At 53.9% G+C, this 183293-nt stretch carries 161 protein-coding genes, 2 tRNA genes and 1 pseudogene; 87 read left to right on the plus strand and 77 right to left on the minus strand.

Annotation, left to right across the window (positions count from 1 at the left end; genetic code table 11):
• Positions 1 to 236: pseudogene (gene glyA / locus TA5113_RS11205) on the minus strand (serine hydroxymethyltransferase); the annotation flags it as partial.
• Between the two features lie 175 nt (positions 237 to 411).
• Between glyA and TA5113_RS11210 the strand changes: the two are divergent.
• On the plus strand, positions 412 to 1173 hold the full coding sequence (locus TA5113_RS11210) for an NAD kinase (protein ID WP_058314753.1): 762 nt from the start codon (positions 412 to 414) through the stop codon (positions 1171 to 1173).
• 51 nt (positions 1174 to 1224) lie between these two features.
• Here TA5113_RS11210 and TA5113_RS11215 read toward each other — a convergent pair whose 3' ends face one another.
• The 3 genes from TA5113_RS11215 to TA5113_RS11225 all read right to left on the minus strand — a co-directional run bounded on the left by TA5113_RS11215 (position 1225) and on the right by TA5113_RS11225 (position 5996).
• A complete protein-coding gene (locus tag TA5113_RS11215) occupies positions 1225 to 1431 on the minus strand; it encodes a cold-shock protein (protein ID WP_058314676.1) in 207 nt (68 codons plus the stop codon).
• A gap of 182 nt (positions 1432 to 1613) precedes the next feature.
• Positions 1614 to 3506: a propionyl-CoA synthetase gene (locus TA5113_RS11220; RefSeq protein WP_058314677.1), complete on the minus strand. Its 1893-nt coding sequence runs from the start codon at positions 3504 to 3506 to the stop codon at positions 1614 to 1616.
• A gap of 210 nt (positions 3507 to 3716) precedes the next feature.
• Entirely contained in the window at positions 3717 to 5996 is a 2280-nt protein-coding gene (locus TA5113_RS11225; protein ID WP_058314678.1) for an NADP-dependent malic enzyme, read from the minus strand.
• A 262-nt stretch (positions 5997 to 6258) separates the two neighbouring features.
• Here TA5113_RS11225 and TA5113_RS11230 point away from each other — a divergent pair, with 262 nt between their 5' ends.
• The 6 genes from TA5113_RS11230 (at position 6259) to TA5113_RS11255 (ending at position 11647) form a co-directional block, all read left to right on the plus strand.
• A complete protein-coding gene (locus tag TA5113_RS11230; RefSeq protein ID WP_058314679.1) occupies positions 6259 to 6651 on the plus strand; it encodes a cytidine deaminase in 393 nt (130 codons plus the stop codon).
• Positions 6652 to 7959 (plus strand): thymidine phosphorylase, encoded by a 1308-nt coding sequence (locus TA5113_RS11235; RefSeq protein ID WP_058314680.1) that lies wholly within the window; start codon positions 6652 to 6654, stop codon positions 7957 to 7959. It abuts the gene before it with no gap.
• A complete protein-coding gene (locus TA5113_RS11240; RefSeq protein ID WP_058314681.1) occupies positions 7956 to 9167 on the plus strand; it encodes a phosphopentomutase in 1212 nt (403 codons plus the stop codon). The genes TA5113_RS11235 and TA5113_RS11240 overlap by 4 nt, the downstream gene beginning before the upstream one ends.
• Positions 9164 to 10150 (plus strand): adenosine deaminase, encoded by a 987-nt coding sequence (locus TA5113_RS11245; protein ID WP_058314682.1) that lies wholly within the window; start codon positions 9164 to 9166, stop codon positions 10148 to 10150. The genes TA5113_RS11240 and TA5113_RS11245 overlap by 4 nt, the downstream gene beginning before the upstream one ends.
• Positions 10147 to 10779, plus strand: coding sequence for a uracil phosphoribosyltransferase (upp, locus tag TA5113_RS11250; RefSeq protein WP_058314683.1), 633 nt, complete (start codon positions 10147 to 10149; stop codon positions 10777 to 10779). Before TA5113_RS11245 ends, upp begins: the two co-directional genes overlap by 4 nt.
• A gap of 67 nt (positions 10780 to 10846) precedes the next feature.
• Complete coding sequence (locus TA5113_RS11255; protein WP_131726411.1) at positions 10847 to 11647, plus strand: hypothetical protein; 801 nt, start codon at positions 10847 to 10849, stop codon at positions 11645 to 11647.
• Position 11648: 1 nt separating this feature from the next.
• Here TA5113_RS11255 and TA5113_RS11260 read toward each other — a convergent pair whose 3' ends face one another.
• A complete protein-coding gene (locus TA5113_RS11260; protein ID WP_058314685.1) occupies positions 11649 to 12659 on the minus strand; it encodes a hypothetical protein in 1011 nt (336 codons plus the stop codon).
• 68 nt (positions 12660 to 12727) lie between these two features.
• Positions 12728 to 14356: an AMP-binding protein gene (locus TA5113_RS11265; protein WP_058314754.1), complete on the minus strand. Its 1629-nt coding sequence runs from the start codon at positions 14354 to 14356 to the stop codon at positions 12728 to 12730.
• Positions 14357 to 14493: 137 nt separating this feature from the next.
• On the opposite strand from TA5113_RS11265, the gene TA5113_RS11270 reads away from it, so the two are divergent.
• Entirely contained in the window at positions 14494 to 15141 is a 648-nt protein-coding gene (locus TA5113_RS11270) for a sulfotransferase family 2 domain-containing protein (protein ID WP_058314686.1), read from the plus strand.
• Here the strand turns inward: TA5113_RS11270 and TA5113_RS11275 are convergent.
• The 7 genes from TA5113_RS11275 to TA5113_RS11305 all read right to left on the minus strand — a co-directional run bounded on the left by TA5113_RS11275 (position 15138) and on the right by TA5113_RS11305 (position 22598).
• Complete coding sequence (locus TA5113_RS11275) at positions 15138 to 17327, minus strand: 3-hydroxyacyl-CoA dehydrogenase NAD-binding domain-containing protein (protein WP_058314687.1); 2190 nt, start codon at positions 17325 to 17327, stop codon at positions 15138 to 15140. The genes TA5113_RS11270 and TA5113_RS11275 overlap by 4 nt on opposite strands.
• 12 nt (positions 17328 to 17339) lie before the next feature.
• Positions 17340 to 18551, minus strand: a complete 1212-nt coding sequence (locus TA5113_RS11280; RefSeq protein ID WP_058314688.1) for an acetyl-CoA C-acetyltransferase — start codon at positions 18549 to 18551, stop codon at positions 17340 to 17342.
• A gap of 10 nt (positions 18552 to 18561) precedes the next feature.
• Complete coding sequence (locus TA5113_RS11285; RefSeq protein ID WP_058314689.1) at positions 18562 to 19203, minus strand: glutathione S-transferase family protein; 642 nt, start codon at positions 19201 to 19203, stop codon at positions 18562 to 18564.
• Between the two features lie 271 nt (positions 19204 to 19474).
• The gene (locus tag TA5113_RS11290; RefSeq protein WP_058314690.1) at positions 19475 to 19687 is read right to left on the minus strand and encodes a hypothetical protein; all 213 of its coding nucleotides are present in this window, start codon (positions 19685 to 19687) and stop codon (positions 19475 to 19477) included.
• 9 nt (positions 19688 to 19696) lie between these two features.
• Positions 19697 to 21472 (minus strand): acyl-CoA dehydrogenase C-terminal domain-containing protein, encoded by a 1776-nt coding sequence (locus TA5113_RS11295; RefSeq protein ID WP_058314691.1) that lies wholly within the window; start codon positions 21470 to 21472, stop codon positions 19697 to 19699.
• A gap of 52 nt (positions 21473 to 21524) precedes the next feature.
• Positions 21525 to 21926, minus strand: a complete 402-nt coding sequence (locus tag TA5113_RS11300) for a MerR family transcriptional regulator (RefSeq protein ID WP_058314692.1) — start codon at positions 21924 to 21926, stop codon at positions 21525 to 21527.
• A 303-nt stretch (positions 21927 to 22229) separates the two neighbouring features.
• On the minus strand, positions 22230 to 22598 hold the full coding sequence (locus TA5113_RS11305) for a MerR family transcriptional regulator (protein WP_058314755.1): 369 nt from the start codon (positions 22596 to 22598) through the stop codon (positions 22230 to 22232).
• A gap of 123 nt (positions 22599 to 22721) precedes the next feature.
• Here TA5113_RS11305 and TA5113_RS11310 point away from each other — a divergent pair, with 123 nt between their 5' ends.
• The 3 genes from TA5113_RS11310 to TA5113_RS11320 are packed head-to-tail and all read left to right on the plus strand — an operon-like array spanning position 22722 to position 25007.
• Complete coding sequence (locus tag TA5113_RS11310; RefSeq protein ID WP_370736453.1) at positions 22722 to 23150, plus strand: PaaI family thioesterase; 429 nt, start codon at positions 22722 to 22724, stop codon at positions 23148 to 23150.
• Positions 23147 to 23659, plus strand: coding sequence for a PaaI family thioesterase (locus TA5113_RS11315; protein WP_058314694.1), 513 nt, complete (start codon positions 23147 to 23149; stop codon positions 23657 to 23659). Before TA5113_RS11310 ends, TA5113_RS11315 begins: the two co-directional genes overlap by 4 nt.
• Positions 23652 to 25007, plus strand: a complete 1356-nt coding sequence (locus tag TA5113_RS11320) for an MATE family efflux transporter (protein ID WP_082625850.1) — start codon at positions 23652 to 23654, stop codon at positions 25005 to 25007. The genes TA5113_RS11315 and TA5113_RS11320 overlap by 8 nt, the downstream gene beginning before the upstream one ends.
• A gap of 3 nt (positions 25008 to 25010) precedes the next feature.
• On the opposite strand, the gene arsC is transcribed toward TA5113_RS11320, so the two are convergent.
• From arsC to TA5113_RS11335, 3 genes are read right to left on the minus strand one after another with little or no spacing between them, the layout of a single operon-like run.
• The gene (arsC, locus tag TA5113_RS11325) at positions 25011 to 25349 is read right to left on the minus strand and encodes an arsenate reductase (glutaredoxin) (protein WP_058314695.1); all 339 of its coding nucleotides are present in this window, start codon (positions 25347 to 25349) and stop codon (positions 25011 to 25013) included.
• Entirely contained in the window at positions 25346 to 26404 is a 1059-nt protein-coding gene (locus tag TA5113_RS11330; protein ID WP_058314696.1) for a quinone-dependent dihydroorotate dehydrogenase, read from the minus strand. The genes arsC and TA5113_RS11330 overlap by 4 nt, the downstream gene beginning before the upstream one ends.
• Positions 26401 to 26754: a DUF952 domain-containing protein gene (locus tag TA5113_RS11335; RefSeq protein WP_058314697.1), complete on the minus strand. Its 354-nt coding sequence runs from the start codon at positions 26752 to 26754 to the stop codon at positions 26401 to 26403. The genes TA5113_RS11330 and TA5113_RS11335 overlap by 4 nt, the downstream gene beginning before the upstream one ends.
• A gap of 158 nt (positions 26755 to 26912) precedes the next feature.
• On the opposite strand from TA5113_RS11335, the gene TA5113_RS11340 reads away from it, so the two are divergent.
• A complete protein-coding gene (locus tag TA5113_RS11340) occupies positions 26913 to 28493 on the plus strand; it encodes a bifunctional metallophosphatase/5'-nucleotidase (protein WP_058314698.1) in 1581 nt (526 codons plus the stop codon).
• A gap of 54 nt (positions 28494 to 28547) precedes the next feature.
• Here the strand turns inward: TA5113_RS11340 and TA5113_RS11345 are convergent, their stop codons facing one another.
• A complete protein-coding gene (locus tag TA5113_RS11345) occupies positions 28548 to 29516 on the minus strand; it encodes a pirin family protein (protein ID WP_058314699.1) in 969 nt (322 codons plus the stop codon).
• A gap of 9 nt (positions 29517 to 29525) precedes the next feature.
• Positions 29526 to 29825 carry a GNAT family N-acetyltransferase gene (locus TA5113_RS11350; protein WP_058314700.1) on the minus strand — a complete coding sequence of 100 codons (300 nt, stop codon included), beginning with the start codon at positions 29823 to 29825 and terminating at the stop codon, positions 29526 to 29528.
• Positions 29826 to 29981: 156 nt separating this feature from the next.
• On the opposite strand from TA5113_RS11350, the gene TA5113_RS11355 reads away from it, so the two are divergent.
• From TA5113_RS11355 to TA5113_RS11370, 4 genes are all read left to right on the plus strand, one after another.
• Complete coding sequence (locus TA5113_RS11355) at positions 29982 to 30287, plus strand: DnaJ family domain-containing protein (RefSeq protein WP_058314701.1); 306 nt, start codon at positions 29982 to 29984, stop codon at positions 30285 to 30287.
• A complete protein-coding gene (locus TA5113_RS11360; protein ID WP_058314702.1) occupies positions 30287 to 30940 on the plus strand; it encodes an SOS response-associated peptidase in 654 nt (217 codons plus the stop codon). The genes TA5113_RS11355 and TA5113_RS11360 overlap by 1 nt, the downstream gene beginning before the upstream one ends.
• A 131-nt stretch (positions 30941 to 31071) precedes the next feature.
• On the plus strand, positions 31072 to 32073 hold the full coding sequence (locus tag TA5113_RS11365) for a type I glyceraldehyde-3-phosphate dehydrogenase (RefSeq protein ID WP_058314757.1): 1002 nt from the start codon (positions 31072 to 31074) through the stop codon (positions 32071 to 32073).
• 3 nt (positions 32074 to 32076) lie between these two features.
• Complete coding sequence (locus TA5113_RS11370; RefSeq protein WP_058314703.1) at positions 32077 to 32622, plus strand: cysteine hydrolase family protein; 546 nt, start codon at positions 32077 to 32079, stop codon at positions 32620 to 32622.
• Between the two features lie 50 nt (positions 32623 to 32672).
• On the opposite strand, the gene lpdA is transcribed toward TA5113_RS11370, so the two are convergent.
• From lpdA to puuE, 5 genes are all read right to left on the minus strand, one after another.
• Positions 32673 to 34403 carry a dihydrolipoyl dehydrogenase gene (gene lpdA / locus TA5113_RS11375; RefSeq protein ID WP_058314704.1) on the minus strand — a complete coding sequence of 577 codons (1731 nt, stop codon included), beginning with the start codon at positions 34401 to 34403 and terminating at the stop codon, positions 32673 to 32675.
• A gap of 12 nt (positions 34404 to 34415) precedes the next feature.
• Complete coding sequence (gene aceF / locus TA5113_RS11380) at positions 34416 to 35693, minus strand: dihydrolipoyllysine-residue acetyltransferase (protein WP_058314705.1); 1278 nt, start codon at positions 35691 to 35693, stop codon at positions 34416 to 34418.
• A gap of 22 nt (positions 35694 to 35715) precedes the next feature.
• A complete protein-coding gene (aceE, locus tag TA5113_RS11385; protein WP_058314706.1) occupies positions 35716 to 38370 on the minus strand; it encodes a pyruvate dehydrogenase (acetyl-transferring), homodimeric type in 2655 nt (884 codons plus the stop codon).
• 165 nt (positions 38371 to 38535) lie between these two features.
• Positions 38536 to 39030 carry an ureidoglycolate lyase gene (locus TA5113_RS11390; RefSeq protein WP_058314707.1) on the minus strand — a complete coding sequence of 165 codons (495 nt, stop codon included), beginning with the start codon at positions 39028 to 39030 and terminating at the stop codon, positions 38536 to 38538.
• Positions 39027 to 40442, minus strand: a complete 1416-nt coding sequence (gene puuE / locus TA5113_RS11395) for an allantoinase PuuE (RefSeq protein ID WP_058314708.1) — start codon at positions 40440 to 40442, stop codon at positions 39027 to 39029. Before puuE ends, TA5113_RS11390 begins: the two co-directional genes overlap by 4 nt.
• A 140-nt stretch (positions 40443 to 40582) precedes the next feature.
• Here puuE and uraH point away from each other — a divergent pair, with 140 nt between their 5' ends.
• The 3 genes from uraH to TA5113_RS11410 all read left to right on the plus strand — a co-directional run bounded on the left by uraH (position 40583) and on the right by TA5113_RS11410 (position 42445).
• Positions 40583 to 40936 (plus strand): hydroxyisourate hydrolase, encoded by a 354-nt coding sequence (gene uraH, locus TA5113_RS11400; RefSeq protein ID WP_058314758.1) that lies wholly within the window; start codon positions 40583 to 40585, stop codon positions 40934 to 40936.
• Positions 40937 to 41575: 639 nt separating this feature from the next.
• The gene (locus TA5113_RS11405; protein WP_058314709.1) at positions 41576 to 41800 is read left to right on the plus strand and encodes a DUF2188 domain-containing protein; all 225 of its coding nucleotides are present in this window, start codon (positions 41576 to 41578) and stop codon (positions 41798 to 41800) included.
• Between the two features lie 3 nt (positions 41801 to 41803).
• On the plus strand, positions 41804 to 42445 hold the full coding sequence (locus tag TA5113_RS11410; protein ID WP_058316715.1) for a hypothetical protein: 642 nt from the start codon (positions 41804 to 41806) through the stop codon (positions 42443 to 42445).
• Here TA5113_RS11410 and parE read toward each other — a convergent pair.
• Positions 42442 to 44400 carry a DNA topoisomerase IV subunit B gene (gene parE / locus TA5113_RS11415; RefSeq protein WP_058316716.1) on the minus strand — a complete coding sequence of 653 codons (1959 nt, stop codon included), beginning with the start codon at positions 44398 to 44400 and terminating at the stop codon, positions 42442 to 42444. The two genes, TA5113_RS11410 and parE, sit on opposite strands and share 4 nt — an antisense overlap.
• Before the next feature lie 246 nt (positions 44401 to 44646).
• Between parE and TA5113_RS11420 the strand changes: the two genes are divergently transcribed.
• From TA5113_RS11420 to TA5113_RS11435, 4 genes are all read left to right on the plus strand, one after another.
• Entirely contained in the window at positions 44647 to 45411 is a 765-nt protein-coding gene (locus tag TA5113_RS11420; RefSeq protein ID WP_058314712.1) for a hypothetical protein, read from the plus strand.
• Positions 45412 to 45562: 151 nt separating this feature from the next.
• Positions 45563 to 46981 (plus strand): pyridoxal phosphate-dependent decarboxylase family protein, encoded by a 1419-nt coding sequence (locus TA5113_RS11425; RefSeq protein ID WP_058314713.1) that lies wholly within the window; start codon positions 45563 to 45565, stop codon positions 46979 to 46981.
• Between the two features lie 72 nt (positions 46982 to 47053).
• On the plus strand, positions 47054 to 47986 hold the full coding sequence (gene ppk2, locus TA5113_RS11430; protein ID WP_058314714.1) for a polyphosphate kinase 2: 933 nt from the start codon (positions 47054 to 47056) through the stop codon (positions 47984 to 47986).
• 101 nt (positions 47987 to 48087) lie between these two features.
• Positions 48088 to 49464, plus strand: a complete 1377-nt coding sequence (locus TA5113_RS11435; RefSeq protein WP_245627142.1) for an MATE family efflux transporter — start codon at positions 48088 to 48090, stop codon at positions 49462 to 49464.
• Here TA5113_RS11435 and TA5113_RS11440 read toward each other — a convergent pair.
• Both TA5113_RS11440 and TA5113_RS11445 read right to left on the minus strand, forming a co-directional pair.
• On the minus strand, positions 49461 to 49871 hold the full coding sequence (locus TA5113_RS11440; RefSeq protein WP_058314715.1) for a hypothetical protein: 411 nt from the start codon (positions 49869 to 49871) through the stop codon (positions 49461 to 49463). The genes TA5113_RS11435 and TA5113_RS11440 overlap by 4 nt on opposite strands.
• A gap of 11 nt (positions 49872 to 49882) precedes the next feature.
• Positions 49883 to 51085, minus strand: a complete 1203-nt coding sequence (locus TA5113_RS11445) for a pyridoxal phosphate-dependent aminotransferase (RefSeq protein ID WP_058314716.1) — start codon at positions 51083 to 51085, stop codon at positions 49883 to 49885.
• 123 nt (positions 51086 to 51208) lie between these two features.
• Here TA5113_RS11445 and TA5113_RS11450 point away from each other — a divergent pair, with 123 nt between their 5' ends.
• Both TA5113_RS11450 and TA5113_RS11455 read left to right on the plus strand, forming a co-directional pair.
• The gene (locus TA5113_RS11450; protein WP_058314717.1) at positions 51209 to 51499 is read left to right on the plus strand and encodes a succinate dehydrogenase assembly factor 2; all 291 of its coding nucleotides are present in this window, start codon (positions 51209 to 51211) and stop codon (positions 51497 to 51499) included.
• A gap of 85 nt (positions 51500 to 51584) precedes the next feature.
• Positions 51585 to 52112, plus strand: coding sequence for a MarR family winged helix-turn-helix transcriptional regulator (locus TA5113_RS11455; RefSeq protein WP_082625851.1), 528 nt, complete (start codon positions 51585 to 51587; stop codon positions 52110 to 52112).
• Positions 52113 to 52125: 13 nt separating this feature from the next.
• Here the strand turns inward: TA5113_RS11455 and TA5113_RS11460 are convergent, their stop codons facing one another.
• Positions 52126 to 52554: a VOC family protein gene (locus tag TA5113_RS11460; protein WP_058314718.1), complete on the minus strand. Its 429-nt coding sequence runs from the start codon at positions 52552 to 52554 to the stop codon at positions 52126 to 52128.
• A gap of 233 nt (positions 52555 to 52787) precedes the next feature.
• Between TA5113_RS11460 and TA5113_RS11465 the strand changes: the two genes are divergently transcribed.
• From TA5113_RS11465 to TA5113_RS11475, 3 genes are all read left to right on the plus strand, one after another.
• Positions 52788 to 53621: a thymidylate synthase gene (locus TA5113_RS11465; protein ID WP_058314719.1), complete on the plus strand. Its 834-nt coding sequence runs from the start codon at positions 52788 to 52790 to the stop codon at positions 53619 to 53621.
• 1 nt (position 53622) lies between these two features.
• Positions 53623 to 54102, plus strand: a complete 480-nt coding sequence (locus TA5113_RS11470) for a dihydrofolate reductase (protein WP_058314720.1) — start codon at positions 53623 to 53625, stop codon at positions 54100 to 54102.
• 164 nt (positions 54103 to 54266) lie between these two features.
• On the plus strand, positions 54267 to 54608 hold the full coding sequence (locus tag TA5113_RS11475) for a hypothetical protein (RefSeq protein ID WP_058314721.1): 342 nt from the start codon (positions 54267 to 54269) through the stop codon (positions 54606 to 54608).
• Between the two features lie 63 nt (positions 54609 to 54671).
• Here TA5113_RS11475 and TA5113_RS11480 read toward each other — a convergent pair whose 3' ends face one another.
• The gene (locus TA5113_RS11480) at positions 54672 to 54878 is read right to left on the minus strand and encodes a cold-shock protein (RefSeq protein WP_058314722.1); all 207 of its coding nucleotides are present in this window, start codon (positions 54876 to 54878) and stop codon (positions 54672 to 54674) included.
• Positions 54879 to 55088: 210 nt separating this feature from the next.
• Between TA5113_RS11480 and TA5113_RS11485 the strand changes: the two genes are divergently transcribed.
• Both TA5113_RS11485 and TA5113_RS11490 read left to right on the plus strand, forming a co-directional pair.
• Positions 55089 to 55400 (plus strand): ArsC/Spx/MgsR family protein, encoded by a 312-nt coding sequence (locus TA5113_RS11485; protein ID WP_058314723.1) that lies wholly within the window; start codon positions 55089 to 55091, stop codon positions 55398 to 55400.
• A 44-nt stretch (positions 55401 to 55444) separates the two neighbouring features.
• Positions 55445 to 55813 carry a hypothetical protein gene (locus tag TA5113_RS11490; protein ID WP_058314724.1) on the plus strand — a complete coding sequence of 123 codons (369 nt, stop codon included), beginning with the start codon at positions 55445 to 55447 and terminating at the stop codon, positions 55811 to 55813.
• On the opposite strand, the gene TA5113_RS11495 is transcribed toward TA5113_RS11490, so the two are convergent.
• The 7 genes from TA5113_RS11495 to TA5113_RS11525 form a co-directional block, all read right to left on the minus strand.
• Entirely contained in the window at positions 55810 to 56370 is a 561-nt protein-coding gene (locus tag TA5113_RS11495) for a DoxX family protein (protein ID WP_058314725.1), read from the minus strand. The genes TA5113_RS11490 and TA5113_RS11495 overlap by 4 nt on opposite strands.
• Before the next feature lie 2 nt (positions 56371 to 56372).
• The gene (locus TA5113_RS11500; protein ID WP_058314726.1) at positions 56373 to 57128 is read right to left on the minus strand and encodes an HvfC/BufC N-terminal domain-containing protein; all 756 of its coding nucleotides are present in this window, start codon (positions 57126 to 57128) and stop codon (positions 56373 to 56375) included.
• Positions 57125 to 57988: an MNIO family bufferin maturase gene (bufB, locus tag TA5113_RS11505; protein ID WP_058314727.1), complete on the minus strand. Its 864-nt coding sequence runs from the start codon at positions 57986 to 57988 to the stop codon at positions 57125 to 57127. Before bufB ends, TA5113_RS11500 begins: the two co-directional genes overlap by 4 nt.
• A 77-nt stretch (positions 57989 to 58065) precedes the next feature.
• The gene (locus TA5113_RS11510) at positions 58066 to 58371 is read right to left on the minus strand and encodes a BufA1 family periplasmic bufferin-type metallophore (RefSeq protein ID WP_058314728.1); all 306 of its coding nucleotides are present in this window, start codon (positions 58369 to 58371) and stop codon (positions 58066 to 58068) included.
• Positions 58372 to 58610: 239 nt separating this feature from the next.
• The gene (gene thrS, locus TA5113_RS11515) at positions 58611 to 60560 is read right to left on the minus strand and encodes a threonine--tRNA ligase (RefSeq protein ID WP_058314729.1); all 1950 of its coding nucleotides are present in this window, start codon (positions 60558 to 60560) and stop codon (positions 58611 to 58613) included.
• A 103-nt stretch (positions 60561 to 60663) separates the two neighbouring features.
• A complete protein-coding gene (locus TA5113_RS11520) occupies positions 60664 to 61275 on the minus strand; it encodes a response regulator (protein ID WP_058314730.1) in 612 nt (203 codons plus the stop codon).
• Between the two features lie 3 nt (positions 61276 to 61278).
• Complete coding sequence (locus tag TA5113_RS11525; RefSeq protein ID WP_058316717.1) at positions 61279 to 62934, minus strand: sensor histidine kinase; 1656 nt, start codon at positions 62932 to 62934, stop codon at positions 61279 to 61281.
• 232 nt (positions 62935 to 63166) lie between these two features.
• Between TA5113_RS11525 and TA5113_RS11530 the strand changes: the two genes are divergently transcribed.
• The 5 genes from TA5113_RS11530 to TA5113_RS11550 all read left to right on the plus strand — a co-directional run bounded on the left by TA5113_RS11530 (position 63167) and on the right by TA5113_RS11550 (position 67883).
• Complete coding sequence (locus tag TA5113_RS11530; protein WP_058314732.1) at positions 63167 to 64171, plus strand: DctP family TRAP transporter solute-binding subunit; 1005 nt, start codon at positions 63167 to 63169, stop codon at positions 64169 to 64171.
• Positions 64172 to 64250: 79 nt separating this feature from the next.
• Positions 64251 to 64925, plus strand: a complete 675-nt coding sequence (locus TA5113_RS11535) for a TRAP transporter small permease (protein ID WP_058314733.1) — start codon at positions 64251 to 64253, stop codon at positions 64923 to 64925.
• Complete coding sequence (locus TA5113_RS11540; protein WP_058316469.1) at positions 64925 to 66304, plus strand: TRAP transporter large permease; 1380 nt, start codon at positions 64925 to 64927, stop codon at positions 66302 to 66304. Before TA5113_RS11535 ends, TA5113_RS11540 begins: the two co-directional genes overlap by 1 nt.
• A 131-nt stretch (positions 66305 to 66435) precedes the next feature.
• Positions 66436 to 67179, plus strand: coding sequence for an alpha/beta hydrolase (locus TA5113_RS11545; protein WP_058316470.1), 744 nt, complete (start codon positions 66436 to 66438; stop codon positions 67177 to 67179).
• 2 nt (positions 67180 to 67181) lie between these two features.
• Complete coding sequence (locus tag TA5113_RS11550; RefSeq protein ID WP_058316471.1) at positions 67182 to 67883, plus strand: alpha/beta fold hydrolase; 702 nt, start codon at positions 67182 to 67184, stop codon at positions 67881 to 67883.
• An 11-nt stretch (positions 67884 to 67894) separates the two neighbouring features.
• On the opposite strand, the gene phaZ is transcribed toward TA5113_RS11550, so the two are convergent.
• A complete protein-coding gene (gene phaZ / locus TA5113_RS11555; RefSeq protein ID WP_058316472.1) occupies positions 67895 to 69166 on the minus strand; it encodes a polyhydroxyalkanoate depolymerase in 1272 nt (423 codons plus the stop codon).
• 108 nt (positions 69167 to 69274) lie between these two features.
• On the opposite strand from phaZ, the gene phaC reads away from it, so the two are divergent.
• The 3 genes from phaC (at position 69275) to phaR (ending at position 72325) form a co-directional block, all read left to right on the plus strand.
• Complete coding sequence (phaC, locus tag TA5113_RS11560) at positions 69275 to 71068, plus strand: class I poly(R)-hydroxyalkanoic acid synthase (RefSeq protein WP_058316473.1); 1794 nt, start codon at positions 69275 to 69277, stop codon at positions 71066 to 71068.
• 129 nt (positions 71069 to 71197) lie between these two features.
• Positions 71198 to 71638 (plus strand): phasin, PhaP, encoded by a 441-nt coding sequence (locus TA5113_RS11565; protein ID WP_058316474.1) that lies wholly within the window; start codon positions 71198 to 71200, stop codon positions 71636 to 71638.
• 129 nt (positions 71639 to 71767) lie between these two features.
• Entirely contained in the window at positions 71768 to 72325 is a 558-nt protein-coding gene (gene phaR / locus TA5113_RS11570; protein WP_058316475.1) for a polyhydroxyalkanoate synthesis repressor PhaR, read from the plus strand.
• A gap of 43 nt (positions 72326 to 72368) precedes the next feature.
• Here the strand turns inward: phaR and TA5113_RS11575 are convergent, their stop codons facing one another.
• The 8 genes from TA5113_RS11575 to TA5113_RS11610 all read right to left on the minus strand — a co-directional run bounded on the left by TA5113_RS11575 (position 72369) and on the right by TA5113_RS11610 (position 78793).
• Positions 72369 to 73574 carry a DegT/DnrJ/EryC1/StrS family aminotransferase gene (locus tag TA5113_RS11575; protein ID WP_058313929.1) on the minus strand — a complete coding sequence of 402 codons (1206 nt, stop codon included), beginning with the start codon at positions 73572 to 73574 and terminating at the stop codon, positions 72369 to 72371.
• Positions 73575 to 73682: 108 nt separating this feature from the next.
• Positions 73683 to 74378, minus strand: coding sequence for a type 1 glutamine amidotransferase (locus tag TA5113_RS11580; RefSeq protein WP_058313930.1), 696 nt, complete (start codon positions 74376 to 74378; stop codon positions 73683 to 73685).
• 87 nt (positions 74379 to 74465) lie between these two features.
• Positions 74466 to 75272 (minus strand): ABC transporter permease, encoded by an 807-nt coding sequence (locus TA5113_RS11585; protein WP_058313931.1) that lies wholly within the window; start codon positions 75270 to 75272, stop codon positions 74466 to 74468.
• Positions 75269 to 76153, minus strand: a complete 885-nt coding sequence (locus TA5113_RS11590; protein ID WP_058313932.1) for an ABC transporter permease — start codon at positions 76151 to 76153, stop codon at positions 75269 to 75271. The genes TA5113_RS11585 and TA5113_RS11590 overlap by 4 nt, the downstream gene beginning before the upstream one ends.
• Positions 76154 to 76211: 58 nt before the next feature.
• Positions 76212 to 76931, minus strand: coding sequence for a transporter substrate-binding domain-containing protein (locus tag TA5113_RS11595; RefSeq protein ID WP_058313933.1), 720 nt, complete (start codon positions 76929 to 76931; stop codon positions 76212 to 76214).
• Positions 76932 to 76949: 18 nt separating this feature from the next.
• Entirely contained in the window at positions 76950 to 77729 is a 780-nt protein-coding gene (locus TA5113_RS11600; RefSeq protein WP_058313934.1) for an ABC transporter ATP-binding protein, read from the minus strand.
• Positions 77730 to 77894: 165 nt separating this feature from the next.
• Entirely contained in the window at positions 77895 to 78332 is a 438-nt protein-coding gene (locus TA5113_RS11605) for a tellurite resistance TerB family protein (RefSeq protein WP_058313935.1), read from the minus strand.
• A gap of 38 nt (positions 78333 to 78370) precedes the next feature.
• Positions 78371 to 78793: a tellurite resistance TerB family protein gene (locus TA5113_RS11610; RefSeq protein ID WP_058314065.1), complete on the minus strand. Its 423-nt coding sequence runs from the start codon at positions 78791 to 78793 to the stop codon at positions 78371 to 78373.
• Between the two features lie 188 nt (positions 78794 to 78981).
• Here TA5113_RS11610 and TA5113_RS11615 point away from each other — a divergent pair, with 188 nt between their 5' ends.
• On the plus strand, positions 78982 to 80028 hold the full coding sequence (locus tag TA5113_RS11615; RefSeq protein ID WP_058313936.1) for a Hint domain-containing protein: 1047 nt from the start codon (positions 78982 to 78984) through the stop codon (positions 80026 to 80028).
• A 45-nt stretch (positions 80029 to 80073) separates the two neighbouring features.
• On the opposite strand, the gene pyrG is transcribed toward TA5113_RS11615, so the two are convergent.
• From pyrG to TA5113_RS11635, 4 genes are all read right to left on the minus strand, one after another.
• Positions 80074 to 81717: a CTP synthase gene (gene pyrG / locus TA5113_RS11620; RefSeq protein WP_058313937.1), complete on the minus strand. Its 1644-nt coding sequence runs from the start codon at positions 81715 to 81717 to the stop codon at positions 80074 to 80076.
• 223 nt (positions 81718 to 81940) lie between these two features.
• Positions 81941 to 82306 (minus strand): preprotein translocase subunit SecG, encoded by a 366-nt coding sequence (secG, locus tag TA5113_RS11625; RefSeq protein ID WP_058313938.1) that lies wholly within the window; start codon positions 82304 to 82306, stop codon positions 81941 to 81943.
• A gap of 263 nt (positions 82307 to 82569) precedes the next feature.
• Positions 82570 to 82965: a DUF6524 family protein gene (locus tag TA5113_RS11630; RefSeq protein ID WP_058313939.1), complete on the minus strand. Its 396-nt coding sequence runs from the start codon at positions 82963 to 82965 to the stop codon at positions 82570 to 82572.
• 84 nt (positions 82966 to 83049) lie between these two features.
• Complete coding sequence (locus TA5113_RS11635; protein WP_058313940.1) at positions 83050 to 83349, minus strand: YciI family protein; 300 nt, start codon at positions 83347 to 83349, stop codon at positions 83050 to 83052.
• 190 nt (positions 83350 to 83539) lie between these two features.
• On the opposite strand from TA5113_RS11635, the gene TA5113_RS11640 reads away from it, so the two are divergent.
• Together TA5113_RS11640 and TA5113_RS11645 are read left to right on the plus strand one after the other, a co-directional pair.
• Complete coding sequence (locus TA5113_RS11640) at positions 83540 to 84853, plus strand: adenylosuccinate synthase (RefSeq protein ID WP_058313941.1); 1314 nt, start codon at positions 83540 to 83542, stop codon at positions 84851 to 84853.
• Between the two features lie 4 nt (positions 84854 to 84857).
• Positions 84858 to 85091 carry a DUF2842 domain-containing protein gene (locus TA5113_RS11645; protein ID WP_058313942.1) on the plus strand — a complete coding sequence of 78 codons (234 nt, stop codon included), beginning with the start codon at positions 84858 to 84860 and terminating at the stop codon, positions 85089 to 85091.
• Between the two features lie 48 nt (positions 85092 to 85139).
• Here TA5113_RS11645 and TA5113_RS11650 read toward each other — a convergent pair whose 3' ends face one another.
• Positions 85140 to 86981 (minus strand): hypothetical protein, encoded by a 1842-nt coding sequence (locus TA5113_RS11650; RefSeq protein WP_131726398.1) that lies wholly within the window; start codon positions 86979 to 86981, stop codon positions 85140 to 85142.
• Positions 86982 to 87183: 202 nt separating this feature from the next.
• On the opposite strand from TA5113_RS11650, the gene TA5113_RS11660 reads away from it, so the two are divergent.
• Entirely contained in the window at positions 87184 to 87813 is a 630-nt protein-coding gene (locus TA5113_RS11660; protein ID WP_245627111.1) for a thiamine diphosphokinase, read from the plus strand.
• Here TA5113_RS11660 and TA5113_RS11665 read toward each other — a convergent pair.
• The 7 genes from TA5113_RS11665 to TA5113_RS11695 form a co-directional block, all read right to left on the minus strand.
• On the minus strand, positions 87767 to 88678 hold the full coding sequence (locus TA5113_RS11665) for a DMT family transporter (protein ID WP_058313945.1): 912 nt from the start codon (positions 88676 to 88678) through the stop codon (positions 87767 to 87769). The genes TA5113_RS11660 and TA5113_RS11665 overlap by 47 nt on opposite strands.
• A gap of 146 nt (positions 88679 to 88824) precedes the next feature.
• Positions 88825 to 90771, minus strand: coding sequence for an acetate--CoA ligase (gene acs, locus TA5113_RS11670; RefSeq protein ID WP_058313946.1), 1947 nt, complete (start codon positions 90769 to 90771; stop codon positions 88825 to 88827).
• A 70-nt stretch (positions 90772 to 90841) separates the two neighbouring features.
• Positions 90842 to 91597 carry an ABC transporter ATP-binding protein gene (locus TA5113_RS11675; RefSeq protein ID WP_058313947.1) on the minus strand — a complete coding sequence of 252 codons (756 nt, stop codon included), beginning with the start codon at positions 91595 to 91597 and terminating at the stop codon, positions 90842 to 90844.
• Between the two features lie 14 nt (positions 91598 to 91611).
• Positions 91612 to 92367, minus strand: a complete 756-nt coding sequence (locus tag TA5113_RS11680) for an ABC transporter ATP-binding protein (RefSeq protein ID WP_058313948.1) — start codon at positions 92365 to 92367, stop codon at positions 91612 to 91614.
• A gap of 12 nt (positions 92368 to 92379) precedes the next feature.
• Positions 92380 to 93585: a branched-chain amino acid ABC transporter permease gene (locus tag TA5113_RS11685; RefSeq protein ID WP_058313949.1), complete on the minus strand. Its 1206-nt coding sequence runs from the start codon at positions 93583 to 93585 to the stop codon at positions 92380 to 92382.
• Positions 93586 to 93589: 4 nt separating this feature from the next.
• A complete protein-coding gene (locus tag TA5113_RS11690) occupies positions 93590 to 94621 on the minus strand; it encodes a branched-chain amino acid ABC transporter permease (protein ID WP_058313950.1) in 1032 nt (343 codons plus the stop codon).
• Positions 94622 to 94754: 133 nt separating this feature from the next.
• Positions 94755 to 96110 carry a substrate-binding protein gene (locus tag TA5113_RS11695; RefSeq protein ID WP_058313951.1) on the minus strand — a complete coding sequence of 452 codons (1356 nt, stop codon included), beginning with the start codon at positions 96108 to 96110 and terminating at the stop codon, positions 94755 to 94757.
• Positions 96111 to 96338: 228 nt separating this feature from the next.
• Here TA5113_RS11695 and TA5113_RS11700 point away from each other — a divergent pair, with 228 nt between their 5' ends.
• The 3 genes from TA5113_RS11700 to TA5113_RS11715 all read left to right on the plus strand — a co-directional run bounded on the left by TA5113_RS11700 (position 96339) and on the right by TA5113_RS11715 (position 101013).
• On the plus strand, positions 96339 to 97553 hold the full coding sequence (locus TA5113_RS11700; RefSeq protein WP_082625792.1) for a helix-turn-helix domain-containing protein: 1215 nt from the start codon (positions 96339 to 96341) through the stop codon (positions 97551 to 97553).
• A gap of 142 nt (positions 97554 to 97695) precedes the next feature.
• Positions 97696 to 98061, plus strand: coding sequence for a response regulator transcription factor (locus TA5113_RS11705; protein ID WP_058313953.1), 366 nt, complete (start codon positions 97696 to 97698; stop codon positions 98059 to 98061).
• A 273-nt stretch (positions 98062 to 98334) separates the two neighbouring features.
• A complete protein-coding gene (locus TA5113_RS11715) occupies positions 98335 to 101013 on the plus strand; it encodes an ATP-binding protein (RefSeq protein WP_058314066.1) in 2679 nt (892 codons plus the stop codon).
• A gap of 15 nt (positions 101014 to 101028) precedes the next feature.
• Here TA5113_RS11715 and TA5113_RS11720 read toward each other — a convergent pair whose 3' ends face one another.
• Positions 101029 to 101454: a protein tyrosine phosphatase family protein gene (locus TA5113_RS11720; protein ID WP_058313954.1), complete on the minus strand. Its 426-nt coding sequence runs from the start codon at positions 101452 to 101454 to the stop codon at positions 101029 to 101031.
• Positions 101455 to 101768: 314 nt separating this feature from the next.
• On the opposite strand from TA5113_RS11720, the gene TA5113_RS11730 reads away from it, so the two are divergent.
• Together TA5113_RS11730 and TA5113_RS11735 are read left to right on the plus strand one after the other, a co-directional pair.
• A complete protein-coding gene (locus TA5113_RS11730; RefSeq protein WP_058313956.1) occupies positions 101769 to 101984 on the plus strand; it encodes a hypothetical protein in 216 nt (71 codons plus the stop codon).
• Between the two features lie 78 nt (positions 101985 to 102062).
• A complete protein-coding gene (locus TA5113_RS11735) occupies positions 102063 to 104141 on the plus strand; it encodes an enoyl-CoA hydratase-related protein (RefSeq protein ID WP_131726399.1) in 2079 nt (692 codons plus the stop codon).
• Here the strand turns inward: TA5113_RS11735 and TA5113_RS11740 are convergent.
• Positions 104134 to 104349 carry a hypothetical protein gene (locus TA5113_RS11740; protein WP_181949468.1) on the minus strand — a complete coding sequence of 72 codons (216 nt, stop codon included), beginning with the start codon at positions 104347 to 104349 and terminating at the stop codon, positions 104134 to 104136. The two genes, TA5113_RS11735 and TA5113_RS11740, sit on opposite strands and share 8 nt — an antisense overlap.
• 132 nt (positions 104350 to 104481) lie before the next feature.
• Between TA5113_RS11740 and TA5113_RS11745 the strand changes: the two genes are divergently transcribed.
• A complete protein-coding gene (locus tag TA5113_RS11745) occupies positions 104482 to 104742 on the plus strand; it encodes a DUF2312 domain-containing protein (protein ID WP_058313958.1) in 261 nt (86 codons plus the stop codon).
• A 55-nt stretch (positions 104743 to 104797) separates the two neighbouring features.
• Here the strand turns inward: TA5113_RS11745 and TA5113_RS11750 are convergent, their stop codons facing one another.
• The gene (locus TA5113_RS11750; protein ID WP_058316721.1) at positions 104798 to 105673 is read right to left on the minus strand and encodes a hypothetical protein; all 876 of its coding nucleotides are present in this window, start codon (positions 105671 to 105673) and stop codon (positions 104798 to 104800) included.
• Between the two features lie 82 nt (positions 105674 to 105755).
• Here TA5113_RS11750 and TA5113_RS11755 point away from each other — a divergent pair, with 82 nt between their 5' ends.
• Positions 105756 to 107414 carry an ABC transporter permease gene (locus TA5113_RS11755; RefSeq protein WP_058313960.1) on the plus strand — a complete coding sequence of 553 codons (1659 nt, stop codon included), beginning with the start codon at positions 105756 to 105758 and terminating at the stop codon, positions 107412 to 107414.
• Here TA5113_RS11755 and TA5113_RS11760 read toward each other — a convergent pair whose 3' ends face one another.
• Complete coding sequence (locus TA5113_RS11760) at positions 107415 to 108272, minus strand: branched-chain amino acid aminotransferase (protein ID WP_058313961.1); 858 nt, start codon at positions 108270 to 108272, stop codon at positions 107415 to 107417. It abuts the gene before it with no gap.
• Between the two features lie 98 nt (positions 108273 to 108370).
• Complete coding sequence (locus TA5113_RS11765; protein ID WP_058313962.1) at positions 108371 to 109345, minus strand: Hint domain-containing protein; 975 nt, start codon at positions 109343 to 109345, stop codon at positions 108371 to 108373.
• Between the two features lie 140 nt (positions 109346 to 109485).
• On the opposite strand from TA5113_RS11765, the gene TA5113_RS11770 reads away from it, so the two are divergent.
• Complete coding sequence (locus TA5113_RS11770) at positions 109486 to 112428, plus strand: calcium-binding protein (protein ID WP_131726400.1); 2943 nt, start codon at positions 109486 to 109488, stop codon at positions 112426 to 112428.
• On the opposite strand, the gene epsE is transcribed toward TA5113_RS11770, so the two are convergent.
• Positions 112414 to 113637, minus strand: a complete 1224-nt coding sequence (gene epsE, locus TA5113_RS11775; RefSeq protein WP_058313964.1) for an exopolysaccharide biosynthesis GT4 family glycosyltransferase EpsE — start codon at positions 113635 to 113637, stop codon at positions 112414 to 112416. The genes TA5113_RS11770 and epsE overlap by 15 nt on opposite strands.
• A gap of 113 nt (positions 113638 to 113750) precedes the next feature.
• Here epsE and TA5113_RS11780 point away from each other — a divergent pair, with 113 nt between their 5' ends.
• The 9 genes from TA5113_RS11780 (at position 113751) to TA5113_RS11820 (ending at position 133108) form a co-directional block, all read left to right on the plus strand.
• The gene (locus tag TA5113_RS11780; protein WP_245627112.1) at positions 113751 to 114578 is read left to right on the plus strand and encodes a glycosyltransferase; all 828 of its coding nucleotides are present in this window, start codon (positions 113751 to 113753) and stop codon (positions 114576 to 114578) included.
• Entirely contained in the window at positions 114575 to 115972 is a 1398-nt protein-coding gene (locus TA5113_RS11785; protein WP_082625796.1) for an oligosaccharide flippase family protein, read from the plus strand. The genes TA5113_RS11780 and TA5113_RS11785 overlap by 4 nt, the downstream gene beginning before the upstream one ends.
• A gap of 99 nt (positions 115973 to 116071) precedes the next feature.
• Positions 116072 to 122470, plus strand: a complete 6399-nt coding sequence (locus TA5113_RS11790) for a type I polyketide synthase (protein ID WP_058313966.1) — start codon at positions 116072 to 116074, stop codon at positions 122468 to 122470.
• A 3-nt stretch (positions 122471 to 122473) separates the two neighbouring features.
• Complete coding sequence (locus TA5113_RS11795; protein WP_058313967.1) at positions 122474 to 123496, plus strand: glycosyltransferase family 2 protein; 1023 nt, start codon at positions 122474 to 122476, stop codon at positions 123494 to 123496.
• Positions 123497 to 123500: 4 nt separating this feature from the next.
• Positions 123501 to 128174, plus strand: a complete 4674-nt coding sequence (locus TA5113_RS11800) for a MupA/Atu3671 family FMN-dependent luciferase-like monooxygenase (RefSeq protein ID WP_245627113.1) — start codon at positions 123501 to 123503, stop codon at positions 128172 to 128174.
• Entirely contained in the window at positions 128171 to 128896 is a 726-nt protein-coding gene (locus TA5113_RS11805; RefSeq protein WP_058316722.1) for a 4'-phosphopantetheinyl transferase family protein, read from the plus strand. Before TA5113_RS11800 ends, TA5113_RS11805 begins: the two co-directional genes overlap by 4 nt.
• A 76-nt stretch (positions 128897 to 128972) precedes the next feature.
• Complete coding sequence (locus TA5113_RS11810) at positions 128973 to 130247, plus strand: GumC family protein (protein WP_058313969.1); 1275 nt, start codon at positions 128973 to 128975, stop codon at positions 130245 to 130247.
• A 553-nt stretch (positions 130248 to 130800) separates the two neighbouring features.
• A complete protein-coding gene (locus tag TA5113_RS11815; RefSeq protein WP_058313971.1) occupies positions 130801 to 131466 on the plus strand; it encodes a sugar transferase in 666 nt (221 codons plus the stop codon).
• Positions 131467 to 131593: 127 nt separating this feature from the next.
• Entirely contained in the window at positions 131594 to 133108 is a 1515-nt protein-coding gene (locus TA5113_RS11820) for an O-antigen ligase family protein (protein ID WP_058313972.1), read from the plus strand.
• Here the strand turns inward: TA5113_RS11820 and TA5113_RS11825 are convergent.
• Complete coding sequence (locus TA5113_RS11825; RefSeq protein WP_058313973.1) at positions 133105 to 133605, minus strand: serine O-acetyltransferase; 501 nt, start codon at positions 133603 to 133605, stop codon at positions 133105 to 133107. The genes TA5113_RS11820 and TA5113_RS11825 overlap by 4 nt on opposite strands.
• Positions 133598 to 134374 carry a WecB/TagA/CpsF family glycosyltransferase gene (locus TA5113_RS11830; protein ID WP_058313974.1) on the minus strand — a complete coding sequence of 259 codons (777 nt, stop codon included), beginning with the start codon at positions 134372 to 134374 and terminating at the stop codon, positions 133598 to 133600. The genes TA5113_RS11825 and TA5113_RS11830 overlap by 8 nt, the downstream gene beginning before the upstream one ends.
• A 188-nt stretch (positions 134375 to 134562) precedes the next feature.
• Between TA5113_RS11830 and TA5113_RS11835 the strand changes: the two genes are divergently transcribed.
• From TA5113_RS11835 to TA5113_RS11855, 5 genes are all read left to right on the plus strand, one after another.
• On the plus strand, positions 134563 to 135687 hold the full coding sequence (locus TA5113_RS11835) for a Gfo/Idh/MocA family protein (protein WP_058313975.1): 1125 nt from the start codon (positions 134563 to 134565) through the stop codon (positions 135685 to 135687).
• Positions 135675 to 136919 carry a glycosyltransferase family 4 protein gene (locus tag TA5113_RS11840; RefSeq protein WP_058313976.1) on the plus strand — a complete coding sequence of 415 codons (1245 nt, stop codon included), beginning with the start codon at positions 135675 to 135677 and terminating at the stop codon, positions 136917 to 136919. Before TA5113_RS11835 ends, TA5113_RS11840 begins: the two co-directional genes overlap by 13 nt.
• Positions 136916 to 137881 carry a glycosyltransferase family 2 protein gene (locus TA5113_RS11845; protein WP_058313977.1) on the plus strand — a complete coding sequence of 322 codons (966 nt, stop codon included), beginning with the start codon at positions 136916 to 136918 and terminating at the stop codon, positions 137879 to 137881. Before TA5113_RS11840 ends, TA5113_RS11845 begins: the two co-directional genes overlap by 4 nt.
• Positions 137881 to 139983, plus strand: coding sequence for an NAD-dependent epimerase/dehydratase family protein (locus tag TA5113_RS11850; protein ID WP_058314070.1), 2103 nt, complete (start codon positions 137881 to 137883; stop codon positions 139981 to 139983). Before TA5113_RS11845 ends, TA5113_RS11850 begins: the two co-directional genes overlap by 1 nt.
• Before the next feature lie 88 nt (positions 139984 to 140071).
• Positions 140072 to 140821 (plus strand): CpsD/CapB family tyrosine-protein kinase, encoded by a 750-nt coding sequence (locus TA5113_RS11855; RefSeq protein ID WP_058316723.1) that lies wholly within the window; start codon positions 140072 to 140074, stop codon positions 140819 to 140821.
• Positions 140822 to 141104: 283 nt separating this feature from the next.
• Here TA5113_RS11855 and TA5113_RS11860 read toward each other — a convergent pair whose 3' ends face one another.
• Positions 141105 to 141908 (minus strand): crotonase/enoyl-CoA hydratase family protein, encoded by an 804-nt coding sequence (locus TA5113_RS11860; RefSeq protein ID WP_058313980.1) that lies wholly within the window; start codon positions 141906 to 141908, stop codon positions 141105 to 141107.
• Between the two features lie 119 nt (positions 141909 to 142027).
• Here TA5113_RS11860 and TA5113_RS11865 point away from each other — a divergent pair, with 119 nt between their 5' ends.
• On the plus strand, positions 142028 to 143083 hold the full coding sequence (locus TA5113_RS11865; RefSeq protein WP_058313981.1) for an AraC family transcriptional regulator: 1056 nt from the start codon (positions 142028 to 142030) through the stop codon (positions 143081 to 143083).
• 73 nt (positions 143084 to 143156) lie between these two features.
• Here the strand turns inward: TA5113_RS11865 and TA5113_RS11870 are convergent, their stop codons facing one another.
• Positions 143157 to 143759, minus strand: a complete 603-nt coding sequence (locus TA5113_RS11870) for a TetR/AcrR family transcriptional regulator (protein WP_058313982.1) — start codon at positions 143757 to 143759, stop codon at positions 143157 to 143159.
• 125 nt (positions 143760 to 143884) lie between these two features.
• Here TA5113_RS11870 and TA5113_RS11875 point away from each other — a divergent pair, with 125 nt between their 5' ends.
• Positions 143885 to 144349 carry a (2Fe-2S)-binding protein gene (locus TA5113_RS11875; protein ID WP_058313983.1) on the plus strand — a complete coding sequence of 155 codons (465 nt, stop codon included), beginning with the start codon at positions 143885 to 143887 and terminating at the stop codon, positions 144347 to 144349.
• Positions 144350 to 144352: 3 nt separating this feature from the next.
• Positions 144353 to 146524 carry a xanthine dehydrogenase family protein molybdopterin-binding subunit gene (locus TA5113_RS11880; RefSeq protein ID WP_058313984.1) on the plus strand — a complete coding sequence of 724 codons (2172 nt, stop codon included), beginning with the start codon at positions 144353 to 144355 and terminating at the stop codon, positions 146522 to 146524.
• Between the two features lie 231 nt (positions 146525 to 146755).
• Here TA5113_RS11880 and TA5113_RS11885 read toward each other — a convergent pair.
• Both TA5113_RS11885 and TA5113_RS11890 read right to left on the minus strand, forming a co-directional pair.
• A tRNA-Leu gene (locus TA5113_RS11885) sits at positions 146756 to 146842 on the minus strand.
• Positions 146843 to 147055: 213 nt separating this feature from the next.
• On the minus strand, positions 147056 to 147604 hold the full coding sequence (locus tag TA5113_RS11890) for a DUF2306 domain-containing protein (protein WP_058313985.1): 549 nt from the start codon (positions 147602 to 147604) through the stop codon (positions 147056 to 147058).
• A gap of 93 nt (positions 147605 to 147697) precedes the next feature.
• Here TA5113_RS11890 and TA5113_RS11895 point away from each other — a divergent pair, with 93 nt between their 5' ends.
• The 6 genes from TA5113_RS11895 (at position 147698) to TA5113_RS11920 (ending at position 153958) form a co-directional block, all read left to right on the plus strand.
• Positions 147698 to 148483 carry a LytTR family DNA-binding domain-containing protein gene (locus TA5113_RS11895; RefSeq protein ID WP_058316724.1) on the plus strand — a complete coding sequence of 262 codons (786 nt, stop codon included), beginning with the start codon at positions 147698 to 147700 and terminating at the stop codon, positions 148481 to 148483.
• Complete coding sequence (gene lipB, locus TA5113_RS11900) at positions 148483 to 149136, plus strand: lipoyl(octanoyl) transferase LipB (RefSeq protein ID WP_058313987.1); 654 nt, start codon at positions 148483 to 148485, stop codon at positions 149134 to 149136. Before TA5113_RS11895 ends, lipB begins: the two co-directional genes overlap by 1 nt.
• A gap of 117 nt (positions 149137 to 149253) precedes the next feature.
• The gene (locus TA5113_RS11905; RefSeq protein WP_058314071.1) at positions 149254 to 149733 is read left to right on the plus strand and encodes a c-type cytochrome; all 480 of its coding nucleotides are present in this window, start codon (positions 149254 to 149256) and stop codon (positions 149731 to 149733) included.
• A gap of 218 nt (positions 149734 to 149951) precedes the next feature.
• Positions 149952 to 151571: a tetratricopeptide repeat-containing sulfotransferase family protein gene (locus TA5113_RS11910; RefSeq protein ID WP_058313988.1), complete on the plus strand. Its 1620-nt coding sequence runs from the start codon at positions 149952 to 149954 to the stop codon at positions 151569 to 151571.
• A 142-nt stretch (positions 151572 to 151713) separates the two neighbouring features.
• Positions 151714 to 153393 (plus strand): cytochrome c oxidase subunit I, encoded by a 1680-nt coding sequence (locus TA5113_RS11915; RefSeq protein WP_058313989.1) that lies wholly within the window; start codon positions 151714 to 151716, stop codon positions 153391 to 153393.
• Between the two features lie 79 nt (positions 153394 to 153472).
• Positions 153473 to 153958, plus strand: a complete 486-nt coding sequence (locus TA5113_RS11920) for a DUF2244 domain-containing protein (protein WP_058313990.1) — start codon at positions 153473 to 153475, stop codon at positions 153956 to 153958.
• 6 nt (positions 153959 to 153964) lie between these two features.
• Here the strand turns inward: TA5113_RS11920 and TA5113_RS11925 are convergent, their stop codons facing one another.
• The gene (locus TA5113_RS11925; protein ID WP_058313991.1) at positions 153965 to 155035 is read right to left on the minus strand and encodes an Mrp/NBP35 family ATP-binding protein; all 1071 of its coding nucleotides are present in this window, start codon (positions 155033 to 155035) and stop codon (positions 153965 to 153967) included.
• A 233-nt stretch (positions 155036 to 155268) separates the two neighbouring features.
• Between TA5113_RS11925 and TA5113_RS11930 the strand changes: the two genes are divergently transcribed.
• The 3 genes from TA5113_RS11930 to TA5113_RS11940 all read left to right on the plus strand — a co-directional run bounded on the left by TA5113_RS11930 (position 155269) and on the right by TA5113_RS11940 (position 159029).
• Positions 155269 to 155484 carry a DUF1127 domain-containing protein gene (locus TA5113_RS11930; RefSeq protein ID WP_058313992.1) on the plus strand — a complete coding sequence of 72 codons (216 nt, stop codon included), beginning with the start codon at positions 155269 to 155271 and terminating at the stop codon, positions 155482 to 155484.
• A 511-nt stretch (positions 155485 to 155995) separates the two neighbouring features.
• Positions 155996 to 157786: a Hint domain-containing protein gene (locus TA5113_RS11935; protein ID WP_058316725.1), complete on the plus strand. Its 1791-nt coding sequence runs from the start codon at positions 155996 to 155998 to the stop codon at positions 157784 to 157786.
• Between the two features lie 172 nt (positions 157787 to 157958).
• Complete coding sequence (locus tag TA5113_RS11940; RefSeq protein WP_082625798.1) at positions 157959 to 159029, plus strand: T6SS phospholipase effector Tle1-like catalytic domain-containing protein; 1071 nt, start codon at positions 157959 to 157961, stop codon at positions 159027 to 159029.
• On the opposite strand, the gene TA5113_RS11945 is transcribed toward TA5113_RS11940, so the two are convergent.
• Positions 159026 to 159511, minus strand: a complete 486-nt coding sequence (locus TA5113_RS11945) for a PaaI family thioesterase (RefSeq protein WP_058313995.1) — start codon at positions 159509 to 159511, stop codon at positions 159026 to 159028. The genes TA5113_RS11940 and TA5113_RS11945 overlap by 4 nt on opposite strands.
• A 73-nt stretch (positions 159512 to 159584) precedes the next feature.
• Entirely contained in the window at positions 159585 to 160451 is an 867-nt protein-coding gene (metF, locus tag TA5113_RS11950) for a methylenetetrahydrofolate reductase [NAD(P)H] (protein WP_058313996.1), read from the minus strand.
• 96 nt (positions 160452 to 160547) lie between these two features.
• Here metF and TA5113_RS11955 point away from each other — a divergent pair, with 96 nt between their 5' ends.
• Entirely contained in the window at positions 160548 to 161453 is a 906-nt protein-coding gene (locus TA5113_RS11955) for a LysR family transcriptional regulator (protein WP_058314072.1), read from the plus strand.
• A gap of 105 nt (positions 161454 to 161558) precedes the next feature.
• Positions 161559 to 162350, plus strand: coding sequence for an inositol monophosphatase family protein (locus TA5113_RS11960; protein WP_058314073.1), 792 nt, complete (start codon positions 161559 to 161561; stop codon positions 162348 to 162350).
• A 54-nt stretch (positions 162351 to 162404) separates the two neighbouring features.
• Here the strand turns inward: TA5113_RS11960 and TA5113_RS11965 are convergent, their stop codons facing one another.
• Both TA5113_RS11965 and putA read right to left on the minus strand, forming a co-directional pair.
• On the minus strand, positions 162405 to 163151 hold the full coding sequence (locus TA5113_RS11965; protein WP_058313997.1) for a rhomboid family intramembrane serine protease: 747 nt from the start codon (positions 163149 to 163151) through the stop codon (positions 162405 to 162407).
• 80 nt (positions 163152 to 163231) lie between these two features.
• The gene (putA, locus tag TA5113_RS11970) at positions 163232 to 166651 is read right to left on the minus strand and encodes a bifunctional proline dehydrogenase/L-glutamate gamma-semialdehyde dehydrogenase PutA (RefSeq protein WP_082625806.1); all 3420 of its coding nucleotides are present in this window, start codon (positions 166649 to 166651) and stop codon (positions 163232 to 163234) included.
• Between the two features lie 10 nt (positions 166652 to 166661).
• Between putA and TA5113_RS11975 the strand changes: the two genes are divergently transcribed.
• A complete protein-coding gene (locus tag TA5113_RS11975; protein ID WP_370736445.1) occupies positions 166662 to 167243 on the plus strand; it encodes an Lrp/AsnC family transcriptional regulator in 582 nt (193 codons plus the stop codon).
• 86 nt (positions 167244 to 167329) lie between these two features.
• Here the strand turns inward: TA5113_RS11975 and TA5113_RS11980 are convergent, their stop codons facing one another.
• Positions 167330 to 167875, minus strand: coding sequence for an OmpA family protein (locus TA5113_RS11980; RefSeq protein ID WP_058316726.1), 546 nt, complete (start codon positions 167873 to 167875; stop codon positions 167330 to 167332).
• 146 nt (positions 167876 to 168021) lie between these two features.
• Between TA5113_RS11980 and TA5113_RS11985 the strand changes: the two genes are divergently transcribed.
• From TA5113_RS11985 to TA5113_RS12000, 4 genes are read left to right on the plus strand one after another with little or no spacing between them, the layout of a single operon-like run.
• Entirely contained in the window at positions 168022 to 169152 is a 1131-nt protein-coding gene (locus TA5113_RS11985; RefSeq protein WP_058316727.1) for an acyltransferase family protein, read from the plus strand.
• Entirely contained in the window at positions 169152 to 170570 is a 1419-nt protein-coding gene (locus TA5113_RS11990) for an STAS domain-containing protein (RefSeq protein WP_058314001.1), read from the plus strand. The genes TA5113_RS11985 and TA5113_RS11990 overlap by 1 nt, the downstream gene beginning before the upstream one ends.
• A gap of 9 nt (positions 170571 to 170579) precedes the next feature.
• Positions 170580 to 172343, plus strand: coding sequence for a glycosyltransferase (locus TA5113_RS11995; RefSeq protein ID WP_058314002.1), 1764 nt, complete (start codon positions 170580 to 170582; stop codon positions 172341 to 172343).
• 13 nt (positions 172344 to 172356) lie between these two features.
• Positions 172357 to 173652: a DUF3131 domain-containing protein gene (locus TA5113_RS12000; RefSeq protein WP_058314003.1), complete on the plus strand. Its 1296-nt coding sequence runs from the start codon at positions 172357 to 172359 to the stop codon at positions 173650 to 173652.
• Positions 173653 to 173663: 11 nt separating this feature from the next.
• On the opposite strand, the gene TA5113_RS12005 is transcribed toward TA5113_RS12000, so the two are convergent.
• Both TA5113_RS12005 and TA5113_RS12010 read right to left on the minus strand, forming a co-directional pair.
• Positions 173664 to 174404: a hypothetical protein gene (locus TA5113_RS12005; protein WP_058316728.1), complete on the minus strand. Its 741-nt coding sequence runs from the start codon at positions 174402 to 174404 to the stop codon at positions 173664 to 173666.
• Between the two features lie 223 nt (positions 174405 to 174627).
• Positions 174628 to 176334, minus strand: coding sequence for an ATP-binding cassette domain-containing protein (locus TA5113_RS12010; protein ID WP_165589411.1), 1707 nt, complete (start codon positions 176332 to 176334; stop codon positions 174628 to 174630).
• A 407-nt stretch (positions 176335 to 176741) separates the two neighbouring features.
• Here TA5113_RS12010 and TA5113_RS12015 point away from each other — a divergent pair, with 407 nt between their 5' ends.
• The 3 genes from TA5113_RS12015 to TA5113_RS12025 all read left to right on the plus strand — a co-directional run bounded on the left by TA5113_RS12015 (position 176742) and on the right by TA5113_RS12025 (position 180019).
• On the plus strand, positions 176742 to 178436 hold the full coding sequence (locus TA5113_RS12015; RefSeq protein ID WP_082625799.1) for a DUF3131 domain-containing protein: 1695 nt from the start codon (positions 176742 to 176744) through the stop codon (positions 178434 to 178436).
• A complete protein-coding gene (locus TA5113_RS12020; protein ID WP_058314006.1) occupies positions 178436 to 179824 on the plus strand; it encodes a hypothetical protein in 1389 nt (462 codons plus the stop codon). Before TA5113_RS12015 ends, TA5113_RS12020 begins: the two co-directional genes overlap by 1 nt.
• Before the next feature lie 108 nt (positions 179825 to 179932).
• A tRNA-Leu gene (locus tag TA5113_RS12025) sits at positions 179933 to 180019 on the plus strand.
• Positions 180020 to 180068: 49 nt separating this feature from the next.
• Here the strand turns inward: TA5113_RS12025 and metG are convergent.
• Positions 180069 to 181781, minus strand: a complete 1713-nt coding sequence (gene metG, locus TA5113_RS12030) for a methionine--tRNA ligase (RefSeq protein WP_058314007.1) — start codon at positions 181779 to 181781, stop codon at positions 180069 to 180071.
• A gap of 226 nt (positions 181782 to 182007) precedes the next feature.
• Between metG and TA5113_RS12035 the strand changes: the two genes are divergently transcribed.
• A complete protein-coding gene (locus tag TA5113_RS12035; protein ID WP_058314008.1) occupies positions 182008 to 183051 on the plus strand; it encodes an aldo/keto reductase in 1044 nt (347 codons plus the stop codon).
• The last annotated feature ends 242 nt before the right edge of the window (positions 183052 to 183293 follow it).

The following is a 183293-nucleotide window of genomic DNA, read 5'->3' on the forward strand; positions in this document are numbered from 1 at the left end:
TCTACATATTGGCAACCGCCATAGTAACGGCGACCCGGATAGCCTTCCGCGTATTTGTTGGTCATGACGGAACCTTGAGCTTCCATCACAGCAGCGGATACGATGTTTTCGGATGCGATCAATTCGATCTCATCGCGCTGACGGCCCAGCTCGTCGGTGATAGAGCCAAACAGCTCTGGATCACGAGTGGAAAGGCTTTCTGTGAAGAAACCGGCGTCGCGGATATTGGCGGTCATTTAGAGGACTCCAAGTCAAGAAATTTGCGAGTTTCCTAAAGGAAACATTTCAAAATTGAAAGGCGATAAACGACACTCTGACGTAAATCACGGCACCAAGTCTGGTGTGTCGGATAAACTTGTGTTTCTTTCGGAACCACATGTCGGCCTTTGGAAACAGGAATCGATCCAAATCATGGCAAAGAGAATCGCTTTTCTCGCATCAGAGACCCCCGTCGCCCAAACTGCACGTGCTGCGCTGATTGGACGGTACGATGATTGCCCGCCAGAAGAGGCGGACGTGATCGTCGCGCTTGGCGGTGATGGCTTTATGCTGCAAGCGTTGCACGCGACGCAGAACCTGAAAGCGCCGGTCTATGGAATGAACCGTGGCACCGTCGGCTTCTTGATGAATGAGTATGCCGAAACGGACCTGTTGAACCGTCTCTCCATTGCTGAAGAAGAGGTCATCAACCCCCTGTCCATGCGCGCAACGACCAGTGCAGGCAAAGTGCACGAAGCCTTGGCGATCAACGAAGTCTCGATGCTGCGGCAAGGTCCCCAAGCGGCCAAGCTGCGCATTTGGATTGATGACCGTCTGCGGATGGATGAATTGGTTTGCGACGGGGCTCTACTGTCCACACCGGCCGGATCAACTGCGTACAACTATTCCGCCCATGGACCCATCCTGCCAATTGGCTCGGATGTGCTTGCTTTGACAGCCATTGCGCCATTCCGTCCACGCCGGTGGCGGGGGGCACTGGTACGTCAACGATCTGTGGTGCGTTTTGAGGTCATGCAGCCTGAAAAACGCCCTGTGATGGCCGATGCTGACAGTCGGTCTGTAAGGGACGTTGTCTCCGTGGAAATCCACTCAGAGCCATCTGTAAGCCACCGAATCTTGTTTGACCCGGGGCATGGTCTTGAAGAGCGACTGATCCGAGAACAGTTTGTCTAAACGAAAAACGAGCGCCGAGGCGCTCGTTTTCTTTTGCAAATTGAGCTGGGCTTACGCCAGTTCGATGTTGCCCGCGCTCTCGCGACCGTCACGGCCTTCTTGCAGCTCGTAGGAAACCTTTTGGTTGTCCGCGAGCCCTTCCAGGCCAGAGTTTTGTACCGCGCGGATGTGTACAAACACATCTTTGCCGCCATCTTCTGGTGCGATGAAGCCGTAGCCTTTGTCGGTGTTAAACCATTTTACGGTGCCTGTAGGCATGTCCGTTCTCCTTAAAATTGCCCATCCGCAGAGTGCGACGGGATCGTGGCGTTGGTGCAGAAATCGAATGCATCGGTCGCCAGTCTTCGTGCGTGTCGCGCGAGCAGGGCAATGTCAGGTAAACGATAGAAGGCACGTCGTGCGGCGAAGTGGTCGCACGGATTCAAGCAAGTGTCAAAGGGTTAGGTTTGTGCGTATCCAATTGTTTTCAGCGCTTCGCCGATCTCATCCAAGATTGCGGGGTCGTCAATTGTGGCTGGCATCTTCCATTCTTTGCCATCGGCAATAGAGACCATCGTGCCGCGCAGGATCTTGCCTGAACGGGTTTTGGGCAAACGATCCACCACCACAGCCTTTTTGAAAGCAGCCACAGGGCCGATCTGATTGCGCACATCGGCGACGACTTCTTTGATCACGTCTTCAGGAGCGCGATCACAGCCTGCGTTCAGGCACAAGAACCCCACAGGCATTTGACCTTTCAGAGAGTCAGACACCCCAATCACCGCGCATTCCGCTACATCCTTGTGGGCAGCGAGCACCTCTTCCATACCGCCGGTTGAAAGGCGGTGGCCAGCAACGTTAATCACGTCATCGGTACGCGCCATGATATAAAGGTAACCATCCTCGTCTTTCATGCCCGCATCGCCGGTCTCGTAATAGCCGGGGAAGGCTTCAAGATAAGATGACTTAAAGCGCGCCTCGGCGTTCCAAAGAGTTGGCAACGTGCCTGGGGGCAGAGGGAGTTTCACTGCAATCGCGCCGAGTTCGCCATCCGCCACTGGGTGACCGTCATCGCCGAGGATATCGACCTGATAGCCTGGCATCGCTTTGGCTGGAGAGCCTAGCTTGATCGGCAATTCCTCGACCCCAAGAGGGTTCGCAGCAATGGCCCAACCGGTTTCTGTCTGCCACCAGTGGTCAATCACGGGAACTTTCAAATGGTGTTGCGCCCATTCCAATGTATCTGGGTCGGCGCGTTCGCCAGCGAGATAGACTTGTCCCAAACAAGACATGTCGTAGTCTTTGACCATGGTGCCTTCAGGGTCTTCTCGTTTCACCGCCCGCAATGCCGTCGGCGCGGTGAAGAAAGACGTGACATTATGCTCTGAAATGACGCGCCAGAACGTGCCCGCATCCGGAGTGCCCACAGGCTTGCCTTCAAACACAATGGTTGTGTTGCCGTGAATAAGGGGCGCGTAGCAAATGTAAGAGTGGCCCACGACCCAGCCCACATCAGAGGCGGCCCAGAAGACTTCGCCCGGTTTGATGTTGTAAATTGCCTGCATTGTCCAATTCAGCGCGACCAGTTGGCCAGCGGTGTGGCGGATCACACCCTTCGGCTGGCCGGTCGTACCGGAGGTGTAGAGAATATAGGACGGGTGGTTGCCCTCAACCGGCAAGCAATCGGCGGGTTCAACGCCGTCTTGGCAGCCATAATAATCCACGTCTCGGCCATCAATCATATCTGCCCTATGCTGTTCGCGCTGGAGGATAACGCAAAGCTCGGGTTTGTGAGTGGAGGCTTCGATCGCTGCATCGAGCAGCGGTTTATATTCCACGATGCGGCCGGGCTCGATACCGCATGAAGCCGCGATGATCGCTTTTGGGGTGGCGTCATCAATGCGAACTGCCAGTTCATTGGCCGCAAAGCCGCCAAACACCACCGAGTGGATCGCACCAATGCGCCCGCAGGCCAGCATGGCTTCCAGCGCCTGCGGGACCATTGGCATGTAGATGATGACCCGATCGCCTTTCTCGACCCCTTGCGCGCGCAGCGCACCGGCGAGGTTCGCGACGCGGGTTTTCAGGTCCGCATAGGTAATGGTCTCTTTGGTATCCGTGACAGGGCTGTCATAGATGATCGCTGCTTGCGCGCCTCGACCCGCTTCCACATGGCGGTCCACAGCATTCCAGCAGGTGTTTACCTTGGTATCAGCAAACCATTCATAAAGACCGTCTCCCTTGTCGGTCAGCGCCTGTTGTGGAGCCTCAACCCAGTCAATCGCTTCAGCCGCATTTAGCCAAAAGCCTTCGGGGTCCGCTTTCCAGGCGTTGTAAATGGTTTGGTAGCCCATGGTGTCATCTCCTCCTCTTCCCGCGGTATTGGTAACGACTTTGCTGGCACTAGGGCAAGGAACTCCCGTCACACTGATAAATTCATGTCACAAAATTAACCGAACGGACGGTTAATCTTTTCACTGATTGAAGTAGTGTTTTCAAAAGAGAAAAGGCCCGCGCGGAGAAATCCGAGCGGGCCAAATTCTTTGAAACGCGAAGCGCTGAAATCAGCTGTACTGATCTACCGGTGTCCCTGCGATTGCAGCAACATTAAGCAAGCCACGGGCCGTCACGGACGGGGTCACGATGTGCGCACGGTTGCCCATGCCCATCAGGATCGGACCAACCGCAAGGGCATCTGCCTTTGCTTTCAGAATGTTGCGCGCAGCAGACGCGGCGTCCGCATGACCAAAGATCAGAACGTTGGCTGGACCGCTTAGGCGATTGTCCGGTACCAGACGCGCACAGAGTTCTGGGTCCAAAGCCACATCCACGTTCATTTCGCCTTCGTACTCGAAATCCGTGTCCATAGCGTCAAGCAGGGCGATGCCTTCGCGCAGGCGTTTGCCGGACCCTTCTTTCTGGTTGCCGAATTGAGACTGAGAACAGAACGCAATGCGTGGCTCGATCCCAAATCGACGGGCATGGCGTGCCGCACCGCGGGCCACAAGTGCGAGGTTCTCTGGCGTCGGCAATGTCCAGACATGCGTGTCCGCAATAAACAGCGGCCCGTCTTCCATGATCATCAACGAAAGGGCCCCGTGCGGAGAGTGGGTTTCATTCCCGAGCACTTGGTTGATGTAGTCCAGATGCCAGCGGTACTCACCGAAGGCACCACAGATCAAGCTATCTGCTTCGCCACGATGGACCATGACCGCGCCGATGGCAGTGGTGTTTGTACGCATGATCGCGCGGGCGATGTCAGGGCTCACACCTTTGCGGGCGGTGATCTGGTGATAGGTTTGCCAGTAATCGCGGTAACGCGGGTCGTTTTCTGGGTTCACGATATCAAAGTCGCGAGATGGACGGATGTTCAGGCCCAAACGCTCGCAGCGCCGTTCGACCACCTCTGGGCGACCAATCAGAATTGGCTTTTCTGTGGTTTCTTCCAAGATCGCCTGTGCGGCCCGAAGAACACGTTCGTCTTCGCCTTCTGCAAAGACGATCTTACGCGAGGCGGTGTTGGCCGCTTCAAAGACTGGGCGCATAAGCAGCGCGGACTTAAAGACCGATTGGTTCAGCGTTTCGACATATTCATCCAGATCTTCGATCGGGCGAGTGGCAACGCCGCTTTCCATCGCCGCTTTGGCTACAGCAGCGGACACAACACCCACAAGACGCGGATCAAATGGTTTCGGGATCAGGTAGTCCGCACCGAAGGTGAGTTGTTCGCCTTGGTAGGCCGCTGCCGCTTCTGCCGACGTGGTTGCACGGGCGAGCTCCGCGATACCCTCAACGCAAGCGATTTTCATCTCATCATTGATCTCGGTCGCGCCGACATCCAGCGCGCCGCGGAAAATGAAAGGGAAGCAAAGGACGTTGTTCACCTGGTTCGGGAAGTCGCTGCGGCCAGTGGCGATAATCGCATCAGGGGCGACTTTGCGTGCGTCTTCAGGCATGATTTCAGGCGTTGGGTTTGCCAGCGCAAAAATAATTGGCTGCGCCGCCATTTTGCCCACCATCTCTGGCTTCAGCACATTCGGGCCAGACAGACCGAGGAACAGGTCAGCGCCTTCAATAACGTCATCTAGAGTGCGCAGATCGGACTTCTGCGCGAACGCCGCTTTTTGCGGGTTCATATCCTCTTCACGGCCCTCATAGACCAACCCGTGGATATCGCAGAGCCAGACGTTTTCACGCTTTACGCCCAATTTGAGCAGCATATTGAGACAAGCAATGCCCGCCGCGCCGCCACCGGTTGAAACGATCTTGATGTCTTCAAATGCCTTACCAGCCACTTGCAAAGCGTTGGTCGCTGCCGCGCCCACAACAATTGCCGTACCATGTTGATCATCGTGGAAGACCGGGATGTTCATACGCTCGCGGCAGATTTCTTCCACGATAAAGCAATCGGGTGCTTTGATGTCCTCCAAGTTGATTGCGCCAAAGGTCGGCCCTAGGGAACAAACGATATCCGCTAGCTTTTCTGGATCGGTTTCATCGACCTCAATGTCAAAACAGTCGATATTCGCGAAGTTCTTAAACAGAACCGCTTTACCTTCCATGACCGGCTTTGACGCAAGCGCGCCGATATTGCCAAGCCCCAGAACAGCAGAGCCATTTGAAACGACGGCAACCAAATTGCCCCGCGCCGTGTAACGGCTGGCATTGGCTTGGTCCTCTTTGATTTCCAAGCAGGCTTCGGCGACACCGGGGGAATAGGCGCGCGCCAGATCGCGGCCATTTGCCAGAGGTTTTGTGGCGCGGATTTCCAATTTTCCCGGACGAGGGAATTCATGGTAATGGAGCGCGGCCTGACGTAGATTGTCTTTTGTGCTATCGGTCATGAGGTCTCTCTCGGATTTTGTTTAGCGTTAAACTATTTTTTTGACTTGGCGTAAAGAGGCCAAACTGAAGCAGGTGTCGCTTGCATAACTTTGCGATCAGTCGCAGTGTTTTCTAAGTTAAACTGAACTCGAAATCGGCGTTGTTATTTTTGATCGATAGGTTAAAAATCATACTCTTGGACCCAGTGATCTCCCAGTGATCGTATTGTGATCATGTGCAATTGTCGGTCCAGAATGAAGTAAATGAAAGAGGAAGGTGCAAATGTGTTTGAAAGATAAGGCCCTTGCGGTTCGAGAAAATGCCTATGTGCCTTACTCCAATTTCAAGGTGGGTGCTTCGCTCGTCGCAGAAAACGGTGAAACATTTGTTGGCTGCAATGTGGAAAATGTTGCTTACCCAGAAGGAACTTGCGCCGAAGCAGGTGCAATTGCAGCAATGGTCGCCGCAGGTCAAACCAAGCTGACCGAAGTTTATGTGGTCGCCGATGCGCCTGTCCCTGTTTCGCCATGCGGCGGCTGCCGTCAGAAGCTTATTGAATTTGGTTCGGGGGAAGTCGTCATCACTATGGCCACCCTCGATGGCACAGAGAAAAAGATGACACTGGCCGAACTGATGCCGGGCGCATTCACAGAAGAGCATCTGGAGAACACCTGAATGGACGCCCGCGCGATTATCGCAGGACTGCGGGCGGGACAGGTCCCGTCCGAAAGCCAGCTGAGTTGGTTCGCGCAAGGCCTGGCGGATCAGTCTGTAAGCGATGCACAAGCCGGGGCCTTTGCGATGGCGGTGTGTCTCAATGGGCTGACCGATAAGGCGCGGGCTGATCTGACTTTGGCGATGCGCGACAGCGGCGACACACTTCAATGGAATTTTGACGGTCCAATTGTGGACAAACACTCCACCGGCGGTGTGGGTGACTGCGTGTCTTTGGTTCTCGCTCCTGCGCTGGCTGCTTGTGGTGCTTATGTCCCGATGATTTCGGGCCGAGGTTTGGGCCACACCGGGGGAACGCTTGATAAGATGGAGAGCATACCGGGCTTGAAAGTTGACCTCAGCGAAAACCAATTCCGCCAAGTGGTTGGCGAAGCAGGGGCCGCCATTGTCAGCGCATCCGCAAATATCGCACCTGCGGACAAACGTCTTTATGCCATCCGTGATGTGACAGCGACCGTGGAAAGCCTCGACCTGATCACAGCCTCCATCTTGTCCAAAAAGCTCGCCGGTGGGTTGGAACACCTTGTTTTGGATGTAAAAACCGGGTCTGGGGCGTTTATGAAATCCGTTGATGACGCGCGCGCTTTGGCGACCTCTTTGGTGAAAACGGCGAACCTCGCCGGATGCCCAACATCCGCGATCATTTCGGATATGAACGAACCCCTCGCGCCATCATTGGGCAACGCGTTGGAAATTGCCGAAGTCATGGCGGTGCTTTGCGAAGGCAAGACGGGGCCTTTGCTGGAACTGTCCTGTGCACTCGGTGGTGTCCTGCTCAACAATGCAGGGCTTGCGAAAGACGTAGACATTGGCGCACAAAATATCGCCGCAGCGGTGCAAAGCGGCAAAGCGGCAGAGGCGTTTGGCAAGATGGTCTATGCCCAAGGCGGGCCAGTGGAATTTGCTGAAAATTGGCGGCGTTTCTTGCCCGAAGCCACGGTGATCCGCGAAATCAAAGCGCCACGTTCGGGGGTTGTGACGGCGATTGATGGTCAAGCGCTGGGGCTTACAGTTGTTGGGCTGGGCGGCGGACGCCAGGTGGAAAGCGACATTGTGGATCCAGCCGTGGGTCTGTCTGATGTGGTGCGCCTTGGCGACAAGGTGGTAAAGGGCCAGCCATTGCTAAGTGTGCATGCGTCTCGTGAAGACGAGGCCGCACAGGCCGCGCAAGAGGTGCTTGCGGCGATTTCCATTGGTGACGAAGCACAGGAACGCCCCGCTTTGATCCACGAACGGATCGACGCATGAGCCGTGCGTTTCTCGTCGTTATGGATTCTGTTGGCATCGGCGGTGCAACAGATGCTGATCAATTCTTTAACGGAGATGTGCCTGACACCGGCGCAAATACGCTCGCCCATATCACGCAGGCTTGTGCGGAAGGTCATGCAGAAGAGGGGCGAAGCGGGGCGCTTAAACTTCCAAACCTTGACGCTTTAGGGCTGGGGGCCGCAACGCGATTTGCGTCAGGCGCGGAAACGCCTGGGCTTGATGCCACGCCAACCGGTTTTTGGGCGACTGCAGAAGAGCATTCAAAGGGTAAGGACACGCCTTCTGGTCACTGGGAATTGGCCGGTCTGCCTGTGCCATGGGAATGGAGTTTTTTCCCAAATAACCGCCCGACATTCCCAGAAGACTTAGTCCAAGAGATCACCGCAATTGGTGGGATTGAGGGCATTCTTGGAAATTGCCATGCATCTGGGACGCAGATTATCGATGAGATGGGCGCACTGCACATGCAAACCGGCTTCCCGATCTGCTACACATCTGTGGACAGTGTCTTTCAGGTCGCGGCCCACGAACACAGTTTCGGTCTTGGTCGTTTGCTTGAGTTCTGCGAGGCCATTGCCCCGGTCTTGCATGCTCGCAAAATTGGCCGCGTCATTGCGCGTCCCTTTGTTGGCGATGAAACCACCGGTTTCACGCGCACCGGGAACCGTAGAGACTACGCGATAACGCCTCCAGAGCCCGTTCTCACCAATTGGGTGCAGGATGCAGGAAGACGTGTCTATGGTGTTGGAAAGATTGGAGATATCTTCTCCATGCAAGGCATTGATGAGATGCGTAAAGGAAGCGACGCGGAGCTCATGCGGCATCTCAATGATCTTGTCGAGACAGCGGAAGACGGCAGTTTGACCTTCGCAAACTTTGTGGAATTTGACAGCCTTTATGGGCATCGAAGAGACGTCAGCGGCTATGCCCGCGCCTTGGAATGGTTTGACGCGGAAATCGGTGCCTTACTGCCGAAGCTGCGCGACGGTGATCTTTTGCTGATCACGGCCGACCATGGCAATGACCCGACTTGGGTTGGGACGGACCACACCCGCGAGCGGGTGCCAGTTCTGTGCCACGGGTTTGGCACGGGCGATGCCGGCCTTGTGAATTTTGCGGATGTCGCGGCGACCGTTGCCGCGCATCTTGATGTGGCCGGGCAGGGACCCGGAAGGAGTTTTCGATGAGCGTGGCAGACCTGCCAAAAGTAGAGCTACACCTACACCATGAAGGGGCAGCACCGCCTGCTTTCGTGCGCCAGTTGGCCTTTGAAAAGAAGATGGATATCTCCAAAGTCTTCAACGCGGAAGGCGGCTATGCGTTTCAGGATTTCGTGCATTTCCTCTCAGTCTATGAGGCCGCGACATCCGTCCTAAAAACACCAGAAGACTACGCGCGTTTGACCCGTGCGGTTTTAGAAGAAAGTGCCGAAAACGGAGTGGTTTATACTGAGAGCTTCATCTCGCCTGATTTCTGTGGCGGTGGGGATGTTGCTGCTTGGAAAGACTACCTTGCAGCGATCAAAGAAGCAGCGGATCAGGCAGAAACGGACTTCGGGATCATTCTGCGCGGCGTGGTGACCTGTGTGCGCCATTTCGGACCGGAAAAAGCCAAAGCCTCGGCGCTTTGTGCGGCGGAAACTGCAGGTGATTGGGTTGTTGGCTTTGGCATGGGCGGTGACGAAGGGCAGGGTCATCAAGGTGATTTCGCCTATGCCTTCGACATGGCGCGCGAAGCGAAGTTGCAGCTGACCACCCATGCTGGCGAATTTGGCGGGCCAAGTAGCGTGCGCGAAGCGATTGATGATCTAAACGTCTCGCGTATAGGCCACGGGGTGCGCGCGATTGAAGACCGGGCGTTGATTGAAGAAATCGTTGCCCGTCAGATCACACTGGAAGTTTGCCCGGGATCGAACGTCGTCCTCGGCCTTTATCCGAATTTTGAGAGCCATCCGATCAAGCGTCTGCGCGACGTCGGAGTGAAGGTCACCGTCTCGACCGACGATCCACCATTCTTTGCCACGACAATGCGCCGCGAATATGAGATGCTGCATCAAGCCTTTGGGTGGGATGCGGATGATTTTGCGGAGCTCAACACTACCGCCGCCCATGCGGCTTTCTGCGATGACGAGACACGGCAGCGTGTCCTGAAGAAATTGGAGCGCACATGACTGACCACCTGACCGTCGTGAACCACCCGCTGGTGCAGCACAAGCTGACTTTGATGCGGAAGAAATCTACCTCTACGGCGGAATTTCGCCAGCTTTTGCGGGAGATCAGCCAGCTTCTGGCCTATGAGGTGACCCGCGATTTGCCGATGACCACCCAACCCATCGATACACCGATGCAAGAGATGGACGCGCCGGTTCTAGCCGGGGCAAAACTCGCTCTGGTGTCCATTCTGCGGGCGGGGAACGGGTTGCTTGATGGCATGCTTGAATTGATCCCATCGGCGCGGGTTGGTTTTGTGGGGCTTTACCGGGATGAAGAGACGCTCGAGCCGGTTCAGTACTATTTTAAGGTGCCAACACAGCTGGACAAACGGTTGGTGATTGCCGTCGACCCTATGCTGGCGACTGGAAACTCTTCGGTGGCAGCAATTGATCTGCTGAAGAAAGCTGGTGCAACGAACATCCATTTTCTTTGCTTGCTCGCCGCCCCTGAGGGGGTGCAGCGCATGAAAGAAGCGCATCCGGATGTGCCGATTGTGACGGCGTCTCTGGATGAACGGCTGAATGAGAAGGGCTATATTGTTCCCGGGCTCGGCGATGCTGGCGACCGGATGTTTGGCACAAAATAGTCTATATGGGCGCTTTACTCATTTAGCGTATTGAGGCTACACTGCCCCCATATCTTGTGGGGGCATGATGCAGTTTATTAGGGCCATCGCGATCACGTTGATCGCATCATCCGTCGGATTTCACTCCGCTGACGCGCAATCGCTGCGTAAGAATAGTGCGCCTGCAGAGTTTCCACCCAGCAGTTTTAGCGGCAACCAATATGTGGACAGCAAAGGCTGCGTCTTTGTACGTGCCGGCGTGAACGGTGGCACCAACTGGGTGCCGCGTGTGACCCGTGACCGCAAACTGGTTTGCGGCTTTCAGCCTTCTTTGACGGCGGAACAACGCCAGACAACTTCGGTGCCGACGGAAGTTGTGCGTATTTTGCCAGCCCCGTCAGAGACACCTAAACCTATGCCAAAACCAGTGATTGTGGCGAAGCCTAAGCCGAAGCCGACTGCGAAGCCTGTGCGCGTGACGTCGGTTCAGCAAGCCTCTGCAACCACCGTTCCAGAAACGCCAATCTATGTGCAACAGCCACGCACGGTAGCGGTTAAACCGCACGAACCGATGGCTGACCCAATGCCAGTTGTTGCCACCGCGGAGCGCGGCAAGAAACGCCCAGAACGGATGTTTAACGCCCAACCGCGGCGCGGAGACATCGTTGTTGAAGGTCAGGTGGCCGGAGATGTTCGGGTCGTACCACGCCATGTGTACGAGAAGCGTGGCAATACGTTGGTCAAACCTCCAAAGGGTTACCGGACTGTTTGGACGGATGACCGTTTGAATCCGCTTCGCGCCGAAGGCACTTTTGACGGCAAAGCAAAGATGGATGCGATCTGGACCCAGACCGTCCCGCGCCGTCTGATCAGAAAACCAGCTGGTTGAATTAACCGTTGCAGATTTCCTGCAGCGCAACCCACTCACCATCGCTCATGATGGATATCTTATCATCCAATAGCGCGTCGGCTTCGATAAGGTCGATGGTTGTTTCGCCTGAAATATCAATGGCGTAGGCGTAAGGTGACGCTGCAACCTTAAAGGCCGCGAAAGCTGCCGTGAGACGGTCAGTTGCGACAGGTTGCGGAATCTCGCTCGCAAGCACTTCGGCAAAGGACTGCATGGTTTGTTCTTCCAACTGACCGGTCGTTAACAGCCGAAAGCTTGCCCAGATACCGCCGTCGTCCAATAGCCTGCCAAGCGGATCAGCATCTTCGGCGCGCAGTTTCTCTGCAATCACAAAGCCTGCCGCGACGGCTGGGTCTTCGTGATCTTCGAGGATGGCCCGCGACATCAAAACGACGCCACCAGGCAGGCTTGCGGTACTGCGAATGCCACCCGGTACCACGACAATTTCGTTCACATCGAGCCTTAACGCGAGCTTTCCAAGCGCGCCGTCTGCAATCTCATCGCGACAAGCTTGCCCGGTCACAGACGCCATTTGGCTGAGCATGTCTTGACCAAGAACCACGCGATTGATCTCTGGAACGACGCTGGTCACATGGTTGCGTAGGGCGTCCGGTAGCCAGAACACTGCGCCCGCGACAATGGCTGCAATGGAAGCAAACACAGCGACACCACGCAGGCGACCCGGCCGCGCTTCTTTGCGATGGATCGCTTTTTGTAGCTTCTCAATCGCCTCAACCATTGCCGTCTCATGTTCCGGCAGTTCTAAGGTTTCGCTTGGGTCTCCGGCGGGATGAAAAACAGCAGGTAACACACCGGGATTGCTGCGTTTGATTGCTGGGATGGACCAATGGGTCAGCGGCCGGTCCTGCATGTCAGAAATGACCAGAGTGGCGTCACCAATGGCTGCAATCACCTCACGGCGTTGCTCCTCGGTGTTATTGCGCCAGAGGCCTGTGGCCTCTAGCCGCTGGTACTGGTTCAGCGCGGTCATTGACGGAAACTGCTCTTCCTGCTTTTGGCCGAGAGTTTACGCGCAATTAATCGTTGCTGCAATTGCCCTTAAAGCTCGGCCGCCCGTTTGCGCAGTTCAAACTTCTGAACCTTACCCGTTGCTGTTTTAGGAAGCGTCTCAAAAACCACCTTCTTCGGCGTTTTGAACCCTGCGAGGCGCTCTCGCGCAAAGGCCACAAGCCCGTCCGCATCCTCAGCTGCACCTTCTTTCAATTCAATGAAAGCGCAAGGGACCTCGCCCCATTTTTCATGCGGCATGGCCACGACTGAGGCCAGCAACACATCTGGATGGGCCATCAACGTGCTTTCTACCTCGACAGAGCTGATGTTTTCGCCGCCGGAGATAATGATGTCTTTGGCGCGGTCGGCGATTTGAATGTAGCTGTCAGGGTGTTGAATAGCGATGTCGCCAGAGTTGAAGTAGCCCCCTTTGAAGGCTTCTTCTGTGGCTTCAGGGTTTTTCAGATAACCTTTCATGACAGTGTTGCCGCGCAATTGGATTTCGCCTTGCGCAGTTGCGTCGCGATCAATGTCGGTTTGTTGGCTGTCACGCACAGCGACCGGTTCCACCATCGGCATCGCCACCCCTTGGCGGGACTTGATGGCGGCGGTTTCCGCGTCATCACAAGACGCCCAACGGTCATTCTGCCAGAGGCATTCGGTGACATGGCCATAGGTTTCGGTCAGCCCGTAGACATGGGTGACGTTCATGCCCAAATCAGCAACCTTGGCCAATGTAGCCGGAGCTGGGGGCGCTCCCGCTGTATAAACCTCGACCACATGATCAAAGTCGCGCCGCTCTTCTGGGGCGCAATTCACCAATGTGTTCAGCACGATCGGCGCACCACCAAAGTGCGTGACGCCTTCGTCAGCTATCGCGTCGAAGACATTGCTAGCAGTCACATCGCGACAGCAAACGATCGTGCCGCCAACAATTGGGATCATCCAAGAATGGTTCCAGCCGTTGCAGTGGAACAAGGGAACAATCGTCAGGTAGACAGGCTGTGGACCCATTTGCCAACTGACCAAAGTGCCCATGGTCATTAGATACGCACCACGGTGATGGTAAACGACCCCCTTCGGACGCCCAGTGGTGCCAGAGGTGTAGTTCAGCGCAAGGCTTTCCCATTCATCTGCCGGAAAAATCCATTGGAAATCGGCATCTCCGCTGGCGATCAAGTCTTCGTATTGCAGATGTTTGCCAGAGGCAGAGATGCCTGCCTGGGCGTCGGGCACTTCGATGATTTTCGGCGCGGGGCCTTCCATATCGGCAATCGCGGCTTCGGCAAGCGGGAGCAGGGCGCTGTCCACTAGCACGGCTTTCGCTTCACCGTGGTCAAAAATGTAAGCGACCGTCGAAACGTCAAGCCGCGTGTTGATCGTGTTGAGGACCGCAGCACACGCAGGCACACCAAAATGCGCTTCTACCTGCGCAGGGATATTCGGCAGCAATGTCGCGACCACGTCTCCCGGCTCTACACCGATTTTGGTCAGCCCAGAGGCCAGTCGCGTCACGCGCTCATGATATTGCGCATAATTTACCCGATGATCGCCATAGGCCACGGCCAGTCGATCTGGGTAAACTTGTTTCGCGCGATTGAGGTGGGACAAGGGCGTCAACGGCACAAAGTTTGCAGCGTTTTTCTCAAGCCCGGTTTCATCCTTCATCCAGCCCATGACCATGTCCTCCCTACATGTCCGATGATTTGAGAAAGCCTAGCCACTTTAGTGCTTTACGCAAACCCGTATGAACACGTCCGTAAAATTACGTAACATCCTTTGCGCCGGTTTCATGGATTGGTTAGGCTGGAGCCATGATCCTTTCGCGCGGTCGTCGCTATATCTTTGTCCATATTCCCAAGACCGGAGGCACCTCTATGGCGCTGGCGCTAGAAGGGCGTGCCATGAAGGATGACATCATGTTGGGCGATACGCCCAAGGCGGTGAACCGACGACGGCGGGTCAAAGGTGTTCAGGCCAATGGGCGGTTGTGGAAGCATTCGGGTCTCTCAGACATTGAAGGGTTGGCAACCCGGGACGAGATCGAAACCTTCTTTACCTTCACTCTTGTGCGCAATCCCTGGGACCGATTTGTCAGCTATTATCACTGGCTACGTGATCAGGGGTTTGAACATACAGCAGTGCGATTGTCTAAGGCTCTGACGTTCAAAGAGTTTCTGTCTCATCCCCATACTCAGGCCTCGCTCGAGGACGCGCCTTATCAGCGCTACATGACGGACATGCGCGGGGCAGAGCATTGTCGTCTCTACATTCGCTTAGAGCAGTTTGAAGAAGACGCCGGTCCATTGTTTGAACATCTGGGATTTTCGCTCGATTTGCCTCGGTCCAATGCTTCAAGCCGAGAAGCGGACTATCGCAATGCCTATGACGAAGAAGATGCCGCCCTATTGGGCGACATCTGTCGGGTCGATATTGACCGGTTTGGGTATCGGTTCGATTAAGCCGCTTTGGCTGGGCTGAAGCGTCCGTAAAAAGTCTCGGACTTTTCTGCCATGTCGCGCAGCAATTGAGGGCAAGCAAAACGTGCGCCGAACTTGGCTTCAAGCTGGTCACATTGCTCTGCCGCCCAAGCGGCACCCACGATATCAAGCCATGCAAACGGACCGCCAGACCAAGGCGCAAAGCCCCAACCCAAGATCGCGCCCACGTCACCTTCGCGGATATCTTCCAACACGTTTTCTTCCAACGCGCGCACCGCTTCCAGCACCTGCGCAAACATCAGACGGTTTTGCACTTCGGTCACTTCTGGCTGCTCGTCCAGACGCTTGTACTGGCCAGACAGACCTTCCCAATAGCCCAGACGTTTGCCCTTCTCGTCATAGTCATAGAAGCCCGCTTTGGATTTGCGGCCCAAACGACCTTCGCCTTCCATGAAGAAGATAACCTCGTCTACCGCTTCATCCGGGTAGGTATCCCCCATCGCCGCCTTAGTGGCGCGGGCAATCTTGGCACCCAGATCAACAGAGGTCTCATCTACCAACTGTAGAGGCCCCACTGGGAAGCCCAGCAGCTGTGCCGCATTGTCAATCAGGGCAGGGGCTACGCCCTCGCCAGTCATGCGCAGGCCCTCATTGATGTACGGAATAATGCAGCGGTTGGCGTAGAAAAAGCGTGCGTCGTTGACGACAATTGGCGTCTTCTTGATCTGGCGCACATAGTCGAGCGCTTTGGCCACGGCCACGTTGCCAGTCTCCTTGCCCTTGATGATCTCCACCAGCAGCATCTTCTCTACAGGAGAGAAGAAGTGAATGCCGATGAACTGATCAGGACGGCTGGATGCCTTGGCGAGTTCTGTGATTGGCAAGGTCGAGGTGTTGGACGCAAAGATCGCGTCCTTTGGGATGATCGCTTCGACCTTTTGGGTCATTTCCGCTTTCACCTTCGGGTCTTCAAACACCGCTTCCACGATCAGGTCGACATCTTTTAGTGCTTCCAGATCAGTGGTTGCATTGATCTTAGACAGCAGTGCCTCTTTCTGTTCTGGTGTCGACTTTTTACGCGCAATGCCCTTGTCTGCGAATGCTTCCGCATATGCTTTGCCGCGATCTGCCGCGTCCTGGTTTTGGTCAATCAGCACCACGTCAATGCCTGCTTTTGCAGAGACCAGCGCAATGCCTGCACCCATCATGCCTGCGCCCAGAACACCGACTTTCTTAACAGTCTGATCATCAACCGCCGGGCGGTTCGCGCCTTTTTCAAGCGCTTCTTTGTTCACAAACAGGCTGCGGATCATGGCGCCAGAGCTCGGATTCATCAAGATATTTGTGAACCAACGGGCTTCCACTTTCAGTGCTGTATCAAACGGCACCTGCGCGCCTTCATAGACCGCGCTCAGCAGCGCTTTTGCCGCTGGGAACGCGCCCCAAGTCTTGCCGTGCACCATGGCGGATGCACCAAGGAAGGTCATGAAACCTGCTGGGTGATACGGCGTGCCGCCAGGCATTTTATAGCCTTTTTCATCCCAAGGTTTGACGATCTTTGGCTCAGACAAAACCCACTCGCGCGCGGCGGCCATTGGGTCTTCGCTGACCTCATCAATCAGGCCGGCCGCTTTGGCTTTCTTCGGATCGCTCAACTTGCCTTCCAGCAAGAATGGCGCCGCTGCCATCGCACCCATTTTGCGCACCAAGCGGGTCGTGCCGCCTGCGCCAGGGAAAATGCCAACCATAATTTCTGGTAGACCGATTTTGGCCTTTGGATTGTCCGCCGCAAAGATGCGATGCGTCGCCAGAGGGATTTCAAGACCAATGCCCAGGCCAGTGCCCGGCATCACGCAAGCAACCGGCTTGCCACCTTTGTTGGTCTTTGGATCCATTCCAGCGCGCTCGATTTTGCGCAGGATGCCGTGGAAGTTCATAATCCCATCGAAAAGGCCCTTCGCAGGGTTGTCGCCCGCCATCTCTTTCATCTTGGCGATGATATTGAGGTCCATGCCGCCTGCAAAGGTGCCCTTCTTGCCGGAGGTGATGATGATGCCTTTGACCGCATCATCAGCCAGAGCTTCGTCTGTGTATTTATCGAGCAACTCAAGCGCTTCGAGATTGAGCACGTTCATGCTCTTGCCTTGGGTATCCCAAACCAGCGTTGCGATGCCGTCGGCGTCAACGGAATAGGTAAAATCTGCCATGGTTTCCGCTCCTTACACGCGTTCAATAATAGTGGCTGCGCCCATGCCGGACCCAATGCAAAGGGTGGCAAGGCCGGTTTCTTTGTCGGTGCGCTCCAGTTCATCCAAGAGCGTGCCGATGATCATCGCGCCAGTTGCGCCCAGCGGGTGACCCATGGCGATAGAGCCGCCATTGACGTTCACCTTGTCTGGATCTGCGTCAAAGGCCTGCATGAAGCGCATGACAACAGATGCAAAGGCTTCGTTGACCTCAAACAGGTCCAGATCGTTGATGGTCATTCCGGTTTCACGTAGGATCTTCTCGGTCACAGGAACCGGGCCGGTCAGCATGATGGTTGGGTCTGTGCCGATCTTCGCGGTGGCTTTGATGCGCGCGCGGGGCGTCAGGCCCATACGCTCGCCATATTCCTTGTTGCCGATCAAGACAGCCGCAGAACCATCCACAATACCGGAAGAGTTACCGGCGTGGTGGATGTGGTTGATCTTCTCCAGATGTGGGTATTTCATCAAAGCGATCTTATCAAAGCCGGGCATATGCTCGCCCATGTCTTTGAAGGATGGCTTCAGGCCACCAAGAGACTGCATGTCCGTTTGCGGGCGCATGTATTCATCATGATCAAGGATCGGCAGACCGTTCACGTCTTCAATTGGGATCACGGATTTCGCAAAGCGACCGGCATCCCAAGCCGCCTTTGCGCGTCGTTGGCTTTCCACTGCCAGAGCATCTGCTTGCTCACGGGTAAAGCCGTACTCGGTTGCGATGATGTCTGCAGAAATGCCCTGTGGCACAAAGTAATTGTCAATCGCGATCGCTGGATCAACGGCAATTGCGCCACCATCCATGCCCATGGGCACCCGGCTCATACATTCGACACCACCGGCAATATAAGCGTCGCCGCCGCCGCCGCGCACTTGGTTTGCGGCCATGTTCACCGCTTCCAGACCAGAAGCGCAGAAACGGTTGATGGACACGCCTGGGATGCTTTCATCTAGGTTTGACGCCAGCACGGCCGTCCGCGCAAGGCAGGCACCTTGTTCACCCACTTGGGTCACGTTGCCCCAAATCACATCTTCGACCGCATGGCCTTCCAGATTGTTGCGTGATTTCAACGCGTTCAGGACTGCTGCGCTGAGGTGAGGCGCGCTCACCTCATGCAGACTACCGTCTTTGCGGCCCTTGCCGCGCACCGACCTGACGGCGTCATAAATATAGGCTTCGGTCATGCTCGTCTCCTTAAAGTCCCCGGTCACTTGGGTGGCCGGGCATGAGTTCATATGGATGTTTCCAACCGGGGGTGGCTTCAATGTTTGCCAGCCAGCGGTCGATATTGCTCCAGTCCTTGCGGATGAAACCGAAAGGCTCTGGGTAAAAGAGGTATGCGCAGTTAGAGATATCTGCGTTGGTGATCTCATCGCCAACGATCCAATCTTTGTCTGCAAGATGGCCATCGAGGATGGTGTAGGCGGCGCTCAGGCGGCCTTGTAGGAAGGCAATTGCTTCTTGAGGGCGCTTGTCTTCTGGTAGGAAATTCAAAAGAAACCTCGTGACGCCTGCCTGAGAGGACATTTTGTGGTTGTCCCAAAGCACCCAGCGAAGAACTTCGTATCGCTCCGCGTCGCTCTCGCCGCCAAACTTTCCCGTTTTGTCAGTGATATACTGCTGAATGACCCCGGACTGTGAAAGCTTCACATCGCCATCGACCAAGACCGGAACTTCACCCATTTCGTTGACGTTCTTTTTATAGTCTTCGCTGCGGGCTTCGCCGTTGAAAAAGTCTACAAATTGCGCCTCCCATGGAAGGCCAGACAATTCAAGCGACAGCGCGGCCTTGTAGGCGTTTCCGCTTTCACCGAAGCAGTAGAGTTTCATTGTCATGCGTGCCTCCCAGTTGGCATGTGGACGCTGGGGGTTTCACACCCCCAGACCCCCGTGGAGTATTTGAGCAAAGAAGAAGCGTGAAATTGAGAATTTATTAACCGTGATTTGTGACATCTGTCGGTGCGGTACAGGCTGGAGAGCCGATGGCCGCCAAAGGAGAAGCTCCGCTGACCTGCGCCCGTGGCGCGCCGGTTGGCGGGGTGGATCACACTTTGCTTCTTCTTTGCATAAATACTCAAAAATCCTCCCTCAAATCTTTGCGTTGTGATCAGCGTTTTCGCGCGTCCAGTTCCAAGTTGAACCGTCGCAAGCGATGCGCCAGCCCTTCTTCATCTGTGATACCGTCGAAATTCTCGAAGACAAAAGACAGCGCTTCGCCTTCGTCCAATCCCGCCTCTTGCGCAAAGCGTTTGAGGCGCCGGTAGGCGTCTTCTGTTAACGCGATGGGCATACGGCGGGTCAGACGAAAGCGTTTTGGCATGATCTCTCCTTAGAAGGCTTCAGCATCCAAACCCATGACAGTGTCCGCACCGCTTTCAATACGGGCAAGATGCATGCCTGAGGCTGGCAAGCGGCGTGCCATATAGTAGCGTGCCGTGGTCAGTTTGGTCTCGTGGAACGCAGCGTCGGAAGTGCCTGCGGCCAAAGCATCCAGAGATGCGCGTGCCATCCGCGCCCACATCAGGCCCAAGCAGACATGGCCAAAGAGGTGCATGAAGTCATAAGAGCCAGCCAGCGCATGGTTCGGGTTTTTCATGCCGTTTTGCATGAAATACATGCCCGCAGATTGCAGATGTTTGCTTGCTGTTTTGAGCGGAGCGATGAAATCAGCCATGGCTTCATCATCACCGTGTTCTTTGCAGAAGCCCTTCACCAGATCAAAGAAGGCCATGACGTGTTTGCCGCCATCAGCACCCAGCTTACGGCCCACCAGGTCCAGCGCCTGAACGCCGTTTGCGCCTTCATAGATCATAGCGATCCGCGCATCACGGGTGAACTGGCTCATGCCCCATTCTTCGATATAGCCATGCCCGCCATAGACCTGCTGGGCCTGAACGGTCATGTCATACCCCTCATCTGTCAGGAAACCTTTGATGATTGGGGTCAGCAAGGACACCAAGCCATCCGCGTCCGTGTCTTCAGCGCGGTGCGCCTCATCAATCATCTGTGCGCCCCAGAGCAGGAAGGCACGGCCCCCTTCGATGAAGCTCTTCTGATCCATCAATGCGCGGCGAATGTCTGGGTGCACGATCAGAGGATCTGCGGGACCATCTGGGTTCTTTGCGCCAGTGACGTCGCGACCCTGAAGGCGGTCTTTCGCGTAGATCACTGCGTTCTGATAAGCAGCTTCTGCTTGCGCCAGACCCTGCATGCCCACACCGAGACGCGCTTCGTTCATCATGGTGAACATGGCGCGCATGCCTTTATGCTCGGTGCCCAGCAGATAACCGGTGGCCTCATCATAGTTCATCACACAGGTTGAGTTGCCGTGGATGCCCATCTTGTGTTCGATATTGCCGACGGAAACGCCGTTGCGTTCACCCAAAGAGCCGTCTTCATTCACAATGAACTTCGGCACGATAAACAGAGACACACCCTTGATGCCCTCTGGGCCACCCGGGATTTTCGCAAGAACGAGGTGGATAATGTTATCCGCCATGTCGTGTTCGCCCGCAGAGATAAAGATCTTCTGACCAGAGACTTTGTAAGTGCCGTCCCCTTGCGGCTCGGCTTTTGTGCGCATCAGACCCAGATCGGTGCCGCAATGGGGCTCCGTCAAGTTCATGGTGCCGGTCCATTCACAGCTGACCATGTTTGGCAGGTAGGTCGCCTTCTGCGCGTCCGTGCCGTGCGCCAAAATGGCCGACGCCGCACCGTGGGTCAGGCCCTGATACATGGTGAAGGCTTGGTTTGCTGCAGAAAAAAGCTCGCCCACCGCGGTGCCAATCACCGCTGGCATGCCCTGACCACCGAATTCCTCCGGCATGTCGAGGCCGGTCCAGCCGCCTTCTTTCACCTGCTCAAAGGCGTCTTTGAAGCCTTTTGGCGTGTAAACCATACCGTTTTCCAAACGGCAGCCTTCCTGATCGCCCACCACATTCAGCGGGGCAACGACTTCACTGTTCAGCTTGCCTGCTTCTTCCAGGATCGCATTGGTGAAATCACGGTCCAGCTCGTTATAGCCGGGGGTGGATTGCTCGCTGACCTTCAGCACATCGTGCAACACAAATTGCAGATCTTTTGTTGGGGCGGTGTAGCTGGGCATGTTGGTCTCCGTGCCTTATTGTCGGCCTTTATCGTAGGCCCTGTGAAACGCCTTATTCGGCGGCCTTTTTGGGTTGTTCGAGGGATGCGATGACTTTCTCACCCCAGCGCATTTGTTCTTTGAGATCCGCGATGGCTTCATCCAACTCTTCGCGCTGGCGTTCCATGTCGGTCAGGCGTTCCTGAGCGATCTCAAACGTGCGGCTTAGCTGCGTGAGTTGCTGATCACCCATGTCATAGAGGTTCAAAAGCTGGCGAATTTCTTCCAGCGAGAAGCCAAAACGCTTGCCGCGCAAGATCAGCTTCAAACGCGCGCGGTCGCGGCGGGTGAATAGGCGTTTTTGGCCTTCACGCAGCGGGAACAAAAGTTCCTTTGCTTCATAGAAACGCAAGGTACGTGGTGTGACGCCGAACGCGTCGCACATCTCGCGGATGGTCATGTAGTCTTCCGTCATCGGTCTTCCTTTTGGCTGGGCTCTGACAAGCGGTGGCACATTGCTAAAACGATGGCCAATGGCAGAGCCGGACAGATTGGTTTCTGGCGACTGAATTTCACCTAAGTTGACGTCGCATGCGCTTTACGTCAACGTATACTTTACGTAATCTTACTTTGCGTAAAGCAAAGGAAGGCTGGTCAAACTTCCGATGTGCGGTCGCGAATCCAAGCTAAATTCCTTTTAAAACAAGGGCGTGGAATGCGAAAAACCACGCGCAGTGGCGTGGTTTTGTGACGTTACGACAAAATTTGGAGACTGTGTTTAATCCAGTGAGTCAATGCACTGTTGGCGCAGGGCTTTGAGCTCTTTTATGGCCTCGGCGAGCTGATCTTGCTGCTCATAGAGATTCTTAAGCTGTTCATCGGCGATGCCAACAAAGGCTGCGATTTGGGCCGCGCTTCCTTCGTTTTCATAGATTAACAGCCATTGGCGAAGCTGCTCGAGCTTTAGACCAAATCTGCGTCCGCGCATGATCAAAGTCATACGTGCAACCTCGCGTGGCCCATAGAAACGGGAGCGGCCTTCTCTATCCGGCGTTAGCAGTTCGATATATTCGTAGTAACGCAAAGTCCTTGGCGTTACGTCGAATTTTGCGCACATCTCTTTAAAGGTGAGCCGTTCTGCAGTCATAACCATTCTCCTTGCGGGGAATTTAGGGCCAGTGCTCCACGAGAGCAACCGGTGAGATTATTTTAGACGTTGCGGCGGTCGTGACCTCGGGGCAGATTGACGTGAGTAACCAATAGGGGGTGCATCGTGAGCACGGATCAAATCAAATTCGCGCAGCAGTTCATAGAAGCGATTCCCCATGCGAAAGCTCTGGGCATGACCGTGACCAACCTGCAAGATGGCGTTGCCGAGCTTGAGATGCCATATGATGATCGATTTATCGGGGATCCGGATACCGGCGTGATTTCTGGTGGCGCAATTTCAGCGCTCATGGATACCTGCTGCGGGGCAGCTGTTGTCAGCCACCCTGATATGAACGGGGCGACGGCGACGATTGATTTGCGCATCGACTACATGCGCGCCGCAAAACCAGGAGATCGAATTATCGCGAGAGCGGAAGTGTATCATATGACACGGACTGTCGCTTTTGTACGCGCGACATCCCATGACAATGATCCGGACAATCCGGTCGCAACCGCAACCGGTGCATTCACAGCGGAGAAGACATCATGAGTCGCCCGCGTCCAGAACCGGTCCAGGTCGTTAAACAACGCCGTGACGCTACATTGACGGCCTTGGTGCAGAGTATCCCATATTGCGAGTTTTTGGCCATCGAGTTTGATCGTCGCGGCGACGAGCTCACGGGGATTATGCGCTACCGCGAAACCAATATTGGCAACCCCCTTTTGCCCGCGCTTCACGGCGGCGCGACTGCGGCGTTTTTGGAAATTACCGCGGTGATTGGGCTTAGCTGGTCTCGGCTTTGGCAAGATATGGAAAGCGGAGCGCTTTCTTTGGATGATCTGGAGAATGGGCAGTTGCCACGCCTTCCCAAGACCATCGACTTCACTGTCGATTATTTGCGTTCTGGTTTGCCCAGAGATGCCTATGCGCGAGCGCGCATCAACCGGTCTGGTCGTCGCTATGCGTCTGTGCATGTTGAGGCTTGGCAAGACCATCGCGATAAGCTTTTTGCACAGGCGACGGGGCATTTCTTAATGCCTCAGAAGCCTAGTGTCTGAGCCAGCGCCCAAAGGCGTGAAGAGCTCTTTGCCGGGACAACCCGAAGTCACGCATCGTCGTATTCTCAAGATTGCTTTGCCCGTCGTATTGTCCAACGCGACAGTTCCAATTTTAGGTGCAGTGGATGTTGGCGTTGTCGGCCAGCTTGGTGAGGCGGCACCCATTGGTGCGGTCGCCATGGGCGCGATCATTCTGTCTTCAATCTACTGGATCTTTGGCTTTCTGCGCATGGGCACTGCCGGTTTGGTGGGCCAAGCGGCTGGGGCTGATGATCACGCAGAAGTATCAGCGATCCTGACCCGCGCCATGCTGGTTGCCGGTGCAGGCGGCCTTCTTTTGATTGTTCTCCAGATCCCAATATTCGCAGCCGCATTTATGCTTTCGCCTGCCTCGGCAGAGGTTGAAGGCCTTGCCCGTGACTATTTGCAGATACGTATTTGGACGGCGCCAGCAGCGATTGCCGTCTATGCGGCGACGGGCTGGCTTGTCGCAATGGAACGCACGACCGGGGTGTTCTGGGTCCAGTTGGTCATGAATGGGCTTAATATTCTATTGGACCTCTGGTTTGTGTTGGGCTTGGGCTGGGGGGTCGAAGGCGTCGCGATTGCGACAGTGATTGCAGAGATCACCGGGGCCGCGCTTGGGCTCTGGCTGTGCCGAGACGCCTTTTCCCATGTGGAATGGCGCAACTGGGTGCGGGTGTTTGACCGTTCCAAGCTAAAACGCATGGCGCTATTAAACGTCGATATCTTGATAAGGTCGGCGCTTTTGATGGCGATTTTTTCAAGTTTCGTCTTCTTGGGCGCTGGTTTTGGTGACGTGACACTTGCCGCGAACGAGGTGCTGATCCAATTCACCTACATTGTGGCCTACGCCATGGATGGGTTTGCTTTCGCCGCCGAAGCTTTGATTGCCCGCGCGATTGGGCAGGGGAATATTAGACGTTTGCGCAAGTCTGCGTTGATGTGTTCCTTCTGGGGCGCAGTCACCTGTACCAGCATGGCTGTGTTTTTTGCCATCGGAGGACCATGGTTGATTGATCTCATGACCAAATCACCCGAAGTGCAGGCGGATGCGCGCATCTATCTGATCTGGATGGTCGCAGCGCCCATAATCGGCTGCGCGGCATGGATGCTGGATGGTATTTTCATCGGAGCAACGCGAGGATCCGATATGCGCAATATGATGATCCTCAGCGCCGCCGTCTATGTGGGCGCGGTCTTGGTGCTGATCCCTGCTTTTGCCAATCACGGCCTTTGGGCGGCTCTGGTTATTTCATTTGCGGTGCGCGGTGTAACGCTCGGGTTGCGCTACCCTGCTTTAGAGCGATCGGTGCAAGCCCAGTAGGGCCTAAAGGATATCCAGAACGCTTTCAGGAGGACGTCCAAGGCGCGCCTTGCCATTGGCGATTACAACGGGGCGTTCGATCAGTTTTGGCACGTCGACCATGGCGGCGATCAAAGTGTCTTCGTCGCTCTCTTTGCTCAAGCCGCGTTCCTTGAACTCGGCTTCGCCTTTGCGCATCAAATCAATGGCTGGGATGCTCAGCAGGTCCAACACTTTGCGGATTTCGGCCTCGGTCGGGGAGTCTTCCAGATACTTGCGGACCGTGACGGGGCCTTTTTCCTCAACAAGTGCCAAGGTTTGACGGGATTTAGAGCAGCGTGGGTTGTGCCAAATCTCGGTCATAGCCAGTCCTCGCGTTTTGAACCGATCGCTTGGGCTACGTTTTTGTAGCCATCGCGCGCCAGCAATTCATCAAGGCCGCGCACGATGTCCTCGACCAATGAGAGGCCGCCATAAACCAGCGCAGTATAGAGCTGGACCACAGACGCGCCTGCACAGATTTTTGCATAGGCCTGTTCAGCGTTAGAAATACCGCCAACGCCGACAAGTGGAATTTTGCCATCGGTCGTTTTGGAAAGCTGCGCTAGGACGCGTGTGGATTTCTCAAACAAAGGTGCGCCAGACAGGCCACCTTTCTCGCCTTTGTGGCTCGACAACAACCCTTCGCGGTCCAAGGTTGTATTGGTTGCGATGACAGCGTCCAAACCGCTCTCGATGGCCACTTCGCCGATCTCGGCAATCTCTTCTTCAGTCAGATCGGGCGCGATCTTCAAAAACACGGGGATCTTGCGATCCAAACCTGCGCGGGCCTCCATCACACCGGCAAGCAATGCCGAAAGCGCCGCCTTGCCCTGCAAGTCCCGCAGTTTTTCGGTGTTTGGAGAACTGACATTCACGGTGGCGAAATCAAGATGTGCACTGCAATGGGCGAGGACTTTGGCAAAGTCCGCCGCGCGGTCCTCAGAGTCCTTGTTGGCCCCAAGGTTCAAGCCAATCACAGCATCCCGTGGGCGTTCCGCAAGGCGGGCGGCAATGGCTTCCATACCGTCATTGTTAAAGCCAAAGCGGTTGATCGCGGCTTGGTCTTCCGTCAGACGAAAGAGCCGCGGCTTAGGATTGCCCGGTTGCGGGCGCGGGGTTGCGGCCCCCACTTCAAAGAACCCAAATCCGGCACGAGAAAGCCCAAGCAACGCTGTTGCGTTCTTGTCAAACCCAGCAGCCAAACCAACCGGGTTTGGTAGATCGATACCCGCGAGATTGGTGCGCAGCCGTTCGGACGTGATCAAACCCGGAGAGGCAGCCGCGCCCAATTGCAATGCGCGAATGGCCATGCCGTGCGACGCTTCCGGGTCCATACGGTGCAGAAGCGGCATGCCGATTTTTTCTAGGAAGTTCATATGTCCGCCTTCGTCACCAGAGCCTGCAAAATTTGATGTTCCCCATCCACCAAGGGCAATGGTTTCGCCCAAAGCACGTCGTCCATTGTCATAGGACGGTAGAGATGCGGGAATTTCTGTCCGCCGCGGGAGATTTCCCAAATCAGCTGATCGCCAAGATCATCCGCCTCAAGCGCCAAAAGCCAAAGGTCATCTTCGCCTGCAAAGTGCTTCGCTGCGGTTTCCGCAACCTGTGATCCCGTGGAGAAGTGAACAAACCCGTCCGCCAAATCGACCGGCGCGCCTTCGGTGACACCATCTGCCTGCAACTGGGCCCATTCATCGGCCCTAAATATCTTGAAAATCAGCATGAAGCTGAAATGCCCGTCGCGTGCCTAATGGTCAAGCAGTTCTCGCAACGTCATGCTCCTGTTACCGCTTAAATTGTAGTTTCCTTTACGAGTGTTTTGACTCACCAGTCAAAATTGTGTCCAAATGTTCTCCATAAAAAATATAAAGGGGAGTCACCATGATCTCGCGTCTATTCACCAGCGCCGCGGCGCTTGCGGTTACAGCCACAATGGCATCCGCAGAGTATAAGCTGACGATTTTACATACCAACGACATTCACAGCCGGATTGAGTCGATCAACAAATACGACTCGACCTGTAACGCGGAAGGCGAAGCCGAAGGAAAGTGCTTTGGCGGCATCGCGCGTATCAAGACGCTGATTGATGCGAAACGCGAAGAGCTGGCCGGTCAGAACTTCCTTGTTCTGGACGCCGGTGACCCGTTCCAGGGCTCGCTATTCTACACCACTTATAAAGGTGCGGCGGAAGCAGAGTTCATGGAAGCGATTGGTTATGACGTTATGGCCGTCGGCAACCACGAGTTTGACGATGGCCCAGCGGGTCTCGAAGCGTTCGTTGACACGGTGTCTTTCCCAGTCATCTCGGGCAACTTGGACCTGACATCCGAGCCGCTGCTGAATGGCAAAGTGAAAAACCACGTTGTGCTGGAAGTCGGTGGCGAAAAGATCGGCATCATCTCCGCGCTGGCGGTTGATACTGTCGAGACATCTTCTCCGGGTGACAATGTTGTTTTCCAAGACGAGATCGACAGCCTGAAAGCTGACGTCGCTGCGTTGGAAGCGGAAGGTGTTTCAAAGATCATCGCGCTGAACCACGTGGGTTACGCAAAAGACCTCGATATTGCGGCGAACGTTCCTGGCTTGGATCTGGTCGTGGGCGGTCACTCTCACACATTGCTTTCCAACACATCAGACCGTGCGGGTGGTGCATACCCAACCATGGTTGGCGACGTGCCGGTCGTACAAGCTTATGCCTATTCAAAATATGTTGGCGAGATCACTCTGACCTTTGACGACGCGGGCAACGTGACCTCCGCAATGGGCGAGCCGATCCTGCTGGATGCGTCTGTTGAGCCTAACGCTGCAATGGCTGCGCGCATTTCTGAAATGGGTGCGCCTATTGAAGAGATGAAGCAGCGCGTGGTTGCAGACGCGGGCGAAGTCATCAACGGTGACCGCAACGTTTGCCGCCTGCAAGAATGCGGCATGGGCAACCTAGTGGCGGATGCGATGCTGGATCGTGTGAAAGACCAGGGCATCACCATTGCGATCCAGAACGCTGGTGGTTTGCGCGCCTCTATCGATGCGGGCGAAGTCACTATGGGTGAGGTTCTGACCGTTCTGCCATTCCAGAACACGCTGTCCACCTTCCAAGTCTCCGGTCAAACTGTGATCGATGCGCTTGAAAATGGTGTAAGCCAGATCGAAGAAGTGAAAGGCCGTTTCCCTCAGGTTGCAGGTCTGAAATTCACCTTTGACGCGGCTGTCGCCCCGAACGAAGGTCGCATTCAGGAAGTCATGGTGATGAAAGATGGCGCTTGGGTGCCAATCGATCCAGCGGCGACCTATGGTCTGGTGTCCAACAACTACGTGCGCAACGGCGGTGACGGCTACAAAATGTTCCGCGACGCTGAAAACGCATATGACTACGGTCCAGACTTGGCGGACGTAACTGCGGAATTCATTGCGAAGAACGCACCTTACACGCCTTACACCGATGGGCGTATCGTTCAGAAATAAATCCTGATTGGATGGTTTGAGAGAGCGCGGTTTCAGCCGCGCTCTTTTACGTTTCTAGGTCCAGACCCTTGGTTTCATCCGGTGCATTTCTGGAGGAATTGGGACGAATTCCTGATCATCGCCAGTTGGCAGTGAGAACGGTCCTTGCGACCAATCCTGTGCGTTCCAACCTTGTTTGGCGAGCTCAATCTTTTCCAGTGAAGACGACACAAAGTTCCACCAAATGTAGCGAGGCCCGTTGAGCGTCGCCCCTCCCAAAGCCAACAGCCGGGCACCCAGCGGACCTGCGCGAACAGCCATCTTGTCGCCGGGACGGAAGACCATCATCTGGCCCGCTTCATAGGTCTGGCCAGCAACATCAATACTGCCGCTTGTGACATAGAGCCCGCGATCTTCATGGTCATCAGGTAACGGAAACCAAGCGCCGGGCTGCAAGACTGCATCCACGTAGAAAATGTCGGACTGCATGGTCACCGGGGCTTTTGATCCGTAGCCGGTCCCAAGGATCAACCGCGCAGACGTTCCGCCATCTTCAAAAAACGGCAGCGCGTCTTTCTTATGGTGCTCAAATTCAGGGGCCATGTCCTCTTTGTCTTCCGGCAAAGCCACCCAGGTCTGAATGCCAAACATCGAGTGTGTCTTTCCGCGCGTGTCCTCAGAGGTGCGTTCAGAGTGCGTGACGCCTTTGCCCGCAAGCATCCAATTCACCTCGCCGGGGTAAATCATCTGATGGGTGCCAAGGCTGTCGCGGTGTTCAAATTCTCCTTCGTAAAGGTATGTCACCGTGCCAAGGCCAATATGCGGGTGGGGCCGCACATCAATACCCTTATCATTGATGAATTCCGCAGGACCCATCTGATCAAAGAAAATGAAAGGACCAACCATCTGCCGCTGCGGAGCGGGCAGGGCACGGCGCACTTCAAAGCCGCCCAGATCTCGGGCACGGGGAATGATGACCGTCTCGATATCTGCCGTATCAGCGGGGCTGAGCCCGGCACTCGGATGATTTGGGTTCCAGCTCATGTCACTCTCCTAGACTTTGATAACACCAGCCACGCGATCCGGGTGGCGCTGGGCGTAGGATTTCAGGAAGGGGCAAAGGGGGATAATGGTTTGGCCCGCGTCGCGCGCGTCCTCAATGACACGCTCCGCCAAAGCCGAGGCCACCCCCATGCCGCGCATACTGTCGGGAGTGGCGGTATGATCAACGATCACAGTCGTCTCATTCAATTTTGACAGGGTAAGTTCTCCGGTGCCCTCGACCCCCTCGACAACGGCCACATATCTGGCCTTTGTGTCTGTATCGTCGCGTGTAATGATCGGTTTTGTCATGATGTGCTCCCGTGGCGGATGCTTCAAATGTAGACGCAGTGTGAGAAATCACCATTCGCAAGGATTGCACGAGACTTCTGCATTTTTTCACACTTAGGGGGCGGATGTGCGAAAATGCTGGGTGATTGCCGCCGCTTTAGGCGTTAAAAAGGCCCTATGGACCACCCGCTGATTGATCTCATCAACCAAAAGATCGCCGAGGCCGAGGCCGATGGTGCCTTCGACAACCTCGAAGGGCAGGGCAAACCCTTGCCCAAAGAGGATGACCCGGACAACGCGTTGCTCAATCGGCTGGTAAAAGAAAGCGGTGGTGTACCGGAGTTCGTGTCTCTTAGTCGGGAGTTGCAACGGCTACGGGACGAATTGCGCGAGACTGGCGATCGCACGCGCCGGCAAGACATCCTCAAAGAAATGTCCATGATGGAAGCGCGTATCGATTTGGCGAAGAAAGCCTATCGGTAATGTGCGGTCGTATAGCGAATACGTTGCCAAACGATGCTATGGCGCGATTGTTTTCGGCTTTGCCTGCCAATGACCTACCTGACGTGCCCAACTACAACGTCTGTCCGACCACGGGAATTCAGGTGGTCATGCGCGAAGAAGATCAGCGCAAGCTTGTCAAAATGCGCTGGGGGTTCATTCCCCACTGGTACAAGAAGCCAAATGGCGGTCCGCTCTTGATCAATGCACGGGCGGAGACGATTGATGAGAAACCAGCATTTCGAAATGCTTGCCGCGAACGGCGCTGTTTGATCCCGATCACCGGATTTTACGAATGGACCCGGCTTGAGGATGGCACACGTCTGCCATGGTACATTCACTCTGACGCGCCCTTGGCACTCGCAAGTGTCTGGCAAGATTGGCAAAACAGTGACGAACAACACCGCACTTGTGCTATTGTCACGACGCAAGCGAGCACGCCAATGGCAGACATCCACCACCGCATGCCGGTGATCATCCCTCAGGACAAATGGGGCATGTGGCTCGGCGAAGAGGGCAAAGGCGCCGCGCGCCTGATGCAGCCTGCACCGGATGAGTTGCTAAAGTTCTACCGTGTCGATCCGAAAGTGAATTCAAACAGGGCGGCAGGTCCAGAACTGATCGAGCCGATCTGATTACGAATTGCGACCGATGCTGGCCGCGGGAAAAGCGCGGCGTCTGGCTTTGTAAGGGGTACAATCTGGGGCTGGTCATTTCCTACGAAAACGGTTGAATGGGCGCAGCGTTTAAAGCCAGAGGTGCCGCTATGGCAGATCAAAACATCCGCGTCTTCATCAACGGTTTTGGCCGCATAGGCCGTGCTGTTCTGCGTATCCTGACGCAAACCGACACGCATCCGGGATTTCAGATCGTTGGCATCAACGATATCGAACCGTTGGAAACTTGCGCGTACCTTTTTGAGTATGACTCTGTATTTGGCACCTATGCAGGGGACGTTGAAACCACCAGCGACGCTTTGATCGTTGATGGCGAGCGGTATGCCTTCCACGGTGTCGATGACATTGCGACTTTGGATCTGTCCGGCGTGGATATTGTGTTGGAATGCACCGGGATGACCGGCAATCGCGCGGTTGTCGAGCGTGGGCTAAAAGCAGGCGCATCCAAAGTGCTGATTTCCGGTCCAAGCGAGCAAGCGGACGTCACCATCGTCATGGGCGCCAATGAGGAAACGCTTGAAAATCAACGCATTGTGTCCAATGCCTCATGCACCACCAATGCGCTTGCGCCACTCATGAAAACGCTGGACGAGGCTTATGGCCTGATCAGCGGGCATATGACGACGGTGCATTGCTATACGGGCTCTCAGCCAACGGTCGACAAGCCCCGCGGCAATCTAGAACGCAGCCGCGCCGCTGCCCTGTCCATGGTGCCGACTACCACAAGCGCGCAGTATATGATTGATCGAGTATTGCCGCATCTTGAAGGCCGCGTGGAAGCCCGTGCTATTCGCGTGCCCACGGCCTCTGTGAGTGCCATCGACCTGACGATCCAAACTGAAAAACCGGTCACCAAAGACGCCGTGAATGCCGAACTCCTTAAGGCGACCGAGGCCGGTGTCTTGGGCTGGACGAAGAAACCTCTGGTTTCGACAGACCTGCGCATGCGGCCAGAATCCTTGGTGATCTGTGAACGAGAGACCTCGGTCTCCGTTGGCGGCCTTTTGCGGGTGTTTGGCTGGTATGACAATGAATGGGGCTTTTCCTGCCGGTTGCTGGAAGTCGCGCGTCTCATGGCGGAAAAGGATTAATTAATGCCCGCTAATGCGTTGATCCTGATTGATATTCAGGTGGGATTTAACAATCCCATTTGGGGTGAGCGAAACAATCCGGATGCTGAAAATCGCGCCCGTGATCTGTTGACCCATTGGCGGCTGAAACGCCAACCCATCGTGCATATCAAACATGTCAGCGTAGAACCCGGATCGCCTTTGGCTGGTCCTGGCACCGCCTTCAAGGCCGAGGTCGAACCGACCCGCGGAGAGATGATCTTTGAGAAATCCGTGAATTCCGCGTTCATTGGAACAGAACTCGAAGGCTACCTGCGCAGCCAGAATATTTCTGAGGTCACGATCTGTGGTCTGACCACGCCCCATTGCGTGTCGACTACAACACGCATGGCTGCGAATTTGGGTTTTGACGTCACCCTTGTTGCGGACGCTTGTGCGGCCTTTTCCTCAAATGCCGATACCAGCTTTGATCAAGGCCCCGCGTTGACGGCTGAGGAAATACATCGCACCGCGCTGGCCCATTTGCACAGGGAATTCGCGACGGTGGTTTCCAGTCAATTGCTGCTCTGAAACACAAAAAAGCCCCGCAAGGGCGGGGCTTTTGAGTTTAACAGGTGTTGTTACTTGCGCTTTTTCGGCGGCATCAGGTCTGTGATGGTGCCTTCAAACATCTCTGCCGCAAAATTCACGGTTTCAGACAGGGTTGGGTGCGGGTGGATGGTGTGACCCAGATCCACAGCGTCAGAACCCATTTCAATCGCCAGCGCCACTTCGGCAATCAGATCGCCCGCGTTTGGCCCAACGATACCAGCACCAATCACACGTTCATGCTCATCAAAGATCAGCTTGGTGATGCCTTCAGAGCGACCCAGTGACAGGGACCGACCAGACGCGGCCCATGGGAAGACGCCTTTGCCAATCTTCACACCTTCGGCTTTTGCCTGAGTTTCGGTCATGCCAACCCATGCCACTTCAGGATCGGTATACGCCACAGATGGGATCACGCGCGCATCAAAGAAGCGCTTGTGACCGGCAGCCACTTCCGCAGCCACTTTGCCTTCGTGCACCGCTTTGTGCGCCAGCATTGGTTGGCCCACGACGTCACCGATCGCAAAGATATGCGGCTGACCTGTGCGCTGTTGCTTGTCCACGGCAATGAACCCACGCTCATCCACCGCAACACCTGCGGCAGCTGCGTTGATCTTTGCGCCATTTGGACGACGGCCGACAGAGACCAGGACTTTGTCAAACGTATCGACAGTCTCGCCATCTGGGCCTTCCATTGTGACCTTCATACCTTTTTTCGTCGCTTCAACAGCGGTGACTTTGGTCTTGGTCAGGATGGCTTCGTAGCGCCCTTCAATGCGTTTGTGCAAAGGCTTCACGATGTCTTTGTCCGCACCTGGAATGATCTGATCCATGAATTCCACGATGGTCACTTGCGAGCCCAAGGCGTCATACACGGTCGCCATTTCCAGACCGATGATACCACCCCCAAGCACGAGCAGACGCTCGGGGATATCTTTCAGTTCTAGAGCACCGGTGGAGTCGATCACACGCTCATCATCATGAGGGATGAAGGGCAGGGTGACCGGTTCAGAACCCGCAGCAATGATACATTGATCAAAGCTGACGGTGGATTTTGCGCCATCATTGTCGACTTCGATCATTTTCGGGCCAGTGAATGTGCCGTAGCCGTTCACAACCTGAACTTTGCGAGCCTTCGCAAGGCCTTGCAGACCACCCGTCAGCTGGTTCACAACGCTTTCTTTCCAGCCGCGCAGCGCGTCCAGGTCGACTTCGGGTGTGTCAAACTTCACGCCGAAATGCGCCATTTCTTCAGCTTCGGTGATGACTTTCGCACCATGCAACAGGGCTTTGGAAGGAATACAGCCAACGTTCAGGCAAACACCACCAAGCGAGCTGTCTTTCTCGATCAGCACAACCTTTTTGCCAAGGTCCGCCGCACGGAAGGCTGCGGTGTAACCACCCGGGCCGGAACCCAGAACAACCACTTCCGCATGCACATCGCCTGCGCCGGTTGCAGTGCCAGTCGGCGCAACCGCAGTTGGCGTTGCTGGGGCTTCTTCTTTCGGGGCAGGTGCCGCGTCATCGGCCGCTTCCGCACCATCCAGAACCAAGATCACAGAACCTTCGCCGACATTGTCGCCTTCAGCCACTTTGATCTCTTTCACAACGCCCGCCGCAGGGGAGGGCACTTCCATGGTGGCTTTGTCGCTTTCCAGCTCGATCAGCGGATCCTCAATCGCAACCGTGTCACCAACCTCGACGAGGATGGAAACAACCGGAACTTCAGAGAAATCACCAATATCAGGGACTTTAACTTCCATTGATCTCTCTCCTTACCACATCAACTTGCGCATATCGCCGAGCAGGGTCTTCAGCGTCACGGTGAACCGTGCCGCCAGTGCCCCGTCGATGGCGCGGTGGTCGTAAGACAGGGACAGTGGCTGCATCAGGCGAGGGACAAACTCTTCGCCATTCCAGACCGGTGCCATTTTAGACCGTGTCAGACCCAGGATCGCCACTTCAGGTGCATTCACAATAGGTGTGAAGGATGTGCCGCCAATGCCGCCCAGGGACGAGATGGTGAAGGTCGCGCCGGACATGTCGTCGCCCTTCAGCTTGCCTTCGCGGGCCTTGCCGGACAGCTCCATCAAGTCTTTGGAAATCTCAACGATACCTTTGCGGTCCGCGTCTTTGATCACTGGCACCATCAAGCCGTTTGGCGTGTCTGCCGCAAAACCGATGTTGTAGTAATCTTTCTTGATCAGCTTATCGCCATCTGGGTGCAGCGAGCTGTTGAACTCCCAATGCTCTTTCAGAGCAGAGACAGACGCCTTGATCACAAAGCTCAGCAACGTGACGCGATAGCCGTTTTCTTTGGCCATTGTGTCCATTTCTTTGCGGTACTTATCCAGATCGGTGATGTCCGCTTCGTCATTATGCGTGACATGCGGGATGTTCAGCCAAGAGCGGTGCAGCGCAGGACCAGAGATCTTTTTGATGCGTGGCATCTCGATATCTTCGACCTTGCCGAACTTGCTGAAATCAACCGCTGGGATCGGTGGGATGCCCATTCCGCCTGCTGCTGGAGCAGAGGACGCTGCCGGAGCAGATGTGGATTTCAGGAAGGCGGTGACGTCTTCGCGCAGGATACGTCCCTTGCGGCCAGTGCCGTTGATCTTTGCGATATCGATCTCAAGCTGACGGGCAAAGGCGCGAACCGATGGGGACGCATGTGCTTTGCCAAATCCGCTGTCAGTCACTGCCGCCGGAGCCGCTGGGGCAGGGGTTGCTGCAGGTGCCGCCGCAGGCGCTGGGGCCGCTGCTGGCGCTTCTGCCGGTGCCTCTGCCTGGGCCGCCGCTGGAGCGTCTGCGCCAGCTTCCGCTTCCAGAACAACCACAACCGCGCCTTCGCCGATCTCATCGCCCTCAGCGACTTTGATTTCAAGAACCTTACCGGCTGCGGAGGATGGAACCTCCATTGTCGCCTTGTCAGATTCCAGCTCGATCAGCGGGTCTTCGACCGCGACCACATCGCCGACTTCGACGAGGATGGATACAACCGGTACTTCAGAGAAATCGCCGATATCAGGTACTTTTACTTCAATTGCCATGATCTTGTCTCCTCTGTCCCGATCACACCAGACGGGGGTTCGGCTTCGCGCCGTCAATGTCGTATTTCTTTAGGGCTTTCTCGAGCACCGCTTTGGTGATCCCGCCTTCGCGATAAAGATCAACCATCGCTGCAGCTGCGATGTGGTTTGCATCCACCTCAAAGAAGCGACGCAGGTTCACGCGGCTGTCAGAGCGGCCATAACCGTCTGTGCCCAGCACAGTGTAGCGACCCGGCACGCAGGCGCGGATCTGCTCTGCGAAGTTCTTCATATAGTCAGTCGCTGCAATAACTGGGCCTTTGGTCTTGGCCAACTGCTCTGCCACAAACGGAACCTGTGTTTCTGCAAGTGGGTTCAAACGGTTGTGACGCTCTGCATCTTGGCATCCACGCGCCAGCTCGTTGAAGCTGGTGGCGGACCAGATTTCAGATGTCACACCAAAGTCTTCTTCCAGCATCTCTGCGGCCTTGATCGCTTGGATCAAGATCGTGCCAGAGCCCATCAGTGTGACGTGCTTCTTGCCCGGGCGTTTGACCTCTTTAAGACGGTAAAGCCCTTTGATGATGTCATTTTCAACGCCTGCAGGCATATCGGGATGCGCATAGTTCTCGTTCATCAAGGTCAGGTAGTAGAAGACGTCTTTCTGTTCTTCATACATTTCCTTCATGCCATGCTGGATGATGACTGCCACTTCATATTGGAAAGTCGGGTCATAGCTGATGCAATTCGGGATGGTGCCTGCCAGGATGTGGCTGTGACCATCTTCGTGCTGCAGACCTTCACCGTTCAGCGTTGTCCGGCCTGCTGTGCCGCCCAGCATAAAGCCACGGGCACGGCTATCGCCTGCGGCCCAAGCCAAATCGCCGATCCGCTGGAAGCCAAACATAGAGTAGTAGATGAAGAATGGGATCATCGGCACGTCGTGGTTGGAATAAGACGTTGCCGCCGCAATCCAATCCGCCATCGCACCGGCTTCGTTGATGCCTTCCTGCAGGACCTGACCATCAGTGGTCTCTTTATAGTACTGCATCTGGTCCGCATCTTCTGGCGTATAGTTCTGACCCAGCGGGTTGTAGATACCGACAGAGCGGAACAGGCCTTCCATACCAAAGGTGCGGCTTTCATCCGGCACAATCGGCACAACGTTTTTGCCCATCTTCTTGTCACGCAGCAGTGTCGTCAGAATGCGCACGAATGCCATTGTGGTAGAGATTTCACGCTCGCCCGTGGACTTCAGCTGAGCCGCGAATTTATCCAGCGAAGGGATTTCCAGCTTGTCTGATGTCGCTTGGCGTTTCGGGAACTCGCCGCCCAAAGCTTTCCGGCGATCCGCCAGATATGCTTTTTGTGCGTTGTTCAGTTTGACGAATGGGGCTTTTGGCAGATCTTCGTCGCTCACTGGGATATCGAAACGATCCCGGAAGGCGCGCAGTTGATCTTCGGCCATTTTCTTTTGCTGGTGGGTCGTGTTCTGACCTTCACCAGCGGAGCCCATACCGTAACCTTTAACCGTCTTCACCAGCAAACAAGTTGGCTGATCTTTGGTGTCAGACGCACGTTTGAAGGCTGTGTAGACCTTCTGCGGATCGTGACCACCTCGACGCAGAGCAAAGATTTGATCGTCAGACCAGTCTTCCACCAGTTTCGCAGTCTCTGGGTATTTGCCGAAGAAATGTTTGCGGATGTAAGCGCCGTCTTTGGACTTAAATGTCTGGTAGTCACCATCCACAGTTTCGTCCATCAGCTGGCGCAGCTTTCCAGATGTGTCTTTCTCTAGCAGTTCGTCCCAGCCTTTGCCCCAAAGCAGCTTGATCACGTTCCAACCAGCACCGCGGAAACCGCCTTCCAGTTCCTGAACGATCTTGCCGTTGCCGCGAACAGGGCCGTCCAGACGCTGGAGGTTACAGTTCACAACGAAAATCAGGTTATCCAGGCCTTCGCGTGCCGCAAGGTCGATCGCGCCGCGGGATTCTGGTTCGTCCATCTCACCGTCGCCGAGGAAGACCCAAACTTTACGGTCCGCCATGTCGATATGGCCACGGTTGTGCATGTATTTCATGAACCGCGCTTGGTAGATCGCCATCAATGGGCCAAGACCCATAGAGACGGTCGGGAACTGCCAGTATTCTGGCATCAGCCACGGGTGCGGATAAGAAGACAGGCCGTTGCCGTTCACTTCAGAGCGGAAGTTTTCCAGCTGCTCTTCAGTCAAACGGCCTTCCATGAAGCTACGTGCGTAAATGCCAGGGATCACGTGGCCTTGGAAGAAAACAAGATCGCCGCCGTGGATCGCAGACTTAGAGCGCCAGAAGTGGTTCAGGCCCACGTCATACATCACAGCAGAAGAGGCGAAGGAGGCAATGTGACCACCATATTCGCTGGACACTTTGTTTCGGCGCACAACGGTCGCCATCGCGTTCCAACGGTTGATGGTGCGGATGCGCCATTCCATATCCATGTCGCCTGGGAAGGCTTCCTGATCATCCGCAGGGATGGTGTTTTGGTATGGGGTTGTCGCAGAAAACGGCAAAGTCGCACCAGCAGCACGTGCTTGTTGCACGGCGCGGTCCAGCAGGTAATGGGCGCGGTCGGCCCCATCTTTCGCGATCACATCCTCAATCGCTTCCTGCCACTCGCGGGATTCTACCGGATCAATGTCTTCGAATTGCGTCGCCATAGACGGGGTCTCCTCCGGAATAACTGATGAGCTCTTATAGTTTAATGTTAAACTACTTAGGTAGCCCGGCTGCGTCATAGCAGCCATGCATCCAGCGGGATAGCCGTATTATTACGGAGTTTGCGCTAAAATTAAGCGCAAATTAACTTATTTTGGGAGGGTAGTTTAAAATTGAACTACTTTGAAAGATTCTAAAAAGCGATATTCTTCCAAGTTAGCGCCATCACCGATGCGATCCACCACAGCGAATAATCCCGGCGTCCCATCAGGCGATTCCAGAGGGGTCAAAACCCCGTGCCACGTGTTGCGGTAAAAGTTCACCCCTTGGCCCGGCTGTGTCAAAAACGCCTTGGGCGGTGCTGGCGTCCCATCCTTGTCTTCCGCAACGATCACCAGAAACGGCGCCATGGTCATCGGAAGGAAAGCCTGACTGCCCAAAGGATGGCGCTCCACGAGGTTAAACTCATACGGAAGCGCGCGGGGTTCGGCGTCAAACAGGCTGATACCTGTTGCGCCACCCTGTATATCCAACCGAGCAAGATCATGATGGCGTTCGCACATGCCCGCATTGATCGAAATCGGATCCGCGCCCCGTTCGATCACGTCCCCAAAAGGTGCAAAGTCCTCTGGCGTCAGGGGCTGAGCGACAATCTCTTTCATGGCAGGATGTCTTTCAGGCGAATTTCGGCAATCCGCTCCACCTGACGGCACGCTTCCGTGAATTCGGTCTCGTTATCATTGGCGATACGCCGTTCAAAGGCGCGTAAGATCCCCGTTTTGTCATGGTCTTTCACCGCAATGATGAAGGGGAACCCGTGTTTCTCGACGTATTCGCTGTTCAGCGTTTGGAACCGTTCGCGCTCATCATCGGTCAGCATATCCAGCCCAGCACTGGCTTGTTCGGAAGTAGACTCCGCTGTCAGACGCCCCGCCGCAGCCAATTTACCAGCCAAATCCGGGTGCGCGCGCAAAACGCCGAGCCGGGCGTCTTTGCTCGAGGATCGGAAAATGCGTGCCAAGGCGTTGTGTAATCCCACGGCTGAATCATGCGCAGGCCCCAGCTCTAACGCGAATGCCCCTTCGGCAATCCAAGGGGAGTGTTCAAAGATGCTGCCATAGGCATCCACAAACGCCGCCTTGTCCATCTGGCTGGGACGCTCCCGCCGCACATGCGGATGCTCAGCCATCCAATGCTCCGCAATCTCAATGCGCCGCGGCGTCCAAACCCCTTCAAAACCCGCAATGTAATCTAGGAATTGAATAAGCCCTGCAATCTTGCCCGGACGCCCAATCAACCGGCAATGCAGCCCGATGCTCATCATCTTTGGCGCACCCTCGCGGCCTTCTTGATAAAGCACGTCAAAGGCGTCTTTGAGATAGGTGTAGAAATCTTGCCCTGTGACCCAACCCGGAGCCGTCGCAAACCGCATGTCATTGGCTTCCAACGTATAGGGAATGATCAACTGATCCCGGTCGCCAAATTCCATCCAATGGGGCAGGTCGTCATCATAGGTGTCTGACACATAGTCAAACCCGCCTTCTTCAGCGACCAAACGCACGGTATTTTCTGAACACCGACCGGTGTACCAGCCCTTTGGCCGCTCCCCCACCACTTCCGTGTGAAGCCGAACCGCTTCCGCAATAGATGCGCGCTCGTCTTCTTCGGTCATGTCTTTATGTTCGACCCATTTCAACCCGTGGCTGGCGATTTCCCAGCCGGCCTCCTTCATGGCCGCCACCTGTTCCGGTGCTCGGGCGAGAGCGGAGGCGACCCCGTAAATCGTCAACGGGATCTTGCGTCTGGTGAACAGCTTGTGCAGCCGCCAGAACCCAGCCCGCGCACCATAGTCATAGATCGATTCCATATTCCAATGGCGCTGCCCGGCCCAAGGCTGTGCCCCCGGGATATCAGACAGGAACGCCTCTGACGCTGCATCCCCATGTATCACGCAATTCTCACCGCCTTCTTCAAAGTTCAGCACAAATTGCACCGCCACCCGCGCGCCACCGGGCCAATTGGCATTTGGGGGCGTCGCGCCATAGCCGCGTAAATCTCTGGGGTATCTGGTCATAGTGGCTCCTTTGCGCGCAGCATAGAGCGAAATATCTGCGGCGACTTTATCAAGTATTTTGAAAGACCTGACGGCTTCTGTACAGTGGGCAGCGCAGAATGGTGTGCGATAAGTGGGCAGACCGATCAAAGGAGCGCAAAATGGCCGGATATTTGACCACCCATGTTTTGGACACGGCTGCAGGATGCCCGGCGGAAGGCATCGAAATTGCGCTCTATCGGGTGTCGGGCAACTCCCACAAGAAAATCGCCACGGCAGTGACCAATGCCGATGGCCGCACAGACGCGCCGATCTTACCCGTGGATAAGTTTGAGACCGGCACCTATGAGCTGATCTTTTTTTGCGAAGCCTATCTGAAGGCCAAAGGTCATGAGCAGGACGAGCCGATGTTTTTGGGTCAGATCCCCATTCGCTTTGGCATGAATGAGGAAAGCCACTATCACGTGCCGCTCCTGCTCTCGCCCTTTGGGTATTCGACCTATCGCGGCAGCTAGTTGGATGGGGTCCGCCCCGCCAAGGCAACGGTCGCACCTATCATCATGTGTTAACGGTGTAGGGTGGGGTTTCACCCCAGCATTGCAACGTTTGCACCGTGGACCATCCGTCGATTGTTGGGTTAAAAACCCACCCCACGACATGATGCGTAGGCCGGGCTTCAGCCCGGCACATTGCGATGGTCCCAATGCCGGGCTGAAGCCCGGCCTACAGTTTGTATATTTGCGCAACCCGTAGGGTGGGGTTCCACCCAACCATTGCACCGTTCGTGCCATGGATGATCAGTCGATTGGTGGGTTAGAAACCCACCCTACAGTTCCGCCAAAAATGCCCGGCACCGCCGGGCAGCGCCCCGTCGACCGGCAGTCGATTGCTTGCAATCGATGAGAGGTAACCGCCCCCAATTTGCCGAAGGCAAATCCGCAATTGCGTAGCACCGTTCCACCAAACCCCGCCCGTGACGCTTGCGGCACGGGCAGCGCCCGACCGCCCCCGTTTTGCCGAAGGCAAACCAAAGGTTTGACGACGGGCGCTTCGCTTCCGCCCGCGGTAAGGCGAATTTGATAGGTAGTTCGCTTGATTTTTAGTCCCACCACAAGGTATCTATAGATTATCCCTATTTAGTGAAAGGTGCACGCATGGCTAGCAAGGGCCAACACGTTGTCCCCAATGGAAACAAGTGGAGTGTTCGGAAGGCCGGTTCTTCAAGGGCGTCCGGGACTTATGAAACACAGAAAGAAGCTATTGCCGCCGGTAAAAAGATTGCTAAGAGCCAAGGTGCGGAGCTTTACATTCACCGGCCTGACGGTCGTATTCGAGACAGAAATTCTTACGGCAATGACCCGAAGAGACGCAAAGGGTAGCCATTGGAAATCGAAAATTACGACCAAAGTGTTTTTATAAATTGCCCATTTGATTCAAATTTCGCCCCATTACTTGAAGCGATGCTATTTTGCGTTGTTTATGCTGGATTTGAGCCACGGTTGGCTTCAGAGCGCCTCGAGGCTGGCGAAAGTCGGCTCGAGAAAATAATCGAGATAATAAGTTGCTGCAAATACTCCGTTCATGATCTCAGCCTCTGTAAAGCAGAAGCTGTTGGTGAGTTCCACAGAATGAATATGCCATTCGAACTCGGTTTAGATATGGGATTTAGACGTGCGCCCGATGAACAAACAAATGGTAAAAAGTTTTTAATATTCGAGAACGAGCCCTACGACCTAAAACGCGCTCTTTCAGATTTGGCAGGAGCCGATGTCGAGTTCCATCGAGGGAACTTCGAATTGGTTATCAAGAAGCTACGAAATTTTTTGGTGGTGGAAGCAGAGGCATCCCTTCCGGGGCCAACAAAAATTGAAACCGAATATTTCACATTTCTAGGTTGGATGACTGAAAAGAAAATTTCTGAAGGTCACACTGAAAAAGAGGCAACTCAATTGCCTACCAGAGAAAGACTTGCAGAAATGAAAAACTGGGTAGTTCAAGGCTGCCCGGTGGATTTCAACGCCTAAACATCCAATTCCTCCACAAACCGCGCGTTCTCTTGGATATATTCAAACCGTTTCTCCGGTTTCTTACCCATCAAACGCTCGACCAGGTCGCCGGTTTCGCCCGGCTCATCCTCGTCAATGGTCACGCGGATCAATTTGCGTGACGCCGGGTCCATGGTGGTTTCTTTCAAATCCTTCGCGTCCATCTCGCCCAGACCTTTAAAGCGGCTGACGTCGATCTTGCCCTTGCCGCCAAGGCCTTTTTCCAGCCATTCATCCCGCTCTGCCTCATCCACGCAGTAAACGCGCTTGGCCCCTTGGGTCAGACGGAAGAGCGGCGGGCAGGCCAGATAGAGGTGGCCGTGGGCAATCATCGGGCGCATCTGGGTGTAAAAGAAGGTCATCAGCAGGGCGGCGATATGGGCGCCGTCCACATCCGCGTCGGTCATGATGATGATCTTGTCATAGCGCAGATCATCGACGTTGAATTTGGTGCCAAGCCCCACACCCAGCGCTTGGGTGAGGTCGCTGATTTCCGCATTGGAGCCGATCTTATTGCTGGCCGCGCCCAAGACGTTCAGGATTTTACCACGCAACGGCAGCAGTGCCTGGGTCTTGCGGTTGCGCCCCATTTTGGCAGAGCCCCCCGCAGAGTCGCCCTCTACAATAAAGAGCTCTGTGCCCTCGCGGTTGGTGGCGGAACAATCGGTCAGCTTGCCGGGCAGGCGGAGCTTCTTGGTGGCGGATTTTCGTTGGGTTTCTTTTTCCTGACGGCGGCGCAGGCGTTCTTCGGCGCGCAGGACAAGGAAATCAAGGATCGCGCCAGCGGATTTGTTGTTTGACGCAAGCCAGTTGTCAAAGTGGTCGCGGACCGAGTTTTCCACCATTTTATTGGCAGATTCCGTGGAGAGCCGGTCTTTGGTCTGACCCACAAAGGCCGGGTCGGCGATAAAGCAGCTGACCAGCGCGCAGCCGCCTGCCAGCAAGTCGTCACGCGTAATCTGCGCGGCCTTTTTATTGCCCACGAGCTCGCCGTAAGCCTTGATGCCTTTTAGGATCGCGGCCCAAAACCCGGTGACGTGCGTGCCGCCTTCGGGGGTGGGAACGGTGTTACAATAGGACTGGATGAAGCCATCGCGGGACGGTGTCCAGTTGATGGACCATTCGACATAGCCCGCTTCATTGAACTTCTCTTTGAACTCGACCTTTCCGGCGAAAGGTGTGTCCGCGTAGACGGTGGAGCCACCAAGGGTTTCTGACAGGTAGTCAGACAGGCCGCCCGGGAAGTGGAAGATGGCTTCTGTTGGGGTTTCACCATCGTCGATTTCTGATTTCCAGCGGATTTCAACGCCAGAGAAGAGGTAAGCTTTGGACCGCACCAATGTCATCAGACGTTTGGGTTTGAACCGGTGTTTGCCAAAGATCTGGTCATCTGCGTGGAAGGTCACTGTGGTGCCGCGGCGGTTGGGCGTCGTGCCGATCTTTTCCAACTTGCCTTGGGGCACGCCGCGAATGAAGCCCTGTTGATAGACTTCTTTGTTCTTGGCCACTTCAACAATTAGACTGTCAGACAGCGCGTTCACGACGGTGGAGCCCACGCCGTGCAAACCGCCGGACGTCTCATACGCTTTGCCAGAGAATTTACCACCTGCGTGCAGCTCGGTGAAAATCACCTCCAGCGCGGATTTGTCTGGGAATTTCGGGTGCGGATCAATCGGAATGCCGCGCCCGTTGTCCACGACCTTCAGGGAGTAATCCGCCAGCAAGGTGACTTCGATGCGCGTGGCAAAGCCAGCCACCGCTTCGTCCATCGAGTTGTCGATGATTTCCGCCGCCATATGGTGCAGCGCGCGCTCGTCCGTGCCACCGATATACATGCCAGGACGTTTGCGGACCGCTTCCAGACCATCCAACACGTCAATGGAGGATGCGTCATAGGTGTTTTCAGTTTCGGTTTCCGCGAGTAGGTCGGTCATGCGCTGCTCTTTTCATTATGGTTGCAGGCATTATTCCACCCCGCGCAAACTTGGGCAAGAGCGCAGCGTGATTGTGGCGATGCCTTGGAAAACCGTCACTAAGGTTACTGGCTGGTTAAGAAACACCATAATTTTTGACACGGTTTGCCTATAGTGTTGATTATTTGAATTTTTATTGTTGCATTATGATACTTTTATTCTCAGGGTTGAGATGTGAGGCACTACACACCCCAAAGGAGAAAGGTCATGGCATACAATGACACCATGGGGTCCTTTGGTCGGACCATCCGACCCTCTGTTCGTGAGTTTGAGCAGAAAGAAAAGGACAGGCAAAAACGCGCAATGGAGCGATCCAACGCGCAGGATTTGAGTGAACTGGAGAGCTATATTCACCAGATCACAGGTCTTCATCATGATATTATTGATGAAATTCAATGGGCTGCCCAAACGCACCCAGACACGCAGCAAGTTTATCAAAAGTTGCGGGCAGGGGATGACGGCACTTTGATGAAGGTGATTAAAAGCCAGCAATCCCTGTCTGGAATTCACAAACTGGGTCGCGGTTTGGGGTTCTCCGTCGAACGCGGACTAGTGCACGCCATACTTGCGCTTCATAAACCAAGCATTGTTCCCGATTTTCATTTTAAGTCCATGCCAAGCGGCAAACTGGCTGAAGTGAAAATGCCGCGGGAGAAAGCGCTGCGTATCTACCGTACTTATGCGTCGAGCGCTGTTCTGAAAGTCGCCTCTGACCTATTGCGTTTGGTGCCGGTTGGAAATGTGGTTGTGACCGCGATTGCACCTTGTGACGTTGCAGACAGTCGCTTTCAAGAAGACTGGCCTGTTTTGTCTGCAAACTTGTTGCGCAAGTCTATTTTGGGCATGGATATGCCGACCGTGGCGCCCGTTGTGGCACTTAAAGCCTTCCAGCATGTCGAGCGGTTTCACGCGGATCATGGATTTGGCCGGATCGTCCCGCTGATGAGTATCCCTGCACGCATGTCGATCTGACGACAGGATCGGGGTGCGGCGCTCCTGCCGCAAACAGTTATCCAGCACTCTTCCGCTGTACTCCTGCTCAATGACTTTCTGGTTTTTGGGTGCACCCGGTTGATCACTCATGTAAAGGGCTCTCCAACTATTGTGCTAGGGAGCCTTACCTGTGTCTGATAAGCCTTTGGACCCACAAGATTGGTCGCGCTTCCGCGCCGATGCTCATGAGCTTCTGGATCATTGTCTGGACCTTTTGCAAGGTGCCGAAGATCGTCCATGGCAGCATCCTCCTGAAGACCTAGAAGACCGGTATGCCATTGGCCAAAGCCAGCAGCAAAACAGTGATCTCATGACACGGCTGCGCGATGAGGTGCTGCCTTACCATGCGGGCAACACACATCCGAAATATTGGGGTTGGGTACAGGGAAGCGGTCTTGCGACCGATGTGACGGCTTCCATGGTGAGCGCGGTGATGAATTCCAATTGCGGCGGGCGCAATCACGGCGCCAATTACATGGAACGCGCGGTTATTGATTGGACACGGCGCAAGATGGGCCTCCCTGAAACGGCCTTTGGCGTTTTGGTGACAGGGACTTCCCAAGCCACGGTGCAAGCCTTTGCAGCCGCTAGGGTCAAAGTGGTTGGCAAAGACGTGCGCCAACAAGGGCACGGGACACAGCGCCTGACCGCCTACGCAGCAGCGGGGGTACATAACGCCACTAAGAAGGCGCTCGAACTGATAGGTGTGGGTTCAGACAACCTGCGTTTGGTGCCCCTGAAAAAGGGGCAGATGGATATCGATGCCCTTTACACTATGATCGCTGAGGATCGTGCTGCAGGGGCATTGCCTTTCTTGGTTGTTGGAACCGCTGGGTCCGTAAACTTGGGGTTCTTTGATAATTTCAATGCCTTGGCTGATGTCGCCCAATCCGAAGGGCTTTGGCTCCATGTGGACGGCGCATTTGGGGCATGGACGCGGATTGCTGACGAACCTTATCGCAGCCTCACTGATGGCTTAGAGCGTGCGGACTCCATCGCGTTGGATTTCCACAAATGGATGTATGTGGGCTTTGACTGCGGTCTGTGTCTGGTCCGAGACGGAGCGGATCTGCGCGCGACATTTGCAGCGCGACCTGATTACCTTGATGGCAAGGACCGAGGCGTGGCGAGCGGGGAGCCTTGGTTCTGCGACTATGGTATCGACCTGTCTCGCGGTAACCGCGCGTTGAAAATCTGGATGGCGCTAGAGAGCTTTGGCGAAGACGCTTTCTCGGCGGCGATCACCCAAAACTGTCATTTGGCCAAACAGATGGCCCAAGAAGTTCAGGCCCAGCCAAAAATGGCACTGGGGCAGGAAACGATTTCGAACGTATGCGTCTTTACGGCGGATAAGACGCTATCAGAGGCGGCGCAATCCGAACTGAACGTCCGGATCGCCGTTGAGTTGCAAGAGAGCGGGCAAGCGGTGTTTTCCACGACAAAGGTTAACGGCGTTGAAATGCTGCGCGCGGCGATTGTGAACCATCGCACGCGTGAGGCCGACATTTCTGACGCGTTGGCGGCAGTCTCAGCGCTTTCTTCTGCCTGAATTGACGTGGGTCAAAGCGGGAAATTCGCTGGTTTGGTAACGCTTCCCTGATTGTTCAGAGAAGGATTACCGATGTCTGCACCCGTAAAGACCGTTGAGACAAAAATCGCAGAAAAACCCAAAGAGGTCGCAGCCACTGCGCAACAGCAAGCGACCTCTGAGGTTCTTGCCTTTGAACGTGGTGAATATCCCTACGCGACACGCCTAAGTCGCAAAGATTATGAAACCCAGAAGGCACAGCTTCAGGCCGAACTTCTGAAAGTACAGCTTTGGGCGCAGGACTCGGGGCAGAAATTTGTGATGCTTTTTGAGGGTCGTGATGCGGCAGGTAAGGGCGGTACAATTAAGCGCTTTACCGAGCACCTTAATCCTCGCTCCGCTCGGGTGGTGGCATTGAACAAACCCACCGATGAAGAACGCGGGCAATGGTATTTTCAGCGCTATATCAATCACTTACCGACGTCTGGTGAGATCGTTCTGTATGACCGCAGCTGGTATAACCGCGCTGGCGTCGAGCGGGTGATGGGTTTCTGCAAGCCCAATGAATACCTAGAGTTCATGCGCCAGACCCCAGAGCTTGAGCGGATGCTCGTGCGCTCCGGCATCAAGCTCTACAAATATTGGTTCTCGGTCACGCAGGATGAGCAGAAAGCGCGGTTTGCGAGCCGCGAGACCGACCCGCTCAAACAATGGAAACTGAGCCCGATCGATAAGGCGAGCCTTGGGAAATGGAATGATTATACTGAGGCCAAAGAGGCGATGTTCTTTTACACAGACACCGCTGACGCTCCTTGGACGGTGATCAAGTCAAATGACAAGAAACGGGCGCGTTTGAACTGTATGCGGCACTTTCTGAATTCTCTGGATTATCCCGACAAGGACCATTCGATTGTCACGCCTGCCGATCCTTTGATTGTGTCATCTGCAAGCCATGTGATCCACAGTTCTGAACATATCCTTGGCAAATCATTGCATCCGGACACGCGGCAAGGCGCAGTTGGCTAAATATCTGATCTGCGTCCACGGATCATGACTGTTTGATGAAAGTGAACCTCAGAGCCTGAAAATCACTTGCCTAATTTTTGGGCGAGTCCTAAGGCTATCTGATGGCTCATTCTGAGATGACATATGGCGCCCACGCGCGCGCGGTTTTGACGCTTGGTCTGCCTCTTGTCGGCGGTCACGTGGCGCAGTTCGCCGTGAACTTGACCGATACGGTCATGTTGGGTTGGTACGGGGTGGATGAATTGGCCGCCGTCGTGCTTGGCGGCCAATTGTTTTTCCTCGCCTTTATCTTGGGGTCGGGTTTTGCCTTTGCGGTTATGCCGCTGGTGGCTGCGGCTTTGGCGGATGAGGATGAAACATTGATCCGCCGCACAAGCCGCATGGGGATCTGGCTCTCGGTCATCTATGGCTTGGTGATGATCCCAATCTTCTGGTGGTCAAAACCGATCTTCGTTGCATTGGGGCAGGACCCCGCGTTGAGTGAAGCGGCGCAAAGCTATCTGCGGATTGCAGGGCTTGGGATTGTACCCGCGCTGATCATTATGGTGCTGAAAAGCTTCCTTGCGGCCTTGGAACACACGCGTGTGGTTTTCTGGATCACGGTTCTGGCTGCTGCGACCAATGCTTTGGTGAACTACGCTTTGATTTTCGGCAACTGGGGTGCGCCAGAGCTGGGCATTATTGGCGCTGCGATTGCGTCGCTTGTTGTGCAGTTTGTGATGGTGACGGGCGCTGTGATCTACACGCTTGGAAAACTGCCACAATATGATTTGTTTACAAGACTTTGGAAGCCAGATTTTGATGCGATGAAACGGGTCTTTCTGCTTGGTGTGCCCATCGGATTCACCACCCTTGCAGAGGTTGGCTTGTTCGCCGCCGGAGCTGTCATGATGGGCTGGCTCGGCACGGTTCAGCTTGCGGCGCATGGGATTGCGTTAAACCTCGCAGGCTTGATGTTTATGGTTCATTTGGGTCTAGGCAATGCGGCCACTGTGCGTGCGGGCAACGCCTATGGGCGTCATGATGTGGAGCATCTGGCGCGCGGCGCGCGGGTGGCGATTTTCATGAGTCTGGCCTTCGCGGTCTTCTCAATCATTGTCTTCATCACTTGGCCAGAATGGCTGATGTCGCTCTTCTTGGGGCGCGATGACCCGAATTTCGACATCATTATCCAAGTGGGCGCGACGCTTCTTCTGGCGGCGGCATTCTTTCAATTTGTCGATGGGGCGCAGGCGCTGGCGCTTGGTATTCTGCGTGGGATCATGGACACGCGTGTTCCCATGATCATGGCGGCGATCAGCTATTGGGCTGTGGGTGTTCCGGCAAGCTACTTTGCAGGTTTCGTCCTCGGCTGGGGGGGCGTTGGCGTCTGGGTCGGCTTGGGCCTAGGTCTGGGTGTGGCCGCATTGCTTTTGATGTGGCGGTTCTGGGTGGTCAGAATTGCCGAAATGCGCAATGCCGCGCCGGTTGAAGCCTAAGTTTCTTCAGTCTTCGCCAGCGCATTTGCTTTCTTGCGCACCAAGACAGTGCGCAAGTCATGCATCGCCATCAACAGCGAGTCCGTAACGGTTTCCAGTTGCTTATCCGTTGCTTTGGTCTGTGCCCAATGGGCCGTCGCATTCAGCTGATCCACTGTGCGTAGGATGTCGTCGATCTGCCGCCACTCAAGTGTTTCTTTGCGATCGGCGATCCAAGTGTCGATGGCCTGCAAATCCTCGGCGACGAGCGTCCGGTCCCCGTGCGGTTTCACATCGCCGGTGCGCATATTGATGGTTGCGATCTGCTCCATCTCAATCCGCCGCTGACGGTTGTCGCCATTGACCCGAAACACCGTTGCCCCGCTGTCTCGGGTGCGAAAGAAGTATTCCGGTAGGTCAACTGCCATGGTTTTCTCGCTTAGCTTAGGCTTGCACAGAAATCAGTGATGCGGTTCAGCGCTTCTTTGAGTTCCTCATCAGAGGTCGCGTAGCTGATGCGGAAGTTTGGCGAGAGGCCGAAGGCCGCGCCAAACACCACGGCCACGTCTTTTTCTTCCAAAAGCGCTGTGGCGAAGGTCTCATCATCAGTGATCTTTGTGCCGGCAGGGGTGGTCTTGCCAATCAATCCAGCGATGGATGGGTAGACGTAGAATGCCCCTTCCGGTTTCGGGCAGGTGATCCCGTCAATCGCGCTGAGCATCCGCACCGCCATATCGCGACGGCGGACGAATTTTTCGTTATTCGGTGCGATGAAATCCTGGGTGCCGTTCAAGGCTTCAATCGCAGCCCATTGGCTAACGGAACATGGGTTGGAGGTCGACTGACTTTGGATCTTCCGCATTGCTGCGATCACATGCTCGGGGCCCGCCGCATAGCCAATCCGCCAGCCGGTCATCGCATAGGCTTTGGACACGCCGTTGCATGTCAGTGTGCGTTCATAGAGCTGCGGTTCGACTTCTGCTGGGGTGCAGAACTTGAAGTCGTCATAGGCCAACAACTCATACATATCGTCTGTCATGACCCAAACATGCGGATGTTTGAGCAAAACGTCGGTCAGCGCTTTCAGTTCATCATGGCTATAGCCCGCACCGGTTGGGTTGGAGGGGCTGTTAAAGATGAACCACTTTGTGTTTGGCGTGATCGCCGCATCCAGTTGTTCAGCGGTAAGCTTGAAGTTGTTTTCTAGCGAAGCTTCAACGACGACCGGCGTGCCACCGGCGAGCAACACCATGTCTGGGTAAGACACCCAATATGGGGCAGGGATCACCACTTCGTCTCCCGGGTTCAGGGTGGCCATCAGCGCATTGTAAAGCGTCTGCTTGCCGCCGGTGCCAACAGAGACCTGTTTGGGTGTATAGTCCAACCCGTTGTCGCGCTTGAGCTTGGCACAAATGGCCTCTTTCAACTCAATGATCCCATCGGGTGCCGTGTACCGAGTTTTGCCCGCATCAATCGCTGCTTTCGCGGCCTCACGAATGTTCTCTGGCGTGTCAAAATCCGGCTCGCCGGCAGACAATCCGATGATGTCGCGCCCAGCAGCTTTCAGCTCTTGAGCTTTCGCGCTCATCGCAATGGTTGGGGAAGGTTTGACGCGGGATAGGGTTTTGGAAAGAAAAGACATGAGACACTCAGCCATAAAATTGTTCCCCCAAGTCTTAGGCCGCACCTCTTAAGGGTTCAAGCGGCTATTGCGCATGGGGGAGCTGCGCGGTATCTGCAGGGCAGCTTGCAAAGGAATGCTGCCATGTCCGCCCCGTCTGTCCCGTCTGAAGCCACGCCGGAAATCCGTGAACATCGTTTGAAGCGGATGAAGATGCGCTCGATGCGCCGTGGGATCAAAGAAATGGACATCATCCTGAGCCATTATGCGGACACGCGATTGGACGGCATGTCAGACGCCGAGCTTGATCATTACGATGCGTTGCTGAATGAAAACGATCAGGACCTTTATCAATGGGTCAGCCATCAGGCGGATGCACCTGCGTTCTTCCAAGATCTGATCAATGACATTTCTCAGGAAATGGATCGAAAATAGATCGCTTTTTAAGTAACTAACGAGACTTAACCGATTTTTCGCGATTTTGTTTCAGTTTCTGTCCAACCATGAGACGGAGACTGCAATGAGCATTTATTCAACGTTGGGCAAGCCTGGCGTCGGCGAAGCGGGTATCGGGAAGCCCGGCGACTTTGCCTTTATCGCGGGATATTTGGATACGCTGGCATTGGTGGAGCGGCTACACCGGTTGCTACTAGATGTGATCAAAGACGAATTTGAACGGGTGGGCGTGTTGGAAATCAACGCGGTTCAAGCGCTGTTGTTGTTTAACATTGGCGACAATGAAGTGACGGCGGGGGAGTTGAAGTCACGCGGTTACTATCAGGGCAGCAATGTCAGTTATAATCTCAAGAAATTGGTAGATGCTGGGTATATGCATCATCAACGCTGTGAGATTGACCGCAGATCCGTGCGGGTGCGCCTCACTGAAAAAGGGCGCGGTATTCGCGATGTGGTTGCAGATCTCTTTGTGCGTCACGCAGATGGTATTCAAACCAAAGGCGTTTTAACGCCGGAAGGCTTAGAAGATATCACCTCATCCCTCCGGCGTGTTGAGCGGTATTGGAGTGACCAAATCCGCTACATTTATTGATCGGGTTGGGTGATCACCAAGAGCCGGTGTTGCCCATGCTGGTCCAAGGTTCTGCTGGTTCTAGCGCATCGCCCATCTGAAGCAGTTCGATCGAGATATTGTCAGGTGAGCGAACAAAAGCCATGCGTCCATCATGCGGTGGTCTGTTGATGGTGACGCCGTTGTCCATCAGGTGCTGGCACATGTCGTAGATATTTTCGACTTCGTAGGCGAGGTGGCCAAAGTGACGGCTGTCGCTGGGCAGACCTTCATCGCCATCCCAGTTGTAGGTCAGTTCAACCGGGCATTCTTCTTGACCTTCTGGTGCCAAGAAGATCAGCGAGAAGCGACCGCTTTCATAGTCGCTGCGCCGTGTTTGTTTTAGGCCCAGAAGCTCATAGAAAGCCATGGATTTTTCAAGATCCTTCACGCGGACCATGGTGTGCAGATAACGTAATTTCATTGAATTCCCCTCTCAATTTGTCAGTACTCTAAGGCGTGTTTGTCCGTTGTCGAGTGGGCGCGACGGCGTTTTTGTAAGGCCTGCGCAATCCGCCAAAATTCAGCGTTCGCATTCTGAAGTTTTGGGAGCATTTGGTATATTTTGAATTTTGCTCCGCGATATATAGCGTTGCCGCGGGAAAACAGGTATCACTTGAGTCTGTAGGAATTTGCTCATTCCCAAAGGAGGGCCGGGTGCAGCAATATCACGACGCTTTGCAATTGATCCTAGACAATGGTGAAACCACCACAGATCGCACGGGCACCGGCACCACGTCTTATTTTGGGATGCAATGTCGCTACCCGCTGGCAGATGGTTTTCCGTTGGTCACGACAAAGAAACTGCACCTGAGATCCATCATTCACGAGCTTCTTTGGTTCTTGAGCGGGGACACAAATATCCGCTATCTGCAGGAAAATGGGGTGTCCATCTGGGATGAATGGGCGGATGAAAACGGCGATCTGGGTCCCGTTTATGGCCACCAATGGCGCCGTTTCCCGGCGTTAGAGCCCGTCGATGCGCCTGCTGGTGAGGAGCAGTTGTTCCGGAAGAACACCGTGGATCAGATTGCCAACTTGGTCGAGATGATCAAAACCTCACCTGACAGCCGTCGTTTGATTGTGTCGGCTTGGAACCCGGCGGATGTCCCTGATATGGCACTGCCACCGTGCCATACGCTTTGGCAGGTCAAAATCCTCGCGGGCAAATTGCATCTACAACTCTATCAACGCTCTGCCGATATGTTCCTTGGCGTGCCGTTTAACATTGCAAGCTACGCCCTTTTGCAAGTGATGCTGGCGCATGTGACTGGATACAAGCCGGGCGACTTCGTGCATACGATTGGGGATGCCCATATTTATTCCAACCACATGGATCAGGTGAAAACCCAGCTTTCGCGTACGCCTAAAACCTTACCTGAACTGCGCCTAAAGCGAGACGTGAGCTCGATCTTTGATTTCAAATATGAGGATTTTGAGATCGTGAATTACGATCCAGATCCAATCATCAAAGCACCGGTTGCCGTTTGATATGATTACTCTCATTGTTGGCCGTGATCGCAACGGCGCTATCGGCAAAGACAACGACATTCCTTGGTATGCGCCGGAAGATCTTGCTTTCTTTAAACAAGAAACCCTTGGCGGTGCCGTTGTCATGGGGCGCAATACTTGGGAAAGTTTGCCGTTTAAGCCGTTGAAAAACCGTCTGAATATTGTGGTGTCCTCGCAAGACGGGTTGGGTGAGGTCACCGTGGCGTCGGTTGAGGATGCAGTAAAGGCCGCATTTGATGCGGGTTATCAACGGATCTACAGCATGGGTGGGGCAGGCATTTACAAGGCAATGCTGCCCATCGCGGATCGGCTTTTGGTCACGGAAGTGGATGTCGAGGTCGAAGACCCTGACACGTTCTTCCCAGCGTTTTTTGAACAGGACTGGGAACTCACCAACACCCGGCCCTTGCGTGCTGACGCGCCGAAATGCACTTTAACGGAGTATTTCCGCAAACGTTAAGCCCTCAAAATGGGATTCATAAATGTCACGCTTTTGACAAAAGCGGCCGGGCTCGCGTTGTGGATAACTGCAAAAATTGACTGAATCTCAAATTCTTGTAGTTTGAAGCTACATAAAAACACCTGAATAATATTGAGCAGTTCGAACAGAGAAAAGGTGACCAGATGTTTAAGAAAGCGCTGATGATTGCAGCTTTGGTCGCGGTAGCCGCGCCAGCGCATGCAACCTGTGTGATCTTCCCTTGTAAAATCAAGGAAGACCCAATTGTAGAATTCGTGCCAAAGCCGCCCCCAGCAACGCCATCCGGTTGCATCTATCGTGCGGCGGCGTCCAGCCAAAACCTATGCCCAGCAGGCCTTCAGCCTGTTCAAGCAGGTGGCATGGTAAGCTGTGGTGTTCCGGTTGCCGGAGAGATTTGTGAGCCAAAAGTGAAGCGCGTGAAGAAAGTTCACAAGAAGCGCGTCGTCTGCCCAGTAGGCGAAAAAGGATGCTACACCACCCACTAACGCGGGTTGTGTGCATGCATTTTTGGGAAAGCGAGTGGGGCGTGAAATACGCCCCGCGCAGTTTTATGACAGCTTGAGATCGGTAGCCATCTGGCGGCCGTCACGTCCTTCGGACATTTCAAACTCTACTTTTTGGTTATCAGCCAGGCCTGTCAGACCTGAACGTTCCACGGCGGAAATATGAACAAAAATGTCTTTGCCGCCGTCATCCGGTGCAATAAAGCCGTAGCCTTTGGTGGTGTTAAACCATTTTACGGTGCCACTCGGCATACCGTCTCTCCTTCTACTTCAAAAAGTCGCCCCGTTGATGCGGGGTGCAACACATGGTCCAATGGCCCAAACGTCTGAAATTGGCGACACCGAGCAAGCGAAACAAAATGCTACCGGGTAAATGATTGCACGGACTTTGTAAAAAGCAAGCAAAACAAAGATGATATCCACAGGTTTACCTTAGGTAAGCTGAAAATTGAGGTAAATGTGATGCAACTTTATGGACTGAAAAACTGCGATACATGCCGTAAGGCCTTGAAATCCCTACCTGAGGCCACTTTGGTTGACTTACGCGCCGATGGGGTGCCCACCGATGTGCTGGAAAAAGCCTATGCCAAATTTGGCGACGCTTTGCTCAATACACGGTCGACAACATGGCGCCAGTTGGATGAACAAACGCGCCAGCAGCCGGTGTTGACGTTATTGGCGGAGCATCCAGCGCTGATGAAACGTCCGCTGATCGAGAAAGACGGGGAATTATTCCTGAGTTGGAGCAAAGACGTGCAGGACGCCTTGGCGTGACCCGGAAAGCTGCCTATGTCTTGTGCAAGCGATAGGAGAACCGCATGAGAAACGCAGCATTGGTATTGGGCATTATTGCCGGGATTGTCGGCATGATTGTCGGGTTTTTCGGCTGGGGCTACACAGCTGCGATTGAGCAATGGGGTGAGCTTGATGGGCTTGCTGAACAGGTCGACAATGTGGACTTGGTACGCAGCACGTCCTTGATGGCGCCTTTGTTGGCGATCGCTGGTGGTGCCATGGCGCGCGCCCGCGCTCTTTGGGGCGGTGCTTTGCTTTTGATCTCAGCGGTTTGGATGTATGTCGGCTTTGGGTTCAATGTCTTTACAATGTTCCCAATTGCCTTTGCTGGCCTCGCCGGGGTTTTAGCCATTGCGGCTGGCAAACCCGACGAGGAGAAGGCGCATTTTTAGGCGCTTACGGCTTGTGCCTGGCGGGCCGATAGAATGCGGTCCAGGGACAGAGGGCCTGCGCCTTTGATGACCAAAAGCAGCAACAAGAAGACCCAGAAAGCGCGCTGATCCATGATGTGCGCGTCAGAAATGCGGTCAAACCAACTGCCGATGGTTTTGGCGTCTGCACCGTGGCCGTAGATGTCAGTCAAAGACTGTACAACGACGAAACCGATCATGCCGAGCGACGCAACGCGTGTGGCGAGGCCAAGAACGATTAGCGCTGGCAGGATGAACTCTGCAAGGGTGCCCGCAAACACGACAGCCCAATGGAAGAAGCTCAACTGGCTGCTGTCATAACTGACCGCTTCCAATACTTTCGGCCAGATCTGGGCGTAAGCACCTACGGATGGGCTGAAGATCCCAAAGATGCCGTCACCCAGTTTCGTCAGACCTGAATTCCAGAAATAGAGCAACAACACCGCCGCAAAGATCAGGCGCGCCAGTGTCGGCAGAATCCAGTCTTGCCGATCCAACCGGCTAAACACTGCGTTATGTAGGGAAATCAGGGCGTTCATTCTTAGTCCTCGTTCTGAATCTCAACGATGGCACCGTGGGTCAGCAAAAGACCCAAAACAGCACCAAGATCGAAGTCCTCCGCCAGCTCGGCTGCGGTATCAGCCGCTTGGCCTAGGGATTCTCCCTTTTGAAGGGCAGAGATAAATGTCGCGCCACCTGCCGGAAGCGGGTGGGGCGCAGGATCAAACTCAGGGCGCATAACAACGACATTCTGCGCGCGCGCCTCTGGTTTGGGGTGATTTTCATAGGTGTTGAATGCCCAGATGTCATAGATCGGCCAATGGGACCGAACTACATTCATCGAAGGGGCCAGCGTTAGCGTCACATTGGGCAGCGCTTCAGGCGCGATCTTTGCCAATGCATCGCCGGGCACGCCTGTTGCGTCTTCGGCGTGGTAGCTGCGGCGTAGCGCGAGTTCGACTTCTGCGACGTCGCCCAAATAACCAAGGTTTTTGAGCGGAGGGAAGTTCCGCAGGAATTCTGGAAATGCCGCGCCATAATGCATCATAACGGGTAGAGGCGGGGGTGATTGGCGCAAGAACACACCGGCGATGGGTTTGAAATTCTCTTCGCCAAGCAGTTTGGCAATCACCGGAAAGCCGGTTTCCAACGCTTCCGTCAGAGAAACAGCTACGTTGTTGCGATAGACGCTAAACCGCCGTCCGGCAGGTTGTTCATGGGCGTCAACGAGCCCGTCTGGGACCGCGCTGGCCGCATCCAACATGGCGACGCGGAATTCTGATTGGGTGACGCTCATGCGTCCACTTTCAGCTTCGCCAGCGCCGCTGCTGCGCGGTCTGCTTCGGCGGAAAGGATCGGCCATTCTGGCACATCCGTGTCCCATTCAATCAGAATGGGACACGGGCCAGACTGGGCCAATGTGTGATCAAGCAGCGCCCAGACCGGGTCGACGATCTCTGCGCCATGGCTGTCGATCAACAGCGGTTTGCCGTGGTCGTCTTCGTCTTCGTCATGACCGCCCAAGTGGATTTCTCCAACCTTATCGAGGGGGTATTCGTTGATGTAGTCGCGCGGGTCATATTCAAGGTTGGTTGCTGATACAAAGACGTTGTTCACGTCTAGCAACAGGCCACATCCCGACCGCGTTGCGACTTCGCGTAGGAAATCGGGTTCCGACCATGTGCTTTCAGAGAATTTTAAGTAGCTGGATGGATTCTCCAGCATCATCTGACGACCGATTGTGTTTTGTAGCTCGTCAATGTGATCCGCCACGCGGATCAGCGTTTCTTTGGTGTAAGGCAGAGGCAGCAGATCGTTGAAATAGCTGCCTTCGTGGCTGGACCAAGCAAGGTGCTCTGAGAAGACGGTGGGCTTGAGCCACTCCACCAGATGTTTCAGGCGTGCAAGGTGTTCTGGATCAAGGGGGCCTTCGCTACCGATCGACAAGCCGACGCCATGCACGGAAATGGGGAATTCTTCGGTTAGGTGACGCAGCTGCGCCAGCGGGCGGCCGCCCATGCCCATGTAGTTTTCTGCATGAATTTCCAACCAACCAACGTGACCCGGATTATCAAGAATATCCGCGAAATGCTGTGCTTTGTAACCAACTCCCGGCGTGTGGGGGAGCGATGGAAATTTAGAAGATGCGTCCAACATATTGGGAGCCTAACACATTTTGGAAGAAAATGGCCCCACCCGAGGGGAGTGGGGCCACAGTAAACTTAAGCGTCAGCTTATGCTGGCAGGTCGCGGTCCAGCGCTTCCAGAGCACCCATGCGTGCTTTGCCGTCTGCCATTGCTGGCAGTTCGATTGAGTCACATGTGCCTGCGTCAACCAGTGTCCATGCGTTACCTTGGTAATCTACGGTGGATGTACCTGCGCAAGTTGTGCCTGGGCCCGCGGCGCAGTCGTTTTTGCCTGCCAGGGAAACGCCGTAGCACTTCTCTTTGTCCATCGCGTGTGCGGTGGTGGATGTTACTGCGGTCATTGCTGCTGCAACAGAAGCGGCTGCTGCCAGTGTTTTAACGGTCTTGGACATGTCTATGTTCCTTAAACAAGTTTGAATACCAGCCGCTTGGTGAGATCAAAACGTGATCCCGATGCGGCATGACTAAACTTTAGCCGCCGGTTTGCTCACATCTCCAATAACGCATTCGTGGGTCACAGGCGTGTTACCCAGCGTGAGCATTCAGGGATAAAAAACCTAATAAACAAAGGAAAAGCCGGGGTGTTGGCCCCGGCTTTTTAGGTGTTTTTGGTGAGAATTGTTACAATCCGTTACCGCAGGTCTGGCGGAGTGGCCTCTGCTTTCAAGCTTGTAACAATTTCGTCCAAGCTTTGGACCTTGGTTTGCTTCTCGCCAAGACGGCGCACGGTGACGCTGTTGTCTTCCACTTCTTTCTTACCGCATGCCAGAATGACCGGTACTTTAGCGACAGAGTGTTCGCGGACCTTGTAGTTGATCTTCTCGTTGCGCAGGTCGGCTTCGGCACGGATACCTGCTGCGCGAAGTTTTTCTACCACTTCAAGACAGTAGTCATTGGCGTCTGTTACAATTGCTGCCACGACGACTTGGCGTGGCGCAATCCAGTAAGGGAGTTTGCCAGAATGCTCTTCGATCAGGATACCAATAAAGCGTTCAAATGACCCCAATGTCGCGCGGTGAAGCATGACAGGGCGATGCTTCTCTCCGTCGGCGCCAATGTAATTTGCCTCAAGCCGTTCAGGCAGGTTTGCATCGACCTGAAGTGTCCCGCATTGCCAATTTCGGCCAATTGCATCGGTCAAAGTGAATTCGAGCTTCGGACCGTAGAAGGCACCTTCGCCTTCCAAAATTTCGAAATCGTGGCCAGCTGCGCGGCAGGCATCGCCGAGCGCTTTTTCCATCTCATCCCAAGTCTCATCCGATCCGATCCGCTTCTCCGGACGGGTTGAAAGCTTGATGGTCCAATTATCAAACCCGAGATCGCTATATACTTCCGACAGGAAGTCGATGAAAATTTTGGTCTCAGAGGTGATCTGATCATCGGTACAGAAGATGTGACCATCGTCTTGGGTGAAGCCGCGGACCCGCATGATGCCATGGAGCGCGCCAGAGGGTTCATAGCGTGAACAAGAGCCAAACTCTGCCATACGCAGAGGGAGATCACGATAGGATTTCAAACCCTGGTTAAAGACCTGCACGTGACATGGGCAGTTCATTGGTTTCAGAGCGTTAACAGCCTTTTCGCGAGCGTGGTCTTCATCCACCTCTACGATAAACATGTTTTCTTGATATTTGTCCCAGTGGCCTGATTTTTCCCAGAGCTTCCGATCGACCACCTGTGGGGTGTTCACTTCGACATATCCCCCGGCACGCTGTTTACGGCGCATATAGTCCTGCAGCTGCGAGTAAATAGTCCACCCATTTGGATGCCAGAACACTTGTCCCGGTGCCTCTTCCTGCATGTGGTAAAGAGCCATTTCTCGACCAAGCTTACGGTGGTCCCGCTTTTCCGCTTCCTCTAGGAAGTTCAAATGTGCCTTAAGATCTTCTTTGTTCTTAAACGCCACGCCATAGATCCGCTGCAGCATCTGACGGTCGCTGTCGCCGCGCCAATAAGCGCCTGCGACATTCATGAGTTTAAAGGCGTCTGCTGGGACCTGACCGGTGTGCTGCAGGTGAGGCCCACGGCACAGGTCTTGCCATTCGCCATGCCAATACATGCGCAGCGGCTCATCCCCTGGGATGCTCTCGATCAGCTCTACTTTGTAAGGCTCGCCACGGTCTTCGTAGTAATTGACCGCAACATCGCGCTCCCACACTTCGGTACGAACCGGATCGCGCAAGTTGATGATCTCTTTCATCTTCTTTTCGATGAGACCAAGATCTTCGGGGGTGAATGGTTCGGACCGATCAAAGTCATAATACCAGCCGTGTTCAATCACAGGGCCGATGGTGACTTTGACGTCGGGCCAAATCTCTTGCACCGCACGGGCCATGATATGGGCGCAGTCGTGGCGGATCAGTTCCAGCGCTTCAGCGTCATTGTCTTTCAATGTGTTGATCGCGATGGAGGCATCCGCCTCGATTGGCCACGCAAGGTCCCAATGCTGACCGTCAACGGTCGCAGAGATCGCTTTTTTCGCAAGGGAGGTCGCGATGGATGCAGCGACTTCGGCAGGGGTTACACCTGCGTCGTAAGAACGTGCGTTACCATCGGGGAAAGTCAGGGAAATCTGGGTCATTGCCAGAAGCTCCTCGTCAGTTTGGCGCCTACAAAACGCCCGGTTGCGGGTATGTGGTTCGGGAAGCCTTTTCGCCGTAGGGGCGGGGCAAGTCAACAGGGGATTAGTTACCTGTCGGTTTGCGGAACGCCTTGGCGACGATGTTGAACTTACCCATGCGGTCATACAGCGTGTTTCGGGGGATCCCCAAGGCTTCCGCCGCAATCGCAACCTTGCCGTCCGCATCGCTTAGCGCTTCTTCGATGATCCGGCGTTCATGCATTTCGAGGCGTTCACTTAAGGTGCCTTCGGTTTGATCAGAGTTCGTCTGTTCTAACTCATCTCGCACTTCACGGTTTTCCATGATCAGAGTGCGTTGTTTCAAAGCGCGGTGCAGGGCTTCAATCATCGTGTCGGGCGCGCAGGGTTTTTCCAGATAATCATACGCGCCTTCTTTGATCGCACGTTTGGCGGTAGGCACGTCAGAGTGGCCGGTCAGCAAGATCACCGGCAGCTCTTCATCTTTGGTTTGCGCAAACCGCAGCACGTCAAATCCATCGTGGTCAGGCATCTTGATGTCAGAAAGGATCACGCCTCGAAAGTTATGGCGGATCGAGCGGCGTGCCTGCGTAAACCCGTTGGTGGGGATCGGCTCTAGATCTTCTAGTTCAAGGGTTTGCACGATCGAGCTGCGCAACATGGCGTCGTCTTCGATGATCAGCACTTTCTTGAACATGGCTTACTCCGCTGGTTGCGCAATGGGCAGGGTGATCGTGAACTCGGCCCCTCGAAATTGGTTCTGACAGGTGAGGGTGCCGCCAAAGCGGGTAATCAATCCGTGTGACAAGGCAAGCCCCATCCCAAGGCCCTTAGACGCGCCGAGTTCTTTGGTGGTGTAAAACGGCTCGAACACGCGGGTGGGGTCCGAGATGCCGGGACCAGTATCCTGCACAACAAGACGCGCGTTTTCGGAGTCGCGTGTGAGAGTTACATAGATGCGTTTGAGGTCGCTATTTGCCATCGCGTCTTTTGCATTAGACAGCAGGTTCAAAACCACTTGTTCCAAGCGAACGCGGCCCGCGATGACGCCAATGTCTTGGTCCGGTAGATCGGTCCGAATTTCGATATTAGCCTCCTCCATCACGTCCTGAGTGGATGTGACAACCGCCTGAATAACCTCTTTAAAATCAATAAGCTCTGTCGTCGCCGCTTCTTGACGCGCGAATGCTCGCAGGTTGGAGATAATGCGTTTGATGCGTTCGACCTGACCGGAGATCAGCGTCAGGTTTTCGCCCGCTTTATCCGGCAGATCCTTGTTCAGGAATTTCTTGGCATTGTCAGAGAAATTCAGGATCGCCCCAAGGGGTTGATTGATCTCGTGGCTGACGCCTGCGGACAGCCGACCGAGGGCCGCGAGTTTGGAGGCTTCGACCAGTTCGTCCTGAGCGTTGCGCAGCTCTTTTGTCCGCTCTTCAACGCGCGCCTCAAGCGTTGCCGAATAGCGCGCTTCCGTTGCCAATCGCAGTCTTTGTTGAGCGGCGATTGCTGCAACCAAACCGATCACAGCGGCGACGGCCAAAGCGAGAAGGGCGCGCACAAGCGCCGTGTCGCGGGCGGAAGCGGTTTCCAGGAAAATCTCTGATGTCAGGTCAAAATGGGGGACGTAGCGTTCAATAATGATCGCCTCACGCGCGGCTTCGTTTGGTGGGGCGATCATGTAGGTCTGAAACCCAGCCGCTTTTCCGTTTGGTTTTACGACAAATGAGGTTTCGGTCCCGTTCTCCGTTTGTGGCACCAAGACCAGACTGTTGCGGTTTGACGAGAAGGCCAGCTTTTCTTCGTTCAAAAAGACGATGACCTCGGGGGTCACCGGCCATTCAAACTCCAAGGCCTCCACATCTGCGGTTACCACAAGAGCTGCAATTATTTCGCCATCGCGTCCCTTCACCCCTCGGCTAAAACGAAAGAAGCGATTGATGTCAGTGCGGTCTTGTTCAAACCCCAAACGGCCATTGATTGCCGCATGCACCAGTTTTGCGTGGGACATACGCGGCTCAAATGCAGAGGTCGCGAGCGTTCGACCCTTAGCGTCGAATAGGTCGATCCGCGTGGCGCCATAAGTCAAAGCATAATCTTTGAGGTTCTCAGTAACGCTCTCAAAATCTGCCCCCTCGATGTTCCTTGCAAGATGGGGAGAGGTGGCGAAAAAGTTGGTTTGCGCACGCAGCGCGTCGATCTGCAGGCGCATGCGGTTGGACGCTTCCCCAAGCCGCGCTGAGCCCGCCGACTCCAGTACGCGAAACTCAGAACGCAATGTGTTATCATAGACCCAAATAGCCGCGGCGAAACCGAGCACAATACAAGCAATTGCAGGTCTGATGATGGTCCGAATCACCAATGATTCTCCGACTGATTCTGGGTAACCGTTTTCGCGTATCGATGATTTTCGAGCAAGAAAATTTGTCCGAAATTTCGGGAATTTTTAAATTGCTTAGAAATTATGCATCGTAAGGATATGAAAATAAACGTTTTTTAAATTGGCTTGGTCTGTGCTTGTCACAAAACGGCGAAAAATAGCCAATGGATACACCGGTGCAGAGGAGCACCTAATTCGAGGGAGACCACATATGAAAACCTTTTTGAAAGCTGCATGCGTTGCAGCGATCGCAACCGTACCTTCTTTCGCTTCTGCGGCATGTGAAGACGGTGAAATCGTCGTTAAGTTCAGCCACGTCACCAACACTGACAAGCACCCAAAAGGCATCGCAGCCTCTTTGCTTGAGCAGCGCGTGAATGACGAAATGAACGGCAAAATGTGCATGGAAGTGTTCCCGAACTCTACCCTGTACAACGACAACAAAGTTCTGGAAGCGATGCTTCAAGGCGACGTTCAACTGGCGGCACCATCCCTGTCCAAGTTTGAAAAGTTCACTAAGCAGTTCCGCATTTTTGACCTTCCGTTCATGTTCAACGACATCAATGCAGTTGACGCATTCCAAGCATCTGATGCTGGTCAAGGCATGCTGGACAGCATGCAGCGCCGCGGCCTGCAAGGCCTGGCATATTGGCACAACGGCATGAAGCAAATGTCTGCGAACGTGCCTTTGATCGCGCCAACCGACGCAAACGGCCTGAAATTCCGTGTTCAGTCCTCTGACGTTCTGGTTGCTCAGATGGAAGCCATCGGTGGTTCCCCACAAAAAATGGCCTTCTCTGAAGTATACGGTGCGCTGCAGCAGGGTGTTGTAGACGGTCAGGAAAACACTTGGTCCAACATCTACGGCAAGAAGTTCTTTGAGGTTCAGGACGGTATCACACAAACCGACCACGGCATCATCGACTATCTGCTGGTGACATCTGTTGACTGGCTGGACGGTCTGCCGGCAGACGTACGCGACCAGTTCACAACAATCGTTGCTGAAGTGACTGCAACCCGTAACTCCGAGTCCACCTCTGTGAACTTGGCGGCGAAACAGTCCATCATCGATGCCGGCGGTGTTGTGCGCGAGCTGACACCAGAGCAGCGTCAAGCTTGGGTTGATACAATGAAGCCTGTTTGGGCGAAGTTCGCGGGCGACGTTGGTCAAGACAACATCGACGCAGCACAAAAAATCAACTCGATGACGAACTAAGAGCGTCTCGACTTAAACCACTCAATAAGGGGCGCTGCGCATCAAAAGTGGCGCCCTTCTTTTATCAAGAGAGGGTAAAATGGCTGGTACACATAAAGGCCCAAGCCAAACTGGTGATAAAATCGAAGAAACGCTAATCGCCTTTATCCTAGGCGTGATGACGATCTTCACATTCGCCAACGTTGTTGCTCGTTACGGGTTCAACTCCAATATTTTCTACGCACTAGAGCTGACGGTTTTCTTGTTCGCTTGGTTGGTTCTGCTTGGTGCTTCTTATGCGGTGAAACACACGCTCCACCTTGGCGTTGATGCCATCGTCAACATGGTCAATCCAAAGCTGCAGCGCATTTTTGCTCTGATCTCTGTCGCGGTGTGTCTGGCATATGCCATCATCCTGCTGAAAGGCGCATGGGACTACTGGGCCCCTTACGCGAACCTTTACCCGACCTCTGGCCGTTGGTTGCCAACCGGGTTTGAACAGGTGCGTGGACAGGGTTGGTATGAAACCCAAGACATTCCGGTGCCGTTCTTCATGACTTGGCTGGAAGGCGTGTTCAACGAAGGCGAGACTTACGAAAAGCTGCCAAAAGTTGTCCCTTATCTGGTTTTGCCGGTCTCTATGGCGCTGCTTTTATGGCGCTTTGTTCAAGTGGGAATCCGGATCTGGAACGGTGAGCAGCATATGATCATCGTAAGCCACGAAGCAGAAGACGATGTGGCTGAAGCAGCGGCCAAGCTTAAGGAACAAGAATAATGGAAATCCTACTTCTATTTGTCATGGTCGTTGGCCTGATGCTGATCGGTGTGCCGATCGCTGTAAGCCTCGGTTTCTCATCGATCACGTTCCTGCTGCTGTTCTCTGACAGCTCAACAGCATCCGTCGCTCAGACATTGTTTGAGGCCTTTGAAGGTCACTCTACCTTGCTGGCGATCCCGTTCTTCATCCTAGCATCGTCCTTCATGTCGACCGGCGGTGTGGCGCAGCGGATCATCCGTTTCTCCATCGCCCTCGTAGGCCACTTCCGTGGTGGTCTGGCCATCGCAGGTGTTCTCGCTTGTATGATGTTTGCGGCACTGTCTGGTTCCTCCCCGGCCACTGTGGTTGCCATCGGTACAATCGTGATCGCCGCGATGCGTCAGGTCGGTTACACCAAAGAATTCGCAGCGGGCGTTATTGCCAACGCGGGCACCTTGGGCATCCTGATCCCACCATCCATCGTGATGGTTGTGTATGCGGCAGCTGTTGAAGTCTCTGTAGGTCGTATGTTCTTGGCCGGTGTTATTCCGGGCATCATGGCGGGCACCATGCTGATGATCGGCATCTATGTGATGGCGCGCATCAAGAACATGCCGAAGGGCGAGTTCAAGGGCTTTGGTGAAATCTTTGCCAGCCTGAAAGAAGCCAGCTGGGGTATGCTGCTGATTATCATCATCATGGTAGGGATCTACGGTATTCCTGGCGTGACCGGTGCGATCTTCACACCAACAGAAGCGGCGGCGGTGGCCTCTGTCTACGCCTTCTTGGTGGCGACATATATCTACCGCGATATGGGGCCTTTGAAAGAAGGTGGCTCTGTCATCACCAAGCCTTGGACGCTGGTCACAGCACTTTGGCACGAAGACACCGTTGGCACATTGCGCGACGCGGGCAAGCTGGTCATCACTCTGATGTTTGTGATCGCCAACGCGCTTCTTTTGAAGCACGTTATTACCGACGAGCAGATCCCTCAGAAGATCACTGAAGCGATGCTGTCTGCGGGCTTTGGTCCGATCATGTTCCTGATTGTTGTGAACGTGATCCTGCTGATCGGTGGTCAGTTCATGGAACCGTCAGGCCTGTTGGTGATCGTTGCGCCACTGGTGTTCCCAATTGCGATTGAGCTGGGCATTGACCCAATTCACCTGGGCATCATCATGGTTGTGAACATGGAGATCGGGATGATTACACCTCCGGTGGGTCTGAACCTCTTTGTGACGGCGGGCGTGGCCAATATGTCCATGATGGGTGTTGTTCGCGCGGCACTGCCATTCCTCGCGATCATGTTCGTCTTCCTGATCTTGGTGACCTACATTCCAGCAATCTCAACCCTGTTGCCAAATGCAATCATGGGACCCGAGATCATAACCAAATAGCACTGATCAAACCCTCTCTTATAAAGAGCGCCTTTCGGGGCGCTCTTTTCTTTTTTGGTGACCAATTCACTTTGACCCGTTTGAGTTTGTCGGGTTTAAGGTGGGGTTAAGAAAAAGAAGGAGCGGGTGCAGTGGCTGACATTTTGCAAACCGAACAGGGCCGGCAGATTGCCTATCACAAAACCGAAGGGCAGGGGCCTTGCGTGGTATTTCTGGGCGGTCTGAAATCCGACATGGAAGGCACCAAAGCCATTCATTTGGAGGCGTGGTGCAAAGCCCAAGGGCGTGCCTTCCTTCGGTTTGACTATTCCGGCCATGGTGAAAGCTCGGGGACCTTCGAAGAGGGCTGCATCGGCGATTGGCATGAAGATTCCGTCGCGGCGGTGAACGCGGTGATCGAAGGGCCTTATGTGCTTGTGGGCTCCTCTATGGGAGGGTGGCAGTCTCTGTTGCTTGCGCGCGCGCAACCAGAGCGCCTTGTGGGGCTTGTGACCATCGCCGCAGCGCCTGACTTCACAGAAGACAGCTATTGGGCTGGATTTGATGATGCTCAGAAAGAAGCGCTTGAAACCGTTGGCCAAGTGGCTTTGCCAAGCGACTATATGGAGCCTTACATCATCACCAAGCGCATGATTGAGGATGGGCGCGAGAACTTGGTTCTCCGCAGCCCACTGGCCTTTGATTGCCCCGTGCGCTTTCTTCAAGGAACAGAGGATACCGCGGTTTCCACGGAAACGGCTATTCGCCTGCTTGAGCACGCAGAGGGCGACGACATGCGCCTTCTATTGGTCAAAGGCGCAGATCATCGTTTTTCAGACGAGCGATGCCTTGGCTTGATTGAAGATGCGGTCACCGACGTCTTGGGGGCAGCTTAAAGATGGCGGAGCCAATTGTTCTTCTGCCAGACATGCTTTGCGATGCGCGGCTTTTTGGGCCGCAGTTGGCAGAACTTTCCGCCGAACATTCATTGACGGTGATGCCGATTGGCGGCTCTGGTCGCATGTCAGATCTCGCCGATGCCGTGCTTGCGCAAGCCCCTCAGCGTTTTGCGCTCGCGGGATGTGGAATGGGTGGCGTTGTCGCTATGGAGATTGCTTCGCGCGCACCGGAGCGGCTTTCGCGTTTGGCTCTCATTTCCACGTCTCCACTTCAAGAAAGCCCATTTGATGCAATGGCTTATGAGCCGATGTTGGTCGCAGCCCGCGCTGGGCGTTTGGCAGAAGTGGTCTCGGAACTTTTTGCGGTTACTGATGAGGATCTGGACGGTCAGTTGCTTCCACTGTTGCAGGATATGGCGGACAATATCGGTGTTGAGAGGTTCGTTAACCAAGTGCGCGCGGCGCAGCGACACCGAGATATGCAATCCGTTTTACGGAAATGCGTTTGCCCCGTTCAGGTGATTTGTGGCGAAGAAGATCGGTTGATCCCGGTCAAGCGCCATCAAGTGATGACTGACTTTTTGACGGATGGGGAGCTATCGATCATCCCATCCGCTGGCCACGTTCCATGTTTGCAAAACCCTTCGGCAGTGACGCAAGCCCTGCGTCACTGGATGACACGCCCCCTCATGCTGCGTTGAGCGATGCTTAATTAAGCAGCGGCGTTTTTATTTGCGGCTTTTTTTGCAGGTTTAGGGCTGTTGGTTTCGATGAAATCCAGCACCAATGGGCGAATGTTGTTGCGCCAACTGCGTCCCGCGAAGATGCCGTAGTGACCAGCATCTGGCTCCAAATGGCTCGCCTTTTTGCTGTCCGGAAGACCGGTCAACAGGTCGAGCGCCGCCACACATTGTCCAGGCGCCGAGATATCGTCTTTTGCGCCTTCCACGGTTTTTACCGCAACGGTCGTGATTGCACCGATATCGACCTTGTGGCCATCCACTGTGAAGGTGTTCTTAGCAATCTCGCCATTCTTAAAGATCCGCTCAACAGTCGACAGATAGAACTCTGCAGGCATGTCCATAACCGCAAGATATTCATCATAGAAGCGGTTGTGCGCGTCATGGTCAGAGGCGTCGCCTTTCATTACGCGATTGATTTGATTGAGAAATGCCTCGGAGTGGCGATCCGCATTCATGGACATGAAAGAGCTGAGTTGCAGTAGCCCGGGATAGACCATCCGACCCACGCCCTTGTATTTGAATCCGACGCGCTGGATCATGGTTTCTTGGAGTTGCCCCATAGAAACGCGGTGACCAAAATCTGTGACGTCCGTTGGCGTCGCATCAGGATCGATTGGGCCGCCAATCAAAGTGAGGGTGCGCGGCTGTGCATCTGGGTCTTGTTCTGCAAGATAAGCCGTCGCCGCCAAAGTCAGAGGCGCAGGTTGGCAAATCGCGATCACATGGGTGTCTGGTCCAAGCTCACGCATGAAGTCAGCGAGGTAGAGGGTGTAGTCTTCAACGTCAAATTTACCTGCGGAGACCGGAATATCCCTTGCGTTGTGCCAATCTGTAATAAAGACTTCACAATCAGGGAGTAGCGAAATGACGGTTGAACGTAGCAGGGTCGCATAGTGACCTGACATCGGAGCAACCAACAGGACCTGCTTACGACGGCGTTTACGCCCTTGAACTGAGAAGTGAATAAGATCGCCAAAGTCACGCTCCACCACGGTTTCAATTTGAACCACATGATCTTTGCCATCTTCGCAGGTAAAGGAATGAATGCCCCAATCAGGCTTCACAACCATCCGCGCAAAAGTGCGTTCTGTGACTTCACCCCAAGCGCCCATCCAGTGCAGAGCAGGGTTCGGGGCCATCGAAAACATTGGGTATGCAGCAAGCGCTTTGGCCGAAGCGCCAAGCCATTGATTGGTGTTCCTGACGGTTTCCATCAAGTCGTAAGTGGCCATGTAGCGCATTGGCTTCTCCTGTTTTTCCCCGTTAGTCTAAACGGGTCATGGGGGGCTGGCGCGATCCAGCGAGGCGAATTTGCTGCGTAGCAGCGAGGATAAGGTCGAGAATTTAATATGACAACTGATGAAGATGCCGCGATTGCAAAATACGACGAACTCACTGAGAATCTCGAAAAAGTAGAGGAACTTTCTCAACGTTTGGTTGAGGTGATGTCTGGTCACACTCCTGTAAGGAGAGAGTTGACGGCTCCGAATCACGATGTTTTCACAAATGCCGCTACGGCATATTGGTCAGAAATGATCGAAAACCCTGCCAAGGTGTTTGAGCAACAAATGCAATTCTGGGGAAAATCAGTTCAGCATTTCGTCGATGCCCAACAAGCGCTCTCCCAAGGCAAGCTAGAAGCACCCGAAGACAAAACCCCCACTGACCGCCGCTTTGCCAACCCGATGTGGCAGACCAACCCGTATTTCAATTTTATCAAACAGCAATACATGCTGAATGCAGAAGCCATTCGCAGCGCAGTTGATTCCTTGGAAGACATTCCATCCGTCGAACGCTCGCGTCTGAAATATTTCTCGGACCAGATTGTCGACATGATGGCGCCGACCAATTTCCTTGGCACAAACCCCGATGCGCTTGAGAAGGCCGTTGAGACGGACGGCAAATCCTTAATTGCGGGTCTGGAAAATCTGATCCGTGATCTGGAGTCCAACAATGGCGAATTGATCGTAAAGCTGGCGGATGAAGAGGCGTTTGAGCTTGGCAAGAACATCGCCACCTCGCCGGGCAAAGTCGTGTTCCGCAATCGCATGATGGAGCTGTTGCAATATTCTCCATCTACAGATGAGGTGCATGAAATCCCGCTGGTGATCTTCCCGCCTTGGATCAACAAGTTCTACATTCTGGATCTGAAGGAAAAGAACAGCCTTATTAAATGGCTTGTAGATCAGGGCTACACCGTCTTTGTGGTGAGCTGGGTGAATCCAGACTACTCCTTTGCCGAAGTGGGAATGGAGGAATACATCGAAGAAGGCTATCTGACCGCCATCTCCGAGATCAAAAAGCTAACCAAGCAGAAACAGGTCAACGCCGTTGGCTACTGCATTGCTGGCACCACTTTGAACCTTACGTTGTCCTTGTTGAAGAAGCGCGGCGACAAGTCGGTTAAATCCGCAACCTTCTTTACGACCCTCACAGACTTTGCCGATCAGGGGGAGTTCACACCTTTCCTTCAGAATGATTTTGTGGATGGGATTGAAGACGAAGCCAATGAACATGGCTTGCTGCGGTCCTTTATTATGCAGCGCACGTTTAGTTTCTTGCGCTCGAACGATCTGATCTACGGGCCCGCCATTCGCAGTTATATGATGGGTGAAGCGCCGCCGGCCTTCGATCTGCTTTATTGGAATGGGGACGGCTCCGGCCTGCCAGGCAAGATGGTTGTCGAGTATTTGCGCGCTCTTTGTCAGGACAATGCGTTTGTGAATGAAGGCATCAAACTGTTCGGTGAAGAGCTGCATATCAGCGATGTGACCCTGCCGATCTGTTCTGTGACGTGTGAGACAGACCACATCGCGCGTTGGAAAGACTGCTATCGCGGCTTCAAGCAAACCAAGAGCAAGGACCGCACGTTCATTGTTTCTGAGTCCGGCCATATCGCGGGGATCGTGAATCCGCCGAGCAAAAAGAAATATGGCCACTACACGCATAAAGATCTGAAGCTTGATGCGGATGAGTGGAAAGAAGCCGCGGATTTCACCGAAGGGTCTTGGTGGCCACGGTGGGACACATGGCTGTCATCTCGGTCGGGCAAGATGATTCCAGCGCGAGAACCGGGCGATTCGGAGCATCCGCCACTTGAGGATGCGCCAGGTAGCTACGTGAAGGTCCCGGCAACGCGCTGATTTCAATCGGAAAAGTCATTTATTCTGCAGTGCAGCAAAAAAATCCTTGAAATGCTGCGCTGCAGAAAGCATATTGTCGTCAGAAGAAACCAACGCGGGTCAGCCCGCATCTGATGAAGGACTAAGACAATGGCTAAGACACAAGACATGACCGCCGTTCTGAAAGACATGATGGGCGCATTTCCGGTAGACACATCTGCACTGGACGACGCGTTCAAGAACACTGCAGAGCTGAACGAAAAGCTGGCAGGCGTTGCACTGGCAGCGGCAGAGAAATCTTCCGAGATCTCCTCTGGCTGGACAAAAGACACTTTGTCTAAACTGGCAGAAATGTCCAAAGCGAAAGCAGAGCCAGCTGATTACGCAAAAGCGATGACTGATTTTGCTTCTGCACAGGCTGAAGTTGCTGCAGAAAACATGGCGGCATTTGCTGAAGTTGCGAAAAAAGTTCAGTCCGAGACTGTTGAGCTGGTAATGGCGGCTTCCAAAGAAGCAACTGAAGAAGCAACCGCAGCTGTTAAAAAAGCGACCGGTGAAGTGACTGCAGCTGCGAAAAAAGCAGCTAAGTAAGCTTCTTAAAACGAATTTGGCCGTAAGGTCACATAGGGGCGAGCCTTGGCTCGCCCCTTCTTTTTGTTTCTTTTTGTTCTGCACTCGCATAAGCTTTGCTGCAATGCTGCATAATAAGGGGGGCTATCTGTGACAGAAACCAATTCGCCGTTGCTGATAAAACGCTATGCGAGCCGTCGGCTCTATAACACTGAAACCAGCGACTACGTTACATTGGATGACATTGCGACTTTCATACGTGAAGGGCGCGAGGTGCAGATTGTAGACCTTAAGACAGGCGACGACCTGACGCGACAATACCTTTTGCAAATCATCGCCGAGCACGAAAGCCGCGGCGAGAATATGTTGCCGATCAATGTGCTGACAGATCTGGTGCGTTCTTACACCACCCAAGCGTCAAGCGTTGTGCCACAGTTCTTGGCGCAAAGCTTTGAGATGCTGCGGGAAAGCCAGTCCAAGATGGTTGAGAATATGTCTTCCATGAATCCAATGAACCCAATGGCGGCCATGCAGGCTCAGCAAGAAGCGTTCATGAAAGCGATGGCCGGTAGCATGGGCAACTGGCCGGGCTCGACGACCCCTGGTGCAGGGGATGAAGCGGCGGAGCCTGAGGGCGAAGAAGAAGGGCTGGATGACATAAAGAAGCAACTGGCTGAACTTCAAGCCAAGCTTTCCAAGCTCTCTTAAAAACGAAAGGCCCCTCATCGGGGCCTTCTTTTTTCTCTGCTGTTTATTCTGCAGGTGTTGGGGCCATCACATCTTTGATGGCTGCCAAGAGCACATCAGCAACCGCATCCAAATCCGGTTTCTTTAGTCGCGCAGGCAAACGCACGTCACATGCTTTCATCAGCATCGCGCGGGTTTTTGGCAATTCCGGTAGATCTTTGATGAACTGCCAGTTCCAGAAGGCGCGGGCATTATCTTTGCTTGCGCCAAAGACCTGCACTTTCAATCCGCGCGCCTGAGCTGCGTTTTGGAATGCGTTGACTTGATCATCGTCCATATCAACCAGATTGAACTGGATGGAATCCGGCGCACGCTCTTCCGGCGCAAGCTTGTTTGGGACTTGCAGCCATGCAGATGTGTTCAGGCGGTCCGCCACATAGTCGTGGTTCGCACGCCCATCGCGTACGCGCCGCGCCAGTTCCGGCAGCTGCGGACGGATGATCGCGGCGGACATGTTGGACAGGCGCAGATTATAAAGCGGCAGCTGGTTTTGCCACTTTTCAAAGGCCTGCTTGAGCTCGTCAGTATTGTCACCCGCGCGGGACTTATGTTTCTGCCAATTGTGCTCGTAAGCACCGGACATAATGACCATACGGGCAACGAGATCGGCGTGGTCGGTCACAAGAATGCCGCCTTCACCCGCGTTGATCAGCTTGTAGGACTGGAATGAGAAACAGCCGATCTTACCAATCGTGCCGATGTTGCGGCCATGCCACGTGGTGCCAAGGCTGTGGGCGGCATCTTCAATCACAGGGATATCGCGCGCCTCACACAGCGCCATAATCGCGTCCATGTCAGAGGTATGGCCGCGCATATGGCTGATGATGACGGCCTGCACATTGGCGAGCTTTTCTTCAAAGTCTGCCATGTCGATACGGTAGTTTTCACCGACCTCACATAGGACCGGAGTGAGGTCTGCATGGGCGACGGACGAAGGGACCGCAGCGAAGGTAAAACCGGGGATCAGAACTTTGGAGTCACGCGGAAGTCCAAGCGATTTCAAAGACAGGAACAAAGCGGCGGAACAAGAGCTGACCGCGAGGGCGTATTTGGTGCCTAATAGCTCTGCGAACTCAGATTCCAATAGCGAAACGGGAGCATCTTCTGGCGCGGTGTAGCGGAATAGATCGCCTGTTTGCAAAAGGCGTTCAACCTCGGCGCGGGCAGCTTCGGGGATGGGTTCAGCGGAATAGACGTCAGGAAGGGACATAGTTTTCGCTTTGCTTAATTTAACTTTTCAGAATTCTAAATCTATCGAGTTAAGAAAACGAGTCCCTTTGCACGCATTCGGCAGAAAATCTCTCTTGTGGTTAGGATGTCACGCTTCGCCGTCGCGTGTGCGATTGCTCCGAAAAAAGTCGGCAATTTGGTCGCCCAGAATTTCATTGGCAACAGGGTGTTCAAGCCCTTCAAGGGCCGCATCAATCTTAGCCAAATCCCCAACCTGATCGCTGCGGGTCATGATCAGACCTTCAATCATTTCAGCGCCAAATTCGGGGTGGGCTTGAACGGTGAATGCACGGTCCCCATAGATGATCGCTGCGTGTTCGCACGTGGCGTTTGATGCGATGGTCAGCGCGCCCTCTGGTGCTTTGACCACCTGGTCTTGGTGCCACGCATTCAATGGCAGCTCGACGCCGCCAAATTCGTACATCTTGCGTCCGACTTCCCAGCCACCCTCGTATTTTTCCACCGTGCCGCCAAGGGCTTGGGCGATCAGTTGGTGGCCGAAACAGATGCCGACAATTGGGCGCGCGACGGTCACGGCTTCGCGCACAAAGTTTTCCAGTCGTCCAATCCAGTCATGGTCCTCATAGACCCCAAATCGAGAGCCGCTGATCAGCCAGCCATCGCAGTCATCAACAGAATTTGGGAATTCATTTTCAAAGACACTATAGCTTTCAAAGGTGAAGTCTTGGCCGCTGAGCAGGGCTTGAAACATGGCGTCATAATCGCCGGTCAGCTCTTGCAATTGCTCTGGGAACGCCCCGCACATTAGGATGCCAATCTTCATGGGTACCTCTTGGAATCTTAGATTTCGACGGGCGTTTTTGCCATGAAACGCGGCGATCGACCAGCGTTAAGTCTGAAAGCAAAACGCTCAGCGAATGAGGTTCAAGCGGAACTTTAACTTAGGCCGCGCCGCCTGTGGCAAATGCCGGTTGAGGCGTTTGTTGAATAGGCCGAACACAAAAATGATCATAAGAGTCAGTAGAATGAAATACATCGCCAAGATCGGGTATGGGACGAATGGGTTAAACGTCTTATCAGCAAAGTAATTCGCGTAATAAAGCGCATCGCCTTGTTGTCGTTTCGCCGGGAATCCCGAGAAAAACACCAATGTTGTGGCGTGAAACAGAAAGATGCCTTCGTTGGTGTAGGCCGGCCACGCAAGGCGCATCATCGTTGGGAAGGTCACGCGCTTGAATCGGGTCCAACCGGTCATGCCATAGGCATCGGCCGCCTCAATGTCGCCCTTTGGAATAGAGAGCAGCGCACCGTAGAAAATCTCACCCGAATAGGCGGCCGTATTGCAGAACAGAACCACCAAAGCACCCAGCCATGCAGACGTGAACGGATCAAAGAAGCTTGAGACGCCCTTGAGGCTGAGGAACAGGAAATATCCAAAGAAGAACTGGATAAAGAGCGGGCTGCCCCGGAAGATGAAAATGAACCATTCCGCAGGTTTGCGCAGCCAGCGATTGGGGCTGGCTTTGCCGACCGCGAGGGCCACCGCCAGAACGAAACCAGAGATCAGCGCAAATATCCCAAAGTAGGCGTTCCAGATCATACCAGAGCCGATTAGGGTGAATTGCTCACAAAGCGTGTATTCGCCACGCGGCAAAAGCCGCTCACCATAGCCAAGAGAGCGAAAGGCGTAGGCCTGAATGGTCTCAAGACAGCTCATGTGGCGGCCTTTCTTTGTGCTTCACCACCGGCGGTGGCTTGGCCTTTGGTCAGGCGCTTCATGAGGCGATCTAGAGTGATTTCCGAAATCTTGGTCAAAGCCAAGTAGAACACCAAGAGCGCAAGGAAATACCACATACGCCAATCGCCGTGCGGATAGTCGGTGAAGCGCGCGGATTTGGTGCCGCCAAGATCGCGCGCCCAATAGACGATGTCCTCAACTCCCAGCAGGAACAGGAGCGGCGTCGACTTGATCAATACCATCCAGAGGTTTGACAGGCCGGGCAGGGCGTAGACCCACATTTGCGGAACGAGGATCCGCCAAAAGGCTTGGCGGCGGGTCATCCCATAGGCTTCTGCGGTTTCCATCTGGCCACGGGGCACTGCGCGCATGGCGCCAAACAACACGTTGGCGGCAAAAGCCCCAAAGACAATGGCAAAGGTTAGAACCGCCAAGAAGAAGCCATAGGTCTCATGCACCCACTGCGGGGCTGAACTGAGCGGGAGTTTTGCGACGTCGCAGACCACAAATTCGACCCCGTTGCGTACCGGTTCCGTCCAGTCTGGGCATTTCACCTTGTGACGCAGCCATTCAAAACCTTGGTCTAAGGCGATGACAAAGAAGAGGAAAAACGCAATATCTGGCACACCGCGCACGATGTTGGTGTACCCCCATGCAAACCAACGCAGGGGAAGAATGCGCGAGCGTGCGGCGGTTGCGGCGCTAAACCCAAACAGCAAAGCTGTCGGTGCGGTGATTGCCAATAACACCAGAACCACAATCACCGAGAAGTACATGCTGAAGTGCTTGCCAGTTGTCAGATAACAACTCAGCCAAGTCAGACCTTCTAGGGTGGAGGGGTCGGTGCAATAAGAAAACATCGCAAGCCTTTAGATGCAATCTGGCCCGCGAGTGGATCGCGGGCCAGCAGTGGTCACATTAGAATTGGGAAGAGACCTGCCACTTGGCGATCAGCTCGTTCAAAGAGCCGTCTGCCTTCATGGAATCGATTGCCGCGTCAAATTTTCCGCGCAGCTCATCGTCAGATTCACGGAAGCCCATGCCAACACCGCCGCCTAGCGCTTCTTTGCGCTCAAGCATCACGAGGTCGCCACCTTCCATCACTGTGTCGAGGAAGGATTGGTCCGCCAGCACGGCATCAGCTTCGCCGTTGCGTACCGCTGCAACCGCTTCTTCAGGGGTCGCAAATTCCAGCAGGTCCCAGCCTTGTTCAGCCACAAAGCCTGCTTGGATGGTTGTTGCTTGAGCCGCGATGACGCCACCTTCAAGGTCAACATCTGTGTCCAGTGCCACATATGCGGATGGGTCTGGTGGGGTGTAACCTTGAGTGAAGTCGATGACTTCTTCACGTTCGTCAGTGATGGACATCCCCGCGATGATCGCATCGTAGTTGCCGGAAACGAGGTTCGGAATGATGGAATCCCAATCGTTCTTCACCCATTCACAGGTCAACTCTGCTCGCTTGCAAAGCTCGTCACCAAGCTCACGCTCAAAGCCGTCGATTTCGCCGGCGTCATTGACGAAGTTCCAAGGCTCATAAGCGCCTTCGGTACCAAGACGCACAACCGAATGGCTGCCCGACAGCGCCATGCCAGCAGAAAGCGCGAGTGCAGCGGTTCCTAGGATCAGTTTTTTCATAAGTCACTCCTGTTGGTTTTATTCGGCGTAAGCAGTGGAAGATAGGAACTGCTTCAGCCGTTCTGATTTGGGAGCGCCAAACAATTGGTCAGGCGCACCTTCTTCTTCGATCAGACCTTGATGAAGGAAAACGACGTGGCTGCTGATGTCAGCCGCCATTTTCATATCGTGGGTCACAATCAACATCGTCCGGCCTTCTTCGGCCAGCGATTTGATCACTTTGATGACTTCCTGTTCGAGCTCTGGGTCCAGCGCAGATGTCGGCTCGTCAAACAAGAGGGCTTGTGGTTCCATACACAGACCACGGGCGATGGCGGCCCGTTGTTGTTGGCCACCGGAAAGCTGTGCCGGGTAGACATCGCATTTGTCGCCGATCCCGACGCGATCAAGATAAGCACGCGCTTTTTCTTCAACCTCGGCCCGATCGCGGCGCAGTACGGTCAGCGGTGCTTCCATGACATTTTGCAAAATGGTCATGTGCGACCATAGGTTGAACTGCTGAAAAACCATCGACAGATTTGTACGAATGCGCAGGACCTGTTTTTGATCTGCTGGGACGCGCCCCGGTCCATGACCTTTCCATTCCACAGCCTCGCCTTGAAACAAGATGTCCCCTTGCTGGCTGTCTTCCAGCAGGTTCGCGCAGCGCAATATTGTGGATTTGCCCGAGCCCGAGCTGCCGATCAGGCTGACAACGTCGCCTTGATGTGCCGTGATATCAACGCCTTTGATGACTTCTAAGTCACCGTAAGCCTTGTGCAGGTCACGAATTTCCAGCACCGGAGCAGTGTCTGTCAAAGCAGCGGGTCCCCATTAATTTTTATTCCTTAAACAATTGCACCCAAAAAATAACCGATTGCAACGTACAATTCGGCTTACTTTGTCCATTTGGTCACATAATGAACGGAATAAACGTCAGGATGGCACTCGCGCCAAAATCTTTATCGCTATGGTTGTGTTTGCCTAAGCTTTGCTCACCCTTTGCCGAGCAAGTGCACTATCGCGATCGTTGATTCCAAGCAGATTGGAGGCCAGCCGCACGAGCGCATCTTCCTCCGCATCTCGTTCGCCATCCGCCAAAACCACCTGCCAAAGAGCTTCAATGACGCCGATCCTGTCGTCGTGGCTGACGGCGTCTTTGATGGCGCGCGTAAAGCGGACTGTGTCAGGCGCTTCGCTTTCCAAAACTTCCGCATCGTTGCGCAGAGCATTGGCCTCAAATGGGGAAAGGCCATATCTCGCGGCAATAATACGGTCGATCTTTTCAACTTCGTCAGAAGCGTAATCGCCATCAGCACGGGCAATCCGCACCAAAAGGGCTGTCAAAGCAAGACGCGCGTCTGCGTCCTGTAGCGGAGCGGGTTCGGGCGCGGTAAGGCGCTTTAGAAAGTCTGCAAACATGAGTGTTAGATCGGGTTTCTCACGCGAAAGGTCAAGCGTCAGGGAGCAGGGCTGTCTTTTGGATCAATCCCGAGATGGCCCTCAATTTCATGCAAAGCGGCATCTTCTTCTGGCGTGTCTCTTCCATCGGCCAAGATCACGTCCCAAAGTGCGTTTACGACCTCAAGCCGGTGGGCATAGTCCACATGCTCGCGAATAATGAGGGCAAAGTCTGGTGTGCCAGGAGCCTGCTTCTCAAGTTTCTCACAGGTCGCGCGCATTTTGGCTGCGTCTACCGCATTGATCTCAAAAGATTTTGCAAGAATGCTGTCGATCTCAGCGATTTCGCTGACGTGGTATTCTCGGTCAGATTTTGCAACGCGCACAAGCAATGCGCCCAAAGCCAGTTGCTCATCCGGTTCCGGCAAAGGTGCCGGTTCCCGAGTGCGTCCTGTTAGCCGTGAAAGTAAACCATCCCACATCGTTACCACCCCCCAATTTCTTTGCGCCATTTTGTAAGACATGCGGCGTTAAGGCAATTAAAACCGGTCGCAAGAGAGGGGGAAAATTCGAGAATTTTGCCCAATGGCGCGCAATAGGTTAACGTGGTTTTTAATTAAATTAACTATAGTTGCGAAAAGCACAGAAAATTCTTTGAGGGCATATTCGAGTGGCCATTGTATACGTCTATAGCGCAGACGATTTTGAGGGTGGTTTGCCGCAGGAGCACGGCGCCGCGGCTTACGGGAGCGGTCCCTTTGAGTTGACGCTCAAAGAGGGCGCGGAACCCACCGCAATTGAAATCAACGATGATGATGGTGTTTTTGACGAGGTCGATAATGATCAGACCATCGCTGGTGACGTTGAGCTGAATTCTGAAACCTACACGGCCGGCACAAGCATCCACACAGCTTATGATTTGGTTGATACGGGGTCTGGCCATCAGGTGACCAGTATTCACCTTGGCGGTAATGGATATCAGCAGGGCGCAGTGCATGGATTGGTCTCGACCGAACCGCTTGAGCCGGGGGAAACATACTCTTTCAATGTCGAGCGTACGTCCCATCGGCAAGACAACCAATATGACGAGTTTGTTGCCTGTTTCGCAGCAGGCACCGCCATTGCGACTGACACCGGTCTTGTCGCCGTGCAGAATCTTAAGCCGGGCGATTTGGTCACGACAATCGAAGGCACTCAGCAACCTGTACGATTGGTTTTGAACCGACAGCTGACTGCCGATGATCTTTCGGCCAATCCAAAGCTGCGACCGATCCGCATTTCTGCCGGCGCTTTGGGGCAGGGGTTGCCAACAAACGATCTAATCGTTTCCCCACAACACCGCCAATTGGTCTCCGGGCCTCTCTGTGAGCGGATGTTTGGAGAAAGTGAAGTGTTGGTCTCGGCCCGCAAGCTGACTCAATTGCCGGGGATTTTTGTAGATGATCGCGCGGATGGCGTCACTTATTTTCACATCGTTTTTGATGATCACCAGGTGATCTTCGCGGAAGGTGCGCCGACGGAGAGTTTTTATTTTGGCGAGGAAGCCATCAAAGGCATGACAGCTGAGGCGCGCGCTGAGTTGCTGGCACTATTTCCAGAGCTTGATCAAGCCACTCCATCAGCACCTCGCAGTGCACGCAAATTGTTGGAAGACCGAGCGCAGCGGCAGCTTGTTCAACGTTTGGGCAAAAACGACAAGTCAGCTTTGGTTGGATAAAGAAAAACGCCGCTGTCAAAGCGGCGTTTCCAAAAACCTTAGCCATTAGACAAGGCGGGAATTTTCCTTCGCCGCCCGGACAAAATCTTTAAACAGCGGGTGCGGGTCAAACGGTTTGGATTTCAGTTCTGGGTGGAACTGAACACCGATGAACCATGGGTGATCTGCCCATTCTACGATTTCTGGCAAGCGACCATCCGGGCTCATGCCGGTGAATTTTAGGCCCGCGTTTTCCAGTTGCTCGCGGTATTTGATGTCGACCTCATAGCGGTGACGGTGACGCTCATCGATGGCGGTGGTTCCATAGACATTTGCGACGTTAGAACCTTCGGTCAAAGATGCGTTATAAGAACCCAGACGCATGGTTCCGCCTTTGTCGTCATCGGCCTTACGCTGAACTTTCGCGTTGCCCTGAACCCATTCTTTCAGGTGGTAAACCACAGGTTCAAAACGTTTTTTGCCCGCTTCGTGGTCGAACTCTTCAGAGCCGGCATCGGCTACACCAGCCACGTTACGTGCAGCTTCAATGACAGCCATCTGCATGCCTAGGCAAATACCCAGGTATGGTACTTTGTGTTCCCGCGCGAATTGCGCGGCTTTGATCTTGCCCTCGGTGCCACGCTCGCCAAAACCGCCAGGTACCAAGATCGCGTCATAGCCCTCCAAGTGTGGGGCCGCGTCGCCTTTGTCAAAGACCTCAGCATCCACCCAGTTCACATTGACCTTTACGCGGTTGTGCATCCCGCCATGCACCAGCGCTTCTTTGATGGACTTATAAGCGTCTTCAAGCTGCGTGTATTTGCCGACGATGGCGACAGACACTTCACCATCGGTGTTGTGGATGCGGTCGTAAACGTCATGCCAACGGTCGAGCTTTGGTTTCGGGGCAGGGGCGATGCCAAAGGCATCCAGCACAGCCTGATCCAGACCTTCGTTGTGATAGGCCAACGGCGCTTCATAAATCGATTTCAGGTCATAAGCGGCCACAACCGCCTCTTTGCGCACGTTACAGAACAGGGCGATCTTTTCGCGTTCTTTTTCCGGGATTGGCTGCTCGGAACGGCAGACCAGAACGTCTGGCGCGATCCCGATGGATTGCAGCTCTTTTACAGAGTGCTGGGTTGGTTTTGTTTTCAGCTCTCCCGATGCCGCCAGATAAGGCAGCAGGGTCAGGTGCATAAAGATGCATTCGCCGCGCGGTTTGTCGTGGCTGAACTGACGGATGGCTTCAAAGAACGGCAGACCTTCAATGTCGCCCACGGTGCCGCCGATCTCACACAGCATGAAATCGACTTCGTCTTCACCAATAGAAATGAACTCTTTGATTTCATTTGTGACATGCGGAACCACCTGAATGGTTTTACCCAGATAGTCGCCACGGCGTTCTTTTTCCAAGACATTGGAATAAACGCGGCCAGACGATACCGAGTCGGTCATTCGTGCCGGAACACCGGTGAAGCGCTCGTAGTGACCAAGGTCGAGGTCGGTTTCCGCGCCATCGTCGGTCACAAACACTTCGCCGTGTTCAAATGGGCTCATGGTGCCCGGATCGACGTTCAAGTAGGGGTCCAGTTTCCGCAAGCGAACTGTATATCCGCGTGCTTGTAGCAGTGAGCCCAATGCCGCTGAGGCGAGGCCTTTGCCCAATGATGAGACAACACCACCTGTAATGAAAATGAACCTTGCCATAGGTTTGGCGACCCCCGTGATAGCCTTCACACAAACCTCATTTCGAGGCGCGTAAACTTCCAAAAAATGCGAGTTCCCACGGCCAAATTTGCCGTAGCATCACGGGACTCAACGTATAAAGGATTCGCTTGGATTTGGCAATGGGACCGCAAGATGCTGTTGCGGTCTTAACCAGAAGCTCAAGCTGTGGTGGTGCGCCGTTTAAAACGCCCGAATGTGCTGTTTAGTTCGCTTTAGGCACCAATGGTGCGTCATCGCCTTCCGCCGGCGGCAGCAGACTGTCTTCTGCAGGAACAACCGGTGTCGTGGTTGCTTCCGGTGCGGTCAGGTCAGTGCCAAGGCTGTCGATCACAGAGGTGCTGGATGCGTTCTGTGCCGCGATGATGGTCAAAGCAATAGATGTACAGATGAACGCTGCTGCAAGGATCCAGGTCATTTTACCCAAGGCAGTCGCAGCTGCGCGACCAGATACGGCACCGCCGCCACCGCCACCCATACCAAGGCCACCGCCTTCGGAACGTTGCATCAAGACGATGCCGATCAGGGCCAATGCCAACAGCAGATGGATGATAAGGACGACGTTTTCCATGAGACCCTGTCTTTTAGAGCGTTCAAATACTACAGCGCGCTATCTATGCAGTTTTAGCGCCTAGGGCAAGGCGCTTTGTTGGGTTCTTCTTGCAGGATTTGGCTTAAGGCTGTTTCGTCGTTGTTTTCCAGTCGCCGGACCGCTTTTGGCTACAGCTAGATACGGCCCTGTGAGGGCTCAGTGCATGAAGTGCATTGTGCTCGCCGGCTATCTCGCTGGCAAAATCCGCAAACTGCTTTTCCGTCGTGCGTGGTTCGGCGGTGCTACTCGTCGACGTCATCCATATCTGCCTGACCGGTGAGTTGCCGCCGCACGAGGCTCCAGCTCAGACCAATGCCAAGGACGAAGGACAGCGCCAAAACCCCGAGCCAAGTATTCAGTGCGCGGTTCTCTAGCGTGAGGATACCCCAGTCATAAAGCACCCAGAGGAGCGCGGCGACGACGGCAAGGATAAGGAACATTCCAAAGCCACCGATGCTGCGAAGTGTGGCCCGTAGGTAGATGATGTAGCCGATAAGAAGCAAAAGCCCCATGAGTACAGTTACTGGTAGTTCAGAGGCATAATTGGCCGTGCTCCAACGGACATAATTGTAGTCCGTCGGGTTAAACGTCAGTGCCAATAGCAGAAAGGCGAAGATCCAACGCAGGAAATAGCCCATCAAGTCCCCCAAACCTTTTCCCTAGGATGTGCTTAAATCAGGGGGATTTGTCCAGTAATTCCGTTTGGTTCCAGCCAATTTAGGTCAAAGCGTGACTGGTTTGTCTAAAGATTTACCCCATGAGAATATTCGAAAGCTTCGAAACTCTGGGTTGTAGTAGGGATCTTTCTGAACGATATCGACCACGTCTTCAAAATCGCAGCCACGCACAACCCACATGTCACCGCAAAACGGGGCACCGGGCATCGGGCGCATGCCGCCAGCGATTTTGATACGGTTTTCATTGTCGCGCAGGAAGTCCATATGCGCGTCGCGAAACTGTCGCCGATGATCCTGCATTTCGGGCTCGTCTTCAAAAATAACGACCCAATAGGCGTTGGGCATGCAAATCTCCCTCTTATCGGTCCAGATTACGGTCAATACAAAATCTGTATAGGGCCAGATTGCAAGCAGCTTTGATCCCAGCCGTAAGTAATTCTTCCATGTGCGCTGCGGTCGCACACTTTGAGGTTTCACATATGGCAGACTGTCGCTAAAAGGGCGCGGGTTTGACTCTTGAAAGCAAGGACCGGATATGGCCAACGTAGTTGTCGTGGGCGCTCAATGGGGCGACGAAGGTAAAGGCAAAATCGTGGATTGGCTCAGCGAGCGCGCTGATGTGATTGCACGATTCCAAGGCGGCCATAACGCCGGCCACACCCTGGTGATCGACGGCGCGGTCTACAAATTGCACGCATTGCCATCCGGCGTTGTGCGTGGCGGTAAGCTTTCTGTCATCGGCAACGGCGTCGTTCTGGACCCTTGGCATCTGGTGAAAGAGATCGCGACCGTGCGTGAGCAGGGCGTTGATATCTCTCCAAAGACCTTGATGATTGCGGAAAACACCCCGCTGATCTTGCCAATCCACGGCGAGCTTGATCGTGCGCGTGAAGAAGCGGCTTCCAAAGGCACCAAGATCGGCACCACTGGTCGTGGTATTGGGCCAGCTTATGAGGACAAAGTGGGCCGCCGCGCGATCCGCGTTGCGGATTTGGCAGATGAAGCCACTTTGGAAGCGCGCGTTGACCGTGCTCTGCAGCACCATGATCCACTGCGCAAAGGTCTTGGCATCGAGCCAATCGATCGCGACGCTCTGGTGGCACAGCTGAAAGAAATCGCGGCGGAAATCCTGCCATTTGCGGCTCCGGTATGGAAAGTGCTGAATGAAAAGCGCAAGTCAGGCAAACGCATTCTGTTTGAAGGCGCGCAAGGCGCATTGCTGGACATCGACTTCGGCACATACCCGTTTGTGACCTCTTCCAACGTCATCGCAGGCCAGGCGGCCACGGGCGTGGGCATTGGCCCGGGATCCATCGACTATGTTCTGGGTATCGTGAAGGCCTACACCACCCGCGTGGGTGAGGGACCTTTCCCAACAGAACTGTTGAATGAAGATGGCACACCAGATGCAGATGGCGAGCGACTGGGCACCCGTGGCCACGAGTTCGGCACGACAACTGGCCGTCAACGCCGTTGTGGCTGGTTTGATGCATGCCTCGTGCGCCAAACATGCGCGACTTCAGGTATCACAGGTATCTCTCTGACAAAGCTGGATGTTTTGGATGGGTTTGAGACCTTGAAGATTTGTACTGGCTATGAGCTGGACGGCGAAAAGCTGGACTACCTGCCGACTGCTGCGGATCAGCAGGCGCGTTGCACACCGATTTATGAAGAGCTTCCAGGCTGGTCTGAATCCACGGAAGGTGCGCGCAGCTGGAATGACCTACCTGCAAACGCGATCAAATATGTGAAACGCGTTGAAGAGTTGATTGAGTGCCCTGTTGCGCTTCTGTCAACATCCCCAGAACGCGACGACACGATCCTCGTCACCGATCCATTCGCGGACTGATCCCTTGGCCCTGTCGCACAAAGCCAAACGCCGTTGGGCGCTCTTGATCTTGGTGATCGGTTTGCCGGTCTACATGATCCTTGCGTCCGTCCTTGCGACAACGGTTTTGGGCTGGCTGGGGCGCCCATCAATCCTGCTAGAACTGCTGATCTATGTGGCACTTGGCGTGATTTGGGTGTTCCCGCTGAAAAAGGTCTTTATGGGCGTTGGGCAAGCTGGCCCAGATGAGGAACAATAAAAAAGCCGCTCAATTCGAGCGGCTTTTTCAATTTCAAGGTTTTTGCACTTAGACCGCTTCGCGATCATCCGGCTTGAAATTGATCCCGTCAGAAACCGTGAAACGGCCACCGGCGATCTTTTCAATTTTCTTGTCACGCAGCAACTGACCGAAGCTACGCAGACCGGCTTCGCGTTCAAAACGCTCGTCACCCATCTGATAGGCCAGACGCATCAGCATTGGACGAGAGAACTTCTTACGGCCTTCTACGAAGGTCAGGTAAGAGGCTGCCGCTTCCATGATGTCAGGCAGTTGGGTTGCGCCCATGTTCTCTGCGAATTCAACGAAGTTGCTAGAGCTCTCGTTGGCTTCCGCTGCTGCGATCTCGTCAACGGAAACGCGACGTGGGCGAATGCCACGTGGTTGTTCTTCAGCTGGGGTGTCTACCCGCTGTTCCGCAACCAGTTTCAATGGTGGAGCGGATTTCGCAGGTTTGCCTTCGCGAGGACGTACAGTCTCTGCAAGATCTTGGCGATAAGCGTCGGAATTGTCTTCTTTGTCAAAAGACTTACCAGCTTCTTTTTCCGCCTTTGTCGCAGCGACAGCAGCACGCAGATGCGCAATTGCGCTGCGGCGGCGGTTGCCTTCTGGCTCATCCAGTTTGGTGTTGGCTTCTTCGATCAAACGATCGACCGCCTCATCACCAGGCTCTTGGTTGTCCAGTTTTGCACGACGTGCACGGCGCTTGGCGCGGTTGTCTTCTTCTGCGGCTTCCAAGGATTCTGGAGCTGCGATGGCGGAATCAACTTCCGGATCAAACACTTGATCTTCTGAAGCAAGTTCCGCGTCCACTTCCGCCAGTTCCGCCATCAGGTCCGCTTCGTCGTCAGCAGACAGGCTGGTTTCTGGTTGTGGTGCTTCAAGCTCAGCTTCAACTTCGTCTTCGACTTCCTCAACAGCACCGGATGCAATCGCATCTTCAAATTGATCACGCTTCATGCGGATCACACGAGCGCGTGGCTTTGGAGCCTCTTCAATTGGGGCTGGTTCTGCAACTGCTTCGACTTCAGCGACTAATTCTTCGGTGTCATCACCAAGATCAATCGGTGCAGACACATCTGCGTGCTGATCTTCAATGTAGTCGTCTTCGTCGTCGTCAGACGCTTCGGCTTTGGAAACCACTGCGCGAATACGGCGCAGTTTCGCAGCAATGCTGTCTTCTTCTGCAGCAGGCGCTTCATCTTCCGCTACTTCTGAGATCGCATCGTCAAACAGGTTCACTGTGTCTTCAGCATCGTCTTCGAAGTCTTCTGCTGCTGCCTGAGGCAGTTCCTCGATCAGAGCTTCGTCCTGCTCTTCAACATCAGACTCTGCAAAGAATTCTTCAGCAGCTTCCGCCACTGCTTCGTCCTCGACAATAACTTCTGGCTCGACCGCTGGCGCATCTTCGATGATCTCATCATCAGCAATAGCTTCTGCAACCAGACCAAGCACGTCTTCATCTTCTGCAGCTTCGGCCTCTGCCGGAGCTTCTTCGGTGGTTTCTACGGCTTCTTCAATCTCTTGAACGATTTCGTCGTCTGCTGCTTCCACCACAGGTTCTTCTACAGGTTCATCTGCGACTTCGGAAACGGGGTCCGCTGCCTCGGCCACTTTCGGTGCTGCGCTCAAAACGATTGCACCTTCTTCGTGGCGGGCCTGTACGCGACGTTCGATCTCGCGTTCTGCGATCCGTGTCAGCATCTCTGCATCAGGGGTGGGCGGTTCTGCACCAAAATAGCGGTCGTCTGCGGCCAGGTCCCGGAAATACTCAGCAATCGCTTTCATGGTGTCAAAGGAATCGTCGAATCCCTCTAGGGTGCACGAGAACGTCCCGTACGACACCGTCAAAACTTTATTATTCGTAACCATTGGATTCAGGTCCTTTGCACTACTCGAGACAGTGTTTACCACGGGGAGGGTGACCAAACGTGACCGATTCTGTGCCTTTCAGCGTATCATTTTAGGGCCAAAATGGGGCAAAGTAACCGGGAAGAACGGCTGACTGTCCGGCTTGGGAGGGGCATTGATGATCTTAAAGAGGTCTGAAACAGTGACGCTGGTGGGGGCTGGAATGGCTACATCGGATGAGATCCAGAGATGCGCCCAGATGTCTTCTGCGGTTGTGGCAGCGGATGGTGGCGCAGCCCATTGTGTGGCGGCTGGCATCACACCTGACGCGGTTATTGGCGATATGGACAGTTTGGCCGATACGCAAATTGACGGTGTCCCTGCAGAGCATATCCACACAATCGCAGAACAAGACAGCACGGACTTTGACAAAGCTCTGCGCAATATAGATGCGCCATTGGTCCTTGGTGTTGGCTTTACAGGCGCGCGCATGGATCACCAATTGGCGGTGTTTAACGTGCTTGTGCGCAGGCCAGAGCACCAATGTATCATTCTTGGCGACACGGATATTGCCTTCCTCTGCCCGCCTGTCCTGCGTTTGCCTTTAGAAGAGGGCGTGCGGGTATCGCTCTTCCCCTTTGGGCTTGTTGAGGGCACGTCTACGGGGCTGAAGTGGCCCATCAACGGGCTGAACTTTACCCCTGATGGTCAAGTCGGGACATCAAATGAAGCGACCGGTGAAATCGAGATCACAGTGACCGGACCCAAATTGTTGGTGATCCTGCCAAATGCATATTTGGAGATGGTTACAGAGTCTCTGCTGCGCTCGCCCGCGCGTTGGCCTGCTCTCTGAAGACAATATAAAGTCCCGCGGCGACGGAAATGCAGATGCCCGTTGCGGCCAGCTGGTTCGGTAGATCACCAAAAACCATGAAGCCTACAAATGTGGTGATCGGGATCTCGATATAGGTGAGGGGGGCAAGCGTCGTCGATGGCGCGTAGCGCAGCGACCAGGTCATCAAGAGATGCGCAATGGTGCCAAGAAAGCCAGCGAGCAGGATGAGCCATAGGGTTTTGCCTGTGGGAAAAATCAAACCAAATTCCGGCCAGTTGAGCTGTGCGCCAAGTACCAGAAGCGGCAAGAGGATCAGCACTGCCATGACACCACTGAGCATTTGGATGGCCACCGGGTCTGCCTGTTGTGCGACCTGACGGCCGACCAAGATGAAGAGGGCAAAAGCGACCGCGGTTACCAAGGGCCAGAGTGCTGCGGTGCCGACTTCGACAAAGCTTGGCTGGATCACCAAGAGCGTCCCAATAAAACCCACGCAGCAGGCGAGCAGCCGGCGCAGGCCAACGTCTTCTCCAAGCACATACTTGCCCAGAAGAAGCGAAATGAAGGGCATCACAAAGGCGATGGCCACTGCATCGGCGAGGGGCAAATGGCGCAAAGCCATGAACATGCTGCCAACACCTATGATGTGGAAAATCGTTCTGAACAGGATTAAGCGATATTGGCCGGGTGTTATGCTTCTGAAGGTTTTGGTCGTCAGAACAATCGGCGCAAGAAACGCGGCCTGCATCGCAAACCGGCTTACAACAAAGAACATCGCTGGAAGCAGGCCTCCCAATATTTTAATCACCGCGTCTCCCATAGGAGCGAGTGTTGAAAACCCAAGCATCAGGGCTATGCCAAGCATGGTGCGATCTTGTCTCATGGCGCGACGCTAGGGGGCGGAGGCTGCATACGCAACTGAGAAACTGGCTTTGTTACAGATCCAAAAAAGAAAGGGCCGATCATGAAGATCGGCCCTAGTTTCTGGCGGGGAGGACTGGTTTATACTCTCCGCCGGGGAAACTGAAATTAACGGTTCATGCGGTTTTCAATCAGGTCGTCAACGACGGCTGGTTCCGCCAAAGTCGACGTGTCGCCCAACGCGCCATAGTCATTTTCCGCGATCTTTCGCAGAATACGGCGCATGATTTTGCCTGACCGGGTCTTTGGAAGACCTGGCGCCCATTGGATCAAGTCCGGGCTGGCAATGGGGCCTATCTCAGTCCGTACCCAAGTGCGCAGCTCTTTGCGCAGCTCCTCAGAAGGCTCTTCACCCGACATCAACGTGACATAGCAATAGATACCCTGACCTTTGATGTCGTGAGGGTAGCCCACCACAGCCGCCTCAGCGACTTTTGCATGCGCCACAAGGGCGCTTTCCACTTCCGCGGTGCCCATGCGGTGACCAGAGACGTTGATGACGTCATCGACGCGCCCGGTGATCCAATAATCCCCATCTTCGTCACGACGGCAGCCGTCACCTGTGAAATAGTAACCTTTGTAGTCGGCGAAATAGGTTTTCATGAAGCGTTCATGATCACCCCAAACCGTGCGCATCTGGCCGGGCCAGCTGTCTTTTATACACAGAACGCCTTCGACGCCGTTGCCTTCTATGATCTCTCCGGACGCGGGCTCAAGCACAACTGGCTCAATGCCAAAGAACGGCTTCATCGCCGAGCCGGGTTTGGTTGCATGCGCACCGGGAAGAGGGGTCATCAAGTGACCACCGGTTTCGGTTTGCCACCAAGTGTCAACGATCGGGCAGCGGCCTCCGCCGACCACGTCATTGTACCAGTTCCAAGCTTCGGGGTTGATGGGTTCACCCACGGTGCCAAGGACTTTCAGGTCCGAAAGATCGCATTTCTCAACGAATTCATTGCCTTGACCCATCAATGCGCGGATCGCGGTTGGCGCGGTGTAGAACTGGTTTACTTTGTGTTTTTCACAGACTTGCCAGAAGCGGGATGCGTCAGGGTAGGTTGGTGTGCCTTCAAACATGACGGATGTCGCGCCATTGGCGAGCGGGCCGTAGACGATATAGCTGTGGCCTGTGACCCAACCGACGTCAGCTGTACACCAATAGATGTCGCCGTCATGGTAATCAAAGACCATTTCGTGGGTCAGGCTTGCATAAACCAAATAACCACCGGTGGTGTGCACGACACCTTTCGGCTGACCAGTGGATCCTGATGTATAAAGAATAAAGAGCGGATCTTCGGCATTCATCTCTTCTGGTGCGCATTCCGTTGATGCGTCGGCTGCAAGCGCATTGTAGTCGACGTCGCGACCATCCACCCAAGTGGTTTGGCCACCGGTGCGCTTGACGACCAGACATTTCACGTCATCTGAACAATGAAGCAGCGCCTGATCAGCGTTTGTTTTAAGCGGCGTGTTTCGACCACCCCGTGGCGCTTCGTCAGCGGTAATGACAACTTTGGCCTCAGAGCCATTTACCCGTGCAGAAAGCGCGTCAGGGGAGAAGCCTGCAAAAACGATAGAGTGTATCGCGCCAATACGTGTGCAGGCCAGCATCGCGTAAGCAGCTTCCGGGATCATCGGCAGGTAAAGAACAACGCGATCGCCTTTGCCTACGCCTAGATCTTTGAGCACGTTGGCCATACGACATGTGTTGTCGTGCAGCTCTTGGTAAGTGATGTGCTGTGCGCCTTCATCCGGGTTGTCAGGTTCCCAGATAATTGCGGTTTGGCTACCACGGGTTGCCAGATGGCGGTCAATACAGTTGGCAGAAACGTTCAGCGTGCCATCTGCGTACCAGTTGATATTAACCTCGCCAAAGGCGTAGCTCACGTCTTTGACTTGGGTGAAGGGCTTTATCCAATCAACGCGTTTGCCTTGCTCACGCCAGAACCCTTCCGGGTCTGAAATAGAAGCAGCGTACATTTCGTTGTATTTCGCTTCATTCACGTGTGCATTTGCCACCATTTCGGCAGTTGGCGCATAAGTCTTTGAGCTCATAATTGGATCCCTTCAATATCGACCAATCCCGCGAGTGGCAGGGCGCCAATCGCAGGATTGCTCCTCCGCGTCAGATAGCTAGATATTCCGCGCGGAGCTCGTCATTTTCAAGGACTTCTTGCGCGGTGCCGTCAAAGACGATGCCGCCGGTGTCCAGGATCACAGCGCGATCAGCCAGCTCAAGAGCACGGATTGCGTTCTGTTCGACGATGATAGTGGTGATGCCTTGTTCTTTGATCACGCGGAGCGTTTTTTCGATCTCGTCCACGATGACAGGGGCCAGGCCCTCGTAAGGTTCATCCAAAAGCAACACTTTGATGTCGCGCGCCAGCGCTCGGGCGATGGCCAGCATCTGCTGTTCGCCGCCTGAGAGTGTGACACCTTCCTGTTTGCGACGCTCTCCAAGGCGTGGGAAGAGATCATAAAGCCGTTCGATGGACCAGCCAATCGGTGGAGCAATTTGTGCGAGCTGTAGGTTTTCTTCAACTGTGAGCCCCGGAATGATCGAACGATCTTCAGGGACCAAACCAATACCGGCTTGGCTCGCCTGATGGCTTGCCATGCTATGCAGTGGTTTGTGATCCAGCCAAATCTCACCGTGAGTCACCTGCGGCTCATCCATCCGCGCGATGGAGCGGAGGGTGGAGGTTTTCCCGGCGCCATTGCGGCCCAGTAGGGCAAGGATTTCGCCTTCGTGCACGTTAAAACTAATGTTTTGCACGATATAGCTTTCGCCGTAGTAGCTTTCCATATTCCAGACAGACAAGAAGGCCGGGGCGGTTTGGGCGTGGTTCACGCCTTTTGAAAAATCTGCGGGTGCATTCATTTCTCGTTTCTCCCTTAAGCCGCTTCACCCAGATACGCTTCGCGTACCTTAGGATGGCCTTTGATGTTGTCTGGGGTGTCTTCCACCAATGGGGTGCCTTGCGCCAGAACGGTGATGCGTTCTGCCAAAGAGAAAACCACATGCATATCGTGTTCGATAATTGCGATGGTGATGTCGCGTTCTTCTTTGATTTGCTTGAGCAGATCGATGGTGTTGTTTGTGTCCGCGCGCGCCATACCGGCGGTTGGTTCGTCCAACAACAAAAGCCGAGGCTCTTGTGCCAGACACATGCCAATCTCAAGGCGTCGCTTGTCACCGCGAGACATGGCAGCCGCGTGCATTTCGCGTTTGTCTGCCATGTTCATGTCAACCAGCATCTTTTCAGCCGCTTCCACGATATCTTTTTCACCCATCATATTGTCGATGCCTTGCAGGCGGAACGCGCCGTCTCGTTTGGCAAAGATCGGGATCATCATATTTTCCAGAACGCTGAGCTCGCCAAAGATCTCTGGCGTTTGGAACACGCGGGAAATACCCATCTGGTTGATCTGGTAGGGGGTCCGTCCCAGAACTGACTGGCCGTCAAACATGACAGAGCCTGTATCTGGGATCAGTTTTCCGACCAGGCAGTTCAGCAGGGTGGACTTGCCGGCACCGTTGGGACCGATGATGGCGTGAACGGTGTTTTCCGCCACATCCAGGTTCACGTCCCCCAGGGCCTGGAGGCCGCCGAACCGTTTCCCTACGTCTTTGACTTCTAGAATACCCATAAGTCTTTCTCCTTATTCCGCAGGGTTGGCTTTGGCAGAAGCATCGCTGCTTTTGCGATTAAAGAGCTTGCGAATACGCTGCCCACCTTCGACCAGTCCGCCCGGCAAAAAGATCACGATGCCCATGAACAAAAGACCAAGGGTCAAGTGCCAGCCTTTGCCGATAAACGGATAAACGATGGTCACAAAGAAGTCGGACATCCAATCTGGGAAGACCCCGAACCAAACTTCCAAAGTCGCTTTGTTGATTTTGGAGAAGATGTTCTCGAAGTACTTGATCAGACCTGCGCCTAGAACCGGGCCAATGAGTGTGCCGACACCGCCAAGGATGGTCATCAGAACCACCTCACCAGACGCAGTCCACTGCATGCGCTCTGCACCAACTTGTGGGTCCATCGCGGCCATCAGACCACCCGCAAGACCCGCATACATGCCGGAGATCACAAAACATGCGAGCATGTAAGGTCGTGTGTTCAAGCCTGTGTAGTTCATGCGCTGCTGGTTGGACTTCACAGCTTTCAGCATAAGACCGAACGGGCTGCGGAAGATACGGATCGCCACATAGAATGCGATCAGCATCATGATGCCACAGATGTAATAGCCCCAGTTGAAGGTCCAGAGCCAGCCGGCCACAGGAATTTCAAAGCTGGCGGTCATCTCGATACCAAACAGGGATGGTTTCGGGATGTTGCCATCCACGGCGGAACCGCCACCCAGGAACTCAGGCAAAATGCGTGGGTCATTCAGGTTGGTTTGCAGGCCTGTCTCACCACCGGTGATTGGGGTCAGAACCGAAGCCGCGAGCGCAAAGGCCATTTGTGCGAATGCTAGGGTCAGGATCGAAAAGTAGATGCCAGAGCGGCGCAAGCTAATCCAACCGATCGCAAGCGAGATGACGCCAGCGATAACGGTTGAAAAGATGATCGCTGGGATCACGTTGATCGACAGCAATTTCATCATCCACATGCCAGCATAAGACCCTGCGCCCAAGAAGGCCGCGTGGCCAAAGGACAGGTAGCCGGTAAGGCCAAACAGGATGTTAAAGCCGATGGCAAAGATGCCAAAGATCACGAAACGCTGCATCAAGTCCGGATAGCCCGCATTAAACTGCGCGAGGCTTGAGTTTTCCGGGAAAGGGTTGAGCAGGATAGGCGCGCAGACGACCAAGATCGCCACGACAACCAAGAGAGATGCGTCTTTTTTGTTGAGACCTAACATCGGATTAATCCTCCATCACACCGCGGCGACCCAGAAGGCCCCGGGGACGGGTCAATAGGATGACGATTGCCGCCAGGTAGATGACAACCTGGTTCACGCCAGGCAGCAGCTCGATCACTTGGCGCATGGACGCAAAGCTTTCCAAGATACCCAGAACAAAGCCTGCAAGCACCGCGCCGGGCAGAGAGCCCATGCCGCCCACAACCACCACAACGAAGGAAATCACAAGGAAATCCATGCCCATGTGGTAGTTGGGCGAGTTGATCGGCGTGTACATGACGCCCGCGAGACCGGCGACGGCAGCAGCAATACCAAACATAACCGTAAAGCGACGGTCGATGTTGATACCCAAAAGGCCAACGGTTTCGCGGTCTGCCATACCTGCGCGAACAACCATGCCGAAGGTGGTAAATTGCAAGAAGGCAAAGACTGCGCCGACCAAGAGCATTGCGAAGCAGAAATATACGATCCGCCAGTACGGATAGATGATCGCACCGGGTTCAAAACCAACCAGCGCGCCAAAATCCAAGGAACCGACAAAGGCCTGTGGGGCAGGGGCCGGGATTTGGTTAGCGCCGAAGTAGTATTTGATGATCTCTTGCAGAACGATCGCAAGACCAAAGGTCACAAGGATCTGATCCGCGTGTGGACGTTTGTAGAAATGTTTGATCAAGCCGCGCTCCATCAGAACGCCGATCCCGATCATGATTGGGATTGCAAAGAGAATGGACAGCGGGACCGCCCAATCAATGATTGCCGCCCCGGTGGATTCTCCGAACCAATCATAAATGTAAGGCACATCCACTTTCAGAGGATTGCCCAAGAAGTCTTTGCGTGTCGGATCGACCACCTCGTGGCTGAGGGTCAGGATCCGGCTGAGTGTGACGGTACAGAAGGCACCGAGCATAAACAGCGCCCCGTGGGCGAAGTTTACAACACCCAAGGTGCCGAAGATGAGTGTAAGCCCCAGCGCAATCAGCGCATAGGCCGAGCCCTTGTCGAGCCCGTTTAGGATTTGAAGAACAATTGCGTCCATGGTCCCCACCGTGGTTTGGAATGATGGACACCCCTGCTCCCGACCTTAGGGAAGGGGGTAGGGGTGCCCGCTCGGTCGCTTAACCGTGTGTGAAACAGCGTCGAATGTGTCGGGCATCCGACGCCGAGGGGGGTTATGCGCCCGGGTTACAGGAGCCCAGCTCGCCGCCGAAGATGGAGGCGTCGTAAGTCACCTGCGCTGCAGGTGTCACGTCAACGATTTCAAGCAAGTCGAACTCGTTGTCTGGGTTCTCTTTCCCTTTCACGACCAGTACGTCTTTGAAGCACTGGTGGTCTTCTGCACGATAGAGGGTTGGACCGTTGCCCAGACCGTCGAACTCGTAGCCTTCGAGCGCTTCTGCAACCGCGCATGGGTTGAAGGAGCCGGCACGCTGTACGGCGTCTGCGTACAGGAGTGTCTGACAGTATACGGTGTGCGCCGCCTGAGATGGTGGGAAACCGTATTTCTGACCGAAGGACTGAACGAATGCGTTGGTGCCCGCGTATTTCGCGCCGCCAACATTTTCCAGAGACCAGTGCCAGTTGGTGGAACCGAAGATACCAGCAACGTTTTTGCCCGCACCGCGCGCCATGAGGCGAGAGTAAAGCGGAACGATGATCTCAAAGTTCTTGCCGTTCGCTTCTGCTGCGCGCAGACCGAACTGAACCGCAGAGGTCAGCGAGTTCACCATGTTGCCACCGTAGTGGTTCAGAACCAGAACGTCAGCGCCAGAGTTCAGAACTGGTGCCACATAGGACGAGAAGTCAGTCTGTGCCAGTGGTGTTTTCACCGCAGCAACTGTTTCCCAACCCATTGCTTCTGTGGATGTGCGAACCGCTTCTTCTGTGGTGTAACCCCAGTTGTAGTCCGCTGTCAGGTGATAGGCTTTACGGTCTTTGCCGTAGTTGTCAGCCAAGATTGGCGCAAGAGCCGCACCGGACATGTAGGAGTTGAAGAAGTGGCGGAAGCCGTTTGCCTTCTTGTCCTTACCGGTGGTGTCGTTGGAGTGGGTCAGACCCGCCATGAAGATGATGCCAGCTTCTTGGCAAAGCGCTTGCACCGCAACCGCAACACCAGAAGATGAACCGCCGGTGATCATCACCGCGCCATCTTTTTCGATCATGGAACGTGCAGAAGCGCGCGCCGCGTCTGGTTTTGTTTGGGTGTCGCCTGTGACGTACTCAACCTTTTTGCCCAAGATACCCGCGCCGTTCAGCGCTTTGGAGCTAAAGGTATTCATCATGCCGCCGTCGCCACCACCGTTCAGGTGTTCGACCGCCAGCTCGTAAGCGCGCAGTTCGTCTGCACCCTCATCCGCATATGGACCGGTTTGTGGAACGTTGAAGCCCAGAGTTACGCTTGAACCGGTTGGATCATTGGTGAACGCTGAAACAGAACTTGCAGTAAAGATCGTAGGTACAGCAAGACCTGCACCTGCCACAGCGCCTGTTTTCAAGACGCCACGACGTGAAACTGTCGTTTTAGACATTACTTTCCTCCCTTTGGAATGATGCGCTGATTGGCTCCTCTTCCGTTCAGCGCGTGCATTTACATGCCCTTGCATCTTCCGGCGAAATCAGAAAACTTATCAATAAGGCCCCGTAACAAAAGAAAAAATTTGTAAAATTTCTTTCTGGCGCTAATGTGGGTATGTAAAGATTTTATTCTGCCGCGCAGAAAGCCGTTGAAAAGACGGGATAAATGACGGGGGTCGACTATGCCTGAGAGCTCTTTGATAGGTAGCCGGATACGCGAGCGGCGCTCCCTCGTGGGGCAAAGGCAGGCAGAATTGGCTAAAGCCGTGGGAATCTCGCCAAGCTACCTCAACTTAATCGAGCATAATAAGCGTAAAATCGGGGGTAAGCTCCTGATCGATATTGCTCAAGAGTTGGAAGTAGACGTGGCGTTACTTAGTCAGGGCGCAGAGGCGAACCTCGCTGCGAGCCTCCGTCACGCATCTGATGACTGGCCAGATATCGATGCCGAGGTGGAACGTATTGACGAATTTGCTGGTCGTTTTCCAGGTTGGGCGCAGCTCGTAACCAAAAGCCATGATCAGGTTCTTAAACTTGAGCGTGTTGTGGAAACTCTTTCGGACCGCATGGCCTATGATCCCTTGTTGTCAAAATCCATGCACGAAGTTCTCTCGGCGGTGACTGCGATCCATTCGACGTCTTCAATTCTGTCTGAAAACAAAGAAATTGGTCCAGAATGGCAGGCGCGATTTTTGCGAAATATCAATGAAGACAGCGCGCGACTTGCGGAAAGCGCGCAGTCATTGGTGCAATTCCTTGACGCCGGTAACGACAATCCAGCGGCAATTTCAACACCGCAGCAAGAGATTGAACAGTTCCTAGGTGGGCAAGGGTACCATTTTCCAGAGCTGGAAACCTTGCGCGGAGATCCCGAGGCCTTGGTTGAAGGAAACGAGGCGCTGCAGACCACTGCAGCTCGTAAACAAGCGCTGCAAATTCTAGAGCAATATTCCGAAGATGCCGCAAAGGTTCCGCTGGAATCCATCCGCTCGGCAATTCAAATCCATGGTATCGAGCCTTCAAAGCTCACCAATATCTTTCAAGCCTCAGCCGGTACCGTATTGCGCCGTATTGCGGTGATGCCAGAAGACGTGTTGAAAGCTGATATCGGTTTGGTGGTTTGTGACGCGCCGGGAAATTTACAGTTTCATCGTAAGCTTCAAGGTTTTGGTTCGCGTCGCTTTATGGCCACCCGTGCGCAATGGCCGTTGTTTGAAGCGCTCAGTCGTCCGATGCAGCCCATTCGGCGGACGGTTGAAGTGCCTGACTACGAATTTCAGAAGTTTGAGTGCTTCGCGGTGGCTGAGCCGATTAACACAGTGAGCTTTGACGATGTGCCAATCTATGCGGCCTATATGTTGATTGTACCGTCATCATACTATCAGCAAGACGACTAGGGTTGTGTGTGGCAGGCTGTGCTCCCGTTGTGTTTGTAAGAAACGTCAGGTAGGACCTGAATTTCTGTTTGAAAATCCTTGGATTTTGGCGCTCGATCTTTAAAGTCACCAGAACGCGCGCTTTTGCAATGGGGAGGAAGGCATGGGCAAGCGAGTTCTTCTAATCGAAGATGAACCCAATATTATTGAAGCGATCAGCTTCATTTTGTCTCGCGATGGCTGGGACGTCGCAACCCATTCCAATGGGCATACGGCGGTGGATGCCATTCGGGAACGTGAACCGGATGTGATCATTTTAGACGTCATGCTGCCGGGACGCAGCGGGTATGAGATTCTTGGTGACATCCGCGCTGACGGAAATACCAGTGTATTGCCCGTCTTGATGCTAACTGCCCGTGGCCAAGCGAAAGACAGGGAAATGGCTGAAGCGGCTGGGGCAAGCATGTTTATGACCAAGCCATTCTCAAATGCTGACGTGTTAAACGCTGTTAACGAATTGGTGGCGTAATGCGGCCGCCGGCCCAAACGGTTTTTCTAGAGCGTCAAACATATCGGCGCCGGCGTCTGATTGATCTGATCAAAATCTTACCGTTGATTGGTCTGGTGCTTTGGCTTGTGCCTCTGCTTTGGCCAACGGAGGGTGCTGAGCAAGTCTCGAGCGCCAACGCGACCATATATATATTTGCCATTTGGTTTGTGCTCATTGTAGCCAAAGCACTTTCAGTTAATGCGTTTAATGCCGGCGGATCTCAGAAAGATGATGAGCTGAAAGGGGATGAACGTGGGCAGTCTTAACGCGCTTATCGCCGTTTGCCTCATCTATGTCATCTTCCTGTTTGGAGTGGCGTTCGCAGCGGAGCGTGCTGCCATGCGCGGCAAGGGCGGCTTGCTAAAGCTGCCATTGGTCTACACCTTATCGCTGTCTGTATATTGCACCGCTTGGACCTTTTATGGTGCAGTTGGTTACGCTGCGCGGTCAGGGCTCGAATATCTCACGATCTACATTGGCCCGTCTTTGGTGCTGTTTGGCTGGTGGTGGGGGCTGCGCAAAATGGTGCGCATTGGGCGCAGTCAAAGGATTACGTCGATTGCCGACATGATCTCATCTCGTTACGGTAAATCCAATATTTTGGCGGTTGGCGTGACGGTTTTAGCGGTTATTGGCACCACGCCGTATATTGCACTTCAACTTCAATCGGTTACGACAAGCTTTGCCGTGTTTTCGGGTGCCCCTGAATCGCCGGGTACGCTCACCGCAACCGCGCTGTGGGTTGCCGCAGGACTTGCGGTTTTCACCATTCTTTTTGGTACCCGCAATCTTGATGCAAATGAGCGGCACTACGGGGTCGTTATGGCGATTGCTGTTGAAGCGATTGTAAAGCTCTTTGCGCTATTGGCGGTCGGTGTGTTTGTCGTCTGGGGGATTGCAGATGGGCCAAGCGACATTCTGAACCGCATTGATAACTCCAAAATTGCAAATTGGGAGATCCAAGGCGGGCGCTGGGCTGGGCTCATTTTTCTCTCTGCGGCGGCCATTCTGTGTTTGCCACGGATGTTCCAGGTCATGGTCGTTGAGAACGAAAACGAAGACCACTTGCGCACAGCCAGTTGGGCATTCCCAGCTTATTTGATGATCATGAGCCTGTTTGTTGTTCCAATCGCAGTAGTCGGTTTGGATTTGCTTCCAGCAGGGGCCAACCCAGATTTGTTTGTTCTGACCTTGCCTCTGGCAACAGGGAACGAAGGGCTGGCAATGCTATCCTTCTTGGGAGGGTTTAGCTCTGCGACCTCTATGGTGATCGTCGCGGCTATCGCTCTTTCCACCATGGTCTCTAACCACATCGTGATGCCCATTTGGTTGTCAACGTCTGACGGGAATGGCGCAACGATCTCGGGCGATGTGCGAGGCGTCGTGCTGATGTCGCGCCGCATCTCTATCGTCGTTGTCCTTTTGTTGGGCTATATTTACTACCGGGTATCTGGCGGCGGAACGGCCCTTGCTTCGATCGGTCTGATTTCTTTCACCGCGGTCGCGCAATTTTTGCCTGTGCTGGTGGGAGGCATTTTCTGGCGTGGTGCAACGCGGCTCGGCGCGATTGCGGGCTTGACCGTTGGCTTTGTTCTTTGGGCGTATTGCTTGTTTTTGCCCAGCTTTGGGCCGGATGTGGTTCTAAGTAGCAATTTGCTTGAGTACGGCCTTTTTGGATTCAGCTGGCTGCGTCCACAGGCCTTGTTTGGCATCACGGGACTTGACCCTTTGATCCATACGGTTTTCTGGTCTATCTCTTTAAACACGCTCGCCTTTTTCCTTGTGTCTCTTTTAAGTTTCCCTGAACCGCTTGAGCGGCTGCAGGGCGCTCAATTTGTGAACATCTTTGAGCACTCCTCGCGCACGCCAACTTGGAGTGGAGGCGTGGCAAAATCCGAAGAATTGATGGTGATGGCGCAGCGGATTTTGGGTGCCCGTGAAGCACAAGTTCTGTTTGCGCGCGAGGCCGAACGCCAAGGATTGTCAGGCGTGCTTCCGGAGCCGAACGCAGCTTTCTTGCAGGTGCTGGAGCGCGAGCTTTCTGGCTCAGTTGGTGCCGCCACCGCTCATGCGATGGTCAGCCAAATTGTGGGTGGAGCTTCGGTGTCGGTCCAAGACCTCATGGCCGTGGCCAATGAGACCGCGCAGATCATGGAATATTCGAGCCAACTGGAAGTGAAGTCTGACGAGCTTGAACGAACGGCGCGCCAGCTTCGCCGGGCAAATGAAAAACTCTTACAGGTTTCAGAGCAAAAAGATGACTTCCTAAGCCAGGTGAGCCACGAGTTGCGCACGCCGATGACTTCCGTTCGCGCATTCTCAGAGATCCTGCGCGACAGTGAAAAGCTGTCAGAGGAAGACAAGCGCCGCTACAGCGGCATCATCTACAACGAAGCCGTGCGGCTGACGCGATTGCTTGATGACCTCTTGGATCTGAACGTTTTGGAGAATGGGCGGGTCTCTTTGCACACGCAAGAGGCTGTGCTGAAAGAGGTCTTAGACCACGCCATTGAGACTGCTCTGAGCGGGTCGGAGGCAAAGCTCAAGGTGGAGCGTTCGAAGTCGGCTCTTATCCTAATTGAAACAGACCTAGACCGGCTGGGGCAGGTGTTTATCAACGTCATTCGCAACGCTCAAAAGTACTGCGAGGCAGAGAGCCCCAAACTCTCGATTGTCATCACAGAAGACGTCGAACAGGTCTTAGTCGATTTCATCGACAACGGTACGGGCATTCCCCATGAGGCTCAGGAAATGATCTTTGACAAGTTCGCCCGAATGAACCCGCAAAAGGCCGGCGGCGCGGGTTTGGGGCTCGCGATTTGTCGAGAGATTATGCAGCGGCTTGGTGGGGATATTGCATATTTACCCGGGCAAGGGGGCACCGCATTTCGTGTAACTGTGCCGCATCGCATGCGAATGGCGGCACAATAATCGGCTAATCTAAATTTAAGACTGTGCGAGCATTTCCAGCTGCGGGCGAAGTTGCTCCAGCTGATAGCCACCTTGAGCGGCCGCGCCGATCAACTGATCTGGGCTGTAGGTGTCGGCATGGCCGAGCATCCACGCCACGGTGCTTCGCGTGCCAGATGCGCAATAAGCCAAGACCCTACCTTCGCTGCTCTCCAGAGTCTGGCGCTGCAAGGACAGTCGATCTGACGTCATTGTGTCATGGGTCAGTGGGTTCGTTACAAACTCCAGCCCTGCGTCCTTTGACGCTTTCTCAAGTTCAGCTGCAAAATGAGAAGGTGGATTTTCAGCGTCGGGGCGGTTGCAAATAATGCATGTGAAACCGGCCGCGGCGATGGCGGGAATGTCCTCCACAGAAATCTGCGGAGACACCGAGTAATTTGGCGTGATATCGCGAATGTCCATGGCCTGTTGATTAAAGCGCTGGGGACGCTCTGTCTAGCGTTGCCGAGATTTTTGGCTGCGGGTTTTGACGGAGATCAAAGACCGAACAAATTCGATGCATTACTGTGCAAACAGGAAGAAATGTTGGTCGTTGGTTCACGCAAAAGCCGCCACAACTTGATTCTGAGCGTAAAGCACGAGCTTTTTGGGGATCTAAGTGAGATTTTGCAAAAAAATTTTCCGTTTTCACAGGGTCTTGTCAAAACGATGCACTTTTTTGACATAACGGCGGTGCGAATCGCGCTACAACTTTGTTGGCTAGGGAGGAACTCGAGATGGAAGTGAAAGAGCTAATCGAACGGGCACGTGGGATTGAGAAAAGCATATCAGATGCTACTGGCGATCTTAGATTCGAGCTTCATGACCAATTGCACCGGACTTTAGAGTTGATCAAACTTAATGGCGGCAAAGTGCCGACTGGTCTTCATCGTTTGGATTTGGATCTGGTGGACGAGGCGGTCGAGGCCTCTTTTGACAACGTCCCTGTCTAAACTGCAGACCACTTGCCAGATGCCCCTATTATCGTTGTAGGGTTATGCCATTAGAAATGGACTTTGGTGGGCAGGACTTTGCGGGAATTGGTAACATGTAAGACCATTGGTTCGGTCTGCCTGATTGAAATGGATGATGGGCGCGACAATCGTTTGTCGCGCTCTTTCTGTATCGCGCTTACTGACGCGCTCAAGGAAGCCTTCGCCGATGATGCGGTGAGACTTGTATTATTGATTGGGAACCGACAAGGCTTTTCAGTGGGGTATGCGCTGGACGAGATCTCCAACGAAACTGCTCAGAACGCTCTATTCGAGTTGGTGGATTCACTGGCAGATGCACCAAAGCCGGTGGTCGCCGCAGTTCGCGGAAACGCGTTTGGTGCTGGCTTTGAAATCGCATTGCTCTGTGCATTTCGTCTCGCGTCTCCGACCGCGCAGTTTGGGTTTCCCGAAGTCGCTTTGTCTTTGCCACCAGGAGCGGGTGCAACCCAGACCTTGCCACGTTTGCTTGGTGCCTCGCCTGCACTCGCTTTATTGCTGGACGGCATAACTGTCTCCCCTGATAGCTTGGGTGCTGTTGTTGATGCAGAAATCAATGGGGATTTCAGATCCGGAGCTTTGAGATTTGCGCAAGCAATGGCCGCCGAGAATCTAGAAGGGGTTGCTATGGCGGATCGCCGTGAGGGGCTAGAGAACCCTATGGCTTTTCAGACGGACCTGATTGCCGCGCGCGAAGCGCGCTCATCCGATCCCTCTGTGTCGCATGATATTATCAAAGCGGTAGAATGTGCGCTGTTATTGCCCTTTCACGCGGGGCTTGCGTTCGAAAGAGAGCAATTTAAGTCGTCGGAGGCGCGCCCGGAGTCGCGCGGCCAAAGACATCTGGAGAGTCAAAGGCGATTGAGACAGCGGGCCAGTCTGAATGCGGGGCTTTCTGGCGATGGACTGGAGCGGATTGGTGTCCTGGGGCAGACAGAAACTGCGTTTGTCATAGCCGCACGGCTGCTTTTGTGCGGCGCCAATGTGACTTTGTTTCACTCAAAGGATGAAGCCGCAGAAGATGTGCGTTTTGATATTTTAGATGCCGCAAGAAGCGAAGCAGAGATTTTTGGGCTGAACCAGACATATGAGCGCCAGGTTGCGGATCAATTAACCCTGTCTGAGCAACTTGAGGACTGTGCTACGGTTGATATGGTGCTCGACTGCTCCGACGATGGGGGCGACGAACGCGAGCGTCGCGCCGTCGCGCTGGCAGGGATCGTGCCAGATCATGCATCGTTTGTGTCAATCACGGATCAGGTTGAGGAACTAGATCTGACGGAGGCCTTTGGGCGTGTTGCCCAATCCGCTACAATTTGGCTACCCAATCCGATGCTCGGACAATCTTGTGAGTTTCATATCAGCCGCACGCCAGACGGGGACTTGAACCCGGTTGCCTTGGTCCAGACGCAGGCTTTGCTCGAACGGTTAAGGCTGTTTGGTGTCAGTGTCTCCCAAACCGCAGGTCTTGCCACAACCGCTCTCTTTCTCTCGTTGCTGGAAGCCGCGGAACAGATCGCAATTGGCGGTAGCGCGATTGACACGATTGATCGCGCATTGCGCGGGTTTGGCGTCCAGCAGGGGCCTTTCGAACTCGCGGATCGAGTCGGGCTTGATAGCATCCGGCTGCTCATGGCGCAGAGCCCAGAAAAGCTACAGGTGAATTTGCCTTTGACATACGCGCTTGCCAAAGCCGGAGAAGTTGGCTTGAGCAGTCAGGCCGGTTTCTATCTCTACGAAGAGGATATGATCGGACGACAAAATCCCGAGGCGAAACTTGAACTGGACGCCCTCCGATCTGATGCGGGCGTCAATGCGAGTGATGAGGTGATCGTGGAGAGATGTTTGGGATCTCTTGCAAACACTGGGGCCATGTTGTTGGCGGAAGGTATTGTGTCCAAACCTGCGGAACTGGATATTCTCGCTGTGGATCACTTAGGCTTTAAGCCGCAAACGGGGGGGCCTTTTCACAGTGCAGACCAACACGGGTTGCTGGGATTGCGGTATCAACTGAGTGCCGGGCGATCAGATCAGCAACCTAATTCCCATTTCATAGATATGATCAAAAATGGCATGAATTTCAACGCTTTAAACGCCGAAGCTGATGGTGTCAGCTGAAGGAAATACCCACCATCACGACCATAAGGCCAATGACAGAGAGGAAAAGCGATCCAAGGTTCAAAGGCATCACTTTTTGAACCGCTGCGCGCAGTTCCTCGTCAGCCAGCTGCTGTTTTTTCAAACGTGCCACACGGATAATGGACAGGATCAAACCTGCGAGACCCACCAGCGAAATCGCGGTGCCGACCCAAATCAACCATTCCATTATGCATCTCTCCCTCAAGATCGTTGCATCGCCTAACGGATTGAGCGCTTATTCGCAAGGCTGATCCGATTGGTGGCTTGCGGCTGATAATGGACGCGATTAGGGTGCGCGACGAAGAAGACAGGAGAGACCATGTCCGACAGCACCGTTGAGGCAAGCTACCGCGTCACCGCGGACGAATTGCGCCAGTTCATCGAACGTTTCGAACGTTTGGAACAGGAAAAGAAAGACATTATGGAACACCAAAAAGAGGTGATGGCCGAAGCCAAAGGGCGCGGCTATGACGTCAAGGTGATGCGCAAGATTATCGCGCTGCGCAAGCGTGACCAGAACGATATCGCCGAAGAAGAGGCTGTTCTGGAAATGTACAAAGAAGCGCTGGGTATGAGCTAAAGCTCTGATCCTTTACAGCACAGCCAAAGCCCCGGTCTGACCGGGGTTTTTTGTTTTAAGGCATTAATAGCTTAATGTTGGGGATCTTCTCGATCTCATAGACATCTTCGTCATACAGTTCGGTCAATGTGTCGACATGCATGTCGGTCCAGCCCGGAAAGTCGATATCTTCTTCCAACAATTCGTCTTTAGCGAATTTTTCCAAGAAGGCCGCGATCACCCGCTTTTGCTGCGCTGGGGTCAAGGCGGGACGTTGAGTCAAATATTCTCGGAAACGCTTGTAACCTTCCTCTTCCATGATCTCTGCCAAAAAATCATGGGTACCGGCGAGTTCAAAATCGGCGTCCACCCCAGCGATTGAACGGACAATATCCTGCCAAATCAACGGGCTGTCTTCGTTGCACCAAACCGTAATGGGAAGCTGCGGAAATAAATTCCTGTAGCGCGCGATCATACCCGACCATCGCAGCTGCATGGGGTCGCTTTCTTCAATAACGGCAATGGGGTCTTCGCCCGGATGCCCTTTGGCGAGGCTTTGCAAGTAGGTCGCTGGATTGCAGATCGCAAAGAACAGCTCCACTTCCGCGCCATCAAAGAGTTTTAGGAAATGGTCCATCCGAAAGGGATACCCAGGATAGAACTGATCATCGCGCACGCTGGCGCGGGGAACGCCGAAAAAAGTGTCTGTTGAAAAGACAACTCGGTTCGGAGTGACATCCCCGCAGACTGCCGTCAGGAACTCTTCGCGCAGCGCATCGTCGCCAGTGCCTTCTTTGAACCGCTGAAGGACGGGCCGCAGATTTTTTCGGTAGCTGGATGGACGAGATACAAAGGTTCCCACTTCAGCCAGTCGCTCTCGGTTTTTGCCAAGGCAAAGCTGTAGGCGGTTCTCATCCGTGTAAGGGGCTCCGCAATGTAAGGCGACCTGCATATAATCTGTTCTTTCTGCGACTTTGGCGCCCAATATAGCTTCGTTTCTGGACAGCGAAACCTGTTTCAGGCAACAGGAGGCTATGAGTGAGACAACGGCACCCACAAAACACGGCCTACGCGGCGTTTTGAAGTTTGATCCCTGGTCCTTTGGGGCAATTTTTATTGCGGCGGTTGTTCTGACACCGATTTTGGCGGTGGCGGTGTTGGCTTTGTTCCCGACCGAGAACATTTGGCCACATCTTATGGCAACGACCTTACCAAGGTATTTGCAGACAACCGTTGTGCTGATGATTTCGGTGGGTGCATTGGCTGCCACGATTGGCACCTGTGCTGCTTGGTTGATCGCGCGATACCAATTCCCGCTCTCGCGTTGGCTGGAATGGCTGTTGCTCTTACCCTTAGCGATCCCTGCCTATGTTGGCGCTTATGCCTTGGTGGATTTCCTTGAATACGCTGGACCAGTTCAGGGCGCTTTGCGCAGTATCTTCGGCTGGCAGACTGCGCGGGATTACTGGTTCCCGGAAATACGGTCCATGGGTGCGGCGATCATTGTGCTGTCGGCTTCGCTCTTTCCATATGTCTACATTCTCGCCCGGGCTGCATTCAGGGAGCAATCGGGTTCTGCTGAAGAAGTGGCGCGTTCGCTCGGGGCTGGGGCCTTTGGGCGATTTTGGAGGGTGGGTCTACCCTTGGCGCGTCCGGCGATTGCCGCGGGAGCCGCCATTGTGATGATGGAGACCGTGAACGATTTCGGTACGGTCGATTATTTTGCAGTTCAGACTCTGACCACAGGCATTTTCAACGTTTGGCTTGAAAGTCATAACGTTGGCGGCGCTGCACAGATTGCGTCGGTCATTTTGGTTCTGGTGATCTTCTTGGTCACGATGGAGAAAATCAGTCGCCGCAAGATCCGTTTCTTCAACCTGTCCAACCGCCACCGCCCCGTGGAGCGTGTTCGGTTGAGCGGCCTACCTGCTGTTGGTGCGAGCCTGGCATGCCTTCTGCCCTTCCTAATTGGCTTTGTGTTGCCATTGTCGGTGATCCTGAGCCACGCTTTCAAGAACCCGGAACGCTGGGGCGATGAAAGCCTTTTGCGCGCGCTGACCAATACTCTGACGGTCGGGGGAATGGCGGCTGTGATCACCGTTCTGGCTGGCGTGTTCCTTGTCTATGGCGTGCGCCTGTCTGGGCGGTCACTGCCAAGACTGCTTTTGCCGGTCACGACGATAGGATACGCCGCGCCGGGTGCGGTACTTGGTGTGGGTATCCTGATCCCGCTCGCGTTTCTGGACCACCGGCTCGCAGAATTCATTGAGAGCTTTACGGACGAACGCGCTCCGCTATTGCTGACTGGATCCGCCTTTGCGCTGGTGTTGGCGTATTGTGTGCGTTTCTTTGCGATCGGGCAGGGGGCTGCCGACGCGGCCATGGGGCGCGTTTCGCCGAGCCTTGAAATGGCCGCTCGGTCATTGGGCCGAACCCGTGCACAAACCTTGCGAGAGATTTATTTCCCGCTTATTCGCGGCTCGACAGGTTCGGCGCTGCTGCTTGTGTTTGTGGATTGCGTAAAAGAATTGCCTGCAACGATGTTGCTGCGTCCTTTCAACTACGAAACGCTCGCGACGCGCGTCCATGATCAGGCGAGTCTGGAAAACCTGGGCGATGCAAGCCCAGGTGCTGTGTTGATTGTCTTGGTTGGATTGTTGGCGGTGCTCTTGCTGGCACGCGCCAACCGATAATCAATCGCTAAGTGCGAAGTCCCAATAGAGGTCACGCGCTCGTTGCGTGATCGGGCCTGTTCCGAGCATGCGGTCTTGGAACCGTTCGACAGGCATAACTTTCGCAATGTTTCCGGTGCAGAAGATCTCATCCGCGGTTTCAAAATCCGCCACGGTCATTTTCACTTCATTCACCTCAACACCGTCGGCGCGCAACAGCGCGATGACGCGTTGGCGCGTCAGACCATTGAGGAAACAACCGTTTGGCACGGGTGTGAACACCACACCATCTTTGATGGCAAAAACGTTGGTCGATGCGGTTTCGGCCACGTTGCCGTCAATGTCCAATGACAAGGCGTTGGAGAACCCACGCGCCCGAGCCCAAGCCATGATGCGGCCGTTATTGGCGTAAAGAGAACCTGCCTTAGCCTCGGTCAACGCCATGTCTTGGCGAGGGCGGCAGAAGGGTGCCACGGTCAGAGAAAAACCCTGTGGCTTTGGCATTGGCAATGTTTCAATGCAGACCGAGAAAGCGGTGCTTTCAGGGTCGATGTCGATGATGCCAGGCGTGCTTTCTGTGGCCCACATCATGGGGCGAATATAAAGCTCGGCATCATCCGCGTATGTCGCGACGCCTTCTTTGACGATTTCAAGAATCTCGTCTCCGGTGACATTCGGGATCATCCCCATCGCCTCAGCAGAGCGCACCAAACGATGACAATGTCCTTTTAGGTCTGGCATCACACCTTGAAACTTACGCGCGCCGTCAAACACCTGTGACCCAAGCCATGCCACATGGTCGGCCGCGCGGATCACCGCGACGTTACCGTCCTGCCAAGTGCCATCAAAATAAGTGCGAATATCGTCGCTCAGGGCCATTATAGCCTCCCAAAATTTCTCCCACGGACGCAGGGTAAACAATGGGTTTTGGTGCACTGCAAGTAACAAATGCACAGAGTAATTTTATTGCGCGGCGATCAGCGGAGGTTGCGTAAAGGTTGCCGATTTTGACCGTGGCGCGCAACCAAGCGCTTCTGACTTTTGGAGTTTGGAATCAAGGTCGCTGGCGTTGCGGTGTTCATCTCTGCCAGCTCTGGGAAAAGAATCTTCAGCTCTTCCAATTGCTCCGGCGCCAGCGTTTTCATCGCTTCATCGCCGGTCAGCAGGCTTTCCGCAGGCGCGCCTTCTGCAAAGATCACCTCGTGGTTTTCCATCAGAAGGTGGTGGTAAGAAACCGATGTTACGGAGTGGTCAATAAAGATGCCGGGCAAATCGGTTAGCTTGATCGCTGAGATAAACACCTCAGCTTTGCCAAACATGCGTTCGGCGATTTTTGAACTCACCAGCATGCGGTGTTGGCGAGACACGAGCAGGTCACGTTTTGGCAGCCCGCCGCCCAAAGAGCCTGCAGAGATCCTGACAGGGTAGAGCTTGTCATTGGCCTGTAATTGTTCGGCATCGAGACGGCGGCCCATGTTGAGCACAAGTTTTTTGGCTTCACCATCTTGGGTGAGCAGGAGGTCACCCGCGACCAGATCTTCGACCAAGCGCGGACCATTGTCGGTTTCGATCATGGTTCCCGAAGCAAAACAAACCACATCGTCATAAGCCCAACCGACCGTGTGGCTTTGGTAGGAGCCAAGCGTTGCCCCGACGGTGAATTCAGAGTCAGGCAGCGGCGCAAAATACCAACCGCCGTCAGCGGTGTAGAAGAAGTTAAAGGTTTCTACGTGAGAGTTGCCATCAACATCAGTGAAACTGACTTGAATCGAATACGGCTGACCACCGGTCGCGTTGAACGCGCCGCCATCAATAGAAACTTGCTCGTCGCTGTCGCTAGAGCCGCCAGCGTTTGCGTCGTTATCACTGTAGGTGGCTTCATAAGACGTATTGTACGTTGCATTGTAATACGTACCGGTCCAGCGGAAGACTTCAAAAGTATAATCGGGCATGCTCTTGCCTCATGGTCATTTATTTTGGCGCATCGACCAATTTGCCTAGATAATACGGATCCCGGCAATTTTGATCAAGAAAATCATAGGATTGTGTGGAAAACGCGTTAACTTCAGCGAAAGAGTTTCAGGAGGCAAAATTGTTAGGTCAAATTTGTAATCGGATCCTCCGGGCAGGGGTCTGTCGGTCAAAGCTGCGCCGTTGGAGCGGCCTTATCGCGCGCCGTGTTGTGATGCCTGTTGTTCTCAGCGCAAGTGTGACGCATGCCGTTTGGGCGCAAGAAGGAATGCTTGGCGAGAAAGTGTATGTTTTTGGCAATAGCCTGATCAATCACGTCTCTGATAGCGAAAAAACAACAGTGCCATACTGGCTTGGCGTTCTTGCGAAGAACAATGGCCAACCTTTTGCATTGGATGGACAATTTGGCTTTTTGCGGAATTTTCATAAGGAGTTGCCGCCCACTGCGAATTGGGGATTTTCATCGGTGGAGTCTGCGTGGACCCGTAGCTACCGAAACTTTGAGGATGTCGGCTATGATACCTTCCTGCTGAATTCCGCCAATTTCATTCAGTACCAATCGGCGGACCGGCCTTATGACGGAGATAATCCGGATGGGTCGTCCCCACTTTCGGCGACCGTCGCGCTCTTGGCGCAAATAGGCCAAGGAAAGCGAGTCATACTCTACGAAGGTTGGGCTGAGATGGCGCCTTATCTGCGCAGTTTTCCGCCAAACAAGCGGCGTTTGCGACGCTACCACGATTACAACATCGCCGAGTTTCACGATTGGCATGTTGATTTTGTAGCACAAGTGCAGGCTGCGCTTCCTGAACAAGACGTGGTCCTATTGCCTGTGGCTCGGATCCTGTCGCGGGCGTTTCAGGAAACCGGAATGGAAGATATCCCGGTTACGGATTTATATTCTGATGACGCGCCCCATGGCACAGCGTCGCTTTACTTCCTGGCATCTATCCCAACCTATTTTGCTTTGTTCGGAGAAATGCCGAATGCGGATCAGGTGCCAACAGATGTGCATCCGCTGATTGGCCCCAATTTCGATGATTTTGTCCGCATTATCCGTGAGGAAATGCCAGAACAGCCCGAGCAAAAGGCGCAAATTCACGAGCGAGTCGAACCTGAAACAACTGCGACGACGCCTGCAATTGAGCCGTTAAAGACTGCAAAAGCACAAATCGGCGTTCCTGCGCTTGGGTATGGCCTGAATGGCATTGCGGACTGGAGCACGCAAATGCCTTTTGTGGATGTCATGAAGTCTGCGCGGCAATGGGTCGGGCACTTGCCGGGGCAATTTGGTGGTTGGGGAGAGCCGGAATTGCGTGACGGTGGCTATCTGGATGAAAACGGGTGGCCCAAAAAGATCCCGGATGAAGTGACAAAACTCGAAACCTACATGATGACCGACTTTCCAGAGGAGGCGGTTCAGCATGCTGGCGTTTATCGCATGACCTATGAGGGGCAGGGTGAGGTTGCGATTGTGGGGCGCGCGCGGGCGCTGCGGTATGATGAGGGTGAAATCTGGTTCCGGTTTGCGCCGGGCGATGGGTTGCTTGGCTTAGCCATCAGCGAAACGGATCCAGAGGGCACCGGGGATTACATCCGCAATGTCGCAGTGGTGCGGGAGGATCAGATCCCACTGTTCGAAGCGGGTGTGGTCTTTAACCCAGAGTGGCTAACCGCCATCCAAGACGCGCGTCTTTTGCGGTTTATGGATTGGATGATCACCAATAGCTCTCCGGTAGAAACATGGGCTGATCGGGCGCAGGTGGGCGACTATACATATGCCAGCAAAGGAGTGCCGCTAGAGGTCATCCTTGATCTGGTGAACCAAGTGGGGGCAGATCCCTGGATCAACGTGCCCCACATGGCTGATGACGACTACGTGCGCAGTTTTGCTGAAATGGTTCATGACAGATTGCGACCGGGACTTGTTGCCCATGTCGAGTATTCAAACGAAGTGTGGAATTTCATTACGCCCCAATCCCATTGGGCCGCGGCACAAGCAGAGGCGCTGTGGGGTGATAACGCATCAGGTGATGCGTGGATGCAGTTCTACGGGTTTCGTGCGGCTCAGGTCATGCAGATCATCGGCGACGCATTTGGCGGGGATATGCATCGGCTCAAGCGCGTGATTGCGACCCACACGGATTGGCCGGGTCTTGAACAGGGCATGCTTGATGCGCCAATGGCAGTTGAGCGCGGATCTCAGCGCCCCGGCGACCTCTTTGACGCTTACGCGGTGACGGGGTATTTCGGCTATCCCTTCGATGAGGACGGTATGGGAGAGCAGGTCCTCGCTTGGATTGCGGAGAGTCAGGAAGCCGGTGTAGGGTACCAAGGGGCGTTCGCCAAAATGACGGCACATCTACGCGAACACAGCCTGAAAGAGTTGATCGAAACCAATTGGCGTTATCAAGCAGATACAGCTCAGAAAAATGGGTTTGATTTGATGATGTATGAGGGTGGCACCCATGTCGTGGGTTTGGGGGAATGGACCAACAACCAAACCATTACCGACTTTTTGCTGGCGTATAATTACTCCCCAGAAATGGCCGATATTTATCGAACCTTGCTTGCAGGTTGGGATGCGGTCGGCGGACAAGTGTTCAATGCGTTTGTTGACGTTGGCCGTCCAAGCCAATGGGGCAGCTGGGGGGCTTTGCGCCACCTAGGTGACGAGAACCCAAGAGCCGATTTTCTGGCGGCCTACAATGCGGCTGGCCCCGCATGGCAGGATGATCGCGGCGCTGATGTCTTTGCTCAAGGTGTGTTCGCCGAAGGCAGCGCAGGCTCCGACAAAATTCAAGGAAGTGTTTACGCCGACGTATTGATGGGTTTGGCGGGGGACGACGACTTCGCGCCGGGAATTGGCAAAGACCATATCCACGGGGGGGACGGCAACGATCACGTCGTTCTTGAAGGATTCTTGGAGGACTTTCGTTTCTCTCAGAAAAACGCGCGTGTGATTGCGCGTTCAGAGAAAAGCGAGGTGCATCTTTATAGCGTTGAAACGATTGAATTCTCTCAATTGCCAGATGTGATCATCGCCACGTCAGATCTGTTTTGAAATCGTCAAATCCAGTGACTCTCGCGCGATAAGCTCGGCACCTTTTTTACAGTCAAACCGGTCCAAAACCCGTGCGCGCCCAGCTTTGCCAAGCCGCATTGCGTCCTCTGCATTATTGGAGAGAAGTTGGATTGCCGCCGCAAGGTCCGTGGGGGATTTCGGCTTTGTCATGACGCCGTCCACCCCATGGCGGATTAACTCCGGCACACCACCTGCGTCTGTTCCAATTGTGGGCACCTCACACGCCATAGCCTCCATATAGGCGACACCAAGCGGTTCATGCCAAGAGGCGAGCGCAAAGATATGCGCTTCTAGAAGGTGGCGTCTGACATCCTCTGCGCTGATCGCACCAAGCAGTTTGACTGACGTCCCGATGTCGAGATCGGCGATCTTTTCTTCAAGAACGCGCCGATAGCCATGGCCGCCGTCATCATCCTCTCCGGCGATATTGAGACGTGCATCGATGCCCTGATCTCGCAACTGTTTCACCGCGTCGATCAAGTCCTGATGGCCCTTAACGATGTTCAAACGGCCACAAGAGAATAACTGCAGCGGACCACCTGAGTGATAGGGCATGTAAGGAACCCCATCGCGGCTTAACACGCTGACATCTACGCCCATGGGTTGGATGAAGACCTTTTCCGGAAGATCATCGCCTAATTGTTCGGGCAACAAAGCGTTGAGCTTCTCAGTGATCACAGTTGCAAATTTCGCGTGCCGCCATTTTAGCTTTTGACCAACACCGTAGTCCGACATCGGTCCGTGCAACGTGACACTGTATGACGGGCCGCCCATGCGATTTGCCAGCATCGCGACAAGTGCAGCGCGACCACAGGAATGTACGTGGACATGGGACACACCGTGTTGTGCACAGGATTTCTTTAACAGCTGCGCGGCGCCGGTTGTTACCGCCAAATCCTTGCCCAATGTCTTGCCTTCGCGCAGGACATCTTTGGCGTAGACAGTTGGCGAAACCGACAAGGCTGTGCGCGCCGCTGCAGCGCCGTCCACAACGCCAAGATACTCTGTCCGCGCAATGGCCTCGACAGACCATTTATGGGAAATCAAACCGGGAGGCGGCCGCCGTGTGCTAAACAACACGACCTCGATGCCCATCCGCTCAAGGGCCAAAATTTCGCGCCAAAAGAAAATGTGGGTCTGGCCCGGAAATTCGGGTATCAAATACCCAATCTTTGGGGATTGTGTCACAGCGCCGCTCGATCGTTTGTTTATTGTGCTTTGCAATAGATGCTTGGTCTTGAGTTAGCATATTTGGCACAATAAACCGAGCATAAAGACGCCAAAAAATGGCAGGGCAGAATTTGACTACAAGCATTATCATACCGGCAAATAACGAGGCGATCTGGATTTCCGCTTGCCTTGAGGCCGTGCTGGCGTCTGAACGATTAGAGCAGGCTGAAATCCTTGTGGTTGCCAATGGTTGCACCGACAATACCGTTGATATTGCAGAGCGTTACGTCAAATTGGCGGAAGCCAAGAAGTGGTCCATGCGCGTCTTTGATTTGCAGATTGGAGACAAGCTTCATGCGCTCAATGTTGGTGATCGGCATGCGACTGGTGATGTGCGTATCTACTTGGACGCGGATGTTCAGGTGTCAAACCGTGTTTTGCATCAGATCGAACGGGCCTTGGATCGCGAAGAAGCGGGTTGGGCAAGTGGCAAGTTGCGCATGGCAGCTGCGAGCCGCGTCAGCCGCGCCTACGGTCGGTTTTGGTCGCGCGTGCCGTTTATGGCGAAATCTGTCCCTGGTTCTGGCTTGTTTGCCGTCAACAAAGCGGGGCGCGAGCGCTGGGGCGACTTTCCCAACATCATTTCAGACGACATGTATGTCCGGCTGCTGTTTAAACCGCGCGAGCGATATGGGGTGCCGGGCACCTACGTATGGCCGATTGCAGAAGGCTGGCGCAATTTGATCAAAGTGCGCCGCCGTCAAAACAAAGGTGTCGAGCAAATCGCCGAGCGCTATGGGCATTTGCTCAAGAACGAAGACAAAGGTGCGTTTGACAGGAAGCAGATCGCCTCTGTTGCTTTGGCCTACCCGATTGGGTTCTTTGTCTATGCGACGGTATCGTTGATTGTGCGCTTCACAAAAGACCAATCTGGCGAGGCATGGAGCCGCGGTAGATGACGGATAAAGACGCAAACAGTCCCAGCGCCGGACGACTTAGAAATCTGATGCAGGGTCAAGGGCTTGCAGCCAAAGCGATGCGCGGTGGTGCGCTGACGCTTATCGGTTTTGGCGGTAGTCAGTTGCTTCGTCTTGCGTCGAATTTGATACTAACGCGCATCTTGTTTCCGGAAGCCTTCGGTTTGATGGCTCTGGTTTATGTTTTCATGCAAGGTCTGAACAACTTCTCAGATGTTGGCGTGACGCCAGCGATTATGCAAAGCAAGCGTGGGGATGACCCAGATTTCCTGAACACCGCTTGGACGATGCAAATCATCCGTGGCTTTACCCTGTGGATGGTGACTTTCATTATTGCGGCCCCAGCGGCGCAGTTTTTTGACGCGCCACTTCTTGAGCAACTTCTACCAGCGATTGGCATCACGCTTTTCATCGCGGGGTTCAATCCCACGCGGCTAGATACTGCGAACCGTCATCTCAACTTCGGCCTTCTCACGGTGATCGAATTGGTGACGCAAGTGATTGCACTGATTATTGCTGTGATTGCAGCGTTGATCTTAGAAAGCGTCTGGGCCTTGGTGATCAGCGGGATCGTTAGCACGTTTCTCAACCTGATCATGCTCACTGTGCTGCTTCCAGGTGCGCACAACCATTTGCGCTGGGAAAAACCGGCCGTGGGCGAGTTGTTTAACTTCGGAAAATGGGTGTTTCTCAGCACCGCTGCGGGTTTCTTTTTGAGCCAAGGTGACAAGATTATTCTTGGTCGTTTCCTCTCGATCGAGATCCTGGGGATTTACAATATCGGCTTCTTTTTGGCGAGTTTCCCGCTTTTGTTGGGGGGCATGGTGATCCGCCGGATTTTGATCCCTATTTACCGGGAAAAACCGCCCAAAGAGTCCCGAGACAATTACCTTAAGCTTCGGAAGATGCGCTTTTTATTGTCCACGGGTCTCATGGTGCCATTAGGCGTGCTTGCGCTGTTGTCTGGTTGGCTGATCGAGTTTCTCTATGACCCACGTTACGCGCTAGCTGGCGGTATTCTCCTTTTTGTTGCCTGTGCGCAGCTGCCGCAACTGATCGTTTTGACTTACGATCAAGCGGCGCTCGCAAGTGGGGATTCCCAGCGTTTCTTTATTTTAAGCTTCTGCCGCATGGTCTGCCTCATTACAGGGCTTTTGGTCGGTGTCATGACCTTTGGCCTGCCGGGTGCTCTTATGGGGCAAGGCATTGGAATGATTGTGGTTTATCCTGTCGTGGTCTGGCTTGCGCGCCATCAGGGCGTTTGGGACCCGCTGCACGATCTAACTTTTGCTGCCGTCGGAGTGATCATTTTGCTGCTCGCGCTTTGGGTTAATGCGTCGTTTGTAAACGATTTATTCGCCCTAAATTCGCCTTGATCTTACCAAGTTGACGCTTGGTTTGCGGGCTACTTAGACGCCAATGGACTGGCTTGTGCACAAAAATGCCGGTCTGAGGCATCGATGATCGAGTGAACTATGGCTGAAAAACCAGCGTCCGCGTTTTGGACTGAGAACGATATTGCGATAGTCGGTATGGCGGCCCATTTGCCGGGCTCCGCCACCCTTGATCAATATTGGGCAAACCTGCGCGATGGTGTGGAATGTATTACGCCACTTAGCGAAGAAGAACTGCTCGATGCAGGCGAAAGCTCTGTGCGCTTGAAGCACAAGAACTATGTGAAATCCGCAGCGATTCTGAAGGACTTTGAGAAGTTTGACGCCGAGTTCTTTGGCCTTAGCCCCAAAGAAGCGGCCATTATGGACCCGCAACACCGCCAGTTTCTTGAGGTGAGTTGGGAAGCGTTGGAAAATGCCAACCATGTGCCAGAGAATTTTGCTGGTGACATCGGCGTTTTCGGTGGCTGCGGGATGGGCAGCTATTTCTATTTCAACCTCTGCTCAAACCGCGATCTGGTGGACAGCACCGGCATGTTCTTGTTGCGCCATACGGGAAATGACAAAGATTTCCTATCCACACGGCTAAGCCATATTCTGGACCTTAAGGGCCCAAGCATGTCCGTTCAGACGGCATGTTCCACGTCTTTGGTGGCCACCCATTACGCGTGTCAGTCGCTGTTGAATGGCGAATGTGACATGGCATTGGCTGGCGGCGTGACCATCGAACTGCCCCATAAACGCGGCTACATTTTTGAAGAGGGCGAGATATTATCGCCTGATGGTCACTGTCACGCTTTTGATCACCGCGCACAAGGCACGGTGTTTGGCAGCGGGGCAGGCGTCGTAGTTCTGCGCCGCATGCAGGACGCATTGGCCGATGGAGATCACATCTGGGCGGTGATCCGGGGATCTGCGGTGAACAATGACGGCTCTGATAAGGCCGGCTACTTAGCGCCTTCCGTCGACGGCCAAGCAGCAGCAATCATGGATGCGTTGGAAATTTCTGACGTGCCCGCGGATACGGTCGACTATGTAGAGTGCCACGGAACTGGCACCTATCTGGGGGATCCTATTGAGATTGCAGCCCTGACCGAAGCCTTTCGTGAAACAACGGATGAAGCGGGGTTCTGCCGGGTCGGTTCCGTGAAGACCAACATTGGCCATCTGGACACGGCTGCGGGTGCGGCCAGCCTGATCAAAGCATCAATGGCGTTGAAGAACGCGCAAATGCCGCCAAGCCTTGGCTTTGAAAAGCCAAATCCCACAATCGATTTCGAAACCAGCCCGTTCCGGGTGAACAACCAGCTACAGGATTGGACTTCCCACAAAGGCCCGCGCCGGGCAGGGGTGAACTCGCTTGGTGTCGGGGGTACGAATGCTCATGTGGTTTTGGAAGAGGCCCAGCCGCTTCCCGCATCGGAAGAGAGCGATTGGCCGTTCCAATTGCTGACCATTTCCGGGCGCACAAACAAAGCCTTAGACGCAAATGCTGCGGCGTTGGCGGCGCATCTGCGTGCCCATCCAGAACAAAATCTCGCTGATGTGGCCTATACGCTGCAAAAGGGGCGTCGTGCCTTTGAAAAACGCCGGGTTGTGGTTGCCAGCAGCCACGAAGAGGCGGCCGATCTATTGGAAGCAAAAGACCAACGCCGGGTGTTCAGTCATACGGCGGAAGTTCAAGATCCAGACGTCGTTTTTATGTTCCCCGGAGGCGGTGCGCAGCATGTGAATATGGCGCGTGATCTCTATGAGACCGAGCCGGTTTTCCAAGAGTGGATGGATCAGGGGCTCGCAATCCTAGGTCAGAAATCTGAGATAGATGCCCGGGCGCTATGGCTCGCCGACGGGATTGATGAAGCCGCAGCACACCGAGAGCTGTTGCGCCCATCGGTGCAATTGCCTTTGATCATGATCACGGAATATGCGCTGGCGCAGCTTCTAAAAAGCTGGGGCGTTGAACCAGCCGCATTGGTCGGTCATTCCATGGGCGAAAACACAGCCGCTTGTTTGGCTGGGGTCATGTCTTTTGAGGACTGTATCGGTCTTGTCTTGTTGCGCGGCCAGTTGTTTGAAACGGTGCCCGCCGGGGGCATGCTGTCTGTGCCGTTGTCCCGTGGTGCGCTGGAGCCGATGTTAGGCGATGATCTTGATATTGCGGGAGAAAACGCGACGGATCTGACTGTTGTGTCGGGGCCAGATGCCGCGCTTGATGCATTGGCTGCAAAGCTTTCTGAACAAGAGATCGAAGCGCAGCGTATTGCCATCAATATTGCGGCACATTCGCGGATGTTGGAGCCGATTCTTGAGCGGTTTGGTGACTACCTCCGTTTGATCACGCTGAACGCGCCAAGCTTGCCCATTATTTCTAACCGCACCGGTGAGCCGCTGACGGATCAACAAGCAATGGACCCAGACTATTGGGTGCAGCATCTGCGCGGGACTGTCCGGTTCGCCGATTGCATTGGTGCATTGGCAGAGGTGCCTGGCCGCATTTTCTTAGAAGTCGGGCCCGGCAAGGCGCTTAGCTCATTGGCGGGCATGCATCCGTCCGTGGGGCAGGGCAAAGCCATCTCTTCCCTGCGTCATCCAGACCAAGAGATTGAGGATGACCTGTATTTTATGTCTGTTTTAGGCCGCCTTTGGGCGAATGGAGCAGAGTTTGATTGGTCCCAAATCTGGGGAGATGCGCGTCGCAATCGGGTGATCCTTCCGTCTTACCAGTTCCAGCGCACGTCTTATTTTATCGAACCCGACACACGCCATATTCCAGAGGCAGAGGAGCTGCTGCGCACCGAAGATCGGACCCAATGGGGCTATCGTCCTGTCTGGACGCCGAAATTTGCAGAATATGATGTGGATGCGCTGGCGGATCTGTCGCTGACAGAGCCGCAGTCTTGGTTGATTTTTGTGGATGAGGACGGCCTTGGTCGTGACCTTTCAAGAACGCTTCGCGAAGCCGGCCATTCGGTGGTCGAAGTCGCGCCGGGCGACGCATTTGGCAAGCTAACTGACACGCAATATGTGATTTCGCCAGAACGTGGCCGAGAGGGTTACGATCAGCTGCTCAAAGACTTGATCGCCAATGGTCAAGCGCCCAACCGCATTCTGCATATGTGGCTTCTGACCAGCAAAGAAAGCTTCCGTCCGGGCAGCAGTTTCTTCCACCGCAATCTGGAACAGGGCTTCCATTCACTGATGTTCTTAGGCCAAGCGGTGATTGACGAAAATCTGCCGCAACCTGTGCATATGACCTGCGTTACCAATGGGGCCGCTTCTGTGGGTCAAGACCCGCTGACCTATCCAGAAAAAGCAACCATTCGTGGCCCGCTTGGCGTGATCCCACGCGAGGTGCCGGGCATGACATGTGCCAGCATCGATGTGGAGCTTGGCGCGGCTTTGGCGGGGCACTTGCTCGAAGACCTGATCGCGCCGCCGCGCAGTTTCCAAGCGGCGTATCGTGACGGCAAACGCTTTGAATTATCTCAGAAATCCAACGCATTCGCTCCAGAAAAAGTGATCGCTTGGGAGAAGGGAAAGACCTACCTGATTACCGGAGGTTTTGGCGGGATCGGTGTTACGGTCGCGCGCGATATGCTGAGTGCCGGGGCCAATGTGGCCTTACTCAGTCGCTCGGAACTGCCTGATCGCAGCGAATGGTTAAAAATCACTGCCTTCAGCGGGCGCTCTGACAAACTTGCGAAGAAAATCGCGATTGTCCAAGAGCTTGAACAGCTTAAAGGGCGGCTTGAGATTGTGACCGGTGACGTGTGCAATCTGGTCGAGATGCAGGCCGCGGTTCAGCATGTGCGCGACACGTTCGGCGGTTTGCATGGGGTGATTCATGCGGCCGGTGCCATTGATGATGGCCCTCTGCTTGCGAAGACCTCTGCACAGGTGGAAGAAGTGCTTGCACCAAAGACCCATGGCACGATGATTGTGGATCAGATCTTTGCCGATGGCGAATTGGACTTCTTGGCGCTGTTTTCTTCCACATCCACCGTGCTTGCCCCAGTGGGTCAGGTAGATTACGTGGCCGCGAACGCATTCCTGAATGCCTATGCGGATAGTCGGAAGGGTGATCAAACCAAAGTCACGGCAGTGAATTGGGGTATCTGGTCTGACGTAGGTATGGCCGTCGACAACGTGTCGGATCGTACCGCGCCAGCAGGACCTGCTGAACCACGAGACATCGACGCCGCTGCTCTACAGCAGGTGGTCATTGAAGATGACGGAACCATTGTTTTCTCAATGGCGCTCTCTTCGGCCACGTCATGGATGCTAGACCAGCACCGAACTAAGGCGGGCGAGGCGATCTTCCCCGGCACGGGCTATCTCGAACTCATTGCGGAAGCGATGCAAACGCTGGATGAGACCGCTGCTTATGAGGTGCGCGAGCTGACATTCTTGCGCGCGCTTCATGTTGACGATGGTGCGACAAAGACCGTGCAATTGAAACTGCGCCCGGATGAAGTTGGCTACCGATTTGAGCTCTTGTCTGACTACAAGGATGCCTTCGTGCGCCACGCAGAAGGTCATGTGTCCATGGTGGCGTTGCCAGCGCCACAAGCCTTTGATCTGGAAGAGATTAAGTCGCGCATGCCAGAGCCTGTACTGGCGGAAAAAGATGCGCATATCACCAGCCAACAAGAGGCTCATTTGAACTTTGGCCCGCATTGGAACGTGCTGAAATCAGTCGCTTTGGGGCAGGGCGAAGGGGTAGCAGAATTGTCCCTGTCAGAGGGTTTGATTGCAGAAGCCCAATCCGTGCCGTTACATCCGGGCCTTTTGGACCTTGGCACCGGCTGGGCCATGGAGTTGATCGAGGGCTATGAAGCCAAGAACCTCTGGGTGCCTGTAAATTATTCAGCGTTGCGCCACTACGGACAGCTGCCGAGCCAGATTGTAAGCTGGGTCAAAGCCGTCCGCGGCTCATCAGAAGAGGGCAGCGCGAGCTTTGATGTCGTATTGGCCGACACGGACGGCAATGTGTGTGTTGAAGTGGACGGATTGTCGATCCGTCGTCTTGATAGCGCCTTTACCGTTCAAAGCTTGCCGCGCCCAAGTGAAGCCGAATTGGTGCGCAGCGTTGATCCGCAAGCGCCGGTGCTCTCCGCCGCAGAGCAGCGTCTGCAACACAACCTTTCTCAGGGTATCCCATCCAAAGATGGGGCGCTCGCGTTGCGTCGTGCGTTGGGGACAGGTCTCTCTAACGTGATTGTAAGCTCTTTGGAACTCGATGGGCTGAAACGACAGATCGCGCAGCAATCTATCGCGCAAGATACGGATACCCAAGGATTTGAGCGCCCCGATCTGGACAATGACTTTGTCGCGCCACGCAACGATGTCGAACGCACCCTAACCGGATTCTGGCAGGATCTGTTGGGCATCGAAGAGCTTGGCGTGCAAGATAACTTCTTTGACCTTGGTGGTCACTCTTTGATCGCTGTGCGCCTGTTTGCGATGGTCAAAAAGGCTTACCGGATCGAGTTCCCGATCTCGATCCTGTTCGAAGCGCCAACCATTGAGAAATGCGCGGAGCTGATCATTGAGCGAATTGGGGATCAAACGGCTGACTCCGGTGACCAACCCGCGCAATCAGAGGCCATCGCGCCGGAAAGCCGATACACCCACATCGTGCCGATGCATCAGGCGGGGAACAGCCAGAAAGCGCCGTTCTTCTTGGTGGCTGGCATGTATGGCAACGTATTGAACCTGCGCCATCTGGCGCATTTGATCGGCGCGGATCGACCGTTTTATGGCCTGCAAGCGCGAGGCCTTTTTGGGGACGTTGCGCCCCATGATGACATCGAAGAAGCCGCGCGAGATTACTTGATCGAGCTGCGATCCGTGCAACCCCATGGGCCTTACATGCTGGGTGGTTTCTCGGGTGGTGGTTTGACGGCCTATGAGATGGCGCGTCAGCTCAAAGCAGTTGGCGAAGAAGTTTCTTTGGTCGTGATGCTGGATACGCCACTTCCGGTACGTCGCGCACTGACCTTCCAAGATCGCATTAAAATTCAATGGCTTGATCTAAAGAAGGGCGGGGCCGGCTATATCTTCAAATGGGCCAAGAACCGCATTCTTTGGGAGTTTACAAAACGTCGCAAAGCGGAAGCGACTGAGGATGACGGCGCGCAGTTCCACAATGCAGAAATTGAAGCGGCCTTTTATCGGGCGCTGCCTAAGTATGACGTTCAACTATGGGAAGGCCGCGTGGCGCTCTATCGCCCGCCACTCGTTGGCAAATGGCAAGTGGCCAAGGATCGCTGGGTGAACTCAGAACGGACCTACGTTCTGCATGATAATGATTGGGGGCAGTTTGCCTCAGACCTGCATGTGACCGAGGTACCGGGCGACCATGACAGTATGGTGCTAGAGCCAAACGTGCGCGTTCTGGCGGCCCATATCCGCAAAGAAATCCAAAAGGCAGAGCGCGGGAACGCGGTGATCTTGCCGTTCAGACGAGCGGCGGAGTGAGTGATGACCGAGAAAACGCTTCTAACCGTTATTTTGAACTACAAAACGCCCGATATGACCTTGCGGGCGGCAGAAGCCTCCGTGCGTGAAATGGACGGGTTGAATGGCAAAATTCTGATTGTGGATAATGACAGTCAGGATGGCTCATTTGAAGCGATGTCCGCAGGTGTTGCGGATAGGGGGTGGTCGGATGACCAAGTTGAGGTTCTACAATCAGGGCACAATGGCGGCTTTGGGGCGGGCAACAATTTCGGGATTCTGCAAGGTTTGCGCAAAGGCATCAAGCGTCGCGCGCCGGATTATATCTATATCCAAAACTCAGATGCATTCCCACATGATGGTGCGATAAAAACGCTCTATAACCATTTGGAAATCCATCCAAACACTGGAATGGCAGGGAGCTATATTCACGGCTCTGATGGTGAGCCGCACCTGACTGCGTTCCGCTTTCCATCCATTGCTGGCGAGCTGGAAGGAGCCGCTAAATTCGGCCCCATCTCTCGGCTTTTCAAGAATGCGGTCGTGCCGCTTCCGATCCCCGAACACACCCAGCAAGTGGACTGGGCGGCGGGGGCGTCGATGATGATCCGTCGCGAGGTGCTGGAAGATATCGGCCTTTTTGACGAAACCTTCTTTTTGTATTTCGAGGAAACCGATCTTTGTCTGCGCGCACATCGGGCAGGGTGGTCATTGGATTACGTGCGCGAGAGCGAGGTCGAACATATCGGCTCTGTGTCGACCGGCATGAAAACTTGGGACCGTATCCCGCAGTTTTGGCTGGACTCGCGCCTGCACTATTTCGTGTCAAACCACGGTGTTGGATACGCAGCGCTTGCGACGCTTGCCCATCTTGTTGGTGGCGGCTTCGCCAACTTGCGAGCCCTTCTTCAAGGGAAATCCACGGGGCAGCCCAAATATTTCCTCATTGATATGGCAAATCATGCCTTGAAAGCCGCGCTGCGCAGAAGCCTTAGGCGGCCACGGAAAGTGAATTTTCCCAACGGTTTAAGACCGTTGAAGGAGTGAGTTGATGAGTTTGGATCAGGTGAGCCCAATGCAAAAGCAATCCACAGTGATGATCGGCAACGAGTCGCTTCTGGTGGAATGCGCGAAGCTTTGGGTGGGATCTGGCCATGAAATCGCCACGATCATCACGCGCAACAGCGATATTGCGGACTGGGCGAAGTCTCAAGGTCATGCGGTGACGCTCCACGATGGAGCACTGAAAGACGTCACGCTTCCAGACGGGTTTGACTGGCTACTGAGCATCGCAAACCTGCAAATCATTCCCGCGGACCACTTGGCACAAGCGACAAAAGGTGCGGTGAATTTCCATGACGGTCCTTTGCCCGCCTATGCGGGTCTTAACGCACCGGTTTGGGCGCGTATGAATGGTGAAACCGGACACGGCATTTCATGGCATCTGATCGAAGGTGACGTGGATGAAGGGGACCTTTTGGTCCAACGCAATTTCGCAATAACGGAAAAAGACACGGCGCTCACTCTCAATACAAAATGTTTTGCAGCTGCGATTGAGAGTTTCCCCGAAGTGATCTCTGCACTCACAGCGGCACAATTGCCAAGGTTGCCGCAGGATTTGACGAACCGCTCGTACTTTGGGCTTTCGGATCGACCTGCCGCTGGTGGTCGACTGGATTTCTCTAAAACTACGACAGAGTTAGCTTCGTTGGTCCGTGCATTGGATCACGGTGCGTATTTCAACCCGCTTTGCGCCCCGAAGATTGCTGTGGGCGAAGACCTGTTTTTGCTCGCAGAAATTGGCGCTGCGGAAGGCCAAGGCGAGTCTGGTGAGGTGTTGGCGGTAGATGCAACAAGTTTGACCGTTGCCTGTGTCGATGGTGCGGTGACTTTGTCTGCATTTACAGACCTTTATGGCCAACCGGTTGATCCGTGTGATTTTGTGAAAACCGGTGAGGTGCTTTCGCAGACTGCAGATGCTGCGCACATTGATGAAGCCCTCAAACGGGTCGCACGCCATGAACCTTATTGGCGTACGGCACTGGCGAACTTTCACGCGCTTGATTTGCCGCTTGTCGGCGCAGCGAACGCGTCTGCGAAATTGGCGTTTCAGCCATTAAAGGTACCAGCGCAAACCGAGATGAAACACGTCGTTGCTGCTGCCGCTTTGTTGGCACATCGCAGTGGCGGTGAAGAAGGCGCGGGTATCGCCTATTGCCATAGCGCTCAGACCGTCGCGCCGGGCGATCTTGCGGAATGGGTTCCGTTGTCATTCGCGCCAGTCTTTGAAGATACGGTCACGGATTACGTCAAAGCTGCCGAAACAGCGCTCGATGAGATCGAAGCGAAAGATACATTCGCGCGTGATCTCGTTGCGCGGGCTCCAGACATCGATGGATTGAAGACGCCTGATCTTGCCGTTGTTTCAGGCGCTGGGATCGCGCCGGTTTCCACAGCTGCGACCAATATTATGCTCTCCGAAAACGGTGCGCAGCTTAGCTTTGACGAAGCGCGTGTTTCCAAAGAGCATGCGGACCTTCTCGCGGCTCGGTTTGAGCTGATCATTGCGGGTATCAGCAAAGAGGAAGGTCGCGTTGGCGACATTGACGCCTTACCTGATGCCGAACGTGAGAAATTGCTGAATGGCTGGATCGGCGCATCAGTTGATATTGATCCAAAAGCAACCATTCACACGGAATTTGCCAAGCAAGCGGCTGCGACCCCAGATGCGACCGCATTGGTTTTTGAACATGCCTCACTGACCTACGCGGAACTGGATGCACGGTCCAATCAATGTGCTCAGGTCCTAAAAGCACGCGGTGTTTCAACCGGTGATGTGGTCGGCGTGCATTGCCGACGTTCACTGGATTTGGTCGTGGCGTGTTTGGCCGCTATGAAAGCGGGGGCTGCCTACTTGCCGCTCGATCCCGGCTTCCCAGCGGATCGGATTGCGATCTATCTGGAAGACAGCGCCGCCCGGTTTGTGATTTCCCAAAGTGCCATTGCGTCAGACCTTCCGGAGACCGGTGCCGACATTCTGTTGATTGATGCCGAGAAATCGATTGAAGCGGCTTCCCAAGAGGCCCCTGTCGCCGAGGCGTCCGGGTCAGATCTCGCCTATCTGATTTTCACCTCCGGCTCCACCGGCCGCCCCAAGGGCGTGATGGTGGAACACACCAATGTGGTGAATTTCTTTGCGGGCATGGATGATCGCGTGAAGACTGACGGCCCCGCCACCTGGCTCGCGGTCACCAGCCTGTCCTTTGATATCTCGGTGCTCGAGCTTTTCTACACGCTGACACGCGGCCATAAGGTTGTAATTTCAGGCGACGAAAGCGCCACCCAAATTTCCGATGGGCCAGTTGGCCGTGACGGGCAGGGGATGGAGTTTAGCCTGTATTATTGGGGCAATGATGATGGTGCTGGTCGGGGCAAATATCGCCTACTTCTAGAAGGCGCTAAGTTTGCTGACGACAACGGGTTCTGCGCGATCTGGACACCGGAACGGCATTTCCATGCCTTCGGCGGGCCATATCCAAACCCATCTGTCACGGGGGCCGCTGTGGCTGGTTTTACCAAGAATATCGGTGTGCGCGCAGGCAGCTGTGTGGCACCGCTCCACCATACGGCCCGGATCGCTGAAGAATGGGCGGTCATTGATAACCTCACCGGCGGCAAAGCAGGGCTGGCCATTGCCAGCGGCTGGCAGCCGGATGATTTTGTTCTGCGCCCGGAAAACACGCCGCCACATAACAAGGTGGCGATGTTTGAACAGATCGCGGACCTGCGCAAACTCTGGCGCGGAGAGGCTGTTGCCTTCCCACGTGCGGATGGAACCACGTTTGAGGCGCTGACCCAACCGCGTCCGGTCTCATCGCAACCAGATATTTGGGTGACCACTGCGGGTAACCCCGAGACCTGGAAAGAAGCGGGCCGCAACGGCGCACATATTTTGACGCACCTTTTGGGTCAGAGCATTGATGAAGTCTCTGACAAGATTAAGCTTTACCATACTGAGTTGCGCGCAGCTGGACACAATCCTGACGACTTCAAAGTCACTTTGATGCTGCACACATTTGTGGGTGAAGATCGCGAGACCGTGCGCGAAACGGCACGTGAGCCGATGAAGAATTACCTGCGTTCGGCGGCGGGGCTTATCAAACAATATGCTTGGGCATTCCCCGCGTTTAAAAAACCGGAAGGGGTGAGCAATCCGTTTGAGCTCGACCTTGGCAGCCTGAATGATGACGAGATGGAAGGCATCCTAGAGTTCGCCTTCCTGCGGTATTTCGAGGATTCCGGCCTGTTTGGCACCGTCGATGATTGTGCCGAGCGCGTTGAGTCTTTGCAAAAGATCGGCGTCACGGAAGTGGCTTGTTTGATTGACTACGGCATTGACACGGATGTGGTGCTGGAAGGCTTACGGCCGCTGGCGCAGATTGTGAAAGCGTTCGAGGGCGGCGTTGCTGTTTCAGATAACGATGTTTCTATTGCTGGTCAGATCATCCGTTATGACGTGACCCACTTGCAATGCACACCGTCTATGGCACGGCTTTTGACGATGAATGATGAAGCTTCCACCGCACTCTCAAGGGTCAAGCATATGTTCCTTGGTGGCGAAGCGTTACCGGGTGCATTGGTGGGGCAGCTCAATACGCTGTCAGATGCAACAATCACCAACATGTATGGACCGACGGAGACCACCATTTGGTCATCCACGGCTACAACATCGTCCGAGGAAACAACCGCCAATATTGGTCAACCCGTTGCGAACACAACGCTTTACGTGGTCGATGAAGACCTCCATCCTGTTCCATTTGGTGTTCCGGGAGAGCTTTTGATTGGCGGTACGGGGGTGACCCGCGGCTATTGGAACCGCGAAGATTTGACCGCAGATCGCTTTGTGCCAGACCATTTTGCTGGCAAAGGCCGGCTCTACCGCACTGGTGATCTGGTACAGCGTCGCCTAGATGGCGCGCTCGATTTCATCGGCAGGGCGGATCATCAGGTGAAACTACGGGGATACCGTATTGAGCTTGGAGAGATCGAGAACCGCCTAGAGGCATTGAACTCGGTTAACGAGGTGGTTGTGATTACCCGCGAGGATGTGCCGGGCGATGTGCGCTTGGTGGCCTATACAACGGGGACTGCGACCGAGAGTGAGATGCGCGCGGAGCTCAATCTCCATGTTCCGTCCTATATGGTGCCAAGTCACTTTGTGCGCTTGGATGCATTGCCTCTGACGCCAAACAAAAAGATAGACCGCAAAGCCTTGCCTGCTCCGGCCAAGAGAGAAGCGCCTGAGCCGGATGCGCTGGTACCTAAGGTTGAAGCATCGACCGAGGAAACAGCTGATGTCTTGCCGCAGATTGCAGACCTTTGGTCACGTATTCTTGGCGTCGATGGCATAGGCGCATCGGACAACTTCTTCGATCTTGGCGGGCATAGTTTGCTTGCCGTGCAAGCGCATCGTGAGATGCGCGACAGCCTTGGTTTTAAAGGCGTTTCCATCACCGATATCTTCCGCTTCCCAACGTTATCTGGCATTGCCGGACGGGTCGCGGCGCTTGCTGGATCGCGTGTTGCAAAAGCAACGCCCGTCGCGGCACCAAGCGAAAAACCTGCAGCAGAAGCTGTCGAAACGACCCCTGCGGCCACGAGCCGCCAGGACGCCATGGCGAAACGCCGCGCGATGCGCGCGCGTCGCCGGGAGAAACAGTCATGACCACACAACTCCGTCGACTTTCGATGTTAGAAATGGCCGTCCGCTCGATTGTTCCAGCGGGCGCCGCCGTTGCTGTGACCTCGCCGCGCAGCGAAAGCGAGCCGCTCTGGCCCGCCGAAGAACAAGCCATCGCCAATGCGCGGCCTGCCCGTCAAAGGGAATTCACTGCAGGGCGGACTGCTGCCCGCCGTGCCTTGCTTGCTTTGGGCCGCGCACCATCGGCCATTCCAATGGGAGAAGACCGCGCACCGATTTGGCCCAGAGCCGTCGTTGGTAGCATCTCTCATGATCTCATGGCATGTGTCGCCGTTGTTGGTGAACGTGACCGATTTAAGGCGCTGGGCGTGGATATTGAGCCGAATTTGCCGCTGGAAGCCGATCTATTCAGCGAGATTTGCCGCCCTGAAGAACTTGCTTGGTTGCGCCAGTTGCCGTTTGAAAACCGGGGTGTTGTCGCACGTCGTTTCTTTTGCGCGAAGGAAGCGATTTATAAATGCCAATATGCCATCAGTCAGGAAGTATTTGATTTCCATGCGCTTTCTGTAATTTTTGATAAGCAAGGCCGGTTTGATGCACGGCTTATGAAAGACGTTGAATGTTTTGCGAAAGGCACCATGTTCTCGGGTTTGACAACTCGGTCGGGTGAGCAGCTTCTTAGCCTGTGTCATATCTCTGAGGGCGTTGAATTTGGCAGTGATTTTCCTAATTCGGTCATTGGATAAACACATTGCTCTGGCATACCCAGTGTGATGAGCAATGAATGCACCGTAGAGTGCAAGCGAATTTGAGGCAGTTGAGATGAACGGGCTATCGACATTGAACGAGATGATTGGTGCATTCTTGCGCCACATTGTGCTGCTGGCATTGATCCTCGCAATTGGCGTTGCTGCGTCTTTGTTCTATGCGGTGAGCCTGCCGCGCGAGTATGAAGCTTCTGCAGTTATCCAGATCGAACAATCTCAAGTCCAAGCGCCGAGCTTTGGCGGTTCTGCGTCAGTAAATGCGCGCACTCTGCAGCAACTGCAGATTATTGAGCAGCGTGTGATGTCTCGGGACAATCTGCTTGATATTATCGAGCGTGAGCGTCTGTTTGCCGAAATCCCGGACATGTCAGATACCGATAAAGTAACAGCGTTGCGCCTTGCCGCCGGAGTGACACGGGTCGCCGATCCAAGCCTTGCTTGGCGTCCCGACATCATTCCCACCGCTTTAAACGTGACGGCGCGTTTAGGTGATCCAGATGTTGCCGCGCGGGTGGCAAACACTCTGGTGAATAACGTGCTAGAGCAGAACCGGAAGCGCCGAGAAGATCGCGCAACTGAGACGGTTCAATTTTTTGAAAGTGAAGAAGCACGTTTAGGTGGTGCAATCGAGGCTTTAGAAGCTCGGATTGCGTCCTTCAAGCAGGAAAATGGCCGTAGCTTGGGCGAGGGGTTGAGCGCTGAGCGGGATGAACTTTTGATCCTGCGCCAAGAACGCCTGGCGATTGAGCAAGAGATCATAGAACTCAATGCCGGTAATCGGGGGTCTCGCAATAGTGTGATTGCGAACCGTTTGGCGCAATTCCAAGAGCAAGCCGCATTGTTAGATTTGGAGATCAAAACGATCAATGAGCTTATTCTCGCCGCACCGGAGGTTGAGAAAGAACTTAGCGCGCTTGAACGAGAGTTGATGAAACTGACTGATCAATATCAGGTTATCACCCGGAATCAGGCGGAAGCAGAGATGTCTTTGATGCTTCAAGCAAGCCAGCAGGGGGAGAGTTTCCGTGTGCTTGAATTGGCGGTGGCACCCGAACACCCCATTGCACCTAACCGTAAGCGCATCGCCCTTATGGGCTGCATCCTTTCTGGGCTTTTGGGGGTTGCCGCTGTCTTGTTTATGGAGCTTCGTAATCCGATCATTCGCACTGAAAATCAGCTAGAGCGCAGCCTTGGCCTGCGTGCGGTAGCTGTTATTCCGACGGTGCAGATTGCGCGTGAACGCCGGTGGCGACGTATATTCTGGACCGTAGGGCTTTTGGTGTTTGCGATCTCGATTTTTGCGGTCGCCGCAATCGTCACTGTACGCTGAATAAGCCGAAAATTCAGATATTTAAGGCAGCCACTTCGCTGCCTTTTTTATGCTGCAATTGGCAAAATCCGAATCAAAAAAATCGTATAGCGGGTGAAAGCGCTGAAGCGTGGGTAATCATTGGAACCAGTCCTTGGATCCTTCGGAAATTGAGCCAGTTGTGGAAACAGTGACTGGCGCAAATCAGGAAACATTGCCTCGAAATTTTCAGTATTGATCGCATTTGGTGTACGATCAGATATTTTTCGTGCCAAAAATGTGGCGACATTTTGTTTTCAACGGCTTGAATTTTCGAAAAATCGTTTAAATACAATGCATTAAACTTATGCGTGTGCGGCAAATTTATGGACGATTTTCAACACATTTGATATTGTCTAAAAAGAAGTTGGGTTTGTTGAATAGCCAAACAACTGAATGTCGGACGATCTGCACCGGCTGTTGATACAGCCAATCGGGGGCAACGATTTGCAGATCCTCTGAAGCCTGAGATGAGGCTCACGTGTCTGATTCAGACGCGCAGGAGGTTGTTTGCTGTTCTTAATGAGGGTTCGGAATGGCCTATTTTGAACGGCGCGCGCATGCGCCTGTGCTTGGCACAAACAGTGCAGCCCCCGCACTGTATCGGGGTTTCTTTAAGCGGGTTCTCGACCTGTTTGCGGTGGCCATCCTGCTGGTTCCCGTTTCGATCGTTGTGCTAATCGCCTCAGTTGCGATTTCCTTGAACGGCGGTTCGCCTTTCTATCGCCAGCAACGAGTCGGCAAAAATGGCCGTGAATTCTCTATGCTAAAGCTGCGCAGCATGGTGGCCGATGCGGATACGATCCTTTCGGACTACCTCGCTCAAAACCCAGAGGCGCGCGCTGAGTGGGACGAAAAACAGAAACTGCGCAATGATCCTCGCATCACATCCGTCGGCCGGTTTATTCGCAAGACATCCCTGGATGAGCTCCCTCAGCTATGGAACGTCCTAAAGGGGGATATGTCTTTGGTCGGCCCACGTCCGATGATGCCTTGCCAGCAAGAGATTTATCCTGGCCGCTGTTATTACGAGATGCGTCCTGGGATCACTGGCCTTTGGCAGGTCTCTGAGCGCAACGAGACGAGTTTTGCACAGCGGGCTTTCTACGACAGCCAATATTTGGATGAACTGAGCCTAAAATCCGATCTGTCGCTTATGATCAAAACTGTATCCGTTGTCGTGCGCGCAAACGGTCACTGAACAACGACGTCTTTGACTTTGAGCACGCCATGAAAATGGCGTGTTTTTTTGTTTTTTGTGACGTGTTCGTCAGGCAAACTATCGACACCTAAGGCAACACAAGCTCTTGAGTTAAAGACAAACACATATGCCAAATGCAATCGCATATCTCGCACTGGCCCTTTGGCCTTTGCTGATGTTCGTTTTTTTTAAACGGCTCCCGGTCGGGCGTGCGCTTATTTTGTCTTTCTTAGGCGCCTATCTTTTGCTGCCGCCCCAACCGGCAGCGTTTGATTTTCCACTGCTGCCACCGCTTAACAAAGATACGTTGCCCAATGTGGTCGCCTTGCTTTTGGTGATATTTGTCGTGCGAGAACGGGTCCAGTTCTTGCCTCGGTCCAAAGTCGGTATCGCTTTGGTGGCCGCGTTTATCTTTAGTCCAGTGTTTACGATCTTCACCAATGGAGAGCCACTTATCTTTGCCAATAACAGTCTGCGTGGCCTGTATGAACGAGATATCGTGGCGTTGATATTCACCCAAACGCTTATTTTGGTTGGCTTTGTTTTAGCGCGTCAATTCTTAGGAAACCGTGAAGGTCTGCGGGACCTCTTGTTTGTCTTTTTGGTGTCTGGGTTGATCTATTCTTTCCCAATGCTTCTGGAAGTGCGCCTAAGCCCGCAGCTGAATGTGTGGATTTATGGTTATTTTCCGCATGTGTTTGAGCAAGTGATCCGAGCAGGGGGCTATCGCGCCACCGTCTTCCTGAGTCACGGCATTTGGGCGGCCATCTTCATTATGATGGCTTTAGCGAGCGCTATTATCCTATGGCGTAACAGTCCCAAAGGCGGACGTTCCTGGTTTTTTATCGCAGCGATCTTTCTAGGCTTTGTACTGGTGTTGAACAAAACTCTGGGGCCAGTTGTTTATGCGACGCTTTTTGTGATCTTGGTGCTGTTTACCGGGTGGAAATTCCAAGCGCGGGTTGCGGTTGTGATGGCAGCACTGGTGCTCATTTATCCACTTGCCAAGTCGATCAACGCTGTGCCTGAAGAGCGCATTCTCGCTGTTGCATCGGCGGCAAGCGAGGAGCGGTCGAACTCTTTGCGTTTTCGGTTCGACAACGAAAACATCCTGTTAGACCGCGCGATGGAGAAACCGTTGTTTGGCTGGGGGACCTGGGGTCGCAACCACGTGCATGATGCATTTAGTGGTGAGATCACGACCGTCTCGGACGGACGTTGGGTGATTACGATTGGCGTTTATGGTTGGTTGGGTTTCCTAGCCGAATTTGGCCTTTTGACTCTTCCGATCTTCATGTTCGCTTATCATTCCTCTGCGAGCCAACGTGCTGATCAACAGCGCTGGCGGCAATCGGTCAGCAACGAAATTCCAGTGAAGAAGCAGTTGGAAGATCGCATCGCGCGCTATGTACCTTCGCCGATTGGGGGTTCGCTCGCGTTGTTGTTGGCGGTCAATGTCGCGGACCTCATCCCCAACGCGACGCTAACCCCGATGACGTGGCTCATTGCAGGTGCGCTTTTGGGATATGCTGAGAAAATCGCGGACAAGACCGACAATAATATGCAGGTTCGTCCGAAACCGACACTGTCGGACTCAAGCAACAGGATTGAGCTTCCCAAGGGGCCGCGTACAATTCTTTAATCAGGCTGGCGTGTGGAAATCACCTTCGCAGGGATTCCGGCGACGGTCTCGTAAGCATTTACATCTTTGGTCACTACCGCATTCGCGCCGATTACTGCGTGATCACCGATGGTGACCGGTCCAATGATTTTCGCGCCAGCACCAATATCCACATGGCCACCGATTTTACACGGGCCAGCCAGCGTAACCTGCTGAAAAATCATGGAGTTCGGACCAATCGAGCTCTCAGGGTGGATCACAATACCTGTCGGATGTGGTAAACGCAGTCCACCGGCAATTGGCATATGCAAATGGATCTCGCACTGTGTCATCACGGACCAAAATCGATGCATCAGCACCCAATATTTTGATGCAAGCTTGCCAATCAGACCGCCTCGAGTTTGAGCGACTTGGTAGCGGCGAATGGCTCGCAGGAGCTTGGGGCCGGGGTCCCAAAAACTTCGGACATTCTCGCGGCTCCAATCAGGATCTGTGGCTGACACGACGTCATCAGACATGTGGTGTTGCCTCCGTGCCGTTGAAACGCGCCCTTAGGGCCCGCGTGAAATGGCCGGGAAGGATGGCAAAACACATGGCATAGCGCGCGGCAAGGCGTCTCGGGTTTGACACAAGGCGCCACAACCACTCCATTGCGATCTGGCGCACCCATTTTGGCGCGCGTTCCTGAGACCCTGCAAGGAAATCAAGGCCAGCACCGATGCTTACAAAACCCGTGGATGCCGCAAGCTTACGTCCGCGCGCGGCCAATATCTCTTGTTTCGGAGCACCTAGCGCCAAGAAACAGAGTGACGCGCCAGAGGCTTGAACCTGTTTCAACGCTTCCTCCGCCGCGCTGCCTTGCGGATCAAAACCAAAGGCTGGGGAGAGCTTCAACACGACATTTAGATCAGGGATCTTGGACTTTAATGCGGCTTCCGCCTGTTTCAATGTTTCATCGGTCGAGCCTAAAAAAGCGACAGATAAGTTTAGGGAAGCCGCCAGCCGACACAGCGGGAGTATCAAATCTGATCCTGGTTGCAGTTTCACCGGTTGTTTTGCAAGCCATGACAACCAAACGACGGGATTGCCATCAGCAACCACCAATTCCTGAGCAAGATAGGCGTCATAAAACGCCTGATCAGAGTTCATTTTCACAAGGTGATCAAGGTTTAAGGTCGCAAGGGCAAAGCCTTGACCAGACTGGATTTTCGCAGAAACCAGGTTGGTCAATGTCACGATATCTGCAATATTTACAGATACTGGCCCATTTGCGGTGTGGTATTGCACGCACTGCTCCCTCGTTTGCCGACTTGTGTTTATCACGCTTGCCTCACAATTCCATGTTGCATGTGTTTTTTGCGTTTATTTCCGAATTGCCCGATGGCTGACGTATTCTTGTCGATTTTTGCGACCAAATAGGGGACAATTCGCGGCATAAATGCGTGTCGTTAGACAAGTAAGAGCAGGCAAGAATTATGAGGCCTTTGGCAATCATCGGCTGTGGCTATGTCGCCGATCTCTATATGAGGTCTTTGGCGACCTTTCCGCATGTGCAGATTAGCGGGGCGTTTGATCGCGATCCAGCGCGTTTGGACGCCTTTTGCGCCCATTGGGATGTGCCAAGCGTCCCTGACTTAGATGCTCTCTTGGCGTCACTGCCGGCAGGGTCAGTTGTATTGAATCTGACTAATCCCAGTAGTCATTTCGAAATCAACACGGCCTGCTTGAATGCAGGCCATCACGTCTATTCGGAAAAACCTCTAGCGGTGTCCGTCAAAGACGCAAAGGCGGTCCATCAGTTGGCCGAAGAGAAAGGGCTTCAAGCCGCTTCGGCCCCCTGCAGCGTGTTAGGAGAAACTGCGCAAACCTTGGGTAAGGCAATCCGCGATCATATCGCTGGCACTGTGCGGTTGGTTTATGCGGAACTGGATGATGGGTTTATCCCGCAAGCGCCATTTTCTGGATGGAAAAGTGAAAGTGGCGCGCCTTGGCCCGCGAAAGACGAATTTCAAGTGGGCTGCACTTTGGAACATGCAGGGTATTATTTGACGTGGCTGATTTCATGGTTTGGGCCGGTGCGCCGCGTGGTGGCGGCGTCGGCAGAAGTGGTGCCAAACAAGTCTCCAAGCGGGCAGGGCACGCCGGATGTGTCGATAGCGACCCTCTTCTTTGAAGATGGTCCAGTGGTTCGCCTTACCTGTTCAATTGTCGCGCCGCACGACCATCAGATCCGCATCATCGGTGACGACGGTGTGCTTAAGGTCAAGAAAGCATGGGATAATTCCGCGCGGGTGAAGTTTTTTAAGCGACTTATCATACGCCGTAGATTGTTGGAAAACCCTTTTGGAAAACGGATTTCAATCAAGGGTCAAACGCATCCAAAGGTCAAACCGATGGGAGCGGCGGCAATGAACTTTGCTTTGGGACCGCTTGAGCTTCTTGATGCGATTGATGCGGGTCGAGACAGCCGTTTGTCGGGTGATTTTGCTTTGCATGTGAATGAGGTCACTTTGGCGATTCAAAACGCTGGCGACGATACCGGTTCGCAAGAAATGACAACCTCCTGCAAACCCATGGAGCCGATGCCATGGGCGCGTTAAACAAAATTGCCTATCTGACAGGGGAATACCCCCGCGCTACGGACACGTTCATTCAGCGCGAGGTTGCCGCGTTACGCGCCATGGGGCGCGAGGTTGTGACCTGTTCCATTCGCCAAACAGGCGCGGAACATCACGTTGGTCCAGAGCAACGCGCGGAAACTGCGCGTACGTTTCATGTCCTAAAGGCCGCTAAGTCGCCGCTGCATCTGCTAAGTTGCCACTGGCGCTTCTTGCGACAAAACCCAGGTCGATATTTTGAGTCTTTAAGGTTGGCGCTGACCACCAACCCTGGTGGGACAAAGAATACCCTTTATCAATTGTTTTACTTTGCCGAAGCGGCGGTGCTGGGTGCACATTTGCAGGATCAAGATGTCACGCATCTGCATAATCATATCGCCAAATCCAGCTGCTCTGTTGCGATGCTGATGTCTGAAATGACCGGCATTCCGTTTAGTTTCACGCTGCATGGTCCTGACATCTTTTTTGCGCCGCAACACTGGCGATTGGATAAGAAGATTGAGAAGGCGCGATTTGTCGCCTGCATCAGCCATTTCTGCCGCTCCCAAGCTATGAGTTTTTCCACGACTGAACAATGGAACAAGCTGCATATTGTGCATTGTGGCGTGGATCCAAGTCTTTACAGTGACGCTGAAAAACTAAACAAAAACAAATTCTTATTTGTAGGTCGCTTGGCTGCCGTGAAAGGGATTCCTGTTCTGCTAGAGGCTTTGGTGGATTTGCCAAACGCGGAGCTAACCATCGTTGGTGACGGCCCGGATCGCGATGCTTTGCAGGCCAAAGCGCGGGACTTGGGTGTTTCTCAGCGCGTGGATTTTGTGGGCTACAAATCCCAATCAGATGTGGCTGAATATCTCAAAACGCATAGTGTCTTTGTGCTGCCAAGCTTCGCGGAAGGGGTTCCCGTTGTCTTGATGGAAGCGATGGCAGCAGGCCTGCCGGTGGTCACGACCAAGATTGCAGGCGTGCCTGAGCTGGTGGAAGACGGTGTGTCTGGTCGGCTGGTGTCTCCAGGGGAGGTGTCTGCACTGGCAGGCGCTCTGAAAGAGATGAGTGAAGATCCAATCCGTAATTCAGAAATGGGCGCTGCGGGCCGTGCGCAGGTGATTTCTGAATTCTCGGTTTCCAAGGAGGCCGCTTGGCTGTCAGAGCTGTTTGATGGCTACGGTGCGGGTGATCCGCCAAGCGATCTGCGGCCGGAGGCAGGGCAATGACTGGCGATATTGCCGTTGTCGCGATTGGACGCAATGAAGGGGATCGGCTGAAGGCATGCCTTGCATCCTTGGATGGGCTGCGTGTGGTCTATGTGGATTCTGGATCAACCGATGGCTCTGTTGCTTATGCAAGATTGCAAGGGGTCGAGGTGGTTGAGCTTAGCCCAGATCGCCCTTTCACAGCAGCCCGTGCGCGGCGCGAAGGGTATGAACATCTTTGCCGGGATGGCTGCCCTGAATACATCCAGTTCGTCGACGGGGATTGCGCACTTGATCCGGAGTGGCTTCCGCAAGGATTGGCTGCGTTAAATTCAAATGAAAATTACGGGATTGTCACCGGCTGGCGCCGTGAAATCCATCCCGATGAAAGCGTCTATAACGATCTTTGCCACCATGAGTGGGATCGCCCGGCGGGCGATATCCTGACCTGTGGTGGCGACATGATGGTCAGGCGGCAAGCTATTGAAGACGCTGGCCCTTTTGATGATCAAGTAATCGCTGCAGAAGATGATGAATTTTGTGTGCGCGTGCGCAAAGCAGGTTGGAAGATCCATCGCCTCCCACAAGAGATGACCCGCCACGACGCTGCGATGCTGCGTTTTGGGCAATGGTGGCAACGGGCCGTACGCTCGGGACATGGTTTTGCACAAGTCGGCTACATGCACTCACCTTATTTCGCGCGCGAACAAAAACGTGTGGCACTTTATGGCATCTTCCTACCAATCGTCTTCCTTGGCGGACTAATCTTCGCGCCTTTGATCGCGATGCTTGCCCTTGGCGCTTACGGCTACAACTTTGTTCGCATTTCCAAAGGGCTTGTGGATGAAGGCTTGCCCTTAAAACGTGCCCGCCGTTTGGCGCGGCTGATCACCCTTTCGAAAATCCCCAATGCCATTGGCATGTTTGAGTTCCACCGCCGCCGCCTGCTGGGACGCAAGATGCACATTATCGAGTATAAATGATGACAAACACTCCTATCAAAACCGCCATCATTGGCGCAGGCTATATCGCAGATTGGCACGCCGAAGCTTTGAAGGTGACCGACGGCGCACAGCTTGTTGCGGTGTGTGACCTTTCAAGATCTGCAGCAGATGCCTTTGCGGAGGCGCATGGTGTTGTGGCCTATTACGATCTTGATGAAATGCTTGCGGCGGGTGTTTGTGAGGCGGTGCATATCCTTACACCACCGAACAGCCACGCGGCACTCGCGCAGAAATGCTTGGAAGCCGGGGTGCATTGTTTGGTGGAAAAGCCGGTTGCCTTGAGCGTCGAGGATACTCAGGAAATCGTTCAAATGGCTGAAAAGTCGGGGAAAACCTTTGCGGCGGGTCATAACTTTATGGGGCTTCCGTCCTATGGCCGCTTGAAGGATGCCGTCGCCAAAGGGGATCTCGGCAAGATCACCTCGGCAGAGATCAACTGGCACTTCCCACTCGCTCCGCTGCGGTCTGGGCCCTTCGGGCTATGGTTGCTGAAAGAGCCCAAAAACTTACTTTTAGAGCTGGGGCCGCATCTATATGCATTTGCGGTGGATCTTTTTGGTCCGGTAGAGATCGAGCATCTTAGCTTGGGTAAACCGATTGAGCTGCCCGCGGACACCGATCGACCCCAAAGCTGGCGTGTCATTGCGCGGGCAGGGGATGTAGATGTGACTTTTCATATCTCGCTTGTGGAAACCTGTGACGACCGATCCATGACCGTGCGCGGCAGCACTGCCTCCGCGCGATTGGATTATGCCAACGACACTTTGATTATGCAGCGCGAGAACGCCTCAGACATCGTTCTGAACCCTTTGCGAAAACAGCTGGATCAGGTGGGGCAACACCTCAAAGAGGGGCTGGTGAATGCGACGCGTCAGGTGACCAGCCTGAACCGAAAATCGGCCTATGGTCTTAGCTTTCAAGGACTTTTTGCCGCCTTCTATAAGAGTTTGCAGGACGGAACGCCGCTGGACGCCCGTTTTGACGGCGCGGCGGCGTTGAACGTCATGCAAGGCATCGATGACACAATTGCGAAGATGCCGAAGCCGGCAGCAAAGCCTAAGCCAAAGTCGCGCCGTAAGCCCAAACCAAGCGTTTTGGTGATTGGGGGCACCGGATTTATCGGCCGTGCGCTGACACGTGAGTTGGTGGCGCAAGGCAAAGATGTGCGTGTCCTTAGTCGAGGGCAATCTGGCCCATTTGATGATATCGCCGATCATGTGGAGCTTTACTCCGCTGCCCTGTCAGACAAAGCAGCTTTGACGCAAGCGATGCAAGGTATTGAGGCGGTTTATCACCTTGGAAAATCGCTCGACACCACGTGGGAGGCCTGCCTGCAGAACGATGTCGGTGTGACCGTTGGCATCGCAGAAGCTGCGATGGAGGCCGAGGTCAGTCGTTTCATCTATACCGGCACAATCGCGTCTTATGACATGAGCAAACCTGATGAGACGATCACCGAGCACACAGGGTTTGGCGATGACATGACCGACCGGAACCTCTATGCGCGCTCTAAAGCGAAATGTGAAGAAGAGCTTCTGAAACTGCACGACTCCAAAGGCTTACCCCTTGTGATTGCCCGTCCGGGCATTGTGGTAGGTGAGGGTGGTCCGCTGCAACATTGGGGCATCGGCCGCTGGCATGGGGCCGGTGCTGTGCGTATTTGGGGGCCGGGCACGAATATTTTGCCATTTGTGTTGATCGATGATGTGGCCAAGGGGCTTGTCTTGATGATGCAAAACGAAGAAGCCGTTGGAAAATCCTTCAACCTTGTCGCAGATCCAATGATGTCTGCACGGGATTATTTTGCAGCGATCCACACGGAATTGGGCGCAAAGATCAAAGTATCTTTCGGCAACCTCAATGCTTTCTGGGCTGCGGATGCGGTGAAATACCTGTTGAAGAAACATGCTTTGCGTCGCACAGGAGCGATCCGGCCCAGCCTTGCAGACTGGAAATCTCGAGCGCATTTCTCGCCTTTTGACAACAGTTTGCCCAAAGACGTCCTTGGTTGGGCTCCGGAGAGCAATAGAGCCGTCTTCGTTCGTAAGGCTATCACAGAAGCGAATTTGCTGGGTTTCTAGATCGCAACAGGCGGCAAAAATTGAGATTTCGCCATAATTTGCCCCATATTCGCGGATAAACGGGCGGGGACGAAGAAGGAAAACCGTGATGAGTGACAAGCTAACAAAGGCCTCACAATCAGACCTCTACATGGCAATGGGCGATGAAGCCCAGGTGCTTTGGGATGAGATGCACGAGATTTCCTTGGATGAAGCACACTTGCGGGGCCAACGCATTGTGACCGCCCAAAAGACCGATCCGGTGCATAAACGGTTCGACATGTTGCGTACGCGTTTGTTGCTCGCGATGCGGGAACATGGCTGGACGCGGATTGCAGTGACCGGGGTGACCGAGGGGTGCGGCGCAAGCTTTGTTGCCGCCAACCTCGCCTTGTCGGTGGCGCGCATGGAAAGCGTGCGTACTGTCCTGTTTGATATGCACTTCACCAGCCCTAGCCTTGCGAACCTACTTGGGGTCGAGAACCCGGGGCGATTGAGTGACTATTTGTCTGGCCGTATTGCACCAGAAGAATATTTGATCCGTGCTGGTCGCTCGCTGGCACTGGGGCTGAACGATACAAAAGTCTATCACTCCTCAGAGCTGATCCAGCAGATGATGACCACGGATGTGCTTTCGGAAATGCAGGATTTGCTTTGCCCAGACATGGTGATTTTCGACCTGCCATCAGTGCTCGATAGCGATGATGTGCTTGGCTTTTTGCCAAACGTTGATGGAGTTCTGCTGGTCGTTGGCGGTGGTCAAACGTTACCAGAAGAGGTCCAGCGCGCCGAACAAGCCTTGGCAGACAAGACACAATTGCTTGGTGTCGTTCTGAATAAGGCTGAGAGTATTTTCTAGATATATATCAATATTTTATTTTGATCTTTTAAGGTTAAATTGTCGAGCTTCAGCCATGAGTCTGAAATCGAAGTAACATTCGAGATGTGGGGTCTGGTTTTACCCTTTGTGATCGGCGCAGAAATTCAAACCTATGAAACCTTAAAATCACCGATAAGTTTGTTTTGTGAAATGTTTTGGCTTTTTTTACCACCAATGTGGTCAAATTTTTTGATAAAATGAAATCAAAAGTTCAGGTCGCCACCGCGTCACCTACGCATAACTGACGCGGTTGAAGGTGTCATCAAGAGTTGGGCCTCACACGCGCTGCGGTTTTGTCGGCAAATGCCGCAAGGCGCGCTCTTGCATCCGGTTGGGTATTGACCACGCCAGCGACCACCGCTTCTGCATAGGCCGCATCAAGGGCAGACATATTTTGCATATGGCTTACTGCGGAACAGATCGCAAAATTTGTCAGTGGCAGGTTGGCCGCCGCACGTCGCGCCAGTTCAACCGCTTTGTCAAAACTTGATCCGCCCACAAGATACTGCGCCAGGCCTAAGTCGATGGCTTCTTGACCTTGGTAAACGCGTCCCGTGAGCATCATGTCGATCATGCGCGCTTTACCGATGAGGTCGGTCACGCGAATGGTTGCACCCCCGCCAGTGAAGAGGCCGCGTTGGCCTTCTGGAAGCGCAAAATAGGTGGTTTCGTCTGCAACCCGAATATGAGCGGCGCTCGCAAGCTCCAACCCGCCACCAACCACGGCGCCTTTCAACGCGGCAATCACGGGCACACCGCCGTATTCCATTTTATTGAACGCTTCGTGCCAGCGCAGGCATACATGCATGAAGTCTGCCGGGCTGCGGTCTTCGTCATGATGTTCCACCAGATCAAGGCCCGCGCAAAAATGGTCTCCGGACGCTGCAAGGACAATCGCTTGCGCGCCCGCACGGGGAGCATTGGAGAAAAGGGTCACCAGCTCTTCGATGGTTTCGAGATTCAGCGCGTTTCTTTTGTTTGGTCGGTTCAGCGTGACTATCCAGACGCCATCTTCTTCTTTTTCCAGCTCTAGGTTTTCGAAATCGTCATTTCTCACCGAAATCATTTTGCAGGCCTCCTGGCTATTTGCTTAAAATGACGTATAGGGTAGCGCTTTGCGCCGTTTAATCGCCAATATTGACAAAATATTTGCCATAACTGACAAATTGGGTTTCTCTGTGCCTCATGGAGCGTTTTTTAGACAACTCGCGCATTTCCACCGTGAGTTTTTCACTGATTGAGGATTTGCTTCGCGCCATCCAAGGGATTGCGTCTGACGAGGATTATCAGGCTTGTTTGAAGCGTGCGGGTTTATCGACGCCAGCGGATGCCAGACTAAGCCGAGTGTCGCGTGACCAGATTGTCGAGCTCTACCAAGCCGCCTCTCGTATGACTGGCGATGAGATGATGGGGCTCTGGAGCCGACCCATTCGATCAGGTGCGCTTAAACAGATTTGCACGTCTATGATTGGCGCGTCTTCACTCGGTGCTGCCATGTTCCGCATGGTGACTTTTTGGAATCTCGTTCTCGACGATTACCAATTGCATCTTGAGGCCAGAGAGGAGCTGGTGTCTTTGGCGATAAGGCCAAGAGCAGGGGTAAGCGACGATGCCGAGGTCAATCGTTTTGGGCATATGTTGCTATTGAAACTTACTCATGGTTTGGCGTCTTGGCTGTCTGGGCAAGAACTGTCGCTCGTTCGGGTCAGCTTCGTGTTTCCTCGGCCGACCTTTGCCTCGGATTACTCTGTCCTATTTCCGGTCGAAGTGGATTTTTCAAAAGACCATTCATCAATCGCGTTTGATCGCCGTTTGTGGTCGCGGTCGGTACAGCGGACCACGGCAGATCTCCATGCCTTTCTAACGCGTGCACCTCGGGATTGGATTTTCACCACGTCCCAAGATCATAATTTAACAAGGCGAATACGCGCGATTTTGCAAAGCCAAAGCTTTGATGTGACCCTAGATGACACTGCAAACGCCTTACATCTTACGCCGCGCACACTCATTCGTCATTTGCAGTCGCAAAATACGTCTTTTCAAGCCATCAAAGATGACCTGCGCCGTGATGTTGCGATTGCGAAATTGAGGGAGGGGCTTGCGGTGGAAGTTATCGCCGAGGAAACCGGTTTTTCTTCTGCCTCGACGTTCCATCGCGCGTTTAGGCGCTGGACGGGGGATGTGCCGTCATCCTTCCGGCGAGATGTAGCGCCTCGCGTAGGCACGAGCGCAAACAACTGACTTGAAAATTCAACAAGCTTTGAGCTTTGCGGTATACGATAGAGGCAATTGACGTTTTCGGCCGGGAGGGAAGTCAGACTGCGTAGCGGCTCATCATCATATCAACGCTATTTTCGACAATTCGAGCCATCTCTTCTTCAGACACAACAGGCGCACCAAACACCACGGGCCAAAAAGCCTTACCTTTGATCAGCGCTAAAAATTCATCCGCCGCGGCATTTGCATCTTCAATGCGCAGTTTGTCATCTTCGGCGGCTTTTCGAAGTAAGTTGACGAAGGCGGCTTTGAAATCTGTTTTCTCTTGGGTTTTTTCCACAAGATCTGGGCGGCGCAGAATTTCGCTCATCACAAGCCGGGTTGTCAGCATGACTTCTTCAGATGTCAGCAGCGTTCCTTCCGCACGTGCCAGGTCCAAAAGCTGTTCTCGAATATCGCGGTCCTTGTCGTAGGTCACATTCACCGTCTCAGTGAATTTGGCCAAGTGGCGCCGGATCAATTCTCGAAAGAGATTTTCTTTGCTTTCAAAGTGCTTATAGACGGTGCGCTTAGACACTTCGGCACGGGCCGAAATGCGATCCATACTCGCATTTGCAAAGCCGTTCTCCAAAAATTCCGCGGTTGCCGCCTCGACGATTTGGGAGTTTTTGACCGAGTCTTGTCCAGAGCTATCATTCATTCGCTAAGCTATAGGCGCAAACCTGCTAAAGGGTCAAATGCTGTAAACTGGCGGGTTTACAGTGTGAGCCTCTAACGCTACGGTAAACTATCAAGTTTACAGGTTCGCAGCCAGGGAGACCAAGCATGGCGATTTCACTAAAATTGAACGGAAATCCGACAACGGTGGAGGCCGAGCCGGGCACTCCGCTGTTGTGGGTGATCCGGGATGAACTGAAACTCACAGGGACAAAATTTGGGTGCGGCGTCGCGTCCTGCGGTGCCTGTACCGTGCATGTGGATGGTGAGCCGACACGCTCCTGCCAGACTTACATTGAGGATGTAGAAGGCGCTGAGATCACCACCATTGAGGCAATGGAAGACACTAAAGTTGGCGCTGCTGTGCAACAGGCTTGGGTCGAAATGGACGTTGTTCAGTGCGGCTACTGTCAGTCCGGTCAGATCATGTCTGCAGTGGGGCTTTTGACCGAAAACCCCAAACCATCGGTGGATGACATTCACGACTATATGCATGGCAATGCCTGCCGCTGCGCCACCTATCAACGTATCCGCGCTGCGATCCAGCGCGCGTCCGATATTTTGGAGGCCTAAGCGATGACTATGAAAGTATCTCGCCGGGGTTTCCTCGCAAGCGCAAGCGCTGCAGTACTTGTTTTGGGCGTGCGTCCCGATGGCGCTTTGGCTGCTGGCGAAACCGATGCAATGCTTAACCCATTTGTCAAAGTGGCGTCTGACGGTCAGGTCACGGGCATTGTCAAACACTTTGAAAAGGGGCAAGGGCCTGCGACCGGTCTGTCCACACTGATCGCCGAAGAGCTCGGCGTGTCAATCGAGCAAATCACCTATGAATTCGCGCCGTCCAACCCTGAAATCTACGCGAACACCTTCTTTGGTGGTTTCCAAGGTACTGGCGGTTCAACCGCGATGGCCAACTCTTTCATGCAATACCGACAAGCTGGTGCAGCCGCGCGTGAACTGTTGATCAAAGCCGCCGCCGATGCTTGGGGCGTTGATGCAAGTGGTCTGAAGATCGTTGAAGGTATCGTAACCGGCGGCGGCAAAACTGCTCCGATCGGCGATTTCGTCGCGGCTGCTTCGACGATGGAAGCGCCAGCAGATCCTCCGCTCACACCACCTTCGGAATGGCGATTGATTGGCAACCCAGACGTGCGTCGATTGGATAGTCCAATTAAAACCAATGGTAAGGCGATGTTCGCGATGGACTTGCATCTGCCGAACCAGATGGTCGCCGTGATTTCTCGCGCGCCCTCGCGCGGTGGTTTGGTCGCCGGTTTTGATGACAGCGCGTGTTCTGAGGTCAAAGGCTTCATCCGCGCTGCGACTCTGCCAAACAAGGCAGGCGTTGCGGTTTATGCCGAAGACACATGGGCGGCATTCCAAGCGCGTGATTTGCTATCGGTGGACTGGGACATGTCCGCTGCGGAAACCCGCAGCAGTGACGAGATCAAATCTGAGATCATGGCCGCTTTGGATGAAGCACCGACCTACAACGTCTCCAAAACCGATCATGCTGCGACCAAATCCGCGGTGGATGGAGCCGAGACTGTTGTGGAACAAACCTTCTACTTCCCGCTGCTGGCGCATGCTCCGATGGAACCGCTTAACTGCACGATCGAGGCCAATGCCGATGGCGGTGTGACGCTGCATGATGGATGTCAGGCGCCGACCGGTCCGCATATGGCGCTGAGCCAGATCTTTGAGCTGCCTATGGAAAAAGTCCGCATCAACACGATGTTGGCGGGTGGTTCTTTTGGTCGCCGCGCAACGCCGGATGCAGATTATCAAGTAGAAGCAGCGCTGGCCTTTGTCATCACTGACCGCAAACGTCCAGTGAAACTGGTCTGGTCGCGTGAAGATGATATGCGGTCTGGCTATTATCGTCCGGCGGTGGGTCATCGCGTGCGCGTTGGCTTGACCGGCGGCAAGATCGTCGGCTGGGATCACCACGTTGCCGGTCAATCTATCATGAAGGGCACCGCGTTCGAGGCGATGGCCGTGCGTGATGGGATCGACCACAGCTCTGTGGAAGGTACTGCGGATGGCCCTTACCAGATCCCAGGTATGTTCGTCGGTCTCACGGATACTCCCAAAGCGACAAGCACGCTGTGGTGGCGCTCTGTTGGGCACACCCACACAGCCTATGTGATGGAGGTCATGATGGATCAGGCCGCCAAAGCTGCGAGCGCCGATCCGGTTGAATTCCGTCTCGCGTATCTAAGCGGTGAGGGCGACGACCAAAAACGCAAAGCCAATGTGTTGCGCTTGGTCGCCGAAAAAGCAAATTGGGGCAACGCGCCCGAGGGGCGTTATCAAGGCGTCGCGGTGCATAAGTCCTTTGGCACATATGTGGCAGAGATTGCCGAGATTTCGGGCAACCCTGATGATGGCATCGTCATCGAGAATGTCACCTGCGTTGTCGATTGCGGCATTCCAGTGAACCCAGATGTGATCAAGGCGCAGATGGAAGGTGGCATTGGCTATGGAATTGGCCATGTGATGCGCGATCAGATCACGCTCGCAGGCGGTGAAGTTGAGCAATATAATTTCCCGGATTACGAGCCACTCCGCATCAGCGATATTCGGGGCATTGATGTGCATATCGTGAAGTCTGAAGCAGCACCTTCAGGTGTGGGCGAGCCGGGCACGCCACCATCAGCGCCTGCTTTGGCCAATGCCATCGCGGCAGCTTCTGGTGTGATGGTGGCTTCATTGCCTATGGAAGAAGAGGGCGTCTATTTCGCCTAGTAGACAACCAAATTGACGGGCGCATTTGTCGCCCGTCAATTGATCAGAATAGCGGTGTAGCGGGTCGATGCCGACCCGAGAGGTCAGAGGCTGGTACGATCATCAAACGGGTCAGATGAAACCCTGATGGCTCCCCGGAAATTCAAAAACAATAACCGAAACAGGTTAATATGCGAGGGCTTGTTTCCTGGCCCATCTAAGCATCTAAAATTTCAAGAAAAATCTGTGAAATGGTGCGGTCGAGAAGACTCGAACTTCCACGGGAGTTACCCCACAGCGACCTCAACGCTGCGCGTCTACCAATTCCGCCACGACCGCACATGACTTGGTGAACGGGTCTATATCGAACCGGTTCTGCGATGAAAAGACCAAATCCGCAGTTTCCAAAAAAGAAATGGGCAGCCTTTTTAAGCAGGCTAAATATTACTGCTTGGCTCGACCCGCTTACCATGGAATTGTGAACATTGGGGGCGCTGCGCCTTGGTTCAGGCTGGCCATGAAGTCGACGCTTTTCTCCAGCTTGTCAGTTACTTATTGGAACAAGTCCGCGCCGTTGACCCGCCTCGGAGCGAGCACGCTTCTTGCGCTATACCTTTTGCGTCGCTTCGTTCTCCAAACGATGACCGCAATATAAATCACTGACATCACCACGAGTCCGGCCCATGGGCTTTCGGCCGAAAAGGCCTTCTGGAAAGTGCGATGCGGCAAGAAGGTAAGGACCATGGGTAAGCCAAGGCCAAAGGTTGCTAGGTTGCGAAGCGCGGCTTGGTGACCTTTGATGTCGCCTTTGATGGCCATACGGATGGCAACAACTAGGGTCCACAAAGTCAAAACGGCAAGCCCATGCAGCAGGCTAAAGCGACCGACACCACCGATGTTTGAGATCGTGAATGCAGACAGGGCCGTCAACGCCATCGCGGTGACCCAAATATATCCGAGCTTTTTGTGCAGGTGATCTCGTTTTCTGCGCCACAAAACGAAAGGGGTCAGGCAAAACGCGAGGGTCGCGGTGGCGGCGTGGAACGCGATGTTGGGCTCCATTTGTGACAGCGTCTCAAATGCGGTGAAAGGGGCGGGCATCAGAAGTCTCCGGTTTGGGTTTTGAGTTGAAAAACCCTTGCCCCACTGGCACATCTGGACCCAGAACCGAAACGTGGTTGGCCGGAGGAATACGTGGAAGAAAGCCCATTGCATTTGGCGAAGCGTGAAACGCAATGGAGTTTGCGATCCAGACCCGTTTGGGCAGGGCTGCTCGCGGCTGGTATGATCCTTGGGGTTGCTGGCCCGTTTGGCACTGATGAGGTGCTGAGACTGTTGCCCAGACTACTCTATTGGTGCGCCTTGACCGTACTCTTTTACTTCGTGGGCTCTTTTTCAGGCACGTTTCTACATGCCGTTTTGGAAAGGTGGCGCATGCCCCATTGGCCGAGCGTAGCCTTGGCCGGGGCAGGGGCTGGCACGGCGATATTCGCGCTTTTGGTGGGCATTAACATCGCTCTCTTTTCAGTTTCTTGGGAAGACCGATCCGGCCTCGTCATTCTTGGGGCTAACGTGATTGGTATTTCCATGATCGTGACCGCCGCGATCGTTTACATCAAAGAGGCCATGCCCACGGCTTCTGCGAGCCAAGAGCCAAAACCTGTCGAAATCCTCAACCGATTGCCTTTTGACAAGCGAGGCGCGCTTTATGCGCTTTCCGTTAGCGACCATTATGTCGAAGTGATCACCGCAAATGGCGCCGAGCTTGTCTTAATGCGACTAGGAGACGCCATCAAAGAAGTGGGCGATACAGAGGGGCTTCAGGTTCACCGGTCCCATTGGGTGGCGCAAGCGGCGATTGCCGCGGCGCGCCGGGATGGCGCGAAAGCGATCTTGACGCTCAAGGATGGACGTGAAATTCCTGCCAGCCGCACCTATGTGCCAGCGCTTAAGGAGGCGGGGGTTCTCCCGACGAAATAATGGTGGAATGGAAGATCACACCGGGTTTGACCGAATACCAAGACGCGGTCGATTTTATGGAAGCGCGTGCTGATGCCATTCGCGCCGGTACAGAAGATGAATGCATTTGGCTGGTCGAGCATCCACCGCTTTACACCGCTGGAACGTCCGCGAAGGTCGAAGACCTAACGGATCCAGATCGTTTTCCTGTGCACACAAGCAAACGGGGTGGCCAATACACCTATCATGGCCCGGGACAGCGGGTGGTCTATGTCATGCTGGATGTGGCCAAACGCGGCAAAGACGTGCGGCAATTCGTAGAACAGATGGAAACCTGGGTGATCCAGACGCTGGCGCAGTTCAATGTGAAAGGTGAGATCCGTTGTGGTCGGGTTGGGGTTTGGGTCGAACGGGACGACAAACCGCGCACAATCACTGGTGCCAAAGCGGAAGATAAGATTGCTGCCATTGGCATTCGCCTGCGCAAATGGGTCAGTTTTCATGGAATATCCATCAACGTCGAGCCGGATCTGGAACATTTCACAGGCATTGTGCCCTGCGGGATAACAGAGTTTGGTGTGACGTCTTTGGTGGATCTTGGGCTGCCGGTGACCATGGATGATTTGGATGTCGCCTTGCAGGCAAGCTTTGCCGAGACGTTTGACGCTGCATGAGCAGGCAAAACACCACATTTGTGCAACCGCGCTGATTTGTCATTTGAAGATTTTTTCTGAGCGGTTAAATCCTTTAAAAAGCGCGCAAGATGATGCTAGCCAAAAAGGACGGCAATGATGAAAACTATTGTGACATTTGCTTTGACATTGATGATGGCGACCGCTGCGCAGGCGGAAGGCGATATCGATGCTGGCAAAAAGACTTTCGGAAAGTGCAAGTCTTGCCACTCGGTTGTGAGCACAGATGGCGACGTGCTTGTTAAGGGCGGTCGGACTGGACCAAACCTATTCGGTGTGATTGGTCGCGAAGCGGGCACCGCTGATTTCAAATATTCCAAAACGTTTGTTTCGTTGAACGAAACGGGTCTTGTTTGGGATGAAGCAAACTTTGCCGCGTTTGTGGTTGATCCTCGTGGTTTCCTGAAAGAGCAGGGGACAGATGGCAAAACACGGATGACCTTCAAACTGAAAAAAGGCGGTGAAGACGTGGCGGCCTTCCTTGCGTCTTTGGCACCAGCCCGAGAAGCTGAAGAAGCGACTGAAGACGCTCCAGAAGAAGCAGCCGCAGAGGCAGAGGCAACGACTGCGACTGAGTAAGCCTAGCCAAAATTCAAACAAAAGCCCGCTGGACCAAATCTGGCGGGTTTTTTGTTTTGAGCCAAATCGCCAGAGGCATAGGTGCCGCGTCCTAAAGATTGGTTAAAGAACGGGGCTCTTTTGGTTTCAAACCCCGCAGGGCCGTAAGTCGGTGGTTGCGGTGGGCGTTGCCGAAATTAAGGTAGAAAGAAAATTGGCTTTGAATGTGAGGATTGCCAATGCCTGCTGCTCTTTCTGTTGACAAAAGCCTGACACTGGCCCGCCAGGCGGCAAAGAAACAGGATTGGATCACCGCTTACAGAAACTACAAAGCGGTTCTGAATCGATTTCCAAGCAATAAGAAAGCGGCCAAGGCTGTTGCGGAATTGAGCAAAGTCGCTGCCCCAGCTCTTTTGAAACGTGCGAAGGTCGAGCAAGACAATGGCGACTGGAAAGCGGTGAATGATCTCTTGCGTGCTGCGGCTTTCTTTGCGCCTGGCGTCGTCGAGATCCGAACGGTTCTTGCTGAAAGCTACATTGAATCCGGGAACCCATCGGCTGGTTTGCCGATCATCGACAAGCTGTTGGCCGCAGAACCAAACTCCGCACTCTTTCATCGTATACGCGGGCAAGCGTTGCATGAGTTGGACCGGCCAGACGAAGCCAAAAAGGCACTTCGAAAAGCTTTGGAGATCGATCCGTCTTATGCCAAGGCCCATCGCGCTATCGGAATCGTAGCGCGATCACAAGGCGATTTGGATGAGGCGCTAAGCCATTTTGAAGCGGGGCTGGACATCACGCCAAATGACGCCAACCTTTATCGTCATGTCGTGACATTGGCGCCACCAAAGAACGATCAAGATCCGCACATTGTTAAACTCAAAGGAGCGCTGGCCGCACTAGGGGCCGACAATCCAAAATCCATCCCTCTTCATTTGGCGTTGTTTGAGGCGCTGCACAAATCTGGCAATCGAGAAGCGGCCTTTTCGCATCTATCCAAAGCCAAAGCGGTTGTGTCTCAGCAGCATCCCTATGATTTTCAATCCGATGCGGTCGTTGCAGCCTTCAGTAAGGCGCAGTTTTCAGACGCGGAGTGGTTTCAGCAGGAAGTAAAAGCGCCACGTTTGATCTTTGTGACTGGGCTTCCTCGTTCTGGCACAACGCTCACGGAGCGAATCCTGTCTTGCGCCGATGATGTGCAAGCATGTGGTGAACAGATGATCGTGCAGCGTGCGGTTATTGATCTGCTGGGTGACGTGCGCCAGCGGAAGGATCCTAAATTAAATCACCAGGATATCGCCGGGCTGCGCGAAAGTCTTCTGGCAGCTTATGCCAAAATCTCAGACGGTCGTAGCGTGCAGATCGATAAAATGCCTCTTAATTTCCGCTGGATCGGCTACCTCGTGGCAGCATTGCCCGAAGCTCGGATCGTGCATTTGAACCGTGATCCACAGGCCGTGGCATGGTCGCTTTATCGTCACCTGTTTAAGGGCAGGGGGCACGATTTTATGCATAGCCCAGAGGACATTGCACGGTTTATGATCTTGCATCGCGACTTGATGGCCCATTGGCGCAAAGTGTGCGGGGCGCGGGTTTTTGACCTCAGTTATTCAGAATTGGTGAATGACCAAGTTACGGCCACTAAAGCGCTTGCTGATGCGGTGGATCTCGATTGGTCAGACGCATGGCTAAGCCCTGAAAAAGCGACCAACCATGTTCGGACCTCTAGTGTGCTTCAAGTCACCAAACCCATCTACAAAAACAGCGACGAAAGTTGGCGGGTATACGAATCTCAACTCGCGCCTTTGACCGCTGCGTTGGGTCAAGCAGGGCTAATTTCCCCAGAAAAGGTGTCATAGCCCCCAAACCGCGACATTTTTTCTTGATCTGCGTCAAAGACGATCATTGCCGTACCGGTCGTGTCACACTAGAAATACGTGCAGAAGCAGGCATGGGAGGAAACTTTCGTGTCCACCCAACCACCGCTACAGGAGGCGAGGCATGGTAGACGCAGCCGTTCAAGGCCACGAACACGAGGACAACCGTAGCTTCTTTACAAGATGGTTCATGTCCACGAACCACAAAGATATCGGTATTCTCTATCTCATCGTTTCCGCGGTGGTCGGCTTTATTGCCGTTGCCCTGACGGTGGGGATGCGCCTCGAGCTTATGGAGCCGGGCGTTCAATATATGTGTCAGGAAGGCAGCCGCTTCCTGCAATTTGGTGCGACCACCGAAGGCTGTACGCCGAACGGGCACCTTTGGAACGTTTTCATCACCTATCATGGTGTTTTGATGATGTTCTTTGTTGTTATTCCAGCGCTGTTTGGCGGCTTTGGTAACTACTTCATGCCGCTGCAAATCGGCGCGCCGGACATGGCATTCCCGCGTATGAACAACCTGAGCTTTTGGCTTTACGTTGCTGGTACGTCTTTGGGTGTTGCGTCCATGTTCTCTCCAGGTGGCAATGGCCAGCTGGGTTCTGGTGTGGGCTGGGTTCTTTACCCGCCGTTGTCCACGTCTGAAGCAGGCCTTTCCATGGACCTTGCGATCTTCGCGGTCCACGTGTCTGGTGCCTCTTCGATCCTTGGCGCGATCAACATGATCACCACATTCTTGAACATGCGTGCCCCTGGCATGACCCTGTTTAAGGTTCCTTTGTTCTCCTGGTCCATCTTCGTGACCGCATGGTTGATCCTTCTGGCGCTGCCAGTTCTGGCCGGTGCGATCACCATGCTGCTGACCGACCGTAACTTTGGCACGACCTTCTTTGACCCAGCGGGCGGCGGTGACCCGATCCTGTATCAGCACATCCTGTGGTTCTTCGGGCACCCAGAAGTGTACATCGTTATTTTGCCGGGCTTTGGTATCATCTCTCACGTGATTGCGACCTTTGCGCGTAAGCCAGTCTTTGGCTACCTGCCAATGGTCTGGGCGATCATCGCGATCGGTGGTCTGGGCTTCGTTGTGTGGGCACACCACATGTATACCGTTGGTATGTCTCTGACTCAGCAGTCCTACTTCATGATGTCCACAATGGTCATTGCGGTACCGACTGGGGTTAAGATCTTCTCGTGGATTGCGACCATGTGGGGCGGCTCTATCGAGTTCAAGGCACCGATGATGTTTGCCTTTGGCTTCCTGTTCCTCTTCACCGCCGGTGGTGTAACGGGCGTTGTCCTGTCACAGGCTGGTGTGGACCGGGCGTATCACGACACATACTATGTTGTGGCACACTTCCACTACGTGATGTCGCTGGGTGCTGTCTTCGCGATCTTTGCAGGCATCTACTTCTACTTCGGTAAAATGACGGGTCGTCATTACCCTGAAGTTGCGGCGCAGATTCACTTCTGGATGTTCTTTATCGGCGCGAACCTGACCTTCTTCCCACAGCACTTCTTGGGTCGTCAGGGCATGCCACGTCGCTACATCGACTACCCAGAGGCATTCGCTTACTGGAACAAGATCAGCTCTTACGGTGCGTTCATTTCCTTCGCGTCCTTCATCCTGTTCTTCGGCATCATGTTCTACGCAGCCTTCAAAGGCCGCCGCGTGACTGAGAACAATTACTGGAACGAATACGCGGACACTCTGGAATGGACACTTCCATGCCCACCACCAGAGCACACATTCGAAATCTTGCCTAAGCAAGAAGAGTGGGACAAAGGCCACGCGCACTAACCCCATCTGAAGAATTCTCAGCGAGGCCCCGGAGACCATCCGGGGCCTTGTTTGTTTCTGAACCGCAGACGAATGGCCGATGCCATATCATTGGACTGAAACCTCTCAAGACCCGGTGATACTCACCCTCACTGCGCATAACTCGCTGCAGCCCAAAGGGTTCGTTCTGATGATCGGATTGACGGTCGCTTTTATCGCATTACCACTGTTGACGGTGCTGGGCACCGCGATTGTCTGGGTCATGCTGCCCTTCTTTGGAATTGCTGTCGGAGCGCTTTGGTTTGCGCTGCGATCCAACCAAGCGCATCGGCAGATCACTGAGGTGCTTAGGCGCGACGACGACGAGCTCACGCTTTCGCACACACCGGCGAAAGGCGCGGTGCAAAGCTGGTCCTGCAATGTCTATTGGGCCAAGGCGCATGTTATCGTCAAAGGCGGGCCAGTGGATCACTACGTGACCCTGTCTGGCAACGGTCGAGAAGTCGAGATTGGCAGCTTCCTCTCGGAGGATGAGCGTAAGGCTCTGTTCAAAGAGCTGTCGAGCTTTCTTCAGGCGCTGAAATAGAGGTGCTTAAATCAACCCGCTCTGGATAAAACCTTGCGCCATACGGGCATAAGCGTCTGCTACACTACCAGTGCCCGCGGCCACAGGAGTGCCTGCATCACCGGCGAGGCGCGTGTCCAGATCAATTGGCAGCGCTCCAAGTAAAGGAACGCCGAGCTTTTTCGCTTCTTCCGCGACACCACCATGGCCAAAGATCTGTTCCTCATGGCTGCAATTCGGACAGATATAGGTGGACATGTTTTCAATCATGCCAAGCACTGGGGTCTTGAGCGTCTTGAACATATCCAGAGCTTTGCGTGCATCCAGCAGTGCCACGTCCTGCGGCGTTGAAACGATGACCGCTCCCGTAAGTTCAGTTTTCTGGCACAGAGTCAGTTGCACGTCGCCGGTGCCCGGTGGAAGGTCCACGAGAAGCACGTCAAGCTCGCCCCATTGCACCTGTGTCAGCATTTGCTGCAAAGCACCCATCAGCATCGGGCCACGCCAGACGACTGCTTTATCGGGATCCAGCATGAAGCCAATCGACATCAATGTGACGCCATGGGAATGCAGAGGAATGATAGTTTTGCCGTCGGGGGAGGCAGGCCGTTTTTGAATGCCCATCATACGGGGCTGAGACGGGCCATAAATGTCCGCATCAAGCAGGCCAACTTTTTTGCCCTGTTTGGCCAAAGCAACAGCTAGATTGCTAGAGACTGTGGATTTCCCAACGCCGCCTTTGCCTGAACCAATCGCAATAATGCGTTTAACGCCCGCAACCTTCATAGGACCATCTTGTGGTTTCGGATGTCCGCCAACCTTCAGATTTGGGACGGGTTTCTTTTCCGCAGGACCGTGGGCGGTAAGGGCCGCTTGCACAGATGTGACGCCATCAACCTGACCAACAACCTGTTCCGCTGCTTGACGTAAACCTTCCATGCGCTGCGCAAGCTCTGGGGTAGGGGCCTCAATTACAAAGCGCACCATCCCATTTTCAACAGTCAAAGCGCGGATCATGTCACGACTCACCAATGAGCCTCCATCCGGTAGCCCAAGACTATCCAATGCGGCTTTGATTTGCTCTTTCGTAACGGCCATCGCGGTTCTCCTTTGCGCAACACTCTGCAGTCAAAAGGCGCGGGCGCAACCCAGAATCGTTCTAAAACTGCCCGGTGTTTGCGCAAACCGCCTCGCATCTTGTCGCAGGTAGGCGCAGACGAGCGTGCTATTCAATTTCTGCATAGCGGCAATGCAAGGGTGTCCGTTGTGCAGGTGCAGCAAATCTCTATATCGTTGTCACAAGAGATGAGAACACAGTTCGGAGTACCGAGATGGCGAATGTAGCAGAAATGAATGGCTTCCAGGCCGTAGCAGCACCACGCGAAGTAACTTTCTTTGCAACCCTGCGCGCTAAGTTTCAGCAGTACCGCCTGTACCGCCAAACTGTAAACGAGCTATCAAGCCTACCCAACCGCGAACTGGCGGACCTTGGCTTGAACCGCTCTGGCATCAAAGGGACTGCTATTGAGGCGGTCTACGGTAAGTAATTTGAATTCGAAGGACCTCTCCTCCTCCCTGGTCCTTTGAAGATAGCGGCGACTTCCTCCTCCTCCCTGAAGTCGCCGCAGTAATACGGGCTTAGAGCCCAGACATACGAAGCCTCTCTCCTCCCTTGAGGCTTTGTTGCAAGACCGGCGGTTCTCCTCCTCCTCCCTGAGAGCCGCCGGATTTGAATACCGGGTCACAGACCCACCGGAATGCGAAAGGCCTCTCCTCCTCCCTGGCCGGACGCTGACAAAGAACGACGGTGCCCCTCCTCCTCCCTGGCACCGTCGTTTTTGCTTTTTTGGGGCAGGGGTTTTCCAATAGTTTGAGCTTGATGAGATCGCCAAAGATCGCATTTTGTCATCTTTGGTCGACGAAAAAAGCCTCTTGCCCAGCCCAAAGATCGCGAAGTTTCGCCATTTTTGACCCGTATCCTTTTTGTAACTAACGCAATGTTTGCTGCGTTTTTGCAGGACGTGATCTTCCGGTGTGCCGGTTGAAAAGGAGTTTGAGATGCCGACGATGAATTCAGGCCTAGGTGGCCCGGCAGGTTATGGTGAAAATGTCTATTCCACGTCGCCTAAAGCGGCGGGGAACAATGACGATGGCAGTATCGAGATTGATCTGACGTCCGTCTTTGGCGACGCAGGGATTAACTTTTTTGGTACCTATTACCAATCGCTCTACCTAAACTCTAACGGTTTGATCACCTTTGAGGGTCCCCAAACAGCCTACACGCCTTCAGGCATCTCTGGCTTGTCAGAGCCCGCTATCGCGCCGTTTTGGTCGGATGTGGACGTGAACAAAGGCGGCGAAATCTATTGGGATATCGACGAAGAAAGCGGCCAAATTACAATTACTTGGGATGATGTTGCGCCATATCGTAACGCCTCAACAGCGGGGACAAACTCTTTCCAGGTTGTGATTACCAGCACCGGTGATGGCAATTTCACTGTCGAGTATATTTACGAAAATATCGACTGGACCAACGGCTACACCGGCGATGCAACGGTTGGTGTGACCGATGGCGGGGACAACGACTTTGAACTTGAGGGTTCTGGCGATGGCTCCATCCTGAACACATTTGAAGGCAATGACTTTGATGTGGGCCAAGATGATGGGGTGTGGTCATTCGGTGTGCGTGATGGTGAGCCGGATTACCGAGACTACGTTGTGGAAGGCACAGATTCGGGCGAAGTGATCGACGCATCCTTCGTGGATGAAGATGGTGATCGCGTCGACAACGCAGACCATTTTGACGATTCTAATAACGATGAGATTGCCGCAGGTGGCGGCAACGACTCCGTGCTTGCTGGCCTTGGCGATGACACAATTCGCGGTGACGCGGGCGACGATACGCTGCTTGGAGAGGCCGGCAATGACATCCTTGATGGTGGCGTTGGTGATGACAGTCTCGTGGGCGGGGCAGGCAATGATACGTTTGTCTATCAGCCGGGCGATGGCCATGACACGATTGCCGACTTTGGGACCGATACAGCAGGTGATAATGCCGACAACATCGACCTATCTGGTTTTTATGACAGCATGGTCGAACTGCGGGCTGACCTAGATGACGATGGTATTCTCAACCAATCCAACAGTATCGAAAATGGCGGTGACGTCGATTATTCCAACAATGATCAGTTTAGCGACAATGATAGCCTAACCTTCACAAATGTGGATCGTCGCGACTTTACCGAAGACAACACCGGGGTCGTTTGCTTCACCAAAGGCGCAATGATTACAACCAGCAAAGGTGATGTACCGATTGAGACTTTGCATGTTGGTGACCTTGTGCAAACGCGCGACAATGGCTTGCAACCCATCTTGTGGATTGGTTGCCGCCGCTTGGGCCGTAAGAAACTATTGGAACGGCCAGATCTAAAACCTGTGCGTATCGCACCGCGTTTGATTGGGACGAGCGAACCGCTTCTGGTATCGCCGCAACACGGAATGCTGTTGAGCGTGGATGGCGAAGAAAAACTGATCCGCGCCAAGCATTTGGCTGCGCTAGACGGTGGCCAGGCGCGCGTTGCAGAAGGTCAGCGCGAAGTGGTCTATTTCCATATTCTATTGGAAGATCACCAAATTATTTTCGCCAATGGAGCGCCGTCAGAGAGCTTTTATCCGGGTAGCCAAGCGCTTGGCTCGCTAAAAACGGCGGCACGGCGTGAGGTGTTTACACTGTTCCCTGAATTGCAAAATTTCAGCGCGGCAAAAGGTTATGGCACTCAGTCTCGCGATTTCATGAAACGCAAGAGCCTGCCTGACACTTTGCGTGCATTTGCTGTGGCGGGCCACTGATCATCACCGCCGCTTTAGGGACATAGACGAAAAGAAGATCTGCGACGAAAACCGAGCAGTTGCAGCGAGAACATTACAGATTTGTCACAGGATTTTGCAGGCTTAGGCGATGTTCTGTGATTAAATACCCACTATGTTGGGTTGAGGACACGTAGACGTAAGAGAGGCAAAGGTGAAACTCCCTCGCTGGGCATTCAAACTTCAAACGTTGTTCCGTCGCAAAGTCTCTGGACGGCAGGCGGAAGGGTCAGCTGTTCGTGTACCCCAGATCCATATCGTAATTTTGGATGGCACCATGTCCTCTCTGGCCGATGGGATGCAAACCAACGCCGGGCAGACCTATCAATTGCTCAAGCAAGCGATTCCACCTGTATCCCTTTACTACGAAGCTGGCGTGCAATTTACCAAATGGCGCAATGCCCCTGACGTGATGATGGGCAAGGGGATCAATCGCCAAATTCGCCGCGCCTACGGTTTCTTGGCGACCCGTTATGAACCCGGCGACAAGATCTTTTTGTTTGGATATTCCCGCGGTGCTTTTGCTGTGCGCTCTCTTGCCGGGGTCATTGACCGCGTTGGTTTGCTGCGCGACGACTGCGCCACGGAACGTAATGTACGGCAGGCCTACCGCCATTACGAACTTGATCCAGATTCCGATGCGACCAAGTCCTTTCGCGAAAACCTATGCCATCCCGAGGCAGAGATTGAGATGATTGGCGTCTGGGACACTGTGAAAGCGTTGGGGCTGCGTTTGCCGCTTCTGTGGCGATTGACCGAAAACCAACATGCCTTCCACGATCACCGGCTTGGTAAGTCAGTGCGCCATGGCTATCACGCGCTCGCGCTGCATGAGAACCGTTTGGCCTATGAACCCATTCTGTGGGAAGAAAAGGACAAGCATGAAGGCCGTGTTGAACAGGTTTGGTTCCACGGGGTCCATGCGGATATTGGTGGCCAATTGATGGGCAAAGAAGAGAGCAGGCCGCTTTCTAATATTCCACTCGTGTGGATGTTGGAGAAGTCAGAGGCTCTGGGTCTTCCATTGCCAGATGGGTGGAGATCACAGTTCCCACAGGATGTGGAAGCCCCTTCTATTGGCGCTTGGCATGGTTGGGGAAAGCTGTTTTTGCTGCGCAAAAAACGCCAGCCGAAAAATGCGGCGACGCACTCTTTGCATGAATCCGTTGCTGAAAGGCGCCCAAGAAAAAGGCGCTCTCGGGCGTTTTTTCGAAAGCACGTCTAGGCTTTCATGATGATGCAGGTTGTGGATCCGGTGGCATAAAGGGCGTCGGTTTCCAGATCGCGAATTTCACCATTTGCAATCCCTGTGCTGCGACCTGCGTGTTGGATCACTCCGGTTGCTTTGACTTTGCGGTCAATCGGGATCGAGCGGATGATGTTCACCTTGAATTCAAGGGTGGTGTAGTAACTGCCCTTTGGGACCTTCGTCATGACGGCACAAGCCATGCAGCTGTCTAAGACGGTTCCATACCATCCACCATGTACGGTGCGCAGCGGGTTTGTCGCCGTTGCCCCCGGGATGCCTTCAAAGGTTATCCGACCGTCTTCAACCTCGGTCAGCCAGAAGTTTAAAGTTTTTGCAATAGGTGGGCCATTCAGGGCCCCACTTAGGATCCCTTGCATGAACTCGAGCCCCGACATTGACAGCATTTGCTGCTGAGTGGGGAGCGTATCCATAAGGTCTGAGGATGCTTGATCGGTCATAGGAGCCTCCTGTTTCCACCAGAAGGCTCCTGATATTTGTGCGATTCAACGAAGACGTCGCGTCACGGATGTCTTACGCGACGTTCTCTAGTTTCGTGGCCGGAGTCACACCGAGTGCATGGCAAACGTCGCGGGTCAGCTCCGGACGGTTCAGAGTATAGAAGTGGAAGCTGTCCACCCCTTCAGTGCGCAAGTTGTCGCAAAGTTCGGTGCAGAGTGCTGTTGCCAGCAGCTCTTCACGCCCGTCGCGTTCTGCCTTTTCAAATGCGTCCTCCAACCAAGTTGGTACGTTCGTGCCACAACGTTTGGCAAAGCTGCGCACGCCCTTCCAATTTTCAATCGGAAGAATGCCAGGGATGATCGGCGCATCAATGCCCGCCTTCGCGCATGCATCGCGGAAGCGTAGGAATGTTTCAGGTTCAAAGAAGAACTGGGTCAGCGCTTCTTCGGCACCGGCGTCAATTTTGGCTTTCAGGAAAGCAATATCAGCCGCTTGGTCTTTCGCCTCTGGGTGCTTTTCAGGATAAGCACCGACGCGGATCTTGAATTTGCCAGTGTCAGACAGCGCTTCGATGAGCTCAACAGAACTGCCAAATCCGTCTGGGTGTGCTTTGAAACCGTCGCTGCCTTTAGGCGGGTCGCCACGCAGGGCTACGATTTCGTTGACACCTGCCGCTGCAAAGTCATTTGCAATTTTCAGGGTTTCTTCTTTGGTCGCGTCCACACAGGTCAGGTGAGCAGCCACATTCAGGCCACTGGACTTGTGCAATGTGGCAACCGCATCGCGTGTGAGTTCGCGGGTTGTGCCACCGGCACCATAGGTCACGGACACAAAACGAGGGCACATGGGCGCCAGCACCTGCACAGTATCCCAAAGGCGGAAAGACGCCTCTAGGTTCTTGGGCGGGAAGAACTCAAAAGAGATTTTAGGTGCGGTCATTTTTCTGGTCCGTTTTTTAGATGTGGGCCTTGTGACATGACTCGCGTTGTGAGAAAAGTTCATAATACTCAATAACAATATGAGTTTGATATGAAGATGCACATCGAATTCCGCCACCTACGCACGGTGAAAGCGATCCACGAATGTGGGGGTCTTGCGCGTGCTGCGGATCAACTGAATATCACTCAGTCGGCTTTATCTCACCAAATCAAAGGTTTAGAGGATCAGGCTGGCGTAGAGCTTTTTGTGCGCCGCTCAAAGCCGATGAAATTGTCCGCCGCTGGGATGCGTTTGCTGCGTCTTGCAGAACGGATTTTGCCTGAGGTTGAAGCGCTGGAAGATGAATTTTCTGGGCTTCGTTCGGGCAATTCGGGCCGTCTTCATATTGCGATTGAATGCCATGCCTGCTTTGAATGGCTGTTCCCGGTGCTGGAACAGTTCCGTAAGAAATGGCCCGATGTGGATGTCGACATCCGCCCTGGTCTGGCGTTTGATGCGATGCCAGCCTTGCAAAAAGAAGAGGTGGATCTGGTTGTGTCCTCAGATCCCGAAGAGATGCCGGGCGTCGAGTTCTCGCATCTTTTTGACTACAAACCCGTCTTTGTGGCCTCTAGCAAACACCCATTAGCACAAAAAGAATTTGTCGAGGCCGAGGATTTTCGCGGCCAGACTTTGATTACTTATCCGGTGGAGCGGTCACGCTTGGATATCTTTAGTCAGCTTCTGACACCGGCGAAGGTCGAGCCGGATCGGGTACGCCAGGCGGAACTCACCGCCGTGATCTTATTGCTCGTGGCTTCCAATCGCGGCGTCGCAGTGCTGCCGGATTGGGTTGTGCGCGAGGTGAAATACAACTCCGATTATGTGACCCGACCTTTGACAGACGCCGGGATCACACGGGGGCTTTTTGCCGCCACACGTACCGACGATTTGGCCAAACCTTACATGCAGGATTTGATTAACCTTGCCGGGGCAGAGGCGCGTCGCTTGCAAAGCGTCTGATCGACCAAATTTCTAAGCAAAAAACGCCCATTTGCGCGCCATTGACCCTTGGCAAGAGCGGCAACTGGGTGTATCCGCGCACTCTGATGTCAAAGGAGCCGGATGATGCAGGGCAGCGCCAATCTGAACATTATGATGAAAGCCGCGCGTAAAGCGGGGCGGTCTCTGGTGAAAGACTTCCGTGAAGTTGAAAACCTGCAGGTGTCTACCAAAGGCGCGGGCGACTTTGTGAGCAAAGCGGACATTGCGGCCGAGGCGATCTTGAAAGAAGAGCTGATGGGCGCGCGTCCGACTTACGGCTGGTTGGCCGAAGAAGGTGGCGAAGAAGCGGGTAAAGATCCAACCCGTCGCTGGATCGTTGACCCGCTCGATGGCACAACAAACTTCCTACATGGCCTGCCGCATTGGGCGATCTCCATCGCTCTGGAACACAAGGGCGAGATCGTGTCCGGGGTGATTTATGATCCGGCCAAAGACGAGATGTTCTATGCGGAAAAAGGCGAGGGTGCTTGGCTGAACGATAGCCAGCGTCTGCGCGTTTCTGGCCGCAACCGCATGATTGAATCCATCTTTGCAACTGGCGTTCCATTTGGTGGTCGCCGCGATCTGCCGGAAACACTCCAAGACCTGGCGCGCATCATGCCAACTTGCGCCGGTGTGCGTCGTTGGGGCTCTGCAGCACTGGATATGGCCTATGTGGCTGCCGGTCGTTATGAGGGCTACTGGGAGCGGAACCTGAACGCTTGGGATCTGGCCGCTGGGATCATTATTGTGAAAGAAGCTGGTGGCTTTGCGCGCGGTTTTGATGATGCGGACAATGTGCTTGAAACCGGTTCTGTGATTGCGGCAAACGAGCCGATCTGGGATCAGTTCGCGAAAGTGATCCGCAGCGCTTAAGCCTGCCGAAGCATCCTAAGATGAAAGGCGCCGCAGGGCGCCTTTTTTGTTGGATTATTTCCGGCGGCGCACGCGCGGGACATTGCTGCGCGCAAAGGAATAAGTGGCCTCTGGGTAGGGTGGATGCCCTTCCGTTTTTTGCCAAAAATTAGGCCCGCCCAAACGCAACCAAAGGGGGATCGTCAGCACCAAGCCGATGATAAATCCCCCCGCATGGGCCCAATAAGCGACGCCGCCTGCTGACGTGTCCACAAGCACGCTGTTGACCATTTGCAGGCCAAACCAGACGCCCAGCATGACCCATGCTGGGACCGAGAAGACTTTGAAAAAGATAATGATTATCAGAAGGATATCGACCTTTGCTCGAGGGAAAAGCAAGAGATATCCGCCCATCACCGCTGCGACCGCTCCGGATGCGCCGATGGTTGGGATTTGGCTAAATGGCTCGGATACGACCTGTGCCAGCCCTGCGCCAATGCCGCCGAGAACATAGAAGATCAGGAAGCCCATATGGCCCATCTCGTCTTCCATGTTGTCGCCGAAAATCCAGAGGAAAAGCATGTTGCCAACGAGGTGCATGATGCCTCCATGAAGGAACATGGATGTCACAAGCCCTTGAAAGTCTTGGCCCGTGGAAATGCTTGCTGGGAACAATGCATAGTCGCTGTAAAACGCGTTTAGCAGACGCGGGTCATCGGACAGCGGCCAACTGTAAAGAAAAACCACCACATTGATCGCAATCAGCGCGTAAGTCATGAAAGGTGTACGGTCAGACGGATTATGGTCGCGAAATGGAAACATGGCCGCACGCTGACCGGGTTTGCCCAGGGCGTCAAGCGCGTCAAGCGCCCCAAGCGGGATTTAGAAGCGGTTGCCGGGCGTTAAGCCACCCCGCCCAACAGCGCCGCGTTGCCGCCTGACGCAGTGGTGTCCACGCACACGTGACGTTCACTGCGCGCGCGCGCTTCGTCTGGTTTGCCGACAATCAGAGGAATAATTGGCCCGCCGCGCTCTGCCAGTGCGGCCTCATAGGCGCGTGCGGATTCCTCCGTGCCCCACCAGAGTACGCCTGAGAAGCCTTGAAGTTTGACCAGATCGTTAGGGCACAGCAGACCGCTTGCGGCCACTGCACGTCCTCCTAGGTCTTCAATCGCTTTCGCTTGTTCGATCGCGGTTTGGTGTCCTGGCCCCAGACACAACACTGGATCGCGGGACAAGGTCGACAAGCGATTGGATTCACCGGTCGGTCCTGGCAATGTTTCCGTCTGTACAGGTGCACCTTTTGGGGCTGTATCGATTGCGAGCTGCATAGGTTCACTTCCCTGCGTGGATGAGAACGTTTCCTCTGTTTGAACGGCATCCACCTTGCCGAAACGAGAGAGGTAGTGAGGGCCACCCGCTTTGGGGCCGGTGCCAGAAAGGCCCTCGCCGCCAAAGGGTTGGCTGCCGACAATCGCGCCGATCTGGTTGCGATTGACGTAAATGTTGCCCGCCTTGATGCGCTCGGACACGTGCTGGACGCGGTCATCAATTCGGGTCTGTAGGCCAAAAGTGAGGCCATAACCGGTGTTGTTAATGTCATCGATGACTTGGTCCAGCTCGTCCGCTTTAAAGGTTGCGACGTGCAAGACCGGGCCGAAAATCTCACGCTCTAGATCCTTAATGCTATCGACCTTGATCATGGTCGGAGCGACAAAGGTTCCGGTTTGCGGCGTTGGCAGCTCAAACATCACGCGGCCTTCTTGGTCGGCCTGTGCGATATGGCTGGCAATGTCTTCTTGTGCCTTCGCGTCAATGACCGGACCGGAATCCGTTGCATAGCTCCAAGGATCACCCAACTGAAGTTCTTTCACGGCACCTTTGAGCATTTCGATGACTGGCGCGGCAATGTCTTCCTGCAGATAGAGGCAACGCAAAGCAGAGCAACGCTGACCCGCGGATTGGAACGCGCTTTCTACGATCGCCGTCACGGCCTGTTCGGGCAGGGCGGTGGAGTCCACGATCATCGCGTTCAGGCCACCGGTTTCCGCGATCAACGGTGTGCCCGGTGTCATGTTTTCTGCCATGGCTTTGCGAATGCGCTGCGCGGTGGCGGTCGAGCCTGTGAAACAAACGCCATTCACGCGCGGATCAGAGGTGATGGCTGCACCGACTTTTGAACCGCTGCCGGGCACCAATTGCAATGCGCTGCGTGGGACGCCCGCTTTGTGCAACAACTTGACAGCTTCATGGGCGATCAAAGGGGTTTGGTCTGCTGGCTTGGCGATAACCGCGTTTCCTGCCGCCAGCGCCGCCGAAATTTGGCCGCTGAAGATGGCCAATGGGAAGTTCCATGGGCTTATGCACGAGAATACGCCGGCAGCCGGTTTGGACGGAGCGTTGGCGCCATAATAGCGCAGGAAATCAACGGCTTCGCGCAGTTCTGCGACCTGGTCCATCGGCGTTTTGCCAGCTTCGCGTGCCAGAAGCGCAAAGAAAGCACCGAAGTTTTCTTCATAAAGATCTGCAGCCTTAGCCAGTATGTCGCCGCGTTCTTCAGGTGTCGCTGCCCAAGGCGCAGCAGATGAAATCGCGATCTCAACCGCTTCCGGGCTTGCATGAGACACTGTGCCGAGATCGTCACCAGGGCGGAACGGATTGCGAACCGGCAAAGGTGAAAATTCAGGTGCGTCTCCCGCGATCAACGGCGCAGCGTGCCATTGAGTCGTGCGATATGTCTCTCGTGCAGCGTCTATTTTCTGCATCGTCGGTACATCATGCAGGTCAAAACCGGCGGAGTTCATGCGCTCTGGTTCGTAAAGTTCCGCGCCATTCGGAATGCGGACGGCCGAAGCATCATAGAGTTCGAACGGATCCTTTGCGACGGTTTCAGGTGGGACGTCTTCGTCCACGATCTGGTTCACAAAAGAGCTGTTGGCCCCGTTCTCCAACAGGCGGCGCACAAGATAGGCCAGCAGGTCGCGGTGTGCACCAACAGGCGCATAGATCCTGCAGCGCGTGTCGTTTTGGGTTTTGACAATGTCGTGCAGACTTTCGCCCATGCCGTGTAGGCGTTGGAATTCATAACTTTGGCTGTCGGTTGCCATATCAAGCACCGCTGCCACTGTGTGCGCGTTGTGGGTAGCGAACTGCGGATAGATGCGGTCGGTCATGCCCAGCAATTTGCGCGCGTTGGCGATGTAGCTGATATCGGTGGCAGATTTCTGGGTAAAGACTGGGAAGTCTTCGAGCCCGTTGACCTGAGCGAGTTTGATTTCAGTGTCCCAATAGGCGCCTTTTACAAGCCTGACCATGATCTTGCGGTCAAGCCGTTCTGCGAGTTCGTACAGGTAATCCAACGTCGCACCAGCGCGTTTGCCATAGGCTTGAACCACGACACCAAATCCGTCCCAGCCTTCTAGCGCGGGCTCTGACAGAACGGTTTCGATCACATCCATGGAAATGCTCAACCGATCCGCTTCTTCTGCGTCAATGTTTAGGCCCATCCCCGCTGATTTCGCCAAGAGCGCCAACGACCGCAGGCGCGGGACCAGCTCTTCCATCACACGCGCGCGCTGGGGCAATTCATACCGCGGATGAAGTGCAGACAGTTTTACAGAGATGCCTGGGTTCTTGCGGATATCCTTGTGGGTACAGGCCACAGCTATGGCGGTGATCGCGCGGGAATAGGCCAAATGATAACGCATGGCGTCCGCATCGGTCTTTGCCGCTTCGCCGAGCATGTCATAGGAATATGTAAACCCGTCTTTTTCCAGTTCCTCAGCGCGCTTCATTGCGTTGACAATGGTTTCGCCCAGAACAAATTGACGGCCCATTTCCTTCATCGCGCGTGCAACGGCGGTTCGGATGACGGGTTCTCCCAAACGTTTCACTGCGCCGCGCAGGCCACCAATGATACCGGTGTTATCATCGTCCAGCACTTTGCCAGTCAACATCAGCGCCCAAGTGGATGCATTGACCAGAGAAGAGGTGGAATGGCCCAAATGTTTACCCCAGTCAGATGGCGCGATCTTGTCTTCGATCAACGCATCAATGGTTTCGGCGTCTGGAACGCGCAGCAAGGCTTCTGCCAGACACATCAATGCGATGCCTTCGTCCGTTGACAGGCCATACTCCGCCAGAAAGACCTCCATGAGCCCGGGTTTCGTCTGTGAGCGAATTTGCTCCACCAGATCAGTGGCGGCCTCTGAGATGCGCGCGCGATCTTCCGTGGAAAGTTCCGCCAGCTGAATAAGCTCTGCAACAACAGAGCTTTCATCTTTGTAAGTGGACGTATCGATAAGTTGGCGAGACGCTGTCATTTTTTGGCTCATGATTGAAGTGATCGTTCCTATTATCATAAGAGGATTTTTTCAGTCGAATTTCCTTTGTTTTGATGATATACAGTTCAAATTCACTTTTGATTGGGGGAATGATTTGCAGAGTGACTATGTTGAATTGGATGGCTTTGATCATCGAATAGTGGAGATTCTGGCTGCGGATGGCCGAATTTCGATTACTGATTTGGCAAAGCAAATCGGGCTTTCTAAGAGCCCCACACAAGCGCGGTTGCGTCGTTTAGAGGCGGAGGGTGTCATTAAAGGGTACCGCGCCCTGCTTGATCCTGTGCGGCTTGGTCTCGACCATGTGGCATTTGTCGAGGTCAAATTGAACGACACGCGCGAGTCCGCCCTACGCGCCTTTAACGAGGCGGTCGCGGCGACAGCGGAAGTGGAGCAAGCTCACATGATGGCGTCGCATTTTGATTATTTGCTCAAGATACGTACGACGAATATGACGGCTTACCGACGCGTATTAGGTGAAAAGATCTCGGCATTGCCGCATGTGGCAAGCACCTCAACCTTTGTTGTGATGGAAGCGGTCAAGGAAATTGGCTTAGGTGACATAACCTAGATCTAAGATTGGGAGTGCGTCTTTTATGCGTTGCGACGCAGGACGTAATGCGTGCCAAGCAATTCAAATGCCGAAGAACATTTGCATTATCGTGACGAAGATTTTTGAGGACAGGTACGCGCACGAATTTCTACGCGTCGCTGCCATTTGCTTAGATCTGAAAGCGCAGCCAGCGGCCGCGTTTCGCCCATACTGCTGACCTGTTCAATTCGCGCGCGCGCTACGTTGAGGCGCAAAAGCTCCTGCATGACATTATTGGCACGGCGCAAAGCGATCGTCTGATTGGCGTTCGTTCCTCCGGATGAATCCGAATGTCCTATCAGGTGCAGGCAGGATCGCCCCATAACTTGGCCCTTCAAAATTCGTGCTAATGCTGCCAACTGAGCCCTTGCCGAAGCATCAAGCTGTTCCCCTCCGCCGGGAAAGAAAACGTGGTTTTCAGCCAGCGTTCCGGTAGGATAGTCCGTCGGGAAAGTGGTCCTCAACGTGTTGGAACTGAGCGTTGGAGCGCATTCGTCAAGAGTGACATTATATGTGGTCAAAATCTCGCGGCATTCACTCGCCGTCAATGCGAGTAACCCGTTTGATGATCCAACTACCCAAACAAAAATTGCCAGAACTCTAAGAAGCATAGGATGTCCTTTCAAAAATTTCATTAGCCGACGAAAGTTAACAATCCGCAAAAAAGCCACGTGCAATAAGTGCCTCAAAGCTTTGTGAAGTTTACGTTTTATCGACTTTTTGCTGGTTGTTTGTGTCACGAGCGAAAGGACAGCATATGGCGCGAGAGCGAATGGTTTGGTTAGACGGGCTACGACTGATTGCAGGGCTCTCAATGGTCGGTCTGCATTGCACGGCTGATTCAAGTGGTTTGCCTTGGGTCGCTTATGAACCAGAAGAACGCATCGGCCCGCTTTTTTTACGCGCCGTGTTTTATACGGCGCGTACAGAGTTATTCTTGTTGATTTCGGTGTTTCTGTTGTTGCTGTCTATGGAACGGCGGCCAAGATTTTTTGGCGAAACGATGCGTGAACAGGCACGTCGTTTGCTGATTCCGTTTGTGTTTTGGACATTTTTTTATGCCGTATTTAATGTGATCAAGGCCGAAACATTTGGATATGGCTCGGCCTATTCTTTGGCTCTGTTTGAATCAAAAACATGGCTGGGTTTTTTCCTGTTAGGTGATGTGAAATATCACATGCACTTTTTGCCAACCTCGTTTGCTCTACTCGTTTTTTATCCGTTATTCGGTATTGCAAAACAGCGGCCCTGGCTTGGCCTTCTCATTTTGGTCTGTTTGTTCTTACGCAAAGAAATCGACACATTTATTTACCGAAATTTTTGGGGTCACGAGAGTTTGCCCTACTTAATTCGAGCGGTGAAGGTAGCAACATATACAGGGTATGGGTTTACTGCCGCTGCTCTTTTGGGAATTTGGGAACGCCGCAGAACGGCTGACTTATCAAAGTATCGTGCACCGATGATGATCGCGGGGCTTTGCCTGTTTGCATTTAAATTGCGCGCAACAGGAACTGCAATATCGACCGGTGTTTGGCCATATGCTGACCTTCTTGGCTACTGGGCGGATTTTTTGATGCCGGTGATATTGTTCGTCACTCTGATGGCCTTTAGCGAAAAGCACTTTCCGGCGGTCTTAAGCCGAGGCGCGCGCTATTCCTTTGGAATTTATCTGAGCCACCCAATCTTTGTGGACTTTGCAGAGATCCTGTTGAAGGACGCTGACCTTAATCCGCTCATGCAGGTTTTCGTCAAGATCGGTTTGGCTGTCCCATTAAGCGTTATCCTTGTTATTCTGGTTGCACGTTGGCCGGCTGCCGCTTGGACGATCGGCCTTGGCCGGGTGCCCAGTTTCCCCGCTTTTAGTTCATTGCAAAAAGAGGTGCGCTGATGCGGTTGCAGGTTAGCGAAATTCACGACGGCATTGCGGTCATCGAGCCAATCGGCGCGATGGTAAAAACCACTGTGCTGCAACAGCTCAGCAATGTGATTGAGGCATTGATCGTCAAGGGCCGCACGGCATTTTTATTAGACCTATCCAAGACCAGTCGCGTCAACATGTCCGCATTAGCGGCCATTGTGGAACTCCCTGCGATTTTTCAAAGGTCACAAATAGCGTACTCAAATTTGTCAGATGTCGTGTCTCGCAAACTTGAGAGTTCAGGAGTTGACCGCGGCCTTCAAATCTTTTCGACCCGACAGCAGGCTATGAACAGTCCTGAATTTCAAGCACATGCTTTGAAGCAGACGCGCGCAATCTTATTTTGCGACGGTCTGAACCAAGGCTTTGGACGCTTGCGACCAGAGCTAAATCCCTCAATGCTGGATGCGTTGGGTGAGCCAGTCTTATCACGCTCGCTCGACCTACTGCGCCGCTTCGGTATTCAACAAACGTTTCTCACTTTGAGTCAGAATGACCAACAAATCCCGGCATATTTCAGACGAAGCAATCCAGAAAATCAGGCCATTGTTTATTGCCGAATGACATCTGCAACCAGTTTGCCGTTTGTGGGTGGCCGCAAGGGCAGAGCGCACCAGTTGCGGCAATTGCAGAGCGAGCATTTGGCGCTTGATGGTGATACAGTGCTGTCCTTTGGAACTGACTTGGCTGATGTGAATCTTGCCGAAATGATGCGGACACATAGGCATCAGAAGGCGGATTTTACCTTTGCAATGAACGCGGAGAATGGGTGTGAATACAGTGACTTTGTTGCACAGAATTCGGCGAAAAACTTAGTATCTTTAGGGCCTATAGAAAGTTCAAAGATTTTGCGTCGTCCACAGTTTTTTGAAACAGGCATATTCATCATTTCTAACGGTGCTGCTGCTTTAATTGAGCGGGACGCGTCACTGCATAATCTACATGATTTGGGGAGGAAGATTAGCAAAGAAGGCGGCCGCGTTTCATGTTTTCATCACAACTCAAAATTTCACTCCTGCGCGACGCCGAAAGGCTATTACAATGCGCTTTGTCATATGAACCGGTCTGTTGGTCCCGAGCGCACCCAGAGAGGTGGAGTCGATCAGACATGCTATGTAAGCAAAGGCGCGATCATAAATCGTGGTGTCGAACTTCTTGGGTCTTGTTTTATCCAAGATGGCGCGACAGTCGGCAGAAACGCGGTTCTCGAAAACTGCGTTGTTCTGAAGAATGCACATGTCGAGTCAGGGTTTTGGGGGCAGAACCTGCTGATTGGACCGGATTCGACGCAAGATTTCTTACTGTCTGAACATGGTGCCGCGGTGCAGAACCTGGACCCTGCCGGAAGCTCGAAAGGGCAAGAGCAACGAACCATGGCATCGGCCTAATCCACTCAAATGCAGACACCTTATTTTCACCAGTTCTATGATCGAGAACCGCCGGTCTTTGCTCCTATTTCGTCGCGCAGAAGGCTCATCTGGCAACTATTTGCTGGGCTGACGCTAGGGCTAGGCACCTGGTACATCGTCTGGCGCTGGCAGCATTCGATAAACGCAGAAGCACTTTTGTTTTCTTGCACCGTTGCGCTCTGCGAAACACTGGCTTTGGTCGGCTCGGCACTATTTTTTTACGATATTTGGGATGAAGGCGATACAGAACCTGTTCCAATCGCTCAAAAACAAACCCGCGGGGCGAATTTGGACGGCAGGCGCACAACGGTTGACGTTTTCATAACAACCTTTGACGAGGCCGAAGAGATTGTGGCGGCAACAATTTTAGCGGCAAAAAAGGTGAATGTGGCTTCTTTTATAGATTACAAGGTTTACCTCCTCGACGACGGAAATCGCATAGGAATGTCGGTACTGGCAAAAAAACACGAGGTGGGTTATTTCGCGCGCACCGACAATCGCGGGTTTAAGGCAGGGAACTTGGCCAACGCGATATTCAAAACGGATGGCGATTTCTTTATTGTTTGTGACGCCGATACCCAATTAATGCCTTCCTTTTTGTCGAACACGTTGGGGTACTTGGAGGATCAAAAAGTTTCATGGGTGCAGACGCCGCATTGGTTCTATGATCTGCCCGAAGGGCGCACGTGGCGGGACATCTTCCAAGTTAGAATGGGTGCATTTTCACGTTTTCTGCCCCGGTTCGCTCGGTTTCTCACAGGAACAGATGCCTTTGGAAAAGATCATTTTTTGTCGAATGCATCGCTGTTTTTTGACGTCATTCAGCGTCGAAGAAACCGAAATGGCGCTTCGTTCTGCTGTGGGGCTGCGTCTATTCATCGACGCGAGGCGGTTATGGAAAATGCTTTGATTGAGAAGGGCAAAAAGATCGGAGAAATTTGCAAAGCATCTCGCAATGCATCAGCGCTGAATATCTCGCCCAGAATTGATCTGAAGCCTTTTGAATACCACGTTTCCGAAGATATTCTTACGTCGATCCAAGCCCATAGCAATGGGTGGCGTTCGGTTTTTCACCCGCAAGTCGAAGCAAAAATGCTTTCGCCTTGGACAGCGTCAGCTTGGGCGATCCAAAGGCTCAAATACGCCGGGGGAACATTTGACATTTTGTTAAATGCAAACCCAATCTTCGAAAAAGGCATGTCTGTGAAGGTCAAACTCCACTATTTGGCGACTTTCTGGTCTTATTTGTCGGTCTTCTTTTTTGCCGTGCTTATGTTTGCGCCAGTGTGGTCATTGGTAAGCGGGACTGCACCTGTTCAAGCGTATTCGTTGGAGTTTTTCGCCCATCTCATTCCGGTCTTGGTTTGCAATGAGATAGCGATGCTCGCTTCTTGCAAAGGCTATTCCCATAATTGTGCCAGAGTGCTGGCGGTCGGGACAATCGCGATCCAAATGCGTGCGTTCTTTCTTGTTTTGTTAGGTCGCAGGCCAAAGTTCCCACCAACACCAAAAGTGCCAAGTGCGGTACAGGACATACGCCATGCTTTGCCGAGTATCGCGTTTCTGATCATTTTTTTTGCCTCAGTCCTCTGGGGGGGCGTGGCGTTGCTGCTAGGGTTGGATGGCTACAGCCCGTTTTTTGTTCTGATCAATGGGTTTTGGATTTTGTGGAGCAGCACCGCGCTCATACGGATGATTTATGCCACGTCCTTTTGTCCGACATTGCGCCTAACAACCCAAAAAATTGAGTGAAAGGAGCCAATGAATGTTTGTTCCGAGATCGAGTATATTGTTTGTAACGGGCCTGTTGTCTGCGGCCGCATTTGCTTTCCTGACCGAACAAAGTTTGGCGTGGAACAACGACGGAAGCGTCGCCGGTTTGGATTTTGATACAAGTGAAACCTTGACGGTCGCGGTACCGCGAGAATTGTCTGGTCAAAAGGAAAGGGCCGTTGAAATTGCTTGGCAATATATTGTGCAAAATACCCGGCCAGAGACCGGCTTGGTGGACAGCGTTGCGGGCTTTCCATCTACGACGTTATGGGATCAAGGCTCTTATCTCTTTGCGTTGATCGGCGCTCGCGAACTGGGAGCCATTGACGAGGAAGAGTTCGATCGTCGTGCAACAGCTTTGTTGAAGAGTCTTGGGGACCTGCCATTGTTCGACGGAAAGCTACCAAACAAGGCTTACGACACGCGCAGTTTGGCGATGGTGAACTATCAGAACGAAGTCAGCGAGAACGGGATCGGCTGGTCCGCCTTGGATGTCTGCCGGTTGCTTATGGCATTCCGATCTTTGGAAAGGTTGGTGCCACACTATGGGGCAGAGATCAGGTCTCTGCTGTCTGGCTGGGATTTGGCGGCCATGGCGAAAAACGGAGAGTTGTGGGGCGCAGCCATTGAAGATGGTGAGATTGTGTATTTGCAAGAAGGGCGAATGGGATACGAGCAATATGCCGCGCGTGCCGCCGCGATGTGGGGATTAGACGTGTTTGGCGCTATGTCGGGGCAACGTGTTTTGCAATGGGTAGATGTGCTGGGCGTGGAGGTGCCGACCGACCGTCGGGACGCGAAGCGTTTTACTGCGATAAGTCCAATCTTGAGCGAGCCCTATTTGTTGCAGGCTTTCGAAATCGGTCTGGATAGCGAAACGCAGATATACGCTTCGCGCGTTTATCAGGCACAAGAAAACCGTTATCAAAGGACTGGGCAGCTCACGAGTGTATCTGAAGATCACGTCGATCAAGATCCGTATTTTCTATACTCTTCTGTCATGTCAGATGGGGCGGCTTGGGCCGTGGTGACTGAAACGGGTTACCCTTATCCAGAGCTTCGCACTATCAGCACAAAAGCGTCTTTTGGATGGAACGCTCTTTTCTCAACGGAGTATAGTAATAAGCTTGTTGAGCATATCTACGACCTCGGAAAGCCTGAAAAAGGGTGGCCGGCCGGAGTGTATGAAAGTGATGGACGCGTTAACGACGTATATACGTTGAACACAAATGCTGTGATCATCGAAGCTGTCCATTTTTCAGTGTTTGGACCGTTCTGGACGCGCTAGCTAGGTTTTCACTAATATCCTGCGTGGCCGCTCTTTGAGAAAAACGAATTGCCTTTCTGTGCGCCAATCGCGAATTCAATCTGTGGTTTGGTTACAGGTACAAGAACGCTTTGCCTATTTGGCACTGCAGCATGGCGGCGCTTTAGAACTTCGAAGTGTTCACGGCTTTCAAGCGATAAGCGATCTTTATTGAATTCCTCTGCTTGGTGATCTGGCCAAAGCCTTGCATCGCGAAGCGTTCTTGCAAGCGGTGTGTTCATCCAGCGAAGGTAGGAGATCACTTCAACTATCCCTTGCGTCGGGGTGCGTAGGATCACTTCGGTGCCACTCTCGATCACCACAAAGCTTTTGGGTCCTGATAGCCGTGATATTTGCTCCTCCGTCAGGGGGGCGCTCAAAAGACCCAGGCTATCATAAGTGTAATTTTTTACTTGTAATGAGACGCGAGCTTTCCGCGGCTTTGCGGCAAATAGCACTGCTTGCCCGCTATTGTTTATACTCAACACAAGCCCGGTCGCTTTCGCGACGCAGCCTCGCATCGGAAGGGCACAATTGACCCGCCATAGCACATGTCGCGAGGCATTCTTTTTTAAATAGAACAACGCCGGGCCGTCGACTGACAACTGGAATTGAAGGCTACCACCTTGCGATTTTAAGTGGCCAGCGAGAGGCTCAGGCTCTGATTCTGCGCCCTGGACCCAAATGCACACCATCACGCCGATCGCGATGGTACCTGTAAGGAAGTATTTCATGTCTGCCCCCAATATCCTGTGTGATAATTTGCGGATTGGGAGGCGCTTCGCGAGGCAGATTTCAGGCGTTTTCTGGCCAAATGGTTCGAATTTTAGAGTTCCACCGTTGTGTTTCCCGGCTGAAAAAGCCACGCAATCATTGATCACGAACCGATATTGAAATTTCTTGTTTGTCTCTTGGACAAATACCGCCGTTTCAAGCTGGCTTCGCAGCTATCTCAATCTATTGTTTGCGCGGGTCATATGTTTTGATTTTGCAGTTGATAGACCGACCTCTGGTTTGGGTCTCAAAAGTGACCTCTTCAGATTCCGCCATCGCGTTCGCAAGCGGGTTGCGTCCATTGTTTAAATTTGGGTCGTCCAACATATCCTGCGCAGCTTTGATTTGACCGGATGACGTTGAAGAAGAGCTGTCTTGTAAGCGTAGAACACAATATCCGCGGAAGTTCTTAAACAAGAACTCCACTTGCTCGTTCTCTTCAGCAGACGCATCGCCACAAGAAAACGCGAGTAGTTCGGTGGCCGCGCGGCAGACTTTTTTACGGTTTTCGTCGTCTCCGTTTCTTCTGAAATGAGAGCGGACCCATTCTTCCAATTGCTGTTCTGCATGCAGACTTCTTTGTCCTACAAAACGATGCCATCCTGTTTCAAGCCGAGCTCGAACTTCACTCGCGAGACCAAAATCTGTAACGGCGCCACCTTGAAGCACAATCAATCTGTCACACTTTTCTAAGATCGTTCTATTGTCGGATACGAGTATGACGCTGCGGCCAAGCCGGGCTTCGTCATCCAAACGGTTACAAAATGCAGAGATTTGTGCGGTTTGAAGGGCGTCTTCTGGTCGATCAAACAGGTAGAGCTGTGGCGCGATTGCAAACGCGCGCGCAAGCGCAAGCGCTTTCCTTTGCATTGACGGAAGAAACCTCGCATCCGGACAGTGACAAATGTCATGCACCAAGTCCTTCGCAAAAACCAATTGCTCCAGGTAGTAACGACCCTTTGCCAGGAGGTCTTTACCCTGAAAGCAATCCAAATTGTTCTCTCCGCTGGCCGGCACAATGATCGGTGCGTCGGGCACCAGTACGACCGGCAAGCGACGGGCCTGGTTGGAACGTTTCCAGAGATTTTCTCCATTACAAACCACATTGCCGGACACGTCGCATTGCGCAAGCGACGATGGATCTGCCAAGGCTTTTAAAAGCAATGATTTTCCTGCGCCACTTTCGCCAATGACGCCCACGATCTCTCCGGGTTTAGCGTGCAGAGAGACGCCTGAAACCAATTTTTTTCCAAAGCTGGATGTCACCGATACACGGTTGACGATAAGTCCGGATGAAGGGTCAAGGTCATCGCCAAAACCGTCTGGCGCGTCATCATTTCCCTTCACGATGGTCTTACGCTCAAAGAGTCTTAGTTCCGCAAAACGCAATATCCCGTCGACGCAAAACGCGCAGCTCAGCGTCAGGGCGATCACAGTCCCGGGCATCAGGACCTGCTCTGAAACCAAAAAAGTACCCATTGTGACGCCCCCCCCAATCGCAAGCCAAAAACAGGTTTTTCGAATAGCGTCAGAGAATGGATGTGTCCTCGGGGGGACGGTGGCATCTGAGATGCTGCTTGCATCTCGTCCGGCCAGCAAACTAGCGGCTTCAAAAGGTTCAAACGCCCAATGCGCTTCACGTGTTTTGGCTTTGGATAAGCGCCATAAAAAGAGCGTACCAATCCCGGCAGTTGCAGGTGCAACCAATCCGATCAGTGGGTGGATGAATAGGATAATGAGGGCCAGCAAAATACATATAATTGCATTCACTTTTTTGGCTTGAATTTCACGCAGCTTGCGAAAGCCCGTTAGGGCTTTGATATGAGCGAATTCCAAAAACGCGATCGCACAAGCAAGAGCAAGCGTAAAACCCAGTAGCACGAAAGACATGCGTGTTTCGCCTGCGCTGAGGACTGTGCGGTGAATAAAAATACTTAATAAAATCAGTGTTATAATGCAGGTTGTCGTGGCTAGGGTAAATAGCCCCCCAAGCGCGATGACCCATCCGGGCGCATTGCGATCAGCCATCAAGAAACGTGATTCTCGCACATCATTTGTGGACCCAGACGAAGGCTTTCGACCGTCCAAGCTATCAACATTTTCCATGTTTGCCCCCTTCGAAATCAACAAGAGGTGATAGGCCGCAACCGTGAAAATTTGATTTATGGAGTTGGGATTTTGTCAAAGAGCACGACCGTATGACGGCCCAAGTCAAAATCGCGTTGAAGCGTTCGACATTTGTTAACGATGATAGGCCAAGACTTGCAGTACGTCATTGTTGAAAGTGCTGTAGGTTTATGAACGAAACCCCAAATACACCACCAAATCGTCGCCGTTTCGGTGCTGGTTTTATTTGGTTTGCGATCGCTGCGGTTGCGACGCTTGTTCTCACGTGGTTCGCGGGCACATCCGCAAGATCCAGCTTTCTTGCCTATCAAGAAGAAATCGATCCAATTATCGCGGGCGGAGATTTAGATGAGTTACCAGCGGTGATGCGCGGCGGCATTCCAAGCGTAACCACCAGCCTCGTTTATGCGGAGGAGAGACGTCGCAAACCGCCACGGATGTGCGAGATGGAGGCGGATTATTTTGACGGTGTGGATCAAGCTCATGAAATTGCATCAGGTTACACCAACCGCAATGAATACGTTCGCAAGTTTCGGCCTAGGCGTGGTTTTTTGAATGAGCGCGAGATGCGCGCAGCGAAGGTTGCTTGGCATTATTTTGAAAAATTCACCCAGGAAACAACCGGTCTTGCGAATTCGGTTGGGAACTATCCTTCAACGACGCTTTGGGACACGGCTTCCTATATCGCTGGGGCTGTCGCGGCCTATGAACTCTGCCTGATCGAGAAAAACGATTTTGACCAGCGCATGACATTACTTCTGACCACGATCAAAGGGCTGGAGCTGTTTCGCAACGAAATGCCAAATAAGGTTTACCACACAAAGTCTGGGTTGAAGGTGGACTACACCAATAAGGCAGGAGAAATCGGGTTTTCCGCGCTTGATATTGGTCGCTTCATGGTGTGGCTGCGTATCCTAAAGAACCGATATCCTTATCTTGGGAATACCATCGATAGCGTTTTGCTAAAATGGGATTTTTCCAACGCTGTCTCCAGCGAAGGTCTGCTGTTTGGGGCCTATGTCGATAAAGAATCTGGCGAAACGGTGTATGCCCAAGAAGGGCGTCTTGGTTACGAAGAATATGCAGCAAAGGGATTTGCACTTTGGGGGTTTCGTCCCATCATGGCGCATCGCGCGGAACCATTTTTGACTGCATCTATTTTTGGCATTCAGGTGCCATATGATGGCCGTGATCCGAGAGTGTTTCATAGTCAAAACTACGTGGTAACGGAGTCCTACCTGCAGGACGGGTTGGAATTGGGCTTTGATATGCCGCATGATGACAGTTCGCCCGACTGGCTTCATTCAGATGGGTGGCGCGCGGAATTTGCCGATCGCATCTATATGGTGCAGGAAAACCGATGGCGGCGGACCGGTTTCATGACGGCCCGATCCGAACACAATGTCAAAGGTCCGCCATACTTCACCTATGACACGATTTTCTCGGATGGCTACCCTTGGAACACCGTGACACCGCGCGGCGACTATACGCCGGACCACGCTGCTGTCGCTGCAAAAGCGGCTCTTGGCCTGTGGGCGTTGTGGGACACCGAATACACCGACGTGCTCTACAATGCGATTATCGAACTCTATGACCCAGAAAACGGTATGTACGAAGGGCTATATGAGCGCGGTCAAGGGCGGGTTGAGATTTATACGGCGAACAATAACGGGATCATTCTGACAGCTCTCTTGCATAAGGTGCAGGGTAAGATTTTGACACCTTACAATGGCGAAACCGAGGTCTGGTACACGGCATTCCGTGACCAAGATATTCGCGAACGTCGCAAATATCCCGATCCCATTCAGCGCGAAGATTGGTTGCCGGCTTTACGCCACTCCACACAGAAGGAGCTTGATTACTGATGGAATTCTTTAAATTCACTCTGGGTGCCTTCGCATCAGCACTTATGTTGGTTGGGGCAGGCCACACGCAGGAGCAAAGCGAACTGGCGCCAGAGGATTCATTCTCGCTTGAAGCAGCCATTTTGGACACGTCGATCCCATTTGCGGTAGGTGCACATGAAGCGCGCCAGGAATTGCGTGGAGCCTTTGGTTGGCCAACTTTTCAAGAAGGTCTGGTGGACGGCGTCTATTTCCGGTTCGATCCTGATGGTTACGCACGTTTCTCACCGACGCCGCGTTTGGACACAGATGTTTTTGAGGTGATATGCCGGCCTAGGACCCATGTCTGTATGGCGCGCAAGGGCATTATGAATGTCACGCTTGATAGCAAAAATCACATTCAACTGGAATTAGAGAATGTTACAGCTGCGGACACGTTCTCAATCATTGATGGAATTTCAGAGCTGCAATTGCCCGATGCGATCTTGCAGCCCTTGGATTCCAGAATGGAATTGCTGTTGTCGTCCGGCGGTGAGCTCTTGATATCAAGAGGACAAAAAGAGGTCGACCGGGTCTCTCTCAGAGGATTTGGTGCGATTATGGCCTATCTTCGTTGGGTTAGTGCGCAGCAAAGCTATGCGGTATTGCCACGGGATTGGCCAATCCCTAATGCAAGCCCAGCTGCCACCTCTGCCGCAGTGACACAGGCAAGCAGCTGGACATCTGCGATGCCCCAGCCGCAGATCGCGACTGGATTTGAGCGGGATACCGAGGTTGCCGAAGTGCGCGGGGAGTTGCGTGCGCTGCGCGATATTTTGTTTGATCAACAAGACGACCGTGACCATCAGGTGGCCACATTAGCGCCCGCGACGCCAGATGATGTTTCGATCAGCGAGTTGCAAAGAACGATCCAATTGCTGGGCGATGAGCTGGCGCGGTTACAATCAGGTCAGACAGGCTATGGTGGGGTGCCGCAGCTTGGCGAAAGCAAGACTGCCATGACCCCGACGGTTGCGACACAACCAAGTGCTGTCCTGAATTCAGCGGGAACAGTTTCAGCGGACGAAACCCAGAAAATGTTGGCACATATGGAGTATTTGGTCACCGAGATCGGGTTAACTCCAGCTGCGGCATTTGAGTTGGTCAGCGCAGGTAGCTCCGATGCTCTTGCGGGTAAGCCTTTGGGGGAGGGTATGACTGAGATGAGTACCCTAGGGGCCGGACAAGATAGCCAAGCGACGAACCATGAGGCCCTCGTTGCTCAGGTCCTTGAGGAACTGAGAGCGGATTTGCCGATGGCAATGGCTGGCGATATGGCGGCGGCACAAGAGACACTCGCTACGCCTATTGCGGAAGCGGAATATCAGTTGCTCTCTGATTATTTCCGTTCCGTTTTTGAGCCACGGTAAAACTTCGTCTTCCATTCAGCGACTTCGTGGGTTTACACCGAAACCATCCGCGCTATGTTGCGCCGACGTTGTGCAAGGCGCGCCGATTTCGGAGTGCGATGCCGACTGGCCCGCGTGGTGGAATGGTAGACACAGGAGACTTAAAATCTCTAGGCCGTATAGGCCGTGCCGGTTCGAGTCCGGCCGCGGGTACCAAAAAAGGCGGCTCAATCTGAGCCGCCTTTTTTAATTTTCTATCAGTTGATTAGCCGCGTGTTCCCGCAAATCGTTCCTGCCAATCATTGCGTTCATCATCTGTGATCTTGCGGAATGTCACTTCTGGCACGGTGAACTCGTGTCCAACCGGCAACGCAGTCAGAGCGGTCGCAACATCATCCGGCCATTCTGTGGTTTCTGCGTTCATAGAGCCCAGCAACGACGCCGCTGCATCCGGAATGAAAGGCGCTGAAAGAACCGCGTAGAAAGGGATCAGATTTAGGGCGAGCCTGATTTGAACCGCCGCTTTGGCTGGGTCTTCTTTGAATGTAGACCACGGTGCGACTGTTTGCAGGTATTCATTACCGGCAACCCAAATCGCACGCAGCTCTTGAGCGGACTTACGGACCTCCATGTCTGCCATGTGCTTTTCATAGGTCCGGACCCGTGCGGTCAGCTCTTCGATCAACTTCAATTCATCGGGGCCATAGTCTGCCCCTTCAGGAACCGCCTCAGAAAACTTGGAACGACAGAATTTGGTAACCCGAGAGACGAAGTTCCCAAGCACGTCAGCCAAGTCTTTGTTCACGGATGTTTGGAAGTTTTCCCAGGTGAATTCGGCGTCAGAGCTTTCTGGCGCATGCGATAGCAGCCACCAACGCCAGTAATCTGCTGGCAGGATTTCCAATGCCTGGTCCATGAAGACGCCGCGGCCACGGGATGTTGAGAACTGCCCGCCGTCATAATTCAAGTAATTGAATGATTTGATATAATCGACAAGTTTCCAAGGTTCACCAGAGCCAAAGATTGTGACCGGGAAGGACAGGGTGTGGAATGGCACGTTATCCTTGCCCATGAATTGGGTATAGGTCACGTCATCGGCACCTTTGTCTGTGCGCCACCAGCGCTCCCAATCTTCACCTTTACCGGCATCAACCCATTCCTGAGCAGCGGCGATATATTCGATAGGTGCGTCAAACCAAACGTAGAAGACTTTGCCTTCCATACCCGGCCATGGTTCGTCACCTTTCATCACCGGCACACCCCAGTCCAGATCACGCGTAATGCCGCGGTCCTGTAGGCCGTCTCCATCATTCAGCCATTTCTTGGCGATGGACGTCGTCAGCACTGGCCAGTCGTGTTTGCTGTCGATCCATTCGCCCAGTTTTTCGCGCATCTCGGATTGGCGTAGATAGAGGTGCTTCGTCTCGCGCTCTTCGAGTTCGGTTGAACCGGAGACCGTGGAGTATGGGTTGATCAGATCGGTTGGATCAAGCTGTTTTGTGCAGTTGTCACACTGATCGCCGCGCGCGCTTTCAAAGCCGCAGTTCGGGCAGGTGCCTTCGATATACCGATCAGGCAAGAAGCGACCATCGGCAAAGGAATACATTTGTTTTTCAGTGACTTCGCGGATCAAACCCGCTTCCTCAAGCCGGCCAGCAAAGTGTTGAGTTAACTTCTGGTTTTGTGGGCTTGAACTGCGGCCAAAATGATCAAAAGACAAGCGGAAGTCGTGGGCAATCTTGGCCTGAAGCTCATGCATTTCGGCACAGTAGTCTGCCACCGGTTTGCCAGCTTTTGCTGCCGCCAATTCGGCTGGGGTGCCGTGCTCATCGGTTGCGCAAAGGAACATCACCTCATTGCCGCGCGCCCGTTGGTAACGTGCGAAAAGGTCGGCAGGCAGTTGGCTTCCCACCAAGTTGCCCAGGTGTTTGATGCCGTTGATGTAAGGAATGGCCGATGTGATGAGATGGCGCGCCATTAGCGAGGGTCCCTTTTTCCGTAAGTCTGATCTCCCTAGACCAAAGTTTAAGGCAGTTCCAGAGAAAGACGATTATCGAAAGCTGACGAATCAATAGATTGCTTTGCTCTGGGTATAGAAGTGGAGCAATGAAGAGAAGAAACTGCCAAAAACCTTGAAACAGACGGTTGCACATCTCCCATAGCTCATTAGCTTTTGCGCTAACAAGGACCACGAGGGATAAACGATGAAACGCAATCAACTGGGCCGCACTGGGATTGAGGTCTCAGCCCTTTGCCTCGGGACAATGACCTTCGGCTCGCAGACGCCACAAGATGACGCCCATCAGCAGATGGATATGTCCATGGATGCTGGCATTGATTTTTGGGATACAGCCGAAATGTACCCGGTCAACCCGGTCTCCGCGAAATGGCAGGGTCGTTCAGAAGAGATTTGCGGCAATTGGTTTGAAAAGACCGGTCGCCGTCAGGACGTGATCTTGGCAACCAAGCATTCCGGTGAAGGGCTAAAGATTGTGCGCGATGGCGCAGCAATATCTTCGGAGACAATTTCGGAAGCGATCGAAGGCTCTCTGAAACGGCTGAAAACGGATTACATCGATTTATACCAATTTCATTGGCCAAATCGGGGCAGTTACTGTTTCCGGCAAAACTGGAGCTATGACCCAAGCGGTCAGAGCCGTCAGGAGACAGTCGACAATATGAACGATTGTCTTGAAGCGCTGCAAAAAGAGGTAGAGCGGGGCACTATTCGTGCTTTTGGTCTTTCTAATGATAGCGCGTGGGGCACCAGCCAATGGCTGCGCATCTCTGAAGATCGCAACTTGCCGCGCGTGGCATCTGTACAGAATGAATATTCTCTTCTGCACCGTCTCTACGACACGGACATGGCCGAGATGAGCGTAAACGAAGACGTGGGGCTGTTGTCTTATTCGCCTTTGGCAACAGGCTTGCTGACTGGCAAATATCAAGGTGGCCAAAAACCTGATGGGTCTCGGATTACGTTTGGCCAAAACCTTGGTGGGCGAACCACGGATCGCGCTTTTGTTGCGACGCAAGCCTATTTGGATCTGGCAAAAGAGAATGATCTCGACCCCGTCCACATGTCCTTGGCATGGTGCATGCAGCGCCCGTTCATGGCTTCGGCGATTTTTGGGGCAACAAATGTGGATCAGCTGGCGCGGATCATTGAGGGCAAAGACTTGGTTTTGTCCCCTGAGCTGATGATGGCCATCGATCAGGTGCACCGGAATCATCCAATGCCTTTCTAATCTCAGTAGTTCTGGGGTCGCGTCGGCCCTTAAACTGGTCTAAACACCGCCCAAATGCGGGAGGGGACCATGTCCGACATCAAAAACTTCGTTATCGAGGCTTCACCAATTCGTCGCGTGTTGGCGATTACCATTGTGGCGGTCCTTGGCATCTTGCTGGTTTACCTCGGCGCGACCACACCGGCGAGCTTGCCGTGGAAAGGGTTCTTGCTGATCTTCGGCGGGATTGTGGGATGGCTAGC

The organism is Cognatishimia activa (assembly GCF_001458335.1).
GTDB lineage: Bacteria > Pseudomonadota > Alphaproteobacteria > Rhodobacterales > Rhodobacteraceae > Cognatishimia > Cognatishimia activa.

Bases quoted from the DNA above. Each gene is read 5' to 3' on its own strand.
- TA5113_RS11730 (WP_058313956.1), top strand. From the start codon at position 101,769: ATGGAAGTGAAAGAGCTAATCGAACGGGCACGTGGGATTGAGAAAAGC.
- TA5113_RS11660 (WP_245627111.1), top strand. From the start codon at position 87,184: ATGGCTACATCGGATGAGATCCAGAGATGCGCCCAGATGTCTTCTGCG.
- TA5113_RS11790 (WP_058313966.1), top strand. From the start codon at position 116,072: ATGGCTGAAAAACCAGCGTCCGCGTTTTGGACTGAGAACGATATTGCG.
- TA5113_RS11225 (WP_058314678.1), bottom strand. From the start codon at position 5,996: ATGACCGATAGCACAAAAGACAATCTACGTCAGGCCGCGCTCCATTAC.
- TA5113_RS12015 (WP_082625799.1), top strand. From the start codon at position 176,742: ATGAACGAAACCCCAAATACACCACCAAATCGTCGCCGTTTCGGTGCT.
- TA5113_RS11665 (WP_058313945.1), bottom strand. From the start codon at position 88,678: ATGAGACAAGATCGCACCATGCTTGGCATAGCCCTGATGCTTGGGTTT.
- TA5113_RS12010 (WP_165589411.1), bottom strand. From the start codon at position 176,334: ATGTCTTTCGTGCTACTGGGTTTTACGCTTGCTCTTGCTTGTGCGATC.
- TA5113_RS11635 (WP_058313940.1), bottom strand. From the start codon at position 83,349: ATGCCCAACGCCTATTGGGTCGTTATTTTTGAAGACGAGCCCGAAATG.
- TA5113_RS11795 (WP_058313967.1), top strand. From the start codon at position 122,474: ATGACCGAGAAAACGCTTCTAACCGTTATTTTGAACTACAAAACGCCC.
- TA5113_RS12000 (WP_058314003.1), top strand. From the start codon at position 172,357: ATGTTTGTTCCGAGATCGAGTATATTGTTTGTAACGGGCCTGTTGTCT.
- TA5113_RS11705 (WP_058313953.1), top strand. From the start codon at position 97,696: ATGGGCAAGCGAGTTCTTCTAATCGAAGATGAACCCAATATTATTGAA.
- TA5113_RS11370 (WP_058314703.1), top strand. From the start codon at position 32,077: ATGCCCGCTAATGCGTTGATCCTGATTGATATTCAGGTGGGATTTAAC.
- TA5113_RS11230 (WP_058314679.1), top strand. From the start codon at position 6,259: ATGTGTTTGAAAGATAAGGCCCTTGCGGTTCGAGAAAATGCCTATGTG.
- TA5113_RS11340 (WP_058314698.1), top strand. From the start codon at position 26,913: ATGATCTCGCGTCTATTCACCAGCGCCGCGGCGCTTGCGGTTACAGCC.
- TA5113_RS11255 (WP_131726411.1), top strand. From the start codon at position 10,847: ATGCAGTTTATTAGGGCCATCGCGATCACGTTGATCGCATCATCCGTC.
- TA5113_RS11720 (WP_058313954.1), bottom strand. From the start codon at position 101,454: ATGGACATTCGCGATATCACGCCAAATTACTCGGTGTCTCCGCAGATT.
- ppk2 (WP_058314714.1), top strand. From the start codon at position 47,054: ATGTCTGCACCCGTAAAGACCGTTGAGACAAAAATCGCAGAAAAACCC.
- TA5113_RS11285 (WP_058314689.1), bottom strand. From the start codon at position 19,203: ATGACAATGAAACTCTACTGCTTCGGTGAAAGCGGAAACGCCTACAAG.
- TA5113_RS12035 (WP_058314008.1), top strand. From the start codon at position 182,008: ATGAAACGCAATCAACTGGGCCGCACTGGGATTGAGGTCTCAGCCCTT.
- TA5113_RS11685 (WP_058313949.1), bottom strand. From the start codon at position 93,585: ATGTTAGGTCTCAACAAAAAAGACGCATCTCTCTTGGTTGTCGTGGCG.
- TA5113_RS11535 (WP_058314733.1), top strand. From the start codon at position 64,251: ATGGCTGGTACACATAAAGGCCCAAGCCAAACTGGTGATAAAATCGAA.
- aceF (WP_058314705.1), bottom strand. From the start codon at position 35,693: ATGGCAATTGAAGTAAAAGTACCTGATATCGGCGATTTCTCTGAAGTA.
- TA5113_RS11640 (WP_058313941.1), top strand. From the start codon at position 83,540: ATGGCCAACGTAGTTGTCGTGGGCGCTCAATGGGGCGACGAAGGTAAA.
- TA5113_RS11815 (WP_058313971.1), top strand. From the start codon at position 130,801: ATGGCCTATTTTGAACGGCGCGCGCATGCGCCTGTGCTTGGCACAAAC.
- TA5113_RS11935 (WP_058316725.1), top strand. From the start codon at position 155,996: ATGCCGACGATGAATTCAGGCCTAGGTGGCCCGGCAGGTTATGGTGAA.
- TA5113_RS11855 (WP_058316723.1), top strand. From the start codon at position 140,072: ATGAGTGACAAGCTAACAAAGGCCTCACAATCAGACCTCTACATGGCA.
- TA5113_RS11390 (WP_058314707.1), bottom strand. From the start codon at position 39,030: ATGAAAGAGATTGTCGCTCAGCCCCTGACGCCAGAGGACTTTGCACCT.
- TA5113_RS11755 (WP_058313960.1), top strand. From the start codon at position 105,756: ATGAGTGAGACAACGGCACCCACAAAACACGGCCTACGCGGCGTTTTG.
- TA5113_RS11785 (WP_082625796.1), top strand. From the start codon at position 114,575: ATGACGGATAAAGACGCAAACAGTCCCAGCGCCGGACGACTTAGAAAT.
- TA5113_RS11825 (WP_058313973.1), bottom strand. From the start codon at position 133,605: ATGTCTGATGACGTCGTGTCAGCCACAGATCCTGATTGGAGCCGCGAG.
- TA5113_RS11870 (WP_058313982.1), bottom strand. From the start codon at position 143,759: ATGAATGATAGCTCTGGACAAGACTCGGTCAAAAACTCCCAAATCGTC.
- TA5113_RS11955 (WP_058314072.1), top strand. From the start codon at position 160,548: ATGCACATCGAATTCCGCCACCTACGCACGGTGAAAGCGATCCACGAA.
- TA5113_RS11295 (WP_058314691.1), bottom strand. From the start codon at position 21,472: ATGCCCAGCTACACCGCCCCAACAAAAGATCTGCAATTTGTGTTGCAC.
- TA5113_RS11880 (WP_058313984.1), top strand. From the start codon at position 144,353: ATGACTATGAAAGTATCTCGCCGGGGTTTCCTCGCAAGCGCAAGCGCT.
- TA5113_RS11915 (WP_058313989.1), top strand. From the start codon at position 151,714: ATGGTAGACGCAGCCGTTCAAGGCCACGAACACGAGGACAACCGTAGC.
- TA5113_RS11550 (WP_058316471.1), top strand. From the start codon at position 67,182: ATGGCGGAGCCAATTGTTCTTCTGCCAGACATGCTTTGCGATGCGCGG.
- TA5113_RS11580 (WP_058313930.1), bottom strand. From the start codon at position 74,378: ATGAAGATTGGCATCCTAATGTGCGGGGCGTTCCCAGAGCAATTGCAA.
- TA5113_RS11985 (WP_058316727.1), top strand. From the start codon at position 168,022: ATGGCGCGAGAGCGAATGGTTTGGTTAGACGGGCTACGACTGATTGCA.
- TA5113_RS11575 (WP_058313929.1), bottom strand. From the start codon at position 73,574: ATGTCCCTTCCTGACGTCTATTCCGCTGAACCCATCCCCGAAGCTGCC.
- TA5113_RS11345 (WP_058314699.1), bottom strand. From the start codon at position 29,516: ATGAGCTGGAACCCAAATCATCCGAGTGCCGGGCTCAGCCCCGCTGAT.
- TA5113_RS11740 (WP_181949468.1), bottom strand. From the start codon at position 104,349: ATGGAATGGTTGATTTGGGTCGGCACCGCGATTTCGCTGGTGGGTCTC.
- TA5113_RS11350 (WP_058314700.1), bottom strand. From the start codon at position 29,825: ATGACAAAACCGATCATTACACGCGACGATACAGACACAAAGGCCAGA.
- TA5113_RS11610 (WP_058314065.1), bottom strand. From the start codon at position 78,793: ATGTGGGATGGTTTACTTTCACGGCTAACAGGACGCACTCGGGAACCG.
- TA5113_RS11960 (WP_058314073.1), top strand. From the start codon at position 161,559: ATGCAGGGCAGCGCCAATCTGAACATTATGATGAAAGCCGCGCGTAAA.
- TA5113_RS11980 (WP_058316726.1), bottom strand. From the start codon at position 167,875: ATGCTTCTTAGAGTTCTGGCAATTTTTGTTTGGGTAGTTGGATCATCA.
- upp (WP_058314683.1), top strand. From the start codon at position 10,147: ATGACTGACCACCTGACCGTCGTGAACCACCCGCTGGTGCAGCACAAG.
- TA5113_RS11965 (WP_058313997.1), bottom strand. From the start codon at position 163,151: ATGTTTCCATTTCGCGACCATAATCCGTCTGACCGTACACCTTTCATG.
- TA5113_RS11275 (WP_058314687.1), bottom strand. From the start codon at position 17,327: ATGGCAGATTTTACCTATTCCGTTGACGCCGACGGCATCGCAACGCTG.
- pyrG (WP_058313937.1), bottom strand. From the start codon at position 81,717: ATGGCAAGGTTCATTTTCATTACAGGTGGTGTTGTCTCATCATTGGGC.
- arsC (WP_058314695.1), bottom strand. From the start codon at position 25,349: ATGACCGAGATTTGGCACAACCCACGCTGCTCTAAATCCCGTCAAACC.
- TA5113_RS11910 (WP_058313988.1), top strand. From the start codon at position 149,952: ATGCCTGCTGCTCTTTCTGTTGACAAAAGCCTGACACTGGCCCGCCAG.
- TA5113_RS11975 (WP_370736445.1), top strand. From the start codon at position 166,662: ATGATTGAAGTGATCGTTCCTATTATCATAAGAGGATTTTTTCAGTCG.
- TA5113_RS11440 (WP_058314715.1), bottom strand. From the start codon at position 49,871: ATGGCAGTTGACCTACCGGAATACTTCTTTCGCACCCGAGACAGCGGG.
- metG (WP_058314007.1), bottom strand. From the start codon at position 181,781: ATGGCGCGCCATCTCATCACATCGGCCATTCCTTACATCAACGGCATC.
- parE (WP_058316716.1), bottom strand. From the start codon at position 44,400: ATGACCGACCTACTCGCGGAAACCGAAACTGAAAACACCTATGACGCA.
- TA5113_RS12020 (WP_058314006.1), top strand. From the start codon at position 178,436: ATGGAATTCTTTAAATTCACTCTGGGTGCCTTCGCATCAGCACTTATG.
- TA5113_RS12005 (WP_058316728.1), bottom strand. From the start codon at position 174,404: ATGAAATACTTCCTTACAGGTACCATCGCGATCGGCGTGATGGTGTGC.
- lipB (WP_058313987.1), top strand. From the start codon at position 148,483: ATGGTGGAATGGAAGATCACACCGGGTTTGACCGAATACCAAGACGCG.
- TA5113_RS11220 (WP_058314677.1), bottom strand. From the start codon at position 3,506: ATGGGCTACCAAACCATTTACAACGCCTGGAAAGCGGACCCCGAAGGC.
- TA5113_RS11365 (WP_058314757.1), top strand. From the start codon at position 31,072: ATGGCAGATCAAAACATCCGCGTCTTCATCAACGGTTTTGGCCGCATA.
- TA5113_RS11260 (WP_058314685.1), bottom strand. From the start codon at position 12,659: ATGACCGCGCTGAACCAGTACCAGCGGCTAGAGGCCACAGGCCTCTGG.
- TA5113_RS11360 (WP_058314702.1), top strand. From the start codon at position 30,287: ATGTGCGGTCGTATAGCGAATACGTTGCCAAACGATGCTATGGCGCGA.
- TA5113_RS11445 (WP_058314716.1), bottom strand. From the start codon at position 51,085: ATGTCTTTTCTTTCCAAAACCCTATCCCGCGTCAAACCTTCCCCAACC.
- TA5113_RS11650 (WP_131726398.1), bottom strand. From the start codon at position 86,981: ATGGTTACGAATAATAAAGTTTTGACGGTGTCGTACGGGACGTTCTCG.
- metF (WP_058313996.1), bottom strand. From the start codon at position 160,451: ATGACCGCACCTAAAATCTCTTTTGAGTTCTTCCCGCCCAAGAACCTA.
- TA5113_RS11595 (WP_058313933.1), bottom strand. From the start codon at position 76,931: ATGAAAAAACTGATCCTAGGAACCGCTGCACTCGCGCTTTCTGCTGGC.
- TA5113_RS11455 (WP_082625851.1), top strand. From the start codon at position 51,585: ATGAGCATTTATTCAACGTTGGGCAAGCCTGGCGTCGGCGAAGCGGGT.
- uraH (WP_058314758.1), top strand. From the start codon at position 40,583: ATGGCCGGATATTTGACCACCCATGTTTTGGACACGGCTGCAGGATGC.
- TA5113_RS11605 (WP_058313935.1), bottom strand. From the start codon at position 78,332: ATGTTTGCAGACTTTCTAAAGCGCCTTACCGCGCCCGAACCCGCTCCG.
- TA5113_RS11920 (WP_058313990.1), top strand. From the start codon at position 153,473: ATGCCATATCATTGGACTGAAACCTCTCAAGACCCGGTGATACTCACC.
- putA (WP_082625806.1), bottom strand. From the start codon at position 166,651: ATGACAGCGTCTCGCCAACTTATCGATACGTCCACTTACAAAGATGAA.
- TA5113_RS11495 (WP_058314725.1), bottom strand. From the start codon at position 56,370: ATGAACGCCCTGATTTCCCTACATAACGCAGTGTTTAGCCGGTTGGAT.
- TA5113_RS11745 (WP_058313958.1), top strand. From the start codon at position 104,482: ATGTCCGACAGCACCGTTGAGGCAAGCTACCGCGTCACCGCGGACGAA.
- TA5113_RS11490 (WP_058314724.1), top strand. From the start codon at position 55,445: ATGAGAAACGCAGCATTGGTATTGGGCATTATTGCCGGGATTGTCGGC.
- TA5113_RS11450 (WP_058314717.1), top strand. From the start codon at position 51,209: ATGTCCGCCCCGTCTGTCCCGTCTGAAGCCACGCCGGAAATCCGTGAA.
- TA5113_RS11990 (WP_058314001.1), top strand. From the start codon at position 169,152: ATGCGGTTGCAGGTTAGCGAAATTCACGACGGCATTGCGGTCATCGAG.
- TA5113_RS11210 (WP_058314753.1), top strand. From the start codon at position 412: ATGGCAAAGAGAATCGCTTTTCTCGCATCAGAGACCCCCGTCGCCCAA.
- TA5113_RS11800 (WP_245627113.1), top strand. From the start codon at position 123,501: ATGAGTTTGGATCAGGTGAGCCCAATGCAAAAGCAATCCACAGTGATG.
- TA5113_RS11265 (WP_058314754.1), bottom strand. From the start codon at position 14,356: ATGGGCTGGATGAAGGATGAAACCGGGCTTGAGAAAAACGCTGCAAAC.
- TA5113_RS11850 (WP_058314070.1), top strand. From the start codon at position 137,881: ATGACAAACACTCCTATCAAAACCGCCATCATTGGCGCAGGCTATATC.
- TA5113_RS11810 (WP_058313969.1), top strand. From the start codon at position 128,973: ATGAACGGGCTATCGACATTGAACGAGATGATTGGTGCATTCTTGCGC.
- TA5113_RS11585 (WP_058313931.1), bottom strand. From the start codon at position 75,272: ATGAGCTGTCTTGAGACCATTCAGGCCTACGCCTTTCGCTCTCTTGGC.
- TA5113_RS11995 (WP_058314002.1), top strand. From the start codon at position 170,580: ATGCAGACACCTTATTTTCACCAGTTCTATGATCGAGAACCGCCGGTC.
- TA5113_RS11945 (WP_058313995.1), bottom strand. From the start codon at position 159,511: ATGACCGATCAAGCATCCTCAGACCTTATGGATACGCTCCCCACTCAG.
- TA5113_RS11510 (WP_058314728.1), bottom strand. From the start codon at position 58,371: ATGTCCAAGACCGTTAAAACACTGGCAGCAGCCGCTTCTGTTGCAGCA.
- TA5113_RS11540 (WP_058316469.1), top strand. From the start codon at position 64,925: ATGGAAATCCTACTTCTATTTGTCATGGTCGTTGGCCTGATGCTGATC.
- TA5113_RS11530 (WP_058314732.1), top strand. From the start codon at position 63,167: ATGAAAACCTTTTTGAAAGCTGCATGCGTTGCAGCGATCGCAACCGTA.
- TA5113_RS11690 (WP_058313950.1), bottom strand. From the start codon at position 94,621: ATGGACGCAATTGTTCTTCAAATCCTAAACGGGCTCGACAAGGGCTCG.
- TA5113_RS11240 (WP_058314681.1), top strand. From the start codon at position 7,956: ATGAGCCGTGCGTTTCTCGTCGTTATGGATTCTGTTGGCATCGGCGGT.
- TA5113_RS11355 (WP_058314701.1), top strand. From the start codon at position 29,982: ATGGACCACCCGCTGATTGATCTCATCAACCAAAAGATCGCCGAGGCC.
- TA5113_RS11865 (WP_058313981.1), top strand. From the start codon at position 142,028: ATGGAGCGTTTTTTAGACAACTCGCGCATTTCCACCGTGAGTTTTTCA.
- TA5113_RS11765 (WP_058313962.1), bottom strand. From the start codon at position 109,345: ATGCCCGATTATACTTTTGAAGTCTTCCGCTGGACCGGTACGTATTAC.
- TA5113_RS11925 (WP_058313991.1), bottom strand. From the start codon at position 155,035: ATGGCCGTTACGAAAGAGCAAATCAAAGCCGCATTGGATAGTCTTGGG.
- TA5113_RS11700 (WP_082625792.1), top strand. From the start codon at position 96,339: ATGCCTGAGAGCTCTTTGATAGGTAGCCGGATACGCGAGCGGCGCTCC.
- TA5113_RS11305 (WP_058314755.1), bottom strand. From the start codon at position 22,598: ATGACTGCAGAACGGCTCACCTTTAAAGAGATGTGCGCAAAATTCGAC.
- TA5113_RS11820 (WP_058313972.1), top strand. From the start codon at position 131,594: ATGCCAAATGCAATCGCATATCTCGCACTGGCCCTTTGGCCTTTGCTG.
- phaZ (WP_058316472.1), bottom strand. From the start codon at position 69,166: ATGCGCTACATGGCCACTTACGACTTGATGGAAACCGTCAGGAACACC.
- aceE (WP_058314706.1), bottom strand. From the start codon at position 38,370: ATGGCGACGCAATTCGAAGACATTGATCCGGTAGAATCCCGCGAGTGG.
- TA5113_RS11460 (WP_058314718.1), bottom strand. From the start codon at position 52,554: ATGAAATTACGTTATCTGCACACCATGGTCCGCGTGAAGGATCTTGAA.
- TA5113_RS11840 (WP_058313976.1), top strand. From the start codon at position 135,675: ATGGGCGCGTTAAACAAAATTGCCTATCTGACAGGGGAATACCCCCGC.
- TA5113_RS11280 (WP_058314688.1), bottom strand. From the start codon at position 18,551: ATGACCGAAGCCTATATTTATGACGCCGTCAGGTCGGTGCGCGGCAAG.
- TA5113_RS11435 (WP_245627142.1), top strand. From the start codon at position 48,088: ATGGCTCATTCTGAGATGACATATGGCGCCCACGCGCGCGCGGTTTTG.
- puuE (WP_058314708.1), bottom strand. From the start codon at position 40,442: ATGACCAGATACCCCAGAGATTTACGCGGCTATGGCGCGACGCCCCCA.
- TA5113_RS11860 (WP_058313980.1), bottom strand. From the start codon at position 141,908: ATGATTTCGGTGAGAAATGACGATTTCGAAAACCTAGAGCTGGAAAAA.
- TA5113_RS11750 (WP_058316721.1), bottom strand. From the start codon at position 105,673: ATGCAGGTCGCCTTACATTGCGGAGCCCCTTACACGGATGAGAACCGC.
- TA5113_RS11520 (WP_058314730.1), bottom strand. From the start codon at position 61,275: ATGTTCAAGAAAGTGCTGATCATCGAAGACGACGCCATGTTGCGCAGC.
- acs (WP_058313946.1), bottom strand. From the start codon at position 90,771: ATGAGCTCAAAGACTTATGCGCCAACTGCCGAAATGGTGGCAAATGCA.
- lpdA (WP_058314704.1), bottom strand. From the start codon at position 34,403: ATGGAAGTTAAAGTCCCTGATATTGGTGATTTCTCTGAAGTTCCGGTT.
- TA5113_RS11675 (WP_058313947.1), bottom strand. From the start codon at position 91,597: ATGAATGCACCCGCAGATTTTTCAAAAGGCGTGAACCACGCCCAAACC.
- phaC (WP_058316473.1), top strand. From the start codon at position 69,275: ATGACAACTGATGAAGATGCCGCGATTGCAAAATACGACGAACTCACT.
- TA5113_RS11890 (WP_058313985.1), bottom strand. From the start codon at position 147,604: ATGCCCGCCCCTTTCACCGCATTTGAGACGCTGTCACAAATGGAGCCC.
- thrS (WP_058314729.1), bottom strand. From the start codon at position 60,560: ATGACCCAGATTTCCCTGACTTTCCCCGATGGTAACGCACGTTCTTAC.
- TA5113_RS11315 (WP_058314694.1), top strand. From the start codon at position 23,147: ATGAGTCGCCCGCGTCCAGAACCGGTCCAGGTCGTTAAACAACGCCGT.
- TA5113_RS11875 (WP_058313983.1), top strand. From the start codon at position 143,885: ATGGCGATTTCACTAAAATTGAACGGAAATCCGACAACGGTGGAGGCC.
- TA5113_RS11835 (WP_058313975.1), top strand. From the start codon at position 134,563: ATGAGGCCTTTGGCAATCATCGGCTGTGGCTATGTCGCCGATCTCTAT.
- TA5113_RS11695 (WP_058313951.1), bottom strand. From the start codon at position 96,110: ATGTCTAAAACGACAGTTTCACGTCGTGGCGTCTTGAAAACAGGCGCT.
- TA5113_RS11420 (WP_058314712.1), top strand. From the start codon at position 44,647: ATGGCATACAATGACACCATGGGGTCCTTTGGTCGGACCATCCGACCC.
- TA5113_RS11630 (WP_058313939.1), bottom strand. From the start codon at position 82,965: ATGGGCTATTTCCTGCGTTGGATCTTCGCCTTTCTGCTATTGGCACTG.
- TA5113_RS11590 (WP_058313932.1), bottom strand. From the start codon at position 76,153: ATGTTTTCTTATTGCACCGACCCCTCCACCCTAGAAGGTCTGACTTGG.
- TA5113_RS11245 (WP_058314682.1), top strand. From the start codon at position 9,164: ATGAGCGTGGCAGACCTGCCAAAAGTAGAGCTACACCTACACCATGAA.
- TA5113_RS11290 (WP_058314690.1), bottom strand. From the start codon at position 19,687: ATGCCAAAACGCTTTCGTCTGACCCGCCGTATGCCCATCGCGTTAACA.
- TA5113_RS11905 (WP_058314071.1), top strand. From the start codon at position 149,254: ATGAAAACTATTGTGACATTTGCTTTGACATTGATGATGGCGACCGCT.
- TA5113_RS11475 (WP_058314721.1), top strand. From the start codon at position 54,267: ATGTTTAAGAAAGCGCTGATGATTGCAGCTTTGGTCGCGGTAGCCGCG.
- TA5113_RS11470 (WP_058314720.1), top strand. From the start codon at position 53,623: ATGATTACTCTCATTGTTGGCCGTGATCGCAACGGCGCTATCGGCAAA.
- TA5113_RS11215 (WP_058314676.1), bottom strand. From the start codon at position 1,431: ATGCCTACAGGCACCGTAAAATGGTTTAACACCGACAAAGGCTACGGC.
- TA5113_RS11335 (WP_058314697.1), bottom strand. From the start codon at position 26,754: ATGCTGATTTTCAAGATATTTAGGGCCGATGAATGGGCCCAGTTGCAG.
- bufB (WP_058314727.1), bottom strand. From the start codon at position 57,988: ATGTTGGACGCATCTTCTAAATTTCCATCGCTCCCCCACACGCCGGGA.
- TA5113_RS11300 (WP_058314692.1), bottom strand. From the start codon at position 21,926: ATGACGGAAGACTACATGACCATCCGCGAGATGTGCGACGCGTTCGGC.
- secG (WP_058313938.1), bottom strand. From the start codon at position 82,306: ATGGAAAACGTCGTCCTTATCATCCATCTGCTGTTGGCATTGGCCCTG.
- TA5113_RS11680 (WP_058313948.1), bottom strand. From the start codon at position 92,367: ATGGGTATTCTAGAAGTCAAAGACGTAGGGAAACGGTTCGGCGGCCTC.
- TA5113_RS11235 (WP_058314680.1), top strand. From the start codon at position 6,652: ATGGACGCCCGCGCGATTATCGCAGGACTGCGGGCGGGACAGGTCCCG.
- TA5113_RS11805 (WP_058316722.1), top strand. From the start codon at position 128,171: ATGACCACACAACTCCGTCGACTTTCGATGTTAGAAATGGCCGTCCGC.
- TA5113_RS11565 (WP_058316474.1), top strand. From the start codon at position 71,198: ATGGCTAAGACACAAGACATGACCGCCGTTCTGAAAGACATGATGGGC.
- TA5113_RS11405 (WP_058314709.1), top strand. From the start codon at position 41,576: ATGGCTAGCAAGGGCCAACACGTTGTCCCCAATGGAAACAAGTGGAGT.
- TA5113_RS11760 (WP_058313961.1), bottom strand. From the start codon at position 108,272: ATGGCCCTGAGCGACGATATTCGCACTTATTTTGATGGCACTTGGCAG.
- TA5113_RS11330 (WP_058314696.1), bottom strand. From the start codon at position 26,404: ATGAACTTCCTAGAAAAAATCGGCATGCCGCTTCTGCACCGTATGGAC.
- TA5113_RS11845 (WP_058313977.1), top strand. From the start codon at position 136,916: ATGACTGGCGATATTGCCGTTGTCGCGATTGGACGCAATGAAGGGGAT.
- TA5113_RS11270 (WP_058314686.1), top strand. From the start codon at position 14,494: ATGATCCTTTCGCGCGGTCGTCGCTATATCTTTGTCCATATTCCCAAG.
- TA5113_RS11930 (WP_058313992.1), top strand. From the start codon at position 155,269: ATGGCGAATGTAGCAGAAATGAATGGCTTCCAGGCCGTAGCAGCACCA.
- TA5113_RS11485 (WP_058314723.1), top strand. From the start codon at position 55,089: ATGCAACTTTATGGACTGAAAAACTGCGATACATGCCGTAAGGCCTTG.
- TA5113_RS11500 (WP_058314726.1), bottom strand. From the start codon at position 57,128: ATGAGCGTCACCCAATCAGAATTCCGCGTCGCCATGTTGGATGCGGCC.
- TA5113_RS11480 (WP_058314722.1), bottom strand. From the start codon at position 54,878: ATGCCGAGTGGCACCGTAAAATGGTTTAACACCACCAAAGGCTACGGC.